The organism is Pandoraea thiooxydans (assembly GCF_001931675.1).
Classification (GTDB): domain Bacteria; phylum Pseudomonadota; class Gammaproteobacteria; order Burkholderiales; family Burkholderiaceae; genus Pandoraea; species Pandoraea thiooxydans.
Genome location: NZ_CP014839.1, coordinates 3763680 through 3987126 on the forward strand (window position 1 = coordinate 3763680; position 223447 = coordinate 3987126).

A 223447-nucleotide genomic window follows, 5' to 3' on the forward strand; every position below is an offset into this window, starting at 1 on the left:
AAATGCATCCCCGGCATGTCGCCGGCCATGGCCAGCGCAAAGAGCGGCACGCTCAGCACCAGGCTCACCCAGAAGCGGCGGGTCATCGAATCCAGTTCCGGGTTCTGCTCTTCGCTGGCCTGAGCGGCTCTCGGTTCGAGCGCCATGCCGCACTTCGGGCAGACCCCGGGTTCCGGGCGAACGATTTCAGGATGCATCGGGCACGTCCATTCGGCGTGGCTCGCCGCCGGCATCTTCGGCTCGAGTGCCATCCCGCATTTCGGGCACGCGCCTGGCGACGAGCGCTCGATTTCCGGGTGCATAGGGCAAGTGTAAATTGCCCCGTGGGTTGCTGCATTCATCGCGATTCTCCGTTGATGAGCGAGCTGGCAAGGCATCAAAAGGTCAGCCTCGGAAACGATATGGCCATGCTAAACCTTCCTATCGCCGGAAAGTCAAGGTGCGGTCAAGCCGTTTTGAGGAGAATCAAGCGCGGCAAAGTCAGAATTCACCCGCGTGAAATGCTTCGCAGTTTCAGCGGGTTCGGGTAACGCAAGCACACGAGCGTGCTTGACCGCCCCACGGCCGCGGCGCTATGCTGGCCGCGCAACTGAAACAGCAGTTGCCGGGTTTGGCGACCCTATCCACAAAGGAGCGAACGGCCGCATTGCGGCCGTTGTCGCTCGTGCCGCCTTTGCGTGCCACTTCCATGGCGGGCCTTGGCGGGGAGACCTTCGGGTCTGCCGGTTCCTTTGTGCCGGTTCGCCAACCCTGCCTCGCGCCCGCCACCCTCATTTCGCGATGAGGAGCGGGAAGTATCTGCAACAAAGGGAGATTCTATAAATGGCTCGCAGCCCCGCTCGTTCCGAGCATTCTTTTTCCACTTCCATCGATTCAGAAGTCGTTCGTCGCGCTCGGCATTTTGCTCAGGCATCTGCAAGCGGCGATGACACGATCGTTGATCGGCAGCCACTGAACGGCGATGCCGCTCGCTTCGATTCGTCGCCGGCGATGCCCGAGCACGTGCGGGATGGGTTGAATACCGCGTATGACGCGCTTTGCGCGATTCGGGCGATTTCATCGATTCTCGTTGCGAATCAGACCGAAGGCTCGGGCGATGAAGACGGCGCACCGTTGGCGCCCCATTTGGCGGCCGGGTTGCTCACTGGTGTGCGGGTAATTGCCGGGTTGGCGGGGGACGAGCTTTGTCGGGTAGCGGATTGGGGCGATGAAGCGTAAGGGCGTCGGACGGGAGACTTCGTTCGTGCCGTGCCGCCGCCCCCAACCATAGAACTTGTGCGGCGATCCGCTCCGCAAGAAAGTCGACAAGCCCCCTTACCCGGCGAGGCAGTGCGCAGCCGGCCATACCAGATGCACGGGGAAGGGCTTCGGCTCAAATTCGGCAAGGATGACTTCCAACTCGTGCGTAAGAGCCCCATTCCATCCAGGCTATGCCTTCACCCACCATCACCCGTACGCTGTCGAGATACAACGGGCGTTCAATGCCCTCTCAATCGGAGGCGTGCCCATGCCTGTGCTAAAGTCCACGCGTGCATATTCCATTCCAAGGAGTGCCAGATGACTGCATCAGCCGCCGTTTTTGCTATTGTTGCCGCGCTTTGGCTGGGCGCCATGATTCCGGGGCCCAGTTTCGTGCTAGTCGCACGCAATGCGATCGGCCTGTCCCGTCGTGATGGACTGGCGACTGCTCTCGGGATGGGGCTGGGAGGTATATTTTTTGGCGGTGTCGCGCTCGCCGGGCTCTACACACTTTTACAGGCCGTCGAATGGCTCTACATCAGCCTAAAAATCGCGGGCGGCGCGTATCTGCTTTTCGTTGCGTCAAAGATATGGCGCGGTGCTGGCCGTCCGATTACGGTCGATGGCATGCTTACCCCCCTGTCTGGCAGTGCGCGCAAATCGTTCTGGATGGGCCTGACGACTCAGCTAAGCAATCCCAAGACAGCCATCTGGTACGGTAGCATCTTTGCAGCATTACTTCCTCAGCATCCGCCGCTCTGGTGCTATTTCGCACTGCCGCCCCTGGTGTTTGCAGTCGAATGCGGATGGTACACGGTCGTCGCGCTGTGTTTTTCAAGCAAGGCGCCTCGCGAAATGTATTTGCGAGCGAAGAAATGGGTCGATCGGATTGCTGCCTGTGCCATATCGGCACTCGGACTGCGTTTGATTCTTGACGCATCCAAGGTTGGCATCTGACGCGGACCGTATCCGGAAGCTGAGGCTCGCTCGCGCAATCGCGCACCTTCAGTGCGCGGCCGGCATCTGCCCGCCACCGCCCTTGACTGGCCGGGTCAGCCAAATCAGCGGGATGATGGCAACGAAAATGATGCCCGACACCCAGAACACATCGTTCAAACCCAGCATCGCGGCCTGGGAGACGACACCGCGTTCGAAGATTCCCAGCGCCTGGGCGGGGCCGACACCGGTGGCAGCCTGCACCGCATGCAGCGATTGCGTGAACACCGGGTTGTCAACGCTGGCCTGTTCGGTCAACCGGACATGATGCAAGATGCTGCGCTCGCTCCATAGCGTGCCGGCGAGCGAAGTCCCGACACCTCCGCAAAAGATCCGCGCGAAATTCGACAAGCCGGCCGCAGCCGGTATCTTCTCGGCCGGCAGACCCGACAGGATGATGGCCGTCAACGGCACGAAAAACAGCGCCGTCGGAATGCCCTGCAGTAGCGTGGGCAGCACCAGTGTCCAGGTGTCGACCGACGTGGTGTAGTCCGAGCGCATAAAAAATACCCCCGCGAAGCCCAGAAACGCGAGCGTCGACAGCGTCCGCGCATCGACCTTGGGCATGACCTTGCTCAACACCGGCAGCAGGATCACCGCGAAAATTCCCAGCGGCGCGGTGACTAGTCCGGCGTTGAACGACGGGTAGCCGAGATACTGCTGCATCCACTGCGGCAGCAGCACCAGGTTCGAAAAGAACACCGCATAGGCGATCGAGATCGCGATGGTGCCGCCGCGAAAATTGCGTCCGGCAAACAACCGCACGTCAATGATCGGGTGGGCCTCGGTCAGCTCCCAGATCAGGAAGAACACGAAACCGACCAGCGCCACGATCGCCAGCACGACGATCGTCGACGAATTGAACCAGTCGAGATCCCGGCCCTTGTCGAGCATGATCTGCAACGCCGCCACCCAGACCACCAGGGCGCCGAGCCCGACCTTGTCGATCGGCAGGCGGCGTGTGGCGGTCTCGCGCGAACGGTAGATGAACCACGTCACGGTCGCCGCGAACAGACCTACCGGAATATTGATGTAGAAGATCCACGACCACGAGTAACTGTCGGTCATCCATCCGCCCAGCAACGGCCCCGCGATGGGGCCGACCGTGGCCGTCATGGCCCACAGCGCCAGCGCCGTCGAACTGCGCTCCTTCGGATAAGAGTTGAGCAGGATCGACTGCGACAGCGGAATCAACGGGCCGGCGACGGCGCCCTGCAAGACTCGCGCGGCCAGCAGCATCGGCAAACTCGGCGCGATGCCGCACAGCCACGACGAGGTCACGAACAGCAGGATGGCGCTGACGAACAGGCGGATTTGCCCAACGCGCTGTGTCAGCCAGCCGGTCAGCGGAATCGAGATGGCGTTGGCGGCGGTAAACAGCGTGATGACCCACGTGCCTTCATCCACCGAGACACCGAGATTGCCCGAGATGGTGGGAATCGCGACGTTGGCGATCGACGAGTCGAGCACCACCATGAACGTCGCCAAGGCGACGGCCACGGTCGCCAGTATCAGTTGTGCGCCGGCCAGCGGTGCGGCGGTCTCGGAGGTCTCGGCGGTCTCGGCGGTCTCGGAGTGTGCCATCGTACCCTCGCTCAGTTGGTGTGGCACGCAGGCGCACCAGCCAAATGCCCGGCGGCACTGACGCCGGTATCAAGCCAGCGGCGATATTTAATTTGATTTTGCATTTTCTGATAAGTCAGATAATTGGTTAAAAAAACAGCCCTTAGGCTGCGGTGAATTTCTTGAGCAAGCGGCGGAACTCCTCGAACTCTTCTTTCGTAAACGTCTGCAGGCGGGTATTGAGCACGTCGGGCACGATCTTGGCGAGTTCCGCCGACATGCGTTCGCCAGCCTCCGTCAGGTACAGATTGACCACGCGCCGATCCTCCAGGCTGCGTTCCCGCTTGAGCCACCCGTGGGTTTCAAGCTTATCGAGCATGCGGGTCATCAAACCGGTATCGATCACCAGGTCCTTGCTCAATTCAAACGGCGTGGCGGTACCCCGGTTCGCTATCGACAGCAGGACGCCCATTTGCGGCGCATTGACACCCAGCGTTTTCAGGGCGGCGTCCATATCCATTTGCAGGGAATTTCGGGCACGGGCGATATAGAAGCCGATACTGTCGGTAATCAGGAATCGGCTTTTGACATAGTGTTTCATGTGCGGCTCAGGTGACGTTTTCCAGCAAATTATCTGATAAGTCAGATATTGTCAAATTTAGTTTTCCAGGTTCGAAGCCGATTGGGTGTCTGGTGGGTCGGCAAGGGCGTCTGTGACGGAAGCACCTGCCGACCGTATTTGGCGACGCGAGTCGGGAGGGATTCGCCTCTATCGAAGGCCGCTGTATGGGCCGCGCTTCCGCCCCCAACTACAGCCCCTGTGCGGCAATCCGCTCCGCGAGAAAGTCGACAAGCCCCCTTACCCGGCGAGGCAGTGAGCGGCCGGCCAGCCATACCAGATTCACAGGGACGGGCTTCGGCTCGAACTCGGCAAGGACAACTTCCACTGCTCCTGATTCGACGATGTCGCGCACCTGCCACAATGGCGCACGCGCTATGCCGTGGCCTGCGGCAGCGGCCTTGTTGCAGGCATCGGCGGCGTTGGCCCGCAATCTGCCGTGTACCTCCACCGCCCGGCCGTCCGCGCCGAACTCCCATACGTCATGGCGCGGATCTTTGCGGAGAATGCATTCGTGTTTTGTGAGATCGGACGGATCTCTGGGGTAGCCGCGGGCCGCGAGGTATTGCGGGCTGGCAAATAGCACGCGTCGAAATTCGGCGACCCGTCGCGCCTTGAGGTCCGAGTCGGGCAGATTGCCCAGGCGAACTGCGAGATCGATGCCCTCTTTGGCAAGGTCGGCGTGCCTTTCGGAAAAAATCAGCTCAACGCTGACGCCTGCGTGTATGCCCATGAACTCGGCAATCGGGCCGACAAGATATTGGGTGCCAAAAGTCGACGGTGCGGCAACCCTAATGGCGCCGCGCAACTGAACGTTCTGCTCGATCAACTCGTCTCGCGCGGCGTTGATTTCGCGCATCGCGGGCCTGATCCGGCGCGCGAAAGCAAGACATGCCGGGGTGGGATGCACCTGCCGCGTGGTTCGCGTGAACAACGAGACATTGAGTTGCCGCTCGATCCCGGCGAGCGCGCGGCTGACCGCCTGCAGGGAGCGGCCCAGTGATTTTGCCGCGGCGGTCAGGCTGCCATGATCGAGAACGGCCAGCAATACTTCATAGTCGTCGGCAATTGCCATCGTGATTCTCTCGCTAATCGGAAGAATGCCTATCGGCCCGGAACGCTATTCACGGGCGCGCACAAATCATACATTCGAAGCTCGACACCCCGGCACCTCGCCGCCTCGTCACTATTTTGGAGATCGACATGATCACAGCAACACCGACATCCACCGTGCCTCTCTACGGCGCCCCGATAACGCTGCACCTGGCCAAGCAGGTCGCCCAGGCCGCCGAAGAAGAAGCCGCCCACCAGGGATGGCCGATGGTCATCGCGATCGTGGATAGCGCAGGCCACCTCGTGTTGCAGCAGCGCCTCGATCAAGCGCAGTTCGGCAGCATTGAAGTGGCCAGACAAAAGGCCGAAACGGCGGTCCGGTTTCGGCGCTCGACGAAGGTATTCGAAGGTGCGCTCGCCCAAGGCGGCATACACCTTCGCCTGCTGGGAATGACCAATCTGACGCCCCTCGACGGCGGCATTCCGCTCGTCGTCGACGGCAGGATCGTCGGCGCGATCGGGGTTTCCGGCATGCAATCGGCGCAGGACGCGCAGGTCGCTCGGGCGGGGGCGGGGGCGTTGGGGTAGGGTTTGAGGTGGTGGGTGGTCGGCACTGGCGACCCGGTGCCGTCATTCGAGTCTCGCCAACGGCGACGCCCCTTTTCGAAGGCGAGTCACCATTCGCTTACGCAGGAGTGCCTGCCGTTGCAGGACAGCGCCGCCATCCATCCCGAAGCCTGGATGGCGGCTCTCTGTTATGTCCGTTCGTTGGATAGAAAACCCAACAATGCCGCGACAACAGCCTCGGGCGCATCCTCTTGTACCAAATGCCCGGCCCGGGGAACTACCTGAAGGGTTGCTCCGGGAATCGCCTGCTGCAACTCCAGGCCACGTGCCGCGGGTATCCATTGATCGTCCTCGCCCCATAGCACCAGGCTCGGACAGCGCACCCTCGAATAGAGCGGAGCCACTTCGTCGGTATAGCGCTGATCCATCTGCGCAATCTGACGGTAAAACGCGGCTTGTCCGGTTGTGCCGAGCCAAGGTCGCACGTAGGGATGCAGTTCCTCGTCTGGCATGGTGCGCCGGACTGCTCCGCGCACATAGGCCGGCACAATGGCTTGGTGAATATAGTCTGGAAGACCGCTGAACGCGGCTTCGTGCTGCCGGACATGCCGAACGAAGGGAGAACCCCATGGAGACAGCGCAACCGGGTCGATGAGCGTCAGAGTGCGGAAATCTTTGCCCCCCAGCAGGTGCGTCCTTAGCGCTGTTGCGCCGCCGAAATCGTGTGCCACCACACCGGCCACGCGACACCCCAGTGATCGAGCAGTGCCGAGAGAAGCTGGTTTTGCATGCCGAGCGAAACATCCTGTCCTTCCCGCTGCTCGGATTGCCCATACCCGAGCAAATCGTAGCAATAGACTCGATGGGTCGTGCAGAAATGCGGAATGATGCGATGCCACACATGCGAAGAAAACGGTGTGCCGTGCACAAAGATCAGCGGCGGCCCATCCCCATGAACGGCATAACGCACCGCCTGGCCAAGAAAGTTGTAACAGCGATTCAGCTTCCAGCCCATGCCTCCTCCTAACAGTCTAAGAGCACTTAAAGGATTATATTTCATTTAAGCCCCGTCTAACATACAAAACGCCGTTAGAATGTTAGGCATGGCGAATCGATCATCATTGGAAAATCAGGCGTGGGGCGCGAACAGTTTTGTCGGAGGTTCCCTGTGCCTGGACTTTGCGAATACTCAAGGCGGCCGGGACAAGACACGAGACGACGAGCGCTTGCCCAGCTACCTGGCAGCCATCGGCTGGGCCCATGGCGCGAATATGGTCTCTGAAGACGAGGTCAGGCTTCTGCAAGCCGTGGCTTTGCAGAAGCCAGTGGAAACAGCACGCAGCCTTCAGCAACTGCGGCTTTTTCGAGAAAGCCTCTATCGTCTGTTTTCCGCGCTGGTGTCCAACCAGGCGATAGATCCAGCGGATGAGGAATGCTTGCGACGCGCCGTTGCCGAAGCGGTCAATCTCGCCAATCTGCAGCGCCATCCTGATGGCTGCGATTGGAGTGTCGAAGTGGAGGATGCGGGCTTGAACACGCTATCGAGCCGCATCGCTCTGGACGCTCAGCGGCTCTTGCTCAGCAGCGAAATGCCCTACGTGCGGGAGTGCGAGCGCTGCACCTGGTTGTTCGTCGACCGCTCCAAGAATAAGCGCAGGCGATGGTGTAAGACGGAGACCTGCGGCAATCGGGCCAGGGCAGCCAGACACTATCAGTTGAAGAAGATCTGAGGCTCTTGCAACGCTTGCTCTGGCAGCCACTTTGTCCGAGAAGCGGCGTTTGCTCTCGGCAATTGAAGGCCCATTTACTGGATGGAGCTCACGCCGAAGCGTCCGGAGTCTGGTCCGCGCCGGATGCCTTTATGCATAATCAGGCTGTCGCTGAACTCGCCTTACCGAATACGCGGGGAGCGCATTGGCGGTATCGCATACAACAAGACTTCGGGAGCGCATATTGGAACCCATCGTCGTATACCAAAGCCGGGGCAAGCTCGTCGTCATACTCCTTGGCTCATTTGCCTTCGATGTCATTGGCGTGCTGATGCTGGCACAGCATCCGGCGTCGATGGGCGCCAAAACCATACTCACAGTCAAGGCGGTTGCGGCCATCTCGTTTTTCAGCGCCTGCGGTCTCTTTGCGTTGTACCGGCTGCTATGGCGAAAACCCGCCATCCGTATCGACAGCGAGGGGCTCACCGACAATGCATCGGCATCGTCGGTGGGGTTTATTCCATGGTCCGACATTACGGGCGCGAGGATTGTCGTCCAGAGCACGCGCCGCTCACGACAAAAGTTTCTCGGCGTCGCGCTGCGCAATCCGAACGACTACCTGGCCAGGTGCGGGCCATTGACTCGCCTGCTATTCAAGGCAAACCAGCGCTTGACCGGCTACCTTGTGAATATTCCACAAGCGGCCTTGTCGATGCGACTCGAAGCGCTCATGGAGCACATCGAGTTTTATCGCCAGCGAAGCCGTGACGGCAAGTCCTTCTGACTCAGGCGACACTCTTGACCGCCTGTTGCGCGAACTGTGTCGGCGGCACGCCGACATGACGTGCGAACGCGACGCTGAACGCACTCGCCGAGCCATAGCCCACGCGCGCGGCGATGGTAGCGATGCTGGACTCCCTCTGACGCAGCAGGTTCTTGGCGATGGCCATACGCCAGGACAACAGGTACGCCATCGGGGCGACGCCGACTGCCCGGCTGAACCGATCGAAGAAGGAGGAGCGTGAGAGCGCTGCAGTTTTGGCCAGTTCCGCGATGGTCCAGGGCTTCTCCGGATTTTTGTGGATCTCACGGATGGCGAGTGCGAGACGAGCGTCGGACAGACCGCGCACCAGCCCGGGCGAGGCCCCCGTTTGCACCGATCGCAGCGCTTCGATGAATAGCACTTCGAGCAGCCGCGCCAGCACGACTTCGCGCGCGGGCCGCTGCGCACGCGATTCGTCCCGCACGAGTTTGACGAGGATCGCCAGCCGGTGATCGCCGCGCACGAGGGCAAGTTCGGGCAGCAGCGAAACGAGCAGCGCCGCATCCGGCGCCCCGAACGCACAAAGACCGGCCAGCCATTGCGCGTCCGGCGCGCCGGACGCATCGCCGAAACGAAAGCTGCCGTCGGGTTGTGCGGTCGGCGCAATATCGGCCGGGGCGTCATCGTCCGGCGGATCGATGCTCGTCATCGTGAAGCCGAATACTTCGGGCACGAGGATGAAGTCGTCGGCCTGGAGCACGAGCGGCTCCCGGCCATTCACCGACAGACGGAGCGATCCCTCGAGCACCACGCAATAGAACGGCTGTCCGACTTCCGTGCGGCTCGCGCGCCAGCGTCCTGCGCCGCTCAGCACTTTCGAGAACGTGGGGGTCGGTTGGAGCAGCGTAACGACTTCAGCGAGAGGGTCGGTCATGATCGGACGAACGCAAATGAAATGTGGACGTTCGATTGTAGCGAGTCCAGCCTGCCTCGGCGTATCGTGTCGACACTGTCACGAACACAGGAGTCCACATGAAGACGGTATTGATCACCGGTTGCTCATCCGGTTTTGGTTTGGAGATCGCGCGATATTTCCTGGATCGCGAATGGCGCGTGATCGCCACGATGCGCACACCGCGGGAGGACGTCTTGCCACGTTCCGATCGCCTTTCGATCCTCGCGCTCGACGTGAGGGATCCGCAAAGCATCCGCAAGGCCATCGACGCAGCCGGCCCTATCGACGTGCTTGTCAACAACGCCGGCATCGGCTTTCTGAATGCGCTCGAAGGCACGCCGATGGACACTGTGCGCGATATCTTCGAGACGAACACGCTCGGCACCATCGCGATGACGCAGGCGGTCTTGCCGCAGTTCCGCGAGCGCCGGGCGGGCGTGATCATCAACGTCACCTCGACCGTCACGTGCCGGCCGCTGCATCTGCTGTCGGTCTATACCGCCAGCAAATCCGCGGTCAACGCATTCAGCGAATCGCTCGCGCTCGAACTCGAACAGTTCAACGTGCGCGTGCGCGTGGTGCTGCCCGGACGCGCGCCGTCGACCCGCTTCGGCGAGAACGCGCGAGCACGCATGACGGACGGTTTTGCCGAGCCATACGGCGCAATCGTGCAACAGATCCTCGAGAACTGGCAGAAGGATACGACCGTCACGCATGCCTCGGATGTCGCCGAAGGCGTGTGGCTGGCCGCTACCGACGCGTCGAGTCCATTCATGATTCCCGCCGGCGAAGACGCCATCGAGTGGTACAACACGCGCACGCGATAACGCGCCGGCCAAGAGCGCCCAACTGCCCAGGCGGTCGCCTTGGCTCGATCATTCGACCGGGTATACCTCCGTCTGCCTTATCCAGCCCGACGTCATTTTCTTATCGCCAGGGAAGTCCACCTGGAGCCAACCCGGCCGCATGGCACGCACACCGACGCCGTCTCCCCGCACAATGTAGGCCCTACGATGTTGCACACTCGTGGGCGTGTCGTAGAAGTAGGCACGATCGCTCTTGACCACTGCGATCGACAACCAGGGGTGTTTCGCCACCAGCGTGAATTCGGCAGGAATACTGTCATCGGCAAAATGCATCACGTTCCAGCAGCCGCCGTGTTCGGCCGACAGGCGCACTATGAATTTATCGGGCGCCTCCAGGGACAGCTTGCCTTTGATCTGCTTCGCGGGTGTTTCCGGAAAATAGGTCGAAACGGGGACTGACGCTCTGCCCAGTTTGCCCCTCAGATAGAAAATGCAGCTGAACTGCCCGTTGACGTTATTTGCCGAGTAGTAGCCGGTGACAGCCTGAGTCGCTGGGTTCACGCCGATCAGCATGCCGTCGCCATAATCGCCGCTAACCATGACCGAAGGCGTGCCGGGAGTCTCAACCGGTCTCGAATTCTGTGCCGTTGCCGTCACCGTGAAACTCACGGTCGCAACGCAAAGCATCATCGGCAGCGCGGATATTTTCATTCTTGGCGTCCCTGTTTCGTAACGATTGTCGAAGCGATACGTCTCCGATTAGCCGGCCGCTTCCGCCCCCCCTAACTACCGGCGCGTAGCTGACCCCGTCATGCCACACCCCGGCCCAGTCAATCCCCCCGGCGCGCAACGATCCGATGCACCCGCTTGCCCGACGACTCGTTGACCGCTTCGGCATCGAACAGCAGTTGCGCATTGCCGAGCCCTTGCCTGACCTGCGCGGCGTCGAACGCCGCGTAAAGCCGCCCGCCCGCATCGCGGCTCGAACCCGTTGGGGCGACTCGCCAGCTCAGATACAGCGTACCCGCGGGCCGGAGGATGTCGACCAGGCGAGCACAGGCCTGAGTGACCTCGTCGGGCGGCAAGTGCATGATGACGGTTTCGCACAGCACGTTGTCATACGACTCGCTTGCGATGGAAGCCAGCGCGGGCAGCGCGGCATGGCGGAATGTCAGCGACGGAAAATCGATCGCGGCCTGGGCGATCAATCCTTCGGCGGCGTCGTAACCTACCGCGGGATAGCCATGATCGTTGAGCCACGCGACGTCGCGGCCGGAACCGCAACCAATGTCCGCGGTTTTGCCACCCGCAGCGAAATAGCGCTGCAGCATGGCGTACATGTCTGTCGGCGGCGGCTGGTCACGCCACTCGGCGGCAAAGCGCTCTGCGCGTGTCGAGTAGGTTTCGACGGTTTGTTCATCCACGGTTAATGCCCTCGCTCAAGTAATGACCATTGCGGCCAGGCGATTCGCCACCGCCTTGCCCGGCGTTCTCGCAACGGGTGACGTTTGGACTGCGTTGCAATCTTGCCGTCGATGGCCGTGCGCATGGTGGCAGGCTCCGCTGCGCTCAACGTCTTGGCCGATTCTATCGCGGGTATGCCAGACATAGATGCAGTCCGCGCGGTCGTACAACAAACATCGAAGCGCTGTTCGTCGTGACAAAGGGACTCTCAGTCGCATGCGCATTCACCCGGGTCATCGGTCGGGCAAGCCCGCATTCCCGCTGTCGCAGATGCGGAACACGATCAGCGGCGCGAATATTTTCAGAAATTTCATTTAATTCATTAATTTCACTTAATGCACTTATTTCGTTTAATATAGACGGCATATCGCCTTGCCACCGTTCCGTGGCTGCCAGGCGTGAATCCACATAACGAGAAAGGGGTCAATATGCGCACCATAGACCGAATTAGCGAGATGATGCCGCCACCACTCACCGACGATGAGTTGGAGATGGCTCGCGTCGCGCAGCGCTGCATCATGGAGGCGCTGGATCATTCCAGGGCGGCAGCAATCACGCTCACCACCGACACGGGCGAGCACCCGTCGGTAAACGTCCCGCCTGCGGCATTGAAACTCATCGGCCAACTGCTGGGCGCAATGGGTGAGGGCCGCTCGATCACCTTGATGCCGACGAATCGGGAATTCACCACGGTAGAAGCGGCTCATTTTTTGAATGTGTCGCGACCGTTCGTGATCAAGGAAATTGAAGAAGGCCGGTTGCCCCATCGCATGGTGGGCACACATCGCCGGATTGCCTTGGATGACCTGGTGGCGTACGCAAACAAGATGCGCGAGAAACAGGCAGGTGCACTCGAGCGTATGGCCGACAACGCGCGCGAGCTGGGTCTGGACTATTGAGATGGCCGGCAATGCCCGTTATGCAGCCCTGCTGGATGCGTGTGTTCTGTATCCGATCGCCATGACCGACTCGTTGATGAGTCTGGCTACCGCCGGACTGTTTGCAGCCAAGTGGTCGACGAAAATCGAGCAGGAATGGATTGCGGCGCTCGAACTGCGCCGACCGGACTTGAGGGGCAAGCTCGAGTTTCGACGGAATTGCATGCGCGAGGCGGTGCCCGACTGGGAGGTTCCCGAAGTTGCCTGGGCACCGCTCGTCGCGAGTTACGAACTCCCGGATCCAAATGACCGGCATGTGCTCGCGGCTGCCGTTGCCGGCCATGTGGACTGCATCGTGACTGAGAATCTCCGTGATTTTCCGTCGACGACCGTCGACGCGTACGGCATCGAGGTAGTCAGTCCCGACCGTTTCATCATCAATCAATGGGATCTGGATCCGCTCGCGACCATGACTGCTTTCAAGCGCATGCGCGCGCGCTGGAAATCCCCTCGGGCCACGCCGGAGAATTTCGCCCGGGCCCTGGAGCACGGCGGCCTGCCCGCGACCGCCCAGCGAATCCGTGACGCAGCGGAGCTGATCTAGGGAGCCGCCTCAGACAGGGCGGCTCGCCCTGTAAGCACTGAAAGTTTCGGCATTCATTCGTGCCGCGAGCTGCTGCGATTCATGCATCAGCGATTGGAGCTGCTTCAGGTTATTTTGATGCGTCGCCCAAACCTCGCCGCCAACAATCGCCTCAAAATCCATTTTCGTGGGCGCCTTGAAATTCTCGTAGGCGTTCAGCCGCCCGATTCTTTGGGCGATATCCCGTATGCGCCTAACAGTTGATGACAGCCGGGCATTGCTTTGCATCCAGGCCTTCCACGCCTTGTTACCTTTGGATTGATTGCATTTCCCGCACGACGGCAAGAGGTTGCGGATTTGCGAGATCTCACTCCCCGGCGTTTGCCCGGCCTAGCGCCGCAGTTCACGCACACCCCGCCCCAGGCGGCGGCGCAGGAGCGTGCGCAGCGTGCCGCCGTCGGCGTAACCGACCATCCCGGCAATGCGCTCCACGCTATGGTCGCTGGTTTTGAGCAGGTGCGCGGCGCGTTCGATACGCAAGTCCTGGATATACGAGATCGGGGTTTTGCCGATCGTGTCGCGCATGCGCCGCGTCAGCGTGCGTTTGCTGGTCGCCAGCGCCGCCGCGGCGGCCTCCAGCGTCAGCGGCTCGTCGAGATGATCGCGGACCCAGTGGTCGAAGCGCTCGATCAGCGGATCGGCATGTGCGAGGTGCGCCGGGATCATATAGGTGCCCTGCGACGGACGGGTGTCGACGATCAGGTAGCGGGCCACCAGACTCGCGAGCTCGGGATTGCCCTGCCGGATCAACCAAAGCGCCAGGTCGACGTGGCTGAAGCCGGCGCCGGCCGTGAGCATCTTGCCGCTCGGAATGATCATGCGCTGCGCATCGAGGCGCACGCGCGGATAACGTTGCCGGAACAGCGGCGTGAGCCACCAGGTGGTGGTCGCTTCACCGCCGTCGAGCAAGCCGCTTTCCGCCAGCACGAAAGTGCCGATGCAGGCCGCCGCCAGATTGGCGCCGCCGGCTGCCCAATCGCGCAGCGCCGCCACGCCGTCGCGCACGTCGGGGCGATCGAGGGCAGGCACGAGCATTTCCGCCATTTTGCTGCCCAACGCGGGCACGATCACCCAATCCGGCTGGGTGCCTTGCCGATAAGGCGTCACCGGAACACGCAGTCCCTGCGCGGTGCGCACCTCGCCGCGCATGCCCACGACGCTGACTTCATAGCCGGCGGTCTTAATGCCCATCACTCGCGCCAGTTCGTTGGCGGTGCTCAGTGCGTCGAGAACGCTGGTGAGTCCGGTATCGAAACAGCCCTCCAGCGCAAGGATAGTGATATTCATGGCGCGATCGCTATCAAAAATGTCATTCGTGACAGTGTCAGTCAGCCGACCGCGACTGTAAAGTGTTTGCATCCCCCGCCGTTCGCGGTGTCGCTGCCCGCGCGGCGGGATCCCAACGACTTTCACCGGAGCACCATCATGCTGAAATATGCGTTGTTTGCCAGGCTTGAAGCCAAGCCCGGCAAGGAGAACGCCGTGGCGGAATTTCTCGCCGCGGGGCTGGCCCTGGCTAACCAGGAGCACACCACGCCGCTATGGTTCGCACTGCGCCTGTCACCCAGCACCTTCGCGATTTTCGATGCCTTTGCCGACCAGGCGGGCCGCGACGCGCACTTGCAGGGCCCGATCGCACAGGCCCTGATGGCAAAGGCCGACGAACTGCTGGCGGTGCCGCCGACCATTGAAGCCATGGAGGTGCTGGGGGTCAAGCAAACCGCGCCAACCCCCTGAGGCGGCAGCGCCGACATGGCATGCGGCGCGCGGGTTGCCGGTGCCGGGCCAGCCGGCTCTGCCTCCGATGCAACGTGCCGCGGGCCGTACGCGCATCGCGGCACGCTGGTTGGATGGTTCGCTTCTTTTGATACAGAACGGGAATCATGCAGTTGATGAATGTCGCCACGAATGTACTCGACGCTATCGGTAACACGCCCCTGGTGCAGTTGCGCCGCGTAGTGCCGCCCGGCTGCGCCCGGGTGGTGGTCAAGCTGGAAGGCGCGAATCCGACCGGGAACATGAAAGACAGAATGGCCAAAACCGCCATCGAAGCCGCGGAAGCGGACGGGAGGCTGGCGCTGGTCTGCGCAACCAAGGGCTACCGCATCAAGATCGTGACTTCCGACGCTTTCAGCGTCGAGAAAACGCGCACCACCCAGGCCTTCGGCGCGCAGATCATTTCCATTCCAAGCGACAACGGAAAAATCACCGAGGCATTGATCAGGCAGATGATCGACACCGCCCGGCAGATCAGCCAGGAGCCGCAACACTGGTGGTTCGATCAGTTGAACAACCGCGACGCGGCGAGCGGCTACCATGCGATGGCCGAGGAGATCTGGCGCCAGACGCATGGCCGGGTCGATGCGTTCGTTCAGTCGGTCGGCTCCGCTCACTCGCTCAACGGCGTGACGCAGGCACTGCGCAAACACAATCCCGATCTGTACGTTGCCGCGGCCGAGCCGGCCGAATCGGCCATTCTGTCCGGCGGGCCAAAAGGCGCACACCGGATCGAGGGCATCGGCATCGGATTCATTCCGCCGCACTGGCGGCCGGAAGAAGTGCATGCGATCGAGTCCGCGACCACCGACGAAGCCAACCGGATGTGCCGGCGTCTGGCCAGTGAGGAAGGCATCTTTGCCGGCACCTCGTCGGGGCTCAACGTCATTGCGGCGCTACGCGTGGCCGAACGCCTCGGCCCCGACGCGACTGTCGCGACCATCATGATCGACTCCGGCCTCAGGTACCTGAGTACCGATGTCTATCGGCAGACGCAATAGGTGCTCGTCAGCGGGCTCGTCGACCCGATGACGATTGCAAATCAAGCGTCGGCGCACTCATCACGGCCCCCCGACACACGCTACGCCGCATGCCGCCGATACAAGGCCAGCGAGCCGGCCAGCGCAACCAGCGCGGCACCGGAGATTCGCTCCAGCCAGAGCGCTCCCGAGGCCTTGAGCAAGCGAATCGCCCGCGCGCCGAGCAGCGAATATCCGAACATGATCGTGCAATCGAGCGCGGCGAAAGTGGCGGCCAGCGCCAAATATTGCGGCGCCAGCGGCGCGGATGGCGCAATGAACTGAGGCAGGAACGCGGAGAAGAACAGATACCCCTTCGGGTTGGTGACTGCGGTCAAAAAGCTTTTCAGGAAGATCGCCGAGTTGCTGCCGCGCGTTGCATCGCCGTCGATATTTGCGACGCTCAATGAGCCCTTCGACAAAATCATTCTGATGCCGATGTAGCCGAGATAGACTGCGCCCACCCACTTGACCACGGTGAACCAGAACACCGACGCCGCGAGCAGCGCGCCGAGTCCGAGCGCCACCGCAAAGATCAACACGAAGTCCGATGCGACGGCGCCGGCGAACCCATAGGCGGCGCGGCGCAGGCCGTAGCGGGAGCCGTTGGTCAGCGCCAGCAAAACCGTTGGCCCGGGGGTTGCGATACCGACAAAAGCCACAGCGGAAAAAATAAGCAACGTGCTTCCATGCATGAGGGGCTCCTTCTGTGCATTCGGACAGGATCGGCGGCTCGCCGGGTTGCCTGCTTTCACCCTGGCGTATACGGATCCCACACAAGTCAGCGCATGTTATCCCGAAATGACCATTGGTACACTGGCAGCCTACGCACCCATGGAACCTGATGCACATGTCGGAGATTGTCATATCGCTCGATCACGCAACGCCGGCCGACGCGCCGACGATTGCAAAAATTCACGCGCTGAGTTGGCAGGCGACGTATCGAGGCCTGCTGCCCGACCCGTATCTCGACAAGGAAGTTGACTCGGAGCGCGCGGCATACTGGACGGATCGCCTCGGCAAGCCAGCCGAATTCAATCGGCTGATCCTCGTCGCGCGCTGCGCGAACACCCCGATCGGCTTTGTCTGCGCGGAGCAAAGCGATGCCGCCGGACGCGAAGTCCTGCTCGACAACCTCCATGCCCTGAAGGATTACCAGGGCTGTGGAGCCGGCAAGCTGATGATTCGCGCGGTGCGGGACTGGGCGCGCGAACTTGGCGCGGCGCAGCTCTATCTCTACGCCCTCGAAGGCAACTGGCGGGCGATGGCATTCTATGAGCGCCAGGGCTGGCAATGGGCCGGCACCAAGGTCGAGCAAATGGGCGGCCATACGGTCAACGCTCGGCGATACATTTATCCGCTGGCGGCCGCGCGCGCAGACGGGGCGGTTGCGGCCGGCTAAAGCGCTTTGGCGGTGACGGGAGAGTGGCTGCCCGCTTGGGCGAGCACGACCGCGCAGCCTGCGGCATCATCACCGCCTGGCTGCCCCGGGCGCGCCCGACTCGGGCTGTCGCGATGTCTATTGCTTGGCCGCATCCAGGATGGTCGCCGCATAGCGCGCGGCAACCGCATCGCTGTAGTTCGATTTCACGGTGTCTATCTTCTTTTGCTGTTTCAGAAACTCCGCCGTTAGCTGCAGCGTTTTCGCCACGCCCCCCTGCGCGCCGCAGCCAAGCCACTGACAGGAAACCTGCTCCTTCAAGCTCGGGTACTGGTAGAGCGCCATTTCCTCCACCGCGTCATTGGCATCGCCCCCCAATCCCCGGATGACTGCGCCGATGTTTTTGGATCCAGCACGCCACGCATCCGGATGATCGTGATAATCCTGATTGGCCGCGTTTATGACGCCGACGAATTTCGACATGAATTGCGGGTGTGCGTCGCCAAACCCCTTGGTGACGGCCAAGCCTTCGAAAGTGCACCGCCCCAGCGCGCAGATTTGGCCGGCGCTCATCATCGAGTGCCCGGTTTTCCTGATTCGCCCCAGTGCCGGCCCCCAGATGAAGGCGGCATCGATATCGCCGCGTTGCCACGCCGCGGCGGCCTGTTCCGGCGACATATTGATCACCCTGACCTTGTCCGCGATCCCCCACTTGTCGAGCATGTACATCAACTGGTAGTGACTGGTGCTGGCAAACGGCACCGCAATGGTCTTGCCGGCCAGGTCCTGCGGCGTCTTGACATGCGCGCCGTCGCGCACCATCAATGCTTCGGCGTTCGCGATATTTTCCAGTATCCAAAACACCTGGATGTCCATCCCGCGACTGACTGCCGCGGTCAACGGCGGCGAACCCAGCACGCCGATGTCGATATCCCCGGATGCCATGGCACTCATCACGGCGGCGCCGGAGTTGAATTTCTTCCAATGAATCTCGTAACCGGTCGCTTTTTCGAACTTGCCGTCGACCATCGCCTCGATCCACGGGCTATATGTCGTTTGGTAAGCGACGTTGACCACCTTTGGCGAGGCCTGTGCCGAGCCGCCAAGCCCGACCAGCATCGCCAGCGCCCCTCCAAGCACCAGAGAACTCAAGCTTTTAGTCAGATATTTCATGCTTCGCTCCTTAATATTTCTTTGAAAGCCGATCGATTCTTACCCTCACACCGACAGCCGAACCCACGCAGACGAGCGCCGACGGGTACCGCCGCCGCATGTCGCTCCTCTTAGCACCGCTCGCGATGTCTAACGCTTTCGGCCAATACGCAAAGAATTTCAAACAGCAACGTCGCCCCAACCAGTGCCGTATTGCCGCTCGGATCGAACGGTGGCGAGACCTCCACGAGATCGCCGCCAACCAGGTTCAAACCGCGCAGCCCCCGAATCAAGTGCTGCGCCTCGAGGGTGGTCAGCCCGCCGATCTCGGGGGTTCCCGTGCCCGGCGCGTAGACAGGATCCAGCGCGTCGACATCGAACGACACATAGGTCGGACCGTCGCCGACGACGCGCCGGGCCTCGGCGATGACGGCTGGCAGACCCATCGCGTGGAACTCGTCAATGTCGATTACGCGGATGCCCTGCTGCTCGCCCCAGTCATTTTCACTGTCGTTGTAGAGAGCGCCTCGAATGCCGATTTGCACCGTGCGTTTCGGGTCCAAAAGGCCTTCTTCTATGGCTCGCCGAAACGGCGTGCCATGCGTGTATGGGTTATTGCCGAAATACCTGTCCCAGGTATCCGTATGCGCATCGAAATGCACCATGCCCACAGGCTTGTCCTTCGCCAGGGCCCGCATGATGGGCAAGGTCACGAGGTGGTCGCCGCCGACCGACAGCGGCGCGATGCCCACTTTGCACACTTTGGTGTAGAACGCGCAGATTCGATCCAATGAATCGATCAAATCGACGGGGTTGACCGGGGTGTCGCCGAGATCGGCGCAGTTGCACAATTCAAACGGGTTGATACCGCTCGCGCGATTGACGTTGCGCACCATGGTGGAAATGTCCCGGACCTGCCGGGGTCCATGTCTGGCGCCCGGGCGATTGGTGGTGCCGCCATCCCAAGGCACGCCGATCAGGCCGATATCCACCTCCGCCAAAGCCGGATCCGCCAGCCCAAGATAGGGAAGGCGCATTAACGTCGCCAACCCAGAATAACGCGGCATCACCGTGCCGGTAATCGGGGCGAATTTGTTGCCTTGCATGAACCACTCCTTGCTGACAATATAGATGCGCCTGCCACGCCGAGACCGCGTACGACATGTGCAGCGTGAAGCGTTACAACGAGTGTTTCATGCGGGGACGATCGAATGAATCCCGAATGATCGAACTTTAGTTTTGGCTTTTCCCAACTTTCCTCAAAACGCTTGCGAGTCAGCCATTTTGGTCAAGCGCTCATAAAGGCATCCGCACATGCTCAAGGTGACCGACTTCGATCTCCGACTGTTGCGTATCTTCAAGGCGGTCACGGATTGCGGCGGGTTCTCCGCGGCCGAATCCACGCTCGACATGAATCTCTCGACCATCAGTACCCACATGACCGACCTGGAAGCGCGCGTGGGCATACGGCTGTGCGAGCGCGGGCGCCGGGGATTCCAGTTGACGGCCGAAGGACGGGCGCTCTACCAATCCGTCTCGACGCTGTTGGACTGCGTGGAGGACTTCCGCGCGAATGTCGGGGCCCTGCGCGGGCAAATCGGCGGCGAGCTGGCAGTCGGCATCGTGGACAACACGATTACGGACGCACGCATGCACGTGGCCGAGGCAATTCGTGCAGTCAAGCTGCGCGGTGGCGACCTCCACATCAAACTGCAGATTCAGTCGCCAAGTGAAATTGAAGAAGCGGTTCAGGAGCGCAGGCTACATGTCGGTATCGGCCCGTTTCGCAACGCACTTCCTGGCTTGGACTACAAGCCGCTCTATCGCGAAGATCTCTATCTGTATTGCGGCAGAGGGCACGCGCTGTTCGATTCGGCCCCGCTCGACATTGCGCTGGAGGCTCTTGGCTCGCTCGACTATGTCGCGCGAGGATATATGCGCGAAACCAAGGAAGTAGGCGGCCCGGTTAGCTTCAAGGCCACAGCTACCGTCCACCATATGGAAGCCGTCGCGACCCTGATACTGTCGGGGCGATTCATTGGGTACCTGCCGAAGCACTACGCCAGGCAGTGGGCCGACAACGACTTGATGCGTGCGCTGCGTCCGGACGTTCTGAGCCACGTTGCCGAATTCAGTCTCGTGACCCGCAAGGACCGCCAGCCCACCATTGCCTCGCAAATGTTCATCGATGCACTGCTTGCTCACGCCGTCTGAATTCGATCGCCATCGGGTGGCCGGCGACCGCGCGTCTCGGATGACGACTTAATAACCCGCAGGCGCAACAAACCCGCCGAATTCAGCCTCCATCAATTGAGCCAGTTTGAGCGGCGTGCGATCCTCCAGAAACGGCCCGACGATCTGCACACCGATCGGCAGCCCCTGCGACGATACACCGATCGGAACGGACGTGGCCGGCAGTCCGGCAAGCGTGGCAACGCCGGGCCACACGAGTTGGCGGCCATAGGGATGGGGTTCGCCGTCGATCCATATCCGCCGCGCAGCTCTGTCCGAGTGATCGTGCGGGAAGGCGGTCGTGGGCGAGACGGGGCAGATCAGCGCATCGAACCCCTTGAAAAATTCGCGCCATTGCGCACGCAGTTTGGCACGGGCATGGTTGGCGACGATCCAGTCGCGATGGCTCAGCGCCGCCCCACGAACCTGCTCGGCCTCCAGGCCGGCGGCATCTTCGGGCAATGCCGCCGCCTGCTTCTGAAGATCGGCGTAGACCTGTGCTGGCCAGTTTGCGGCCAGCACAGACATCAGCAACCGCATGTAGAGCCGCGCGCTATCGCCAAGATCGGGGAGCAGTTCACTTTCCTGAGCGACGCGAACGCCGGCCGCCCCGAGGCGTTCGGCAAGCTTGCCGATCATGGTTCGCACAGCGCTGTCGGTCGGCAGGATCGGATGGGTGTCCAGAACCAGCACGCGAAAGTCGCTCAGCCGCTCGTGCCGCGGCGCCGGGAGATCGAGCCGGTAGGCAACCCCCGCGTCGATTTCGTCGGGTCCGGCCATGACGTCGAACAGGAGCATCAAGTCCGAGGCACAACGCGCCATCGGACCGACGACCGCGAGATCGATCGCATCCGGCAAGGGAGCGAGGCTCGGCGGGATATGCCCGCGTGCCGGCACGACGCCGAGCGTCGGCTTGTGGGCGTATACGCCGCAGAAATGCGCCGGGATGCGCAGCGACCCGCCAAGATCGGAGCCGAGCGCGAGCGGCGCGTAGCCAGCGGCGAGCGCGGCGGCCGACCCGCCCGAGGAGCCGCCGGGAGAGCGACTGACGTCGAACGGATTATTGGTCGTCCCATAAATGTCGTTGTAGCTCTGCCAGTCCCCAAGGCCCAACGGAACGTTCGTTTTACCCAGCACGATGCCGCCGGCGGCCTTGACGCGCGAAACCGTCAAGGCGTCCTGCGGCGCAACGAAATTCCTGTGTTGCGGAAAGCCCCATGTGGTCGGCAGGCCCGCGACGTTGAAGGATTCCTTGACGAGCAGTGGAATGCCCAGCAGCGGCCGCTGCTCGCCCGCCGCCAACGCGCGATCGGCCGCACGTGCGGCGACGCGCGAGCGCTCGTAATCGCGCACGCACACGGCATTGAGTTTGGGCTCGAGTCGTTCGATGCGGGCAATGGCCGATTCCGCAAGTTCGCAAGCCGATACCTGCCTGGCCGACAGCGCGACGGCCAGCTCTCGGACAGATTTGTATTCCCATTCGATGTCCGTCATGCGCGACGATCTCCGATGTCAATGCCATGCGCCCCAGCTGGCGCCCCTGGGTTTCTTTCGCACCGCCCTTCCCGGCCGTCGGGTCGGACATATTGCGGGAACGGCCAATGCCTCGATCACGGATGCACTTTCTCGTGTCGCGCCAGCATGAGCACGAACTGTGAAATTTTCCGGGCCCGGGTTTCCGCTTTTTTGACGGTTTGAATCCTGAAAAGCACAGCGTACCGATTCCGACTGTCGAGCGTCTCGAAGAAATCTTTCGCGCGCGGATTCCTGTCGAGCTCCGCCTGAAAATCGGCCGGCACAGTCGCCCGGCTGGACGAGTCATAGGCGGCGTCCCAGCGCCCGTCGCTCTTCGCACACTCGATCGCCGCGAGCCCGGCCGGCGTCATGGCGCCCGTCTCGATCAACGCCAACGCCCTGGCCTTGTTGATTTTCGACCAAATGCTTTGGTCCGAGCGCCGGGTAAATTTCTGCAGCCAGAATTGCTCGCTGTGAGATTTCTTTTGCCCATCGATCCACCCGAAGCAAAGCGCGATTTCGATCGCCTCCTCGTATGAGACGGACGATGCTTCGGCTCGCTTCCTGGCGAGCTGAAGCCATACGCCGGGGGATGTGGCGTGATGTTCGCTCAGCCAGACCGACCAGTCCTGTTGCCGCTCGAAGTGATGGATCGGCAATTGTGTAGTGGGCTTGGGGCGAGGCGTCATGCGTTGCTCCCGGGGGCGTCTATTTTATGAATAGCGGCAGGCGGGCCGCTTTTGACAGCCACGTCGTGCGCCCGCCTCGCAGCGCACTCGCGCCTCAGCAGGGCTGCAACACATTGATCACCCGGCTGGCCAGCAACGGCTTGGTATTGCGGCCGTATTCCGCCATGTGAGCCGAGGCCGCGTGCGCTCTCAACGCGTCGCCGCTTTCCCAGCACTCGATGATGACGAAGGTGTCGTCGCCCAGCGGTGTCTGGATCGCGCCGAAGTTCGGTACGTCGGCGACCGCCTCGTAGCGGATGCATCCCTGCTCGGCGAGCACCGCCGGGCGGTTTTTGTTGAACAGCGCGAGCACCGCGTCGCGCTGGCCGGGCAGAGCTGTGATAGTGGCAATGACGTGAATCATCCGGGCATTCTCCGTGGCAGGTCAGGTGTTCAATTCTCGCATCGCATCATAGCCCTGTTCGGCAAGACTGGCAGCCGGCTCATCGCTCGGCACGTCAGCGCTGCGCGGCAAGCGCCCGGATGCGTCGGGTAACCTCCGGGTCGAGCGGCGTATAGACGATCATGTTCAGGTCCGGGCGGCCGTCGACGGCGAATGCGGAGTACTCCAATTCGATTTGTCCAAGCATCGGATGCACCAAGCGCTTGACGCCGTCGCCGTTGCCCGAACTCCACACTTCGTTTTCCTGCCATAGGGCGTCGAACTCGGGGCTCATGCCGCGCAGCTCGGCCACCAGCTCAGCGGCCTCCGAGGTCAGGCCGGCGCGAGCCACGTCGGCTCGAAACGCACCGACCACGAAGCGTGCGATGCTGTCCCAATCGTGCTGTTGCGCGCGTACCGCAGGGTTGCGAAACAGAAAATGGAGAATGTTGCGCTGACCGGGCGGCAGCGCGTCGTAGTCGGTGAGCACGACCGCCGCCGCGCGGTTCCACGCAACGACGTCCCAGGTCGCCGTCTTGATGATGGCCGGGCTCGCCTCGAGCGAATCGAGCAGCCGCTGCAACCGTGGGCTGACGCCGTCGACGCGCCGGTAGCGGACTTCAGGCGGTCGCCCCAGCCCCAGCATGAACAGGTGCTCGCGCTCGGCGTCGGTGAGCATCAGCGCGCCGGCGATGCGCTCCAGCACTTCGGCCGACGGCCCGCCGCCGCGCCCCTGCTCGAGCCAGGTGTACCAGGTCGGACTGATGTTGGCGCGCTGCGCCACCTCTTCGCGGCGCAGCCCCGGCGTGCGCCGACGCCCGGAAAACCCGAAGCTTGCCGGGTCCAGGCGGGTGCGGCGGCTTTTCAGAAAGTCGCCCAGCGATTTGGCCGTGCTCACTGCCATGGTGATCCTGTTAGTCGTTTTACTAGGATAAGGTCACTACTTTAACGGGATAACCAAGGAGCGGATAGTGTTCGGGTGAACACCCTGGAGATTTCACTATGCGTATTTTCTTGACGGGCGCAACCGGCTTCATTGGTTCGACCCTTGTTCCCGAACTCATCGCCGCGGGTCATCAGGTGCTTGGCATGGCCCGTTCCGAGGCAGGCGCGCAGGCGCTGATCGATGCGGGCGCCGAGGTGCATCGCGGCACGCTCGAGGACCCGGAAAGCCTGCGCCGGGGGGCCGCGCAGGCCGACGGGGTGATCCACACGGCGTTCGATCACGATTTCTCGAAGTTCGTCGAGAACTGCGAAAAGGACAAGCGCGCAATCGCCGCGCTCGGCGCCGCGCTGGCCGGCTCCGACCGGCCGCTGGTGATCACCTCGGGTACCGGCATGGGCAGCGGCGAGCACGGCGAGCCGGCCAGCGAAGACGTGTTCAACCCCAACCACCCCAATCCCCGTGCGGCTTCCGAGCTGGCCGGCCAGGCCTTGCTGGAGGACGGCATCAATGTATCGGTGGTACGGCTGCCGCAGGTACACAACGTGTTCAGGCAAGGGCTCATCACGCCCCTGGTCGGTATCGCGCGCGACAAGGGCGTGGTCGCCTATGTGGGTGACGGCGATAACCGCTGGCCGGCCGGCCATGTGGTCGACGCCGCCCGCCTGTACCGGCTCGCCATCGAGGCGCGCGAGCCCGGCGCGCGTTATCACGCGGTCGGCGAAGAAGGCGTGCGCAGCCGGGAAATCGCCGAGGCGCTCGGCCGGGGCCTGGGTCTGCCGGTCGTGTCGATCGCGCCGGAAGAAGCCCCGGCGCATTTCGGCTGGATGGCGATGTTCGTCGGACTCGACATGCCGGCGTCCAGCACCCTGACCCAGGCGCGCCTGGGTTGGCGGCCGAGCGGGCCGACGCTGATCGCCGATCTCGACGAAGGGCGTTTCGCCGGCTAGATCGGTTGGCGACAAAGCGCGGCCAGCGCGCGCCCAGGGCACCGGCTTCGCCTTGGCGCGCCCCTACTCGTCGAGCTGCGCGGGACTGATGGGTTTGTGGCTGACCTGGGTCGACAGCACGATGGCGCTCGAGGTCGAGCCGAACGCGTTGAGCTCTTCGATGATGCGCTGCAAATGCAGCACGTCGGTGGCAAGCACGCGCAATACCGCGCAATCGTCGCCGGTCACGGTGTGGCACTCGACGATCTCGGGCCGCGCCTTCGCGAACGCCTCGTACGGCCGCCCGGCCTGAGCCCGGATCCGGATCACCGCGTCGATGGTGTAGCCAAGTTTGGCCGGATCGACGATGGCGCGATAGCCGGCGATGACGCCCTGTGCTTCGAGCCGCTTGATGCGCTCGGACACGGCGGGTTGGCTCAGGTGCACGCGCCGGCCGATTTCCGCGTGCGAGGCGCGCGCGTCCTGCTGCAAAAGCGCGAGAATTTTGCGGTCGTGCTGGTCCACTTTGATATTCATGGAAATTCTCGAATAAATCGAATGAATCACATGGCTTTCGTGCGAATTGGCTTTGAACGCCCATTAAAAAATGCGCGATTTGCCGATACATTACAGGAATATTCCTCTATCGCGCGAGTCACGCCATGCCCCTGAAAATCTGGTTGATCTTCGTTATGACCACCGGTCTCGTGTGCTTCACGCCGGGCGTCGCGGCACTGCTGGTGATCGCGCAAGGCATCTCGCACGGCATGCGCCGCAGCTACTGGGCGATTGCAGGTATTGCGCTGGCCAATTCCATCTATTTCGCGCTATCGGCGACCGGCCTGTCGGCGCTGATCGTCGCCAGTCACGAGGCGTTCGCCGCGGTGAAATGGGCCGGCGTCGCCTACCTCATTTACCTCGGTGTGCGCGCGCTGCTCAACCGCTCGAGCGCGCTGAGCATCCGCACGTCCGGGGTCACCTCGCTCAGCGGGCCGCGCGCGTTGGCCCAGGGTCTGATGGTGGAGCTGGCCAACCCGAAGGCACTGCTGTTCTTTCTGGCGCTGCTGCCGCAATTCGTCGACGTGCACCAGTCGATCTGGCTGCAGATGCTGATCTTCGGCCTGACGACCTTCCTGCTGGATCTCTGCTCGTATTCGTTCTATGCGTGGCTGGGTGCGAAAAGCCAGGGGATCGTCACCGACCGGCGCTGGGCCGGCGCGGCCGGCCGCGCCGCCGGGGTGGTGCTGATTGCCGCCGGCGTGTTGACGGCGTTTGCGAAGGCTTGAGACGTGCCTGGCGCGTCCGTCCAGCATGGTGAGCGCAGCCAGATCCCGGGAGTGAGGTGTGCTATTGCGGCCACACCATGTCGCCCTTGACCACCTTCGCACCCAGCGCAAGCCAATCGGTCTCGGGCAAGCCGGGATAAGCGGCCTCCATCGCACCGATCAATGCTTTCGCGTCGGGGGCCTTGGTGAGTTCCTGATCAAAGCGCTGGAGATACTGCTTGGTAAAGACAACCGCGCCGACACCGTCCGGACGTGCGCCGAGATAGTGTCCAGGTATCACTCGCAACGGGTGCAGCGCCAGGATCGAGTCGAGCGTAGCAATCCAGTCGGCACGAGCCTGAACCGTCTGCGTATCGGCCACCCAGACGTGCGTGCCGCTGAAGACCACGGCGCCGCCGGCCACCGTGCGCAGGCTCGGAATATAGACATAACTGCGCGCCGGCGTGGGGCCGTCCAGCCCTTCGATCAGGATGCTCCGGCCGTCGAGCATCAACCGGTTGCCGTTGAGCGCGGTCGGCACGATGAGCGTTTTGGGCGCGTTCTTTCCAATGATCGGGCTCCAGTAGCGCAGTTTGCGGTCTTTCAATATGCGAATCGCGGCGACGGTCTCGGGTGTCGCCAGGATTGGCGCATGCGGAAAGGCCCGGCTCAGAACACTCAGGCCGAAGTAGTAATCCGGATCGCTATGACTGATGTAGATCGCTTGCAGATGCCGGTGCGTGGCGCGAATCATACGCACCAGGCGGCGCGCATCGTTGGTCTGGAACTGCGCGTCGATCAGGATTGCATCGCGTGGTCCGGTGACGATCTCGGACGACACCGGGAAGATCGATTTCGTGCCGGGGTTATAGACGGTAATCGACAGCGGCGCCTTGGTGGCGGCAGCGCTGGCGGGGCCGGCGATCAGGCCGAATGCGACGGCGGCCAACGCCAATGCGCGAGTGATTTTCAGTGGCATTCGGGTGTCTCCAGTGGTTTTATTGATCGAGGCGGAACGCCGCCCCACAGACCATACGAGTGACAGGTCAGGTCGACAAGGTCGCGCCTTGCGTTTTAACTGTCCCGGATTTCGATATTGCGCAGAACGCGTCACGCGATGTGTCGAACGCCTCACGTTGTGGGGTATGTCCCGCGTTGACAGTTTTGCTGGCGCGATGTTAACGTCGACGCCGAAATTCGGCACTCGATCCGGTCAACCCGCGACATAGCCAACAACGCGCAGTCGCTTCGATCATCCTCGAGCGCCAGTCAATGCCGCAGTGGAGCATCGCTTGGCCTTACCCATTCTTCCTTACGTGCCGCAGTCGGCGTCCGCCGTATCTATCGAGGTGCAACGCCTGGCCCAGGATCACGTCATGCGCACCATGGCGCCGCACGGCCATATGTTTTTCGAGTTGATTGTCGTCATCGCCGGGAACGGCAGGCATATCGTCGACGGCCTCGATCACGAAGCGCTTGCGGGAACGGTTTTCGTGTTGCCGCCCGGGTCGATTCATGATCTGCGCAGTTTTGCCAGCGCGGACGGATGGGCGATCCTGTTCCAGACGGATAGCGTTGATCCAGACAGCCCTCATGGTTTGGCCCCGATCGATAATCTGCCGGTCGGATTGCTGTTCGATCTGTTTCGCCAACCGGTATTGCAGATGCTGCGCCCCATACAACTCGATGCACTCAGCTTGGCGCAGGTCACCGGCCTCATCGGCCGCATGCATGACGAATTGAACGGGCGGCAAGAAGGGTATGTCCACGCCGCGCGCGCTGCGCTGCAACTGCTGCTGGTAACCCTGGCGCGCAACGCGCCATGGCTAGGTGCGGGGGCGCCAAACACTATGCAACAGGCAGATCTGGTTTCGACGGTATTTGCCGACATCGACCGCCACTTTCGCGGCGCCTCCCTGCTGAGTCAGGCATCGTCCCGACTGGGCTTCAGTGGCGGCTACTTGACGACAAAATTACGCCGCCTCACCGGACGCACCTATGGGGAATGGGTTATCGAGCGACGCATGATCGAGGCCCGGCGCCTGCTGGCCACGACGCAAATGAGCGTGGCGGATATCGCCCAAGCGCTCGGCTATGCGGAGGTCGAGTCGTTCATCAGGCGTTTTCGCCTGCACCATGAATTCACACCATCGGCCTGGCGGGAACGCTCCCGGACACCGACACCGCGCGAAAGCGAAATTCGGACAGTCAAAACATAACCCTGGACCTGTTGATCTCTTGCCCTGACGCCTAGCATCGGTGGTGCGGTAAAACCCAGGAGACAAGAATGGTCAACGTAGCGGTAGTCTATTTCAGTGGTTACGGGCACACGGCCCGGCAGGCAGCAGCAGTCATGGAGGGAATTCAATCGGTTACCGACGCACATGTGACCGGCATCGTCGTCGACAGCGACGGATTGATCAAGGACAACGCCTGGCACGAATTGCAGGAAGCCGATGCGATCGTCTTCGGCTGCCCGACCTACATGGGGTGCGTACCGTGGCAGTTCAAGCGCTTTGCCGATGCCAGCAGCAAGGCGTGGGCAGCGCAAGGCTGGCGCGACAAGCTCGCGGCCGGGTTCACCAACTCCGGCTCGATGAACGGCGACAAGCATTCGACGCTGAGCTACCTTTTTACGCTTTCGATGCAGCATGCAATGCTCTGGGTCGGAACGGGCCTGATGTCGGCCAACAAGAAAGCGTCCGGTCGAGACGACATCAATTACCTTGGCGCCTTCGCTGGCGCCATGGCGCAATCGCCGGCCGACGCTTCGCCGGACGAAGCTCCCGGCCCGGGCGATCTGCACACGGCGCACCTGTTCGGGCAACGCATCGCCCAGGTTGCCAGCCGGTGGTGCGCCTGCTGACACATCCAGTTTCCGTCGGTCGCCAGACCGCCCCCGCGCGCCCGGACGGCACTCCCGTGAATCCTCAGTGCCATTGGCAGGTGCGCCACGGGGCAAGAGCGCCACGTGGGCGGGAAGAGTCACGCATACAGCGTTTTGATCGCATGTGAGGAATACTCGACGAAGACTCCGTCTGACGGGGGGATTCCATATTTCATATTGCGCCGTTGTTTAGACCAGCACCGAAAATAACATTAAGGAATCCATGCAATGAATCGAAAGATCAAGATCGCGATCGCAGCAGGCATGATCGCCGTGAGTGCGTTTGGCATTTCGTCATCGTTTGCCAAAACCAATCCCTGGCCGCCCACCACCGCAGGCAAGCCGACGCCCATCATTCCCGGCATGCCGCCCGCGCTGGCAACCCACCTCGCGAATTTCGACGACCTGGACTTTCACGTGTATACCCAGCAGCGCTGGCTGGACCTGCACAAGAGCCACGCGGCAAACATCGTTGTTCATTACCCGGATGGTCACATCACGAAAGGCATTCCCGACCACATCAAGGAACTGAAATTCATGTGGACCTTTGCCCCCGATAATCGCATTACTGAGCATACGGTGAGATTCGGTACCGCCGACGGTCGCTGGACAGCGGTCATGGGCTACCTCGACGGCACCTTCACAAAGCCCATGGTGCTCGCCGACGGCAAGGTCATACAGCCGACCGGAAAGCGCTACCACCTGCCGATGGCGACGCTGGGGCATTGGAACAACCATGGAACGATGGACGAGGAGTATTTGTTTTGGGACACCGCAACGTTGATGAAGCAGATCGGCGTCAGCAACTAACGGCTCCGGCTTCGGCTCGTCCAGCCGCGGTTATCGCCGGACCGGGGCGGCCCTCGTAGGCACCCCGCCCCTATCCCCTACCCCCCGCAGGCAGTTTGCTCGCTAACATCTTGCGCCGGTCCGGCCTGCGGCCGTCGACGATGAAGGCGCCGACGCCCATCACGTTGTCGAGCAAGTCGACGGAGGGAATCGCGGTCACGCATTCGCGACGCTTGCGCAGCGCCACGTAGGAGTAATTCCACTTGCCGGTCGTGATGGCGAACACCGGCGTGAAATCCATCACCACGGTCCACGAGATCGTCATGATGTTGTCTTGCCCGCCATCGTGCGTGGTCACGAGAATCACGGATCCTGATTGACGGCTCTGGGGGCCACCCCGTAAGCAGATTCCACGTCTGCGATGCACCGACTCGGCACGCATAGCGCCACTGCGCGCACCGGCTTCGTGCGTCCACCTGATCGCAGTGGTGCGTGACCCCGCGCGCTGCCGGCCATGCCGGCATGCCTGAGCGCGCCGCCGCCCCGCCAACGCAGGCCGAGCGCCCGTCCTGGTGACATTGGCACGCCTCTTGCTCATCACCCCAGTTGATTACAGCCGCTTGAATGCAGATCAACCTACTTGAATTCAATGAAAGGGGAATAACCGTGGGCATTAAGAAGCTTTCGAAGGTTATGGGACTCGCAGCGCTCAGTTGGTCATTGCTGGGGGGGTCGGCGTTCGCGAAGGACGTCGTCAAGATCGCGTTCATTGGACCGCTGACCGGCGGTGTGTCGTCGGTCGGCCTGGGCGGCCGCGACTCCGCAGACCTCGCCGTACGCCTGCGCAATGCGAACCCAAAGTCCAAATATCAGTATCAACTGGTAGCGTTCGACAGCGAATGCAAACCGAACATTGGCGTGCAGGTCGCGACGCAGGCCGCATCGGACGAAAGCATCGTTGCCGGCGTGACGAATTTCTGTTCGGCCGTGGCGATGGCGAGCGTGGACGTGTACCACCGCTTCCACCTGCCGATCATGGTGTGGGGCGCCGTGCTTCCTGATGTCACCTACGGCAACAACTACAAGGAAGTTCACCGCATTAACGGCACCATGATCAATCAGAACGATGTTGCCGCAAAGTTCATGACGGGTCTCGGCTACAGGAAGTTCGTGATCATTCACGACACGACCGACTACGGCAATGGCCATGACAAATACTTCAGCGCCGCGCTGACCAAGGACGGCGGCAAGATTCTCGCCGACATTGGCGTATCGGCCGACCAGCAGGACTTTACGACGGAATTGACCAAAATCCGCGAGCTGAAACCCCAGGTCGTGTATTTCGGCGGGTTGACGCCGGTCGGCGTACGCATTCGCACGCAGATGGAAAAGCTCGGCATCAAGGCACAGTTCGAAGGCACCTCGGGCATCAAGTCCGACGCTTACATCAGCGGCGTCGGCCCGGCCTTGGCCGAAGGCTCGTTGTCGTTTCTCGAAGGCGCACCCACCGATAAGCTGCCGGGCGGCGCCTATTTCCTCGCCAAGTACAACGCCCAGAAATACGCCGAACCGCCGGAAGCTTATGGCGCATTTGCGTTCGCCGCGACCAACCTGATCATCGATGCCGTCGAGAAAGACGGCCCGAACCGCAACAAGGTGCGCAACACGCTGAACAAGACGGCGAACGCCGATACCATCATCGGCAAAGTCACATTCGACGATCATCGCCAGAACATCGTGCCGCTCATTACCAAGTACGTCGTGCAGGACGGCAAGTGGGTGGTCTGGGAGGACAGCCAGTACGCGAAGGGCCAACGCAAGCTGAAGGGTCTCTGACCTGCTGAGCCGCGCGGCGCTGCCTACGCGCCGCGCGCCTGGATGATCTGCTCGATGAGGTAATGATGAACGCGTTAGGGCAGTACTTAGTCAACGGGCTAATGCTCGGCATGGTCTACGCCATGGTCGCGGTCGGTTTCACCCTGTTTTTCGGCGTGCTCGACGTGATTCAATTTTCACACGGCGACGTGTTGATGGTCGGTGCGTTCGCCGGCCTGGCCGCGTCGCTTGGCGTTTCGGCGCTCGGCATTGGTTCGCCGTGGCTGCAACTGGTGGCGGTGGTGGCGTGCGCCACCATCCTGACCGGACTGTTGGGCGCGGCCATCGCTCGCTTCCTGATTCTGCCGCTGCATCGGGCGCCACCGCTCAATACCCTGCTGGCAACCTTGATGCTCGGCTCGGTACTGCGCGAATGCGTGCGCCTGTTCTATCCGGATGGCGCCAATCCGAACACGTTTCCGGCGCTGCTGCCCGGGTCGTCGGTACAGCTCGGCGGCTTTGCGCTGCGCGTCGATAACATCATTCTGCTGCTCGCCGGACTCGCCGTGATCGTCGGCTTGCATCTGCTGATTACGCGGACTCGGCTGGGCCTGTCGATTCGCGCCGTCGCGCAGGACGGCGAAACCGCACGGCTGATGGGCATCAACTTCGGCGCAGTGGTACTGCTGACGTTCGGCCTGGGTTCGGCCATCGCCGCGCTGGCCGGCGTAATGAATGGTCTCTATTACAACGAGATCAACTTCAACGAAGGGCTGCTGCTTGGCGTCATCGGATTCTCGGCGGCCATTCTGGGCGGTCTAGGCAACATCTACGGCGCCATTCTCGGCGGCTTCCTGTTCGCGGGTCTCGAAGTGCTCGGGAGTGCCGCGCTGCCGACCCTGGTGCCCGACATTCCCAGCGCCTACAAGGACGTATTCGCGTTTGCTGTGGTCATCGTGCTGATGACCTGGAAGCCGACCGGACTGATTGCTGAACAAATGAGTGAGCGAGTATGAGCACGATGCCCCCCTCCCACGCGGGCAGCCGCGGCAGCGTTGCCCTGCAGATCGCGCTGGCCGTTGTCATGACCGCCTATCTATGGCTGTTCCTGCAGGCCAAGTCGCAAATCGAGGTGTGCGTACTGCTGGCGCTGGCGGCCGCCGCAGTGTTTGCCGCGAGCCGCTTCGGCCTCACCCGGCGCATCGAGGCCGCGTCGCGCGCGAGCCCCGGAGCCGGGCCGTGGTGCGCGCTGCTCGCCACGCTGGCACTGATAGCCGCGTTCTACGATGTGCACTATGTGCTGCTGCTGATCTGCACCGTGTTGCTCTTCTCGACAGCCTGCCTCGGCCTGACAGTGCAGTTCGGTTACGTCGGCATCGCGAATTTTGCCGGCGCCGCATTTTTCGGCATCGGCAGCTATACGATCGCCGTGCTGGCGGCCCGCACCGGCATATCGCACCTGTTGCTGATCTTGCTCAGCGGCGTGGTGTCGGCCGCGATCGGCTCGATCCTGATTCTGCCGGTCCTGCGTACGCGCGGCCATTATGCGGCGCTGGTGACGATCGCATTCGGCGTGCTGTTCCACACATTCGTCGAGGTCAACAACGTGCTGGGCGGTCCGCAGGGGCTGCGCCTGCCCGGCATCGCGACATTCGGTTATGCGTTCAACGACGGGTTCGAACTGTTCGACCAGGATGTCTCCTTCTACGTCCCCTACGCACTGCTCAGCCTCGTGATCTTCGGCGCGGCGTATATCACGATCAAGCGGCTCGAGCGATCCTGGATCGGCTTGAGCATGGATGTCGTACGCACCGACGAGACGGCCGCTGCGGCCTTCGGGATTCATATTGCGCGCTGGAAAGTGGTCGCCTTCATGCTCGGCAATTTTCTGGCTGGCGTAGCCGGCAGCGTGTACGGAATGATGATCGGTTTCGTGTCGCCCGACAATTTCACCTTCAGCGATTCGCTGCTGCTGGTGTCGATCGCGGTCCTCGGCGGCCTGGGCAATCCACTCGGCCTGGTGCCGGCCGCCTTCATCGTTCTGGTGCTGCCGCAGAAGCTGCAGTTTATCCAGGAGTACCGCTTCCTGTTCTACGCGGCGGTCGTGATCGCGATTCTGCTGTTCCGCAATGACGGACTGTTGCCGCGCCGGACCCGCCAATTCTTCAATAACGAGGCGTCGCGATGAGCGCAAACTCCCCTCTGGTGCAAGCGCAGGACGTGACCATGCGCTTTGGCGGGCTGACCGCGCTGGATAACCTCTCGCTCGATATCCACGCGGGCGAAGTGCTGGGCCTGCTCGGGCCGAACGGCTCGGGCAAGACCACCTTCTTTAATGTACTCACGGGTATCTACAAGGCGAGTGCCGGCGCGATCCGCTTCCAGGACAAGCTCATGACCGGCCTGAGCCCGCAGGAGATTTACCGCGCGGGAATCTCCCGTACGTTTCAACGCTCGCGCCTGTCGTTGCCGCTGACCGTATTCGACAACATCGTCATAGGCGACTATCAGCACCTGCGGCACGATCTGTTTTTCAACCTGTTCCGGCGCGCGGCGTTTCGGGCCGAATATGAGCAAGCCGTCGAACGGGTGCGCCAACTGCTGGCGATTTTCAGCCCGCCGCTGCTCGAACGGTTGTTCGAGCCGGTCGGCACCTTCTCGATGATCGACCGGCGCCGCATCGAGGTCTGCCGCGCGCTGATGAGCGGCCCGCAACTGCTGTTGCTGGACGAGCCGTCGGCCGGCATGACGCACGACGAAACCCATGAACTGATGGACGATATTCTCGAAGTGCGCGGCAAGCTGCGCAACTTGACCATCGTACTGATCGAACACGAAATGAACGTCATCGAGCGCGTCACCGAGCGCTGCATCGTATTCAGCTACGGCAGGAAAATCGCCGACGGCGACTTCGCGCGGATCACCGCTGATCCCCTGGTGCAAACCGCCTATCTCGGGGAGGCCGCATGAGCCATCTGCAGATCCGTAATCTGCGCACGGGCTACGACAAGGTGGACGTGCTCCACGATATTTCAATCGACGTCGCGCCCGGCAAGATCACCTGCATTCTGGGAGCCAACGGCGCGGGCAAGAGTACGTTGATCCGGGCAATCCTCGGCTTGACGCCGCCGCGTGCGGGCCAAGTGCTGTGGGACGACACCGATCTGTGCGGCGAGAAGACCCATCGCATCATTGCCAGAGGCATCGCCTGCATTCCGGAGGGGCGCAAGGTGTTTCCCCGCATGAGCGTCGAGGAGAATCTCATGCTCGGCGCCTATCTCGAGAAGGGCGGTGCCCAGGTACGCGAGCGCATCGAGCGCGTCTACGGCATCTTTCCGCGCCTGCGCGAACGTGCGCGCCAGCTCGCCGGCACGATGTCGGGCGGCGAACAGGCGATGGTGTCGATCGGCCGGGGCCTGATGGCCGCGCCCCGGCTGCTGCTGATCGACGAGCCATCGCTGGGGCTCTCGCCGCTGTTCGTCAAGGAGAACTTCAAGGTCATCAAGCAGATCAACGAGCTCGGCACCACGGTGCTGCTCGTCGAACAGAACGCTCACCAGACGCTGGCGATTTCGCACTACGGCTACGTGTTGTCGCAAGGGCGCGTGGTGGCCTGCGGCACGGCGCAGCAGTTGACCGAAAATAACGAAGTGCGCGCGGCCTACTTCGCCTGAGCGCGCGGGCATGGGAAAAACCATATGACTGACATGCTGGCATTGAGCGTACGCGAACTCGCGCGTCGGGTAGCACAACACGCTTTGAGCGCCGAGGCGATCGTGCGCGCGTATCTCCAACAGATCGAGGCGCAAGAGCCCGTGTTGCACGCTTGGCAATATGTCGACGCGGCGCTGGCGCTCGCGCAGGCCCGCCGCATCGACGCGGCGGGTGCTGGCGGGCTGCTTGCCGGCGTGCCGGTCGCCGTCAAGGACATGATGGACACCGCCGATATGCCAAGCGGTTACGGCTCGCCGATCTACGCGGCACACCGGCCCGTGACCGATGCGGCGGCGGTGGCCGCGGTGCGCGCCGCGGGCGGGATCGTGCTGGGCAAGACGGTAACGACCGAATTCGCGACCTTCCAGCCCGGGCCGACCGTCAACCCTCGCTCGCCCGATCTGAGCGCACCGCACACGCCAGGCGGTTCGTCGAGCGGCTCGGCCGCCGCCGTGGCAGCCCGCATGGCGGCGGTCGCGTTCGGCACCCAGACTGCGGCGTCGATCGTGCGCCCGGCCTCGTTCTGCGGCATCGTCGGCTACAAGCCGACCTTCGGCACGCTGTCAAGCGCCGGGGTCAAACCGCTGGCACCGAGCCTCGATACGCTCGGCGTGCTGACCCGGCGCGTCGATGACGCGGCTTTTTTCGTGGGGGTTCTCGCGCAGCGCGAGTTCGCCATTGAAACAGCCAGCACGCTGCGCGTCGGCATCTGCCCGACGCCATACTGGGATGCCGCGACGCCGGCCAGCCGGCAGACGCTGATCGATGCGGCGGGTTTGCTCGAGACAACCGGCGCCAAGATCGCCGACGCGGTGCTGCCGCACGCTTGCGACGATCTTGCCGAGGTGCAAGCCGCGATCATGGGCTACGAAGCATCGCTGGCCTATACGCCCGAGTGCCGCACGCACCTGAGCGATCTGAGCCAGCCGTTTCGCGAAGTGCTGGCCGCAGGCGCGGCGCTGGGCGGTGCGCGCTACGCGGCCTTGCAACGCCAGGCCGAGCAGGGTCGCCATGCGCTCGCGGCGCTGTTCGACCGGTTCGACGTGCTGCTGGCGCCGAGCGCGGCCGGCGAAGCGCCGGCGGGGCTGGCTTCCACCGGGGATCCGCTGTTCAGCCGCATGTGGACCCTGCTTGGCAACCCTTGCGTGAACGTGCCGGTCGGTCACGGCCCCGCCGGGCTGCCGATCGGCGTAACCGTGATTGGCCCGCGCTGGCGCGACGAGGCCGCGTTATCGGCCGCCGCGCGGCTCGAACAGGCCCTGGGCGCGGGCTGATGTGCCGCGCCCCGATTCCCTCAATTCAATAAACACAATCTCAGGCAATCACGATATGAGCAGTACCGACGTCAGTCACATAGCGGCCGATGCAGCGGCGCACGCACAGGATGCCGTCGCCAGCGGTCGCCTCAACGAAGCCATCGAAGCGTTGGCCGCGTTCGGCGGACGCAGCGACGGCGGTGTCTCCCGCGAAACATTGACCCCGCTGGATTTGCAGGCGCGACGCCATTTGATCGAGCGCGCCCGCGCGCTCGGCTGCGAGGTTCGTGTCGACGCGTGCGGTAATTTGTTTTTTCGGCGCGCAGGGCAGCAAGCGGACTTGCCGCCGGTGCTCACCGGCAGCCATATCGACACCCAACCGGTGGGCGGCAAACTCGATGGCGCCTACGGCGTGATCGCGGGGCTCGAGGTTATCCAGGCGTTGAACGATGCCTCCGTCGCCACCCGGCGTCCGGTCGAGGTGGTGGTTTGGACCAATGAGGAGGGGGCGCGCTTCGGACCCGGGGCCATGGGCTCGAGCGCATTCGCCAAGCCCGAGCGCCTGACCGGTTATCGTACCTCGCGCGACGCCGCAGGCGTCACCTTCGGCGCTGCGCTCGACGCCGCGCTGGCACAGGTCGGCGATGTCAACAGTTGCCCGCTCGGCCACCCGGTCCACGCATGCGTCGAATTGCACATCGAGCAGGGGCCTGTGCTCGAGGCGGCCAATGTCCCGCTGGGCGTCGTGACCGGCATCCAGGGCGTGCGGTGGTTCAGCGTCAAGATCTTGGGGGCTGCTGCGCACGCGGGCACGACGCCCATGGAGGTACGGCGCGACGCGATGCGCGCGGCAATGGCGCTGGCCAATCGGTTGTACGCATGCGCCGATGCGGCGCGCGCTCAAGGGTTGCGCATGACGCTCGGCCGGTGGCGGGTCGACCCGAATTCGATCAATACGATTGCCGGCGACGTGGAATTCACGGTCGACGCGCGCTGCGTCGACGAAGCGGTGCTGGCCGGCTTCGAAGCCTCGCTAAGGGATGCCGTGACCAATCTCGATGCGTCCGACGGCTATGCCGCCCAGGTGCAGAGCCTGTTTGCACGCGGCATGACGCGCTTCCCACCGGAGATGGCCGCCCTCATCGAACGCGGCTGCGCCCGTGCGGCCGCCAATGCGGGCGAGCAAGCGCCGATAAGGCTCACATCCGGCGCCTTCCACGACGCAATGTACGTCGCGGACGTATGTCCGACCGCGATGATTTTTGTGCCGAGCCGCGCGGGCATCAGTCATAATGCTGCCGAGTATACGGAGCCCCGCCAGCTTTATCTGGGCGCAAAGGCACTGGCCTATGCCGTGACCGAACTGGCTTGCCGGTAACCTCTCGAGCCAGTCCCATCATGAAAACATCCAACCGCGGCACCGAGACCCAACCCGCGCCGGACGACACGGCCACGCCCCAGGCGCTGCTCGGCGGCAGACTGCGTCACGCACGCCGCATGTCCGGCCTGACGCTGTTGCAGTTGGCGCAGAAGGCCAATTGCTCGGAAAGCCTGATTTCCAAGATAGAGAAAGGCAATACCACGCCTTCGCTGGCCACCCTGCATCGGCTGGCGGTCGCGCTGGAAACCAATATCGCCGCGCTGACCTCGCCGGCGGAACCCACCGGGGGGCCGGTGATGCGGCAAGGCGACCGACCCGTGATCCGCGGCGGAGGCATTGCGCTCGAGCGCGTCGTGCTGCCAACCCGAAACGGCTTGCTGCAGGCGAACATTCATATCCTCGATCCGGGCGAAGGCAGCGACGGGCAAATCGAGCACATCGGCGAGGAAGTCGGGTACGTCCTCGAAGGCACCGTCGAGCTGACTTTACGGGATGCGAGCTACATACTGCATGCGGGAGACGCTTTCACCTTCACCAGCGAGACGCCCCACGGCTATCGCAATGCGGGGGAGGCGACGGCCCGGATCCTGTGGGTCAATACACCGGCAACCTATTGAAAAGGATGCCGGTGGCACGACGGCGCGTTACACGCCTTCGACCAGTACGGCCCGATAGGTAGCGCCCTTGTAGCGGTGCTGCGCCACCTTCTGGTATTGCGCGCCGTCATACCATGCGCGGGCGGCATTCGTGTCGGGAAACTCGACGATGACGACGCCCTCGGGCGCCGCGCCCTCCAGCACTTGCTGCGCCCCGTAAGCGGCGAGCACCTTGATCGGGTGGCCTTTAAAGGTATCTGCCACCGCCGCCATATAGGCTTTGAGCTCGGTCGGATCCTGAGTACTCTCGCGTGTGAAAACGATGTAAGTTGCCATGCGTGACGCTCCTGATGAAGTGATGATGGGTAACGGACGGCGAGCGCGGCGTCCATTTGGCGGCCATCTCGAGTTCGCCGACGCCTCAATTCTCCCTAAACCCCCGCCGGCAGCTTGCTCGCCATCATCTTGCGCCTATCCAGCCTGCGGCCATCGACGATGAAGGTGCCGTCGCCCACCGCATGCACCACGCGCTTTTCCTTGCGCGTCGTGTCGACGTAGGCGGCCACGGCCTGCAGCACGACGATGTTGTGCTTCTCGACGATGTCGATGACCTGGCATTCGATATTGGCCAGACACTCCTTGATCAGCGGCGGCTTGACATGCCGGGCCGGCACGCGGGTGAGCTTGAATTTGGCGAACTTGTCGGTGTCGACGCCAGAGCAGGTGCCGATGCCCACCACCCTGTCGAGCAGATCGACGGTGGGAATCGCGATCACGCATTCGCGATGCTTGCGCAGCGCCGCGTAGGAGTAATTCCACTCGCCGGTCGTGATGGCGAACACCGGCGTGAAATCCATCACCATGGTCCACGAGATCGTCATGATGTTGTCTTGCCCGCCGTCATGTGTGGTCACGAGAATGACGGGCCCCGACTCCATCAGGGTGAAGGCTTTGCTGAGTTCGAGCTGACGCATCACGCACCTCCGATCGACAAACCGAGCCTGCCTGATGGATTGTACGCGTGGCGGAAACTGGATGTGCCGCCGTCGGCATACGCGATTTTCTGCTTGCGCGCCACGTATTTGACGGCACCTATATTCACACGCAATAAAGCCGCTCCGGCTGCGCCCTGCGCGGCGCACATCGGTGGCAGCCCGGCCGGCTGGAAAACTACCTGGCGTTGATCTTGTTTCAGTCAGTCCAATATCGCTTGCAGCCGGCCAAGTGCATTCTCCACCACTTCTGCTGGCGCGCGCTCGATCTTCTTCGCTCCGCGAGCTTCGAGATCCAGTGCGCGAACCATGTTCACCAAGGCAACGCCCTGAGTTTCGGTGCCGGAACCCGACAGCGGTACCGCGAAGCCGGCGAATCGGGCGAACTCGCCGCCCTGCGTGATTGGCGCAACGAGGGCGACGCCTAGCGCATTGAACAATGCCGTCGATAACACCAGGACGGGGCGAAAATCTCCCTGCTGCTCGCGACCTGCCGTCGGATTCAAACTCACGCGCACGATGTCGCCACGATCAAACTTGACGCGTCTCACCATATCTCACGACCTACCGGAGCACTCCCATGCCAAACCGCCAAATCGCTCGGCATCGACGCTTTCGGGTCGCACTGTGCGATGAGTTCGCTGAGCGCATACTTGCGCCGAGCCGGCTTCAGCATGAGCCCCTCCGGGCGCACATCCACAGCGAGCTTGTCGCCCAGCGCGACTTTAAGTTGATCAAGGAGCGCGGCCGGTAGCCGCACCGCTGCGCTATTGCCCCATTTTTGAATCGACAGTTCCATTGCACACCCCATGAAGTATAGCCATTGTAGATACGCAATGCTTTCAGGTCAAGTGCGTGCATCTACACCGGCGCGATGCAATTCCAACTGCTTCCCATGCCCATTGAGCGCGCCCAAATCCGGTTCCCCTTGGCGAATCCTCTAGCACGTCCGCTGCCCGCCCGACGGCGCCAGACGCGTCTGGGCGGGGGTAGCCGGCCGGTCCAGCGCACCGGACGAAAACAGTACGCCGCCGATCACGAATACCGCGCCGAGCCCTTGCGCCAGGGTCACATGCTCGCCGAGGCTGATGGCGATGACCATCGTGAAGATCGGCACGAGGTCGAAGAACACCGCGGTGCGCGCCGGGCCGATGGTGCGGATGCCGTTGTTCCACCACAGATAGGCCATCACCGAGCCGAACAGGGCCATCACCGCGAGCGCCGCGACGTTCGGCGCGGCCGGCACCGGCAGCGTGCCGCCGTGCGTGGCCATGGCCAGGCCGGTGATTGCCGCACCGCCGATCAGCATGGTCGCCGTGGTGGTCTGCAGCGCCGACAGTTGCCGGATGAAGCGCTTGCCGACGATGCTGTAGACGGCCCAGCACAGGTTACCGAGCAGAATCAGTCCATTGCCGCGGCCCAGGGTGAAATGCGCCAGCATGCTCCATGCGCCGCCGGTGACCACGGTCACCACGCCGGTGAAACTGAGCGCGAGGCCCAGCACCTGGCGCCACGAGATCCGGTCGCCGATCACCAGCGCGGTGAGCACCACGGTGATGGTGGGGTTGAGCGTCATGATCAGCGAGCCGTCGACCGACGAGGTCGTCTGCAGCCCATAGAAAAACGCCACGTTGAAGCCGAAGATGCCGAGCAGCGCCATCACGGCCAGCGGCGCCAGATTGCGGCGCACGCCCGCCCAGTCGATCCCCTCCTTGTAAAAGGTGTAGGCCGCCATTACCGCGCCGGCGGCAATGAACCGCCAGGCGGCCGCGGCCAGCGGGTCCATCGCATGCACGACGTATTTGCCGAGATTGAAGTTGGCGCCCCAGAAAAGCGTGCTCAAAACGAGTGTCAGATAAACCAGGCTCTTTTTCATGATGACCCCCTGTTAGCGAAGACAGGGGTATTATTTGTTTTTCGAATTTGAAAATCTACGCAAATAAATTGAATATCATTTTTCAAAAATGAATGACTGGAACGATCTCCGCTATTTCCTGGCGGTGGCCCGTACCGGCGGCCTGTCGCCAGCCGCCGGCGAGCTGGCGGTGAGTCCGGCAACGGTCTCGCGCCGCATCGATGCGCTGGAACATGCGCTGGGCCTGACGCTGTTCCTGCGACGGCAAACCGGCTATCTGCTCACGGACGAGGGCGAGCGCCTGCTGGCGAGCGCCTTGCCGGTCGAACAGGCGATGCTGGGCTTCGAGCGGCAGGCCGAGGGGGTGGGAAAGCAGGCCGAGCAACTGTCGGGCACGGTGCGGGTGGCGGTGCCGGAGACGCTGGCCTCCTACTGGATCGCACCGCGTCTGAAGGCGTTTTTGGCGCAATACCCGAAGCTGCGCGTGGAACTCATCGTCGGCGTGAATTACGTCAACCTGTCGCGCCGCGACGCCGACATCGCCGTGCGCATGGCCGCGCCGACCCGGGAAGAAGAAGGCGAGTACATCGCGCAACCGCTCGGCGGCCTGCCGTTTGCCGCGTATGTCGCGGCCGGCATATCGAGCGCCGACCAGGATTGGCGCACCCTGCCCTATCTGGCCGGCGACGATTCGTGGTCGCACCTGGCCATGACGAAATGGCTGCGCGCCACCTTCGCCGGCCAGCCGCCCGCGCTGGCCAGCAACAGCATGAACGTGCAGTACATGGCAGCCTGCCAGGGGCTCGGCGTGGTGGTGTTGCCGACCTTCGTCGGCGATGGCGACGCCCGTCTGCGGCGCGTCGAGCCGGGCCATCACATTCTGTCGCGCGAGTTATGGATGATGATCCATCGCGACCTGCGCGCCAGTGGGCGCATGAGTGCGATGCGCGAGTTTTTGACGACGATTTTCCGGGCGGACCACAGCGGCATCACGACGGGCGCGCCCCGGCCGCGGGCGCGTTGACAGCGGGGGCGCCGTCACGCGCCCGCGCCATGCTCAGGGGCGATTGCCGCCCTCGGGCCCGAAGAAAATGACCCAGGTCCGAAAGTCGGCGCTGAAGGTCTCGAAGCGATGTTCGACGTGCGCCGGCACGAACAGCACGTCACCGGCGGTAAACGCGCATACCTGGTCGGCGCGGCGAAAGGTGCCCGAACCCGACGAGACGATGTACAACTCGTCGCGCGTATGCGGCGACTGCGTGTCCGTCCCGCGTGGCGCGAACAGTTCCACCGAGACATCGCCCCGCTCGAACAGCACGGCAAACGGCACCGGCAGGCTCGCCAGCGCACGCGAGGCGTCGGCCTCGGAAATTTTCAGAAGGTCGTCGTTCGGCGTTGCCGCCATGTCGGTCCCTCCGGCGCCCTGCGAGCGGGCCCGTTCACAGACTTACAGCGCGTGCTGCACCGTGCGCGCCGAATCCGAAATGTCCTGACCGAAACCGGCCACCGTGTTGCAGCCGGCCAGCGACAGGAGCGCACCGGCCAACAGCAGTAATGCGATACAACGCTTGAACATAGACCCCTCATGCATGACAAGTTAACGGTGTTGGTCAGCATGGTAGGCAAATCCGCCGGCAGGCTCAAGTCATAAATGGCGGGCGCCGCCATCAGCGCCCGGCAGCGTAGACACGGCGACCGGTTTCGTCCAGCACGTCTTTGCGCGCCTGCGGGCTGAGGCCGGCGGTGGCTGCAAGCGCATGGTTGACCATGTCGGCATACGGAATCATCGTGTTGCCCATGTCGGAGCCCCACATCACATGCCCGGCGCCGAACAGATGCACGGCGCGCTCGACTTGCCCCCGCATCAAAGCCTTGTCGTAATGCACCCGCGCGAAGTTCTCGGTGGTCACCTTCAGATAGACATTGCGATGCTGGGCCAGGGCGGCATACGAGGCGTCGAAGCCATAGCTGGGTGCGCCGATCGGCGCGGGCCACGCGCAATGGTCGAGGACGATCCTGGCGTGCGGGAAGCGCTCGGCCAACTGGCCGATGTCGTGCAGGAATCGTGGATCCGGGCTGCGCGGATACGGCATCAGTTCGACCACCAGACGCGCCTGGTCGGCGACTTGCCACAGGCGCAACATGCCCTCGCTGGCCAGCCACGGGTAACTGCCATCGGGCGCGCGCTTGCCGATCTTGCGAAAGCCGGCCACGCCATGGGCTGCGGCCAGCCGCGCCAACTCGGCGGGCGCATCGGGCGTATCGGGATCGACGATCACTACCGGCGTGACCTTGCCGTCGCTGTGCGCGGCCACCGAAAGCAGATAACGGTTGTCGCTCCGATACGCGGCGCCGTACTGAATGCCCACGCCGGCCGCGACGCCCATGCGCCGCCAGTCGCTGTCCACACGCGCCGGGTCGTTCGGGTGATGGGCCGCGCGCGCGGTCATTACCGCCTCGCCCATATAAGCGTGCTGCGCATGCAGCGGGAACTGCACGAAATCGCTGCTGTAGAAATGGACCTGCGTATCGAACAGCGGAAAATCCACGCCGCGGGCCAGTGCCCGCGTCTGTCCCGCCAGCAGCGCACCGCACCACAGGCCGGCGCAAATGATGGTCTTTGCGAGTTTCATATTGTCTCCTCCATGTGCTTTTAATTGATCCGGGCGCGCGAGCGCATCAGGCGCCGGTTATCCCATCAGGTTCTTTTTGGCCGGCACCAGATACACGCCGATCAGATAGAGCGCGGCGAGCAGTCCCGTTGAAATCGCCAGCGCGACGGAAAGGTTCGCCGACAGGCGGGCGAGCAGCGAGACAATGACCGGCATCGAGCCGCCGAGGGCGAAGCCGATGTTCCATGAGATCGCCGTGCCGCTCGAGCGCAGCGCGGTCGGGAAGCGCTCGTTGAGCACGATCAGCAGCGGCGCGTAACAGAACGTGCCGACGCCGCTGAGCAATACCGCATACAGGCCGATCATGCGCAGATCGGTGGTCATCGACAGGCCGTGATACAGCAACGGAATGGCGATCAGCGACACCACGCCGTACACGGCCATCGCGCGCCGTCGGCCCATCACGTCGGACAGATAGCCGGCCAGCACCGAGGAGGCAATCACCACGAGCGCGGCCATGCTGAGAATGAGTCCCAGATCGGTCGGCTTGACGTGATCGACCAGTTTCATGAAAGTCGGCAGGTAGCCCGAGGTGAGGTACGACAAGCCGCCGCCCGCGGTGGTCAGCACAATGCACAGCAGTATGGTCGGCATGAAATGACCGAGCCGGGACGACTCAACGGCCTGCGCCGGCGAGGCACTGCGCCCATGCTTCGCGTCTTGCTGCAACGCCTCCCACAGCGGCGATTCATGCAGGCGCGTAAATACGAACAAGCCCAGGAACGAACTGATCAGCCCGGTGAAGAACATCACACGCCAGCCCCACACCTGGAAGCTCGGGCCGTGAAACACGGCGCTGACCAGCAGGAAGGCCAGCGAGGCGAACAGCTTGCCCACACCCGAGCCGCCGCCGGAGATGATCCCCGAGGCGAGGCCGCGCCGGCCTGGCGAGATCGACTCGGTGCCCAGCGTATGAGTGGAGGCCACCATGCCGCCCATGAAAACGCCTTGAATCAGCCGCAGTGCGAGAAACAGCACGGTGGCCAGGCCGCCGATCACCGCCACGGTCGGCAGCGTGCCCATCAACGCGGTCGACAGGCCCACGCCAGTGGCGGCCACCACCATCGAGCGCCTGCGGCCGTTTTTGTCGGCATAGCGGCCGAACAGATAGCCACCCACCGGACGCATGATAAGGGTCGCCGTGAAGGCGGCATACACACCGGCCAGCGACAGCATCTGCTGCCCCGACGGGAAGAAAACCTTGGCCAGAATCGGCGCGACATACAGCAGAATGAAAAGATCGAATAGATCGAAGGCCCAGCCAAGGCCTGAAAAGGCGATGGCCGCAACGACCTGCCGCTGTGTCAGCGCCGGGCGTGCCGGCGCGTTGAGCGTTGCTTCCAAGGTGATATCTCCTCGCTTGTTATGGATGAAGCCTGTGCCCCGGGAGCGCGCGTCGCTCCCGGGCCCCCGGATAATGCCTGATGCCCGGCCCGGCCGTCGCCACCGCCCGCGGCGAGTTGCCGCCGCGGCGCGGATCGCGAGCGTCGGCGCGGGCTGGTTTAGAACGTGTGCCGCACGCCGACCCCGTAGGTGCTGCCCGCGCCCTGGCTCGTCAGCTTGTCGAACGAATACACCGCATAGACGTCGGTGCGCTTCGAGAAGTGATAGTCGTAGCCGGCCGATGCGGTGTTGCGGATGTAGCCGCCATTGCGCGGCGCGGTCTTGCTGGTGCGCGCCCATTCAAGCAGCACCGCGCTGTTGTGCGCCACCGGCACTGAGGCGCCCAGCTCGTACGTATGCGAAGTGGCCTGCGCGCCCTCGCTGTTGGTCGAGACGAACGCGCCGTACAGCTTAACGAGCTTGAAGTCATAGGCGGCGCCGGCCAGGTAGACGTCCTGCTGCACCACCGGGGCCACCGCCGACATGCGGTCGCGCTGCATCGACGCCACCGCGGTCAGACCGCCATGCTGATAGCTGGCATGCAGGCCGAGGTTGTTGTCGCCGCCCTGCCCCGCGACATTGCTCACGCTGTAGAACACCGAGCCCGCCAGGCCATGCCAGTTGGGCGTGCGGTATTGAACGCCGTTGTTCCACACCGTGTCGCCGATGATGTTGCCGCCATAGGTGGCAATGAAGGTCTGCATCACCAGCGGCGAGAACACCACCGAGCCGCCGAACGGATTGACCTTCTGCATGTTGAGGTAGGTGGGATTGGTCTGGCGCCCGAAGGTCAGCGTGCCGTAGGCCGGATTGGTCAACCCCACGTAGGCATTGCGCGACCAGAACGGATCGGTGCTCTTGCGCCCCATGTCGCCGTTGTTGGGCTGAAAGAAGCTCTCCAGCGCGAAGATCGCCGAAGTGCCGCCGCCGAGATCCTCACGGCCGCGCAACCCCCAGTAAGAAGTCGTCAGGCCGCCGCTGCCCTCCTGCACCACGCCCGACGACATGCCGCTGCGCTTGAGGTTATCGACGTACACGCCGATCAGGCCGTAGACCTGCACCGAGCTGGTCGGAATCGCCGCCTGCGCGGCCGCGCCCAGCGAGGTACCCATCAGCAGCGCGCCGGCCAGCGCGCTCAGGCCGAGCCGCTGTGCCCGTGCGAGTGTTTTGTTCATGCTGTCTCCTTGCGTTATAGATTTGTGGTGCTGCGTGTTGCGTGTTGCATGCTGTATTGCCCGCCCGCGCCCGTCCTGGCGTGGGCGCGACTGCCCCCCGGCGAGCCAGTGTCGTGCCCGCCTGTTCGGCCGTCACTGCCGTGCGTCAGATCGCCTCGAACCCATACAGGCGGGCCGGATTGGTCACCAGCAACCGTTCGCGCAGTCCCGCGTCGTCGCAAAAGCGGAACATCAGGTCGACCAGCTCGCCATCGTTGGGCATGTCTTTCGAAATATTCGGATGCGGCCAGTCGGTGCCCCACAGCACGCGATCGGGCGCGGCCTCGATCAACGCGCGGGCGAACGGGATGGCGTCGTCGAACGGGCGGCGCCCCACCGAGACGCGCTCGCTGCCGCACACCTTGACCCACGCGAGCGGGTTGCGCATCAAGCCGAGCAGGCGCTGGAAAGACGGCTGATCGGTACCGGCCTCGGCTCTGATGCGGCCCATGTGGTCGATCACGAACGGCACGCGAATGCGATCGATACGCTCGGCGTAGGTCACGATGTCCTGCGCGTCCAGATGCAGCACGACGTGCCAGCCCAGCGCCTCAATACGCCGCAGCACGCGGTCGAACACGTCGAGGTCGGGCGCGCCGCCCAGGTGCGCGACGAAGTTGAAGCGCACGCCGCGCACGCCCTGCGCATCCATCTGCGCCAGCGCCTCGTCGGTGACGTCGCCATCGACGATCGCCACGCCGCGATAGCGGCCCTGGCTGCGCTCTATCGCATCGAGCATCGCGCGGTTGTCGGTGCCGTGGCAGCTGGCCTGCACGATCACGCCGCGCGAGATGCCCAGCCAGTCGTGCAGTTTGACCAGGCCCTCATACGGCGCATCGGGCGGCGTGTAACTACGGTCGGGCGCATAGGGAAATACGTTGCCCGGGCCGAACACGTGGCAGTGCGCGTCGCACGCCCCGGCGGGCAGCGCATGAGCCGGTTTGAGCGGATTCGGATCGGGCGGCAGGCAGGATTTCAATGTCATCGGATCTTCGTTCTATTCGATCGGGTTAATCGGTGAGTCAGGAATCGAGTTCGTCGAGCGAGGCGACGTAGCGCAGCCCCATTTGCGCCAGGCGCTCGCGCATCTGGTAGATGTCGAGCCCCAGCTCGCCGGCAGCCAGGCGGGCCCGCTTCTCCTCTTCGAGGGCCACGCGCTTCTCGCCTTGCGCGGCGACCGCTTCGACGCGGCTGTGCGGCACCACCACCACGCCGTCGTCGTCGGCGACGATGGCGTCGCCCGGCGTGACCAGCGCACCGCCGCACACCACCGGCACGTTGACGCTGCCGAGCGTCGCCTTGACGGTGCCGCGTGCGTGAATCGCCTTGGCCCACACCGGAAAGCCCATTTGCTCGAGCGTCGCGACATCGCGCACGCCGGCGTCGATCACCAGCCCGGCAACGCCGCGTGCGCGCAGCGAGGTGGCCAGCAGGTCGCCGAACATGCCGTCGCTGTTGTCGGTAGTGCAGGCGACCACCAGCACGTCGCCCGGCTGGCATTGTTCGACGGCGACGTGCAGCATCCAGTTGTCGCCCGGCTGCGCCAGCACGGTGACGGCGGGCCCGGCGATCGACGCACCGCGGTAGATCGGCCGCAAATACGCCTGCATCAAGCCGCTGCGCCCTTGCGCCTCGTGCACGGTGGCCGTGCCGAGCGCGGCCAGGCGGGCGGCGACCGACGCCGGGAAAGTCGGTTTGGTGGTAACGACGACAGGGTTCATGACAGGCCGTCCGTGACTTGGGGGAAGACGCGCTGATAGCCTTCCGCGTAAGTGATCTTTTGATCGGAATTGCGCGAAGCCTGCACGCCGCGCTGCAAGGCGACCCGCGTGTAGTACTCCCAAAGATGCTCCTGCGCGGCCATCAGTTCGAAGGCGCGACGCTTTTGCTCCCAGACTTCGTCGATGCCCAGCAGCACCTGCGGCTTCCAGTTGCATTGCTCCGGCTGGTGCGGCTCGAACAGGAACACCGGCGGGGCGCCCAGCACCGCCTGCTCGGGGTTGTGGCCATGCGCCTGCGCGACGATGCGCGCTTCCTGCGCGAGATGGGCCGCCAGCGGGTGGTCGAAGTTGTATGGGTCTTGCAGCGAGTGAGTCAGCACGAACGATGGGCGCAGCGTGCGGTACAGATCCACCAATTGATACAGCAGTTCGTCGGTCGCGCGCATCGGATAGTCGCCGGCGTCGAAAAACACCGCCTCGGCGCCCAGCAGCTCGGCCGCGCGCGCGGCTTCGCCGCGCCGGTTCTGCTTGACGTGCTCCAGCGTCATGCCCGGCTGGCGCCACAGCTTGGCCGATTCGCCGCGCTCGCCGAATGACAGACAGGTCACGCAAACGCGCCAGCCACGCTTGGCATACAGGGCGATCGCACCGCCCGCGCGCCACACGAAATCGGCCGAATGCGCGCTGACCACCAGCGCCGTTTTGTTAGTGACTTGCATGTAGGCTCCTCAATGAGATCGATCCGCGCGCCGTCGATACGCTCGGGCGAACGCGCCGGAGTTGTGGGTTGACGGGTCAGCGGCGCGGCGGCACTTCGCCGCGCATCAGCAGACGCGCGGTGCGCAACAACGCGGCGCGCCTGACCTCGGGCTGGCCGCCGGCGGCGCCGCGCGCGAGCGACAAAGCCACGGAAAATTCGCCGCTCGGATGCTCGACCGAAATCAGCTTGTCGTCGCCCGGCGGCAACTGCGCCACCGCATGCGCGACCGAACCCTCGAGCACGGCCGCGGTGGCCACCGTGACCGCGCCCAGCACGCCGATGGCGGCATGGCAGTCGTGCGGAATGAAAGTGCGGGTGCACAGCGTGCCGCCATTGACCGGCGGCGCCACCAGGGTGATTTTCGGCACCACCTTGCCGGCCACGTCGCCCAGGTTCATCAGCGGTCCGGCGGCCAGGCGCAGCGCGTTCAGGCGCGCCTTGAGTTCGGTGTCGGCGTTCAGGCGCTCGCGCGATTCGTAGCCGGTCAGGCCGAACGCGGCGGACGGCACCACCATCACCGGCATGCCGTTGTCGATGCAGGTCACGGGCACGCCATCGATGAAATCCACCACGCGGCCGGTCGGCAGCAGGCTGCCGCACACCGAGCCGGCCGTGTCGAGAAAATTCAGCGTGACCGGCGATGCCGTGCCGGGCACGCCGTCGATGCGCGCATCGCCTTCATAGGCCGGCTCGCCGCCGGGTGTGGCAAAGGTCGACTCGGCGATCATGCCGGTATTGATGGTGCGAATGCGCAGCGTGGTGGCGTCGCCGCGCGCGGCCAGCAGGCCGAACTCCACGGCGGCCGGTCCGGCCGCGGCCAGCATGTTGCCGCAGTTGGGGGTGGTGTCGACGCGGGCCTCGCGCACCGCTACCTGGGCAAACAGAAAATCGAGGTCGGCCGCGCCGTCGCTCGAGCGCGCCAGAATGCCGACCTTGCTGGTCAACGGATCGGCGCCGCCCAGGCCATCGATCTGCCGCGCGTCAGGCGAGCCCATCGCCGCCAGCAGCCAGCGGTCGCGCTCGGCCACGTCCTGCGGCAAATCGCTCGCCAGAAAAAACGGCCCCTTGGATGTCCCGCCTCGCATCAAAAGGCACGGCACGCCACGCGTCATGTCCTGTCTCCCGCCTTGCTATTTATCGATGGGGGCCATTGTGGCAGCGGACATGAGTCGCTACTATTGGCATACGTAACTACCTGATATACCAATTTGACATATCTCAGCCGGCACGCTGGGGCGAGGTTGGAGATGGATTTAAAGCAATTGCAGGCTTTCGTGCACGTGGCCGAGCTAGGCAGCTTCACCCGTGCCGCGACGATTCTGGACACCACGCAGCCGGCCTTGAGCCGGCAGGTACGGCAACTGGAAGTGGAACTGCATCAGCATCTGCTGGTGCGCAACGGGCGCGGGGTCGCGCTGACCGAAGCGGGGCAGCGGCTGCTCGCGCACGCCCAGGGCATCCTGCAGCAGGTCGAGCGTGCCACCGACGATCTCGAGAGCCTGCGCGGCACGCCGGGCGGCCAGTTCAATATCGGCCTGACGCCCAGCGTGGCCAAGATCGCCACGGTCGAGATGATTCGACGCTTTCGTGCCAGCTTTCCGGCCGCCACCATCACCGTCAACGAGGCGCTCTCGAGCTATCTGGTGGAGTGGCTGATGATGGGCCGTATCGACGCGGCCGTCATGTACGACACGGCCGACACCCCCATGATCGACAAGCGCGGGCTGTTCGCCGAAGAACTCTTCCTGATCGGCTCCAGCGAGGCCGCCAGGACAGCGGCCAGGCGCGCGCCGGGCGCCGTGCAGCTCAAGGACATCGGCCAGTACCCGCTGGTGATCCCGGGGCGCATGCACGCGATCCGGCACATTGTCGAGACGCGGGCCGCGGAGCTGGGCGTCAAGCTATCGATCGCCCTCGAGGTCGACGCGGTATCGTCGATTCTCGACCTGGTCAGCGAAGGCTACGGCTACGCGGTGCTGCCGCTCAATGCCACCAGCAGCGATCCGCTCAAGCGGCAGTTCACCGTCGAGCGCCTCACGCATCCGACGCTGTTCAGCCAGCTGGTGGTCGCCACCAGCGCGCTGCACCCGGTCTCGCATCTGGCCAGCCGCGCCATCGCGATGATCGAGCACGACGTGTTGCCGCTATACACGGAGCCGCGACGGGTCACCTAGCGGGCTGCCGCCAGACTCACGCGGCGCGACGCCAGCCGCGCCGCACCTTCAGAAACACGCGATAACCGGGCTCGAGTATCCACAACACCGGCCCGGTGCCAAGCAGGCGGCCGAGCCACGCCCAGCGCGGCAAGTTCAGCCAAAGCGTCGTGAAAGCCGCCGCGCCGCTGACCAGGCTGCCGTCGGCGCGGCGCAGATGCAGCCGGGCCAGCGCAGCTTCGCGCGTCAGGCCAGGGCCGAGCGCCTCGGCCGGGCAACACGTGACGTCGACCCACCGCACCGCGTCGGCGCCCGGCTGCCGGCGATACATCGCAATTTCCCGCGAACAGACCGGGCAGGCCCCGTCGTAGTAGAGCGTGGGGCGCGTCGAAGGAATTTCTTCTGGCATGGCAAATTCCATTAAATCGAATTCACATACAACTCAATAAGCGCGACTTTGTTGTCTTCATCTGTGTAAAATAACTCAAAATCAACTCAACATTACCATGAATCGACCCAAGCGAGAGCCGGCGGCAAGGACGGATGCACCTCCGGGAGCATCCTCGGCAACGACATTTCGCAGCGGCACCGTGGCACGCCTGGCGCGCATGCCGGTGGCCACGCTGCGCATCTGGGAGCAGCGCTACCAGGCGGTGCAGCCGGCTACCGCGCCATCGGGGCACCGCCTGTATGGGCCCGCCGACGTCGAGCGCGTGATCCTGCTGCGGCAACTGACCGACCTGGGACATGGCATCGGCGCCATTGCGGGCTTGAGCACGAAGCAGTTGCAGGAGCTCGTCAACCAGCCAGGTTCATTGCAGGGCACCGCGCGCCCGTCGGCGGCGATGCGGATGGTGGTGGTGGGCCCGGCGCTGGCCGCACGCCTGCAGCGCCCAGCCGTGTCGCAAGGCCTGGCAAAGCCCGCGCGAGTCGTCGCCACGTTCGACTCGCTGGCTCAAGCGGCACAGGCCGCGCAGGGCAGCGCCGACCTGCTGATCTGGCATGCGCCGGCATTGCACGATGACGTGCCGGCCGAATTGCAGGCCGCCCGACGCGCCTGGGGCATGCCTCGGGTCGCGGTGATCTATCGCTTTGCCGGCAGAGCGGCGACGCAGGCCTTTGCACAGGCGGGCGTCGTCGCGGTGCGCGAGGCGGCCGGCGACGAGGCGCTCGGCGCGTGGCTGGCGTCGATGCAAACGCCATCGGCAGCCAGTGCCGCGCAAGCGCGTGCGCCCATCGAGCCTCACGTCGCGATGCCGCCACGCCGCTACGACGACGCCACCCTGACTGCCATCGCCGGCCTGCCGCCGACGCTGGCCTGCGAATGTCCGCGTCATGTCGCCGAACTGTTGATGCAGGTGTCGAGCTTCGAGGCGTACAGCGCGAGTTGCGTGAACCGCAGCGACGCGGATGCCGAACTGCATGCGTATCTGCAGCAGGTTGCCGGCGCGGCCCGGGTGCTGTTCGAGTCGGCCATGGAGAGCCTCGCGCGCCATGAAGGCTTACGACTGCGCTGAGCGGACATCGGCACCTCTCATGCCTACCCGAACTGCGAGGCCGGCCCCATGAGCTATTCGGTCGTCTGGTTCAAGCGCGACCTGCGGGTGCACGACCACGCGCCGCTGATCGACGCCGCGCAGCGCGGCCCGCTGCTTTGCCTGTACGTCGTCGAGCCGTCGCTCTGGTCGCAGCCCGACTGCGCGTTGCAGCATTACCTCTTTCTGCGGGAGAGCCTGCGCGATCTGTACCGGCAATTGCGGGAGTGCGGCGCCGAACTCCAGATCGCCGTGGGCGAGCTCACCGGGGTGCTGGCACGCCTGCATGCGGCCAGCCCGTTCGAGCGCCTGCTGTCGCACGAGGAGACCGGCAACGGCCACACGTTTGCACGCGATCGGGCGGTGGCCGACTGGTGTGTCCGGCATGGGGTGACGTGGCAGGAGTGGGCGCAACACGGCGTGGTGCGGCGCCTGCCCACGCGCGACGTCTGGCACGCGCGGTGGCAGGCGCATATGCATGCGCCCTGTCTGCCTGCGCCCGCCCCAGGCAGCCTGCAGGGCCGCGCGCTGCCGTGGCCGGCGCAGCCCTGGCCCGACCCGCAGGCGCTGGGGCTGGCCGAGCACGACCCGCCCCGCCGCCAGCGCGGCGGACGCGCTCTCGCGTTGCAGGTATTGCAGGCGTTTCTGCAAGAGCGCAGCCAGCGCTACCGCGGCGGCATCTCCTCGCCGCTGGGGGCAGCCACCGCCTGCTCCAGACTCTCGCCCTATCTGGCCCTGGGTTGCCTGGGCATGCGCGAGGTGGTGCAAGCCACCGAGCAGCGCATGCGGCAGCTCGAGGCGTGCGAGGCGCCCGGCGCGAGCTGGCAGCGGCAGGGGTTGGCCGCGTTCGTGAGCCGGCTGCACTGGCATTGCCACTTCATCCAGAAACTCGAATCCGAGCCGTCAATGGAATACCGGAACCTGCACCGGGGTTACGACGGCTTGCGCGAGGACGAATGGGACGACGCGCACTTCGAAGCCCTGGTGGCCGGACGCACCGGCTGGCCGATGGTCGACGCCTGCGTGGCGATGCTGCGCGAGACCGGCTGGCTCAACTTCCGCATGCGGGCGATGCTGGTGTCGGTGGCGGCCTATCCGCTCTGGCTGCATTGGCGGCCGGTGGGCCTGTGGCTGGCGCGCCAGTTCCTCGACTATGAGCCCGGCATTCACTGGAGCCAATTGCAGATGCAGGCCGGCACCACCGGTATCAACACAACGCGCGTCTACAACCCCATCAAGCAGGCGCGGGACCACGATCCGCAGGGGCATTTCGTGCGCCGCTGGCTGCCGGCCATGCGTCGGGTGCCGGATGCGTGGCTGTGGCAACCGTGGCTGATGCCGGCCGACTTGCAGGCGCGCTGCGGGGTACGCGTGGGCGAGGAGATTCCCGTGCCGCCGGTCGACCTGGAGAACGCGACGCGCATCGCCAAGGCGCGCGTGCACGCGCTGCGGGCTCGGCCGGAGGTGCGCGCGGCCAAGGCGGGCATCGTCGAAAAGCATGGCTCGCGCCTGCAGCGCGACACTGGCCGGCGGCCACAGCGCTCGAGTTCGGCAGCAACCGGGTCGGAAGCCAGGCAGCAAAGTCTGGACTTCTAACCATGCATAAAAAACCGCACTTGCCCGAGAAGCTTTGCCAGCACTGCGGCTTGCCCTTCGCCTGGCGCAAGAAGTGGCGCAACGTCTGGACCGAAGTGAAGTACTGCTCCGAGCGCTGCCGCCATGAGCACAAACGCGCCGGCAGCGGCAGGAGCGACACATGAGCACGGTGCTGTTCTGGTTTCGCAATGACCTCAGGCTGCATGACCAGCCAGCCTTGCACACGGCGTGTGCCGGCGAGCCGCGCTACCTGCTGCCCGTGGTTTGCCTGCCGGATCCGGACGAAATCACACCGTGGGGCTTCGCGCGCATGGGGCCGCATCGCCGCGGCTGGCTGGCCGATGCGTTGCATGACCTCGAGCACCAACTCACACGGCTGAATTGTCCGTTGCTGATATGCGCCGGGCCGCCCGCGACCACGCTGCCGCAATTGGCGCGCGCGGCGGGAGCCAGCGCCGTAGTGTGCGAAGAAATCGCCGCGCCGCAGGAACAGGCGGAAGTCGCTGCGCTGCGCGCCGCCGGGCTGCCGGTGCGCACCGTCTGGCAAAGCACCCTGCTCGATCCGGCCAGCCTGCCCTGGCCGGTGCAGGCGCTGCCGGCAAGCTTCACGCCGTTTCGGCAGGCGGTGGAACGGCTGGAGCTCGCGCCGCCCGCGCCGTTGCCGCCGCCGACGGCATTGCCGCCGTGGCCGCCTGGCTTCGAGCCGCCTGCATCGCTGCGCGTGGCGGCGCCGGCCGGCGCCGCTCGCCCGGCCGATGCGCGCGCATCGTTTCCCTACGGCCTTCCCGGGTGGCACGGCGGCGAGACCGCCGGGCTCGCGCATCTGGCACGCTACCTGGCGCGCGGGCTGCCCGCCACCTACAAGCAAACCCGCAACGCGCTGTGCGGCCTGGACTTCTCCAGCAAATGGTCGCCCTGGCTGGCCACGGGGGCGCTCTCGGTACGGCGCATCGTCGCCGAGCTGCGCCGGTTCGAGGCCGCGCATGGGGCCAGCGACGGCAGCTACTGGTTGTGGTTTGAGCTGTTGTGGCGCGATTACTTTCGCTTCGTGCATCTGCAGCATGGCGCGAAGCTGTATCGCGAGCGCGGACTGAGCGCGGCGCCATGTCGTCCGAAAAGCCATCTGCATGATGCGCGGGCCCTCGAGCGCTGGCGCCAGGCATCGACCGGCGCGCCGCTGATCGATGCGGCGATGCGCGAGTTGACGGCGACCGGTTATATGAGCAACCGGCTGCGCCAGGTGAGCGCAAGCTATCTGGTGCACGAGCTGGGAGCCGACTGGCGCGCCGGCGCCGCCTGGTTCGAGTCGCAGCTGCTCGATTACGACGTCTACAGCAACCAGGGCAATTGGCTGTATATCGCGGGCCGGGGCAACGACCCGCGCGGCGGACGCCGCTTCAATCTCGACAAGCAGGCTGCGGAGCACGACCCGCAGGGCACCTACCGGCAACGATGGAGCGCGCCATGAGCCGCACCGGCAACACTCTTCGCCTGATTCTCGGCGACCAGCTGAACCCCCGGCACTCGTGGTTCCGAACCGTCGATCCGCTGGTGATTTACGTGCTCATGGAGGTACGGCAGGAAACCGACTACGTGCTGCATCACGCGCAAAAGATCCTGGCCATCTTTGCTGCGATGCGCGACTTCGCCCGGCAGCTGCGCGCCGCCGGGCACCGCGTGCGCTACATCGCGCTGGACGATGCGAGCAACCGCCAATCGATCACGGAGAACCTCGCCGCGCTGGCGCGGCACTACCAGGCCTGCCATGTCGAGTGGCAAGCCCCTGACGAATGGCGGCTCGACGAACAGTTGCAGGCCTGGGCGGCGCAGCAATCGTTGACGACGGCGCAAGTCGACAGCGAGCATTTTCTGACCACGCGCACCGAGATGGCCGAGCTGTTCGCCGGGCGCAAGCAGTGGCTGATGGAACATTTCTATCGGCACATGCGGCGGCGCTTTGCGCTGTTGCTCGACACGCAGGGCCAGCCCGAAGGCGGGCAGTGGAATTTCGATCACGACAACCGCAAGCCTTGGCCCGGCACGCCGGCCGAGCCGGTCGACGCACGCCCGGTGCACGATCACCGCGAACTGTGGGAGATGCTGCAGCGCTGCGGCGTTGCCAGCTTCGGCGAGCCGCAGGCCGGGCACGTGCGCTGGCCGGTCAGTCGCGACGAGGCGCTGATGTGCATGGAGGCTTTCATGCAGACCACGCTGCGCCACTTCGGCGATTTCGAGGACGCGATGAGCAGCCGCGCCCAGCGCCTGTTCCACTCGTTGCTGTCGTTCGCACTGAACGTGAAAATGCTCGATCCGCTCGAAGTGGCCAGGCGCGCCGAGGCAGCCTACCGCAGCGGCGATGCGCCGCTGGCCGCGGCCGAGGGATTCATCCGCCAAATCATCGGCTGGCGCGAGTACGTGCGCGGCATCTATTGGTCGCAGATGCCCGGATACCAACAGCGCAATGCGCTCGGCCACCACACGCCGTTGCCCGACTGGTTCTGGAGCGGCAAGACGCGCATGCGCTGCCTGCAACAGGCGATCGGCCAGTCGCTGCAAACGGCCCATGCCCATCATATTCAGCGCCTGATGGTGATCGGCAATTTCGCGCTGCTCGCCGGCCTGGATCCGCAAGCGGTGCACCGCTGGTATCTGGGCGTGTACATCGACGCCTTCGAATGGGTGGAGCTGCCCAATACCCTGGGCATGAGCCAATGGGCCGACGGCGGCCTGATCGCCACCAAGCCGTATGTCAGCAGCGGCGCGTATATCCATCGCATGAGCGATTACTGCGAGGGCTGCGCCTACGACCACAAGCAGAAGCTCGGCGCGCAGGCGTGCCCGTTCAATGCGCTGTACTGGGACTTTTTCGCGCGCCACACCGCTGCGCTGGGCCGTAACCCGCGCCTTGGCATGGTGTACCGGCAACTGCAGAAAATGCCCGACGAGCAGCGCGATGCACTGCGCGCGCAGGCTGCCGGGATTCGCTCGCGCCTGGGCGACCTATGAACCTCTCGATGACGACTCACGCCATGGACACGATGCACTCTCTGCCACCGAACTATCGCGCGCTGGTCATCGGCGCATCCGGCGCGATCGGCGCGGCGATGGTCGCCCACCTCCAGCGTGATGCGCGCTGCGCCCAGGTGCTGACGCTCAGCCGGCATGGCACACCGCCGGTGGATTTCGAAGACGAAGCGAGCATCGGAAATGCGGCTGCCCAATTGCGCGAGCAGGGGCCGCTGCATTTGCTGATCATTGCCACCGGCATGCTGCACGGCGCGCATGGCTTGCCGGAAAAGCGGCTGGGCCAGCTCAGCTATGCTCAGTTGACGGCCAGCTTCGCGATCAACACCCTCGGCCCGGCCGTGGCGCTGGCGCATTTCGCGCCGCTGCTCGCGCGGCACGAACGCAGCCTGGTCGGCGTGCTGTCGGCCAAGGTCGGCAGCATCACCGACAATCGCCTGGGCGGCTGGTACGGTTATCGCGCCTCCAAGGCCGCGCTGAACATGATGCTCAAGACGGCGGCCATCGAGCTGGCGCGCACGCACCCGCAGTTGGTGGTGGCCGCGCTTCACCCCGGCACCGTCGACTCGCCGCTATCGGCGCCTTTCCAGATGGCGCGCAACAAGCGGCCGGCTGCGCAGGCGGCCGGTGAACTGCTGCGGGTGCTCGACGGCTTGCCCGCTCACGAGACCGGCAGCTTCTGGGCCTACGACGGCCAGCGCCTGCCGTGGTAGCGGGTGTCGCCGCGGCATGGGTGCGCAAGCCAGGGCTGGAGCGGATCCGAATCGATCGTCGCGCACGGTGGTAGAGTGCTGTTCACGCTGAATCGGAGCCGTTTATGTTGAGATTTCTGAAGCTTGCCGCTGTCACCGCTATCGCCACAACCGCCGCGCTGTCCTGCCTGGCCGTCGCCGCGACGCAGCCACCCCCGCATTACATGCCCGCCTCGGCCGCCGCTTCCTTCGAACACGCCCCGGCGATCGTCGAGGGCGCCTCGGGCACTCACGTCAAATCGACGATTTACGTCTTCATGGATCCCAATTGCATCTTCTGCCATTACACCTGGGAAGCTCTCCAGCCCTATGAGGCGGCCGGTTTGCAGGTGCACTGGATCCCCATGGGTTTTCTGAAACCGGACTCCGCCGGCAAGGCCGCGGCGTTGCTGCAGGCTGCCAACGGCCCGGCACTGCTGCATGAACTCGAGACGAAATTCTCGGAGGAAAAGGAATCGGGCGGCATCGCGCCACTGGCGAAGGTACCGGCGGCGGCGAAGGCCAAGCTCGACGGCAACGCCAAACTGTTCACGTCGTTCGGCTTCGACGGCACGCCGGCCATCATTTATAAAACCGGCGACGGACGCTGGGCCAGTCTCGATGGCCTGCCGCATCTGAGCGCGTTGCCGGGCATACTGAATTTGCCGGAGCAACCGATCACGAATCCGTCGCTGGCGCGCTTTCGCTGATTGGCGGTCACGCCCGGCTTGCCGGGCGTCGATGCATGGCAGGCTCCGGCGAGCGGGCGTCTTACTCGGCGCGCCGGTATTGCCCCCGCGCTCTGAGCCGCATGAACATCGAATTGGAGCCCCACAGGATGTAGGAGCCGACTTGCCAGCTGAGGATGATGCCGGCGATCGAGAGTACGACCGCGCAGATCGGGTGGCTCCAGAACACGCCCAGATCACCATGTGACAGCAACAAGGCGCGCCGGAAGTTGCTCTCGAGCATGGGGCCCAGCACGAAACCGAGCAGAATCGGCGCGACCGGAAAATCGAGTGCCATGAACAATGCGCCGGCCACCCCGAACACCGCGACGGAGCCGACGTCGAACAAGTTGTTGCGCATGCTGAAGACGCCGATGCAGACGAAAAACACGGCGGCCGGGAACAGTACGCGGTAAGGCACCTGCAGCATCTTGACCCAAACCCCGATCAGCGGAACGTTCAGAATCATCAGCATGACGTTGCCGATCCAGAAGCTGGCGATGAGCCCCCAGAAAATATCGCGATGCTCGGTGATCAACAGCGGTCCCGGCTGAATTCCCTTGAGGATCAGGGCGCCGAGAATCAGCGCCATGACGGCGTCGCCCGGAATGCCCAGGGTCATGGTGGGAATGAAATCGACCTGCGTCTTCGAATGCGAGGCGGCCTCGGGGCTGGCCACGCCCTCGATCGCTCCCTTGCCGAATTTTTCCGGGTCCTTGGCGATCTTTCGCTCGAGCGCATAGGCGATGAAGGTCGTGATGGTCGAACCGGTGCCCGGCATGCCGCCAAAAGCCACCCCGACCAGGGTTCCTCGCACCATTGGCCAGAACGCCTTGCGCAAATCGGCACGCGACGGACGCATGTCGCGCATGCGCACCTTCGCCTTGATGGTGACGATCTTCTCGCGATTCACATGCATCAAAAAATCGGCAATGGCGAATACGCCCATGCAGATGGCGCCGAGTTCCACGCCGTCATAAAGCGAGGCCATCCCGAAGGTGAAGCGAAACGGCCCGGTGATCAGATCGGTGCCGATGGTGCCGCAAAACAAGCCGAACAGGGTCATGGCGATGCCCTTGAGCGGCGTGCCGCGTGACATCGTCGAGCCGGCGATCAGTCCGAGCACCATGATCGAGGCGATTTCCGCCGGCCCGAACTTGAATGCGACGCTCACCAGCAGCGGCGACAGAAAGATCATGACCAGAATGCCGACCGTCGCCGCGAAGAACGACGACAGCATGGCCACCCCCAGCGCCGCGCCGCCCTTGCCCATGCGGGTCAACGGATAGCCGTCGATACAGGTCACCGCATGCGGCGGATGGCTCGGCAAATTCAGCAGGATCGCACCGATCGCCCCGCCGTATTGCGAGCCGTAGAAGATCCCCGCGAGCATGATGATGGCCGGCACCGAAGCCATGAAATAAGTCAGCGGCAGCAGCATCGAAATGGCTGTGATCGGCCCCATGCCGGGCAGCACGCCGATCAGATTGCCCAGCAGCACGCCGACGATGGCCCAGATCAGATGTGCCGGCTGCAACGCCACGCCGAACCCATACATGAGATCCACGATGGTCTGATGCATGATGCTACTCCCAGCTGAGCGCCGGGAGCTGTATGTGCAGCCCCCAGCTGAAGACGAGAAAGCAGAAGACGGTCAATACCGCGGCCATCAGGAACACATCTCTCGCGCTGTTTTTGCTGTCCGCGAAGGCGGCGACGACCACCGAGACGAAAGTCGCCGGGAGCAGGCCCAGATGCGGCGCGACGACCACGAACGCGACCACCGACAGCAGCACCAGGCCGGCCCCGCGCAGCGCCTTGCCCGACGGCTTGACGAGCACCGCCGCCTCCCGCGAAGTCGCGGCGATTAGCAATCCGACGATGGCCATCAGCACCCCGAGCGCAGCCGGAAAGAACCCCGAGCCCATCTGGCTCAATGAGCCGATCCCATAACTTCTGCTGCGCAAATACACGCCCGCGCCGATCAGCACGAACAGCGTTCCCGCCCAGAAATCCCTTTTCCCAAAATTCGAAACTTTCATGCGTTGTCCCCTCATTTTTAATATCTGGCGCTCACCCCGGCATCGCGTCGCGGCGCCTCATGCGGTGCCGTCCCGGGCTCGCCGCAGCAGGCCGTAGACGTCATGCCTGGTGTCGAGCCGCCATAGTTCGGCGAGCAACCCGTGCGCATGCGACTCGCCGATGACCGGCGACGCCAGTTCCACAAATTTGTCGTTCAATTCACCGTCGCCAAGCGGCAACTCCCGATCGCCCTTGCGGTGCGGCTGCAAATGCGTGTGGCGGGTGCCGTCGCGCATGACGATCGTGATTCGCGCGGCGCGTGCGCCGGGAAAAGCGGCATCCAGTTCAGGATCGACCGCAACGCAGATGCGCTTCATCAACGCCCGCGTCGCTGCATCCTCCAGCCGCTGCGGCGTGTAGGCGAGCAAGCGCAAACTGCCGTGCGTCAGCGCCGACGCGACGACGTATTTCAGGCTGAAACGCGCTTCGTTCGGCGTTTTCGGTTCGTCATGACAGGCGATTTCCAGTGCCGGCCGATAGGTCTGGACCTGGACGCCGGCAATCTCTTGCGCCGCGATGCGGTGTGCCTGCCGCAGCGCCAAAGCGCCGTCGACGGCGGCAAAGGTATGCCCGCAGCCGACGTGATTCTTCACCGTCAATCGGGCGATGTTGAACTCGCGCCCCAGACTCGCGCCGATCTGCGTCCAGTCGGCTGCTTCGCTCATGGCTCGCCCCAATCCCGACGCCCCGTCGAACACGTCCCGGCTGCCGGTGACGCCTTGCCGGGCAAGTTGCGCGGCAAGCAGGCCGGCTTCCGCCGCGCGGCCCGTATGCAGCGGCTTGGACATCGAATCCATGCGAAATGCCTGCTGAAGCCCCGCTGCGAACGTCGCCGCGGTCGCCAGCGCATTGACGTAACCGGCCTCGTCGAGCCCCAGAATGGCGCCGGCAGCCATGGCCGCACCCAGCGTGCCGACGGTGCCGCTGTTATGCCAATACCGATAATGCGAGCGGCCAAGCGCCACCCCGATGCGCGTGGAGGTTTCATAGCCGACGATCACGCCTTGCAGAAAGCGCTGCCCGCTTGCGCCGACCTCCTGCGCCGCGGCAAGCGCGGCCGCGATGGTCGCCGCGCCGGGGTGATACATCGCGTCGCGAAAACTGTCGTCGACTTCCGCCGCGTGAGCCGCCGCGCCATTGATCATGGCCGCCGCCCGGGGCGTGGCGGACCGGCCACCGAGCAGCTCGGCGCGGCCACGGTCCAAGCCGTCGGCCAACACTGTCTCGAGCATGGGGATCGGGGCCAGGCAAAGCCCCGGAAAGGCCGAGGCATACCAGTCGACCACCGCGCGCTTGGCGTGATGGAGGATCGCCTCGGGCGGTGAGGTCTGCGCAAACCGCGCAGCGTACCCGGCCAGAATTTCGGTCACATACATGGCATTACCCTCTTGCGAGCCCCGTCGATGGCGCGCCCAGCCACGCCAGCACTTGCCGGTTGATTAGCTCGGCACACTCGAATTGCACCCAGTGCCCGCTGTCCCGAACAATCTGCGTGGCGCGCACGCTTGGGTTCGAAAAAATACCGCCGATATCCGGCAGGCACACCGTGACGTCATGCTCGCCCCATATCAGGAAGACGTCGCACGCAATCCGGCTCATCTCGTCGGCCAACCGGGCGGAGCGCGAAATCTGCTTGCTGTGAAAGCGCGTCGCGGCACAACTCTGAATATGAATGTTCAATGCCAACGCATCGATCTGTTGCGCGTCGTAGAGCATGTGCGCCCACAGGTTGTGGCGCATGCACTCGACAAACCCGCTCGCATCGCCCTGCTCGAGCGGGATGCGCCAGTCCTGCAGGCGCGCCCGTTCGCGTCTTGCGCCGCCGTGACCCGCGGGGCCGATAAGCAGCAAGCGCGAGACCGATGGCCACCGTGCCGCCAAACCGGCGGCGACAAGCCCGCCAAACGAGAAGCCGGCCAGCGCGAATGGCGTGTGCGCTCCGATCAGGACGTCGAGTGCGGCGGCAGTTGCCTCGACGAGGTTTTCGAACGTCGGTTCGGCAAGACTATCCGAGTCGCCAAAACCCGGCAGGTCCGGCAGCAACACCGTGAACCGTTGCGCCAGGGCCTCGATGTTGCGCGCCCAATGCAGCCAGCAACCGTGCCCGCCATGAATCAGCACCAGCGGCGGACCATCGCCGAAGCGGCGCCAGGCCATCGTCCTGCCCCCGATGTCGACCCAATCGATGCGCGCCTTGCGCTGCAGATCGGCGAGCAACGGGTGCGCCAATACGCCCTCGCTTCCCAGTAAATCCTCCAGCACGCGTTCGGCCGGCCGCAGCCCGCTATGGCGGGCAGGCATGCCCGGCGTGAGGCCGATCGTCGAAGTGTGGGTTGGCTCGTTGGAATTCATGACGGGTTTCGAGACGATGCGCGCGCTATTGAATCCGGCCGCCGCGCCCGATCAGGACGCCAGCACGGCGATGCCGTCCACCGCGCGCACGCCTTGGCCCTCGGCAAGCACGATCACCGGATTGATTTCCGCTTCGAGCAGCCGCTCGCCCAACTGCGCCACCATGCGGGAGAATCCGACGATCGCGTCGACCAGCGCGTCGACGTCGGCCTTTGCGCTGCCACGGAAGCCATCCAGAAGCGGCCAGCTCTTGAGCTCGCGAACCATTGCGTACGCCTGCTCGCGGCCGATGCCGCCGGCCGGCGACAAAAGCCGCATCGTGGTGTCCTGCCAAAGCTCCGCCTCGGTCCCGCCGGCCCCCAGCAGAATTGCCGTACCGAGGGAATCACGGTGCATGCCGAGAATGAGCTCCGTGCCGCCCGACACCATCTCCTGCACCAGAAAGCGCGTTGGCCGAAAGCCCGCCCGTCGCGAGACCTCATCCGACATCGACGCCATGCGGTCGGGAATGTCATCGGCGCTCAGATTCAGGGCCACGCCCCCGACGTCGCTCTTGTGCGAGGTCTGCGAGGCCAGCACCTTCAGGGCGATGCGCCCGCCCATGGTGCGGGCCGCGGCGACGGCTTCGCGTGCATCCGAGACGATCGCCTCGCGCGGCGCCAAAATACCGAATCCGGCAAACAACGCCTTGGCCTGCGCTTCGTCCAGCGCACCCTCGGTCGATGCGTCGACCCGTACCGCGGGCCCCGTCGGCTCGTCGCGCGGTTCGCTCCAGCCCGCCACGCGGCAAAGCGCATCGAGGGCGGCAACGCAGCCTTCGGCGGTCGTGAATGCGGGAACGCCTCGGCTGTTGAGCAATGCCTGGATGTGCGGCGCATGGGGGCTGACATAGGCCAGCACCGGCTTGCCGGACGCATCCAGACAATCCTGAATCGCTCCGACCACCAGCTCGGGCATGGCCAGCGCCGACGACCCGATGATGCTGATCAATGCGTCGTAGCTGTCGCTCTGCAACAGCGTTCTGATCGCGCCACGCAGCAAATCGGGGCGAAGCCCTGCCAGCGTCACATCGATCGGGTTTCTGTCCAGCACGGTATGCTCGCCGCTTTGCAGCGCGCGCAATCCCTGCGCGGTGAGTTCATCCGGCGCCGGCGTCTGGAATCCGGCCACGCCCAGAGCATCGGACACCAGTGTGCCAGCGCCCCCGGTGGAGGTCAGGATCGCCACCCGCTTGCCACGCAATGCGCGCTGCGTCACGAGCGTCGCCGCGACATCGAGCAGATCGTCGAAGCTGCCGGCGCGGACGATCCCGACCTGCTTGAACAGTGCGTCGTACATGCGGTCCGCCCCGGCCAGCGCCCCCGTATGCGAGACCGCGGCCTGCGCGCCCGCCTCGGAACGGCCAATCTTGAAGGCAACGATGGGTTTGCCCGCACGGGCGGCCCGTAGAGCCGCCTCACGAAACTTGGCGGGGTTGCGCACGGCCTCGACGTAGAGTGCGATGACCTTCGTCGCCTCGTCGTCGACCAACCGATCGACAAAATCCGCCAGCTCCAGGTCGGCCTCGTTGCTCGTCGAGATGAGCTTCGACAGGCCGATACCCCGGGCAGCCGCGCGCGACAGATAGGCGCCGAGAATTCCGCCGCTTTGCGAGACCACGCCGATCGAACCCGCCGCGAGATGATCCATTTCCAGCGCACCGCTGGCGGACAGGACGATGTTATCGGTCAGATTCACCAGGCCGATCGTATTGGGCCCGAGAATCCGCATTGGCCCGGCCGCCTCCAGCAGTTCCTGCTGGCGCCGTGCGCCATCGCCACCGGACTCCGCGTAGCCGCTGGCCAGCACGATGGCCGCGGCAGTGCCACGACGGGCCAGCTCGCGCACCGCCTGCGTCGCGCGCTCGGGTCCCAGCAGCACCAGCCCGACGTCCGGCACGGCAGGCAGCGCGTCGACGCCCGGATAGCAGGTCAGATCGCCGATCCGGTCGACCTTCGGATTGACCGGGTAGATATCGCCGGCAAAGCGATGCTTGACCAGATAGGAAACGGGTCGCCCCGCCGTCTTGCCGGCATCGGCCGACGCGCCGATGATGGCCACGCTGCGTGGTTTGAGCAAACGGCAAATCGCATCCATATGACTTTTATTCCTTCGTTGCGGTTTTGTCGAGAAACGCTCGCACCGCATCGTGATGTTCGGTACTCGTGTAGCAAATGCCCTGCGCCTGGCTGCCTTGCGCGAAGATCTGCTGCGCGGTGGATTCGTAAGACTGATTGACGATGCCCTTGGCCAGCGCCAGGGCGGTGGGCGAGGCCGTGCTCAGCTCGGCGGCCCACGCCTGGGCATCGGCCAGCAGTGTCGCCGCGGCACTCACGCGATCGACGATGCCCAGCTCGAGCGCTTCGCCGCAAGGCACCTTGCGCCCCGTGAAAATCAACGCCTTGGCCTTGGCAAGGCCGACCCGACGGGGCAGGAAATACATCCCGCCGCCATCGGGAATGATGCCGCGAAGCACGTACGACCACGCAAAACTCGCATACTCGCTGGCGATGACGAAATCGCACGCGAGCGCCGTATCGGCACCCAGGCCCGATGCCGCGCCGTTGACCGCCGCAATGGTCGGCTTGGGCATGGTGTGCAGCAGGGCCTGCACGCGATGCACGCGCTGCTGCCGGTGCCAACCGTTGAAAGCGACCTCCCCGGCTGGCGCGCTCATGCGCCGTTGCATGCCGGCGATGTCGCCGCCGGCACAGAAAGCCTTGCCGGCGCCGGTCAGCACGAGCGCGCGAATCGATTTATCCGCGGCAACGGCTTCGAGCGCATCGATGAATTCGCTGCGCATCTCGTCGCTCATCGCGTTGCGCTTTTCCGCGCGGTTGAACGTGATGGTGGCGATCGACGATTCGCACCGGTAATCGATCAATTCATAATTCATTGGGTGCTCCACGGCCGACGGACCTCAGTTGACTTCGATGTGGTTCTCGACCACCACTTTCTGCCAGAGCTTTTCCTGAGCGTGCACGAAAGTGTCGAGTGCTTGCGGGCCGGTTGCCGTAATGTTCAAGCCTTCATGCTTGATTCTCTCGGCGAACTCGGGCGTGTGCGCCGCCTGCACCACTGCGGCGTGCAATTTTTCGATCACCGCCGGCGGCGTGCCGGCCGGGGCGAACAATCCGTACCAGCTCTCCAGCGAGTAGCCTGGAACCGTTTGGCCGATAGTCGGCACGCCCGGGAATGCGGGAGACGGCTCAGGGCCGGTCACGGCCAGCGCGCGCAGCTTTCCCGACTTGACGAGGTTGGAGACGGCCGCCGCCGTGCCGAACATGATTTGCACCTGCCCGCCCAGGACGTCGGTCAACGCCGGACCCGCGCCCTTGAACGGCACTTGGGTCATCTTGATCTTGGCCAGGTTATCGAGCAGCTCGCCCGCGAGATCGGCGGACGTCCCGATTCCCTGCGTCGCAAACGTCACTTTGCCGGGGTTGGCTTTGGCGGCATCGATGATGTCCTTGACCGACTTGAATGGGCTGTTGGCCGGCACGACCAGCACGTTGGGCCCGCGTGCGATCAGCGAGATCGCGGCGAAGCCCTTGTCGGTCGAGTACGGCAGGTTGCGATGCAGGCTCGGATTGACGACGAACGCGAAGGTATGCATTACCAGCGTGTAGCCGTCCGGCTTGCTATGAGCGACCTGCGTGGCGCCGATGATCGTGCCCGCGCCGGGACGGTTGTCGACCACCACCGGCTGGCCGAGCACATGCGACATGCCCACGCCCAGTGCGCGCGACACGAGATCGGTGCCGCCGCCTGGCGAAAACGGCACCACGATATGAACCGGCTGGTCCGGAAACGCCGCCATGGCGGTGCCGCCGGTGACGGCGGAAAAGAGGGCGATGGCACAGAATCGCGCCAGTGGCACGCGAAGCGCAGCGAACATGTCTGTCTCCTTGAATGTTATTGAACCTTCCGCACCACGAACCCGCGGAGTTCCGGAAGATGGGCCCATTGGGTAGTCGAACAGGGCACTGCCAGTCTAGGGCGAAGGTGGTTTTCGCCAAACAAGTCATTTCCACTCTTTGAAAATAAAGCCGGCAAAGCCCCGTAAATCGGCTATCTTTGTGTTTCGCCCCGGGTTCGGAAACGCCGCCGAAAAGCCATCGTGCAGCGTTGACTTCGTCCCGGACCGTACTTGTCACAAGGGATTGCAGCGCAACATGGCTATCGTGTGCCACGCGGAATCGCTCGCTGGCGACGAGCGACGTCGCGGGCATCATGGCTATCGCCAGGCCGGCAATAATGTTTCAATAAATGGAATTTCTTTTCGGGCGCCAGGACCCTATCCACATGCCGTCGACATTCATCGAAAAGCCCGGCCGGTCTCCCGTCAATCGTTCACTCGAGCGTGGCATAGAGATCCTCAGGGCATTTCGCCCAGGCTCCGAAGTACTCGGCAATGGCGAGCTGGCCGAGCGCACCGGACTGTCGCGTTCGACGGTGACCCGGTTGACGCAAACGCTCGTCGCCGCCGGTTATCTGCAGTCGGACCGCGCGGCCCGTGCGTTCCGTCTGGCGCCGGCGGTGCTGAGCCTGGCGCATGCGATGAAATCCGGTTCGAGCCTGTTGAAGATCGCCGCACCCATGATGCGGGCGCTGGCCGAGAGCCAGCGAATCAACGTCGGCCTGGCGGCGCCGGATCGCGACGAGATGGTTTATCTGGAATCGATACGCTATAGCCGGCGGGTGGCCCTGCGTAACGTGGTGTCCGGACAGCGCGTGCCGATGGAGCTCACCTCGCTGGGGCGCGCGTATCTGGCGACCCTGCCGGAATCCGAGCGCAAAACGCTCTTCGCTTTCTTCAAGCGCAAACGGGGTACGCAGTGGCCGCAAATTGCCCTGGCTATCAAGGCGTCGATCCAGCAAGTCGCGATTCGAAGGTATTGCGCGGTCTCCTGGCAACCGGAAGTCGTCGCGGTGGCCACCCCGTTGCGCGCCTTCGGCGCGACCTACGCGCTCAACGTGAGCACGTCCAGCGGCGAGGCGCCGCAACTGGTCGCCGAGCATCTGGCACCCCATCTGCTGAGTCTGCTGCGTGAAATACAGCACGCTGTCGAACTCGAGCAATCGGGGGACGTGCTTTGATGGCTCGCCAATGTGCGGTTTTCGCAACATGCGGGCGAGTGGCGTGCCAACGAGAATGGAGCGCGCACCAGTGCGCCAGGATACCGCGCTATACTCACCCCATGGACAACAAACCAACCACGCTCGATCTGCATCGTTGGTGGCGCGCCTGAATTCGGCGGCCTGTTCGTTCACATCTATCGAAAGCACGATGCCGCCAGTCCTGGCGGCATTTTCGTTTCTGCATGCGCGTGGCTGGCGGTGTCATCAACCGGAGCATTTCAGCCATGACATCGACACCACGACCCATTATCCTGACCGGCGACCGGACCACCGGCCCGCTTCATCTCGGCCATTACGCCGGCTCGCTGCGCGCGCGTGTCGCGCTTCAGCATGAGGCCCGCCAATTCCTGCTGCTGGCCGATACGCAAGCCATGACCGACAATGTCGGGCGCCACCAGAAAGTCACCGGGAATGTGCTCGAGGTCGCGCTCGACTATCTCGCGGTCGGGATCGATCCGGCCCTGTCGACGATCGTCGTTCAGTCGCAGGTGCCGGAGCTGGCCGAGCTGTTCCAGTATCTGTTGAACCTGGTGACGGTGGCCCGCCTGGAGCGCAATCCGACCATCAAGGAGGAAATGCGTCTGCGCGGCTTCGAGCGCGATATCCCGGCCGGCTTTCTGACCTATCCGGTCAGTCAGGCGGCCGATATCACCGCGTTCAAGGCGACCCATGTGCCGGTCGGCGATGACCAGTTGCCGATGATCGAGCAAACCAACGAACTGGTGCGCCGCTTCAATCATACGGTCGGTCAGCCGGTGCTGGTCGAGTGCGAGGCCGTGCTCTCGCAAGTCGCGCGGCTGCCCGGCGTCGACGGCCGCGCCAAGATGAGCAAGTCGCTCGGCAACGCGATCACGCTGGGCGCCACGCCCGACGAAATCACCCGGGCGGTCAACGCAATGTATACCGACCCGAACCACCTGCGCGTGAACGACCCCGGGCAGGTCGAGGGCAATGTGGTGTTCGCGTTTCTCGACGCGTTCGAGCCAGACACCGCGAAAGTCGCCGAACTCAAGGCGCACTACCGCCGGGGCGGGCTGGGCGACACCGCCCTCAAGCGCATGCTCGACGAGCGGCTGCAAGCGCTGATCGCACCGATTCGCGAGCGACGCGCCGAGTTTGCGCGGGATCGGGCCGAGGTGCTGGGCATCCTGCGGCGCGGCACGATGCGCGCGCGCGAGGCGGCCGCGCAGACGCTCTCGGAAGTCAAAGGCGCACTGGGGCTGCGCTACTTCGAGGGATAGTCGACGGTTCAATCGCCTTGCGCGCCGCTGTACCGGCTGCCGCGGCGAGTTGCGCGCCGGGCACCTCACTGTCACACCCGGCGTCGTAGCGTGCGCCGTGCGTCGCGTTCGCGGACCACCTGCGCTGGCGTGATTGATATGTCCAATTCCGACATCCGCATTGCGCTCGCGACGTCGCTGACAGGCACATCAGACCTGTGGCAGCGGCGATACTCAGGATATGCCGCGACTTTCCGACATCGCCTTCGACCGACACGGGCAGGACATCAATCAGCGCTTGCCTGGAGCACGTTACCTTCCAGGGTGACGGCTTGCACCCCATATCGCTGCTTTTCTCTTCGATCGATTGCCGACGCCAATTGCGACAGCGCAATGTTTATCAGCATAAATGCAATCGCGGCGATCCCTTGGGCCTGCAGCAGCGAGCGGCTGTAATATGCACCGAGCACCGTCGCCGCGCGAAGCAGGTCGAAATAACCGCCAAGAACGAACGCCAATGTCGTGCCCTTGAAAACAATCACCATCTGACTCACGAGCGCCGGACTCATCATGCGCAGTGCTTGCGGCAGAAGAATCAGCCACATGCTCTGGAAACCGGAAAACCCGAGTGCGGCTGCGGCTTCCGACTCGCCACGGGGCAAGGCCTGGACACCGGCGCGCACCAGGTCGCCGACCACGGCGGTGCTGTAGAGCGACAGCGTGATGACCAGAAACCAGAAATCCGGAAGAGACAATCCCCACGAGGGAAGGGCCAGAGAGGTGAAGAACAGCAGCAGCAGCACCGGAATGCCATTGAATACGTCCGTGAACACACGGCAGGGATATCGAACCAATTTTCGCTTCGATAAAAGCCCCCACCCCAGGAAACATCCCAAGATCATGGACAGCAGCATACCCACGACCGCCGCTCGCACATTGTTCAGCAGACCGAGGCCCAGTTGCCGCCAGACACCCCACTGGCCGAATGGACTCCATGCGGCCGCGTCGAACGCGCCATTCTTGTCCAATGTGCGCATGACGATATACGTGACACCAGCAAGAATCGTCCACGAAACCATCTCGAACAGGCGATTGCGGCGTCTGCCCCGAGGACCGGGGACCTCGAATAATAGCGTTGTTGTATTCATTTGCTGAAAACCACTCCGTATTCCAGAAACGCCACGAAGCGCTTGAGCACGAGGCACACGACGACATAGGCAACGGCTGCGCCGCCAAGTACCGCGAATGCCTGAACCTCCTCGATTGCGATCTTGTCCGCAACGAAAGTCAATTCGGCGACCCCGACGATTGCGGCCACCGAACTGTTCTTGACGAGCAGGATCAATACGTTACCCAACGGTTGAACGACCGCGGCAAAAGCTTGCGGAAGAACGAGATGGCGTATCGTGCCAAACGGACCGAACCCCAACGAGCGGCTTGCTTCCAGTTCGCCCACTGCCACCGCGTTCATGCCGGACCTGAGCGTCTCGCAAACGAATGCTGCGTGATACGTAACGAGCACGATCGCAGCCGAAGTAAACAACGGGAAGACAATGCCAAGCAGCGGGAGTCCGAATATGAACAACACCATCTGAACCGGGATGGGAATATTGCGAAAAACCACGATATAGCCCGCGGCCACCACCCGCACGGTGCGAATGGGGCTCACGTGCATGATCACCAGTACGGTACCCAGGACCATGGCGCCGATCCAGCCCAGCGCCACGAGTCCCAGCGTAAACTCGATACCCCATGCGAATTCACCTGAGTGAACAAATAGAACCGACATAAATTGACCCAATGACCGTGGATTTCCTTAGTACAGGATGGGAGGCGGCGCTACGTCACCCGGCATCACCGTGCCCAACGTGCTGTCGTACATTTTTTTCCATTGGCCGTTGGCAGCGATCTTCCTCAGATACGAATCAAGGTAATCATGAAGTGCCTTGTCACCCTTCGGCAGCCCGATGGAATCGTTATCCGAGGCTTTCTCTCCCTTCGAATTCAGCAGCTCTGTCGGAACGAGCTTGAACTTCCCAGGATTTTGGCTCATCTGCCCCAACAGAATGCTCTGAGTCGTCGTCACGCCGTCCACACGCCTTTGCGCAAGCGCCTCCATGCATTGGGTCATCGTGCCAAACACCATCAGCTTTGCCTGGGGCGCATTCAGCGGCACGAAGGTTTCCGAGCCTGATCCCTTGGTCACGCAGATATTTTTGCCATTGAGATCCGACACGGCTTTGATGCTGGTGTTGTCTTTGTTCACCATGGTGCCGATCGGGCTCATGAGATAGGGCCCGGCGAAATCCACGGCTTCCTCGCGCTTCGGATTGGGCGGATAGGTCGCGATCACGATGTCCACCTTGTGCTGCTGCAGGAATACCTCACGGTTACCGCTGTTGACCTCCACGAACTGGACATCACTGGCATTGCCCAGCAAATCCTTGGCGATTCCGTGGGCGAGCTGGATATCCATGCCTTCCAGCTCTCCGGTCACCGGATTTCTCAGGCCAAACAACGGGAAGTCGACCTTCACTCCCACGATCAACTTGCCGCGCTTCTGTATCTTGGCCATCGTCGTCCCGGGCGGATAGGTCACGACTGCGGACGACGCGCTGCCGCCGGCATTCTCTGCACCAATGGCGCTAGCGCCGACACCCAGGACAACCGCCGCGGCAGCGGCGAGCGAGGCGAGGGTTTTCGATCGTTTCATAAATTTCATGTCTAACACTCCGTTTTTATAGGCCCTTCGTTCAAAGAGCTGGGTACCGGCATGCCACCGATATAGAAAAATTTCAGCGCACTGAAGCAACGAAGCTGCGGGCACGTTCGCTCTGCGGCGCATTGAAGAAAGTCTCCGGATCCGCCGTTTCCACGATCGCTCCGTCCGCCATGAAAACCACCCGATCGGCGCATGACCTGGCGAATGACATTTCGTGTGTGACGACGATCATGGTGGTTCCCTGCTCCGCCAGTTGCTGCATGGTTGTCAAAACTTCCCGGGTCGACTCGGGATCCAGCGCCGAAGTCGGTTCGTCAAAGAGAATGACCTTGGGATCCATTGCCAGGGCGCGGGCGATTGCCGCGCGCTGGCGTTGCCCTCCGGACAGTTGCGCCGGCATGAAATCCGCCTTCGAGCGGATTCCAACCATGTCCAGCAGCCGATACGCATTCGCCTGGGCCTCGGCTTTGTTCTGTCCGAGAATCTTGCGTGGCGCCAGGGTCACGTTATCCAGAATCGACTTGTGCGAGAACAGATTGAAGGACTGAAAGACCATGCCGACCCCGGCGCGAAACCTGTAAAGTTCCTTGCCCTCGACCGGCTGAGGTTTTCCATCGACGAATATCGATCCTTCGTCGATGATCTCCAATCTGTTGATGGTTCGGCACAAGGTGGATTTGCCCGCTCCCGAAGGACCGATAATCACGACCACCTCACCCCGACTGACGGATAGATTGATATCTTTCAGTACCTCAATCCCTCCAAAGCGTTTGCGTACGTTTCGGAACTCGACGATGGCTTCCTGGTTCGGGGTCTCTCTGTCGTATTTCATAAATCGGTACCACGTGATGTGAATTGGAAGATGCGCATGCTGATCATGAGTGGATGATTGATGCTCTAGCTGCCCGTTCGGTGGGAAAGTTCGCTGACGAACATATCCGTCCATTTCCTGGGAAAGTTGTTGATGAGTCCCGCCCTCGACATGAAATCCACATACTTCATGACGCCGTTGGGCGTTGTGGAAAACCGCGTATCCGGATCGGCCAGAATTTTTTCGACCAGCGACTTCGGCGTGTCGATCTTTGAAATGCGCAAGAACGTCTCGGCGGCGCCCACGCGGTTGGCTGCGATATAGGCGTTGGCCTGATTCTGTGCCGTCATGAACGCCCGAATGAGCTGCGGATTCCGGTCGACAAACTGCTTGAGCGAATAGACGACATCCAGAGTGATGTTGCCCAGGATTTCCGCGGAGCTGAACACCCGGTGAACCCGGGGATCCTCCAGCTCCTGATAAGAGAACGGGGGCGAGGTGAAATGGGCCGTGATATCGGTCTTGCCCGACAGCAACGCGGCCATCGCATCGGGGTGTGACAGCCCGACAGTCAGGGGATCGAGCTTCGCGTAGTTCTGGATCCCGAACACCTTGGCAACCGCCATCTCCAGCACAACGGCCGACAGAGAAGTCTTCACTCCCGGGAGCGCAATCTTGTCCCTGGACGTGAAGTCCGCCAGTGATGTGATCTTCGGGTCGGTGGTATTCATCCACAGGGCCGAGGTGCTCAGCGCCCCCAGCCCGATGATTTCGGAACGGGGAATGCCGCGCGCTTTGGACCACAGGGTAATGAACCCGGGCGCGCCTGTACCGGCGATGTCCAGACTGCCGGCAAGCATCGCATCGTTGATGACATTGCCGCCATCTATATCGATCCAACTGACCTTGATATCGCCCAGGCCGTCCGCCTTGGCCTGCTTCTCCAGCAGTTGCTGGTCCCGCATCACCATGAGCGGCAAATACAGAATTCCGTATCCGTGGGAAATCCGGACGGTCGAAGTCTCGCCAAAAGCATGCTGCGGCAACGACAGCACGCCTCCGAACGCGCCGCCCAGAGCCGCGGCCAGAAAAGATCTACGATCCACGTCTACTCCTGTCTCATTTTAGTTTTCAATGGGCACCCGCTCGTCGGGCAGGTTGCCTCGCAACTATCCGATACGATGTCAGATCTGCGTGCCCCAACGCCGGATCGTTCGTTTTTCAATACCGGCAAATACCACGTTCTCGACGAGAAGACCGATCACGATCACGAAGAACAGACCCGAGAAGACATTGGCCGTCTCCAACTGATTGCGATTCTTGAAAATATACCAACCCAATCCGCCCCGGCCCGACGATGTCCCAAACACCAGTTCGGCGGCAATCATGGTTCGCCACGCGAACGCCCAGCCGATTTTCAGGCCCGCCAAAATACTCGGGAAGGCTGCGGGAATCAGAATTCGGCGCACCAGCACGAATCCTTTCAGGCCATAGTTGCGTCCAACCATGCGCATGACAGGCGATACGGCTCGAAAGCCGCTATGCATATTCAGGGCCACCGACCACAGCACGGAATGCACTGTGACGAATATCAGGCTGCTCTCCCCCAGGCCAAACCAGAGCAGCGCCAGCGGCAGAAGTGCGATCGCGGGCAGGGGGTTGAACATTGAGGCGAGCGTTTCCAGAAAATCCGCGCCAAGCTTTGTGCTGAAGGCGATCGATGTCAACAACATCGCCAATACGATGCCAATGCAATAACCGGCAATCAGGGTCCGCAGCGAAATCGCGGCACTACTGAGCAAGGCGCCACTCGCAATGCCGAAAAAGAAGCTGGACAGCGTGTCGGAAAACGTCGGAAATAGCAGCGGATTGCTCAACCAGCGCGCATAGATTTCCCATGTCAGCACGCACCCCAGCAGCAGAGCCAGCTTGCGCAGCCAACTGATGCGATAGACGCTCTCGAAGGCCGATAACGGCCGCTGGATCTCGGAAATTTCGCCACGAACGGTATCCCGCATGATCTCGGGGCGAGTCACGAATTGCGCGTTCATGTTGCAGCGTCTTCGAAGGTAAACAACATTTCATTAATGCGGGCTTCGAGCCTTGCCCGGCTTTCCGCCTGCTCATCATCGCGGGGAACACTGTTGAGTTCGGCCTTGACCTGCCCTGGATGCGGCGACAGGAGCAAAATCCTCGTTCCGATCCTGATGGCTTCTTCGATGGAGTGCGTCACGAACATCACGGTGAAATGCGTGTCATCCCAGAGGCGCAGCAACTCGTCCTGCATTTTTCGGCGCGCCTGCACGTCCAACGCGGCGAACGGCTCATCCATGAGCAGCACGTCCGGTTCCATCGCCATGCCGCGAGCAATGGAGACCCGCTGCTTCATCCCGCCCGAAAGCATGTGAGGGTAACTATCCTGGAAAGCGCTCAGCCCCACCTTGTCGAGGTAATGCGCCGCCCGCTCGACCACCTGCGGCCCTTTCAGCCGCCCGCTGGCTTCGAGCGCAAATTCGATGTTTTGACGCACTGTCTTCCAGGGCAGCAGTTGGTCAAACTCCTGGAACACCATCATCCGATCCGGCCCGGGCTCCAGAATCTCTCGTCCCTTCAGACGAATGGTTCCCTGAGTTGGCCGGACGTATCCGCCTACCGCCTTGAGCAGCGTCGACTTCCCGCATCCTGAAGGCCCGAACAAAACATAGCGATCCGACGGGTAAACCTTGAAGCTCACCTGGTGAGCAGCCGTAACCAGATACTGATCGGTTTTGTACTGCACCGTGACATCGTCGATTTCGAGTAACGGAGCAGCCAAGCCAAGCGCATCGGCCTGCACATGGCTTGCAAGAGCGGCCATATCGCTCATGTCTCCTCCTGAACATTTATACTTGTTGGTCAGTATGCTATCGGCCGAACCTTTGCTGAATCTGACGAATGGATAATTGAATTTATGCGCATTCTTTTGGTGGAGGACGTTGCTGACGTGGCCGAAGCAATTGTCGCCTGCGTGCAGCGCATGGGCCACGTGATCGACTGGGAGTCCAACGGCAGGCGCGCAGCCGACCTTGTCACCGCCGATTTCTACGACCTTCTCATCCTGGACATCATGCTGCCGGATCTCGATGGTCTGTCGCTGCTCAAACGCTTGGGCGAAAAAAAGGTGAAGACGCCGGTTCTCATGCTGACCGCATTGGCGGAAATCGAGGAGCGGGTGCGGGCGCTGGACATGGGCGCCAGCGACTACCTCGTGAAGCCCTTTGATTTTCGCGAACTGGAGGCCCGCATCCGGGCGCTATTGCGGCAGGCCATCGGCCACTCCACCAGTGCGCTGACCTGCGCCAACCTTACGATCGATCTCAAAACCCATGCGGCTGAACTGGACGGCAACCCACTGGACTTGACGCGCCGCGAGGTCATGCTGCTGGAAATCCTGATCACCCGGCCGGGGCGCATCTTCAGCAAGGATGCGCTCATCGACCGTCTGTTCAGCATCGACGACAATCCCAACGCCAACACGGTGGAACAGCACGTTGCACGCCTGCGGAAAAAATTGAGCGGAGCCCATTTCTCCATCCGCACCTTGCGCGGATTGGGCTATCAGGTCGTCGTGCCATGAAAGTGGCCAAAAACTCACTGTACACGCGACTGGTGACTCGCACGGGTGCGATTCTTGCGGGCAGCGCGGCAGTGTCGCTGGTGGCCATTTGGCTGGCAACCAATTACGCCGCCAACCAAGCCTACGACAAAATCCTGACCAGCAAGGTCCTGCAAATCGCAGGAAGTACCTGGTACCGCAACGGCACTGTGAACGTCGATGTCCCGATCGCGGCCATTTCGAATCTTTCGCCGGACGACAGGACCTTCTATGCGGTGCTCGATACGAATGGCCGGACAATCGCCGGCGATATCAACTTTCGGCCGCATATTCCCTGGGCTGCGATCAGGAACGGCCCCGTGCTGTTCAACGGCACCTACAAAGGCGTTCCGGTCAGAATCGCCATCGCCGGCCGGCGCATGCCTGTGACCAGCCCGCACCCCTGGGCGATCGCCATGCTGGCACAAACCACAAATGCCCGATTTGCGTTCGCCAGAGATCTGACCGCCGACACCTTTGTCGTCATCCTGGTCATGGGAATCCTGACCATCATTGCCGCCATGTTCACGCTCTTCCAGGCGCTTTCGCCACTCAAGCGCATCGAACAATTCCTGCGCCAACGAGACCCGCTGGAGCTTTCGCCGCTATCGCTGGAGGTGCCGATCGAAATTCGCACCCTGGTCGATACGCTCAACGGCTTCATGCGCCGCCTGGCCGCCCACCAGTCCGCGTCCAGGCGCGTAATGGCCGAAGCGGCTCACCAGCTGCGCACCCCCGTGACGGCACTACTCTCGCAAATGGAGCTCTTGTCGAACCAGGAGGACGAAAGCAAAAAGCGGGTGCACCTGTCCCGGCTCCAAACCCTATCCCGCGAGCTGGGGGCGCTGATCAATCAGCTCATCCATCACGCGATGGTGCAGCAACGGGCGCAAACCACGCCGCTCGTGCCGACCGACCTTGCGGCATTGATCAGAGCCCAGATGAGCGAGGCCCTGTCGGACGGACCGTCGCGGGAAATCGATGTGTCCATTGGAACCCCGGACACCCCCTGCATCGTGGATGCCGACCCCACCGCGCTGCGGGAGGCCATCAAGAATATCTTGCATAACGCATTGCAATACGGAGCGCCATCCCTGTTGCGCGTGGAACTTGTAAATCGCTCGCGTTACTGGGAACTGAGATTCATCGACGACGGGCCAGGCATCCCGCCTGAAGCATGGCACCAGGTTCGCAAACCGTTTTCCACCCGCAGCGGCGGCCGCAGCGGCGCGAGCCTGGGTTTAGCCATCGCCCAGGAAGTGATGATCAGTCATAGAGGAAGATTGCATTTCGCTTTCCGGGAAGACGGCCTGTTCATGGTGATATTGATTTTTCGTGCTCGCCACTGACTGATACGGCGCGCTCAATCTGAGGTTGAACAGGGGTGCTCATCTCGCGTCCAGCGATGAGCAAGCAGTCGCGTTATGTCAGCAGCACGGTGTGTCGGCAATCGCGTCGACAGGTCCTTGAGATAAGCCAACGGCGCGCGGCTTCAACCAAGCGCCCACCGGCATGGCAGCCCTGATAAGCGAGCGTAGCCGCCCCAGCATGCCCGATAAGGTGAGCTTTTTCGGGAAACGTGCGAAACGCCTCTTCGGGCTACCACCAGCCTGCACGTCGTGAGGGCAGTTCGAGAATCGAGTAGGCGACGTCCGGCTTTAGCGTGCAGACAGCGCGCGCGAGGCGGCCGCGCAGACGCTCTCGGAAGTCAAAGGCGCACTGGGGCTGCGCTACTTCGAGGTTTGAGCGGCGCTCAGGGCAGCGCGCCACCGACGGTAGCGACGCGTGTGGCAGGCGGTGGCGAGTTGGCTCAGCATCAGCGCCCTGAGCGGCGAGACGGCAGGATCGGCGGCACGCCCCCGGCTCAGACGCCTGAGCTGAAACGTGACGACCGCCATGTTGGCCAGCGATCCGAGCACTTTGTTCTTCCAGGCGATCGGGCGCAGCATCGGCGCTTCGTCGCGCCCCGCCAGCCAGTCGCGCGGCAGGTTCGGAGCGATGGATAAGGCCGTCGCCATGCCGACCATCGCAATGCCGCTGCCCGTCACCCGCTCGGCCACTTCGCGGCGGCGGATGCCGCCGGTCACCATCAGGGGCATCTGCGCGATCGCCGCGATATCGCGCGCGAACTCCAGGAAGTAGGCTTCGCGCGCCAGCGTGCGCCCGTCGCGTGCCTGCCCCTGCATCGCCGGCGCCTCGTAGCTCCCGCCCGACAACTCGACCAGATCGACGCCCAGCGGATTGAGCATCTCGACCACCTGCCTGGCGTCGTCGGCATCGAAGCCGCCGCGCTGGAAATCAGCTGAATTCAGCTTGACCGCCACGGCAAAGCCGGGCGAGACCGCGCTGCGCACCGAGCGCACGATGCGCACCAATAAGCGGGCGCGATTTTCAATGCTGCCGCCCCATTGGTCCTGCCGCAGGTTGGTCAATGGCGACAGGAACTGGCTAAGCAGGTAACCGTGCGCGGCGTGGATCTCCACGCCCGTGAAGCCGCTTTGCTCGGCGAGCATCGCACTGCGGGTGAAACGCTGCTCGAGCTCGGCGAGATCGTGGTCCGTCATGGCTTTGGGCACCGCAAACCGTTTGGACAAACCGCCAAGATCCAGCGCCACCGCCGAGGGTGCGAGCGTGGTCTGTCCCAGCGCGGCCTGCATCTGACGTCCTGGGTGATTGATCTGCATCCAGACCTGCGCGCCATGCGCGCGGGCAATTTGCGCCCAACGACGAAAGCGCTCGAGATGAGCGTCGTCTTCGAGCACCACGCCGTTCGGGCCAGTCATCGCCCGGCTGTCGACCATCACATTGCCGGTGAGAATGAGGCCCACGCCACCCCGAGCCCATGCATCGTACAGGCGCAGCAGCGCGTCGGACGGCGCATGGTCGGCATCGGCCATGTTTTCCTCCATTGCCGCCTTGGCCAGGCGGTTCGGAATCACGGCGCCGTTGGGCAGCGCAAGGGGCGTGAACAGCTTCATCGGCGTTTCCTCGATTGACGACAGCGCAACCTTAACCTTAAAGTTAACTTTAATGTCAAGCACCGGGAAAATGCGATGAAAATTGGCGAACTGGCAAAACTGAGCGGTATTGCCGCCTCACGAATCCGCTTCTACGAGGCGCAGGGCCTGCTGCCGCCCACGCAGCGCCAGTCCAACGGGTATCGCGAATACGCTCAGCAAACCCTGACCCGCCTGGAAATCATCAATTGCGCTCAGGGTGCGGGGTTTTCGCTGGAGGAAATCCGCGCTGTCCTGCCGCCCGATCTGCAGGCGTGGCCTCACGCGGCGCTGCTCGAGACCATTCAGCGAAAAATCGGCGAGATCGAGTTGCTGCAGCGGCGCCTCGCACAAAGCAAGCGCCACCTGCGCACACTTGTCGACGAGATTGCGCACAAGATCGAAGGTGAGGATTGCAAGGTGGCCACGCGGCGCGTGCTCGACAAATTGCGCCAGGGCGCTACGGCCTCGGCAGCGGCGAAGCCGCGCACGCGCGCCGCCGGCAAACGCGCGTGATCCAGCCGCGGCACGCCACGCGCCGGCGCATCAACTCCGCACGCGCGGCGCAAACGCCTGTTGCGTGATGCTGCCGCGACGCGCGACCACGGCCGTGCTCTCCGGGATCGCCTCCCACGCGTCGTGCAGGTCGACCAGCGGTTCAGAGAGCACCAGGAAGGCGTCTTCGCCGACCGCGCTGATACGCGGATCGTGCGGGTAGAGTTCGTGCAGATGCTTGAAGGAGGTACTGTGAAACAGCGTGCGCGATTGGTGTTCGCTGGAGTAGCGCACCGCCACGACCTGCTCGCCGTCGGTCGCGCAGACCGTCATGTTGAGCGGATTCTCGACGCCATGACCGGCGGCGATCTGCTCGATGCGCCCGGCCATGCGCTCGAGTGCGGCAACCGGCTGCTGCTCGAGTCCGTACGTCAGCGCCAGGTAGAACATCACCTCCGAGTCGGTCGAGCCCTCGATCGCACCGAACAGCGCCGGATCGATGCTCAGCATCAGGTCGCGCCGCAAGGCGTGGAAGTCGCGAATCAGCCCGTTGTGCGCGAACAGCCAGCGGTTATGGCGAAACGGGTGGCAATTGGTCTCCTGCACCGGCGTCTCGGTGGCCGCGCGAATATGAGCGATGAACAGCGGCGAGCGAATCGCACGCGCGGCCTCGCGTAAATTGCGGTCGTGCCAGGCGGGGCTCACGCTGCGGTAAAGAAACGGCGCTTCGTGCGGCTGGCCGTACCAGCCGATGCCGAAGCCGTCACCGTTGGTGGTAGTCGCGCCCATGCGCGAGTGCAGGCTTTGATCGATCAGCGAGTGCTTGGCCCGAAACACGACCGTCTCGAGCTGGATGGGGTTTCCGGTATAGGCAAGCCAGCGGCACATGGGAGTTCTCCGGATCATGCCTCGGCGGCCGCATGTCATGCCGCCCCGAGGCCGAGGCGTTACAGGTCAACGCCGCGTGAGTTGCCACTTCCCATCGGCGGTTCTGCACAGGTTGGGGTAAAAGGCTTGCTTCTGTCCTTTGCTGTACAGCACCACGACCAGGTCGCGGCAGGTCTGGGTCACCGTCTTGACGGTCTTTTGCGGAGTAATGGCCGCTGTCACCACCACCGGGTTGCCCATGCCCTCGTTGCTCCAGCGGGTGGTTTGGCCGTCGCGATTGTGTTCGGCCGCGTTGGCGACCGACGCGTAAAGGGCATCGCTGTCGCGATCCTGCAGAAAGGTCATCGGCGTGTCGTGCAGGAAGCCCAGGTTACTCTGGGCATACAGCGAAGGGGCTGCCGACAGCGCGGCGGTGGCGCATAGCAGGGCGAGCATGCGGGCTGGCTTCATGGGGCGATCTCCCTCGGATGGGTCGATAAAAACGTCACGGACCCCTATTGTATGCGCTCCCGGACTTCACCCGCAGCGGCACTGGCCGGGCCGGCTGCCGCTGCCGACGCTACACGGATTTTTCGGTGGGTTTTCTGCGCCGCCAGCGCATTGCCGCATGCCCGATGAGCCGCTCGCGTTTTTGCTCTTCATCGATCCAGGTGCGCGACGGCGTGATCAGATCGCTGCGGGCGACGATGCCGATCAGGCGGGTCGAGCCGGCACGCTCGACCACCGGCAGACGCTCGAGTGTGTGCGTGGCCAGGCGGGCGGCAACCTGACGGCAGGTCTCGTCGGGCAGCGCCACCAGCGGCGGATTGGCGCCATATAGCGTGCGTACCGTCGCCTCGTGGTTCTGCTGCTTGAGCAGCGTGGCGCGATCGAGCATGCCGATCACGTGCCGTTCGCCGTCGACCACCGGATACGCGCGATGCACCTGCTGAGCGCCAAAATATTCCGCCAGCGCCTGGCCGATCGTCAGCGTGGCGGGCACACATTGCACCTCGCGCGTCATGACGTCTTCCACGTATTGGCGCTCCAGTGGATCGACCCCGTATTCGCGATAGATATGGAAGCCGCGCCGGGCGATTTTCTCCGTCATGATGGAGCGCTTCATCGTCAGCACGGTAAGTCCATAGGAAATGCCGGTGGCCAGCAACAGCGGCAGCAGCGCATTGACGTCGTGGGTCAACTCCAGCGAGAAGATTGTCGCCGTGAGAGGTGCGCCAAGCACGCCCGCCAGGACCGCCGCCATGCAGACCAGCGGCCACAGGTGAGCGCCGCCGCCGGGCAGCACCGGTGCGAGCACGGTGCCCAGGCCGGCGCCGATCATCAGCAACGGCGCCAGCACGCCGCCGGAAGTGGTCGAGCCCAGCGCGATCGACCAGATGATCGCCTTGACCACCAGCAGCGCCAGCGCGCTGCTCACCGCCAAATGCGCATTGAGCAGGTCGGCGATGACGTCATAGCCCACGCCCAGCGCGCGCGGCTGAAGGTAGCCGCCGACGCCCACCAGCACGCCGCCGATGGCCGGCCACCACATCCAATGCACCGGCAGTTTCTCGAAGACATTTTCGATCTTGTGCAGCGCGCCGGTCATCAGCGCCGACAATCCGCCGCCCAGCAAGCCGGCGATCACGCACGAGCCGAGCGCCGCGATGCCGAGGGTGCCGGTCTGCAGCGGAAACAGCGGGCCGGCTTCGAACACGAACACGCGCGTGAAATCGGCCACCGAGCAGGCCACGATCACCGGCAGCAGGCTGCGCGGGCGCCATTCGAACAGCAACAGCTCTACCGCCAGCAGCACGGCCGCCACCGGAGTGCCGAAAATGGCGGTCATGCCCGCCCCGGCGCCGGCGACCAGCAGCGTTTTACGCTCGGCCGCGGTGAGCTTGAAGTGCTGGGCAATCAGCGAGCCGATCGCGCCGCCCGTCATGATGATCGGCCCTTCCGCGCCGAACGGCCCGCCGCTGCCGATGACGATGCCCGACGAGATCGGTTTGAGCACCGCGACTTTCGGCGACATGCGGCTCTTGCCGAACAGAATCGCCTCGATGGCTTCGGGAATGCCGTGTCCGCGGATCTTGTCGGAGCCGAAGCGCGCCATCACGCCGACGATCAGCCCGCCGATGACCGGCATCGCGATCACCCACAGCCCGAGGTGATTGTTTGCCGGCGAGCGCAGTGCGAACGAAAACGTTTGATAAAAAAACAGGTTGGTGAAGAAGTAAATCAGCTTGAGCAACACCCAGGCCGTGGGCGTGCCCAGCGCGCCCACGACGGCGGCCAGCATTGCAATGTTGAGCAGCCCGGAATTGGCCGCGAAATCGCGCTTGAGAGAATGCATGGAATTCAGGTGTCGATGCCGAACTTTTAATTTGCCCCTCGGGGCTCTTGTGTTGCGTCTGAGGCGCTCATCGTGACGAGCGCTGGGCGGCCTTGGAGTGCGGGGCGGTTCGGTGCATTGCGCTCCCGCCCGGGAGGGCGGAATGCAAGGCGGCCGATCAAGGGGATGCGCCGGGCGTCTCGAAGCCTGTATGCCGATCGCCGGCGGGGGGTTCCCGCTGGCGCCGAACCGCCGACGATGCGATTCGTGGTCACCGCTGCCGCCGCGTTCGGCAGCGGCCCGGTCGGACCATAATATATCACAGCGTGATCTATTTGTTTGCGCACAAGCGGCGGCGCGGTGGCGGCCGACGCGCGGCATGGTGAGGGGTGTTGCGCGAAACGCTGGACCGGCGCGGCAGTCGCGGCGCGATGCAGGCGATGTCAGGGGAAGCGGCGGGGGGACGGGGAACCGGAGGGGACAGCGCGGGAGCGCACCGGGGTGACCAATGCGCGCCCCCGTCCTAGATTGTGCGGACTCCCACCCACCCCGACGGGCGGGCGGGAGTCAGCCGCGGCTTATGCGGCGTTGACTGCGGCGAGCGCCCGGTTGAACGTCTGGCTCGGGCGCATCACGGCGTCGAGCTTGGCGAAATCGGGCTTGTAGTAGCCGCCGATGTCGACCGGCTTGCCCTGCACGGCAGAGAGCTCGGCCACGATGGCCGGCTCGTTGTCGGTCAGTTGCTGAGCCAGCGGCGCGAAACGTGCCGCCAGTTCGGCGTCTTCGGTTTGCTCGGCCAGCGCCTGCGCCCAGTACAGGGCCAGATAGAACTGGCTGCCGCGATTGTCGAGCTGGCCGGTCTTGGGCGACGGATTCTTGTTGTTTTCCAGCAGCTTGCCGGTGGCCGCGTCGAGCGTGCGCGCGAGCAGCTTGGCGCGGGCATTGCCCGTCTTGATGCCGGTTTCCTCCAGCGACACGGCCAGCGCGAGGAATTCACCCAGCGAATCCCAGCGCAGGTGGTTTTCTTCGACCAGCTGCTTGACGTGCTTGGGGGCCGAGCCGCCGGCGCCCGTCTCGTACATGCCGCCGCCGGCCATCAGCGGAACGATCGAGAGCATCTTGGCGCTGGTGCCGAGTTCCATGATCGGGAACAGGTCGGTGAGGTAGTCGCGCAGGATGTTGCCGGTGACCGAGATGGTGTCGAGCCCGCGAATCACGCGCTCGAGCGTGTAGCGCATCGCCCGCACCTGCGACATGATCTGGATGTCCAGGCCGGTGGTGTCGTGGTCCTTGAGGTAGGTCTCGACCTTCTTGATCAGCTCGGCCTCGTGCGGACGGTACGGGTCGAGCCAGAAAATCGCCGGCATGCCGGAATTGCGCGCGCGCGTGACGGCCAGCTTGACCCAGTCGCGAATCGGCGCGTCCTTGACCTGGCACATGCGCCAGATGTCGCCCTGCTCGACGTTTTGCACCAGCAGCACTTCACCGGTGGCGATGTCGACGATGCGGGCTTCGCCGGCTTCGGGCACTTCGAACGTCTTGTCGTGCGAGCCGTATTCCTCGGCCTGCTGCGCCATCAGCCCGACGTTGGGCACGGTGCCCATGGTGACCGGATCGAAGTTGCCGTTGGTCTTGCAGAAGTTGATCACTTCCTGATAGATGCGGGCGAAGGTGCTCTCCGGAATCACCGCCTTGGTGTCCTTCGGGCGGCCGTCGGCGCCCCACATCTTGCCGCCGATGCGGATCATGGCCGGCATCGAGGCGTCGACGATCACGTCGTTGGGCGCGTAAAGGTTGGAGATGCCCTTGGCCGAGTCGACCATCGCCAGCTCGGGGCGGTGTTCGTGGCAGGCGTGCAGGTCGCGGATGATTTCCTCGCGCTTGGAGCTCGGCAGCGACTCGATCTTGTCGTACAGATTGACCAGGCCGTTATTCACGTTCACGCCCAGCTCGTCGAACAGCTTGCCGTGCTTGGCGAAGGCGTCCTTGTAGAAAATCTTGACCGCATGGCCGAACACGATCGGGTGCGAGACCTTCATCATGGTGGCCTTGACGTGCAGCGACAGCATCACGCCGGTCTTGCGCGCGTCTTCCATCTGCTCTTCATAGAATTCGCACAGCGCCGTCTTGCTCATGAACATGCTGTCGATGATCTCGCCCGCCTGCAGCGCGACCTTCGGCTTGAGCACAATGGTCTTGCCGTCGGCGGTGAGCAGTTCCATCTTGACGTCGCGCGCGCGGTCGAGCGTCATCGACTTTTCGCCGTGATAGAAGTCGCCGTGCTTCATGTGCGCGACGTGCGTGCGCGAGGCCATGCTCCACTCGCCCATGCTGTGCGGATGCTTGCGTGCGTAATTCTTTACGGCGGCCGGCGCGCGGCGATCGGAGTTGCCCTCGCGCAGCACCGGGTTCACGGCACTGCCCAGACACTTCGAATAGCGCTGGCGAATCGTCTTCTCGACCTCGGTCTTCGGGTCTTCGGGGAAATCCGGCACGTTGTAGCCCTTGGACTGCAATTCCTTGATCGCACCGACCAGCTGGTGCACCGAAGCGCTGATGTTGGGCAGCTTGATGATATTGGTGTCGGGCAACTGCGTCAGCCGCCCCAGCTCGGCCAGGTTGTCCGGCACGCGCTGTTCCTCGGTCAGAAATTCGGGAAACTCGCCAAGAATGCGGCCAGCCACGGAAATGTCGCTGGTCTCGACCTGAATGCCCGCCGGCGCCGTAAATGTGCGAATGATCGGCAAAAAGGCGCTGGTGGCCAGCAGCGGGGCTTCGTCGGTGAGAGTGTAGATAATGGTGGATTGCTCGGCGCTCATTGCTTGTCTCGGAATCAGGTCATCGGTGGGAAACATACCCCCGCCGCTATTCAGATCGAGGGCAATACCCGAATTGTGCCTGATTCTGGGCGGGAGGGCGTGGGTGGCGGCAGAACCGCCGAAGCCGAACCGCAGCCCAGCAGCGGGCGTGGCCGCTTTACACGGAGCACCGCCAGGCCTACGCTCCCGCATTGAGATAGTCGTCCTGGCGACATATTCAATGCCGCATCGGCCCGGCGGCTCGGCGCGGCGCCGGGCAACGCCCAAACAGGAGAACCCATGGCAACCGCAGCGAACAGCGCCTCCCCGATCAAGCATGTGTTTGTGCTGATGCTCGAGAACCGGTCGTTCGATCATATTCTCGGGTTCTCGGCGTTGACCGGCATCGATGCCGAGACCGGCGCACCCACCCGGGCGAACGGCATCGACCCGGCCGCGCCGCCGACCAACCCCAATCCGCGTCGAGCCAGCGAACCGGTCGCGGCCAACGCCAACGGCACGCCCTTTCAGCTCAGCAACACGCACAAGGACCCGGGGCACGAGTTCGAGAACACGATGACCTGCCTGTGCGGTGCCGGCGCGTGGGGCCCGCCCAACGTCGACGCCAACGGCAAACTCGTCGGCAGGTATCCGGCAGCGGCGCCCGGCAAGGCCAACAGCGGCTTTGTCGCCAACTACGCCGCGTGCGGCTCGGATCGGCCGGAATGGGCGATGAACAGCTACACGCCGGCCCAGTTGCCGGTGATCAACGCGCTGGCGCGCGAATTCGTGGTGTGCGACGCGTGGTATTCGTCGCTGCCGGGCCCGACCTGGCCGAACCGCTTTTTCGTGCACGCGGCCTCCTCCGGCGGGCTCGATGCCAGCCCGAGCGACGGCGCGACGATCGAAGACTACGTGGCCGGATTCGACCTGCCCAACGGCACGATTTTCGACAAGCTTTCCGCCAGGGGCTTGAACTGGAAAATCATCGAGGGCGATTCATTCCCGCAGGTGCTCGCCATCAAAGGCATGACCCTGGCCGAGATGGACGGGCACTTCCACGACATGGACGACTTCGCCGCAGTGATCAACGACGCGGCTTTCGATGCCGCGTACGTATTCATCGAGCCCGACTACGACGTGTCGCACAACTTCCAGGGCGGCAACAGCATGCATCCGCTGGGCGACGTGCGCAAAGGCGAGCAGCTCGTCAAAACCGTGTACGAAACCCTGCGCGCCTCCAGGGTCTGGCAAGACAGCCTGCTGGTGGTACTGTTCGACGAGCACGGCGGATTCTACGACCACGTGGTGCCGCCGATGGCGACGCCGCCCGGTGACGCCGGACCGGGGTCGAGATACAACACGCATAATTTCGCTTTCGACCGCCTTGGCCTGCGCGTGCCCTGCATCATCGCATCGCCGCGGGTCGGCAAAAATGTGATCGACCATCGCCGGTACGACCACAGTTCGATCCCCAAGACGCTGACTCGGCTGTTTGGCCTCGCGGGCCCGTTGACCGCGCGCGACGGCGCGGCAAACAGTTTCGAATCGCTCATAGGCAATCCACCACGCGACACGCCAATGACGCTGCCCGCCCCCGCGTCGGGCCCGCTCGGCGCGGTCACCGAAACCGCGAGCCCGGCCGACGCCTCGGCCACCGGCTTCGCGCGGATCGCGCTGGCCCGCCACCTGAGCGTGGCGCCAGCCGAACAACAACAAGCCATCAAAGACAACTTCCAGAAAAGCCGCGGCGACGCCAATGCCACCTCCGCTTTTCTGAGCACGGCGGACGCGGCGATTCGGCAATGGAAGCAGCGCGGCCGTCAGATGCCGCCGCCGCCAAGCGATGAACAGGCGGCCTCGCGGCCGTGATGGGCGGGGTGATTGTACAGTCCAAAGATGGGGCCAACGTTCGAATACCCTGCTGAGAACGCGGTTGGGCAACGGTAGCTGGCCGAACCCCGACATCCCTCGACCTAGACTAGCTTTTCGGAATAGCGAGGCCCTACTGCATGCTGGATCGATGGCGCGGCAACTTGTCTTGACCATCGTGGTGCTTCCCACTATTCTTCAACCGTTCTCTAAACAACGAGAACCGGGATTGGCGTCCTGCATGAGGCGGCAAAGAGCCGCGACCACATGTGCGGCTTTTTCGCGCCTGGTTTTGCTTTCTATGGCGACTGGGCGGGAGGAGCCGCAAGGCTCGCCGGTGCCTCATCGGTACGCCAACTTCCGTTTCAGTCGCCACCCCTCAATTGGCGTTGGGGGCATTGGCTTGCGCACCGAAAATGAGGCAAACCATGGTTCATCGAACTCTTGCTCGTTCTGAGCAAACCAACTCCACCGCTCCCGAAACCGCTTGCTGTAGCCCGCGCTTGGCAGCACACGCATTTGACGGCTTCATTTCACCCCATGCAACTGGCGACGCGTCCGGCTCAACGGACTTTCGCGTTGACCCACGCGCCAAGTGTCGCGGGGTGCGCCATGGCTAAAATAAACAGGATTCCAATCGATCACGATGCGACCAACCATTGTCAGCCGCGCAACGCCAACGCCGCTCGCTTCGGCTCGACGCACGCCATACCGGGGCCGGTGCTCGAAAGCTTGAACACGGCCTATGATGCTCTGTCGGCAATTCGGGCGATTACAACGGTGTTGACGGCTAGTCATGCGGAGGCAACGCCAGGTGACGAAGGGGCGCATTTGACAACGCATTTGGCGGCAGGCTTGCTGGCGGGTCTTCAGGTAATCGCTGATCTAGCAGGGGATGATTTGTGTCGACTGGCCGATCGCCTGGACGACCTTGGGGATTGACTCGCTATTTGACTGGGTTAGCGCCACCTCCAGCCTCCTGAGCACGGCGGATGCCACGATCCGACAATGAAGGCAGCGCGTTCGTCAGTTGCCGCCGCTACCGAGCTATGAACAGTCGGCCTCGCGGCGGTATCGCAACTCGGATTGGTTGACGATGCGCCGGGCGAGAATTGGCTGAAATGGTCGTGATGTTTGACGCACTCCCGCTTTGACATTGAGCTTTGGCTCGGGCTCGGGCTCGGGCTCGGGCTCGAGCGGGATTTTTGGGCTTCAAGCTCTGTAAAGGGGACGGTGATTTCGCTTATCGGCCCGAAACCGACATACGAGATTTTCGATAACGGCCATTCGAATCAACCGTTCAACGTCTCAGTCGGGGAATTCAGTGCCGCTGCAGCCACGGCGCGCCAGTGTCAGGAATTGCGCAACGCTGGCTTGTCGTTGATCGACTGGCCGAACTTGATCAGGTTGCCGTCGGGGTCGATCACGTAGAGTTCTGCCATGCCCCAGGCCCTTTGCGCGACGTCCTGCAATGTCGGCATCTTCGGCTTCAGTTCCGCGTGAAATGCGTAGATGTCGTCGACACGGACATAGCACGAAGTGTTTTCCGCGATCCGCTTGTCGTCGCACAACCAGAAATGGATTTCCACGTCGCCCCGTGCGGCCATTCCATACGAGAAGTCGTCGAGATGCCGCGTTCTGAACCCCAGCACTTCATTGAAAAATTTCAGTGTTCGCGCAATGTCGAGCGACGCGAGAACAGGGATTGCTTTGCCAAACGCCAGTTCGTTTTCAGCCATGATGTCCTTTTGACATTGGTCGGAGGTCAGCCGCCGCGCCCGTCTGACTGCTGTGCAAGTCGCGCATACATGAGCGCACATGCGTGTTCTGGAATCAAAGTGCCCCCAGAACCTGTGAAACTATCGACTGATTGTTGCCGATTCAGCGACCTGCGTCGACCGGCCCCTCCTGGCCGTATTCTGCCTGATATCTACCGGCGCCTAGTGACCCATCACTACCGTTCAACACCTCGCCAGGTACACGGCGGCTTTCGACCCGCAAGAGACATCTGACGGTCCCCAAAGCGGTCATTCGAATTCGCAAGGACACCTTTATCGGCACGCTCCTAAACGTGCTGCTTAGCGTTCCTTCGGATGACCAACGCAGAACAGCGCAATCGGAACCGTGTGTCTGGGAAGGCCCAAAGCCTCGTTCAGGCGATCGTCGTCGAATCCCATTACAACGACGGCACCTAGTCCCTCAGCAGCTACCGCAAGATACATTTTCTGTGTACAAGCACCGGCCTCGAATTGAACGTACCTTGCACCTCGCATTCCGTCCGGCTGTTGTTCCGCAAATTGCCCGATGGCTTCGTTAAGCCGTGCGCCGACAACAACGACCATCGCAGCATCTTCCAACCATTCGTCGTTAGCGAGCGATGTAGACAGCAAGACGCCATCCGCTAATGGTTTTCCGGTCAAAAGAAGCTGCTGGGATGCGGGTGCATATGCGTAGAATCCCGGCTCCAGCCCTTGCACTCTGCGAACGATAACAAAAAGATCCAGTGGATAAAGAGCGTGCGCCGACGGGGCTGTACGCTTTCCATCATCTGATGTAATGCTTTGACCAGCGGCAAGTATCCGTTCAACGGAACAGAGGCTGAGAGGCAATTCATCATAGAAGCGGATGCTGCGTCTGCGCCTGAGGAGCATCTTCAGATTGTCTGAAGCCTGGTCTACCGCCGACTTTCTCATTTTTCCTCCGGCACGCATTGGCAAGGGTCATATGCTGGTCGAGCTTAGCATCCGCGAACCAGGCTCCCGTTTCGATCGTCCGGTATTGGCCGCCTCCCGCCAGCCACCACCCCGCCATTCAAAATTCGATTCTGTGCCTGCTCTTCGAATCCTTATGCGGCAATCCACGAACCATGGCCACCAGCCGCGCGGCACGATGCGCCGCCGGCATCGGAGCCGACAGCGGTCATGGGGGTGATCACTCACGACTACGGAATGTCACGCCGGACACGACCGGCGGTGATGCTGTCAGTGAACCAGGCCTTGAGCGATTGAACGGCTTGCCTGGGTTCGGCAGTCGCGGGATGGACGAGGTGGTAGCTGGCAGCCAGGGCAAGCGCATGATCGAACGGCTCAATCAGTTCACCGCGAGCCAGCTCCGTTTCCACCAACAGAGGGCTCGTCAGCACAACGCCTTGCGCACGCACTGCGGCGTCGATCGCCATCAATGACTGGTCGAACTGGATACCGGCAGTGGCTTCGATCCGCACGCCGTCGAGACCGCTGAATCGAGCCAGCCAGGCAGCCCAGTGCGGGTGCAGCGTGTTATGAAGCAGGGTCGCCGCGCGAAGATCGTCGGGGCGCTTCAAGCGGTGCTGTTTCGTGTATGCCGGGCTGCAATACGCGCGAGCCTCGTCATCGCACAGCCTTTGAACGGATAGGCGCGTATCTATCCCGTCGAAATGCCTGACCGCGAGATCGACGCCGTCCAATTCGAAGTCGACCATTGCCGTCGTCGTACTCAGGCTCAGCGCGATCCCCGGGTTCGCCTGCAGGAAATCGGCCATGCGCGGGGCGAACCACTTCGCGGCAAAACTCGGCGGCATCGACAGGCGCACGCCGTTACCGCGGCGCTCACGAATGCGGTGGCTTGCGTGAACAAGCTCCGCCAGCGCGGGTTGAATCTGGGCGAAGTACGCGCGACCGTCCTCGGTGGGCGTCAATTGCCGTATCTGGCGCACGAACAGCGCGACGCCGAGCCATTCTTCAAGCTTCTGGATCTGCTGCCCTATCGCGCCGGGCGTGACGTTCAGCTCCCGAGATGCAAGAGTAAAACTGCCAAGTCGCATCGCGGCTTCGAAGGCGGGAAGGGCTTTCAGTGGAGGCGTTGATCTCATAACTCAGTTTTTCTATTGCATACGCGATATTAAATCATTTGTGGAGCATGGTCGTGCGGAACACAATCGGGACTTCATCCGCTTTCCCGGTGCGCTGCCATGAACCCCGCTTATTTCGCTTTCGCCGCCCTCGGGCTGATCTGGGGCACCAATTTTCTGTTCATGAAGTGGGCGAGCGTCGATCTGGCTGCCAGCCAGATCGTGTTCCTGCGCGTGCTTTTCGGCTTCCTCCCGCTACTGGCGGTCGCGCTTTTCAGTAGGGCGCTCAAATGGCGCCATCTCCGGCACGCTCACCACTTCCTGGTGATGTCGCTGCTTGCGACGGTGATCTACTACTATGCGTTCGCGAAAGGAGCCGGGCTACTGTTCTCGAGCATTGCCGGGATGTTGAGCGGCGCCATCCCGCTCTTTTCCTTCCTGTGTGCATGGGCGCTGCTGCGCGAGGAGCGCCCGAACGCGCGAATGATCGCGGGCATCGCCAGTGGATTCGTCGGTGTCCTGCTGATTGCGCGTCCATGGAATGCGCACGCCGCTGGCGTCAACCTGCCCGGCGTCGGCTATATGGTGGCTGGCTCGCTGAGCGTGGGCTGCTCGTTCGTGTATGCGCGCCGCTTTCTTTCAAGCCTGGACCTCTCGCCGCTCGCGCTGTCGACGTGGCAGATCGGCTTTGCACTGGTCCTGATCGGCTGCGTCACGGATTTCCATGGCATCGGGCGTGTGACGGGCGATGCCCGGGCGCTGGTCGGCCTCGTGTTCGGACTGGGTCTGACGGGCACCGGAATCGCATACATCCTTTATTACTTCATCGTCCGACGGCTCGGAGCAGTGACCGCCTCCAGCGTGACGTACATTCCACCGGTCGCTGCAATGTTGATGGGTTCGTGGATCGCGCAGGAACCGATCGGCGCGGTCGAACTGCTTGCGATGGGCGCAATCCTCGGTGGCGTGTTTCTCCTGCAACGTGGCAGGCAAGCACACGCATCCGCAGTGCGCGAACCGAGGAAGGCGACCGACCAGGGACGCCGTGTCGTCTGAACGCTTTCAATACACATCGAGCGGTCAGCGTACCGTTGCCGGGACGTGCTGCAATCGCACACCCCTCGAACGACTGCATTGTCTGCAATAGCGCGTGCCGCCGTGTCTCATAACGCAGGCTCACACGTGACGTGGCGCAGAGGCAGTCCGGGCGAACCAGTCGGTCCGGCAAGCGCTTCGCCGGATGTGCGAACGGCGGCGGGAGACCGTCGCAGGTTGCGCATCGGCCCCCAGAGGCTGCGCAAACTCACTTGCTTGCCGACGATTGCAGCTCGGCCGCAATCTGCTCGAACAGTTGCGATGTCCAGTCCGGTGGATAGTTAAGCGGCGCGAGGATCGGCTTGCTCACGATGGCAACGTCCGTGCTCGAGTCGCTCAGCGGGCGCAGCCATATGGCGATGCGTTCGCCCCAGCTCCACCAGGAAATGCCGTGGGAGACCACGATGCGCCCAGCGGCCGGATCACTTTCCAGCAGGTCGAGCTTCTTTGCCTTCGCCGCAGCAAGCGTGGCGTCGTACACCACCTTGTAGGGTGCCGCGTAGACGCGATGCACGCCCTCTTCCCTGGACGCCTTGACCGATTCGGTGGACGCGCAGCCGCTGAGCGCCAGCGCAAAGATAATTGGAATAAGCCAGACTCGCATGGCAAGCTCCTTCAGTAACCCGCTGTCGCTGTGCTCCCGGGCGACGCGCACACCGTTTCGTTCATGCTACGAGGCTGCTTTTCTCGTCCCTTGAGATAGATCAAGGTTGGCGTTCTACGTGATCTGCCATGAGGTTTTGTGGTTTGCCGGTGTTCGTTTGGCTGACTATCGCAGGCAGCCGTACGTTACAGCGAGGCTTCGTCGATGCGGGCGACAGGAAGGCGTCGGCCTCGCACTCACGATCAGCTGGACTGGATCGCTCTCAACGACTTCCGACGGGTCTATGGTTCAACCTCGACGTCCTGGTCGTCGCCCATCCCATGATCGCCGCCCTGGGAAATGATGGTCACGTAACGCGGGTTACTGGCTCGATAAACGTTGGCATAAATGGGGGTCGCCACGACGCCGGTGCCGCAGGGGAATTTCATCTCCCTGTCGATTCGACCGCTTTTGATATTGACGAGCCGCAAACGGGCCATCGACAACGAACAACTTCCGGAAGACTCGTACACGCCCAGCAATAGATGATCTTTCGTGTGATGCCACATTGGTATTGCAACGATACCGACGATGCGGGGTGACTGCTCACCGGTGTCGTCAAGGCGCCCAACCTGATGCAACGTGATAGGCAGATTATTTTTTCCATCGCGCCACTCGCCCGATGCCTGCGTGCCGCTGATTTTCAACTCGATAGGACAGGGAACGGGGCGCGTTGCCGAAGGGGGCGGCACCTTCGGCGAATCGGCAAAGGAAGCGGGCTCGGTTGCCTCGCACAACTGCATCGTGCCATTGGGTCGACGTTTGCCTTGCAATGGGATGGGAATACGATGGGCATCGTAGTAGTAACTGCCATCGACGCGCCACTGGCCGGGCTCGTTACGGTCGATGTAACCAAAGGTCTGCAGGGACAAGTGAATTGGCTGGCTACCGATCGTGCCGACATAATTCACGACCTCATACCATCCGGCATGGGCCGATGAGCTCGCTACCAGGAAAATCAGCCATAAGGCGATGCGAGAGAAATCTGGCTTGCTCTTCATCGGTTGCTTTCGATTGCCGCCAACAGGCTGGTCTGCGGATTGTCGGCGATCTAACCGATGATGTCGAGCGCCCCGAATGGCCCCATTCTGCCCGACGGCGATCGACGCTTGGCGCGGCCGACGCTCACCCGGAGCCGGATATATCTGTCCGCCTGGGGAGCCGGCACGCCGCTCCCCTATCGCCGATTTTTCTCAGAGCGCCGAATGATCCCGCACCGCTTCTTCGAGAGCGGGCTTCAGCCCAAGGAAGCGCTCGTCGACTGCAGCGGGATTCTCACGGTTGAGCGCAATCATCTGGGCGCGTGTCTCGCCACCGCGGATCACCTCGAAAGCATTCGCCTCGATGCCCTCCACGATGGCCGCGGCCACCGCGGACGCCGGCTCGCGAGAAAAGCCGAGCTCAGGGCCGGCGCGGTTTGATCGCATCATTGGCGTGTCGGTGCCGCCGGGATAGGCAGTCAGCACATGAATGCCTTCGCCCTTGAGCTCGCGCCGCATCGCTTCGCCAAAGCGCGCCAGGCCGGCCTTGGTCGCCGCATAGGTCGCGTAGAACGGCGCACCGATCAGCGCGATTCCGGAGGCAATGTTCACGACCATCGCGTCGCCGCCCGCGCGCAGCGCCGGCAGGGCCGCGCGCGTCAGCAAGATGGGCGCAACCAGATCGACTTCTATCATTGTCTGCAGCTCGGCTTCCGGCGTGTTTTCGAGGCGCCCGGCCCGCACACCGCCCGCATTGTTGACGAGCACGTCCAGGCCGCCGAGCGTGTCCACCGCCTGCCTGATCGTCGCCGCGCGGCCGTCGGGGCTCGCCACGTCGGCGGCCACGCCCGACACGGACGGGGCGGTTTCCTGGAGCTCTCGGACGGCGTTCGCCAGAACGTCGGGCCTGCGGCCGGTGACGACAACCTTCGCGCCCTTCGCAAGCAGCGCGTGCGCCAGCGCGAGCCCAATGCCGCTCGAGCCGCCGGTGATCAGAATGCGCTTGCCGTCGATTTTCATGATTGCTTTCCTTCCAGTTTGTCCTGGGTCGACGTCTCGAAATCGCGCGCGTCGTGACGCTCGCGAAGCTGTCCGGACGGCTCGCCGCTCGTTCTGTTGACCATGCGCCCGCGCTTCACGGCCGGCCGCGCAAAGATGGTCTCGGCCCAGCGCTGAACGTTGGTGTACTCCTGCACCGACAGGAATTCCGCCGCGCCGTATTGCCAGCCTCTGACGAGGCCGCCGTACCAGGGGAACACCGCGATATCGGCGATGGTGTATTCGTCCCCGGCGAGGTACTGGCTTTCGGCCAGACGGCGGTCGAGCACGTCCAATTGGCGCTTGACCTCCATCGCGAAGCGGTCGATCGCATACTCGATCTTCACCGGCGCATAGGCATAGAAATGGCCGAAGCCGCCTCCCAGGTAGGGCGCGCTGCCCATCTGCCAGAACAGCCAGTTCAGCGTCTCGGTCCGGGCGGCGAGCTCTTGCGGAAGAAACGCGCCGAACTTCTCGGCCAGATACAGCAGGATCGAGCCCGACTCGAACACACGGATCGGCTTCGCCCCGCTGCGGTCGAGCAGCGCCGGGATCTTGGAGTTCGGATTGATTTCCACGAAGCCGCTGCCGAACTGATCGCCCTCGCCGATCCGGATCAGCCACGCGTCATACTCGGCACCGGTGTGGCCTGCCGCGAGCAGCTCTTCGAGCATGATCGTCACTTTCACGCCATTGGGCGTGCCCAGCGAATAAAGCTGCAGCGGGTGGCGGCCCACCGGCAACACCTTCTCGTGCGTCGGGCCGGCGACCGGCCGGTTGATGTTCGCAAACGTGCCGCCGCTGGGTTTGTTCCAGGTCCAGACCTGCGGGGGAATATAGTCGTGGGAATCTGCCATGTTCATCTCCATTGTCATCTGGTGCCAACTTAACAGGGTGTTGAAAAACGCAGCGAGTAGTTCAACATCCCGTCAGGCAACCGGGGAATAGTTCGAAGGAAAGAGCGCACGCCGGGTTTCTTCGTCATTGACCTTCTTGAACTCGTGATCCTTGCCGACGGCTCTGGCGCGCGCGACCGCCGGCCGGGCGTCGACCGTCTCGAACAGCCGCTTGAGGTTCGGAAACGAGCCCAGCGGATCGTCGGCCCCCTTGAGTACGCGCGAGGCGCGATCGAGCCATCCCCAGGCCGAGATGTCCGCGATCGTGTAGGTTTCGCCGACGATATACGTGCGTCCTTCCAGGTGATCGTTCAGGACCTGGTAGTGACGCTCGGCCTCGCGTCGATAGCGGTTCACCGCATAGTCGAGCCCTTCGGGCGCGGCAAACTGAAAGTGCACGGCCTGCCCCGAAAACGGGCCAAGACCGGAGGCGAGAAACAGCAGCCACGAAAGCAGTTCGGGCCTGTCTTGTGGTGCACCGAGCAACTTGCCGGTCTTCTCCGCCAGATAGAGCAGGATCGCGGTGGAGTCGAAGACTCGTGCCTCCCCGCCGCCCGGCCCTTCCGTGTCGACGATGGCGGGCACCTTGCCGTTGGGGTTGATCGCGCGGAACGCCTGGGTGTGCTGCTCGCCCTTGCTGGTATCGATGGGCATCGTCTCATAGGGAAGACCGGTCTCTTCCAGAAACAGAGCGATCTTGGCCGGGTTTGGCGTTGGATGAAAATAAAAACGGATCATGGCGGGGTACCCTCAGGTTTGTGACAAGATTGATTCACGGCGCGCGGGCGTGGGCCGGGAAGCAAGCAGCACGCCGAGCACGATAACGACGATCGAGATGCCCTCGGCCAGCGATGGCGTTTCGCCGAGAATGGGGATGGCGAGCATCGAGGCAACAGCAGGGACCAGCGCGATGATGGCGGTCGCAGCGGAGGAGCCGAGCAGGGAGACGGCGCGGTTGTAGGTAATGAGTGCGACGCCGCTCATCAGCACGCCCTGATAGACGACCTGGAGTGCGATCTCGCCGGCAGAGGCAAGGCGCAGCCGGCTCAGGCCAAGGAACAGGTAGAGCGGAAGATACAGTGCGCTCGACCAGACGCAGATCAGCGCGGCGGACTGGATCGGTGTCAGCCCGCTGCGCCGAAACAGCAGCGTATAGATCGCCCACATGGCCGCGGCCGCCGCCAGTGCGAGAATGCCCCAGGCGCTTGGCGCACCCTGTGCCGTTGCGCCCGCGTGCACCAGGCAGCCAAGCCCGGCGACGATCGCCGCATAACCGAGCCAGCGCGTTTTTCCCTGCCGCTCACGTAGAAAGCCCCACGCAAATACACCGGCGAAGACCGGCATCAATGTCGGTGCAACGGAGGCCGCCTGCGCTGCCGAGGTGAGCTTCAACCCGAGCGCGACGAGCAGTACGAAAGGCACGCCCCAAAGCACCGAAAATATCAGCCCTTCACCCCAGGCAGCGGCCGGCAGGCGGGCACCCCGGCGCAACACGGCCGGCGCGAGAAGCAAGGCGCCGACGCCAAACCGCAGCGCGGCAATGTCCCAGATGCGCAGCTCGCGGGTCACGCCGAACCGCGTCACGACGAACCAGCCCGAGAAGATCATGACAGTGAGCGCCGCCCAGGCGAACCCCACCACGCGCGTGCGTGCGGGGCCTCGTCGAGCAGGCGCCGGGTCAGCGGCCGCCACGGCCGATCTGTCAACGCTTGCCATTGATCAGACCGCCCGAAACGATTTCAGAGCGGCGAACACCTCGTTCCTCGCCTCGCCCGGCGCAACGCGCTCAGCCTTGGCAGTGCGACGAAACTCGGCGTTGAAGTCCTCAGACTGCTCCTGCGGTTTCATGAGTCTTTCCCTCCGCGCGCAGCTCTCACGGGTTTGGGCTATCCGAGATTGCATTGAAATCGCGCCTTTTCATTTTATAACGTCCATTCTATAATGCCTCATCGCAGCGACGTTGGCAAGCGCGCTGCGTCACGACATAACAAGGTGACCAAGATGGCGAGGCCAAGGGAATTTGACGAAGATGCCGTCCTTGAGGCGACAATCCAGTGTTTCTGGAGGTTCGGCTATGAAGGGACATCAGTGAAAGACCTCACTGAGAAAACGGGTCTCACCGCAGCCAGCCTGTACAACGCGTACGGCGACAAACGCGGCCTGTTCCGGGCGGCGCTCGATCGCTACGCGGGCGAAAGCGTAGGCAACCGCATACGACGGTGCGAAGCGCTTGCGCCTCTTCAGGCAATCACCACGTTTTTCGGCGACATCCTGCACCGCTCGTTAAATGATCGCCAGCACAAAGGATGCATGCTGGTGAACTCGGCTCTCGAAGTGGCGCCACACGATGCCGAATTCCAGAAAATCATCGCTGGCGTGCTGGCTCGCGTCGAAAGTTTTTTTCACGAGCGCATCACCGCGGGGCAAGCCGACGGCACCATCACACAGTCACTGCCCGCGGACGTTCTCGCCCGGCATCTGCTCGGCGTTCTGATGGGCGTTCGCGTCCTGGCTCGCGTTCGTCCCGAAAAGGCCCTCCTGGAAGGAGTGATTGCACCGGCACTTGCCCTGCTCGGGCGAGCCGATGGCAATGCGAGCCAACCGCTCGCCGGTAGCGATCGGCTCGCGAAGCATCATTGAGGACATGACGCGCGGGCTCGACAGGGTGTTGAACGCATAGCGAGCGAATTGCATGAGAGCGGCCAATCGCGTAGCCGCAGGTTATTTCGCGCTTGCGCTTTGATATTCCTTACCTTAAAGTAAGGAATATCGGAGAAACGTCATGACGACAGCAACCATCACTTCAAAGGGCCAGGTCACGATCCCGGTGGACGTGCGCAATCACCTCGGCCTGGCATCCGGCGATCGGATCGAATTCAGCTTCAATGAGGAAACCGGACGGTACGAGGTCTATCCAGCCACTCGCTCGCTCGCGTCGCTCAAAGGCATCGTGCAGAAGCCCGGCAAACCGGTTTCGATTGAAGAAATGAACCGCGCCATCGCAGAACAGGGGGCATCCGCGCGATGATCGGATTGGATACCAACGTGCTGGTCCGTTACTTCGCACAGGACGACGCACGCCAGGCCCACAAGGCGACGGCGCTTATGGAATCCCTGTCGGCCGAGCGGCCGGGCCATGTCTCGCTGGTCGCGCTACTCGAAATCGCATGGGTGCTTGGGCGCTGCTACAACGTCGAGCGAGACCAGATCAAGGAGATCGTCGAGTCCATGCTCGACACGAAGGAGCTGGTCGTCGAGAATGCGGACACGGTGCGAAAGGCACTTCGGGTTTTCGCGGCGTCGGACAAGGCGGATTTCGCAGACTGCCTGATCGAGCGATCGGGTCACGCCGCAGGATGCGAGCACACCGCGACTTTCGACGTGAGCGCCTCCAGAGTCGTCGGGATGAGGTTGATCAGGTAACGGCGGCACAAGCCGATGCGTCGATTCTGCGACATCGTTCGCCCAACCCCGTCATATCTTCGCCCACCTCGCCTGTCCGCGGCGGTCGTCGCGCCAAGGGGCAATTCGGGACGGCATGCCACGTAGACAACCTTGCAGCCTTTGCCACAAGCGCCACGCGATTCCACCGTCCCCTCGTTGTCGCGTCGAGCCATTTGCCGGAGCCCGCAACATGACCCTCAAATCGCCGGCGCCACGAATGGACGATCCGGCCGCACCAGCAATACGGCGGCGGCGCCAAGCACGAGAATCGTGATGGCGGCGGCAAACGGGATATTCCAATTGCCCGTCAGGTCGATCAGCCAGCCGAATACGATGGGCGAGGTGATGCCCGCCAGCGCAACGCCGATGATGATGTAGGCGCTGCCCAGGCCGGCGAACTCCCGGGTCATGTCCATCGGCACCGCGTACATCGGCGCGATGGTGAGCTCCAGAAAGAACATCGCGCAGGCCAGGCACGCCACTGCGGCCTCGAGGCTGGGCTTGAATGCCAACGGTGTGAGCGCCAGCGCGCAGCCGATGAGTGAGCCCGCCACGACGCTGCAGCGCGCTGCCCGGCTGTTTTTGGTGCGCCTGAGCAGATGGTCGGACAGCATGCCGCCCACGGTGTTGCCGACCATGCCCGTCAACAGCGGGATGCTCGAGAGCAGTGCCGAGGACTTGAGATTGACGTGATACGAGTTCATGAAATAAAGCGGCAACCACGAGACAAAGATCCAGTAGGTCCAGCCGTAGGCGAACATCACCATGGTCACCGGCAGCATGCGCTTGGTCAGCGCCCATAGCGGCGTGGGACCCATCGGGCGCGGCACGCGGGGCGTCGCGCCGGCATACGTCTTGTGTTGGCCCGGGGCGCACTCGGGGTCGTCGCGAAACTGCAGCCACCATGCCGCGCTCCACGCCAGCACCACCGCACCGCACACGACGAACGACAGACGCCAGTTGGTGGCCACGATCAGCCAGGCGACCAGCGGCGGCGCCAGCGCCGCGCCCAGGCGCGAGGCGCTGTGCGTAATGCCCTGGATATAACCGAATTTCTCCGCCGGGTACCAATGGCGCATGGCTTGCGTGGCAGCGGGAAACGCAGGGCCTTCGCCGGCGCCGACCAGCATGCGAATGAGAAACAGGCTGACGGCCCCCGCGGCGAGCGACATGGCCATGGTGGATACGCCCAGCAATACGGCGCAGCCCATCAGCACGATGCGCGCGCCATAGCGGCGCGCCGCCCAGCCGCCGAACAGGACGGTCAGCAGATAGGCCCAGGAAAAGCCCGTGAACGCCACGCCCAATTGCGCATTCGACAGACCGAACTCGAGCTTGATGGCCCGGGCGGCGGCCGACAAATTGACCCTGTCGAGATACATCAGTGCATAGATGATGCATAACAGAAAAGTGACGCGCGACCTGGCTGATACGGTCACGCCGCCGGCCACGCCCGGGCGCACCTGCAGCGGTTGAATCTCGTCCATGTTGTCTCCTCGCTCGCATCGCCCCTGGCTGAGCCGGGGGCTGCGAGCTTATCTTTTTGTCGATGCCGGCTGGAATCGGTCATGCCCGGCAACCCGGTGGCGCCGGGTGCAGGCAAACCGGTTCAGCGCTTGTTTCTCGGATCGTCCGCCGGGTCGCAATAGGCAAACCCGCTGGGGCCGTGCCCAGTGACCTGCATGATGACCTCGCCCTGCCTGGTCCACGAAAAATGCGGCATGTCCTTTGGCATGTTGTAGAAGCTGCCGGGTGGCAATTCAATGAGCTTTTCCGGATCGAATTTGTCGCCGACCCCCGAATACATGGTGCCCGAGATGACCGTGTAGGTTCTGTCGTCGGGATGCGTATGAGCAGGCTGCTGCGCATGGGCCGGCAGCTTGAAGCGGGCCACGTAGAACCCGGTCTTCTTGACATTGCCGATCAGGTTCGCCGACTGGACGCCGTCAGGCGCCTCGGGGTTGACCAGGAACTTGACGTCGACCGGACGTATCTTGGTCGACGCCTCCCAGTTGCAAAGCGGACACTCACACATACTCGACTCCTTTCTTGATGGGTTGGACAGCAACGGTTACAGGCTCAGACATGGGCGCCGCGCCATAGGTCGGCGAGGCCTTCGAGGGATGCCACCTCGCGGCGCTCGCCGGCGAATGGATATTCGGCCGGCAGTCCTTTGCGATTGACCCAGACGACACGAAAGCCGTAATGGGCCGCTCCCGCGGCATCCCACGGGTTGCACGATTGAAAGCTGATCTGGTGAGCACTCACGGCAAGCCGGCGCGGCACGAGGTCATACACGCTCGCGTGCGGCTTGAAGATGCCGACCTCATCGACCGACATCACCCGATCGATCAAGCCGGACAAGCCGGCCGAGCGCACCGCGCTGTTCACCATCTCGCTCGTGCCGTTCGACAGGATGACCGCTTGTGCGCCGCACGCCTTGAGCGAGCGCAGCATCTGCGGCACCTCAGGAAAGGCCTCCAGTTCGAGGTAGGCCGACAGCAGGTCGGCGCGCAGCGTGTCGTCCACGATGCCGAAGCGCTGCATCGAATAATCCAGCGCCAGTTGCGTCAGCGCCCAAAAATCGGTTTTGTGGCCCATCAGGCTGCTGGTCCACGAATACTCCACTTGCCGGGCGCGCCACAGCTCCGAGAACTCGGCCGCGGCCGGGCCGATGCGCGCGGCGTGCCGAGCCACCGCCGAGTGCACGTCGAAAAGCGTGCCGTAAGCATCGAAGACGTAGGTACTGATGGTTGAACTCATGTCGATTCACAAATTAGGTTGATGTTCGCCGGCCTCATAAGCACACCGGCAAGGATGCGCGGCAGGCGCCGGCGCGCCTCGAATCCCGAGGCAGTGGCGTTGTGCGTTGAGGCACAAGCAAAGAATAGGCGGGCGTGATATATATAACAAATTGAAATATTCAATTCATTGATTGAAAATCAATATGAATATCACGTTCAGGCAATTGCGCGCATTTCTGGCGGTGGCCAACTTGGGCGGCTTCACGCGAGCGGCGGATCGCATCGGCCTGTCGCAGTCCGCGACGAGCATCACCGTGCGAGAACTGGAAGATGAGCTGGGCGTGCGTCTGCTCGATCGCACCACGCGTCAAGTCAGGCTGACCGACGCCGGCGCCATGCTGGCCGCCACCGGCACCCGCCTGATGAGCGAACTGGATGCCTGCCTGCACGAGATTCACGACATCGGGGCACAACGCAAGGGCCGTGTGCTCGTTGCCTGCGTGCCATCGGTTGCCAGCTCGTTGATGCCCGCCTGGCTACTGGCGGCACAGCAGCGTCTGCCGAATGTGCAGGTCGTGCTCTACGACGACTCGGCGACCGAGGTCATTCGTCGCGTCCAGCTGGGGGAAATCGAAATCGGCATTGCGGGGGGCGTCGAGCCCGCGCCGGGCCTGCACTATTGCGCGCTACGCTCCGATCCGATGCATCTGGTGTGCCCGCGCGATCATCCGCTCGCACGCAAGCGCATGGTTCGGTGGACCGATCTGGCGGGACAAAAAGTGGTGATGCTGGGCAGCACCTCCGGCAGCCACGAGATGATTCGCCAGCATTTGGAAAAACAGAAGATCGCCGTGGAAATCGTGCTGGAGCTCGCGCAACCGAACTCTGTGCTGAGCATGGTCGATGCGGGCATGGGCCTGTCGATCATGCCATCGCTGGCAGCCTCTTCCAAACAGCACCCGAATCTCGTGGCCAAACGGCTGGGGCCGCCGGAGTTGCGCCGGGCCATCATTGCCATGCGGCGCGAGGACCGTTCGCTATCGCCCGCCGCGCAAGCCTTGTGGGATCTGATTCAGGAGCTGGCCATCGAACCCGACTGAGGCCGCGCCCCCCCCGGTACGCGATCGGCCGTCGTCAATGCTTCTCGGCCTTGCCTGCCACCCAATCCATCAGCGCGAACAGCAGACCCGAGCCGACGAATGTTACGTGCAGGATCACCAGCCAGCGGATGCGCGTTTCGTCGATCGCCATGCCCGGTTCAGCGATTTTCATGAAAGCGCGCAGCAGGGAAATTGCCGAGATCGCCACGATCGAGCCGATCAGCTTCATCTTCAGGCCCGAGAAGTCGAGCGTGCCCATCCACGTCGGACGATCTTCGCTGTCGCCGGTATCGATCTTCGAGACGAAGTTTTCGTAACCGGAAAACATCACGATCATCACCAGATTGCTTGCCAGCGAGAGATCGATCAGCGTGAGCACGGCCAGGATGATTTCCTCCGGGCTCGCCGTCAGAATATGCGGGACGACGTGCACCAGATCGCCGACGAATGCGACGAGCAGCATCAGCAGCGACAGCACCAGTCCGAGATAGAACGGCACCAGCAGCCAGCGTGAGTTGAACAGGACACTTTCCAGCCATTGTTCCCAGCGGTGTCGGTGGTGCATATCGTTATCCGTTTCTTATTGCTCTGATCGCCGCGGTACCCCGCTGCTCCCCGTTACTTGATCGTCACTCCACCGTCACCGACTTCGCCAGGTTGCGCGGTTTGTCGACATCGGTGCCGCGCGCGCAGGCGGTATGGTAGGCCAGCAGCTGCAGCGGCACGACGTGCAGGATCGGCGAGAGCGGGCCGTAGTGCTCGGGCATGCGGATGACATGGATGCCGTCGCCATTGCCGATGTGGGTGTCGGCGTCGGCGAATACGTAGAGCTGGCCGCCGCGCGCGCGCACTTCCTGCATGTTGGACTTGAGCTTTTCGACCAGCGTATCGTTGGGCGCCACCGTGACCACCGGCATGGCTTCTGTGACCAGCGCCAGCGGGCCATGCTTGAGTTCGCCGGCCGGATAGGCCTCGGCGTGGATGTACGAGATTTCCTTGAGCTTGAGCGCGCCTTCGAGCGCGATCGGGTAGTGCAGCCCGCGGCCGAGGAACAGCGCGTTGTCCTTGCGGGCGAATTCGTCGGCCCAGGCGATGATTTGCGGCTCCAGCGCCAGCACGCTGTTGAGCGCGGCCGGCAGGTGGCGCAGCCGCGTCAGATAGTTTTCTTCCTGCGCCGCGTCGAGATGGCCGCGCAGCTTGGCCAGCGTGAGCGTGAGCAGGAACAGCGCCGCCAGTTGCGTGGTGAAGGCCTTGGTCGAAGCCACGCCGATTTCGGTGCCGGCGCGCGTCAGGTAGTGCAGCGCGGTTTGCCGCACCATCGCGCTGGTGGCCACGTTGCACACGGCCAAGGTGTGTTGGTGTCCGAGCGACTGCGCATGCTGCAGCGCGGCCATGGTGTCGGCGGTTTCGCCCGATTGCGAGATCACCACCACCAGCGCGTTGGGGTTGGGCACGCTATCACGGTAGCGGTATTCGCTGGCGACTTCGACCTGCGTGGGAATCCGGGCGATCGATTCGAGCCAGTACTTGGCCGTCAGCCCGGAGTAGTAGCTGGTGCCGCAGGCGAGAATCAGCAGCGAGTCGACCCGCCCGAGGGTGTCGGCCGCTTTCGCGCCGAACAGCTCCGGCGTGATCGCTGCCACGCCCTCCATGGTGTCGGCGATGGCACGCGGTTGCTCGAAGATTTCCTTTTGCATGTAATGGCGGTACGGGCCGAGATCGACCGCGCCGCTGTAGGCGGTCACGGTGCGCACTTCGCGCTGGGCCGGGGCGTCGTCGCGATCGACGATATTCACGCCGTCCAGGGTCAGCTCGGCGACGTCGCCTTCTTCGAGGTAGATGAACTGGTCGGTCGTGCCCGCCAGCGCAAGCGCGTCGGAGGCGAGGAAGTTCTCGCCGTTGCCGAGCCCGACCACCAGCGGCGAGCCGGCGCGCGCGCCGACCACGTGATGCGGCTCCTGCTTGCGGAACACGGCAATCGCGTACGCGCCGTGCAGACGCTTGGTGGCCAGGCGCACCGCCTTGAAGAGGTCGCCCGCGGCGTGGTTCTTGAGCAGCAGATGTACCAGGTGGGCGATCACCTCGGTGTCGGTCTGCGAGACGAACTCGTAACCCTGGCCGCGCAGTTCCTCGCGCAGCGCCTCGTGGTTCTCGATGATGCCGTTATGCACCAGCGCGATTTCGTCGCATGAAAAAATCGGGTGCGCGTTGACGGTCACGGGCGCGCCGTGCGTGGCCCAGCGGGTATGCGCGATGGCCGTCTCGCCGCCCAGCCCGCTCTGCTCGACTTGCGCGGCCAGGTCGGCCACGCGCGCCACGCTGCGCGCGCGTTCGAGCCGATCGCCGGCCAGCGCGGCGACGCCGCACGAATCGTAACCGCGGTATTCGAGGCGCCGCAGGCCCTCGACCAGAATCGATACGACGTTACGCTGCGCCACTGCGCCGACAATGCCACACATGATTTGTCCTTTAAGTGTTCTCGGTAAGCCGCTTGCCCGGCAGCATCATTGCTTCTTGGCCGGGCGCGTGTAATCGGCCCGGGTGACCTGCCGCTTTTCGTTCAGGACCAGCGCGCCCGCCTCGACGTTCTGCCACACCGTCGTGCCAGCCGCGATGGTCGCGCCCTTGCCTACCGTGACGGGCGCCACCAGTTGGGTATCCGAACCAATGAATACGTCGTCTTCGATGACCGTGCGATGCTTGTTGGCGCCATCGTAATTGCAGGTGATGGTGCCAGCGCCCACATTCACGCGCGCGCCGACCGTCGAGTCGCCCACATAGGCCAGATGGTTGGCCTTCGCGCCGGCGGCCAGCGTGCTGTTCTTGACTTCGACGAAGTTGCCGATGTGCACGTCGTCGGCCAGCGCCGCGCCCGGACGCAGACGGGCATACGGCCCGATGCGTGCCTGCGCGCCGATGCGCGCGCCGTCGAGATGGCTGAACGCTTCGACCTGCGTGCCCGCGCCGATCTCGCTGTCGCGGATCACGCAATGCGGACCGATCGCCACGCCGTCGGCCAGGCTGACCTGCCCCTCGAACACGCAGCCGACGTCGATCGTCACGTCGTTGCCGCAGGTGAGCGTGCCGCGCACGTCGAGCCGCGCCGGGTCGAGCACCGTCACGCCGGCGTCGGTCAGCATCAATGCCACGTTGCGCTGATGAATGCGCTCGAGCTCGGCCAGTTGCGTCTTGCTGTTCACGCCCAGGGTTTCCCACGCGGCGTCCGGCTGCGCGGTGACCACCTCCATGCCGTCGGCGACAGCACGCTCGACCACGTCGGTCAGATAGTATTCGCCCTGCGCGTTGCTGTTGGACAATGTGCCAAGCCACGCCTTGAGCCGGCGCGTCGGAGCCACGATGATGCCGGTGTTGATCTCGCGAATCGCCAATTGCTCCGGAGTGGCGTCTTTCTGCTCGACGATGCGCTGCACGCGCCCGGCGGCGTCGCGCACGATGCGTCCGTAGCCGCTCGGGTCGTCGAGCGAGACGGTCAGCACGCCGAGCTTGCCGTCGCCGGCGGCCTGCACCAGTTGCCGCAGGGTTTGCGCACGCGTGAGCGGCACATCGCCATACAGCACCAGCGTCGGCACCGAGTCATCGAGCTGCGCGGCGGCCTGCTGCACCGCATGTCCGGTGCCGAGCTGTTCGGCCTGCTCGGCAAAAAGAATGTCGGCCGCGCCCAGCACCTCGCGCACGCGGCCGGCGCCGTGACCGATCACCACCACCAGCCGGCCCGGCGACAGCGCGCGCGCGGTGTCGATCACGTGCCCGAGCAGCGGCCGGCCGGCCAGCGGATGCAGCACCTTGGGCAGCGAGGAGCGCATGCGCTTGCCGAGCCCCGCGGCGAGAATGACGATATTCATGGCAATCCCCGAATCACGATGAAGAATAATTGTAGTCAGAACGGTCAGTCGTCGAAGTGAACAAATGTAACCGCAGTTTCTGACGTCCCTGTGGCGCCACACGCCTCGTCGGGCGCTTCATCGAATGCAATGTCGCCGTTCGGGTCGGCGCGGCCGGTGGCGCGCAGCCCTTTGAAGTCATGCAACTGCGGATCCATCAGGTGCGACGGCACGACATTGCCCAGCGCGTTGAAGATCGACTCGATGCGCCCGGGGAACCTGCGCTCCCAGTCGCGGATCATCGCCTTCATTTCGGCGCGCTTGAGATTGGGCTGGCTGCCGCACAGGTTGCACGGGATGATCGGGAACGCCTTGAACTCCGCGTAGTGCTCCAGATCGCGCTCCTTCACGTAGGCCAGCGGGCGAATCACGATGTGGCGGCCATCGTCCGATTGCAGCTTGGGCGGCATGCCCTTGAATTTGCCGCCGTAGAACATGTTCAGGAACAGCGTCTCGAGGATGTCGTCGCGGTGGTGGCCCAGCGCGATCCTGGTCGCGCCGAGCTCGCCCGCCACACGGTACAGAATGCCGCGCCGCAGCCGCGAGCACAGCGAGCAGGTGGTCTTGCCCTCGGGCACCAGGCGCTTGACGATGCTGTAGGTATCCTGCGTTTCGATGTGAAACGGCACGCCCAGGCCGCTCAGGTAATCGGGCAGTACGTGCGCGGGAAAGCCAGGCTGCTTCTGGTCGAGATTGACGGCCACCAGATCGAAGTGGATCGGCGCGCGCTCGCGCAGCTTGAGCAGGATGTCGAGCAGCGCATAGCTGTCCTTGCCGCCGGACAGGCATACCATGACCTTGTCGCCGTCTTCGATCATGTTGTAGTCGCCGATCGCCTTGCCGACCAGGCGCGCCAGCCGCTTCTCGAGCTTGTTGTTCTCGAAGGCGAGCTTTTGCGCCGCCTTGGTGTCCGGCGCGCTCGCCGGGTCATGCATGACCGCGCTCATGCTCAGGCATCCTTGATGAGAAACACTTCAATGCCGACCGATTCGCAATCCGGATACACATCGGGCTTTTCGGTCGAGACCCGTACCGCGCGCACGCGGGGGTGCGCCAGCATGATTTTGGCGACGTCGTCGCACAGCGTTTCCTGCAGGTGGATATGGCCCTGGGCGACGCGGTTGGCGATGGTCTCGCGCATGAAGTCGTAATCGACGACTTCGTCGAGCTTGTCCTGCTGCGGCGTCGATTGCGCCAGCGGAACGAACAATTCGACGTTGATCAGCACGCGCTGCTCGCCGCGTTTTTCGAACTCGTGCACGCCGATATTGATGTTCACCTCATAGTCGCGCAAAAACATGCGGCGGCAATCGGCGAGGCGGGAGTGAAACAGGGCGCTATACATGGTGGGGGTTCTCTTATGGGGATTCGATCGCGAACATCACGTCGCGCAGCGAGGGTTGCAGGTGCTGGCCGCCGTCGACCATCAGCACCGTGCCGGTCACGGCCGGCGCCTGTGCCAGATAAGCCACCGCCTGGGCGATGTCGTCCGGCGTGGAAGAGCGGCCCAGCGGCGTTTGCCGGTGAGCCACGGCGAAGTTCTCGGCGCTCTGGCTGCCCGAGACCAGCGTGATGCCCGGCGCCACCCCCACCACCCGCAGCTTCGGCGCGAAGGCCTGGGCCAGCGCTACCGTCGCGGCCTGCAGGGCGGCTTTCGACAGGGTGTACGACAGATAGTCGGGATTCATGTTGACCAGTTTCTGGTCGAGCAGGTTGATGATCACCGCGCGGCCGTCGTCAGGCAGCGCCCGGTGCAGTTCGCGGGCCAGCACCAGCGGGGCGCCGGTGTTGATCGCGGCATGCCGCGCCAGTGCCGCGTAGCCGAAGGTCTCGGGTGTGTCATAGGCGAACAGCGAGGCGTTGTTGACCACGCAATCGGGCAGCCCCAGCGCCTGCCGGCAGCGCTCGATCAGGCCGGCGGCGGCGGCCTCGTCGGCCAGATCGGCGGGCAGCACCGCGGCGCGGCGCCCCAGCGCCTCGATCTCGCCGGCCACCGCCCTCGCCTCGTCCAGCGAGGCGCCGCAATGCACGGCGATGTCCCAGCCGCCACGCGCCAGGGCGAGCGCGATGCTGCGCCCGATGCGCCGCGCCGCGCCCGTCACCAGGGCGATGCGCGGCCCGGCACCGGCTTGCGCCAGCTCGGCCGGCAAGGGGGTCAGGGGGGAAGAAGAATCAGTCATGTGCTTTACTTGCGCCCATCAGGCACCACATCGCGCACCGCGCCCGAGCCACTCCGCTACAATGCCGGGATGAATCAGGCCGCACCAAAACCCCCTAGTTTACCCGTTCCGGAGCCCGTCGCGCTGGAACATTCGCGCCAATTGTCGCGCCACATCGCGTCGGCCATCGCCGCCGCGCACGGCTGGGTGCCGTTCGATCGCTATATGGCGCTGGCGCTCTACGCGCCCGGCCTGGGCTATTACAGCGCCGGCGCGGCCAAGTTCGGCAAGCTGGCCAGCGACGGCAGCGATTTCGTCACCGCGCCGGAGCTCACGCCGCTGTTCGCCCGCACGCTGGCGCGCCAGGCCGCCGAGGTTTTCGAGGCCAGCGGCGCGGCGCACATCCTGGAGTTCGGCGCCGGCTCCGGGCGTCTGGCCGCCGACCTCCTGCTCGAACTCGAGGCGCTCGGCCGGCCCTGCGCCCAATACGCGATCCTGGAATTGTCGGGCGAGCTGCGCGAGCGGCAACGCGCGACGCTGAGCGCCGCCGCGCCGCACCTGGTCGATCGCGTGATCTGGCTGGACGCCCTGCCGGCCGCTTTCAGCGGCCTGATGATCGGCAACGAAGTGCTCGACGCGATGCCGGTACGCCTGCACGTGCGGCGCGATGGGCAATGGCTGGAGCGCGGCGTGACGGTGCGCGACGGCAGCTTCGCTTTCGTCGACCAGGCCGGCGCGACGCCCGCCGCGCTGCGCGATCTGGCGCCGGACGACGGCTATGTGACCGAGAGCCACGAGGCGGCCCAGGCGTTCGTGCGCAGCGTCGCGCCGGTATTGGCGCGCGGCGCGCTGCTGTTGATCGACTATGGCTTTCCGGCACGCGAGTACTACCACCCGCAGCGAGCGCAAGGCACGCTGATGTGCCACTACCGGCACCATGCGCACGACGACCCGTTCTACTACCCGGGCCTGCAGGACATCACCGCGCACGTCGAATTCACCGGCATTGCCGAGGCCGGGATCGAGGCCGGCCTCGAGTTGCTCGGCTTTACCTCGCAGGCGCGCTTTCTGCTCAACGGCGGCCTGCTCGACCTGGTAGGCACGCTCGACGCGACCGACCCGCTGACCTACCTGCCCGCCGTCAACGGCGTGCAGAAGTTGCTCTCGGAAGCGGAAATGGGCGAGCTGTTCAAGGTCATCGGCTTCGCCAAACAGATCGACGGCACGCTCTCCGGTTTCGCCGGCGGCGACCGCTCACATACGCTGTAACGCCATGTTCCGCTGGATGTTTACCGTCTTCGTGGCCGTCACGATCCTGTCGTCGGCCCAGCCCTGGCTGAGCCGCCTGGGCGTCGGCCGCCTGCCGGGCGACCTGCGCCTGCGCTGGCGCGGCAAGGAATACGTCTTTCCGTTTGCCTCGACGGTGGTGCTCTCGTTGCTGGGCATGCTGTTGATGCGCTTTCTGTAAATTCCCACGCGACGCCGTCACAAACCCGCGCAGCGGCTCAAATAAGCCCGGCTCTTGGGTTAACCCCAGACGACTCAATTGTTTCAATTTCAATATTATGAAACAATTGAGTCAATTCCGATGCTCGCCCCTGTGATGAATTACGACCAGTTGATCGCGCTGCTGCGCGACAAAGCCGCCACGCTGTCGCCCCAGTTGCGCCGCGCCGCGATGGCGCTCGAGGCGCATCGGGACGATGTCGCGCTATTGTCGATGCGCGAACTGGCCAGGCAGTGCGAGCTGCCGCCCGCCACCTTCTCCCGCCTGGCCCGCACGCTGGGCTTCGACGACTTCGCGGCATTGCGCGCGATTTGCGTCGAACAGGTGCGAGCCCAGGCCGACGGCTTTGCGCAGCGCGCCAGCACGCTTGCGCCGGGCGATGCCGCTACACCCGACGAGGTCGAGCCGGCTGGCGACATGCGCCGCATCGGTCAGGCCATCGCCACTCATCTCGATGCGGCATTCTCGGCCGACCATGCGCCGTCGCTCGAGCGGGCCGCCCAGGTGCTGCATGGGGCCCGCCGCGTGGTGCTGCTGGGCGCGCGCAGTTGCCTGGCGCTGACGCACTTCCTGGGCTACGCGACGCATTTGTTCGACGACAAGGTGATCGTGTCGTATGGCGCCGGGAATACGATGGCCGATCCGCTGCGCTTTGTCGAAGCGGGTGACGCAGTGCTGGCCGTGACCTTCGACCCTTACACGCGAGAAATCATCGAGAGCATGGCCTATGCGCGAGCGCGCGGCGCCACGCTGATTTTTCTGACCGACAGCGCCCTGGCGCCCGGTGCCGACGCAGCCGACGTCGTGCTGCTCGCGCCGGTGGCGATTCCATCGTTCTTTCATTCACTGGCCGCGCCGCTGGCATTGCTCGACGCGCTTGTGCTGCGCTGGTTCCGGCTGGCCGGCCCGGCCGCGCTCGAGCGGCTGGCGCAGACCGATACGCAACTGCGGCAGGCGCGCGCCTACGTGCGCGCGCCCCGGCGTGGTGCGCTCAGTGACTGACATGGCCGCACACTCCCCCGGAACCCCGACATGACGCATGTATTTCATCGCAACCCGCGCCTGCCGCTGCCGACGGCCATCGGCGGCGAGGGTATCTATCTGATCGACAGCGAGGGCAAGCGCTATCTCGATGCCTCGGGCGGCGCCGCGGTGTCGTGCCTGGGGCACGGCCATGCGCGCGTCATCGCGGCGATCCAGCGCCAGGCACAGTCGCTGGCCTATGCGCACACCTCGTTCTTCACCAGCGAGCCGGCCGAGGCGCTTGCCACGCGCCTGGTACAAAGCGCGCCGGCCGGACTCAATCACGTGTACTTCGTCTCGGGCGGCTCGGAAGCCATCGAAGCCGCGCTGAAGCTGGCGCGCCAGTATTTCATGGAGATCGGCGCGCCGCAACGGCAGTATTTCATCGCGCGGCGCCAGAGCTACCACGGCAATACGCTGGGCGCACTGGCCATCGGCGGCAACGCCTGGCGGCGCGAACCATTCCTGCCGATCCTCGTGCCCGCGCACCATGTATCACCCTGCTACGCTTACCGCGACCAGTTGCCCGGCGAGACCGAGCAGCAGTACGCGCAACGGCTGGCCGACGAGCTGGAAGCGAAGATCGTCGAGCTGGGCGCCGAGCGCGTGGCGGCGTTCGTGGCCGAGACAGTGGTCGGCGCAACGGCCGGCGCGGTCCCGCCCGTGGCGCAATACCTGCAGAAGATTCGGGCCGTGTGCGACAAATACGGCGTGCTGCTGATTCTCGACGAAGTCATGTCGGGCATGGGGCGCACCGGTCATTTGTTCGCCTGCAACGAAGACGGCGTGGTGCCGGACATTCTCGCCATCGCCAAGGGACTCGGCGCCGGCTATCAGCCGATCGGCGCGACGCTCGCGCACGACAGGGTGTATGACGCGATCGTCGGCGGATCGGGTTTTTTCCAGCATGGTCACACCTATCTCGGGCACGCGACCGCTTGCGCGGCCGCGCTTGAAGTGCAGAACGTCATCGCCGAAGAGAAGCTGCTCGATAACGTGCTGGCGCGCGGCGAACAACTGCGCTCGCAATTGCACGGGCGCTTCGCCGAGCATCCGCATATCGGCGACGTGCGCGGACGGGGCCTGTTCGTCGGCGTGGAGCTGGTGGCCGAGCGCGCCAGCAAGGCGCCGTTCGACCCGGCGCGCCGGCTGCATGCCAGGATCAAGCGCGAGGCGATGCGCCTGGGCATGCTGACCTACCCGATGGGCGGCACCATCGACGGCGTGCGCGGCGACCACGTGCTGCTGGCGCCACCGTTCATTTGCGACGCTGCCGCCATCGAACAGATCGTCGAGCGCCTGGCGCTCGCCATCGACGCTGCCTTAACCCTTGAATGAGACTGCCATGACCAGCACAGCCACCCCGCCCCTGCCCGAGCGCGCCCCCATCGCCGTGGCCAGCGCCCCCAACGGCGCGCGCAAGACCCACGCCGACCACCCGGCGCTGCCGATCACGCCCGACGAACTCGCGGCCACCGCGCGCGCCTGCCTGGACGCCGGCGCGGCGATGCTGCATCTGCATGTGCGACACGCCGACGGCACCCATAGCCTGGAAGCGGCCGACTATCTGCCAGCCATCGAGCGGGTGCGTCAGGCGGTCGGCCAGCGGCTGGTGCTGCAGGTGACGACCGAGGCGGTCGGCCGTTATACGCCGGCCCAGCAAATGGCCGTGGTGCGGGAACTGCGGCCCGAGGCAGTGTCGGCCGCGCTACGCGAGCTGGTGCCCGATGCCGCGCATGAGAGCGAGGCCGCCGCATTCTTCGGCTGGCTGGCGGCCGAGCACATCGTGCCGCAATACATCCTCTACGACGCGGCCGATGTCGGCCGCTACTTCGATTTGCGCCAGCGCGGCCTGATTCCCCCCGGCGGCCATTGGGTGCTGTTCGTGCTGGGACGCTACAGCGCGGGCCAAACCTCGTCGCCCGACGACCTGCTGCCGTTCCTGCACGCCTGGCACGCCGAGGCCGCGCTCAGCGCCGGCGTGCGCTGGGCGGTTTGCGCGTTTGGCGCGCGCGAGGCCGAATGCGCGCTGGCCGCGGCGCTGCTCGGCGGTCATGCGCGGCTCGGTTTCGAAAACAATATGCTGCTGGCCCAGGGTGAGTTGGCGCCGGATAACGCGGCTCTGATCCGTCAATTCGCCAGCGCCGCCGGCGTGCTGCACCGGCCGCTTGCCGATGCCGAGCAATTGCGCAGCTGGTTCGCCTGAACCCCGCGTCAAGGCGACGCTAAACGCCAAGGCCGGCCACGGCGGACGGCCTGTTCAATGGCAAGCGTCATGCCGACGCACGTGAGCGCCGAGCCTGGCCAAGCGACTCGCCACGCGGCTGGCGCCAGGGTTGACGGCCAAACCATGCCGCACCGCTGGCCCACACCCACAGCAGCGCAACGCCGCCGCCATTGACCAGCAGATTCGGCAGCACACCCATGCCGAGACGGTCGAACACGATGCCGCCGATGAACGACATCATCACGCCCAGCACAAACACCGGCAGCGAGTGCTGGCCGATCAGCACGATCTGGCGCGCCGGGCGCGAGGCCGGGAAAGACGGCACCAGCCTCAGCAGCGCCACCACGACGTAGGCCTGCGCGAAGAAATACAGCAGGCGCAACACGCCCAGGTCGGTCTTGCGGGCCAGCACCGCCAGCATGTCGCGCGCATCGGCCAGCAGTCCGGGATGAAGCGGCCAGCGCATCGCGAACACCAGCCACGATCCCAGCGCAAGCACTGCCGCGGCCAGCGCCAGGCGCCTGACGGTAACCCGCGGTATGGCGAACCAACCAGCCCCGAAACCGTAACCGATCACGAACAGAATCTGCCAGGCGAACGGATCGAAGAACCATGGCCGGCCGGTGGTCGGGTCCGCCACCGGGTTCCAGCGGTTGGCGGTGCCGACCACATACAGGGCGACCGACAGTGCGATGACCAGTCTGGGCGAGAGCCGCGCGCACAGCACCATCAGCGGCACGCCGGCCAGAAAAAACATGTAGAGCGGCAGGATATCGAACAGATTGGGCAAATATCCCAGCGACAGCAGCTTGACCAGCGAGGTGCCGGGGTCGGCCAGCACTTGGGTCAGATTGAGGCTGGCCACATAACGCCCGCCGCCGAAGTGCTGGTCGGCCGCCACCGCAATGGCAAACACCGCGACGAACAGGCCGATATGCGCGCGATACAACTGCCAGACGCGCTGCGCCACGCGGCCCAGGCCGGCAAACCAGCCGGCCCGCTCGAAACTGCGGCCGAAGGCCAGCGCCGACGACACGCCGGCCAGAAAAATAAAGGTTTCCGCCGAGTCGCTCAGGCCGAACATGCGTGGCGTGAAATTGCCGAGCAGATTGTTGGGCGTATGGTCGATGAAAATGATGACAAGCGCCAGACCACGAAAAAAATCGATCCGCAGGTCGCGCGAGGAGGGAGACTGATTCATGATGACTCTCCTGCTACGCCAAGACGCGTAGAAATGGAGGCACAGAATACTCTGAAATCAAATCGTCCGTAATGTCCCAGATCACACCTTGCCGCTATGGCGCAGCGGACGGCCCGCCTGCCCCGAGCGCCGCATCCACCGCCTCGATGCGGGCAGCCTGCACGGCCTCGCGGATTGCACCGGGCTGGCTGCAGGCTTGCGCCACGGCGCCGGCATCGACGCTTTGCGCGGCAGCCAGCGCCGCCAGCAGGCGCTCTGCCTGCGGGTAGGGCGAATCCACCATGCCCAGCCGGCCGCGGGCGTCGGACTCGCATGCCTGCAGGATTTCCCTGAAGCGCGCCGGCTTGCGCAGCGCGTCGCAGCGCTCGAGCAGGCGCACCAGCGGCGCCGCGCCGAATTCGCCACAGCGATGAATGTTGCCGTGCTCGCGCGCGACCACCAGGGCCAGGTCACGGCTGTCATTCGGCACGCGCAGGCGATTGCACAGCGGTCCCAGCAGCTCGACGCTGCGGCCCTCGTGTCCGAGGTGGCGCGGCAGGATATCGGCCGGCGTGGTGCCCTTGCCGAGATCGTGCGTGAGCGCGGCGAATCGGACCGGCAGGCTGTAGTCTTGCGAGGCCGCGTAATCGACCACCATCATGATGTGCAGGCCGGTGTCGATTTCCGGGTGGTAATCGGCGCGCTGCGGCACGCCCCACAGGCGATTGACCTCGGGCAGCACGGGCGCGAGCGCACCGCACTCGCGCAGCACCGCGAACATGCGCGACGGCCGATGCTCCATCAGGCCGCGTGCGAGCTCCTGCCAGACGCGCTCAGGCACCAGCGCGTCGACCTCGCCGTTGCCGACCATCTCGCGCATCAGTCCGAGCGTGGTCGGCGCCACCGAGAAGGTATGAAAACGCGCGGCAAAACGGGCACACCGCAGAATCCGCACCGGATCCTCGGCGAATGCCGCACCAACGTGACGGAATACACCCATGTGCAAGTCGTTGCGCCCACCATAAGGATCTATCACCTGGGCGTCGATGGTGCCATCGGGCAACACCTCGCGCGCCATTGCATTGATGGTGAAGTCCCGCCGTGCGAGGTCTTCTTCCAGCGTGACGTCGGGCGCGTAATGGAAGTCGAAGCCGTGATAGCCGCGCGCGGTCTTGCGCTCGGTGCGGGCCAGCGCGTATTCGGCGTGCGTGAGCGGATGCAGGAAGACCGGAAAATCGCGGCCCACCGGACGGAACCCGCGCGCCACCATTTCTTCGGGTGTGGCGCCCACCACCACGAAATCGCGATCCTTGACCGTCAGGCCAAGCAGCTCATCGCGCACCGCGCCGCCCACTTCGTAGATTTTCATGAATGGCTGTCGTACTTGGAAATCGCCTCGGTTTCCTGGCGGGCCGCCCTCACCCAGTCCTGCACGGCAGGCAACTGGTCGAGGTGTTCGCCATAGGCTTGCGCGGCGGCGGACAGCGGCGGACGGTAGGTGTTGAAGCGCATGACCACCGGTGCATACATCGCATCGGCAATCGTGAACTCGCCGAACAGGAACGGGCCGCGATAGCGCGTCAGGCAGTCTTCCCAAAGCGCGACGATGCGCTCGATGTCGGCCGCCACGCCGGGCGTCAGGCCCTTGCCGGCGAAATCGGCGCGGATGTTCATCCACATATGAGTGCGCAACTCGCCAAACCCGGAGTGCATCTCGGCACTCACGCTGCGGGCATGGGCGCGTGCGACGGTATCGCGCGGCCACAACGGCAATGCCGGATATTTCTCGGCGAGGTATTCGCAGATCGCCAGAGAGTCCCATACCGTCACGTCGCCGTCGATCAGGCCAGGCACACGGCCCGAGGGCGAGTAGCGCACGATGTTGTCGTGCGAATCGGGCCGGTCGAGCAAAACCCTGACCTCCTCGAATGGAATGCCGAAATGCTTAAGCACCAGCCACGGCCGCATCGACCAGGACGAATAGTTTTTGTTGGCAATCACCAGTTTCACGCGAACTCCATTGAGCAAAGTTGAGAATCGAGGCCGGCCTGCGCCGGGGGAGGCCGCCCCCGGTCAATGCCGCGCGGCTGGGTTCATGCACGAGCGGCGCGGCATTGGCGCCGCGCACGTTCGTCAGGTCGTCAACGACCGGCGTGAGTACGATAGACGGATAGACGCTCCTGAAAAAGCTGGCCGCGCAGATAGTCAATGGCGCTATCGAGATGGCGCGGCATCAGCCCCAACTCCGCAGCGATGGGGCCGCCGAGCACGTTGTCCACGCGCATCGAGTCGAGGTTGTCGCGGGTGAGGAGCGGTCCGCCCGGCGCGTGTTCGAGCACGGCCGCCTGCAAGCGGCCCAGGCCGTCCGGCAGCGCAATGATCGGGCGCGGATGGCCGCTGGCAAGACCCGCGATCCGCACCAGTTCGGCCAGCGTATAGACTTGCGGGCCGCCCAGCTCGTAGGTATGGCCCACCGTCTCGGCCAGCGGCAGCGCGTTGACGAAGGCCTGCGCCACATCGGCGACGTGAATCGGCTGGAAGCGCGCGCCGGCGCATGCCAGGGGCACACACGGCAGATGCCGCTGCATGCGCGCGAACATGGTGAGGAAACTGTCGCCGGGGCCGAATACCACAGACGGGCGAAACACGGTGACCGCCAGTCCGGGACGCGAGCGCACCGCCGCTTCGCCGTCCCCCTTGGAGCGCAGGTACATGCTGGGGCCATTGGGGTCGGCGCCCAGCGCGCTCATGTGCAGCAGGCGCCGGATACCGGCCGCTTCGCAGGCCGCTGCGATGGCGCCCGGCAAGGCCACGTGCGCGGCGGCGAATTCCGGGCCGTAGGGCGTGCCGCGCCGGCCGTGCAGGATGCCGACCAGATTGATCGCCGCATCGCAGCCGCGCAGTGCGCGCGCCAGGCCGTCGGGCTGATTCACATTACATTCGATCAGCTCGACGCCCGGCAACATGGCGAGCGCCTTGGCCGCCTCGGCGCGCCGCGTCGGCACCCTGACGCGGTAACCCTGCTCGATAAGCTTATTGACGAGGCTGGCCCCGATGAACCCGGACCCGCCGATGACGCAAATTCCCGTATATCGCATCATTCGCTCCGTGCAATGTAAGACTCCGGTCACGCCCCGGCGACAAGCGCGCACGCAGAAACGCTATCGAAATGCAGCGAAGCGGTTCTTACTGCGGGAAGACGGTCCCCAGCCGCGCCTTGAGCGACTGCGGCTTGCCGCTGATCAGGGCAGCATAGTAAGTCGTGTTCGACAAAACGTTCTCCACATAGATGCGCGTCTCGTTGAACGGAATCGTCTCGGCGAAGATGGCCCCCTCGACCGGCCGTGTCAGCGTGGCTCGCCAATTGAGCGGCCGCCTGGGGCCGGCGTTGTAGCCAGCCGATGCCAGCACCGCCGAGCCGTCGAATTGATTGTAGATCATCGACAGGTAATTTGTACCCAGCAGCAGATTCGTATTGATGTCGTGAATCGCCGAGGGGTTGTAGTCGATGCCGATTTTGCGGGCAACCAGTCGGGCGGTGCCCGGCATCAGTTGCATCAACCCCGAGGCGCCGACGGTTGAACTGGCATTGATGATGAAGCGCGACTCCTGGCGGATCAGCCCATAAGCCCAGGCCGGGTCGAGGTCGACCGCCGCGGCATTGCGCTCCATCGCACTGCGAAACGGCATCAGGTAGCGCAGCGTGAAATCCTGCTCGGTGCGGGTGCGGTCGGCGGTGTTGACCGCGCGATCGTACAGCTCGATGCTCTTGGCGTATTCGGCCGCCGCGAGCAGTTGGCTGTCATCCATGCGGCGCAGTTCCCAATTCCACTCGCGGTTGCCTTCCAGGCGCAAATTCAGCGCATAGAGCTTTTCCGCGCGCAGAAAACCGGGCACGTTGCGCATCGCATCGACTTCGGCCGGCGTGACGGTGGTGCGCGGCGGAATCGTGATCTTGCCGCCCAGCGCCTCGAGCGCCAATTGCCCGTAGAAGTTGTACTGATTGCTGATGCGCTCGAATTGCTTGCGCGCCGCCTCGGGTTGGCCCGTCGCGCTCAGGGCGCGGCCGTACCAATAAATCCAGACCGAATCGCCGCGCAGCTCCGGGGCCAACTGCTCGATGGCGCTGCGCACCGCCGTCCAGTCGCCCGCGCGCAGGGCCGCGCGCACCTTCCATTGCTGGGCCGGGAACGACAGGCGCACGTCGCCGCTGCGGCGATACCAGTCCAGCGCCTGCGGATCCAATTCCAGCGCCGCCTGATAGCCGATCTCGCCCCAGCCCGCCTGCCGCTCCTGCGGCGACAGATAGGCGGAAATCTCGCCAAGCGAGGCCGAAGCCAGCGCAGGGCTGTTGCGCGCCATGCGGGTAATGGCCAGCAGCGCCAGTTGCCGCGATGCGTCGGTATCCTGGATGCCGCGCGCGAGCAACTGGGTGGGCCGATTCGCCGCCATATCGAGCAGCGCGTCGTCGGGCCGCTGGTCGCCCAGCGCGTCGGCGATCTGCTTGCCCAGCGTCACGTAATTGCTCTCGTAGGCCTGGCGAATCTGGAACCAGACGTCGTCAGGCGTGAGCTGCTTCATCTGCGCGAGCATGTTGATCATGTCGACGCAGCCTTCGCCGAAGTAGCGCGGATGCACCAGCAGGTCGCGCGCCAGGACACCCACCTGCTCGCCACGGCTGGCGCGCGACATCAGCGCATAGCACTTGACCTGGGTATCGTCGTTGAGCACGAACTTGGCATACTGGGCGTCGAAGGTTTTCCAGTCGTGCCGCTTGCCCAGCACCAGCAGCCAGTCGTTGCGCAGGCGGTCGGCGATCGCCCGGCCGCGATATTTGCTCAGGAAGGCGCGGATGACGTCGTCGGGCGCGTCGACCAGCGCCTTGCCCTGCGAGTCGAACATCTGCGGCCGGATCTGGAAATATTCGACGTAGGAGGGAATCGGGTAATTGGGGAGCTGCGAGGCCAATTCGGCCGCGCGCGCCGCATCGTTATCGAGCGCCGCATTGCGCAGCGCGACGAAAATCTCATCGGGGGTTTGCGGGATTGCCGTGTGCCGCTCGAGCCGGGCGTGACGGAAGTGGCTTGCCGCGCCGGTGGTGGTGCAGGCCACCAGACTGGCGGCTGTCAAAAAGGCCGCAACTACGCGATATACTCGGGTCAAACGCTTTGACATTATTAACAACTGCGGCAAGGACAGGATGGCAGCTAGCATAGCACGGGACCCCATCGGCGAGGGGTCGCCAACGCAGGCAAAAGCAATGAAAACAACACTGCGTTCCAGTCTGTTGGCAGTACGGCGCGACCTGCCCGATCGTGCACGCCGCGATGCGCTGTTGCGCGAGCGGCTGGCCGATCTGCTGGCACGCGAAGCCCCCGCATGCGTCGGCTTTTATTGGCCCATTCTGGAAGAGTTCGACGCGCGCCCGGTGATCGTCGAGTGGCTGGCGCAAGGCGGCCCCGGTCAGCGTCGGCTGGCCGCCCTGCCGGTCGTGACCGATCCGCGCGAGCCGTTGGTGTTCCATGCGTGGACGCCCGACAGTCCGATGCTCGAGGGTCGTTATCGGATCCCGGTTCCGGCCCATAACCAACCGCTGGCGCCCGATCTGATTCTGATTCCCTGCGTGGGTTTCAACCGGCAGGGTTACCGGCTGGGTTACGGCGGCGGCTTCTACGACCGCACCCTGGCGGCGCTCGATCCGCGCCCGCGCGCGGTCGGCATCGCCTTCGAGGCAACCGAGACGCCCGCCCTGGAGGTGCAGCCGCATGACGTCCGGCTGGACGTCGTGCTCACCGAATCGGCCACGCTCTACAGCGAAGCGGCCGAGCGCGAGGCTTGATCGTATAGTCCGGAGATGGTTCGCAGCAGTTGCGCGGCCTCGCTGATCGCCCGATTCTCCAGACCGCTCTCGGCCAGCGCCTCGATCAGGCATTGCTCGCGCACCTCGCGGTAACGCAGGCACAGCGCACTGCCCTTGTCGGTCGCGGAGAAAAACACCTCCTTGCCGATCTTCTCGCTTTTGACGTAACCGGCCTTGACCAGCTTCTTCAGGCCGTAGGTGGCAATGTGCGTGTCTTCGATATTCAGCACGAAGCAGATGTCGGCGAGCTTTTTCTTGCGGTCGCGATGATTCACATGATGCAGCAACGACACTTCGACCGGCGCCATGTCCTTGACCCCGGCGGCCGACATGCAGCGCGCCATCCAGCGATTGAACGCATTGCTGGCCACGATCAGGCCATATTCGAGCTCGGAGGTCTCGGCGCCCTTTTCCGACACCAGATGAGCCGAAGAAACGATTTGCGGTGTGTGCTGGCGCGATTTCGCGGTCATACAATGGGTTCCAACTGTCGTCAACATGATACAAGTATAGCTGCGTGGAAGTAAAAACTGCGTAGCGCGTACGCGATTATCTATAATACATCGACAATTCGTTGATATTATGTAGCAAAAGACCAGCCCCATGTCGACACTGAGCATCCTCCCGCTGGGCGAAGCCGCCCTGCTCTGCATTCCGCCGCCGCCCACCAGTCTGGTCACGCAGCGGCGCATCTGGTCGGTCGCCACCATGCTGCAGGCGCGCTCCGATGTGCTCGAAATGGTGCCTGGCATGAACAACTTCACGGTGATTTTCGATCCGCTGCGCACCGATCCCACAACCCTCGAGAGTGCCCTGCAGGCAGCATGGGAAGGGGCGGACGACCAGGCCGAGGCGGGCCGCGAGATTGAAATTCCGGTGCGCTACGGCGGCGCGCATGGCCCCGACCTGGCCGAAGTCGCGCTGCGCACCGGGCTCTCGCCCGAGGCGGTGGTGCAGCGCCACGCCGGCAGCGACTACGTAGTGTACTTCCTGGGCTTCCTGCCCGGCTTCGCCTATCTTGGCGGCCTCGACCCCAGCCTGGCCACACCGCGCCGCGCCGAGCCGCGCCTGGCGGTGCCGGCAGGCTCGGTCGGCATCGGCGGCGCGCAAACCGCGATTTATCCGGTGGTCTCGCCCGGCGGCTGGCAGCTGATCGGGCGCACCGACCTGCCGTTGTTCGATCCCGCGCAAATGCCGCCGACCCTGCTGAGCCCGGGCGATCATGTGCGCTTCACCATCGAGAGCATCGAACTGTGATAGAGATCTTGCGCGCCGGTGTACTCAGCTCCGTCCAGGATCTCGGGCGGCACGGATTTCGCCATCTCGGCATCGGCGTGGCCGGCGCACTCGACCCGCTCGCCATGCTGGTGGGCAATCGCCTGCTCGATAATCCGGTGGACGCGGCCGTGATCGAATTCACGCTCGGCGCGAGCGCAGTGCGCTTTACCCAGGATTGCCGGATCGCGCTGACCGGCGCCGACTGTCGCGCCGAGCTCGACGGCCAACGGGTATGGTCTTGGTGGAGCTTCCCGGTCGCACGCGGCCAGACCCTGACGCTGCGCAGCCCGCGCCAGGGCATGCGCACCTATCTGGCGATCGGCGGCGGGATCGACGTGCCGATGCTGCTCAATTCGCGCAGTACCCACTTGAGCGGCGGCTTTGGCGGCTGGCATGGCCGCGCGCTGCGCGACGGCGACCGCCTGCCGCTGGGCGTCGCGAGCGCGGCGCTCGAGTCGCGCGCCGCGCCTTATGGCGTGCAGTCGCCGGCCGGCTTCCCGGGCCTGGAAACCACCTCGATCCGCGTGTTGAACGGCCCGGAGTATGAGGATTTCACGGTGGCCTCGCACAAGACGTTCTGGGACACGGACTGGCAAGTGACGCCGAACAGCAACCGCATGGGTTACCGGCTCGGCGGGCCGGAGCTGCACCGCAAGAAGCACCGCCACCACGACCTGCTCTCGCATGGCGTGGTGCCCGGCGTGGTGCAGGTGCCGCCCGCCGGGCAGCCGATCATCCTGATGGCCGACGGGCAGACCACCGGCGGCTATCCCAAGATCGGCGTGGTGATTGGCGCGGACCTCTGGAAGCTCGCGCAAGTGCGGCTGGGTGCGGCCGTGCGCTTTATTCCGGTGTCGCGCACCGACGCGCTGCAGGCGCTGCAAGACACGCGCCGCTATCTGGATCAGGTCGACCGGATCCTGGCCTGGCGGCACGCCGGCGTGGTCCAGGCCGGCCCACGCCGCGCGATCACCCGCGCCCCTCAATCCACCCTCTCCCGGAGTCAATAATGCAGATCGATCTCAACGCCGATGTGGGCGAAGGCTGCGACAGCGACGAAGCCTTGCTGGCCCTGATCAGTTCCGCCAATATCGCCTGCGGCTGGCATGCGGGCGACGCCGCGACGATGCATCGTACGGTCGCCTGGGCCATCGAGCACAACGTCGCGATTGGCGCGCATCCGAGTTTTCCGGATCGCGAGAACTTCGGCCGCAGCGAAATGCACTTGCCGGCCGACGAAGTCTATGCCGGCGTGCTGTACCAGATCGGCGCGCTGGCGGCCATCGCTCAGGCGCACGGCGGCGTGCTGGCGCACGTCAAGCCGCATGGCGCGCTCTACAACCAGGCCGCGCGCGACCCGGCGCTGGCCCAGACCATCGCCAAGGCGGTGCGCGATTTCGATCCGGGTCTGGCGTTGTTCGGTCTGGCTGGCGGCGAATTGGTACGGGCTGCGCGCGATGCGGGCCTGAGCGCCGTCGAAGAAGTGTTCGCCGATCGCGGCTACAACCCCGACGGCACGCTGGTCAAGCGCGGCACGCCCGGCGCCTTGATCGACGACGAAGAACAGGCGCTCGCGCAGACCCTCGAGATGATCGAGCGGCAGCGCGTGCGCGCGCGCGACGGCAGTTGGGTCGGCATCAACGCGCAGACCGTGTGCCTGCATGGCGATGGGCCGCATGCACTGGCGTTCGCCCGGCGCATTCGTACCCGCCTGAACGAGGCCGGCATCGAAATCCGCCCGATCGGCTAAGCGCGCCTATGAGCGCCTGATATACAGCAGCAGAACCGACAACGTCACCAGCGAGCCGAGCGTCGACAGGAGAATCGTGCGCGAGGTGACGTGCGCCTCGCGCCGGTAGAACTCGGCCAGCATGAAAGGCCCTGTGCCGGTGGGCAGCGCGGCCAGCAGCACGGCAATTTCGACCAGCGTGAGCGGCAACGCAAACACGCGCGCGGCGAGCCACCAGGTCAGGGCCGGCTGAAACAGCAGCTTGACGCCCGTGAGATAGAGTGCGCTTCGCTCGCCCGGGGCACCCGCAGACCGCTTCTCGGCCAGGAACGCGCCCAGGCTCACCAGCGCGCACGGGCTGGCCGCGGCGCCCAGCAACTTCAGAAAGGTTTCGCCGCTGTGCGGCAGCGGCACATGCAGCGCCGAGACCGCCGCCCCCGCGATCGGCGCGACGATCAACGGATTGCGCGCCAACGCGCGCAATACTTTCCAGCCCAGCTTGTGCGGTGCCCGCTCGGTCTGCAGTCCCACCTCGATGAGCACGATCGCGCTGGCGAACAGTACGCAGGCGACCAGAATCGTGACGATGGTCGTCGGCGTCAGGCTGGCCGAGCCGAACACGATCATGCACAGCGGAAAGCCGATATAGCCGGTGTTCGGATAGGCGGCGGCAACCGCGTCGATACTCGCATCGGCCAAATGCCGGCCACCCACCATGCGCAGCACCAGCGTGAGCACGAACACGCCCGCCAGGGCCAGCGCGAAGGCAGCGACGAATGCCGGCTGATATAGCTCGTGCCAGGTCGCGTGCGCCATGATGTCGAACAGCAGCGCCGGCAGCCCGAGCCAGATCACGAAGCGATTCAACTCCGATGCCGCCGTCGGCCCGAGCACGCCGCGCCGGCGGCAGACAAAGCCGGCCAGTGCCAGGCCGAATACGGGGAGCAGGATGGGAAGGGTCGAAAACACAATCGCTCGATGCCAGAGTCAACAAGTCAGGCGGGAGCTTAAAGACTTTGATTGATATAATCCAATGCTATTTTCCGAACGCAAAAATACCTTTTTTGCATCATGCTCGATATCAAGCCGCTACGTTATTTCGTCACGCTGGCGGAAACCCGCCACTTCGGCCGGGCCGCAGCGCGCCTGAACCTGACTCAGCCACCGCTGAGCCGGCAACTGGCGGCACTCGAAGCGGCGCTGGGAGTCACGCTGATCGAGCGCAGCCCGCGCAGCGTCACCCTGACCGTCGCCGGCGAGCAGTTCTACAACGACGCCCGGGCGATCCTCGCGGCACTGGAGCAGTCCACCAGGAACGTGCGCGCCGCCGCGCGCGGCGACGCCGGGCAGCTCAGCATCGGCTTTACCATGTGCGCGGCCTATAGCGTCGTGCCGGGTTACGCCAAGCGTTTCGGCGCGGCCTACCCGGCCGTCGCGCTGCATCTTCGCGAGGTCGTCTCGAACGATCTGGCGGCGCAGGTGGCAGCCGGGCAGATCGATGCCGCGATCATGTTTCCCGGGGCGCAAAAAAAGGGGCTGGCGATGCGCGAGATCGTCAGCGAGCCGCTTTGCGTGGCACTCTCGCGCAATCATCCGCGCGCGCGTGCGCGTCAGTTGAGGATCTCCCAACTGGCGGGCGAGCCGTTCGTGCTGGCCACCGAACAGGTCGCGCCGACACTGCGCGCGGCGATTGTCGAACACTGCCGCCAGGGCGGCTTCGAGCCAGATATCCGCTTCGAGGTGCAGTTGCAACAGACCGTGCTGAGCCTGGTCGACGAAGGCGTCGGTATCGCACTGGTGCCGGCATCGATGCGCCGGGCCCAGCTGGCCGGCGTGGTATTCCGCCCGTTGCTCGATGCGCCGCAGATCGAGCAAGTGCTTGCGTGGTCACCGCTCAACCGCAACCCGTGCCTCGCGCATTTCCTGGCGCTCGTGTAACGCGCCAGCCCTACTCGTCTTAGAATGCGTGATGCGTCGAGCGCGCCGAGCGCTCGAAGAAGGCCCCGTTCACCCGAATCCGCGTGCCCCGCCGCGCGGTGCGCGCCCGAGGTTTGACCATGTCGACCATCCTGCTGACCGGCTTCGAGCCGTTCGAACAAGAACCCGTGAATCCGTCCTGGGAGGCGGCGCAAGCCCTCGAAGGCGCGCAGATCGGCGGCGCCGTGGTGGTCGCACGCCAGGTGCCGTGCGTGTTCGGCCGGGCGCTCGAGGTGCTGGGCAGCGCCATCGCCGAGACCGATCCGGTACTGGTGGTATGCGTCGGGCAGGCCGGCGGGCGCGCGGAAATGTCGATCGAGCGGGTCGCCATCAATGTCGACGACGCGCGTATCGCCGACAACGCCGGACAACAGCCGATCGATGCGCCGATCGCCGCCGACGGGCCGGCCGCTTACTTTGCCCGTTTGCCGATCAAGGCCATCACGCATGCGCTGCGCGATGCGGGCATTCCCGCCGCGGTCTCGCAAACGGCAGGCACCTTCGTGTGCAACCACATTTTCTACGGGCTGCTGCATCACATCGCGCTGCATCGTCCGGCGCTGCGCGGCGGCTTTATTCACATTCCGTATCTGCCGTCGCAGGCCGCGCGCCATCCGGGCCAGCCGAGCATGGCGCTGGACACCGTCGTCAAGGGCCTGCGCGTGGCCCTTCACACGGCGCTGAGCGTGAGCGAAGATCGCCGGGAAAGCGGCGGCCAGCTGCACTAGGCCGGCGGCGGCAGTTCATTCGCCGGGGTTGCGCCCGGATCGGCCAGCGCCGCCTTGCCGCGGCCTCACGACGCATCCCAGTGTGTCTGTGCGTCGAGCGGATAGACCGGGCGCCGCACCCTCGCAAACGGAAACAACGCGTAGTCGGAACTGGTCACGCCGGCGCTGTCGCACTCGACCAGCCCTCGCGCCAGCGGCAGAAAAACCGGGCGGCAATACATGCGCGACTTCAGCAGCAAAAAACGCTGGCGGGCCGGGTCGATGCCGACGCTGGTAAATACCCCCACATCCAGCGGCTCCTGGGTCCGCTCGGTCACCACGACCTGCGCCGCGCCGATGTCGAACACCGCGGTGCGGCCCATGTAGGCGCGCTGGCCCGTGTAGGTCGGGCCGGTGATCACATACTCGCCGTCGGTAATGGCGCGCACCACGCCGCTGAGCACCACCGGGGTCTTGGTCATGCCCAGTTTGGGTATCTCACGTTTGTTGCCGAGTGCGAGCGTGACGCGCGCGCCGACGCCGGCCGCGCACAACTCGCCGACCGCCTGCGGATCGCACAGCGGGCCCACCGCGATGCCGTCCAGCCCGTGCGCCAGGGCCGCCTGCAGTACGTCCATGGTGTCGCAGGTGCCGCCCGACATGACGTTGTCGCCATGATCGAGCAGCAGCACCGGACCAGGCCGCCCATCGCTTTGCGCGGCAAGTTGCGCGGCACGCTCGAGCGAGACGGCCAGCGGCTCGCTCCGATAGACGAAGTCCTGTCGCTCGGCCCAGATCTGCCGGGCGATGCGCTCGGCCACCGCGTCGGCCGCCGCCGCGTCGCCATTACCGACCACCACCACGCTCAGGCACGGCGCCGGGATATCGGCCAGCGAGAACCCCGCCAGAATCGACACGGCGGCCATGCCGTCGCGCTCGGCCGCGCGCGCCGCAGCCACCGCGCGCTGCATCGCGCCCTCGCCGGTGGCGCTGCGCAGGGTGTGCGTCATCAGAGGCGGGCGACGCCACGCCACCACCGGGCGCAGGCGTCCGGCCAACTGGTCGAACAACAGGCGCCCCGCATGCGCGCCGGTCTCGTACATGTCGACGTGCGGGTAGGTTTTGAAACTGACGAGAATGTCGGCGTTGTCAATCATCTTCTGCGTTACGTTGCCGTGCAGGTCGAGCGCCACCGCCAGCGGCACACCCGGCGCCGCGGCCCGCACGCGCGCCAGCAGGTCGCCCTCGCCGTCATCGCTGTTCTCGGCGACCATCGCACCATGCAGATCCAGCAGGATGGCGTCGCAGCCACCAGCCACCGCTTCGACGATGCGCGCGCACATCGCGTCGTAGGCCTCGGCCGCCACCGGACCGCTCGGGTTGGCGGTGGCCGACAGCGGCGTGACGAGTTCGGCGCCGTGCTGTTCGGCCAGCTCGATGAACGCGCCCATCGCCGTGCGCGCGCCCCGGTTGGCGCGGTACGCGTCGTCGCCGTAGTCGGGCCCGCACGGCCCGAATGCGGCCAGCGGTGTCGGCACCGGCGAGAACGTATTGGTCTCGTGGTTCATGCGGGCAATGACGATCTTCATGCGCGGACCTCGTGAACAGTGGCGGCCGATACCCCGCTCAGGCGGTCGTGCGAATGGCTTGCGCGACCACGTCGAACAATTGGGCGATTTGCGCCTGGTCGACGATCAGCGGCGGCGAAAACGCCAGAATATCGCCGGTATAGCGAATCAGCACGCCCTGCTCGAAACATTTGACGAAAATCTCGTGCGCTCGCGCGCCCGGCGCACCGGCGCGCGGCTGCAGTTCGACGCCGCCGACCAGGCCCAGGTTGCGAATGTCGAGCACGCCGGGCAGCCCCTTGAGCGCGTGGATGGCATCCTCGAAATGGGGCGCCATTTGCGCGGCCCGGTTGAACAGATCCTCGCTGCGATACAGGTCGAGCGCCGCGCAGGCCGCCGCTGCCGCCAGCGGGTGGCCCGAATAGGTATAGCCGTGGAAGAATTCGATCGCCCCGGCCTGGCCGGCATTGACGATGGTGTCGTGGATCGATTGCCGGGCGGCCACCGCCCCCATCGGCACCGTCGCGTTGTTGATGCCCTTGGCCAGCGTCATCAGGTCGGGCGTCACGCCGAAATACTGGGAGGCGAATGGCGCGCCCAGCCGCCCCAGGCCGGTGATCACCTCGTCGAAAATCAGCAGGATGCCGTGCTTGTCGCAGATCTGCCGCAGCCGTTGCAGATAACCCTGCGGCGGCACCAGCACGCCGGTCGAGCCGGCCAGCGGCTCGACGATGACCGCGGCGATGGTCGAGGCGTCGTGCAGCATCACCAGCCGCTCGAGTTCGTCGGCCAGATGCGCGCCCCATGCCGGTTGACCGCGCGTGAAAGCGGCCTCGGCCAGGTTCAGGGTGTGCGGCAAGTGATCGACGGCAGGCAGCAGCGCGCCTGAATAGGTCTTGCGATTGGGCGCGATCCCGCCGACCGAAATGCCGCCGAAGCCCACCCCGTGGTAGCCTCGCTCGCGGCCGATGAAGCGCGTGCGCTGGCCTTCGCCGCGCGCGCGGTGATACGCCAACGCGATCTTCAGCGCGGTGTCGACCGATTCCGAGCCGGAGTTGGTGAAGAAAATCCGCTTCAGGTCGCCCGGCGTCAGTTCGGCAAGCTTGGCGGCCGCCTCGAACGCCTTCGGATGACCCATCTGGAAAGTCGGCGCGAAGTCCATCTCGCCAACCTGCGCCCGCACGGCCTCGACGATCTCGCGACGGCAATGCCCCGCGTTGACGCACCACAGGCCCGCCGTGCCATCGAGCACCTGGCGGCCGTCGTGCGACGTGTAGTACATGCCCTCGGCCTTGACCAGCAGGCGCGGCGCCCGCTTGAATTCCCGATTGGCGGTAAAGGGCATCCAGAATGCCGACATATCGAGCGGCGCATCATGCAATTCCACGGCTCATCTCCTTCGATTTTCAAAGCGCGCCGCGGACCCTCGCCGGGCGCATCGAACACCATATTAAGCATCGGCGACCAATACAGACATGTACAGTTGAGCGGAAACTGCGTATTCTGTATCGGCACCATGCCATGAGTGTGCAGGCAACAGCCGATGCCCGGCCGGCCTGCGCTGCCGGAGTCCCCCACCATGAGTCAACCGTTACGCCTGGCGCTCGACCGCGGCCAGCCCGCATCGCTGGTCGAACAGATCGTGCGCGAGATCGAGCGCGCGCGACACAGCGCCGTGCTGCACGGCGGCATGCGCATGCCGTCGATCCGCCAGTTGGCGCAGGCGCACGGTATCAGCACCTTCACGGTGGTCGAAGCCTACGACCGGCTGGTCGCACAAGGTGTCCTGATCGCACGGCGTGGCGCCGGCTTCTTCGTGGCCAGCGACGATCCCGCGCACGATATGCCGCGGCCGCGGCCGCGCGCGGTCGCGCGCGAGGTCGGCAACGCCTGGTTGCTCTCGGAGGTGTTTGCCGACGACAGCATTCCGGTCAAGAGCGGCTGCGGCTGGCTGCCGGACGATTGGCTGGACGAAGACGGCCTGCAAGGCGCGCTGCGGCAGCTGGCCAAGGGCGCGGGCACGCGCTTCGTGCATTACGGCCACCCGCAGGGGTATGCCCCGCTGCGTCAGAGCATCGCACGACGCCTGGCAGATATCGCGCTCGATGCGCATGCCGACCAGATCGTCCTGACGCACGGCGCCACGCAAGGTCTTGACCTGATCGCCCGCACCTTGCTGCACCCGGGCGACGCCGTGCTGGTGGAGGAGCCCGCCTACTGCAATCTGCTGGCGATCCTGCGCAGCGCCGGCCTGCATGTGGTGGGCGTGCCGCGCGACGCCGCCGGGCTCGATCTGGCGCAGCTGGAGAGCGCGATCCAAACCCATCGGCCGCGCGCGCTATTCCTCAACAGCGTGCTGCAAAACCCGCTCGGCACGTCGCTGTCGCCGGCATGCGCGCACCGCATCCTGCAGTTTGCCGAACAGCACGGCCTGTGGGTGGTCGACGACGATATCTACCGCGAGCTGGCGCCGCCCAATGCGCCAGCCCTGGCCGCCATGGACGGCTTGCACCGGGTCATCTACCTGGGGAGCTTCTCGAAGACCATCTCGCCCTCGATCCGGGTCGGCTATGTCGCTTGCGCGCCAGCGCTGGCCGCCGAGCTCGCGCGCACCAAAATGATCGGCGGCCTGACCACCTCGGAAATCAACGAGCGCCTGGTTCATCTGGTGCTGACCGAGGGCGGCCACCGCAAGCACATCGAGCGGCTCACCGATCGCCTGGCGCGGGCGCGCAGCCGCCTCTGCACTCAATTGACGGCCTGCGGCCTGAGCCTGCTGGCCAAACCCGACGGCGGCATGTTCGTGTGCGCCGCCCTGCCTGAGGGCACGCCCTCCTCGCGCGAGATCGCCGAGCACGCGCTCACGCAGGGAATCATGCTCGCACCCGGCGAGTTCTTCGTCACGCAGTCCGAACCGTGTCACTGGTTCCGCTTCAATGCCGCCTATTCGGACGACGCGCGCCTGTACCGCTTTCTCGAGACCACACTGAGCGCGGCACACGCCTCGTGAGGGACGCGCCGTCCGGCGCGCGCCCTGCCCCGCACTCCCAGTCCCGCACTCCCTGCGCACGGCCCGCGCACTGCCATGGCGCACGCGGCCGCGTGCCACGCCCCGCCTGCACTGATGCGATGCAAATGCGCACCGCCGCGAAGCGTGGCATGGCAATCGTCGTGGCATCGAGGGATTGGCACGACTATTGCCTCCTGAGTCTGCGTAGTCCAATCACTTACGAAGGGAAATCAAATGAAACGACGCACGCTGTTAAACATGGCGGCCATGTCGGGGGCGCTTGCCATTCCGGGTTTGTCCTCAAAAGTTTGGGCGCAGGGCAAGAAGCCGATCAAGATCGGCATTCTGCATTCCCTGTCCGGCACGATGGCGATTTCCGAAACGTCGCTCAAGGACGTGGCGCTGATGACGGTCGACGAGATCAACCGCGCCGGCGGCGTGATGGGGCACCCGATCGAGCCGGTGGTGGTGGATCCGGCATCGAACTGGCCGCTGTTCGCCGAAAAGGCGCGGCAGTTGCTGACCCAGGACAAGGTGGCCGTGGTGTTCGGCTGCTGGACCTCGGTGTCGCGCAAATCGGTGTTGCCGGTTTTCGAAGAACTCAATGGCCTGCTGTTCTACCCCGTGCAGTATGAAGGCGAGGAAATGTCGCGCAACGTCTTCTATACGGGCGCGGCGCCGAACCAGCAGGCAATCCCAGCGGTGGAGTATCTGATGAGCGCCGAAGGCGGCGGCGCCAAGCGTTTCTTCCTGCTCGGCACGGACTACGTCTATCCGCGTACCACCAATCAGATTCTGCGCGGCTTCCTGCATTCGAAGGGCGTGCAGGACAAGGATATTCAGGAGGTCTATACACCGTTCGGCTACAGCGATTACCAGACGATCGTCGCCAATATCAAGCAGTTCGCCCAGGGCGGCAAGACCGCCGTGATCTCGACCATCAATGGCGACTCCAACGTGCCTTTCTACAAGGAACTCGGCAATCAGGGCCTAAAGGCGACCGACGTGCCGGTCATGGCGTTCTCGGTCGGCGAGGAAGAGCTGCGCGGCATGGACACCAAGCCGCTGGTGGGCAACCTGGCCGCATGGAATTACTTCATGTCGCTCAGGAACAAGGAGAACACCGCATTCAAGAAAGAGTGGTTCGAGTACGTCAAGCGCAAGAATCTGCCGGGCGGCAGCAAGCGCGTGACCAACGACCCGATGGAGGCGACCTACGTCGGCATGCATATGTGGAAGCAGGCGGTAGAGAAAGCCGGCACCACCAGCGTCGACAAGGTGAGAACGGCAATGATCGGCCAGACCTTCAACGCGCCCGACGGCTTCAAGCTCATGATGGACGGCAACCACCACCTGCACAAACCCGTGATGATCGGCGAGATTCGCGCCGACGGGCAGTTCAACGTGGTGTGGGAAACCAAGACGACCATCCGCGCACAGCCGTGGAGCCCCTACATCCCGGGCAATCAGGGCAAGCCCGACACGGTGAGCTGATCGTTTTCGGCAACTTTCGGCGCCGCCGACTGCCGGCGGCGCCCAGGATTCTTCCATGTCACGCCTGATCAAAATATTCGCACTACTGATCGTCCTGTTACTGGGTCAGACCTCCGCAATGGCACTGACCGAGACCGACATCGCACCGCTGGGCGGCATGGATTTCGACGCCAAGTCTCAGGCGATCCATCACCTGGTGGACGACGGCACCGAGGCCAGCCAAACGCTGCTGAAGGCGCTGGCCGCCGGCGACGTACTGGTCGGCGACGACAACCGGATCCTGGTCCAGGACGGCGACACCCTGCGCGATGTGCTCAGCGGCCAGCCGGTCAAGGACGACAATGCGCAACCGGTGGTGCTCAACAATGTGCTGCGCGCGCGCGTCGACGACGCCACCGCCGCGCTGAACCTGCAATCGCTGGACCCGGCGGTGCGCGCCAAGGCAATCCGTACCCTGTTGCACTCGGGCAGCACCGACTTCCGCGTGCAGGTCGAACAGGCGCGCGACCGGGAGACCGACCCTGACCTGAAGCGCAAGCTCGATCAGCTATGGGCCGTGACCGCGCTGCACGATGCCGACCCGCTCAAGCGGCGCGAGGCGATCGCGATTATCGTGGCACGCGCGGATCCGCAAATGCGCGGGCTGCTGCTGCCGCTGGTGGCGCGCAAGCCCGACGGCACGTTCGACGAACCCGACACGGGCGTGCGCGTCGCGGCCCAGGCCGGCCTGGCGCAACTCGAGAACGACCAACGCAAGAGCGAGCTGCTTGGCATGCTGTTCGCGGGCCTGAGCCTGGGCAGCGTGCTGCTGCTGGCGGCGCTGGGGCTGGCCATCACGTACGGCCTGCTCGGCATCATCAACATGGCGCACGGCGAATTCCTGATGATCGGCGCCTACGCCACGTACGTCGTGCAAACCCTGTTCCAGCACTACCTGCCGCACGCCTTCAATTGGTATCTGGTGGCCGCCGTCCCCGCCTCGTTCCTGGCCGCCGCGATCGTCGGGCTGATGCTCGAGCGCACCGTGCTGCGCTTTCTCTATGGCCGGCCGCTCGAGACGCTGCTGACCACCTTCGGCATCAGTCTGCTGCTCATGCAAATCGTGCGTACGCTGTTCGGCGCACAGAACGTCGATGTCGCCAACCCGTCGTGGATGAGCGGCGGGGTGAGCGTGCTGCCCAACCTGATCCTGCCTTACAACCGACTGGTCATCATCGGCTTCTCGGTGGTCGTGGTGGCACTGACCTGGGCGCTGCTGAACCTGACCCGGCTGGGCCTGTTCATCCGGGCCGTCACACAGAACCGCAACATGGCCGCCTGCGTCGGCGTGCGCACCCGGCGCGTGGACGCCTACGCGTTCGCCCTCGGTGCGGGCATCGCCGGGCTGGGTGGCTGCGCGCTGTCGCAGATCGGCAACGTCGGGCCGGATCTCGGTCAGGGCTACATCATCGACTCATTCCTCGTGGTGGTGCTGGGCGGCGTCGGCCAGTTGGCCGGCACGGTGTTCGGCGCTTTCGGACTGGGGCTGCTCAACAAGCTGCTCGAGCCGGCCTGGGGCGCGGTGCTGGCAAAAATCGCCGTGCTGGTGCTGATCGTGCTGTTCATCCAAAAGCGTCCCCAAGGACTTTTCGCTCTCAAAGGGCGCAGTGCGGAGGCTTGAATGAATTCCCCCGTTTCTTTTGACGTGTCGCCCGCCGGCCTGTCGCCGCAGCGCGGGTCTGCCGCGTCCACCGTCGGCGGCATGCCCGAGCGGCCACGGCTGCTGCCCAAATACACGGCCGCACCGCTGGCCGCGCTGGTGCTCACAGTGCTGATCATCGTGCCGCTGTGCTCGCTGGTATTGCCGGCTTCGCACCCGCTGCACCTGTCCGCCTACACGATGACACTGATCGGCAAGATCATGTGCTACGCGATCGCCGCACTGGCGCTCGACCTGGTATGGGGCTACTGCGGCATCCTCAGCCTGGGCCATGGGCTGTTCTTCGCGCTGGGCGGCTACGCGATGGGCATGTACCTGATGCGTGCGATCGGGCGCGACGGCGTCTACCACAGCAACCTGCCGGACTTCATGGTGTTCCTCGGCTGGAAGCATCTGCCGTGGTTCTGGCATGGCACCGGCAGCTTCGCCTTCACCTTGCTGCTGATCGTACTGGTGCCCGGCGTGCTGGCGTGGCTGTTCGGCTTTTTTGCCTTTCGCTCGCGCGTCAAGGGCGTGTATCTGTCGATTACCACGCAGGCCATGACGTATGCGGCGATGCTGCTGTTCTATCGCAACGAGACCGGCTTCGGCGGCAACAACGGCTTCACCGACTTCAAGCGCCTGCTGGGGTTTTCGATCGTCGCGCCGGGCACCCGCACGGCGCTGTTCCTGGTGACCTTCCTGGTGCTGGTGCTGGCCTTGCTGGTGTGCCGCGCGCTCGTCATCTCGAAGTTCGGGCGGGTGGTCACGGCGATGCGCGACGCCGAATCGCGCGCGATGTTCCTTGGTTATCGGCCGCTGGGCTACAAGCTGTTCGTGTGGACCTTCTCGGCGGTACTGTGCGGTATCGCCGGCGCGCTTTACGTGCCGCAGGTCGGCATCATCAATCCGAGCGAGATGTCGCCGGTCAACTCGATCGAGATGGCCATCTGGGTTGCCATCGGCGGACGCGGCAGTCTGCTGGGCGCGGTGCTCGGCGCCTTCCTGGTCAATGGGGCGAAGAGTGTCTTCACGGCCTACTTCGCCGAGTACTGGCTATTTTTTCTGGGCGCCATGTTCGTGCTGGTGCCGCTGTTGCTGCCGCACGGTGTCATGGGATTGCTGCGCAGCCTGGCCAGGAAGCCTCGCACGGGAGACGAAGCATGAACCCGCTGATCAGCGACACCGAAGGCATCAGCGTGAGCGGCAGCATCACCGGGCTGGATCACTTGCTGGTGCCAGGCCAGATCGACATCTCGCACGGACTGATCCTGTACCTCGAGAACATCAGCGTGAGCTTCGACGGGTTTCGCGCGCTCAACGATCTGTCACTCTCGCTCAAGCCGGGCGAGCTGCGTTGCGTGATCGGTCCGAACGGCGCAGGCAAGACCACCATGATGGATGTCATCACCGGCAAGACGCGGCCCGACAGCGGACAGGCCTTTCTCGGCCAGACTATCGATCTGACCAAACTCGATGAACCGGCCATCGCGCATGCCGGCGTCGGGCGCAAATTCCAGAAGCCAACCGTATTCGAGCAGCATACGGTTTGGGAAAATCTCGAACTCGCGTGCGACAACGACAAGCGCTGGTTCGCCGCCTTTCATGCCGGGCTCGATCGCCGCACGCGCGAGCGCATCGAGCAGACGTTGTCGCTGATCGACCTGGAACGGCAAGCGGGACGCCGTGCCGGCGCGCTCTCGCACGGCCAGAAACAGCGGCTGGAAATCGGCATGCTGCTGATGCAGCAACCGCAGCTACTGTTGCTCGACGAGCCGGCCGCGGGCATGACCGACGAAGAGACGGTGCAGTTGGCGAAGCTGCTGCAAACGCTGCGCGGACACTGCACGATGATGGTTGTGGAGCACGACATGTCGTTCGTCGCATCGCTGGCGGGCGACACCGGGCGGGTGACCGTGATGGCGCAAGGCCGGGTGCTGGCCGAAGGTACGCTCGACGCGGTGCAGCGCGACGAGCGGGTGATCGAATCTTATCTTGGACGCTAGCAATCATGCTGGAAATCAAGGGCGTCAACCAATATTACGGCGGCAGCCATATCCTCCGTGAGGTCAATCTGCAGGTGCCCGAGAAGCAGCTGACGGTGCTGCTGGGCCGCAACGGCGTGGGCAAGACGACCTTGCTCAAATGCCTGATGGGAACCGTGCCGATCCGCACCGGTGAAATTCTGTGGCAGAACCGGCCGCTGAATCATCTGGCGCCTTATGCACGCGTGACCAGTGGCCTGGCTTACGTGCCGCAGGGGCGCGAGATATTCCCGCGCCTGACGGTCGAGGAGAACCTGCTGATCGGTGCGGCCAGTTTGCCGGCGGCCGAGGCCGGCCGGGGCGTGCCCGACCAAATCTACGCCTTGTTTCCGGTGTTGCGCGACATGCGCGTGCGGCGCGGCGGCGATCTCTCGGGCGGGCAGCAGCAGCAACTGGCGATCGGACGGGCCCTGATGAGCCGGCCGCGGGTGTTGATTCTGGACGAGCCGACCGAAGGCATCCAGCCTTCGATCATCAAGCAGATTGGCGTGACGCTGCGGCAGCTGGTCGACGATCTGGGCCTGACGGTGCTGCTGGTCGAGCAATACTACGACTTCGCCCGGGCGCTGGCCGATCACTACGGCGTCATGAGCCGCGGCACCATCGTCGCCAGCGGTCTGGGCAGCGAGATGGAGCAGCATGGCGTGCGGGAGCTGGTCGCCGTATGAGCGTGCTACATTCGGCGCATCGCGCGCGCAACTATTTCCTCGATGCACAACGATCTTCCTGAATCGCCGGCCGGCCCGAGCGCCGCCGAGCCATTTGCCGGCCCAGGCTGGTGCGCCCATCTCCAGCTCGACTACGAGCGCCGCGACGCCGGCACGGTGTTGGCGCGGCGACATCACAGCGGGCCGCTGGTGGTGCAAAAGGCGCTGTATCCGGAAGGCCCCGGCATATGCCACACCGTGATCGTGCACCCGCCGGGGGGAATTGCCGGCGGCGACGACCTGCGGCTGGACATCGGGCTCGGCGCCGGCACCCACGCGGTGTTCGCCACGCCGGGCGCGACCAAGTGGTACAAGACCCCGCACGCCGGCGCGTGTCAGACGATTCAATTGACGCTGGGGGCGCAGGCCCGGCTCGACTGGCTGCCGCTGGAGAATATCGTGTTCGAGGCGGCCCGCGCCGAGCAGCGCATCGAGGTCACGCTGGGCGCCGGCGCCACCGCGATCGGCTGGGACGCGGTACTGCTGGGCCGCCAGGCCTCGGGCGAGCGCTGGACATCGGGGCAGTGGCGCTCGCTGATGCGCCTGCACGACGCGCGAGGCGAGCTGCTGTGGGTCGAACAGACCGTGCTGGACGCGGCCGACGCGCTGCGCACGTCGCCGGCCGCGCTCGACGGGTTTGCCGTGTTCGCCACCCTGTGGGCCGTGGGACCTGCCTGTACCGCCGAGCTTGCCGAGACCATGGCGCCGGCCTTGCCGTATGGCCCCGATCTGCGCGCAGGCGTGACCTGCCTGCCGGGCAACCTGTTGCTGCTGCGCGTGCTCGGCCAGCGCATGGAGGCCGTGCGGCAATTGCTGATCGAGCAATGGCTGCGCTTGCGGCCGCTGGTGCATGGCACGCCGGGTGTGCCGCTGCGGCTATGGGCGACCTAGCACCATGATGGATCGTTTTGCCCGGAATCGGTGCATGCCTCGTTGCGGTGCATGGCGCGACACGCTAACGAGCCGGCCGACGGCGCAGCCTGGCTGGTACGCTTCGTGCATGAGTCAAGACCGGGCGCGCGCCTGGCGCAATCCTCGATAACACGACGAACCGATGAAACTGACCCCCCGCGAAAAAGACAAGCTGCTGATCTTTACCGCCGCCCTGCTGGCCGAACGACGCCGCGCGCGCGGCCTCAAGCTCAATTACCCGGAAGCAGTCGCTTTTATCACCGCCGCGCTGATGGAGGCCGCCCGTGACGGGCGGACGGTGGCCGACCTGATGCATTACGGCACCACCCTGCTCGGCCGCGACGATGTGATGGACGGCGTGCCGGAGATGATCCCGGATATTCAGGTCGAAGCGACGTTCCCCGACGGCACGAAGCTGGTCACCGTGCACCACCCGATCCCCTAGGCGGCGTCCCTGCAAAGGCATCCACAAAAAGGAAGATAAATGATCCCGGGAGAACTCATCGCCGCCGACGGCGAGCTCGAACTGAACGTCGGCCGCGCGACGATCGTCGTGACGGTCGCCAACAGCGGCGACCGGCCGGTGCAGGTCGGTTCGCATTTTCATTTTGCCGAAGTCAACGATGCACTGCGCTTCGACCGCGCGGCCGCCCGCGGCTTTCGCCTCAATATCGCCGCGGGCACCGCCGTGCGCTTCGAGCCGGGTCAGGAACGCACCGTGGAGTTGGTCGAGCTCGCGGGCGAGCGCGCCGTCTTCGGCTTCAACGCTCAAGTGATGGGGAGACTCTGAGATGACTGTGCGCATGACGCGCCGCGCCTACGCGGAGATGTTCGGCCCGACCACAGGCGACCGGCTGCGCCTGGCCGACACCGAACTGTTCATCGAAATCGAGCGCGATCACACGATTTACGGCGAGGAAGTGAAGTTTGGCGGCGGCAAGGTAATTCGCGACGGCATGGGCCAATCGCAACGCACCCACGCGGAGGTGGCAGACACGGTAATCACCAACGCGGTGATCGTCGACCATTGGGGTATCGTCAAGGCCGACATCGGCCTGAAGGCGGGCCGTATCTGGGCGATCGGCAAGGCCGGCAATCCGGACATTCAGCCCGGCGTGACGATCCCGCTGGGCGCGGCCACCGAAGTGATTGCCGGAGAAGGCATGATCGTGACGGCCGGCGGCATCGATTCGCACATCCATTTCATTTGCCCGCAGCAAATCGAGGAGGCCCTGGCCTCGGGAGTGACCACCATGCTCGGCGGCGGCACCGGCCCGGCGACCGGCACCAACGCGACCACCTGCACGCCCGGGCCGTGGCATATGGAACGCATGTTGCAGGCTGCGGACGGCTGGCCGATCAATCTCGGGTTTCTCGGCAAGGGCAACACCAGCCAGAGCGCGCCGTTGCTCGAGCAGATCGAGGCCGGTGCGATCGGCCTGAAGCTGCATGAAGACTGGGGCTCCACGCCGGCGGCGATCGACACCTGCCTGACGGTGGCCGAGGCCACCGATACGCAGGTCGCCATTCATACCGATACGCTCAACGAGGGCGGCTTCGTGGAAGCCACCGTGGCGGCCATCAAAGGGCGCACCATACACACCTACCATACCGAAGGGGCCGGCGGCGGTCACGCACCCGACATCCTGAAGGTGTGCGGCGAACCGAACGTGCTGCCGTCGTCGACCAATCCGACGCGGCCCTATACGGTGAATACGCTCGACGAGCACCTCGACATGCTGATGGTGTGCCACCACCTCGATCCGTCGATCGCCGAGGATATTGCGTTCGCGGAATCGCGCATTCGGCGCGAAACCATCGCCGCCGAAGACATCCTGCACGACCTGGGAGCGCTGTCGATGATCTCGTCCGACTCGCAGGCCATGGGCCGGGTCGGCGAAGTGGTAATGCGCACCTGGCAGACCGCGCACAAGATGAAGGTGCAGCGCGGCGTGCTCGGCGGCCCGCAGGCCTCGCCCGCGGACAACTTCCGCGTCAAGCGCTACATCGCCAAGTACACGATCAACCCGGCCATCACGCATGGCATGGCGCATGAAATCGGGTCGATCGAAGTCGGCAAATGGGCCGATCTGGTGCTGTGGGAGCCGGCCTTCTTCGGCGTCAAGCCGAGCCTGGTGCTCAAGGGCGGCATGATCTCGATGGCCCTCATGGGCGATCCGAACGCGTCGATCCCGACGCCGCAACCGGTGCACTACCGCGAGATGTTCGGCAGCCGCGCGGGCGCGCTGGCCCGCACGTCGCTGACCTTCGTCTCGCAGGCCGCGTTCGATGCCGGCGTCGCCGGCCGCTATGGCCTGAGCAAGCAAATCGTTCCGGTGCATGGCATCCGCGGCGTGCGCAAGACGCACATGATCCACAACGACTGGCTGCCCGCCATCAGCGTCGACCCTGAAACCTACCAGGTGATCGCCGATGGCGAGTTGCTGACGTGCGAGCCGGCCAAGGTATTGCCGATGGCGCAGCGCTACTTTCTCTTCTAAAAATGCGAATTGCCTTATGAGCGCTCTCGATTCACCTGCGATGCCGGCGCTGCGACGCATCGAAAAACGGCTGGATCCCGCCACCCGTCTGGCCGCGCCGCTGGTCGCGCGCGCCGCGGTGCTGGTGTTGCCGTTCGAGGCGCGCTGCAGGAGCCGGCTGCGCGCGGCGCTCGTCGGCGGCGAGGAGGTCGCGCTGTTCCTGCCGCGCGGCACGGTGCTGCGCCACGGCGACCTGTTGGTGGCCGATGACGGCGGGCTGGTGCGCGTCGAGGCCGCGCCGCAGGACGTGCTGCGCGTTACCGCGCCCAATGCGCAGGCGCTGGCGCGCGCGGCCTACCATCTGGGCAACCGGCACACCCCGGTCGAAGTCGGCGACGGCTTCCTGAAGCTCGAGGCCGACCCGGTGTTGCGCGACATGCTCGAGCGCCTGGGCATGCAGGTCGAAGCCGCCAGCCTGCCGTTCGACCCGGAGGCCGGCGCTTATGGCGGCGGTCACCGGCATGGTCACGACGCCTCCTTCGAGGAGGACTATGCGCTGGCCCAGCAGGTGTTCCGCGAGCATGACCATGGTGCCGCCGGCCATGGGCACGGCCATACCCATCCGCACGATCACACCCATGGACACGACCACCGCCACGGACATTGACCTGCACGAGCTCAGCGCGCTGCTGCACCTGGCCTCGCCGGCGCTGCCGATCGGCGCATTCAGTTATTCGCAGGGACTGGAGGCGGCCGTCGAGAGCGGCCTGATTACCGACGCGGCCACCGCCGGCCGATGGATCGGCAGTCAGTTGCAGTGCGTTTTCGCGCGCTGCGAGGCGCCGTTGCTGGCGCTGCAGTGGCGCCGCTGGCGCGGCGACGATTTCGCCGCCGTCGCGCAAGGTAACGCGTGGCTGCTCGCCAGCCGCGAAAGCGCCGAATTGCGCGCCGAAACCGAGCAGATGGGCTGGTCGCTTGCGCAACTGGCTTTGGCCCTTGGCTGGGGCGGCGCCGCGCAGCAGGCGGTGCTGGCCGCGCTCAAGCCGGTCGCGCTGCCGACCGTGTTCGCCTACGCGGCAATCGCGCATGACATCGGCCTCCCGGCGTGCCTGAACGCATATGCGTTCAGCTGGCTGGAAAACCAGGTGGCCGCCGCGCTCAAGGCGGTGCCGCTCGGACAGTTGGCCGCGCAAAAACTGATCGTCGCGCTGCGGGCCGAGCTGCCTGCGGTCGTAGCGCGCGCGATCGACACGCCGCCCGAGGCCGTGTCGACCTTCGCGCCGCATCTGGCGATTCTGTCGGCGCGGCACGAGAACCAGTATTCCCGTTTATTTCGTTCGTAAAACAAGCGACCATGAGCCAATCTCCCACAAGCCGCGGCAAGCCCAATCCCCCATTACGCGTCGGCATCGGCGGCCCGGTCGGTTCGGGCAAGACCACCCTGGTGGAAATGCTGTGCAAGGCAATGCGCGAGCGCTATGACCTGGTGGTGATCACCAACGACATCTACACCAAGGAGGACCAGCGGCTGCTGACCGTTGCCGGCGCGCTGCCGGCCGAGCGCATCCTGGGGGTCGAGACCGGAGGCTGCCCGCACACGGCGATCCGGGAAGACGCATCGATCAATCTGGAGGCGGTCGACCGCATGCTGGAGCGCTTTCCCGAAGCCGACGTGGTTTTCATCGAGTCCGGCGGAGATAACCTGGCGGCCACCTTCAGTCCGGAACTGTCGGATCTGACGATTTACGTGATCGACGTGGCCGGCGGCGAGAAGATTCCGCGCAAGGGCGGGCCGGGCATCACCAAATCGGATCTGCTGATCATCAACAAGATCGACCTGGCGCCCTATGTCGGCGCATCGCTCGAGATCATGCGCAGCGACGCCGAGAAAATGCGGGGCGCGCGGCCGTTCGTGATGTGCGATCTAAAAAAAGGCAGCGGTCTCGACCAGATCATCGCCTTCATCGAGCAGCGCGGCATGCTCGCCTGAGCCCGGTGGCCGGGCTCGTGGCGGGCCTCAACGCTGGCTGACGATGAAGCCTTGCTCGCGCAGCAGGCTGAGCACACCGCGCGGCCCCCCCAGATGCAGCGCGCCGATGGCGACGAACACAGGTTTGTTGGGGTCGGCGATGAACAGCATGCGGGTGACGAACCGGCGATTGCGCGCGAAAAGAATGCGCTCGTCGATCTCCCGAGCCAGACGCGGCGATTGCCGCACCTGACGGGCCTCGCTTTGCGACCAATCGTAGATCATCTCAGCGTCGCCCGCGCGCCACAGGCGGTGCAGCTCGTGGAGCTGCTCGATACCGGCCGACGGCGGCAGCGCAAGCTCCTCGGCGACCATCTCGTCCTGCTCGGCACGGCTCAACCCGGTAAATGCCGACATTTGCTCGTCGATCGTCTCGAGACCGAGAATGCGGCCCGGGTAGAGATTTTCCAGCTGATTCTCGGTGCCGTACTCGGTCTGCAGGTCGGCGGACATCGAATTGAGGGTGTCGAGCAGCAGCGCCGCCAACCAGGGGCGCATATGCTGGATCTCACGCAGCATGGCCGGATTGCCATGCAGGCGCCGCGCGATCTTGTGCCACAGAGGTCGGGGCAGCAGCCGGGGCAGGCAGGCATGCGAGCACATGCCATAGCGTTGCACGGCGTCCTGCGACATCACGACATCGTCGGGAGACAGCTCGAACGCCACCTTGCTGGCACCGCGCAAGGCGTCGAGCACGACCGGGCGAAACGGGTAATCGGTGGGTTTGCCCACATGCAGCGTGCCGAGCAGGAAAATCGTCAAGGCTCCCTTGCGGGCCTCGTAGAACGGCAGATTGGCACCGGGAGGCGCCGCCTGCGGGGCAGTCGAAACGGGGCGAGGCCACCCTTGATTGGCCACTGCCTGCGCGCTGCACAGTACCAGCAAGCAGCACAGCAGCCACCCGCCGACACAGCGTTGCCCTACCCTCAAACGTGCCTCCGTACGTCGAAATCCCTACCAGTGCCGCCCACCCGGCGATGGCGGCCCGCGGCCGCTTCCAAGTGTACGCAGTTCCACCGCCTTTGGGCGATATGTTGTACTCAACACATGCATGGGGTGTTGCTTTGGCGCACCAGGCGGGCCAGCCGACTCACGGGTGTCACAAAGCAGGTATGGGCATGTAGACCGTCCGGGCGGTGAAAATATCCCGGCCGGACGGCATTTTCTCCGGCTGCGTGGCGACGGGGCCCGGCTTCAGGACAAGCCCAGCCGCTGCCAGATCGCCTTGGTCGCAGCGGCACCGTTGAGCGTATAGAAGTGCAGGCCCGGCGCATCGGCCGCGAGCAGACGCTCGCACAGGGCGGTCACCACGTCCAGGCCAAAGGCGCGGATCGCATCGCGGTCGTCGCCGAAGCTTTCGAGCCGCTTGGCGATCCAGCGCGGCACTTCGGCGCCGCACATCTCGGAAAAACGCATCAACTGCGAGTAATTGGTGATCGGCATGATGCCGGGCACGATCGGCACCTCGACACCCAGCTTGCGGGTATCGTCGACGAAGCGGAAATAGGCGTCGGCATTGAAGAAATACTGGGTAATCGCCGAATTGGCGCCAGCCTTGACCTTGCGGGCGAAATTCTCCAGATCGTGGCGCGGCGACCTGGCCTGCGGGTGATACTCGGGATAGCCGGCGACTTCGATATGGAACCAGTCGCCAGTCTCGGCACGAATGAATTCCACCAGCTCGGAGGCGAAGCGGAATTCGCCGATCTCGCCCATGCCGGACGGCATGTCGCCACGCAGCGCGACAATATGGCGGATGCCATGATTGCGGTAAGTGTCGAGAATGGCGCGAATGCCCTCGCGTGAGGATCCCACGCACGACAGATGCGGCGCGGCCTCGGTGCCCTCACGCTGGATCTCGACCACGGTGTCGAGCGTGCCCTGCTGGGTCGAGCCGCCGGCGCCGAAAGTCACTGAGACGAAGCGCGGCTTGAGCGGTGCCAGCTGCATGCGGGTAGCGCGCAGCTTGTCGCTTCCCTCGGCCGTCTTGGGGGGGAAAAATTCAAAACTGAAAGAGCGCTGCGTCATGATGTGAATAATCGATAAGCACCCCGCCGCCAGGCGGCGGCAGGGCGAGCGGGCCGCGCCGGGGCGGCCCGGGTTTAACGCAGGCGATCGCCGCCGAACACGAGCGCCGACAGGATCCAGGAGATCACGCTATACAGAATGGAGCCGAAGAAGGCCGGCCAGAAGCCGCCCACCTCGAAACCCTTCAGGATATGGCCCGCCAACTGGAACAACAGCGCGTTGATGACCAGAATGAACAGGCCCAGCGTGAGCACCGTCACCGGCAGGGTGAGGATGACCAGGATCGGACGCAGCACCGCGTTGATCAGTCCCAGTATCACCGCGACCATCAACGCCGTGCCGAAACTGCGCAGCTGGATCGATGGAATGATGTAGGGCAGCAGAAACAAAGCCAGTGCGTTGATCAGCCAGATCAGCAGCAAGCGCATAGAATTCTCCTTGGAAGGTCAGCGGCAATCGCGGCGAGCGGTGCGATCAATAGCGATAGTGCGCCGGTTTGTAGGGCCCCGCCTTGTCCACGCCGATGTAGCTTGCCTGCGCGTCGCTCAGGGTGGTGAGCTGCGCGCCGATGCGCTCCAGGTGCAGGCGTGCGACCTTTTCGTCGAGATGCTTGGGCAGCACGTACACCTTGTTCTGGTATTGGCTGCCGTGCTTGAACAATTCGATCTGCGCCAGGGTCTGGTTGGTAAACGAGTTGCTCATCACGAACGACGGGTGGCCGGTGCCGCAGCCCAGATTGACCAGGCGCCCCTCGGCCAGCAGGATGATACGCTTGCCGTCGGGAAACTCGATGTGATCGACTTGCGGCTTGATGTTTTCCCACCGGTACTGGCGCAGCGACGCGACGTCGATTTCCGAATCGAAGTGGCCGATGTTGCAGACGATGGCCTGGTGGCGCATCGCTTTCATATGATCGTGGCCGATCACGTGGTAGTTGCCGGTGGCCGTGACGAAAATGTCGGCCTTGTCGGCGGCGTATTCCATGGTCACCACGCGGTAGCCTTCCATGGCCGCCTGCAGTGCGCAGATCGGATCGACTTCGGTGACCCACACCGTCGCGCCCAGGCCGCGCAGGCTCTGCGCGCAGCCCTTGCCGACGTCGCCATAGCCGGCCACCACGGCGACCTTGCCGGCGATCATCACATCGGTCGCGCGCTTGATGCCGTCGACCAGCGATTCGCGGCAACCATACAGGTTATCGAACTTCGATTTGGTGACCGAATCATTGACGTTGATGGCGGGAAACGGCAGGCGGCCGTCCTTTTCCATTTGATACAGGCGATGCACGCCGGTCGTGGTTTCCTCGGTCACGCCCTTGATCTGGGCAAGCCGCTTGCTGTACCAGTGCGGGTCGATGGCCAGGTGACGCGCGATGGCCGCATACAGTGCCTGTTCTTCTTCGTTGGTCGGCTTGGCGATGGCGCTGCGGTCCTGCTCGGCCTTGCTGCCCAGGATCAGCAGCAGCGTGGCGTCGCCGCCGTCGTCGAGAATCATGTTGGCATGCTGCTCGCCCGGCCATTCGAAAATGCGGTGGGTGAATTCCCAGTATTCGTCAAGCGTCTCGCCCTTGTAGGCGAACACCGGCGTGCCGGACGCGGCGATCGCGGCGGCGGCGTGGTCCTGCGTCGAGAAGATGTTGCACGAGGCCCAGCGCACTTCGGCGCCCAGGGCGGTGAGCGTCTCGATCAGCACGGCGGTCTGGATCGTCATGTGCAGCGATCCGGCCACACGCGCGCCCTTGAGCGGCAGGGTGCTCCTGTATTCGTCGCGCAGCGCCATCAGGCCGGGCATTTCGGTCTCGGCAATGGCGATTTCCTTGCGGCCCCAATCGGCCAGCTTGAGATCGGCGACGATGTAATTGGCTTGCGATTTGCTATCGACTACGGCGTTCATCACGCCTCCTTTCTATGAAGTCTAGAAATTAAAGACGTGAGCGCCGTTGCGGTGTACGGCCGCGCAGGCGGCCGACGGGAACACTGCCTTGAGCCTGGCGGCGCGGGGGCCGTTGCAACGCTCCTCAAGACAGAGATTCGCCGAACGAGCGGCGAATCGCGGTATTGTAGCAGGGATAAAATGAATCGGTTATCCGGCGGCGAATCGGCCGGGCCGCCGTGCCGCAGCCATTGTCTTGCGGTATCCTTGGCGCGGTTCATGCCTCCATTTCGCCCACCGCCATGCTACGTATCGTCACCGCAAATCTGAACGGCGTGCGCTCCGCCGCCAAAAAAGGCTTCTTCGACTGGTTCGGCAAACAGGATGCCGACCTGGTCTGTGTGCAGGAACTCAAGGCGCAAGCTCCCGACATGACATCGGAGTTCCTCGCGCCACACGGCTTTCAGGGCTTTTTCCATTACGCGCAGAAAAAGGGCTACAGCGGCGCCGGCCTCTACACCCGGCACGCGCCCGACGATGTGCTGATCGGTTTCGGCAACGAGGAATTCGACAACGAGGGGCGTTACGTCGAAGCGCGTTTTGGCGACCTGTCGGTGATTTCGGTCTACGTGCCGTCCGGCTCCAGCTCGGAAGACCGGCAGCAGGCAAAGTATCGCTTTATGGAAGTGTTCATGCCGCACCTGAAGGCGCTCAAAGCCGCCGGGCGCGAAGTGGTGCTGTGCGGCGACGTCAACATCGCCCACCACGAAATCGATATCAAGAACTGGAAGGGCAATCTGAAGAACTCCGGCTTCCTGCCGGAGGAACGCGCCTGGCTCACGCATCTGTTCGACGAGGCCGGCTACGTCGATGTATTCCGCACGCTCGACACGCGCGCCGAGCAGTACACTTGGTGGAGCAATCGCGGCCAGGCCTATGCGAAGAACGTCGGGTGGCGCATCGACTATCAGATCGCCACTCCCGGCATTGCGCAGACGGCCCACGCCACCGCGATCTACAAGGATCAGAAGTTCAGCGATCACGCTCCCCTGACGATGGACTATCGCTGGGAGCTGTAGGCGGCGGGCACCGCACGCGCCATGCCCGCCGCATTTGCCGGCGCCTTAGTGCGTGCCTTCCGGATAATCGGCGCCGATGGTGGTCGCCTCCCACGCATCGAAGTCGCCGCGCAGCTTGTCGAGCTTCTCGCGCGCCAGTCCCAGGGCGGCCTTGCCCAGCAGCAGTCGCAGCGGCGGCGTGTCCGACAGCGCCGCGTCGATGATGGCTTGCGCGGCGCGCACCGGGTCGCCCACCTGCTTGCCGCTGCGCGCTTCGGTCTGCTTGCGGCGCTCGCCAGCCGTTTCCGCATAGTCGTCGATGCGCACCGCCGATTGCTGGATCGAGGGGCCTGCCCAGTTGGTGCGGAATGGCCCCGGCTCGACGATCAGCACGCCGATGCCCAGCGGCTTGAGTTCGATCGCGAGCGACTCGGAAATGCCCTCGACCGCGTACTTGGTGCCATGGTAATAGCCGGTCGCGGCAAAGCTGGTCAGGCCGCCGATCGACGAGACGTTGACGATCAGGCCGCTGCGCTGCGCGCGCAGGGTTGGCAGCACCGCCTTGGTCAGGTCGACCAGCCCGAATACGTTGGTTTCGAACATCGCGCGCACCGCGCCATCCTCGCCCTCCTCGATCGCCGCCAGATAGCCATACCCGGCGTTGTTGACGAGCACGTCGATGCGGCCGAATTTCGCCTTGGCCTGCGCCACTGCCGACTCGATCTGATCGTGCCGGGTCACGTCCAGCGCCAGCGCCAGCGCACGGTCTTCATGCCCGGCGACGATGTCGGCCACCTTGGCCGGATCGCGTGCGCTCACGACCGCGCGCCAGCCGCGCGCGAGCACCAGTTTGGCCAGTTCGCGGCCGAAGCCGGTGGAGCAGCCGGTGATCAGCCACACCGGGTTGTCTCGATTCATCATTTGCACATCTCCTGTTGACATCGCATCAATCAAAAAGGGAGCGCGCACCGAGTGGGCGCGCGCATTCGGCCAAGTCCGCGTCGTGCCGATACGGGCAAGGCTAGCGCAGCGGCGGCGCCATGAATTCCGGCCCGACCGGGCTGGTAATGTGCCTGGCCAGCAACGCATCGATATCGGCCAGATCCCCGGGGCTCAGACGCCAGCCAAAGGCGTCGTCGATGCCGCGCAACTGGTCGGGTCGGCGCGCGCCCCACAGCGCGATGGTCGGGCCCTGATCGAGAATCCACCGAATCGCCAGCGCCAGCACCGACTTGCCGTGCCGATCATGCGACAGTTGCGCGAGCGCGCCGACCGCGGCCAGGTATTGAGCGAAGCGCGGCGGCTGGAATTTCGGGTCATGGTTGCGCAGGTCGTCGCCGTCGAATCGGGTCGAAGCGCTCATGCGGCCCGAGAGCAGCCCACGGCACAGCGCGCCGTAGGCAAGCACGGTCAAGCCATGCGATTTGGCATAGGGCAGCACATCCGCCTCGATCGCCCGTTCGAACAGATTGTACGGCGGCTGCACGGCGGCCAGCCTGGCCGCGCGGCCGAACACGTCCATTTGCTCGGGCGAAAAATTGCTCACGCCGATGGCGAGAATTTTCCCCTCCTGGCGCAGCTTCTCCAACTCGGCCGCGGTTTCCTCGAACGGCACGCGGGGGTCGGGCCAGTGAACTTGATATAGATCGATACGGTCGGTGCGCAAGCGGCGCAGCGAGTCTTCGATTTCGGTGCGAATGCGCGCCGGCGTCGAATTGCGCTTGATGCCGTCGTCGCCCCACTCGAGCGCCACCTTGGTGGCAATCACCGCCTGCTCGCGCCGGCCCTCCAGCGCCTTGCCGACCACCTCCTCGGCATGGCCGAAGCCATATACCGGAGCGGTATCGATCAGATTGATGCCTTGATCGATCGCGTTGCGGATCGTCGCGATCGATGCGGTATCGTCGGCGCCGCCCCACATCCAGCCGCCGATGGCCCAGGTACCCAGGCCGATGCGCGAGACCGGCGTGGCGATGCCGTCGATGCGCGTGGTTTCCACTGTCATGCTGATTGACTCCCATGCTGAAACGGCGCTTGCGCTTGCCGGCCAATAGCCACCGGACATGCTTCGAGGCGCCAACGGCATTTAATTTAACTCATGTAAAATTGAAATAAATTCAATGCCGCGTTGAACGCGCATTGCAGCAACCCGTTCGTTGCCACCCGTTGGCACACTCCGACTCCCTCACATGCCCGTTTTCAATCGCTCCGATCTGGCGGATCTCAACGTCTTCGTCACCATTTGCCGTCGCCGCAGCTTTCGACTGTCTGCCGCCGAACTCGGTGTCTCGACATCGGCGCTCAGCCACGCGATGCGCAACCTGGAGACGCGCCTGGGCGTCAAGCTGCTGAACCGCACCAGCCGCTCGGTGGTGCCGACGGCCGCGGGCATGGCACTCGCGGAACAACTTGAACGCGGTTTTCACACGATCGGCGAGGCGCTCGATCAACTCGAGCGCTATCGCGGCTCGCCCGCCGGGCGCTTGCGCCTGAATGTGCCGCGCGATGCGTCGCGCCTGCTGCTCAGCCCGGTGCTGCCGGCCTTCTTCAGCGCCTACCCGGACATCCAACTCGATATCACCGTGGACGATCACCTGGTCGACATCATTGCCGAGGGATATGACGCCGGCATTCGCTATGGAGACACCGTGCCGCGCGACATGATCGCTACTCCGCTGAGCGGGCCGCTGCGCTGGGTCGTGGTGGGCTCGCCGGCGTATGTGGCGCGGCACGGGCGGCCAGCCAGGCCGGAAGATCTGATGCATCACGCGTGTGTGCGCATGCGCATCGGCGACAATTCACTGTACAAATGGGAGCTGAGCAATGGTCAACAGGCGCTGGCGCTGGATGTGCCGGGTGCGATCAGCGCCAACGAAACCGATGTGGCAGTCGATGCGGCGCTCGGCGGTTTGGCGCTCGCCTACTGCCTGGAGAGGCGCGTTGCACCCGATCTGCAGGCCGGGCGGCTGGAGATCGTGCTGCCCGATTGGGCCGTCGCCGGCCCGCCGATGGTGATGTACTACCCGAGCCGCCGGCAGACACTGCCCGGGCTGCGGCAGCTCATCGAAATGATTCGCGCGGCCGACCGAACCTGAGCGCCGCGCGTGCCGTCCGCGCCGCCGGGACTAGCGCTCGGTCCTGGCGAAAGCGTAGTCGCGCTCGACCCGGCAGATCCGCACCTTGAATGTCTCGTACCAGGTGTCCCGGCCGCGCTGCTGAGCTACCAGATGCGCGGTATTTTGCTTCCATGCGGCGATCGCCTCCAGGCTGTCCCAGTAGGACACCGTAATGCCCAGGCCGTCACGGGCGGACTCGACGCCGAGGAAGCCCGGCTGCTGAGAGGCCAGCTGCACCATTGCATTCGACATCTTTTCGTAACCGTTGTCGCCTTCGGTGCGCATCGAGGTGAAAATCACGGCGTAGTAAGGGACGGCGGGCGTAGCTGCTGCTGTCATGGTCAACTCCTGTTGGATGGTATACCATTATGCCATCCCAGCCAGATTAATTCGATGGAAAAATCAATCGACTCAACCGCCGATGCCGTCGCAGCGCGTTTGCGCCAGGCGATTGCCGAGGGCGATTTGCCGGACGGCACGCGCCTGGTCGAGCGCGACCTCGCCAGCCGCTTCGCGGTCAGCCGTATCCCGTTGCGCGAAGCGCTGCAAAAACTCGCATTCGAGGGGCTGGTGGAGATTCACAAGAACCGGGGCGCGGTGGTGCGCACGCTCGACGCGGCCGACCTCGATGAAATCTACCGGTTGCGCATGCTGCTCGAAGGCGATGCAATCTACCGCGCGGTGCCCAACCTGAGCGCCGAGACGCTGGCCCGCGCCGAACTGGTTCACCGGCTGCTGGGCGAGGCCGGCACACGCGAGAAGCAGGGCGAGCTCAATCGCGAGTTCCACGCGCTGCTGTACGCACCTTGCGGCAACCGCCAACAACTGAAGGTCATCTGGGAATTGCGCAACCAGGTGGAACGTTACGAGCGTCTGCAGGAGACGCTGCTGGCGCAGACCCAGGCCTTTCAATTGGAGCATGCGCAAATTCTCGCCGCATGCCAGGCCGGCAACGCGCGGCTGGCGCGTGCGGCCACCGTGGCGCACCTCAGATCGGCACGGCGCCTGGTGGCAGGCGCGAGCGCCCCACGCACGCCCGGCCAACCCGTGGCACCATAGGCGATGCGCGTGCCGCCGGCCACCCCGCATGTCCGGCAACACCGCACTCCCCACACACAAGGTACGCATCATGTCCGCTTCGCCCGCGCAAGCCACTGAATACTTGTTTTCTTACGGCACGCTCCAGTTGGAAGCCGTGCAGCTCGCCACTTTCGGGCGGCTGCTGGCCGGCCAGGCCGATCGGTTGCCCGGCTACCGGCTGACCCTGCTGGAAATACGCGACGCGGCGGTGCTCGCCACCAGCGGCAAGACCCACCACCCGATCGCCAGTTTCACGGGGCTGGCGGCCGACGGCGTCCCCGGCACGGTGTTCGCCATTACCGCAGCGGAGCTGGCCCATGCCGATGCCTACGAGGTGTCGGACTACCGGCGCGAACGCGTCAGGCTCGACTCGGGCCAGGATGCCTGGGTGTACGTCGATGCCCGTGACGGCGCATCGGACTGAGCCACTGGCCGGTTGCGCCACACAGGCGGTGCCCTTTACCCGACGAAGCGGGTATCTTGTCGGCAGCCGCTCCGATCGAAAGCGGCCCTTTGACCCCGAGAACTGCGAGCCCACACCATGAGCACCTTACTGCCCTGCATCGAAATCGAAACCGAGCCAAACCCGGCTTTCGCGGTAATCTGGCTGCATGGCCTGGGCGCCGACGGCAACGACTTCGTGCCGCTCGTGCCGGAGCTGGCGCTGGACGACGCGCCGGCGGTGCGCTTCGTGTTTCCGCATGCGCCGCAGATTCCGGTTACGGGCAATGGCGGCTACGTGATGCGCGCATGGTATGACATTCTGTCGTTCGAGGGCCTGAACCGGCGTGTCGACGAGGCCGGCATCCTGGCCTCGCGTGCTGCCGTTGGCCGCCTGATCGAGCGCGAGAACGAGCGCGGCATCCCGAGCCACAGGATCTTCCTGGCCGGCTTCTCGCAGGGCGGCGCGATGGCCTATACGACGGGACTCACCTATGCGGCGACGCTGGCCGGCATCATCGCGCTGTCGGCTTACCTGCCGGCACCGCATCTGATCACCGAGGCGCTGAGCGAGGCCAATCGCAGCACGCCGATTTTCGCCGCGCATGGCACGCAGGACGAGATATTGCCGCTGCCGCTCGGCGAGCAAGCCGCCGCATTTGCCCGCCAATGCGGCAATCCGCTGGTGTGGCACACCTACCCGATGCCGCATGCGGTATGCGCCGAGGAGATCGCGGCGCTGGCCGTTTGGCTCAAAGCGCGCCTGCGCGCGCAGTGAACGCGGCATGGCCTGCTAGCCGTCGATATCGGGATCCCTGCCCCACGGCGCGATCTTGGGCAGCAGCAACATGCCAGGCAACGCCAGCACGGCGCAAATCAGGAAGAAGTGAGTCCAGCCGGTGACATCGACGATATAGCCGGTGCCGGCGTTGGCAAACGTGCGCGGCACCGATGCCAGGCTCGTGAAAAGCGCGAACTGCGTGGCCGTGTAGCGCGGGTCGGTAGTGCGCGCGATGTAGGCGGTGAAAGCGGCGGTGCCCAGCCCTGCGCAAAAGGCCTCGAGAGCGATGACCACGCCCAGGCCGAACAGATCCGGACCGGTATGTGCGAGCCACGCGAACCCCAGCGTGGAAATCATTTGCGCGACCCCGAACACCCACAGGCCGCGATGGATACCGAGCTTGAACAGCCAGGCGCCGCCGATCAGGCCGCCGGCCACGCTCGCCCACAGGCCGGTCGCTTTGGCAATCACGCCGATCTCGGTGCGCGTGAAGCCGATGTCGAGATAGAACGACGTCGATAGCGACGTCGCCATGCTGTCGCCGAGCTTGTAGAGAAAGATGAAGCCCAGGATGTACAGCGCCTGCCGCCAGCCGGCGCGGCCGATGAATTCGTTGAACGGCAAAATCACCGCCTCGCGCAGCGTGCGCGGCGGCGCGCCCTGGATCTTCGGCTCGGCCACGAGCAACGTCATGATGATGCCCGGCACCATGAACAGTGCCGTGATCAAAAACACCTGCGACCATGGCAGATGGTCGGACAGAATCAGCGCGAGCGAGCCCGGTATCAGCCCGGCAACCTTGTAGGCATTGACGTGCACGGCCGTGCCCAACCCTTGTTCGAGGTCGGGCAGCAACTCTCGCCGGTAGGCATCGATCGAGATATCGGCGCTGGCGCTGAAAAAGGCCAGTGCCGCCGCCAGTGCGGCGACCGTCCAGATATTCTGCTGCGGCGAGAACAGCCCCATGACGGCAATCGTGCCGGCCACCAGCAATTGCGTGAGCAGCATCCAGCCGCGCCGCCTGCCGGGCCGCCAGCCGAGATAATTCGGCATGAAGCGGTCCATCAGCGGCGACCAGAGGAATTTCCACGTATAGGGAAACTGGATCAGCGCAAACAGGCCGATCGCCTCGAGATTGACCCCTTCGGAGCGCAGCCACGCCTGCACCAGGCTGATCAGGGTGAACAGCGGCAGGCCGGAGGTGAATCCCAGCACCACGCAAATCAGCATGCGGGTGTTGAAATACGCGCGCCAGCCGCTGGGCGCGAGCGAATCAGGTGTTGGTGTCGACATGAAAACGGCTCGTGGATGAGGCGTGCGCGGCCTCGCTCGGACGGGCCGCGCCACGCTCAGTTACGCTTGACGCGATAGACCGCAAGACTACCACGCCAATTGGCACCCCAATTCACCGGCCGGCCATCATGCAGCACCGCGCGGTCGAGAATGCGAACGCCGACCTCGGGCGCGAGAGCCTCGAAATCGCGAATCGTCAGCACCCGTACGTTGGGCGTGTTGTGCCACTGGAACGGCAGGCTTTTCGATACCGGCATGCGCCCGCGCAGCACGGCGAGGCGATGCGGCCAGTAGCCGAAGTTCGGGAACGAGACGATCGCCTCGCGCCCGACGCGCACCGTCTCGCGCAGGATATCGGCGGTGCGGTGAATGGTTTGCAGCGTTTGCGACAGGATCACCATGTCGAAACTTTGGTCTTCGAACAAAGCAAGGCCGCCTTCCATGTCCTGCTGGATCACGTTGATGCCCCTTTGCGCGCTGGCCAGCACGCCGGCATCGTTGATCTCGACGCCGTAGCCGCTGACATCGAGTTCGTCGGTCAGAAAACGCAGCAGCGAGCCGTCGCCGCAGCCCAGGTCGAGCACTTGCGAGCCGGGCTGGATCCAGCGTGCGATGACGCGAAAGTCGTTACGCGGCGCGAGCCCTTGCAGGGCATTGTTCTGCGCCTGGATAGCGGTTGCATTCATGCGCCGACCTCCGTGGCGATGCGGTCGTAATAGGCGCGCACCAGGTTGTGGTAGCGCGGATCGGTCAGCAGGAAGGCGTCGTGGCCATGGGGCGCATCGATCTCGGCATAGCTCACCTGGTGCCGATGATCGAGCAGCGCCTTGACGATCTCGCGCGAGCGCGCGGGAGCAAAACGCCAATCGGTGGCGAACGACACCACCAGATATTTGGCGGTGGTATGCGCCAGCGCGCGCGACAGGTCGCCGCCGTAGGCGCGTGCCGGATCGAAGTAATCGAGCGCGCGGGTGATCAGCAAATAGGTGTTGGCATCGAAATACTCGGCAAACTTGTCGCCCTGGTAGCGCAGGTACGACTCCACTTCGAACTCGACGTCGAAACTGAACTTGTAGCCGTCGCGCTCGACCGCGGCGCCGTCGGCCAGCGCTTCGGCGCGCTGCAGCGAGCGGCCGAATTTGACCGCCATGTCTTCATCGGACAGATAGGTGATGTGCCCGATCATGCGCGCCACGCGCAGGCCGCGGCGCGGCACCACGCCATGGGCGTAGTAGTCGCCGCCGTGAAAGTCCGGATCGGACAGAATCGCCGAACGCGCGACTTCATTGAAGGCGATGTTCTGCGCCGAGAGTTTGGGCGTCGAGGCGATCACCAGGCAGTGCCCGACCCGCTCCGGGTACATGATGCTCCACGCCATCGCCTGCATGCCCCCGAGGCTGCCGCCCATGACCGCGGCAAAGCGCTCGATGCCGAACGCGTCGGCCACGCGCGCCTGCGCGTTGACCCAGTCCTCCACGGTCACCAGCGGGAAACTCGCGCCATAGGGCTTGCCGGTCGTCGGGTCCAGGCTCATCGGGCCGGTCGAGCCGAAGCACGAACCCAGGTTGTTGACCCCGATGACGAAGAAACGATTGGTGTCGAGCGGCTTGCCGGGGCCGACCATGTTGTCCCACCAGCCAGCCGTTTTGGGGTCATCGCTATAGCGCCCGGCGACGTGATGGGAGGCATTGAGCGCATGGCATACCAGCACGGCATTGCTGCGCGCGGCGTTGAGTTCGCCGTAGGTTTCCACGGTAAGGTCGTAGCCGGCCAGCGTGCTGCCGTTCTGCAACGGCAGGGGCTCGGCGAAATGCATGCTTTGCGGCGTAACGATGCCGATCGACGATTCCATAAATGCTTGTCCGAAGGGCGGCACAAAGGGGTCGATCGACTGGCGACATCGGGAATGAGCGCCGGCAACCTCTTTAGCCGCATTTATATGAAATCCGGTCTTGCGACAGGAGTCCGCGCGCCCGCAAGCGAGTCACCAAATCGGCGCGCAATCCGTGAAATGCCGGCCAGGCGTCGAACCATCGTGCCGCGACGCCGGCATAACCCGCGGCAAGTATAACGCGTCGTCGGGGCGCTTGCAGCGCCGCACACTCAGCGCAACAGGATCGCGACCTGCGCCTCGGCCGATTCGCTGGGCGCACGCTTGAAGCCGCTCTTGGCGTAGCGGTGCCAGCGCCCCAGCGCGTAGCTGACCAGCAAATTGGCGCGCGAGGCCGCGTCGCCGTCGTCGGGCGTGCCCGCCTGAGCGGCTGCCAGGCGCAGCACCTGCTTGAGCGACGTCTCGATGCGATCGAGCAATTGATTGATGCGCTCCTGCAGCCGCTCGTGTTCTCCGACCAGCGCCTCGCCGGTCAGCACCCGCGTCATGCCGGGATTTTTCTCGGCAAAACCGAGCAGCATCAGCACGATGGCGTGCGCCTGCTCGGCGCCCGCCTCACGTTGCGTCGAGATCTGATTGATGAGACTGAAAATCGACTGCTCGATGAATTCGATCAGGCCCTCGAACATCTGCGCCTTGCTGGCGAAGTGCCGATACAGCGCGGCCTCGGACACCTCGAGCCGGGCCGCCAGCGCGGCCGTGGTGATTTTCTCGCTCTTGGGCTGCTCGAGCATGGCCGCGAGCGTTTGCAATACTTTGACGCGTCGCTCTCCCGGTTTGGGGCGCGGCACCTTGGCGGGCATGGGAACGGAGGGTGAAGCGGCTTCGGTGGGCGTGACTTCCGGTGGCATTGGCTGGTCTGGATAAAGTAACAATTTTTGTCGATGCCCCTGCGCTGTCCGCCCTGATGCCGCGCCGCCCCTCGGCGGACGGATGGCACTACATCAGCGGGCGACGCGAATCGGGCATTTTTTCAATGTTTTGAGTGATTGTACTTTGATATCCACATAATGTGGGCGCCCACTGCGCCGGTTAGTCGCACCAAGACCGCTCTTTTCCGGCAGGTAGCCGGTCACCCAGACCGTGCGCAAGCCCTGCGCCCGGTAATTCTTCAGATGGGAGCGTGTGTCTTCGACCAGCCAGACATGCGCGGCGCGCAGCCGTTCGCGCGCCAGCAGGCGGCGCATCATTTTCGGGTCGGGCTTGGCTCGCCAGGCGCTGCGATCGCGCATCTGCTCGATGCTGATGCAGCGTTCGAACACATGGCTGATGCCGATTTCCCGCAGTATGGCTTCGGCATAGTCCCGCGGACCATTGGTGAGCACATACTTACGCCCGGGTAGCGCACGCAGGTGGCGTACCAACCCGCGCTCGGCACGCAGCAGCGCGCTCAGATCGGGAAAATCGTGAACTGCCGCGAGAAAATCGTGCGCGTCGACGCCGTGGTGGCGAACCAGCCCCAACAGCGTGGCGCCGTAGCGCCGCGTATATTCGACGCGCAGATGATTGGCGAGATCGACCTCGATACCCAGGCGCTCGACGATGTAGGCGGTCATGCCGGCGTTGATGCGCGGAAAAATCGCGTGCGAAGCGTGGTGCAGCGTGTTGTCCAGATCGAACAGCCAGACCGGGCCGGCGGACCCTCGCGCGGGATTCTGCGGGCGAGAACGGGAACAGCGGCGGGACGGGGTCACGATGCGCTCCTGCTAGCCGGTCAGTCGCGCCAGATGATAGGGCGTACTGCCGTATCTGGCGGGGCCGGTGATGGTCTCGACGCCGGCCAGCCTCCATGGCACCGGCCGGGTGAAGCGCGGGCCGGCATAGACGAAGGTGTGAAACTCGCCGTTTTCGCCGCAGGCGTCGACATCGCGCGGCAGATCGTCGAGCAGCGCCAGATCATATTCCCGGCCGACGAACTCCGGGCCCAGGTGCCGACCGTCGACGCAGACCAGGATCGCGCGGTAGCCCAGCGCGATGAATTCGTGCGCCAACGCCAATCGCGGCTGTTGCCACAACGGCAAAACGGCCTCCAGTCCTGCCGCGGCGCAGACTTTCTCTTCCCAGTCGCGATGCGCCTGGAGGTCTATATCGCCAAACACGCCGTGGGTAATGCCGTCTGCCGCGAAGCGCTGCAATTGAGCGGTAAAGACGCTTTCGTAGGACTCCCAGCCGGCCCGCGCGCTCACCAGCGCAATGCCCAACGCATCGGCCTGCGCCTGCAGCAGCGCGGGCGGCAGACCGTGCGAGCGCGAACTGGCGCCGTTCTCGTCGAGCATCGCCAGCAGGTATCGCACTGCGTAGCCCTGGGTCAGCGCACGATGGAGCGCGAGGCAGGAATCCTTGCCGCCGCTCCAGGAAAAGAATGCCTCAGGCGCGCTCAATGCGAGCGAATCATGGTACCGAACGGCTGTTCGGTCAGAATTTCGAGCAGCACCGAGTGCTCGATGCGGCCGTCGATGATGTGCACCGACTTGACACCGCTCTTGGCGGCATCGAGCGCCGATGAGATCTTCGGCAGCATGCCGCCCGAGATCGTGCCGTCGGCGAACAGTTCATCGATCTCCCGCGCCGAGAGGTCGGTGAGCAGATTGCCGTGTTTGTCCATCACGCCGGGGATGTTGGTCATCATGACCAGCTTCTCGGCACCCAGCACGGTGGCCAGCTTGCCGGCCACCAGATCTGCGTTGATGTTGTAGGACTGGCCGTCGTCGCCCAGGCCGATCGGGGAAATCACCGGAATGAAGGCGTCGTCCTGCAATGCGCGCACCACCGCCGGGTTGATCGACTCGACTTCGCCGACGAAGCCGATATCGAGGAATTCGCCGGCCCGGTCGCGGTCCGGCAACATCATCTTGCGCGCGTGGATCAGGCCGCCGTCCTTGCCGGTCAGGCCCACCGCCTGTCCGCCATACTGATTGATCAGCATCACGATGTCCTGCTGGACTTCGCCGCCCAGCACCCACTCGACCACTTCGATCGTCTCTTCGTCGGTCACGCGCATGCCCTGGACGAAGGTGCCCTGCTTGCCGATTTTCTTGAGCGCCTGATCGATTTGCGGGCCGCCCCCGTGCACCACCACCGGGTTGATGCCGACCAGCTTGAGCAGAATCACGTCGCGCGCGAAGCTTTGCTTGAGTCGCTCCTCGATCATCGCGTTGCCGCCGTATTTGATCACCACGGTCTTGCCGTGGTATTTGCGGATGTATGGCAGCGCCTCGGCCAGAATTTCGGCCTTCAGAGTCGGTGCGATGCTATCGATATTAGGGGCGGGCAGATCGGACATGGCAGCAAGATTTCGCTCGGTGGTCGGGAAACACGGCGCATTGTACAAGACTGCGCCGGATTCGTGCGATTTCCGCGGGCTCTCCAGGCACGGTAGAATCCGCCTTGCGCCGCGTCCGGCGCAACGTTAGGGCCGCAAGCCCGAACCAGCCGGCATGGCGCCGGACACATGAACCCGAGAGCATCGGCATGACGGTCGATACCGCCGAACTGGAAACACTGCGTACGCCACTGCTGAAGTTTGCGCGGCTGCAGCTGCGCAACGACGCGATGGCCGAGGACGTGGTGCAGGAAACACTGATCGCCGCGCTCGAGCGGCCCGATCGCTTTGCCGGCCAATCGTCGCTCAAGACGTATCTGACAGGCATTCTCAAGCACAAGATCATCGACGCACTGCGCGCCGGCGCGCGGGAAATCTCGCTGTCGCACGCCGGGGCCGACGACGAGCGCACCGACGACGAACTGTTCGACGCGCTGTTCGACGCCACCGGGCACTTCCGCGATAAGCCGCGAGACTGGGGCGATCCGGACGCCGTATTGCGGCAAAAGCAGTTTTTCGAGATCCTGGAGTTGTGTGTCGAGAAACTGCCCGCCAAGACCGGGCGGGTGTTCATGATGCGGGAGTGGCTCGAACTCGACACCGACGAAATCTGTAAGGAGCTGGGCGTGAGTACGACTCATGTTTGGGTCATGCTCTACCGGGCACGCATGCGGCTGCGCGAGTGTCTCGATCTGAACTGGCTGGGTCAAAGCGCTTAACGCCTGGGGGTTGCCGATGAAATTCAAATTGACTTGCCATCAAGCACACCGTCTGGTGATCGAGCGCATGGATCGCCAACTCGGTAGCTTCGAGCGTGTGCGGCTGCGGGCGCACCTGGTGATTTGCGACGCCTGCACGATCTTCAACAGGCAGATGCGCCTGCTGCGCCGCGCCATGCGCCAACTCGGCCAGGATGACTGACCGTGCCGCGCGCTACCCAAGGCAATCGCGATGGCATGGCGACACCGGCCGACTGCCCCCGTTGCGGCGCGCCGGTGAGTTGCGGGCATGCGCAGGGCGCCGCGCGATGCTGGTGTTATACCGCGCCGCATCTGCCGCGCGAACAACTGGGCGAATATGACCGCTGCCTGTGCCCTGCGTGCCTGAGCGCGGCGCAGGCCACCGCCGCCATACGTAACGGGCGGTGACGGCCGATCCGCGCGCGGCGCTCAATCTTGCGGCACGTCGTCTTTGCTTGCGGCCGGCAGCCACGGACACAGGCGCCGATTGGCGCCCTGCCGCGGGCCGGCGCCGGCATTGTGCGGTGCGCCCGTGCGCCACGGCGATGCAGGCGGACCAGGCACGGGGGCCTGCTTGCGCGGCGGGCTGACGCGCTTTTGCTGCCCATCGCGAAATACCAGTTTCTGGCGAGTACCGAGCGTTTTGTTGGCCATGATGATTACGATCCGGACAGGACCATCGCTGCCGCCCCAGGCGTCCCAGCCATCGGCTGGCATCGGGGCATGCTCATCCCATAGTCTACGCCCGCGCGCGACAGCCTGCGCCAATGTGGCATAGTGTCGCAGTTTGTCGCGCTCCCTGCGCGGTAAACTCGCCGCCATGAAACTGTTTCCCTCCGGACGCACCAACCTCGCCCAGCTGTTCTGGCTGCGCTGCCTGTCGATTGCCGGCCAGCTCATTGCCATCTTCGTCGCCCGCGAGGGACTGGGCGCCCACTTCCCGCTCACGCCAATGCTGGTGGTGATCGCCCTGGAGGTGGCTTTCAACGGGCTGACATGGGTGCGCATGCAATTCACCGCCGGCAAGCTCGGTCGCGATACCGACGTGGAATTGATGGGCCATCTGCTGGTGGACATCGGCGCGCTGTCGGTCCTGCTGTTCTTCTCGGGCGGCGCGACCAACCCGTTCGTCTCGCTCTATCTGCCCGGACTGGCGATTGCCGCGGCGGTATTGCCATGGCGCTATGCGGCGCTGCTGGCGCTGCTGTCGCTGACCGCCTACGGGATTCTGAGCGTCGCTTATGTGCCCCTGAATCTGGACTATCCGGCCGATCTGATGACGTTGCACCTGGCCGGTCTGTGGGTCAATTTCGTCATCAGCGTGCTGTTGATCACGTGGTTCGTCTCGCGCATGTCGGGCGCCCTGCGCACCCGGGATGCCCAACTCTCGGCCGCCGAGCAGCGCCTGCTGCGCGACGAGCGGATGGCCGCGCTCGGCTCGCAGGCAGCCAGTGTCGCGCATGAACTCGGCACGCCATTGTCGACCATGGCGGTGGTGATCGGCGAGTTGCGCGACGAGATGCGCACCAACCCGGAACTGAAGCCGTTCGACGCCGACCTGGAGACGCTGGAGCAGCAGATCGCGCTGTGCAAGGGGGCGATCAGCCATGTTCAGGCGCGCGCGGCGGCGTCCGTGCGCCAATCGGTGCAGGTCTGGCTGCCGGCGTTCGTCGAGCAATGGCGGCTGCGCCATCCCAATGTGGAATTCACGCTGAAGCTGCCGCGTACACTGAGTGCGCCGGTCGACGATACCGTGCAGGTCGGACAAATTCTGACGATTCTGCTCGATAATGCAGCAACGGTCTGCCCCTCGCACGTCGTGCTCGGCTGCGAACTGAGCAGCTCCGGCCTGGTCTTCCATGTTATCGATCATGGGCCGGGCATTCATCCGCTGCTGCGCACCCAACTCGGCACGGCTCCGGTGGTGAGCAGCCACGGCGGCCACGGCATGGGGCTGTACCTTGCATTTGCGAGTGTGGCGCGGCTGGGCGGCACACTGGCGCTGCACGAGAACCGTCCGCTGGGCACGCGCGCCGAATTGCGTCTGCCGATGACGCCCAGGTCGCGCCCGGACTCACCGGACCTATCCACCGATAACGAGACGCTACCCGAATGAGCGAGCAGCATTTTCTTCTGATCGACGACAACCCCGTATTTGCCAGCACGCTGGCACGCGCGCTCACGCGTCGCGGCTTTGCCGTGCAGATCGCGCACGATGCGAGCGCGGCGCTGGCGCTGGCGCGCACGCGCGCGTTCGACGCGATCACCGTCGACCTGCACCTGGGGCCGGATCCCGGCCTGCCGCTGATCGCGCCGTTGCGCGCGCTGCAGCCCAAGGCCAGTATTTTGGTGCTGACCGGCTACGCCAGCATCGCCACGGCCGTGCAGGCCGTCAAAGACGGCGCCGACAATTATCTGGCCAAACCGGCCAATGCCGAGACGATCCTGGCGTCACTGCGCCTGGACGCAAGCGAGGCGCGTGCCGAGGCGGCCCTCGAGCGCCCGTCGCCGCTGTCGGTGGCTCGGCTGGAGTGGGAGCATATCCAGCGTGTCCTGGCCGAGCACGAGGGCAATGTCTCGGCCACCGCCCGCGCCCTGAACATGCATCGCCGCACATTGCAGCGCAAACTCGCCAAGAAGCCGGTCAAGCAATAGCGAGGGCAAAAAAAATTGGCCGCGCAGGCGGCCAATCGAAATACCCGGGAAACACGCCGCGTCAGAGGACGTAACGCGACAGATCTTCGTCCTGCGACAGCGCGCCGAGGTACTTGTCGACATAGGCGGCGTCGATCACCACCTGCTCGCTGGCGCGTTTGCCTGCCGAGAAGGAAATCTCTTCCAGCAGTTTTTCCATCACCGTATAGAGCCGCCGCGCACCGATGTTTTCGGTCTTCTCGTTGACCGAGTAGGCAATTTCCGCCAGGCGCTGAATGCCGTCCCGGCTGAACTCCAGCCCCACGTCCTCGGTCGCGAGCAGCGCCTGGTACTGCTTGACGAGGCTCGCATCGGTCTGGGTCAGGATCGATTCAAAGTCGCCCACGGACAGCGAGTCGAGCTCGACGCGAATCGGGAAGCGACCCTGCAACTCGGGAATCAGATCGCTCGGCTTGGCCAGATGAAAGGCGCCGCTGGCAATGAACAGGATGTGATCGGTCTTGATCATGCCGTACTTGGTGCTGATCGTGGTGCCTTCGACCAGCGGCAGCAGATCGCGCTGCACACCTTGCCGGGAAACCTCGCCGCCGCCCACTTCGCTGCGTGAAGCGATCTTGTCGATTTCGTCGAGGAACACGATGCCGTTTTGCTCGACATTGCGCACCGCCTGCAGCTTGATCTCGTCGTCGTTGAGCATTTTCGCCGCTTCCTCGTCGGTGAGCAGCTTGAGCGCTTCCTTGACCTTGAGCTTCTGGCGTTTCTTGCGGCCCGTGCCCAGATTGGCGAACATGCCCTTGATCTGCTCGGTCATTTCTTCCATGCCGGGCGGGCCCATGATTTCCATGCCGGGGGCGGCCTGCTCCAGATCGACTTCGATGTCCTTGTCGTCGAGCTGGCCTTCTCGCAAGCGTTTGCGGAAGGTTTGTCGCGTCGCGCTCTCCGGTCCTTCTTCCGGAGCGCTGTCGGCCGCGTGAAAGCGAATGTCACGCGACGGCTCCCGCGCGGGCGGCAGCAGGATGTCGAGGATGCGGTCCTCGGCCTGATCTTCGGCCTTGGTACGCACCTTGCGCATTTCGGTCTCGCGGGTCTGCTTGACGGCGATCTCGATCAGGTCCCGCACGATGCTGTCGACATCGCGCCCGACGTAGCCGACTTCGGTGAATTTGGTGGCCTCGATCTTGATGAACGGCGCGTCTGCCAGCTTGGCCAGGCGACGCGCGATTTCGGTTTTGCCGACCCCGGTCGGGCCGATCATCAGGATGTTCTTCGGCGTGATTTCCTGGCGCAGCGGGTCGGCGACCTGCTGCCGGCGCCAGCGGTTGCGCAACGCCACCGCGACGGCCTTCTTGGCCTTGTGCTGTCCAATGATGTGCTTATCAAGTTCCGAAACGATTTCGGAAGGCGTCATATGTGTCATGAGTCCGATCCTGTGGCCCGCTTATTCGAGCGTCTCGATGATGTGGTTGCTGTTGGTGTAGATGCACATCTCGCCGGCGATGGCCAGCGACTTGCGCACGATCTCTTCGGGCGTCAAGTCAGTGTTTTCGAACAGCGCGCGAGCTGCGGCTTGCGCGTAGGAGCCGCCCGAACCGATCGCGGCAATGCCGCCTTCCGGGTCGAGCACGTCCCCGTTGCCCGTCAACACCAGCGTGGTCTCGCTGTCGGCGGCGATCAGCATCGCCTCGAGCCGGCGCAACATGCGATCGGTGCGCCAATCCTTGGCGAGTTCGACCGCGGCACGCGTCAGATTGCCCTGATGCTTCTCGAGCTTGGCCTCGAAGCGGTCCAGCAACGAAAAAGCGTCGGCGGTGCCGCCCGCGAAGCCCACCAGCACCTTGCCCTGGTAAATGCGGCGCACCTTGCGCGCGCTGCCCTTCATGACGATATTGCCCAATGTGACCTGGCCGTCGCCGCCCAGCGCCACCTGGTTGCCGCGCCGAACCGAGACAATCGTCGTACCGTGATATTGCTCCATGCCTGTTCCTTCTAGAGGGGCACGATCTGCCCGTGAAAAACCGCCCAAGGCCGCGGGAGGTGACCGCCGGCGGTTTGGACGAAGATTGTTTTTGTAGTTTAGGGCAGCCAAAAAAATATCAAGGCCGCGGCGCAGCATCGGCATAGGGGGTAGCCAATAGGCTACACCCCTGCCACACCACCCGGCATGCGGGTCCGCACCGGGCGGTTCGAGAAGTTGAGGTCAAGAGAGTCGGGGCACACCCAGGCTGTCGAAATAGGCAATGGTGAGCACACGATTCAGAGCCAGTCCGCTGTTTCGCCACCAGCAACGGCTGTTCGCCGCGACTCGTCGCGCAATTTCGGTGCTGGCCCCTAGCGCGCTCAATTCCCGGTAGATGGTCGGGCCGCGTTTCCACTGTTTGAGCTGAATGGCCCGTAACCGGTGACGAAGCCATTCGTCCAGCGTTAGCCAGACCCTCGGCGTTTGCGCCAACCGGTAATAAGCCCTCCAACCCAATAGGTAGGAGCGCAGTCTTTGCGCTACTTCCAACATGCTGCGCCCGCCACCGCGGCGGGTCAGCTCCCGAATGCGTTGCTTGAACGTTGCAAGTGCTTTGGTGGCCACTTTACGCTTGATCGCGCCACCCGCTGCCACCCAGAAGCTGTAGCCCAGGAATTTGCGACCGAACACACTCGCCACCGCGCTCTTGGTCTCGTTGACCCTCAAACGCAGCCGCCCGTACAGCTTTCGCAGCAGCGCCATCACCCGTTCGCCCGCCCGGCGTGAGCGAACGTACACGTTCGCATCATCCGCGTAGCGAACGAAGCAATGGCCTCGCCGTTCCAATTCCTTATCCACCTCGTCCAGCAGCACGTTTGCCAGCAGCGGCGAGAGCGGTCCGCCTTGCGGCGTACCCTCATAGCGCTCCTGCACCACGCCATGGCTCATCATTCCCGCGTTCAAGTAGGCTCGGATCAGCCCGATTACGCCAGCATCGCCGATACGCTTCTGTAGGCGGTCGATAAGAATGTCGTGATTGACCCGGTCGAAGAACTTTTCCAAGTCCACGTCCACGACCACCCGGCGGCCCGACTGCACGTACGATTGTGCGGCTAACACCGCGTCGTGCGCGCGCCGGCCCGGTCGGAAACCGTAGCTGTGCTCGCTGAATGTGGGATCGAGAATCGGTTGCAGTACTTGCAGCAACGCCTGTTGGATCAGCCGATCCGTCACCGTCGGGATGCCTAGCTCGCGCTCGCCTCCGTCCGGCTTCGGGATCGTCACCCGTCGTACCGGTTTTGGCCGGTACGTCCCCCGCAACAGTTCTTCTCGTATCGCAGGCCACGCCGTCACCAGATGTCGCGCAGTCCGGTCAATGTCCAGACCGTCAACTCCCGGCGCACCCTTATTGGCCCGCACCCGTTTGAACGCCTGCCGCAGGTTCTCTCTTGTCAAGGCCGCATCTAGCAGCGCTGACCCTGTGTTCTTCGCTTCACGCCGCGAGCCGCAGGCTTCGTCACTCACGGCTTCTCGCGCAGCTTCACCGCGCGCCGCCACCGCTCGCCCCGCTTGCGCCGGCATCTGACGCCTGGCCTGTTGCGTCGGCATGTCGTCGAACACTCCTTCTCGTTCGGCCCTTCGCCACTAGCTTCAGTCTCGCCGACCTATCCCGTGACTACTACGGCCTCTGCTGACGCCTCGCTCCGATTCGACACCGTTGCCCTTTCAGGCATGAGGCGAGGACTCCCCAGGTAAGAGCGCACTCCTTCATCGCACAACCGCTGCATTTACGCTGCTTCGCCTTGGTCACGAGAGCTTCGCGGTTTCATGCCCGCTCGCCCTGCTAGGCAGCGCCTTCTATGCAGTTCTTGTTCATCGGCTCGCGATTTACGATCCACGCTTCCTCCCCACACTCGGTCGCCCTCATGCAGTTGCGCTTCGCTTCATTCGCTGTGACCAGCTTGTGGCGGGACTTACACCCGCAGGAGTGCGCCCATGCTGGGCGCACATGAAAAAAGCACACGCGCTGCGTGTGCTTTTCGGGGAAACTCGTTACCAGTGTGATTAAAAAACCACACTGGTGCGGTTGTGTTGCAGACCGATCAGTCGCCGAACAGTTTTTGGCGCAATTCGCGCCGCTCCTGCGCTTCGAGCGACAGCGTGGCGGTCGGCCGCGCCAGCAATCGCGGCACGCCGATCGGCTCGCCGGTTTCCTCGCACCAGCCGTATTCGCCCGATTCGATGCGCGCGAGCGACTGTTGCACCTTCTTGAGAAGCTTGCGCTCCCGATCGCGCGTGCGCAACTCGAGCGCGTGCTCTTCCTCGATGGTCGCGCGGTCGGCCGGGTCGGGGACAATCACGGTCTCACGCAGATTCTCCGTCGTTTGCCCCGCATTGCGAAGAATTTCTTCCTGAAGCTGCTCGAGCCGATGCTTGAAGAACGCGAGCTGATCCTCGTTCATGTAATCCTTCTCGCTCATCTTCAGGATTTCGGCTTCGGTCAAAAGTTTTTTCTTGCTCATGGGTTTTTGTGGCATCTCTCTCGGATTGGCTGGCGATGCCGCAGCCGGCATATCGCCGGCCTCAGCGCCAGTGCTACCGGTTCCGTATCGGTCACGTGGCAATACGGCTCCGGGCTAACCTCCTGGTGTGCCGCATCGCCGAACCATCCCGCCATCAGACGCAGCGCGGTGTCTCCCACCCCGCTGCCGCCTCGAAATGGGTCGCTCCAACGCTCCCGCACCCCGTTTGGCGATACGCACCCTTCTTACCATTGCACCGGCAATGTGCATGCGGCGCGCTGGCGCCGCGACCCCCGGTGGGCAGGTATTGTAACCGAATCATTCTTCAATGCCCGGAACGCCTGTTGCCCGTTAAATCAGGCAGCGCTCCAATCCTTGCAGAATAATCTCTTTCGGCAAATCGGCCCCGATAAATACCATTTTGGTATTCGGCCGCTCGCCGATCTGCCACGGTCGTCCCAGGTCGCTGCCCATCATCTGATGCACGCCTTGGAAAACCACCCGCCGGGGAACGCCTTTCATGCTCAACACACCTTTATAACGCAATAAGCGCTCGCCGTACACCTGCAGAATGCTGCCCAGGAAATCCTCCAGCTTTGCCGCATCGAAAGGACGCTCACTGCGGAACGTGAAGGATTTGATCGCATCGTCGTGAGCGTGATGATGGTGGTGGTGATCATGACCGCAATGCGCGTGATCGTGATCGTGCCCATGCTCATGCTCGTGGGCCTCGTCGGCGAGAAAATCGGGGTCGATGTCCAGCTTCTCGTTCAGATTGAATCCGTTCAGATCGAAAAAGTCTTTCAGGTTCGCATCCCCGAAGTTGACCTGCTGCTGAGGCGCGCGCGGGTTCATATGCGTGAGGCGATGCTTGAGTTCGGCCAGCTCGGCTTCGTTTACCTGGTCGGACTTGGTGATGAACAGGCGGTCGGCGAACCCGACCTGCCGCTGCACGACCTCGTGCTGATCGAGCTGCTGCTGGCCGTGCTTGGCGTCGACCAGCGTGATGACCGCATCGAGCCGGTACGTATCGGCGATTTCGTCGTCGATGAAAAAAGTTTGCGCGACCGGGCCCGGATTGGCCAGCCCCGTGGTCTCGATCACGACGCGATCAAACGCGATCTGCCCGTCATCGCGCCGCGTATTCAGATCGGACAGCGCCTGCACCAGATCGCCGCGAATCGTGCAGCAGATGCAGCCATTGCTCATCTGCACGATCTGCTCGCTGCTTTCCTGCACCAGAATATCGTTATCGATATTCTCCTCGCCGAATTCGTTTTCGATCACGGCGATCTTCATGCCGTGCGCTTCGGTAAGGATCCGCTTGAGCAGCGTCGTTTTGCCACTGCCGAGAAAGCCGGTCAGGATGGTCACGGGAATCATGGAGATGAGGTCCTTTTCAATGAAATTGCTGAAATCCAAAAGCCAGGGCTTCAACCAGCGCCGTCAACTCGCGCATTGAGCGCACCTGCCCCGAACGGTAAATTCGATCTGCTCGCCGACAAAGCCCCGCGGTAACCGCCTGAACTCGTGCCCGCTCAGTTGGGGGCGAGCCGGCCAATCGTCAAGGCAAAAGGTGCGATGGCACTGCATGCAGCGGAAATGACCATGCCCGGCGTGGGGTTGTGCCGCCAGCGCCTGCTCGGCGCCCGCGGCCGTTGCCATCGCAAAGCGGTAAAGCCGGTCGTCGCCGACCTGCCTGAGCGCCCAGCCTTGCGCCACCAGCCAGTCGAGCACGCGGTAGACGGTCACCCGGTCGAGCGGATCGCCGGCCAGGGCGGCCAGCACTTCATGATGCGCCAGCGGCCGGCCGGCCTTGAGCAGCAGCGCGAAAATCCTGGCGCGGGCAGCCGTCACCCGCTCGCCGCGCTCGCGTAGACGGTCACACGCCTGTTCCAGGTAGGGCTGCAAGACAAGCTTATCCATGGGCCGATTTAAGCACAGCCATTTTACAGACGCAACAGAGTTGCATCAGCATGGCGCCACCCTCGCGGGCTCGTCAGCCGGCCGCGCCAGTCGTTAATCGGCCCGCTGCAGCCACAACCCTTTCAGATATTCGCCTTCGGGAAAGCTCATCAGCATCGGATGATCGAGCCCGGCCGACAGGCGTCTGAGCAGGCGGGCGTCGACGCCGGCATCGGCCGCCGCGCCGGCCACGATCTTCTGGAACAATTCGCCGTCGATCGCGCCGGAACACGAATAGGTCCACAACTGGCCGCCGGGGCGCAACAGGCGCAGCGCTGCCATATTGATGTCCTTGTAGGCGCGCGCGGCGCGCGTCACGTGTTGCGGAGACGGCGCGAATTTCGGGGGATCGAGCACGATCATGTCAAAACTCTTGCCTTCCTCGCGCAGCGCTCGCAGCGTCTTGAACACGTCCGCGTCCCGCCACTCGGCGCGCGACGCTTCGAAGCCATTGGCCTGTGCGTTGCGCGCAGCCAGCGCGAGCGCCTCGCCGGAAGAGTCGATCGAAATCACGTGGCGTGCTCCGCCCTTGAGGGCCGCCAGCGAAAAGCCACCGGTATAGCAAAAGCAGTTGAGCACGTCGCGCCCCGCCGCCTGCTGCTGAATCAGCAGGCGATTGTCGCGCTGATCGATATAAAACCCGGTCTTGTGGCCACGACGCACGTCGACGTGATAGCGTATGCCGCTCTCTTCGGTCAGCAGTGCCTCGGGCGGCTCGGCCCCGGCCAGCACGCCGGTGATGCTGGCCAGCCCTTCGCGCTCGCGCACCGCGACGTCCGAGCGCTCATAGACGTTGGGACAGCCGGTGGCGGAGGTGAGTGCCGCCACCAGTGCCGCCTTCCAGTGCTCGACGCCGGCGGCCATGAATTGGCAGACCAATTGGTCAGCCCCATGCTCGCCGCGATAGCGATCGACAATCAGCCCCGGCAGGCCATCGGCCTCGCCAAAAATCAACCGCACGGCCGCCGTGCCGGGCACCATGGCCTCGCGGTAGGCAAGCGCCGTCTGGACGCGACGCTTGAAAAATGCATGATCGACCGGCTCTGCCTCGTTGAGGGTCCATACCCGGGCGCGGATCGCCGAGTGCGGGCTGTACGCCGCACGCGCCAGAAAGCGGCCGTCGTCAGCCTTGACCACAACCGTGGCACCCAGCGCGGGCTTGCCCTCCACGCGCGCGACGGCGCCCGCATAGATCCATGGATGGCGGCGCAAGAGCGACTTTTCCTTACCGGGTTTGAGGATCAGTGTGTTCATGGATGCAAGGCTGTGCGAGGGATCGGCGCGGGCGCTGGCACGGCGGCGGGGCCCGGCGAAGAGGGCCGCATGATACACCCGCCCCGGCGACCCGGCTCAATCTTTCTTTTTGGCGCGCGGATGGGCCTGATCATAAACCTTGGCCAGATGCTGGAAGTCGAGCTTGGTATAGATCTGCGTGGTGGAAATATTGGCGTGCCCCAGCATTTCCTGCACCGCGCGCAGATCGCCGCTCGATTGCAGCACGTGGGAGGCGAACGAGTGCCGCAGCATGTGCGGATGCACATGGGTTGGCAAGCCCGCGGCCAGCGCGTGCTGCTCGAGCGCAAGCTGAACGGCTCGGGCATTGATGCGGGCTCCGCGCACCGACAGAAAAAGGGCGTGCGGCTCGCCCCTGGCCATTTGTTCGCGCACGGCCAGCCACGCCTGAAGGGCCTTGGCCGCATGGCTGCCAACCGGTACGCTGCGCATTTTTCCGCCTTTGCCTGTCACCACGACTTCGTGCTCGGCGGCGTTGAGCCAGCTGCGTGAACGATAGCCGGAGCTGTCAAAGAATGCTGTATCGAGACTGACCAGTTCGGACAGGCGCAGCCCGGACGAATAAAGCAACTCGAACATCGCGTGATTGCGCCGGGCAAGCGGCTCGTCACCTGCACAATAGGCCGTGAGCGCCACGGCCTGCTCGGCCGACAATGCCTTGGGCAAGGGTTTGGGGCTCTTGGGCGCGCGCACCCCATTGACCGGATTGGCCGCGAGCGCCACGCGCTGCGCCAGCCACGCGAAGAATCCGCGCCAGGCCGACAATTTGCGCGCAATAGAGCGCCCGCTCAGGCCTTGCGCATGCAATTGCATGGCAAACCGGCGAATATCGGGATGCGTCAATTGCGCCAGCGCCCTGCCGTCGGCCAGCTGCATCAATTGCGCCAGATCGCGTCGATAGCCCTCCAGCGTATGCGTGGCGAGCTTGCGCTCGGTCGCCAGTGCCGCGAGATATTCATGCACCTGCGCTTGCCCGGCTCGCCCAGATTCAGGCTCGGCGAGGTCGTCTGCGCGGGTCGGCATGGGGCTTTGGACAGCGCTTAGCAGGTGGTCCGCAGCCTGCCGAGCGTGGCGCTGGCCAGCTGCCCGATCTGCGTGAGGAAATCGGTCGACATGCCTGCGTGAAAGCGACGCGGGTCGGGCGAGCCCATGACCAGCAACCCGAATACTTCGGCGTCCTCGCGCAGCGGATCGCGCAAGGCCAGCAGCGCCACCGATGCGGGCTCGACTTCGGCGCCCAGCCAGGTCACCGCCTCGAAGCCGGTGTTGCTGCCGCAGTACGGAGTGCTCAGACTGCCCGCGAAGATGCGCACTTCCTCGCTGACATTGCGCGCAAATTCGGCCGGCTGATAAGGTTCGTCGACATGCCACGCGCGCAATGCCGAGACCGGCACGTCGAACACCTCACGCAAGCCTCGCGTGATGGCGCCCGGCACGGCGTGCGGATCGCGCTCGCCGAGCACTTGCAAAGTCCAGCGATGAATTTTGCTCGAGGTGCCGTCGTTCTCGTGACCATAACGCAGCAGCTCGGCCAGACGGCGTTCGAGCTGCTTGTTTTTGTCGCGCTGCATCTCGACCTGCCGCTCCTGCAGCGACACGGCGCGCTGGCCATGCGGGCTGGTCAGCTTGATGTTGGCCACCAATTCAGCATGCTTTTCGAAGAATTCGGGGTGGGACTGCAAATATTCGGCAATGTCGCGATCGTTCATGGTGTCCGTGAAAATGAGGAGGGCGCCCGCCAAGGGTGCGCGCCTCGCATTACAGTTCGATTTCGCCTTCGAACACGGTGGTTGCCGCGCCGGTCATGACGACAGCGCCGGCACCGTCCCAGGCGATCGACAGGATGCCGCCGTGCGTATGCACTGCTACCGGGGTATCGAGCAAACCGCGGCGAATGCCGGCCACCACCGCCGCGCATGCGCCCGTGCCGCAAGCGAGCGTCTCGCCGGCGCCCCGCTCGTAGACGCGCAACCTGATCGTGTGACGATCGAGCACTTGCATGAACCCGGCATTGACCCGGTTCGGAAAGCGCGCATGACGCTCGATGAGCGGGCCATCGTGCGCCACCGGGAACCGCTCGACGTCATCGACCGTTTGCACCGCGTGAGGGTTGCCCATCGACACCACGGAGATCCAGACGGTCTTGCCGTCGACCTCGAGCGGCCATAGCAGATCGTCATGCTCCGGCCGGCCGGTGAGCCCGTGCGCGTCGAATGGCACCTTGGCCGGCGACAGTTCTGGCCGGCCCATATCGACCGAGACTTGCCCGTCCTCATGCATGGTCAGGGTGAGAATGCCCTGTTGCACCTGTACGCGCACGCTGCGCTGGTCGGTCAGCTGATGGTCGCGCACGAATTTGACGAAGCAGCGCGCGCCATTGCCGCAATGCTCGACCTCGCCACCGTCCGCATTGAAAATCCGGTAGCGGAAATCGACGCCATCGATGGTCGGCTTCTCGACCACCAGGAGCTGGTCCGCGCCCACACCGAAGTGGCGGTCGGCCAGCGCGCGCCATTGCTCGGCACTCAGGTCTACCTGTTGATGGATGCCGTCGAGCACGACAAAGTCGTTGCCGGCGCCGTGCATTTTGGTGAATTTGAGTTTCATTGCGCTATTGTAGTGGAGTCGCGGCGCCGGCACCGGCGTCAATACACGCCGGCCTCGCCCTCGGGCCGCGTCTTGAAGCGCTTGTGCACCCAGTAGTACTGCTCTGGCATGCGCAGGATCTGTTCCTCGAGGAAGGCATTCATGCGGCGCGTATCGGCCACCGGGTCACCGCTCGGGTAATTCTCCCACGGGGCGAACACCTTGAGCTTGTAGCCGCGGTAATTCGGCAGCACTTCGGTGACGATCGGCAGGATCTGCGCGCGGCCGGCCTGCGCCAGACGCGAGATCGATGTCAGGGTGCATGCCTGCACACCGAAAAACGGCACGAACACCGAATTGCGCAACCCATAGTCCATATCCGCGGCCAGCATGATCGGCTTGCGCTCGCGCAGCACCCTCAGCACCTCTCGCGCGCTGTCGGCGCGCGATATCATTTCGGCGTCGAAACGGCCCCGCTGCCGTTTGGCCAGCGCGTCGAAAAACGGGTTCGACATCGGCGTGTAGAGCGAAGCGCATGGCCGCCTGAGCGCATGGTTGATAAAAATCGAGCCCGCCTCGATGCCGACAAAATGAAACCCGAGCAGAATCGTCGGCGGCATGTCGGGATCGGTCAGGTCCACTTCGCTCTCGACCTGCACCAGTCGCTCCATCTTCTCGCGGTCGGCAAACCACTGCACGCTGCGCTCGGCGTAGCTGCGAATCGCGTGCCGGAACGCGGCGCGCGCCACGCGCTCGCGCTGCGCGTCATCCCAGTGCGGGAAACACAGGCGCAAATTGGTGTGCACGACCCGGCGGCGCGAACTTGGGATCAGGTACAGCAGGCTGCCCAGCGCATCGCCGAATCGGCCCACCACGCCATAAGGCAGGCAATTCAGGGCGCGCAACAAGGTCGCGCCGAACAAGTAACCGAATTTCCCGGGTTTCTTCTTGGACATAATCGAATCACAATCAGCCGCAAAGCCGCCGCGCCCCTGCTCGCTCATCCTCGGCGACCCCCCTGCGGCGACTTGACAGCGCAAAAATTTTCAGAGGCGTATAATAAACGGATCGCCGAGTTAACAGACAACTTGCGGGGCGATTCACGGTCGGGGTGACCCGGCCGTCAGTAAAGTAATCCGCTAAAGCGTCGCCGCTTCAACGAAAGACGGCAACGTGAAAAGCCAAAATCGTTTAGGAGCTTGAAGTGGCGACCGACTACCTGTTTACCTCCGAGTCCGTTTCCGAAGGCCATCCCGACAAGGTGGCCGACCAGATTTCCGATGCTGTGCTCGACGCCATCCTGGCCCAGGACAAGTATGCGCGCGTCGCAGCCGAGACACTATGCAATACCGGCCTGGTCGTGATGGCCGGTGAAATCACCACCACCGCCACCGTCGATTACCAGCAGGTCGCGCGCGAAACGATCCGCCGCATCGGTTACGACAACACCGACTACGGCATCGACTACAAGGGTTGCGCGGTGCTCGTGGCCTACGACCGCCAATCACCCGACATCGCGCAGGGCGTGGACCGCGCCCACGACGACAACCTCGACCAGGGCGCCGGCGACCAGGGCCTGATGTTCGGTTTCGCCTGCAACGAGACGCCGGAGCTGATGCCGCTGCCAATTTATCTGGCGCACCGGCTGGTCGAGCGGCAATCCGAGCTGCGTCGCGACGGCCGCCTGGACTGGCTGCGCCCGGATGCCAAGTCGCAGGTGACGATCCGTTACGTCAACGACCGGCCGCACAGCATCGACACGGTCGTGCTCTCGACCCAGCATCACCCTGACATCACACTGGACAAATTGCGCGAGGCAGTCGTCGAGGAAATCATCAAGCCAGTGCTGCCGAAGGATCTCATCAAGGGCGACGTCAAATTCCTGGTGAATCCGACCGGACGCTTCGTGGTTGGCGGCCCGCAGGGCGACGCCGGCCTGACCGGGCGCAAGATCATCGTCGACACGTACGGCGGAGCCGCGCCGCACGGCGGCGGAGCCTTCTCCGGCAAGGACCCGTCCAAGGTAGACCGTTCGGCTGCCTATGCGGGCCGTTACGTTGCGAAAAACATCGTGGCCGCCGGTCTGGCGGAAAAATGCCTGATTCAGGTGTCTTATGCGATCGGCGTGGCGCGCCCGACCTCGGTGATGGTCAATACCTTCGGCACCGGCAAGGTCAGCGATGCGAAGATCACCGAACTGGTGATGAAGCATTTCGATCTGCGACCCAAGGGCATTATCCAGATGCTCGACCTGCTGCGTCCGATTTACACCAAGGCCGCAGCCTACGGCCATTTCGGTCGCGAAGAGCCGGAATTCACCTGGGAGGCGACCGACAAGGCCGCCGAACTGCTGGCCGATGCGGGCCTGCGCGCCGTGGCCTGAGCCCCGCCAGCCCGAATTCCGCAACGCGCCGCCGGGGTAACCCGCGGCGCGTTTTTCATTGGCTCAGCGCAGCAACAATCGAAGCATTGCGGCAAAGCGCTTGCCGTAGGGGGCGCTGAGCAGTCCCATGCCGTTGACGCGCGCCTGGTAGAACACCGGTTTCATTTTGGTGAAGGCCAGAAAGCCGTCATAACCGTGGTAAGCGCCCATGCCCGAGGCGCCGACGCCGCCGAACGGCAACGTATCCTGCGCGATATGCAGCAGGGTGTCGTTGACCGTCACGCCGCCCGCCACGGTTTGCGTCAGGACCTGCTCGACCCGCCGGCGATCATCGTCGAACATATACAACGCCAATGGACGGGCATGAGCGTTGACATAGGCGATCGCCTCGTCGAGCGAGTCATAGGGCACCAGCGGCAGGAGCGGCCCGAAAATTTCTTCCTGCATCAGGCGCATCGAATCGCTGACGCCGGTGTAGACCACCGGCGGCAAGCGCCGCCGGTCAACTTGCGGGGTATCGGCCGACAGCAGATGCGCCATCGCGCCCTGGCTCAGCGCATCGTCGTGCAGCCCTTGCAGCCGGCCGAAATGCCGCGGTGAAATGATGCTGGCGAAGTCGGGATTGTCGGCCGGCCGCGGATAGAGGCGCTGGGCAATGCGCGTTGCCTCGGTAACGAATTCGTTCTGCCGCTCGCGCGGGACCAGCACGTAGTCCGGCGCGATGCACGTCTGGCCGGCGTTGAGCAGCTTGCCCGCGAGAATGCGCTCCACCGCATTCGAAAAACGCGCGCCCGGGCCAATGATGGCGGGCGATTTGCCACCGAGTTCGAGCGTGACCGGCGTCAGATGCTCGCTTGCGGCACGCATCACGTGATGGCCTACCGCGGTCGAGCCGGTGAACAATAAATGGTCGAACGGCAGCGCGGAGAATTCGCGGGCGACCTCTGCATCGCCATTGACCACGGTGATCTGATCGGGCGGGAAGTAGCGTGCAACCAGTTCGGCAAAAAGCTCTCCAAAACGCGGCGTGTATTCCGACAGCTTGATCATCACACGGTTGCCCGCGGCCAGCGCATCGGTCAGCGGGCCGACGGCCAGATACAGGGGATAATTCCACGGCACAATGATGCCGACGACCCCCAACGGCTGCGGTACCAGCGCGGTGCGAGCCGGCAGGAACCACAGGCCGGCCCACTGCCGGCGCCGTCGCATCCAGCGCTTGCCGTGCGCCAGCGCATGGCCGATTCCGCCCAGGCTGGGAAACAGTTCGAGCAAATCGGTCTCCTGCCGCGGCCGCCCGCCGAAATCGGTGTCGATGGCCTGCGCCAGCGCCTCGCGATGCTCGCGCAGCATCGTGCGCAAAGTGGTCAAGCGGGCCGCTCGCGTCGACCAGCCGGGTACCGGTTCGCGCGCATAAGCCTCGCGCAGCGCAGCAAAACGTTGCGCCAAATTTTCCATCCTGCTCTCCCTGTCGATTTTATTGATGTCTCGTTATGGCGCGAACGCGCGCGCCAGAATCGCTTCCTGTGTTGCCTGGTTGACGTCGGCCGGCAGCGTACCGTAGACGCGTCCGCCGGACATTTCGAAGCGGCTGGCGAGAAAAGCTCCGGCGAGCGCGCTCGGCGCATGTGCGAGCATCAGGCCGGCCTGCGCCAGCAGGATCCATTGCTGAGCGATATGCCGCGCCATCGCTTCACGCGTCTCGGGCGGGCCGCTCACCTGCCGTCTCAGATCGGCCAATGCCGCCTTGAGCGCCGCGTGCCCCGACACCTGGTCGTCCAGTGCGTCGAGCAACGCATGCGCCAGCTCGGGCTCGCGCTGCACCGCACGCAACACGTCGAGGCACATGATGTTGCCGGAGCCCTCCCAAATCGAATTGACGGGCGCCTCGCGGTACAGCCGCGCCATCGGCCCGGTCTCGACGTAGCCGTTGCCGCCCCACACCTCCATGCTCTCGCCGGCGAATTCGAGCGCGCGCTTGCAAACCCAGAATTTCGCCGCAGGCAGCAAAATTCGCCGCCACGCGCGCGCCACGGGATCGTCCGGTCGGTCGAATGCGGCCGCCAGCTGCATCATCAGCAAGGTGGCGGCGGCCGACTCGAGCGCCAAATCGGTCAATACATTGCGCATCAGCGGCTGGGCGATCAGCGCCTGGCCGAACGCGCGCCGATGCCGCGCGTGATGGATTGCCTGCACCAACGACTGGCGCATCAGCGCGGCGCTGCCGATCACGCAGTCGAGCCGCGTATAGGTGGCCATCTCGAGGATGGTGGGAATGCCGCGCCCCTCGTCGCCCACCATCACGCCGTAGGCGTCCAGGAACTCGACCTCGCTGCTGGCGTTCGAGCGGTTGCCCAGCTTGTCCTTCAAACGCTGGATCTGCACCGGATTCTTTTGTCCGTCCGGCTTGAACCGCGGTACGAAAAAGCACGACAACGCATCGTGATCGGTGGTGCGCGCCAGCACCAGGTGGGCATCGCACATCGGCGCGGAGAAGAACCATTTATGCCCCACCAGCGCATATGCGCCGCCGCGCCCGCCCGGCCCCAGCGGCGTGGCCCGCGTCGTATTGGTACGCACGTCCGAGCCGCCCTGCTTCTCGGTCATGCCCATGCCGATCAGCACACTGCGCTTTTGCGCCAGCGGCAAATCGCGGGCGTCATGCTCGCGGGCGAAAAGTTTGTCCTGGAGTTGCGCAAACAGCGCCGGCTCCCTGGCGAGCACAGGAATGCTGGCGAAGGTCATGGTGGTCGGGCACAGGGTGCCGGCCTCGACCTGCCCATGCAGGAAATAGCCGGCCGCGCGCGCGGCCATCGCGCCCGGGCCCGGCGCGGACCACGGCAGCGCATGCAGGCCCTCGCCGCGCAACAGCCCCAGCAACGCATGCCAGCTCGGATGGAAATCCACCCGATCGATACGCCGCCCCTGGGGATCGTGGGTCACCAGTTCGGGCAAATGGTGATTGGCCTCGTCGGCCCATTGCTGCACCTGCGTCTGGCCAAGACGCGCACCGAAGCGCTGCAATTCGGCGGCGTGCCAGCCGGCGCCATGACGCTCGACGGCCTCACCGAGCAAGGCATCGCAGCCATACAGGTCGTAGTTCTCCAGCATGGGCACCTGGTTTTCGACCTGATGCGTCGTCCATGGTGAACTCATGATATGTCCCTCCGAGCACGGTCCGTTCCGCGAACGGCCTGCTTTCATCATAGATGACGCGCCGCTTGCGCCGCGCTGCCCACATCATAGAAGGGTTGCCGGCGCCAGGCAGCCGGCAAATTAGAGGAATACCTCGCATTGAGTCCGCCGACGCCGCGATTGCCGTGACTACAATCAGCGCACAACGACGATATAAAAACCGGGAGGAAGACATGGAGTACGACTATCTCGTGGTCGGCGCGGGATCGGGCGGGTGCGCGCTCGCGGCGCGCCTGGCCGACGCGCTGCCCGAGCGCACGATTGCACTGCTGGAGGCCGGGCCCGACGACCATCACTGGCTGGTCAAAACGCCGCTCGGGCTGGCCGGCCTGGTGCCGTTCAAGTCGGCGCGCAACTGGGCGTTCCATACGACGCCGCAGCCCGCGCTCGACGGCCGGCGAGGCTATCAGCCGCGCGGGCGCGGCCTGGGCGGCAGCAGCTCGATCAACGCCATGATCTACACACGCGGGCATCCGCTCGATTACGACGCGTGGGCCGACGCCGGTTGCCCCGGCTGGCGCTGGCAGGACGTGCTGCCGTATTTCAAGCGAGCCGAGCACAATGAACGCGGCGCCGACGCCTGGCACGGCACGCAAGGGCCGTTGAACGTGGCCGACCTGCGTTCGCCCAACCCGTTTTCGATGCGCTTTGTCGAGGCCGGCCGCCAAGCCGGCTTTGCGGTCAATGGGGATTTCAACGGTGCCTCGCAAGAGGGTGTGGGCCTGTACCAGGTGACGCAAAAGAACGGCGAGCGCTGGAACGCGGCACGCGCTTATTTGCACGGCCGCACGCGGCAAAACCTGCATGTCATGACAGGCACCAGCGCATTGCGTATCGTCTTCGAGGGCCGGCGCGCCGTGGGAGTCGAGGTGCAGCGGGGCGGCCGGCGCGAGACGTTGCGCGCACGCGCCGAAATCGTGCTTGCCGCCGGCGCCTTCAACAGCCCGCAATTGCTGATGTGCTCCGGCATCGGTCCGACCGAGCACTTGCAATCGCTGGGCATCCCGGCGTTGGTCGAGGCCCCCGGGGTCGGCGCCAACCTGCAGGATCACCTCGATGTCATCATCAATAAATGCGTGCCGTCGAGCGATCTGATCGGCTTCTCACCCGCCGGCATCGCACATTTGAGCGGTGCGCTGTTTGGCTACCTGCGCGAGCGGCGCGGCGTGTTCAGCAGCAACGTGGCCGAGGCCGGCGGCTTTTTGTCGAGCCAGCCGGGGCTCGATCGCCCCGATCTGCAATTGCACTTCCTGGTGGGGATTTCCGACGATCACAATCGCAAGCTGCATGTGCGTCACGGCTTTTCGTGCCACGTGTGCGTCTTGCGCCCGAAAAGTCGCGGCAACGTCACCCTGGCCAGTGCCGATGCGCGCCAGGCGCCGGTGATCGACCCGCGCTTTTTGAGCGAGCCCGAAGATCTCGAAGGCCTGTTGCGGGGCCTGCGCATCGTGCGCAAGATTCTGGCGGCGCCCGCGCTCGCCGAATTCGGTGGCAAGGAGTTGTACTCGCAGGATGTGCAGAGCGATGACGGGCTGCGGGCGCTGATCCGCGCGCGGGCCGATACGATCTACCACCCGGTGGGTACCTGCCGGATGGGCAGCGACGCGGCCGCCGTGGTCGATCCGCAGTTGCGCGTGCGCGGTATCGAGCGGCTGCGCGTGGTCGATGCCTCGATCATGCCCACGCTGATCGGCGGCAACACCAACGCGCCGACCATCATGATTGCCGAAAAGGCCGCCGATCTGATGCGGCATGACGCGTCGTGAAACGCGCCTGCCGTCACACCGGAGTCAGGCTAGGCTGACAGCTTCTTGCGCAGCAATTCGTTGACCTGCTGGGGGTTCGCCTTGCCTTTGGTGGCTTTCATCGCCTGGCCGATCAGCGCGTTGAAGGCCTTCTCCTTGCCGGCCCTGAACTCTTCGACCGACTTGGCATTGGCCGCCAGCACTTCGTCGATGATCTTCTCCAGCGCACCGGTGTCGGAGATCTGCTTGAGGCCTTTCGACTCGATGATGCGATCGGCTGCCGCTTCGTCGTCGGCGGGCTCGTCCCACATATGCTGGAACACTTCCTTGGCGATCTTGTTGGAGATCGTGCCGTCGGCGATGCGCGCCAGCAAGCCGGCGAGTTGCGCGGCCGACACCGGGCAGGCCGCCAGTTCGATGCCGTCACGGTTGAGTTGCGAGGCCAGCTCGCCCATGATCCAGTTGGCGGCCGGCTTGGCACTGGCCGCGCCGGCCCGGGCGACGACCGCCTCGAAATAGGTCGCCATGGCCTTGGATGACGTCAGCACGGCGGCGTCGTATTTGGTCAGTCCGTACTGCTCGACCAGACGCGCCTGCATCGCCCCGGGCAACTCCGGCAGCTCGCCGCGCACACGCTCGATCCAGTCGGCGGCGATCACCAAGGGCATCAGATCCGGATCGGGGAAATAGCGATAATCATGCGCGTCTTCCTTGCTGCGCATCGAGCGGGTTTCTCTCTTGTCCGGATCGTACAGGCGCGTCTCCTGCACGACCTCGCCACCGTCCTCGATCAATTCGATCTGACGCCGCACCTCATAGTGAATTGCCTCCTCGAGGAAGCGAAACGAGTTCAGGTTCTTGATTTCGGCGCGCGTGCCGAAAGCTTCCTGCCCCACCGGGCGCACCGAGACGTTCGCGTCGCAGCGAAACGATCCTTCCTGCATGTTGCCGTCGCAAATGCCCAGCCACACCACCAGGCCGTGCAGCGCCTTGGCATAGGCCACCGCCTCCGCGGCGCTGCGCATATCCGGCTCGGTGACGATTTCGAGCAGCGGCGTGCCGGCCCGGTTCAGATCGATACCGGTCATGCCGGCGAAATCCTCATGCAGCGACTTGCCGGCATCTTCCTCGAGATGGGCGCGCGTGAGCTGCACCGTCTTTTCGTAGGCCGGCATGCCCGTCTTCTCGTCGGCCGGGACTTGAATGGTCAGCGCGCCGCCCTGCACCACCGGGATTTCGTACTGGCTGATTTGATAGCCCTTGGGCAAATCCGGGTAGAAATAATTTTTCCGGGCGAAAATGCTTTGCGGCGCAATCGTCGCACCGATCGACAGCCCGAACTGGATCGCGCGTTCGACCGCGCCCCGGTTCATGACCGGCAATACGCCAGGCAGCGCCAGATCCACCGGGCACGCCTGTGTGTTGGGCGCCGCCCCGAAGCGGGTCGATGCCCCTGAAAAAATTTTTGATGCCGTGGAGAGCTGCGCATGCGTCTCCAGGCCAATCACGACTTCCCATTGCATAGTGCTTACCTTTTCATTCATCAGCCCGCGCGGCGCGTGGCCGCCGCGCAGATGCCGGCGTGAGGATCGAACATGACCGGCCATGCCTCTTGGTAAATGCCCGGCGTACAGTACTGCTCGCAATTCGCATGCGCCAGCGTCACGCGCCCCGGCTCCTGCCAGATCATCAGCTCGCAAGCGCTGCCGTCGCGCGCGCGCAGCTCGATTTGCGGACGTGTGCGCGTTTGCCGAAACTCGGACAGCTCGAAATGGCAACTGCCGCGCTGCCCAACCCATAGCCGCCAGGACAGCGCCTGCACCCAGTTGTCGCGCACCTTCAGGGTCGCCTGCTCGCGAAAGCCGTCCACATCCGTCTGAGCACAATGGCCGTCGAGATCGATCGGGTGATAGGCGATCGGCGCACTCGGCAGCGAACTGAAACTGCACGACGCAAGGAGCACGGCACAACCGGCCGCGGCCAGCGCATACCGCATCAGACGCCCCCCTGCGGTTGGCGGCGATGCCAGTCGGTCACCTGCTGGAACGCGTGCGCGACCTGCAGCATGCGCGCCTCGTCAAAATAATTGCCGATGATCTGCATGCCGACCGGGCGCTGCGCCTGGCCGAAGCCAACCGGCACGCTCATGCCCGGCAAGCCCGCCAGACTGACCGACAGCGTATAGATATCGGCCAGGTACATCTTGAGCGGATCGTCGCTCTTCTCACCCAGATTCCATGCCACGCTCGGCGCGACCGGTCCGATGATGAGGTCGCACTGGGCGAAAGCGTCCTGGAAGTCCTGCGCGATCAGGCGGCGAATGCGCTGCGCCTGCAGGTAATAGGCGTCGTAATAGCCATGCGACAGCACGTACGTGCCCACCAGGATGCGGCGCTTGACCTCGGCGCCGAAGCCTTCGGCGCGGGTCTTCTTGTACATGTCGAGCAGATCGGCATATTGCGCGGCCCGATGTCCGTAACGCACGCCGTCGAAGCGCGACAGATTGGACGACGCCTCGGCCGGCGCGATCACGTAATACACCGGGATCGACAGTTCGGTCTTGGGCAACGAAATCTCGACTCGCACGGCCCCGAGGCTCTCCAGCGTCTGCAAGGCATTTTCGATCGCCGTGCGTACGTCGTCGGCCAGCCCGTCGCCGAAATACTCGCGCGGCAGGCCGACGCGCAGCCCGGCCAGCGGCTGAGCCGCACTCGCGCCGGGCAACGGCTGGCCGAGCTGGCGCATGTAATTTTCGGCCGGACGCTCCAGGCTGGTCGAGTCGCGCTTGTCGAACCCTGCCATGGCGCTGAGCAACTGCGCGCAGTCCGCCGCGCTGCGGCCGAGCGGGCCGCCCTGGTCGAGCGACGAGGCAAACGCGATCATGCCGTAGCGCGACACGTTGCCGTACGTCGGCTTGATGCCCGTGAGCCCGCAAAAAGCGGCGGGCTGCCGAATCGAGCCGCCGGTGTCCGTGCCGGTAGCCACCGGCGCCAGCCCACCGGCAACTGCCGCGGCAGACCCGCCGGACGATCCGCCGGGCACGGCGCTCAGGTCCCATGGGTTTTTCACGGGGCCAAAATGGGAGTTTTCGTTCGACGAGCCCATCGCGAACTCGTCCATATTGGTTTTGCCAAGGCATACCATGCCCGCTTCGGCCAGGCGCTCGACGACGGCGGCATCGAACGGACTGCGGTAGCCCGCCAGCATGCGCGAGCCGGCCGTGGAAACCCATTCGCGGGTGACGAAAACGTCCTTGTGAGCCAGCGGAATACCCAGCAGCGGGGCGGTCGCGCCGCCTTCGCCGCGCGCCAGCCGTGCGTCGGCCGCGCGGGCCTGGGCCAGCGTGGCCTCGGGCGACACGTCGACAAAGGCGTTGAGCGCCCGAGCCGCGTCGATACGGGCCAGATAATGTTGGGCCAGCTCGACGCTGGACACGCGCTTGGTGTCGAGCGCCGTGCGCAGGTCTTGCAAATCGGTCAGGGAGAGTTCCATAAAACCATCAGGAGAAAATGCGATTGAGCGGCGCACAGCATTGCGCCGCGCTCATTCAATGACTTTGGGTACCAGATACAGCCCGTCCTGCACGGCCGGCGCGGGCCGTTGATTGGCCTCGCGGTCGACCGCCTCGGTCACCGCGTCCTCGCGCAGGCGCAGGCTCACCGCCTGGATCTGTTCGATCGGATGCGCCAGCGGCGCGACGCCTTCGGTGTCGACCGCCTGCATCTGTTCGACCAGCCCGAAAAACCCATTCAATTCCGCAAGCGTGTGCTCGGCTTCGCCGGGCGCGAGTTCGATGCGCGCCAGATGCGCGATGCGCGTGACATCGCTGAGATTCAATGCCATGAAATATCTCAATAAAAATCAATGCGTTTGAGTCGCCGACGGCATGCCGCGACGCGGCCAGACAGGAGGATTTTCCGAAAGCCGGCTGCGCTGGCGCCGGGGTCGGATCGCGGCGTCAAACTCCGCTTTTTTCCTGCAAAAACCCCAAAATTATAAGGTATCATTGCACATTAAATTTTTGACCGGGCAGCATTTTGCATGTTTTTGCCCGGTCGATGCCGCGCTCGCGGGCCCCGGAGCGGCGCGCGGCACTCGACGTGCAGCCACCCAGTTGGCCTTGGTGCGAATGGCACAGGGCGAGCGCTGGCGCATCAGCCCGCAGAAATTTCGAGTTCGAGCCCCGTATTTCAGACACCGCCAACCCGCCCGTCGAATCCGGCGGGGGCATCACGCGAAACAGGATTTTGCATGTTCGGTTTTCTACGCAGCTATTTCTCCAACGATCTGGCGATCGACCTCGGCACGGCCAACACGCTGATTTACATGCGTGGCAAGGGCGTGGTCCTGGACGAGCCCTCGGTCGTCGCGATTCGCCAGGAAGGCGGCCCCAGCGGCAAAAAGACGATTCAGGCGGTCGGCAAGGAAGCCAAGCAGATGCTCGGCAAGGTGCCCGGCAACATCGAGGCGATCCGGCCCATGAAAGACGGCGTGATTGCCGACTTCACGGTGACCGAGCAGATGATCAAGCAGTTCATCAAGATGGCGCATGAATCGCGCATGTTCTCACCCAGCCCGCGCATCATCATTTGCGTGCCGTGCGGCTCGACCCAGGTCGAGCGGCGCGCGATCAAGGAAGCCGCGCACGGCGCCGGCGCCTCGCAAGTCTATCTGATCGAAGAGCCGATGGCCGCGGCCATCGGCGCCGGCCTGCCGGTATCCGAAGCCACCGGCTCGATGGTGGTCGACATCGGCGGCGGCACCACCGAGGTCGGCGTGATCTCGCTGGGCGGCATCGTCTACAAGGGTTCGGTGCGCGTCGGCGGCGACAAGTTCGACGAGGCGATCGTCAACTATATTCGCCGTAACTACGGCATGCTGATCGGCGAGCAAACCGCCGAAGCGATCAAGAAGGAAATCGGCTCGGCCTTCCCCGGCTCCGAGGTCAAGGAGATGGAAGTCAAGGGCCGCAACCTCTCCGAAGGCATTCCGCGCGCCTTCACCATTTCCAGCAACGAAATTCTCGAGGCGTTGACCGACCCGCTCAACCAGATCGTCTCGTCGGTCAAGATCGCCCTGGAGCAAACGCCGCCCGAGCTGGGCGCCGACATCGCCGAGCGCGGCATGATGCTGACCGGCGGCGGCGCGCTGTTGCGCGACCTCGACCGCCTGCTGGCTGAAGAAACCGGCTTGCCGGTTCTGGTGGCCGAAGATCCGCTGACGTGCGTGGTGCGCGGCTCCGGCATGGCGCTGGAGCGCATGGACAAGCTCGGCAGCATCTTTTCATACGAGTGATCCTGCGACGAGCACGGCTCCGCGGCACAGCCGACGGATCCTTTTAAGACGGTTTTTCAAGGCATTGCATGCAGTACAGTCCGCCGCCACTCTTCAAGCAAGGGCCGTCGGCGCTGGCGCGACTCATCTGTTTCGTCGCGTTGGCCGTCGGCCTGCTCGTGGTCGACTCGCACTACAAAACGCTCGAAAAGCTGCGCTACTTCATCGGCACGGCGCTCTACCCATTGCAGCGCGTCATGCTGGTGCCACGCGACAGTTTGGTGGGCGCCTCCGATTTTCTGGTCAGCGAAGGCCAGTTGCGCGCCCAGAATCGTCTGCTGCGCGAGCGCAACCTGGCGTTGTCGGCGCAAGCCATGCTCAACGCCGAGCTCAGCGCCGAGAACGACCACCTGCGACAATTGCTGGCGTTACGCGATCGCATGCAGGTGCCGACCATTCCCGCTCAGATCGAATACGACACACGCGATCCGTTCACGCAGAAGGTCGTCATCGACCGGGGCTCGCGACAGGGCGTCAAGGCCGGCGCGCCGGTGATCACCGAGCAGGGGTTGCTGGGCCAGGTCACGCGCGTGTTTCTGATGTATTCCGAAGTAACTCTGATCACCGACAAGGATCAGGCAGTGCCCGTGCAACTGTTGCGCAGCGGTGTCAACAGTGTGGTCTACGGCGGCCTGCCGGGCGGTGCGCTCGATCTGCGATACATTCCTTTGAGTGCCGACGTGAAAGTTGGCGATCAGGTCGTCACCAACGGCCTGGGCGGCGTGTATCCCGCCGGCGTGCCGGTCGCGCGAGTCACGCGTGTGGACAAGCAGTCCGACACGACATTCGCGCGTATCGTTTGCCAGCCGGTGGCGCAACTGCATAGCCAACGCCAAGTGCTGGTGCTGCAATATAATCCGCCCCCACCGCCGGAGGCCGAGGCCGCCACCGATCAAAAAGCGCCGCCGACGGGCAAGGACGGCAAAGATAGCAAGAAGGCCGAGACCCGCAAGACAGGCAAGTCTCAAGGCGCGGCCGCGCACGCGCAGAAAGCGCCCGCAAAGAAAACACCATGAAGAGTCTTCCATGACCCGCCCGCAATACATACTGCTGCCGGTCAATCCGTACTTCATCGCCATCAGCCTGATCGGCGCCTTTCTGGTCAATCTGATGCCATGGGGCGACATTCCGGTGATGCCCGACTTCGTCGCGCTGGTGTTGATTTTCTGGAATATCCACCAGCCCCGCAAAGTCGGCATGGGCATTGCGTTCATCGTCGGCCTGCTGATGGACGTGCACAATGCGGGCCTGCTCGGCGAGCACGCACTGGCCTACACGCTGCTGTCGTATGGCGCGATCATGATCCACCGGCGCGTGCTGTGGTTCACCCTCTTCACCCAGTCGCTGCTGGTGCTGCCGCTGCTGTTGCTGGCGCATCTCGTGCCGTTCCTGATACGTTTGGCGACCGGCGCGCCGTTTCCCGGCTGGTGGCCGTTGCTCGCCGCTTTCGTCGAAGCGGCCTTGTGGCCGATCGTCAGCATTCTCCTGCTGGCCCCCCAGAAGCGCGCCGTCGACCGCGACGATACGCGGCCGATCTGATTTCGTCACGCCAGGGACGGCCCGCTTCGCATGACCGAATTCAAAAATCTCGAACAGCAGCTCAAACAGTTTCACCTGCGCATCACCGCCGCCGGGCTGTTCGTGCTGCTGTGCTTTTCGCTGCTCGCGGGACGCTTTGTTTATTTGCAGGTATTCAAGCACAAGCTGTACGCGCTGCAAGCCGACGAGAATCGCATTGCACTGGCACCCATCGTGCCCAACCGCGGCATCATCATGGACCGCAACGGCGTGGTGCTGGCCGACAATTACTCCGCTTACACGCTGGAGATCACGCCGTCGAAAATCGACGAACCCCTGCCCAAGCTGATCGACAAGTTGGCCACGGTGGTGCGCATTACGCCGCGCGACCGCTCGCGCTTCAAGCGGCTGCTCGAGGACGGCAAGAGCTTCGAGAGTCTGCCGATCCGCACTCGGCTGAGCGACGACGAAGTCGCGCATTTCGTTGCGCAGCGCTATCGTTTTCCGGGCGTCGAGGTGCATGCCCGCCTGTTCCGGCAGTATCCGCTGGGCGAGACGGCCGCACATGTGATCGGCTATGTCGGACGCATTTCGCAGCGCGACCGCGACCACCTCGAAAAAATGAGCGAGGAAAACGACGCCGACCCGTCTCACTACGATATTCGCCGCGACATCAACAACTATCGCGGCACCGATTACATCGGCAAGACCGGGGTCGAGCAGAGTTACGAGACCCAACTGCATGGCATCACCGGTTTCGAGGAAGTCGAAGTGACTGCGGGCGGGCGGCCTGTGCGTGTCATCTCTCGCACGCCGGCGACGCCGGGCGACAACCTGATCCTGTCGATCGACATCAAGCTGCAGGAGGTCGCCGAGAAGGCTTTTGCCGGCCAGCGCGGTGCATTGGTGGCCATCGAACCGTCGACCGGCGACGTGTTGGCCTTCGTGTCGGAGCCCAGTTTCAACCCCAACCTGTTCGTCGAGGGCATCGATCAGCAAAACTGGGATGCGCTGAACAACTCACCCGACAAGCCACTGCTCGACCGTCCGCTGCGCGGCACTTATCCGATCGGCTCGACCTATAAGCCGTTCATGGCGCTGGCCGGGCTGACGCTGGGCAAGCGCACCGAAGACTGGAGCTTCCACGATCCCGGTTATTACAAGCTTGGCAACCACGTGTTCCGCAACGACGTGCGCAGCGGGCAAGGGCAAGTCAATATGTACCGCTCCATCGTGGTGTCGAACGATACCTACTACTACATGCTCGCGCACGATCTCGGCGTCGACGCGATTCACGACTTCATGGTGCCGTGGGGGTTCGGCCAGTTGACCGGCATCGACATCGCCGGCGAAGCGCGCGGCGTGTTGCCGTCCAAGGCCTGGAAACGCAAGGCGTACAAGACGCCCGCGCAGCAGCAGTGGTACGAGGGCGAGACGGTGAGCCTTGGCATCGGGCAGGGGTATAACTCGTTTACGATCCTGCAGACCGCGCACGCGGTCGCCACGCTGGCCAATAACGGCGTGGTGATGAAACCTCACCTGGTGCAAGCCGTTCAGGATCCGATCACGCATCAAATTCAATTGACCGTGCCGCATGCGAGCTTCCGGATCCCGGTCAAGCAAAAATACATCGACTTCGTCAAACATGCGATGGAAGGCGTGACGAGCGACCCGGCGGGCACGGCGTACCGTCAATTCATTGGGGTTCCCTACACGGTCGCCGGCAAAACCGGGACCGCACAGGTCTTTTCGCTGACCAAGGGCGAGGTGTACAACCATAATCTTGTGCCGGAATTCAAGCGGGATCACGCCGTCTTTGAAGCGTTTGCTCCGGTGGACCACCCGAAGATCGCGCTGGCGTTGCTGGTCGAAAACGCCGGCTGGGGAGCGGCAGTGGCCGCGCCGATCGCCCGCAAGGTGCTGGATTATTATCTGATCGATGAGCCCAAGGAGCGCGCCGCGCAAGCCGCGGCCAAACTAGCTGCCGGAGCGCCCGACGGCGCCAGCGGCGTCGCGGCTCCCGCTTCGACGGCGGACGCGGGCCCTGCGCAGGCACCCGGCACAACGATTCCGCGCACACCGGGGGCGCCGCACGCGGCCAAAGCCCCGCTGCCGCTGTTCAGGGACGAGGCCCGCCGGCGCGCCGCGCTTCGCTCCCACGGAGAAAGCCAATGATGACGCTCGACAAGCCGTCCCTCACGGACCGCGTGAAACGGGCATTTGCCGCGTTCGACCTGCCCCTGATGGTGATCATGCTGCTGCTGCTGGCGATCGGACTGGTCGCACTCTACAGCGCCAGCATCGACGTGCCGAGCCGGGTCGCCAGCCAGTTGCGCAATATCGGACTGGCTTTCCTGCTGATGTGGCTGCTGGCATCGTTGCCGACCCAGAAGCTGATGCGTATCGCCGTACCCCTTTACGCGTTCGGCATCGCGCTGCTGATCGCGGTATTCGTGATCGGCGTCACCAAGAACGGCGCACGGCGCTGGATCAACGTGGGTGTGGTGATCCAGCCCTCCGAGATCATGAAAATCGCCATGCCGCTGCTGCTGGCCTGGTATTTTCAGAAGCGCGAAGGCGGCGTGCGCTGGTACGACTATGTCGTGGCGATGGTTTTGTTACTGATCCCGGTCGGATTGATCGCCAAACAGCCCGACCTGGGCACGGCAATATTGGTCGCCGCCGCCGGGCTTTATGTGATTTATCTCGCCGGACTGAGCTGGAAGCTGATTTTGCCGGTCTTCCTCGCCGGCGTCATCGCAATCGGTTCCCTGCTGGCGTTCGAGAGCCGCATCTGTCAACCCGACGTCACCTGGGTCGGGCTGCACGACTATCAGAAACATCGAATCTGTACGTTTCTGGACCCAACGTCGGATCCGCTGGGCAAGGGGTTCCACACCATTCAGGCGGTCATCGCGATCGGCTCCGGCGGGGTAACCGGCAAAGGCTGGCTCAAGGGCACCCAGGCCCACCTCGAATTCATTCCGGAAAAACACACTGACTTCATTTTCGCGGTCTTCGCCGAAGAATTCGGCCTGATGGGCGAGAGCGTGCTGCTGCTGCTTTATTTCTCGCTGGTGGTGCGCGGCCTGATGATCGCCGCGGGCGGCGCCACGCAGTTCGGGCGGTTGCTTGCCGGCGCGATCAGCATGATTTTCTTTACCTACTCATTCGTCAACATGGGCATGGTCAGCGGCATCCTTCCCGTGGTCGGCGTGCCATTGCCGTTCATGAGCTACGGCGGCACGGCGCTGGTCACTTTGGGTGTGGGCGTGGGCATCCTGATGAGTGTCGCGCGCGAAAAGCGTCTGATGCAAAGTTAGGGGCCGCCGGCCATGCACACGCTGGCGGCGGCACTCCTGCGGGTTCAGTGTGCCGTGCTGCCAGGCGTCGGCTGCTGGGCGGTCTCGGCCGCACGCCGCTCCGTCAGGGCCCGCAACTTGCCCAAGGCGGCGACGTCCCCCTGCGCTGCCGCACGCGCATACCAAACACGCGCCTGGTCGATATCGGGCGTCATGACGCCGTAGCCGTGCTCGTAGTAACTTGCAACGATATATTGCGAGGGCAAGTCACCCCCTCGGGCCGCTTTGAGATAGAGGTCGAACGCTTTGTGGTAATCGAGCGGGACACCGCGTCCGATGAAGTATTCGTTGGCCATCGCCGCCTCGGCCTCGATGTGCCCCTGCTCCGCCGCTTTGCCGTACCAAAAATTGGCGTCCTTGATGGATTTGTTGACCACATACCCATCGTCGAACATCTTGCCGTACAGAAACTGCGCCTGGCTCATGCCCGCCTGGGCGGCCTTGTGCAGCCATTGCGCGGCTTCCTGCGGGGCCGCCTTCGCTCCGCCCTCACCGTTGAGCAGCATCATCGCGTAGTCGAATTGAGCCAGCCGGTTGCCTTGGCCGGCCGCCTGGCGAAACTGCGCCAATGCCTGCTTCCGATGCCCCGCCTGATAATTGTGAACGGCCTGCTCGGTCAATTTTTTTGCCGGCGGCGCCTGGGCGGCGTCTGCCGACAATGAAAACCCCGCCATCGCAACACAGCAGACAAGCGCCATCGACGCGATCCGCCCCACGTTTTGCCATGCCTTCATGAAAAACCTCCGACGCTTCAGTGCATTTGGTTGAACATCTGTCGCTTAGTCGGTATGGGAGCGAAATCCTGACACCCGGCTCGTTGCACTGAGCATCATAGCCCGATCCTCTCGAACCGGTGCGGCGAGCGGTCGGCTAGCGGCAGACTTCCGCCCAGCAGTTCGGCGTTTCATATAGACGCACCCGCGCCAGACGCAGATTGACGCCGTAATGGGCGTCGAATACCGCGGCCAGGATATCGAAAGCCACAGCCGCAAGATTCTCGACCGTCGGCACGCGATCCAGCACGACCGTCTTGTGATCCGGCAACGTGTCGAGAAACCCTCTGACGGCAGCGTCGTTCTCGTAGACCAGGAAGGCGTGATCCCAGACGTCGATCAGGTGCTCGCGTGCGAGCGTCTTGACGTCGGCGAAGTCCATCACCATGCCGTTGTCGGAGGCGCCCTCGTGCTGCATGATCTCGCCGCACAGGGTGATTTCCAGGACGTAACGATGGCCATGCAGATTACGGCACTGGCTCCGATGATCGGGAATGCGGTGACCTGCGTCGAATTCAAGTTTTCGGGTAATCGTAATCACGCAAAATGGCTCTTCAATGAGGAGACAGCCTTGCGGCCGGCGTCGCGCGTTGCCGCGCCCGCCCCGCCAACCGGGCCAGGCGCCCCCTCTAGGGGATGTTCAAATATTTGTGCGTTTGCATCGACAGTCGCCAGCGCGGATGTTGCTTGCAATAGTCGATCGCCCAACGCGTGTTGGCCTCGCGCAGCGGGCCGTCCATCGGTTGCAGATAAAAGTGCTCGAAGTCCAACGCCTCGTAGTCGGCCAGCGACTGACGCGCCTGCGGCACCACCACTTTCAGCTCATGTCCGCGCGTCACGACCAGCGGCGCATCCGCCTTCGGGCTGACGCAAACCCAATCGATCCCGGGCGGCACCGGTTGGGTGCCGTTGGTCTCGATCGCGATACGGAAGTGTGCGCGATGCAGCGCGTCGATCAATGGCGCATCGAGCTGCAGCAACGGTTCTCCGCCGGTACACACGACGAAGCGATGCGCGCTGTCGCCGGCAGGCCAGAGCGACGCGATGCGTTCGGCCAGGGCTTCCGGCGTCGCATATTTTCCGCCGTTCTCGCCATCGGTGCCGACAAAATCGGTATCGCAAAAGCGGCACACCGCGTCGGCGCGGTCCTGCTCCCGGCCAGTCCACAGGTTGCAGCCCGCAAAACGGCAAAACACGGCCGGCCGGCCGGCGTTGGCGCCCTCGCCCTGCAAGGTGTAGAAAATTTCCTTGACGGTATAGGTCATTGTCCGCCCTGGGCTCGATAGCCCTCGTATCCGCGGCGACGCAACTCGCACGCCGGGCATTCGCCGCAACCGTAGCCCCAGGCGTGCAACTCGCCTCGCTCGCCGAGGTAACACGTATGTGTGGCCTCACGCACCAGTTCGACCAAAGCCGCGCCGCCCAGCGAATGCGCAAGCTGCCAGGTCTGCGTCTTGTCGATCCACATCAGCGGCGTCTCGACGATGAAACGGCGGTCCATGCCAAGGTTGAGCGCCACCTGGAGCGCCTTCATGGTGTCGTCCCGGCAATCCGGGTAACCGGAGAAGTCAGTCTCGCACATGCCGCCGACCAGCACGCGCAGGCCGCGCCGATAGGCAATGGTAGCGCCGATCGTCATGAACAGCAGGTTACGGCCCGGCACGAAAGTGTTGGGGAGATGATCCGCGCTCATCGCAATCGAGACTTCGCGCGTCAAGGCGGTGTCGCTGATCTGACCCAGCACCGACAGATCGATCATGTGATCCTCGCCCAGCCGCGGGCTCCACGCCGGAAATTCGGCGCGCAGGCGTGCCAGCACATCGGTGCGGCAATCCAGCTCGACCCGGTGGCGCTGGCCGTAATCGAAACCGAGGGTTTCCACCCGCGCATAGCGCGCCAGCGCCCAGGCCAGGCAAGTGGTCGAGTCCTGTCCGCCGGAGAACAGGACCAGTGCGGTATCTTCCGATATTGTCATGATCACATGTACGCAAATTCCCCTGCCGCGGGGATTCCCGCGCCGAGTCCATCGCACGTGCGGGACCGCGGCGGGCTCTGGCGGCGGCCATTTTGCCAGGCCGCACAAGAGGCGGGCAAAACCGTCGCAAAACGCAAAAAGGGCTTGCATGACTGCAAGCCCTTGGTGTTCTTGGTGGCCTGGGACGGAATCGAACCATCGACACACGGATTTTCAATCCGCTGCTCTACCAACTGAGCTACCGGGCCAAGGAAGCGAGATTATAAGCAAATCCCTGTTTGACTGCAAGCCGCATGCAACAAATAGGCGGCGCGTCAACGTTCGTGCTTGGCCCTGCTCAGTTCGACCCCCAATTGCTTGAGCTTGCGATACAGATGCGTGCGCTCCAGCCCGGTTTTCTCGGCCACGCGCGTCATGCTGCCGTTTTCCTTGGTCAGGTGATACTCGAAATAGGCACGCTCGAAGGCGTCGCGCGCCTCGCGCAGCGGAACGTCGAACGAAATGCCGGAAGCCGACGCCGGCGCAGTACCGTCATGCGAGCTGGCTCGGCTTGCCACGCCACCGCCGAAGCCGTCCTCGTCGATATCGCCATAGCCGTCCGACTCGTCGCCACCGCCCGCGGCTTCTACGCCAGCCGCGTCGGCCGCACCCGCCTTGCCCTGGCCCGCGTCCTGTCTGCCGTGGGCGAGTCCTTGCGCCACCGCTTGCAGCAATTTCTGCAACGCGATCGGCTTCTCGAGGAAATTCAGCGCGCCGATCTTGGTCGCCTCGACCGCGGTATCGATCGTCGCATGCCCGGACATCATGATGACCGGCATCGTCAGCTGGCCCTGGGCGGCCCACTCCTTGAGCAGTGTCACACCGTCGGTATCGGGCATCCAGATGTCGAGCAGGACCAGATCCGGAACCTGCTGCGCGCGATAGGCGCGCGCAGCCTGTGCGTTCTCCGCCACTTCCACCACATGACCTTCGTCGCTGAGGATCTCCGAGAGCAACTCCCGGATACCCATTTCGTCGTCCACCACCAAGATGGTTGCCATTTACGCTACCTTCGTGTGTTCCACCGTCTGCTCGCCGGACGGCGCAGGGTCTTCTTTCAACTGCGTGAACAGAATTGCGATCTGCGCGCCGATCACGCCCTCACCATTGGGCCCCGGTCGATTCCGGATGTCGATGCGCGCGTCATGCTCATCGATGATCTTCTTGACCATCGCCAACCCCAGCCCGGTTCCCTTGGCCTTGGTGGTGGCATACGGCTCAAAGGCGCGAGTGAGGATGCGCGCCGAAAATCCCGGGCCGCTGTCGGTAACTGTCAAGCGCACCGCATTGCGCTTGTGCGCGCCATCGCGCGACTCGGCTTCTTTGTATTCTACTGTCTTCGTTTCAATACTGATAAGAGGGTTTGCGGATTCGGCGACCGCGTCCTGCGCATTTTGCAGCAAATTGTGAATCACTTGGCGCAATTGCGTGGGGTCGCCCCGAATGATCGGCAAATCGGCCGCCAGGTTGGCGGTGATGATATGACGGCTGCCGTCGTCGCCATACAGGCCCAGCACTTCGACGATCAGGTCGTTGAGCTGCAGGTTCTGCAACACGGCCGGCGGGGTACGCGCATAGTCGCGAAAATCGTCGACCATCCGTTTCATTGCCGCGACCTGATTGACGATCGTGGCGGCCCCTCGTCGGAGCACCTCAGCATCGGCCGGCGGCAGCTTGTCCGACAGCTTGTGCTGCAAGCGCTCGGCCGACAGTTGAATGGGCGTCAGCGGATTCTTGATCTCGTGCGCCAGCCTGCGCGCCACTTCGCCCCAGGCCGCCGAACGCTGGGCCGAGATCACATCGCTGATGTCGTCGAACACCACCACATAACCGCCGGTGTTTTGGCCGCCCTCCGGCAAGCGCGCTCCGCGCACCAGCAACGTCACGGGATCCGGCTCGTCGGGCAGCGTCAAGGCGATCTGATGCTGCCAGTGTCCGCCCGTGAGTTCGGCATTCGCGCCCTGATCGGCGAACGCCTTGCGCAGGATCGCGCCAAACTCCACCAAGGCAGGGATATCGCCCAGCAAGCGATTGAGCTCGTCCTGGAAGCTTTGCTTGAAAATACGTTCAGCGCCGGGATTGGCGGTCGTCAATCGAAACTCGTGATCGAACACGAACACGCCGGCCGTCAGATTGGAAAGGATGCTCTCGAGGTAGGCCTTGGAACTCTCCAGAGCCAACCGGTTATGCTCGACCGCGATGCGGGCATCGGCCAACTGGCGAGTCATCGCATTGAACGCCTGAGTCAGAAAACCGAGTTCGTCGTTGGTGCGCATCTCGTGCTTGGGCGTGTAGTCTCCCTCGGCCACCTCCTTGGTGCCCTTGGCCAGCAGGAACAGCGGGCGAGCCAGCTGGTTGCCCAGCGCCAGCGCCAGCATCATCGCCACGAAGGTCGCCAGGAACAGGCTCAAGGTCAGCGTGCCGATATACATTTTGCGCAGACCGGTCCGCCCCAGCGCCTTCTCCTGATATTCCCGATAAGCGGTCTGTACCGCCTCGGCGTTACTGGCCAGGTTGCGCGGCACCAGCTGGGTGACTTGCAGCAGCCGCTGGCTGCTGCGTAGCGACGCGCCATATGACGATGGTATGGGGATGATGACGAGCCAGCGCAACTGATTGTTTTGCGCATCGCTGCTCTTGATGTCGCCGCCGCTATCGATGCTTTCATTGCCTCCCTCGAAACCGGCGTAGCCGCCAGGCGCACGCGCCTGGCGCAATTCGAGGGCCGTTGGCGCCTGGGGCAGCAACTGACTGAAATTGCTCGATGCCGAGGCAAGCACGCGGCCATTGCTGTCGAGCACCGTGGCTTCCTGCAGACCGAACTGATCGCGCAGGCGCAGCAGGCCCAGCGATGAGGTCGGATCACCGCTTGCCGCGAGCTGATCCGCAACCAGATGCGCTTTGTTGCGCAGGTCGCTCAGCCCATTGTCGAGCACCGCTCGGCCAAGTTCCAGGCCGGAGTCGAGCGCCGACTCGACCCGCACGTCGAACCACGACTCGATGCTGCGAGATACGAATTGGAGCGACACCAGATAGATGATCACACCGGGCAATACGCCGACCAGGGCAAAGTAGAACGCCAGCTTGGCCAGCAGCCGCGTGCCGAATTTGCCCTGCCGCAAGCGCGCGACGATGATCCAGATCAGCGAGAAAAAGATCAGCAGGAAAATCAGCGCAACCGCGACGTTGGCGCCGTAGAGCCACGAGTAATAGCGATCGAAAAATTCGGTGTTGGCGCTTGCCAGCGCCAACAGGATAAGCAACACCAGGGCGACCACCGCGACGGTGGCTACCAGCGCCCGACTGACGATCCTCTTGAGACGGTCGCTATTTGCCATGATCGGCGGCACTGGCCGGCCCCGGTGTAGGTAACACGCCGGTCGCGGCGCCCGACGCCGGAGCGGTCTGCGACGCGGGCGCCAGTGTGGACGCCGGGGTGGGCGCCGGTGCAGGTGCGGGGGCGGGCGTCGGCACCGGCTCGGCCGGCGCAGGGGTGAATACGAAATGCTTCCAGTTGGAACTCATATTCCAGTCTCGATTGTTGACCGCATCGATCTGGAACGGCTTGGGCATCAAAGCGGTATCGAGCCGCATGCGTACCGAGGCATGGTAAGTCTCGCCGGGCTTGACTTCGTCGCTTTTGATCACCCGCCAGGCGCTGACGTTGCGCACCAGGGCCAGCGCGGACGCCAGGGTCGGAAACCCGAGTTGCAGACCGCCGCCGTTCGAGACGCGGTACTGGCGGGTCAAAGGCTGGAACCACAGGCGAGTGCTTTGCGAGGTGCTGACGACTTGCCGGTCGAACCAGTACCAGCGCGACTGGGTCAACTCGAAGTCGGTCGTGAAGTAAAGCGGAATGCCTCGATTGACCGCATCCTCCAGACTGCTGTTGAGCACGAAGTCGAAGTGGGCATCCAGCGTCCAGCCGCCGTCACCGCGCTCGAGCCTGATATCGCCGACCTTGATCTCGTTATCCGCGCGCGCGGCCTCCATGCGCAACAGCGCAGAAGCGGCCAGCAGCAGCGTGAGCCAAACCAGGAGCGGTCGTCGCAAGATTACCGTTTCCGAAAACGAGCGTAAAAGAAGCCGTCATGCGCGCCGCCTGGGGCGGGCAACAACTGGCCGGGAGCGTCCAATCGTACCGCATCTGGAGAGAATCGTTCAAACCATTGCGCCTGAGCCTCGTTTTCGTCGGGAAATATCGAACACGTGACGTACAACAGTTCGCCGCCCACCGCCAGGGTGCTCCACAAGGCCTGCATGATGCGGCGCTGCGTTTCGACCAGACGGGGTATGTCGTCGGCCCGACGCAACCAGCGAATGTCGGGATGGCGCCGCACGATGCCCGAGGCCGAGCATGGCACGTCGGCCAGAATACGCTCGAACGGCCGGCCGTCCCACCATTGCGCCGGGTCGCCGGCATCACCCACGCGTATCGTCGCGCGCAGCCCCAGGCGATCGAGATTTTGATGAATGCGCTCGGCACGGCCGGCATCGGCCTCGAGCGCCACCAGATCGAGATCGGCCATTTCGAGCAAGTGCCCGGTCTTGCCGCCGGGGGCTGCGCAAGCGTCGAGCACCCGCATGCCGTCGGCCGCGCGCAAAAGCGGCGCGGCGAGTTGCGCTCCGGCATCCTGAACCGACAACAGGCCTTGCTGGAATCCCGGCAAGCGCTCGACCGGCACCGCGCGCGCGAGCCGGATCGACATGGCATCGCCCGGCTCGCCATCGAGGCCAGCCGCGCGCAGGCTGGCCAGCGCAGCCTCCGGCGTCGTGCCGCGGCAATTGACTCGCACCGTCAGCGGCCCGCGCGTATCGCCGGCCGCCAGAATCGACTCCCATTGCGCCGGCCACGCGCGGCGCACCGCGTCGATCCACCACAATGGATAATTCCAGCGTGCCTCAGGCTCTTGCATGACCCGCGCCGTGAGCGCCTCCTGCTCGCGCAGGAAGCGCCGCAGCACCGCATTCACGAACCCCTTGGCCGACGCCGTGCGGACGTTGGCGGCCACCGCCGCCACCGCCTGGTCGACGAGCGTGAAGGGGGGATAGGCCGCCTCGCCGGGCGCGTCCAGCAACAATGCCAGAGCGCACAGCAATACGCCCCGCACTTGCCCGGCTGGCGCCTGTTTGGCCAGTGCGGCCAGTAACGCACGCGTGGTGCCCAGGCGCCGCATCGCGCGGTACGACAAATCCTGCGCCGCCGCCCGCGCGCTGGGGGGTGCGCCGATCGTCGCGCGGCTCAGGGCCGCCGGCAGGGCGGTGCCGCTCAGGACTGCGTCGACCGCGCGCGCGGCACGGTCGAGCGAGTAAGCCAGGCCTTCCGGATTCAACGATGATTTCGGCATGAAGCGCAGTGCCGCACGACGCGGCCTCAAAAAAAAGAAATGCCCGCACCAGGCGGGCAGGTCGGTTGGCGACCCCGGTTAAACCGGGTATTGCCCGGTGCGCGCCATTTCCATCAGGCGCGCAATCCGGTCTTCGGTGGCCGGGTGGGTCGAGAACAGATTGGCGATCGTGCCGCCTGCGAGCGGATTCATGATCATCATCTGTGCCGTGGCGGGGTGTTCTTCTGCCGCCTCGAACGGAATCCCCTGTGCATACCGGTGAATCTTGTCGAGCGCCGCGGCCAGCGCCTGCGGGTCGCCGGAAATTTCTGCGCCGCCGCGGTCTGCTTCGTACTCGCGCGCGCGGGAAATTGCCATCTGGATCATCATCGCGGCCAGCGGCGCGAGAATCGCGACCGCGATGCTGGCGATCGGATTGGCCGGGCGTCCGTTTTCATCGCGCCCGCCGAAAAACATCGCGAAATTGGCCAGTGCCGAAATGGCGCCGGCCATGGTCGCCGAAATCGTCGAGATCAGGATGTCGCGATGCCGCACGTGCGTCAGCTCATGCGCCATGACGCCGCGCAACTCCCGCTCCGACAGGACCCGCAGGATGCCGGTGGTGGCTGCCACCGCGGCATGCTCGGGGTTGCGCCCGGTGGCAAACGCGTTGGGCGCATCCTCTTCGATCAGGTAGACGCGCGGCATCGGCAGGCCGGCCCGTTGCGCCAGCTCCTTGACGACGCGATAGAACTGCGGTGCATTGGTCTCGTCCACCTCCTGCGCGTTATACATGCGCAGCACCATCTTGTCCGAAAACCAGTAGGAAAAGAAATTCATCGCCAGCGCAAACGCGAGCGCCATCATCATGCCCCGCTGGCCCCCGATCACTCCACCGACGACGACGAATAAGGCCGTAATGGCAGCCATCAGGATGGTCGTTTTCACCCAATTGAACATGCGCGTCTCTCCTTGCGTGCGAAGCATTGCAGAGCCAAATGGCTCAACCACTTTATGTAGTCGGCGCTTTAGATGGGGGATTCTTCCAAAAATTCAAGTGCTTAGGATCTGTCTTAGGAGCTAGCGCCGCACCAGGGCCAAGCGCAGGCCCAGCCCGATGAAGGCGCCGCCGACGACCCGGTTCAACCAGCGCTTGAGCGCCGGGCGTTGTCCCATGCGATCCGTAAGGCTGCCGGCCATCCATGCCACGCCGCTGTTCCAGACCGTGCTCATGGCGACGATGATCGCACCCAGCGTGAGAAACGCAAGCGCCTGGTGGGGGCTGTCGCCGCGCACGAACTGCGGCAGGAACGACAGAAAGAAGAGGATCACTTTCGGGTTCATGACGTTGGTCAGGAAACCCTGCAGGAAAACGGCCCGCAGCGATCGCTGAGGCGCCGTCCTGGTCGGTTCGACCGGTGCCGCGTGGCGCGCGCTCAACAACCGAACGCCCAGATAGATCAAATAGGCTGCGCCGGAAAACTTGATGATGGTGAAAGCCAGCGGCGAGGCGGCCAGCAACGCAGTCAGCCCAAACGTGCTGGCCAGCGTATGCACGCAGCACCCGGCGGAAATGCCCAGCGCGGAGGCCACGCCCGCCGCACGCCCCTGCGCGACACTGCGACCGACGATGTAAGCCGTATCGGGGCCGGGGGTGACATTAAGCAAAAAGACGGTCAACACGAACAACGGCAGACTCGAGATACCCAGCATCATGCACTCCTGGCCGCACCCAGGCGCTCGCCTGGCTGAATGGAAAATCCCTGTAGGAAATCGCGCGTCGACAAGCGTTTGCCGCCGGGCTTCTGCCAATGCGTGACACGCACGGCCTGCGCCGCATCGGCCGCACCGCAGGCGATCACCACGCCCTGCGGCCCGACCGACAATACCGTGCCCGCGACTGCCCGGGGAACGGGCTCATCGACGATCTGCGCACCCCATACCTTGAGCGTGGTGTCGTGCAGCTCGGTCGTCGCGCCCGGAAATGGGTCGAAGGCTCGGATCTGGCAAACCAGTTCCCGCGCGCTGCGGGTCCAGTCGAGCACGGCTTCGTCCTTGCTGATCTTGGCAGCGTAAGTTACTCCGTCGGCCGGCTGCGGCGTGGCGGGCAAGCCGCCGTCGCGCGCCAATTGAGCGAGGGCCGATACGATCTGGCGAGCACCCAGCGATGCGAGTCGATCGTGCAAGGTCGCGGTCGTGTCGTCGGAGCCGATCGACTCGCGCGCGACCGACACCATGGCGCCGGTGTCCAGCCCGGCGTCCATCTGCATGATGGTGATGCCGGTCTCATGATCGCCTGCTTCGATGGCGCGATGAATCGGCGCGGCACCGCGCCAGCGCGGCAGCAGCGACGCATGGATATTGAGACAGCCGTAGCGCGGAATATCGAGCACCTCCTGCGGCAGCAACAGCCCGTAAGCCGCCACCACCATCACGTCGGCATGCGCCTGGCGCAATTGCGCGAGCGCCTCGGCGGCTTGCTCGGGATACTTGCCAGTGCGTTTGAGCGACGGCGGCTGCGCCACCGGCAAGCCGTGCGCCAGCGCAAACTGCTTGACCGGGCTGGCGTGAAGTTTCATGCCGCGCCCCGCCGGACGGTCGGGCTGGGTCAGCACCAGCGGCACCTCGAACCCTGCCGCGTGGATCGCGGCCAGGGCGGTTTCGGCAAATTCCGGCGTACCGGCAAAGACAACGCGCAAGGTCATGGGAGGTCGGGAATCCGAGTGAAAACAACCGGCTGCCAGATCGTCATGGCACCTTGCCGACAAAGGGTACCGCGGGGTGCCCGCTCAGCCGGCTTCGCGCTCCAGCTTTTTCATGCGGCCCTTGATGCGGTTGCGCTTGAGCGGCGACAGGTATTCGACGAACACGTGGCCTTTCAGATGATCGATTTCATGCTGGATGCATACCGCCAGCAATCCCTCCGCTTCCAGCTCGAACGACTTGCCGTGCTGGTCGAGCGCGCGCACGCGTACCCGCTCCGCACGCTCGACGTCGTCGTAGACGCCCGGCACCGACAGGCAGCCTTCTTCCCAGACCTTCCTCGCTTCGCTGCGCCAGACGATCTCCGGGTTGATAAAGACCTGCAACGCGTCGCGCGCATCGGAGACATCGATCACGATCACCTGCTCGTGGACATCGACCTGGGTTGCCGCCAGACCAACGCCGGGCGCGTCGTACATGGTTTCGGCCATATCGGCGACCAGCTTGCGGATACGCTCGTCCACCTCGCCAACAGGTTTGGCGATCTTGTGCAGCCGCGGATCGGGGTAACGAAGGATATTAAGTAACGCCATGGCAAATGTTTTAAGACAGCGCCGCCTTGTCACGGGCCAAGCGCTGCATGCAGAATCAGCGTCCGCACCAAGCAGCGCCGATCGTCAGAAAAACGGCCGGCGGCCAGCGCATTGCCCGCAAATTTGTATATCGGATAATGAAAAATTTTAGCACAGCACTCGCCTGGCCGCCCGGCACGGCCGGTGCCAACCTTCCGCGTCGCCATGCCCAGTTCCGCCGATGAAATCCGCGACTGGCTGCGCCTGATGCACACCACCGGCGTTGGCCCGGAATTCGCCCGCAAACTGCTTACGGCGTTCGGCTTGCCCGCCCAGATCTTCGCGCAATCCGCCCGCGCACTCGCCACGGTCGTGCCAGCCCGCCTGGCCGCTGCCCTGCTGGCCCAGCCTGACGAGCCCTTCGAAGCGCTGGCGGCCCGCACTGCGGCCTGGGCGGCAGAACCGGGCAATCATTTCCTGACACTGGCCGACCCCGACTACCCGCCAGCGCTGCTGGATCTCGCGGATCCACCCCCCGTGCTCTACGCCAAGGGGCAAGTCGCACGACTGGCCTGCCCCAGCGTGGCAATCGTCGGCAGCCGCCATGCGACGCCCCAGGGCCTGGCCAATGCCGAGGCCTTCGCGCGCGCACTCGGCGGCACCGGCCTGACGGTCGCCTCGGGTCTCGCATTGGGAATCGATGCGGCGGCCCACGCCGGCGCCCTGGGCACGGCGGGCAGCACCGCGGCGGCCGTGGGCACCGGCCTCGATATCGTATACCCGGGCCGACACCGCGCGCTCGCCCAGCGCATCGCCACCGACGGCGTGCTGCTGTCGGAATTCCCGCTGGGCACTCCGGCCCTGAGCCATCACTTTCCGCGCCGTAACCGCCTGATCGCCGCGCTTTGCCGCGGCACGCTGGTGGTCGAGGCCGCCGCCCAGTCCGGCTCGCTGATCACCGCGCGGCTGGCCGCCGAGCTCGGGCGCGAGGTGTTCGCCATACCGGGCTCGATTCACTCGCCGCTGGCCAAGGGGTGCCATCAACTTCTCAAGCAAGGGGCCAAGCTGGTGGAGACCGCGCAGGACATTTTCGAGGAGTTGCGCTGGGCCGCCGGCGAGGCGCCATGCGCGCCGCCCGCCAGGCTGATGCCGCTTCGACCGAACTTGGCTCGCCCGGGTCATGAAGGCCCAGCCAGCGACGACACCTTGCTGCGGGCGCTGGGGTATGATCCGGTGAGCGTCGACCAACTGTGCGAGCAAACCGGCGTGCCGGCCGCGCAAATGCAAAGACGCCTGTTGGCGCTGGAGCTGGACGGCGCCGTGACCCGCCTGCCTGGCGGACTTTACCAGCGCACCACCCAGATTTAACACGTTTTTCATGGCTGCTCTCGACCCCGTCGCCCAGCGTGACCTCATCATCGCCAAGCTCAACACGCCGGATACGCTGTTGGTCGCATGCCTGTGCGCGGCATGGTGCGGCACCTGCCGCGAATACCAGCAAGCCTTCGATGCGCTGGCCGACAGCCATCCCGAGATGTGTTTCGTTTGGGTCGATATCGAAGATCATGGCGATTGGCTCGACGATCACGACATCGAAAACTTCCCGACAATCTTGATCCAGGACGAGCAGCGCCCTCGCTTTTTCGGCACCGTACTGCCGTTTGCCAACATCCTGGAGCGCATGCTGGGCGATCCCGCGACCCTCGGCAGCAATACGCCGCAGGCCCCCGATCTGCGCGCCCACCTCATGGCAACCAACGCCCTCTGAGCACTGCCCCTCGCGCACCCACCCGTCGCTGCCACGCTTGCCGATTGACAAAACGGCGCTTATTATGTGCCGCGTCTGGGCCCCGGATGCCGGTCCAGCATGCGCCGGTATGTTATAAAGCGATCGAATGCAGCCGGCAGTCCCTCGGAACCCTATAGAACGTCATGTCAAAAGCCCTGATCATTGCTGAAAAACCGTCCGTCGCGAATGACATCGCGCGGGCCCTGGGCGGCTTCACCAAACACGACGACTATTTCGAGAGCGACGATTTCGTGTTGTCCTCCGCCGTCGGCCACTTGCTGGAAATTGGCGCCCCGGAAGAATATGAAGTCAAGCGAGGCAAATGGAGCTTCGCGCATCTGCCCGTCATCCCGCCGCATTTCGACCTCAAGCCGATCGCAAAAAGCGAATCGCGTCTGAAAATCCTGAACCGGCTGATCAAGCGCAAGGACGTCGATCGCCTGATCAACGCCTGCGACGCGGGCCGCGAGGGTGAATTGATTTTCCGGCTGATCGTCCAGCACGCCAAGGCCAAGCAACCGGTCACGCGACTCTGGCTGCAGTCGATGACACCCCAGTCGATCCGCGACGGTTTCGCCAAGTTGCGCGAAGATGCCGACATGCTGCCGCTGGCCGACGCCGCGCGCAGCCGCTCGGAAGCCGACTGGCTGGTCGGCATCAACGGCACGCGCGCCATGACCGCCTTCAATAGCAAGGGCGGCGGCTTTTTCCTGACCACCGTCGGTCGCGTACAGACGCCAACGCTGTCGATCGTCGTCGAACGGGAAGAAAAAATCCGCAAATTCGTATCACGCTCGTACTGGGAAGTGAAGGCGCAATTTGTCTGTGCGGCCGGATTCTACGAGGGCCGCTGGTTCGATCCGCAGTTCAAGCGCAACGAATTCGATCCCGAACAGCGCGATTCGCGTCTGTGGAGCCAGGCCGCCGCCGAATCGGTGGTCGCCGCCTGCCGCGGCAAGCCGGGCACCGTGACGGAAGACGCCAAACCGTCCACGCAGCTCTCACCGCTGCTGTTCGACCTGACCAGCCTGCAACGCGAAGCCAACTCGCGCTTCGGCTTCTCGGCGAAGAACACGCTGGGCCTGGCCCAGGCGCTCTACGAAAAACACAAGGTCCTGACCTACCCCCGGACCGACGCGCGCGCGCTGCCTGAGGACTACCTTGCGACGGTCAAGGAAACGCTCGAAGTGCTCAAGGAAAGCAACAACTACAACCCGTTCGCCAAGCAGATTCTCAGCGCGGGCTGGGTCAAGCCGAACCGGCGCATTTTCGACAACAGCAAAATCAGCGATCACTTCGCCATCATCCCGACCCTGCAGGCGCCGAAGAATCTGTCCGAGCCCGAACAGAAGCTTTACGACCTGGTGGTTCGACGGTTTCTCGCCGTCTTCTTCCCGGCGGCCGAATACCTCGTCACCACGCGCATCACCGAGGTTGTCGGACATCGGTTCAAAACCGAAGGCAAGGTGCTGGTCGCCGCCGGCTGGCTCGCGGTCTACGGCAAGGAATCGGCACCGGCTGCCGACGACAAATCGGCCAAGGACGGCGAGAGCGGCAATCTGGTGCCGGTCGCCAAAGACGAAAAAGTCAAAACCGACACCATCGAGGCCGTCGGCCTGCAGACCAAGCCGCCTGCACGCTACTCCGAAGCCACGCTGCTCTCGGCAATGGAAGGCGCCGGCAAGCTGGTGGAGGACGACGAGCTTCGCCAGGCCATGGCAGGCAAGGGGTTGGGCACGCCGGCGACACGCGCTGCCATTATCGAAGGCCTGCTGACGGAAAAATATCTGGTGCGCGAGGGGCGCGAGCTGCACCCCACCGCCAAGGCCTTCCAGTTGATGACGTTGCTGCGAGGCTTGGGCGTCGACGAATTGACGTTGCCCGAACTGACCGGCGAGTGGGAGGCCAAGCTCTCGCAAATCGAACGCGGACAGCTCAAGCGCGACGCATTCATGCAGGAAATCGCGCAAATGACGCAGACCATCGTCAAGCGCGCCAAGGAATACGACTCCGACACCGTGCCGGGCGACTATGCCACGCTGACCAGCCCCTGCCCGAATTGCGGCGGCGTCGTGAAAGAGAACTATCGACGCTTTGCCTGCACCAACTGTGCCTTCTCGATCTCGAAAATCCCGGGCAGCCGGCAATTCGAAATCCCGGAAGTCGAGGAATTGCTGAAAACCAAGCAGATTGGTCCGCTGACCGGCTTTCGCAGCAAAATGGGCCGGCCGTTCTCGGCCATCCTCAAGCTCGTCGAAGATAAAGAGGCCGGATATAAGCTGGAATTCGACTTCGGTCAGGACAGCGGCGACGAAAACGGCGAACCCCCCGATTTTTCGGCACAAGAGCCGCTTGGCCTCTGCCCGAAATGCGGCGGCAAGGTCTACGAACACGGCATGCGCTACGTGTGCGAAAACAGCGTCGCCCAACCGAAGACCTGCGATTTCACCTCTGGCAAAGTGATCCTGCAGCAGGAGATCTCACGCGAGCAATTCCAAAAATTGCTGTCCGACGGCAAAACCGACTTGCTGCCGAACTTCAAATCGTCTCGCACCGGCCGCACTTTCAAGGCCTATCTGGCCAAGCAAAAGGATGGCAAGATCGGTTTCGAGTTCGAGGAGAAGGCGCCGCGCAAAACGGCCGCAGCCACGCCGGGCAAGGCCGCAGCGGCCGTCAAGACCGCCCGGAAAACGCCAGCCCGGCGCACCAAGCGCGCCGCCGGCGATGAATCGGCCGGGCCAAGCGACGAGTAATCGGGTTGCGCCGGGCGCGCCGGCGAAATAGCGGCGCTAGCGCACCGATTGCTGCCAGTCTTCCCCAGCAGCAGGCATGGCGATGCCGCCTTCGCGCTGCGCCAGCCAGCAATCGGTACGCGGCTTGGCGTCGGCCTGGCGGAAGCATTCCACCGTCATATCGATGAACGTGCGAATCTTCGCCGACAGGTGCTTGCGGCTCGGATAGACCAGGTTCACGTCGAATGTCGGCAGCGTATAGTCGGGCAGCAACGCCACCATATCGCCATGCTTGAGGTCGCTGCCGACCAAATATGAGGGCAGGAACGCGATACCGTGCCCGAGCAATACGCTCTGGCGCAGCATGGCGGTGTTGTTGCAGATGAACTGATTCTGAAGCTGGATGCGAATTTCCTCCCCATCCGCGCTGGTGAAAATCCGCTCGTTTCCAAAGATCTCGCTGGGCATGCCCAGCATCGCGTGTTGCGCCAGGTCGTGCGGCGTGTTCGGCTTGCCGTGCGCGGCCAGATAGCCGGGCGACGCACACACCAAGACGCAGGTCTCCGACAACAGCCGCGTGATCAGCGTTTCGCTTTGCACCATATGCGCGGCGACGATGCCGACGTCATAACCCTCTTCGACCATATCGAACGGCCGATCCGTCAAGGTCAGATCCACCAGCACCTGCGGGTGTTGCTTTTGATAACGGTGCATCAGCGGCGCCAGATTGCGCAATGTGAACGACACCGGCGCGACCACGCGCAGCACGCCCTTGGGCTCGCTGGACGCGCTGGAGACCATCGCGTCGGCCTCCTCGACCTCGTCGATAATCTGCCGACAACGCTCCAAATACGCTTGTCCGGCCCCCGTGAGCGAGAGACTGCGCGTCGTGCGATTGAGCAGGCGAACGCCCAAATGCGATTCCAGCTCCGCGACATGGCGCGTGACCACCGCGGCGGATAAATCGAGCTGCGCGGCGGCTCGGGCAAAACTGCCGTTATCGGCCACCTTGACGAAGACGCGCATCGACTGCAAGCGATCCATGAGATATTCGACGACCCGTTGGGCCGCGCCAGCAATGACAAAACGAAATCTTACAGGAAGGCGCGCCAACGCGTCGGCTGGGCCATCGGCGCTTTCTTGACAAAAGTTAAGGTGCCTGCGGCGATTCTGCACTACAGTTTATTCATTAATCCATTTCGTCGGCACATCCCCGCGCACCATGGCCAACCCATCCGAAGCACTCTCCGTGGACGACCTGTTCGACCCCGCGCTGCTGCACAAGTACGATCTCAACGGGCCGCGCTACACCTCGTACCCGACCGCTCCACAATTTCATGACCGCTTCGGCGCTGCCGAATATCGCCAGGCGATCGCCCAGAGCCCGCAAAGCGGGCAACCGCTGTCGCTCTATATGCATCTGCCGTTTTGCGACACCGTCTGTTTCTATTGCGCCTGCAATAAAGTCATCACGCGCAACCGCGCCCGCACCCGTCCCTACCTCGAACGCCTGTACCGCGAAATCGCCGCGCAGGCCGCCCTGTTCGATGGCACGCGGCGCCCGATTGCGCAATTGCACTGGGGCGGCGGCACGCCGACATTTCTGTCGCACGACGAAATGAGTGAGTTGATGGCCGTCACCGGCGACCATTTCCAGTTGCTGGGCGACGATCAGGGCGAATACTCGATCGAGGTCGACCCGCGCGAGGCCAGCCCCGACACCATCGCCCTGCTGCGCGAGCTAGGATTCAACCGGCTGAGCGTGGGCGTGCAGGACTTCGATCCGCAAGTGCAGCAGGCCGTCAACCGGATTCAGCCGCGCGCCGTGACCGAGGCCACGGTGAACGCCGCACGCCAAACCGGATTTCGCTCGATCAGCCTCGACCTGATCTACGGCCTGCCGCATCAGTCGGTCGCCAGCTTTTCGCGCACCCTCGATGCGGTGCTGGAACTGGCGCCCGATCGCCTGTCGGTGTTCAACTACGCACACCTGCCGCAGTTCTTCAAGATGCAGCAGCAAATCGACGAGTCGGCACTGCCCGGCCCGGCCGAAAAGTTGGCAATCCTCAAGACCTCGATCGAGCGCCTTGGCGAGGCCGGCTACGTCTATATCGGCATGGACCATTTCGCCCGGCCCGATGACGAGCTGGCCCAGGCGCAGGTCAATCGCACCCTGTACCGCAATTTTCAGGGCTACAGCACCCATGCCGATTGCGATCTGATCGGGCTGGGCGTCTCGGCCATTGGCAAGATAGGGAATTTTTACGCACAAAATCTCAAAGTTCTGCCCGACTATCAAAATGCCATCGACGCCGAAGGCCTGGCGGTCACACGCGGCATCATGCTCAATGACGACGATCTGTTGCGCCGCGCCGTCATCAACCAATTGATGTGCCACTTCGAATTACCGCTCGGACCGCTCCAGACGCAATTCGGTATCGACCCTGCCAACTACTTCAGCGACGAGTTCGAGCGACTGCGCGCCTTCGAGGCCGACGGCCTGCTCGCCATCGAACCCGATCGGCTGCGCGTGCTGCCGGCCGGACGCCTGCTGGTGCGCAACATCTGCATGGTGTTCGATCGCTACCTCACCGCGCAGCCGGCGCAACGTTTCTCCAAAACCCTCTGAGATGCCGTCCGGTGCGCACCATGCGCACAAGAAAGAACCCGCAGCGTTGAAGCTGCGGGTTCTTTCTTGTTCCGGCAACAACAAGCGGGCTCAGCCCTCCAGTTGGGCCTCCAGCCTGGCCTTGGCCTGCAGCAGTGCATCCGGCATACGGTGCTTGAGTTTCTCGAACAGCTCGCCATGCAGGGCCAGCTCATGGCGCCACGCATCCCTGTCGATCGACGTGACCTGCTCGAACTGCTGTTCGGTGAACGCCAGTCCCGCCCAATCCATATCCTCGTAGCGAGGCGAAATGCCGAACAGGTGATCGGTGCCCGTGGCCTTGTCCTCGATGCGCTCGAGCATCCATTTCATCACGCGCATGTTCTCGCCAAAGCCCGGCCACACGAACTCGCCGTCGGCATTCTTGCGGAACCAATTGACGCAATAAATCTTCGGCAGCTTGCCGCCGGCCGCCTCCAGCTTCTCGCCGAGCGCCAGCCAGTGTTGGAAGTAATCGCTCATGTTGTAGCCGCAGAACGGCAGCATCGCGAACGGGTCGCGCCGCACCACGCCTTGCTGGCCAGCGGCCGCCGCCGTGGTTTCCGAGCCCATCGTGGCGGCCATGTAGACCCCTTCGGTCCAGCTGCGCGCCTCGCTGACCAGCGGCACCGTGGTCGAGCGCCGTCCGCCGAAAATGAACGCATCGATCGGCACCCCGGCCGGATTTTCCCAGTCCGGATCGATCGACGGGCATTGCGCGGCCGGCGCCGTGAAGCGCGCATTCGGATGCGCCGCCTTGCGCCCGGTCTGCGCGGCGATTTCCGGCGTCCAGTCGTGCCCTTGCCAGTCGATCAGATGCGCCGGCGGCTCCTTGGTCAGGCCTTCCCACCATACGTCGCCGTCGTCGGTCAACGCGACGTTGGTAAAGATCACGTTGTCCTTGAGGGTGGCCAGCGCGTTGTAATTGGTCTTCTCGCTGGTGCCCGGCGCCACGCCGAAGTAACCCGCCTCGGGGTTGATCGCATAAAGACGGCCGTCCTTGCCGGGCTTGATCCAGGCAATGTCGTCACCAATGGTGCTCACGCGCCAGCCTTCGAAACCCTTGGGCGGGATCAGCATCGCGAAATTCGTCTTGCCGCAGGCCGAGGGAAACGCCGCGGCAATGTGGTACTTCTTGCCCTGCGGCGAAGTCACGCCAAGGATCAGCATGTGCTCGGCCAGCCAGCCCTGGTCGCGCCCCATGGTCGACGCGATGCGCAAGGCAAAACATTTTTTCCCGAGCAATGCGTTGCCGCCGTAGCCGGAGCCGAAACTCCAGATTTCGCGGGACTCGGGAAAATGAACGATGTACTTGGTTTCGTTGCACGGCCAGGGCACATCGGCCTCGCCCGCAGCCAGCGGCTTGCCCACGCTGTGCACGCAGGGCACGAAAGTGCCGTGCTCGCCCAGCACGTCGAAGACCTCGCGCCCCATGCGGGTCATGATGCGCATATTGGTCACCACGTACGGGCTGTCCGACAGCTCGACGCCGATATGGGCGATCGGCGAGCCCAGCGGCCCCATCGAGAATGGCACCACATAAAGGGTACGGCCGCGCATCGCGCCGGCAAACAGGCCATCGAGCGTCGTGCGCATCTCGTTCGGATCGACCCAGTGGTTGGTCGGACCGGCATCTTCACGGCGCGCCGAGCAGATGAAAGTGCGGTCCTCCACGCGCGCCACGTCCGACGGGTCCGAGCATGCAAGGTATGAATTGGGGCGCTTGGCGGGATTCAGGCGAACCAGCGTGCCCTGCTGGACCATTTGCTCGCTCAACCGGTCGTATTCCTCCTGCGAGCCGTCGCACCATACGATCCGATCGGGCTGAGTCAGCGCGGCGACGCGCGCCACCCAGTCGATCAGGCCACGATGCTTTACATAGCCCGGCACATTCAACGCCGCGACGCCACCCATTTGAGGCTGATTCATCCGCAAATCTCCGTAAGGGGTTGAAAAGAAAACCTTTGGTGCACCCTTCCGGATCAAGCCGCCAACCAAAGAGACTGTTCAAGCCTCGCCAGGCGCGTTGCAGGTGTCCCGCTGCACCGATGCGCCGCCGCGGGCCGGGCAACACGTCCGCGGAATCGGATGCCGTCGCCGGATAGGGTGAAAACTTGCCTCGCCGAGCGCCATCAGTGCGCTCTAAAATAGGGGACCCAGCATACCACCGCGCAAGCGGCCAAAGTTTTGCGCTGCACCATGCGTATGCCTCGCCCTGTCCGCTGACTGCCATTATGAAAATAGCCATTCTCGACGATTACCAGGACGCCGTTCGCAAGCTCGAATGCTTTGCCATGCTGGCCGGGCACGACGTCAAGGTATTCAACAACACCGTCAAAGGCGTCGGGCAACTGGTCGCCCGCATCGGCGACGCCCAGGCACTGGTATTGATTCGGGAGCGCACCGCCATCACCGCGCAACTGATCGACAAACTGCCTCATTTGAAAACGATCAGCCAGACGGGCCGGGTCGGCAGCCACATCGACCTGGACGCATGCACGGCGCGCGGCATCGCCGTGCTCGAAGGGGTGGGCTCGCCGGTGGCGCCCGCCGAGCTGACGTGGGCGTTGATCATGGCGGCGCAGCGGCGCATTCCGCAGTACATGGGCAGTCTCAAGCATGGCGCCTGGCAGCAGTCCGGACTGAAATCGTCGAGCATGCCGCCCAATTTCGGCCTGGGCCAGGTACTGCGCGGCCAGGCCTTGGGAATCTGGGGTTATGGCAAGATCGGCCGCCTGGTGGCCGGCTATGGCCGGGCATTCGGCATGCGGGTGCTGGTGTGGGGCCGGGCGGCCTCGCTCGAAGCCGCCCAGGCCGACGGCCATGCCCTGGCCGAGAGCCGCGAGGCGCTGTTCGAGCAAAGCGACGTCCTGTCGCTGCACTTGCGCCTGAACGATGAGACCCGCCACATCGTGCGCCTGGAAGACATGCTGCGCATGAAACCCACCGCGCTGTTCGTCAATACCAGCCGCGCCGAACTGGTCGAGGAAAACGCGCTGATCACCGCGCTCAATCGCGGCCGCCCCGGCATGGCAGCCATCGACGTGTTCGAGAGCGAGCCGATCCTGCAAGGCAACCCGCTGCTGCGCCTGGAGAATTGCATTTGCACGCCGCACATCGGCTACGTCGAGCGGGAAAGCTATGCGTTGTATTTCGAGACGGCGTTTCGCAACCTCGTCGACTTTCTCGACGGCAATACGCAAAGCGTGGTCAACCCAGCCGCCCTGCACGGATTCGGGCGTTGAGCCCGACCGGCTCAGGCGTTCAGATGACGTAAAAAGCGCTCGCCATCGCGCCGGCCCAACTGATAGGCCGGCAGCATCAGCTCGGGATGGGTATAGTCCCAGCTCGAAATCGGCACCGGCTCGGAGGGCTGCACGTACCAGCGCTGCTGGCCATCGAGGTTGACGGTAAACATCTGCGGACGCGGATAGCGTCGCGTCATCAGCACCAGCACGTGACCCGGCACGGCATCGAGCGCATCGACCGGCACGTTGTCGACCATGCCGCCGTCCAGCACGGGTTTGCCGGCACGCCGCAGCACCGGCGTGAACGGCGGCGTGCAGGACGACTGCAACAGCAGATCCGCCAGCGCCTCGATATCCGCGCAATCGCGCACCCGCACGTACTCGGCGGAAAACCCGATGCGCCGACCGAGCGTAGGATGCAGTGCATGCCGCACGTGCTTGTCGACGTTGTAGGCGAGCAGCCCGGCCACCAGTGCGGTGCGCGCGCCCAGCCAGCGCGGGATATGCGAGACCGCGACGCGAATCTCGGGCGCCTGCTCGCGCAGCCTGGCAAACTGCCCCGCGTAGATATCGAGCAGCGCCTGGCGATAGATACGGTAGTGGGGAAATACCCGTTCGCGGCGCAGCAGATTGCCCCAGTAAGCGTTCTTGCGATTGTCCTTGAGCGCGGTGCGGTAATACGCCATCACCCAGTCGGCATCGCGCGTATGCAACATGCATGCGGTCGCGGCGCCCGCCGACACCGCGGCAATCACTCTCGGCCTCAACGGCATCTCGGCGTTCACGCGATCCCAGAACCCCGCCTGCCACCAGCAGCGGTTGCCGCCCCCTGCGAATACCATTTGATCGAACATGCCGTCCCCCGCCCCCGTTGGCGCTCCCTGCCCGATACAACGCGCCAGCAGGCGGATCGGTGCACAGCCGCCTAGAGCAACGCGTAGGTGGTGGTCGCGTGCACGGCCATCTCGCCGCTCTCGTCGTGGATTTCGATTTCACCGAACACCAGATTGCGGCCCAGGCGCAGGACCCGCGCGCTCACGCGCGTGTCGCCCTGCCGCACCGCCCGCATGAATTGCGTGGTCAACGAGACAGTGGTCATCGGCCGAAAGCCGCCCAGGGCCGCCGAGATCGCCACGATCATCGCGGTATCGGCCGCCGCCATGAAGACTTGTCCGCACACTACCCCGCCGGCATGGCGCAACTCCTCGGAAAACGGCAGCCGCAGCACGCTGTGCCGGTCGTCCACGGACTCTACCTGCAAGCCGAGCGCGCCGACCCATGGCGCCAGCACTTGTCCCAGCAACGCCTGGGCGGTATCTCGATCCATCCTCTATCGCTCCTTGTTGGATAGGGTCACCCCATCCGGATTTCCGTCCGAGCCGGCCGCTCGCCGCATCAACCCAATCGCCGTGGGGACCGGGCGACCGCGCGCGTAAGATACCTCATCAATCGAAACACACGCCAGATTCGTCCCATTTTGGTACAGTTAGGCATTTTTATCACGACTGGGGACAACACCATGCGCGGGACGGACGATCTGGGTAAGTTGGTATTGCGGCTCACGTTGGGCATTTTGCTGCTTTTCCACGGCGTCAAGAAAATCACCGGCGGCATCGGCTTCGTCCACACGATGGTCGTCGCGCACGGCCTGCCCCCGCAAATCGCGTACCTCGTCTACATCGGCGAGGTGGTCGCACCCGTGTTGCTGATTCTCGGCTTCTATTCGCGCATCGGCGGGCTGATCGTCGTCATCAACATGCTGTTCGCGCTGTTTCTCGTGCACATGCATCAGCTGGGCAGTCTCGCCCCCACGGGCGGGTGGGCGCTCGAACTGCAGGCGTTCTACCTGTTCAGCGGCTTGTGCGTGCTGCTGCTCGGTGCCGGCCGCTTCAGCATCTCGGGCGGACGCGGCACCTGGGACTGAGCGTCGCGCCGCCGCGCATGCGCAGGCACGATGCGGCGAGGCCGGGCGCACCCATGGTGCCCCGGCCTCGGGCTTTTCAGCAGTTGTTTCAAAATATGCCTGTTCGCCCGCCATGTAACCGGCGGTAATACGCCGGTTGCACTTTGCAAGATTTGCCGCTTCGCAATCGCGTACTCTGGAACTGCCGATTTCGGTCACTTTTTTGGAGTACGTATCATGCAGAAAAACCGGCTTTCCATACTCGCCGTGTCGGTGGCGCTGGCCGCCTCGACCCTGTTCGGCACCGTCCGGGCTGCCGAGCCGCCGAGCTCTCCAGTCGCCACGCATATGCCCACGGCGCCGCATGGCCGGCACGACTTCATGCGCTCGATGCAACAGATGCACGACCAGCTCAAGCTCACGCCGCCCCAGGAACAGGCATGGCAACAAGCGCTTGCCCACATGAAGCGCAACCGCCAGGAGCAGCACGAAAACATGGGGCGTTATCGCGCCTTGCGCGACTCGATGCAGCATCAGCGGATTCTCGACCTGTCCTCACTGCGTGCCCAGCGCGACAAAATCTTCGCCGACAACCAGCGGCTGCGCGCCGATACCGAAGACCAGTGGCTGGCGTTCTACAATGGCCTGAACGACAACCAGAAAGCGACCGTCAGCGCCGCCATCGAAGCCCGCATGGCGAAGATGAAAGCCTGGCGAGAGCACCATCGCGCGCACCGCCACTGGCAACATCGGGAGCCGGGCGCGCCGGCCGGCGCGTCGCAACCGCGCGCGCAACAATAGCCGGCGAGCCACGCCGCCGGTCGCGGACTCAGGCGCTCACACCCAGAATCACGCTCGATGCCTTGAATGCCGCGACCGCCGGCTCGCCTTCGGCCAGGCCGAGCTCGGTCACGCTGTCGTTGGTGACGACGGCCGTCAGAATCGTCCCGCCGGGCAAGGCCAGCGTCACCTCGGCGTTCACCGCGCCGCGCGTGATGCTCTCGACCACGCCCGCCAACTGGTTGCGCGCCGACAGGCGTACGCTCGACGGGCCGCTCATCAGCATCACCCAAGAGGCCTTGATCAGGGCAAACGCCTCGCTGCCTACGCGCAGCCCCAGCGCGGCAGTACTCTCGCGCGTGAGCACCGCAACCACCTTCTGGCCCCCGGGCAGGCTCAGCTGGACCTCGTCGTTGACGGCGCCGGGCCGCAGCGCACTGACCGTGCCGAACAGCTGGTTGCGGGCGCTGGTGCGCATGGCCAGGCGCCCGATCAGACGCCATTGATCGTCGAACTGCTCGATGTTCTCACCGATGCGGGCGAGGAACTTTCGGTGCTCGCGCTCCACCGCGCGGAACGCCTCGATCAGTTTGATCGCGCGCTCGGTCAGCGCCGTGCCGCCTCCGCCCTTGCCGCCGGTCGAACGCACCACCAGCGGCTCGCCCGCCAGGTTGTTCATGGCATCCACGGCATCCCACGCCGCCTTGTAGCTCATGCCGGCGGCCTTGGCCGCCGCCGTAATAGAGCCGCAGGCGCGAATCTGTTCGAGCAGGGCGATGCGGGCATGGCCGCCCAGGTTGCCGGCATCGCTTTGCAGCCATAGCGCGCCCTCCAGTTGCAGCGCTGGGGTCTCGGGACGGCGGGAATCATCGGGTTCGGACATCGTGGGGCAGGATCGGGAATCGGAGGAAGACCAGCGCGCCTAGGATACCGACACTTGGCGCACGTCGGCAAAATACACGAACTCCGCGAACGAGGCAGGCCGGCTGAACAGATAGCCCTGCGCAAATTGCACGCCCCGCGCGCGCAGGTAATCGCGCTGAATGTAGTTTTCGACGCCCTCGGCCACCAGCTTGAGATTCAGGCGGGTGCCCAAATCAATGATCGAGTCGAGAATCGTCAGCGCCACCGTGTCCTCGGTCGAGATCGGCAGGAATTCCTTGTCGATTTTGAGGTAGTCGAACGGAAACTGCTTGAGGTAGCTGAGCGAATTGTTGTCGGTGCCAAAGTCGTCCAACGCCACCGCCACCCCGGCATTGCGCAACTCGCTGAGCACCGCGCGCGCGGTGCCCGCATCCTGGATCACGCACCGCTCGGTGATTTCGATCGTCAGCGGATACGTGCCGATCAACGTGCCGTAATACTTCGCAATGTCGCTGACGATGGTACGGCTGCGCAGATGGCGCTCGGCCAGGTTGACGCTGATCTGCAGGCCTGCCGGCAGGTCGCCGGCCCCCAGATCGCTGCGGATCTGGCGCAGCACGAAACGGGTCAGGTCGATGATCAGATCGCTGCTCTCGGCCAACGGCACGAAGGCGTCGGGCCGCACCAATCCGTGCGTCGGATGATGCCAGCGCAAGAGCGCCTCGGCTCCCGTGCAGCGTCCGCTCGAGAGCTCCACCACCGGCTGGTAGTACACCTTGAACTCACCGCGCTTGAGTCCGCGGGCAATCTGCCGGCGAGCGTACTGGTCGGGATTGAGACGGCGGTGCATCAGCAAACCCAGCAAGGCCGCGATGATCGCCCCGAAGGCCATCAGCAGGGGAATCTGCGACCACGCGAGCCGTCTGAGCAAATCCTCGCTGGTCGCCAGCCGCACCGAAAACGGGTAACGCGTCGACGCCAGCGTCACGCCCAGCACATTCAGCCCGGCCGGGACCGCCGGCATCGAAGACTGCATGTGGCGCGTCTCGGAACTGAGCGCTCCGCCCGGAAAACTCACTGCCGCCCAGCGAAAATCACGGCCGCGAATGTTATCCAGAATGTCGAACAGATAAGGGCTATCGATCGAGCCCAGCACCCCGTCGGTCGGGGTCACCGGCAGATACAGCAGCAGCGCCGGTCGGCCCGCCACCAGCGGGGTCCCGCCGAGCAGGCGGATTTGCTCGCGCGTCGACGGCTCGGGCAACAAACTTGCCAGCGGCTTGTTGAAACCCTGCGTGGCCGACGAACAAGTCATCTGACCACGCTGCACCAACACGATCGCCCGGAAATACGGCTGCATGGCAGCGGCTGCCTGCAGCTTCTGGCTGACCTGCGCACATGGCTGATCGACCCAGGACCCGACCGCCGCCAGCGCCAGATGAGATTGCTCGATCACCCGCTCGATCCCGGTGCGAGCCCGGGAAGCCGCATCCTGCAGCATGCCGTTGGCTTCGTCCCGCACGCGCAGCCACGCAAGCACGAACACCACCGCCAGCGTCAGCGCCATCACCAGCAGGGTCCCCAGCCATTGCACGACACGAGAGTGCTTGATCATGTTCGCCGCTAAGTGAAAAAGTGAGTCACGCCAGCGCCCTTGGCAGCGATCGCGCCGTCGGACGCGGCAACCGGGATCATTTCGTACGGTGCTCCATAAAACGGTCGTGCCGCCCCGAGAAACAGGGCGTTGAGAGCAAGATCACATCAATAATGCGTTCCTGCTCATTGGGGGACTGTACACGATTCCCGAGTGCCCACCAATGATGACTATATGGGATATAGCGAAAGGCTATCGGCCAACGAGTTGTCCGGTTCGCGACAATAATTGGCAAAACAACGAATTCTTGTTGATCTACACTCGTGCTATCCGATTGACATCCTCTCCCAGGTTATTGCATCGCCATGGACACCAGTTTGAAACAAGGCCGCCAGACACCGACCCCGCCGGGACGGGCTGCCGAAAACGCTACCGTTTTCGGCATTCTTGGCGCGATCAGTTTTTCCCATTTGCTCAACGACATGATCCAGTCGTTGATCCTGGCCATTTATCCGCTGCTGAAAAATTCGTTCGATCTCTCTTTCGGCCAGATCGGGCTGATCACCCTGACCTATCAGATGACCGCGTCCATGTTGCAACCGGTGGTGGGCTTCATCACCGATCGCCGGCCGCAGCCGTATTCGCTGCCGGTCGGCATGAGCTTCACGCTGGTCGGGCTGCTGTTGCTGGCCACCGCGCCGAACTTCGGCATCCTGCTGCTCGCCGCGGCGCTGGTCGGCATGGGCTCGTCGGTGTTCCACCCCGAGTCCTCGCGCGTGGCGCGCATGGCCTCGGGCGGGCGGCACGGCCTCGCGCAATCGCTGTTTCAGGTCGGCGGCAATGCCGGCACCTCGCTCGGGCCGTTGCTCGCGGCGCTGGTCATTGCGCCCTATGGGCGCGGCACCGTCGCCTGGTTCTCGCTCGCCGCGCTGTTGGCCATTTTCGTGCTGATTCACGTCAGCCGCTGGTACAACGCCCATCGCCAGGGCAGCCGGGGCAAGGCAGCCACGCGCCGCGTCGGACATGTCGAATTGCCGCGCAACAAGGTGTTGTTCTCGCTCGGCATCCTGATGCTGCTGATCTTCTCCAAATATTTTTATCTGGCCAGCCTGAACTCCTATTACACGTTCTATCTGATCGACAAATTCCACCTGTCGGTGCAAAGCGCGCAGATCTATCTGTTCATTTTCCTGTTCTCGGTGGCCGTCGGCACACTCGCGGGCGGCCCGATCGGGGACCGCATCGGCCGCAAATACGTCATCTGGGTTTCGATTCTGGGTGTCACGCCATTTACGCTGGCGCTACCCTACGCCAACCTGTTCTGGACCGGCGTGCTGACCGTCATCATCGGGCTGGTGCTGGCCTCGGCCTTCTCCGCGATCCTGGTGTACGCACAGGAACTGGTGCCCGGCAAAGTCGGCATGATCGCCGGCATGTTCTTCGGCTTCGCGTTCGGCATGGGCGGCATCGGCGCGGCCGTGCTCGGCAAGCTGGCGGACGCGACCAGCATCGAGTTCGTCTACCAGGTCTGCTCGTTCCTGCCGCTGATCGGCGTGCTGACCGCCCTGCTGCCGAATCTCGAACGGCCGCGGCACGCCAGCGCCTGACGCGCCGCCGCGCCCCAGCCGACTCATCCCCGGCCAAACGCGCGGTGCGCTACATCCAACCGTTGGCAGTGGCCACGAAGTAGCGCGGCGCGGGCAGCGGTGCGCGCGCGCCGCTGGCCACCCGCAGCTTGTGCGGCCGGCTGAATTCAATCACGCGCACGCGATGATTGCGCAGGCCACAGCGCACGCGCAGATTTTGCCAATGCCCGGACCGCTTCCCATACAGCGACCCCGGCATCACCACGGCCGTGTCGATCGGAATCGGATGGCCGATCGAGAAAATCGTCGTGCGATGCTTGACGCTCGCTGCCAGCACTTCGCTGTCGGACTGCGCGAACGCATGCCCGGCCAGACGCAAGCGCACCGCCTGAGTGATGGCGAGCGCGCAGCGGGCAACCTCGTTGCCGACGTGCAATTTTTTGGTCAGGTAGTTGAAATAATCGTGGTCCGGCGCAGCATGCAGCACAACGACAGGTAAGCAAACGGCTAGCGAAAGCGCTAGCCGCCGAAGCAAGCGCCCCGAGTGGAATGGCATTTCTTGGAGTCCCCGTGATTCACATCTTGGAGGCTCTATTATCGCCACGCTCGGGGCCGATGCGCAAATCGCGCCGAGTCGGCTCAGGACGAACCGCAGTACGCCTCAAGTCGATAGCCGTCCGGATCGATCACGAAAGCCGCGTAATAATTCTCGCCGTAATCGGCGCGCGGCCCCGGCTTGCCGTTATCTTTGCCGCCGGCATGCATGGCGGCGGCGTGGAATGCAATAACGCTCTCGCGACTGGGTGCGCGCAGGCAAAAGTGCAGCCCCGAGCCGGTATCGGCCGGCACCGGGCGCGCCGCCATGCCGATCCACAAGGCGACGCCGTCGCGCCCATATCCCAACATATCCCCGGACTCGCTCAAACAGGTATAGCCCAGCGGACGCAATGCCGCATCGTAAAACTTCTTGGCGACATCAATATCTCGCACTCCGATCGATACATGATCCCACATCGTTCATCTCCTGAATTGCGCCGTCATGGCGCTCAAAAAAGGCCGATCCACCATCACGGCGCGACGCGGCTGGCCTGAAATTCCCCTTCGAGCCGCCAGGTCTTGCCGTCGGCCTCGAGCGCTTCGCCGATCCAGCGGAACGACGCCGGCGCGATCTCGGTAAAGCGCCAGCGCGTCGGCGTGCCGTTTGCGTGACGGCCAAGCTGAACGATCTCGTCGCCGCAGCGGCGCCCGATCATCTCCTCATGCACGCCCGCCACCGGATTGAACCAGGACACCCGCCACGCCTCGATCGAGGGATCCCACACGCGCAGCGTGGTGCCATACATATTGCGACTCCGATCGGGCGCTGCGGCGCGCTGCGCGCGGCGCGGCATGATCCACACGTCCTGCATCGCGCGGCCTTCGAGCACCCAGCCGAAATGAACCTCGCCCGTGACGCCCTGACCGCGCAGATCGACCCGGTAGTGCCGCACCTCGAGCGCCCAGCTGCCGACCAGCCAACCGTACGCGTCGAGTTCGGCCGGAATCTCCGGCGCGCGCCCCGGCGCCGCCAACACCTCGTGAAAACCGCCGCCCAATGCGGCCTGTACCACTTGCATCGTCAAACCTCCTAAAATGGGCCTATCGCCCGGTGTTCACATCGCGCGGTCGCCGCTGGCCGGCGCCGCCCCGCGTGAACGTCAGCATAGGTCCGCACGAGGGAATGATTCTTGGCGAAAATTGCGCTCGAACTGGCTCAGGCACTTTCCCGGCGCGCCGCCACCGGCGCGGCCGGCAATGCATCGCGCCGCCGGCTGGCGCAGGGCGACGGCTGGGCGGTCGACGACGTGATGTGCACCGCGGGGCCGCAGGATCGCGCTTTCGAGGAGCGTCACGAAACGGTATCGATCGCCATCGTGCTGGCCGGCAGCTTTCAGTACCGCAGCGTGCCCGGGCGGGCCCTGATGACACCGGGTTCGGTGCTGCTGGGCAGCGCCGGCCGATGTTTCGAATGCGGGCACGAGCACGGTGCGGGCGACCGCTGCCTGGCGTTTCGTTACACACCCGACACCTTCGAGCGCGTCTATGCGCAGGTCGGCGCGCGCGGCCCGACACCCGATTTCCGACACCCGAACCTGCCCGCGCTGCGCGCATTCGCGCCGCTGGTGGCGCAGGCTTTTGCGGGGTTGAGCGCACCGCAGAGCGGCATCGCCTGGGAAGAACTCGCCCTGCGCCTGGCCGCGCAGACCGTGCGCGTTGCCTGGGCGCTGCCTGAGGCAGCCGGGGCGATACCGCGTGGCGCCGAAGCGCGCGTCGCGCAGAGCGTGCGCGAGATCGAGCATCGATCCGGCACACCCCTATCGCTGAGCGCTCTGGCCAGCGAGGCGGGCCTGAGCCCTTATCACTTTCTGCGCACTTTCGAGCGTGTCACCGGGCTGACCCCGCATCAATACCTGCGCCGCACACGCTTGCGCAACGCCGCGATCCGGCTGTTGAGCGACGATGCGAAAATCCTCGACGTCGCGCTCGATTGCGGTTTCGGCGACGTATCGAATTTCAATCATGCCTTTCGCGCCGAATTCGGCCTCAGCCCACGCGCCTATCGCCGCCACGACGCGCCGCGCGCCAATGAATCGGTGCTTGGCAGCCGGCCGGCTTGAAGGCGACAATACGAGCCCTTCTCCCACCGCCCGCTGCCCACCGTCATGCAACACCTCGAATTCGAACTGACCGGCGACTTCGTCGCACTCAACGACCTGCTCAAAGTCACCGGCCTGTGCGACAGCGGCGGGGCCG

Annotated in this window: 230 protein-coding genes, 1 tRNA gene, 4 pseudogenes and 1 riboswitch (2 of these 236 only partly in view); of the genes and pseudogenes, 97 read left to right on the top strand and 138 right to left on the bottom strand. The window is 64.1% G+C overall.

Annotation, left to right across the window (positions count from 1 at the left end):
- On the bottom strand, positions 1–302 hold the 5' portion of the coding sequence (locus PATSB16_RS17295; protein WP_047215290.1) for a copper-transporting P-type ATPase. It extends 1903 nt beyond the left edge of the window; 302 of the gene's 2205 nt are visible here — the first part of the coding sequence; its start codon is at positions 300–302; the stop codon falls past the left edge of the window.
- A gap of 520 nt (positions 303–822) precedes the next feature.
- Here PATSB16_RS17295 and PATSB16_RS20935 point away from each other — a divergent pair.
- Positions 823–1218: a hypothetical protein gene (locus tag PATSB16_RS20935; RefSeq protein WP_156884796.1), complete on the top strand. Its 396-nt coding sequence runs from the start codon at positions 823–825 to the stop codon at positions 1216–1218.
- Positions 1219–1557: 339 nt separating this feature from the next.
- On the top strand, positions 1558–2196 hold the full coding sequence (locus PATSB16_RS17305; protein ID WP_047215292.1) for a LysE family translocator: 639 nt from the start codon (positions 1558–1560) through the stop codon (positions 2194–2196).
- Between the two features lie 48 nt (positions 2197–2244).
- On the opposite strand, the gene PATSB16_RS17310 is transcribed toward PATSB16_RS17305, so the two are convergent.
- The 3 genes from PATSB16_RS17310 to PATSB16_RS17320 all read right to left on the bottom strand — a co-directional run bounded on the left by PATSB16_RS17310 (position 2245) and on the right by PATSB16_RS17320 (position 5492).
- The gene (locus tag PATSB16_RS17310; RefSeq protein ID WP_047215293.1) at positions 2245–3819 is read right to left on the bottom strand and encodes a DHA2 family efflux MFS transporter permease subunit; all 1575 of its coding nucleotides are present in this window, start codon (positions 3817–3819) and stop codon (positions 2245–2247) included.
- Between the two features lie 142 nt (positions 3820–3961).
- Positions 3962–4399, bottom strand: a complete 438-nt coding sequence (locus tag PATSB16_RS17315; RefSeq protein ID WP_047215295.1) for a MarR family winged helix-turn-helix transcriptional regulator — start codon at positions 4397–4399, stop codon at positions 3962–3964.
- A gap of 208 nt (positions 4400–4607) precedes the next feature.
- Positions 4608–5492 carry a LysR family transcriptional regulator gene (locus tag PATSB16_RS17320; RefSeq protein ID WP_047215297.1) on the bottom strand — a complete coding sequence of 295 codons (885 nt, stop codon included), beginning with the start codon at positions 5490–5492 and terminating at the stop codon, positions 4608–4610.
- A 128-nt stretch (positions 5493–5620) separates the two neighbouring features.
- Here PATSB16_RS17320 and PATSB16_RS17325 point away from each other — a divergent pair, with 128 nt between their 5' ends.
- On the top strand, positions 5621–6058 hold the full coding sequence (locus PATSB16_RS17325; protein WP_047215298.1) for a GlcG/HbpS family heme-binding protein: 438 nt from the start codon (positions 5621–5623) through the stop codon (positions 6056–6058).
- A gap of 167 nt (positions 6059–6225) precedes the next feature.
- On the opposite strand, the gene PATSB16_RS17330 is transcribed toward PATSB16_RS17325, so the two are convergent.
- A complete protein-coding gene (locus PATSB16_RS17330; protein ID WP_237170254.1) occupies positions 6226–6936 on the bottom strand; it encodes an alpha/beta fold hydrolase in 711 nt (236 codons plus the stop codon).
- A pseudogene (locus tag PATSB16_RS21165) lies at positions 6843–7097 on the bottom strand (alpha/beta fold hydrolase); the annotation flags it as partial. The gene PATSB16_RS17330 and the pseudogene PATSB16_RS21165, both read right to left, overlap by 94 nt.
- 43 nt (positions 7098–7140) lie before the next feature.
- On the opposite strand from PATSB16_RS21165, the gene PATSB16_RS17335 reads away from it, so the two are divergent.
- Both PATSB16_RS17335 and PATSB16_RS17340 read left to right on the top strand, forming a co-directional pair.
- Positions 7141–7767 carry a CGNR zinc finger domain-containing protein gene (locus PATSB16_RS17335; RefSeq protein WP_169834630.1) on the top strand — a complete coding sequence of 209 codons (627 nt, stop codon included), beginning with the start codon at positions 7141–7143 and terminating at the stop codon, positions 7765–7767.
- Positions 7768–7990: 223 nt separating this feature from the next.
- Positions 7991–8530, top strand: coding sequence for an STM3941 family protein (locus tag PATSB16_RS17340; RefSeq protein WP_047215299.1), 540 nt, complete (start codon positions 7991–7993; stop codon positions 8528–8530).
- Position 8531: 1 nt separating this feature from the next.
- Here the strand turns inward: PATSB16_RS17340 and PATSB16_RS17345 are convergent, their stop codons facing one another.
- Positions 8532–9443: an AraC family transcriptional regulator gene (locus PATSB16_RS17345; RefSeq protein ID WP_047215300.1), complete on the bottom strand. Its 912-nt coding sequence runs from the start codon at positions 9441–9443 to the stop codon at positions 8532–8534.
- A 98-nt stretch (positions 9444–9541) separates the two neighbouring features.
- Between PATSB16_RS17345 and PATSB16_RS17350 the strand changes: the two genes are divergently transcribed.
- Positions 9542–10291: an SDR family oxidoreductase gene (locus PATSB16_RS17350; protein WP_047215301.1), complete on the top strand. Its 750-nt coding sequence runs from the start codon at positions 9542–9544 to the stop codon at positions 10289–10291.
- Between the two features lie 48 nt (positions 10292–10339).
- On the opposite strand, the gene PATSB16_RS17355 is transcribed toward PATSB16_RS17350, so the two are convergent.
- A complete protein-coding gene (locus PATSB16_RS17355) occupies positions 10340–10981 on the bottom strand; it encodes a hypothetical protein (RefSeq protein WP_156884798.1) in 642 nt (213 codons plus the stop codon).
- A gap of 119 nt (positions 10982–11100) precedes the next feature.
- Positions 11101–11694, bottom strand: coding sequence for a class I SAM-dependent methyltransferase (locus PATSB16_RS17360; protein ID WP_047215303.1), 594 nt, complete (start codon positions 11692–11694; stop codon positions 11101–11103).
- A gap of 468 nt (positions 11695–12162) precedes the next feature.
- Between PATSB16_RS17360 and PATSB16_RS17365 the strand changes: the two genes are divergently transcribed.
- Together PATSB16_RS17365 and PATSB16_RS17370 are read left to right on the top strand one after the other, a co-directional pair.
- Entirely contained in the window at positions 12163–12633 is a 471-nt protein-coding gene (locus PATSB16_RS17365) for a helix-turn-helix domain-containing protein (protein ID WP_047215304.1), read from the top strand.
- 1 nt (position 12634) lies between these two features.
- Positions 12635–13216, top strand: coding sequence for a PIN domain-containing protein (locus PATSB16_RS17370; RefSeq protein WP_047215305.1), 582 nt, complete (start codon positions 12635–12637; stop codon positions 13214–13216).
- A 9-nt stretch (positions 13217–13225) separates the two neighbouring features.
- On the opposite strand, the gene PATSB16_RS20940 is transcribed toward PATSB16_RS17370, so the two are convergent.
- Together PATSB16_RS20940 and PATSB16_RS17375 are read right to left on the bottom strand one after the other, a co-directional pair.
- On the bottom strand, positions 13226–13483 hold the full coding sequence (locus PATSB16_RS20940; protein ID WP_052892732.1) for a hypothetical protein: 258 nt from the start codon (positions 13481–13483) through the stop codon (positions 13226–13228).
- Between the two features lie 102 nt (positions 13484–13585).
- On the bottom strand, positions 13586–14542 hold the full coding sequence (locus tag PATSB16_RS17375; protein WP_047215306.1) for a GlxA family transcriptional regulator: 957 nt from the start codon (positions 14540–14542) through the stop codon (positions 13586–13588).
- 138 nt (positions 14543–14680) lie between these two features.
- Between PATSB16_RS17375 and PATSB16_RS17380 the strand changes: the two genes are divergently transcribed.
- Positions 14681–14992: a putative quinol monooxygenase gene (locus PATSB16_RS17380; RefSeq protein WP_047216701.1), complete on the top strand. Its 312-nt coding sequence runs from the start codon at positions 14681–14683 to the stop codon at positions 14990–14992.
- A gap of 146 nt (positions 14993–15138) precedes the next feature.
- Positions 15139–16032, top strand: a complete 894-nt coding sequence (locus PATSB16_RS17385) for a PLP-dependent cysteine synthase family protein (RefSeq protein WP_047215308.1) — start codon at positions 15139–15141, stop codon at positions 16030–16032.
- An 80-nt stretch (positions 16033–16112) separates the two neighbouring features.
- Here the strand turns inward: PATSB16_RS17385 and PATSB16_RS17390 are convergent, their stop codons facing one another.
- Complete coding sequence (locus PATSB16_RS17390; protein ID WP_047215309.1) at positions 16113–16745, bottom strand: LysE family translocator; 633 nt, start codon at positions 16743–16745, stop codon at positions 16113–16115.
- Between the two features lie 155 nt (positions 16746–16900).
- Between PATSB16_RS17390 and PATSB16_RS17395 the strand changes: the two genes are divergently transcribed.
- Positions 16901–17452, top strand: a complete 552-nt coding sequence (locus PATSB16_RS17395) for a GNAT family N-acetyltransferase (RefSeq protein ID WP_047216702.1) — start codon at positions 16901–16903, stop codon at positions 17450–17452.
- A 117-nt stretch (positions 17453–17569) separates the two neighbouring features.
- Here PATSB16_RS17395 and tauA read toward each other — a convergent pair whose 3' ends face one another.
- Together tauA and speB are read right to left on the bottom strand one after the other, a co-directional pair.
- Positions 17570–18604 carry a taurine ABC transporter substrate-binding protein gene (tauA, locus tag PATSB16_RS17400; RefSeq protein WP_047215310.1) on the bottom strand — a complete coding sequence of 345 codons (1035 nt, stop codon included), beginning with the start codon at positions 18602–18604 and terminating at the stop codon, positions 17570–17572.
- Positions 18605–18714: 110 nt separating this feature from the next.
- Positions 18715–19689 carry an agmatinase gene (gene speB / locus PATSB16_RS17405; RefSeq protein ID WP_047215311.1) on the bottom strand — a complete coding sequence of 325 codons (975 nt, stop codon included), beginning with the start codon at positions 19687–19689 and terminating at the stop codon, positions 18715–18717.
- Positions 19690–19897: 208 nt separating this feature from the next.
- Here speB and PATSB16_RS17410 point away from each other — a divergent pair, with 208 nt between their 5' ends.
- Positions 19898–20797, top strand: a complete 900-nt coding sequence (locus PATSB16_RS17410; RefSeq protein WP_047215313.1) for a LysR family transcriptional regulator — start codon at positions 19898–19900, stop codon at positions 20795–20797.
- Between the two features lie 48 nt (positions 20798–20845).
- Here PATSB16_RS17410 and PATSB16_RS17415 read toward each other — a convergent pair whose 3' ends face one another.
- The 4 genes from PATSB16_RS17415 to PATSB16_RS17430 form a co-directional block, all read right to left on the bottom strand.
- Positions 20846–22309 (bottom strand): amidase, encoded by a 1464-nt coding sequence (locus tag PATSB16_RS17415; protein WP_047215315.1) that lies wholly within the window; start codon positions 22307–22309, stop codon positions 20846–20848.
- Between the two features lie 116 nt (positions 22310–22425).
- Positions 22426–23019, bottom strand: coding sequence for a YdeI/OmpD-associated family protein (locus PATSB16_RS17420; RefSeq protein WP_052892733.1), 594 nt, complete (start codon positions 23017–23019; stop codon positions 22426–22428).
- A gap of 94 nt (positions 23020–23113) precedes the next feature.
- Positions 23114–23422, bottom strand: a complete 309-nt coding sequence (locus PATSB16_RS17425) for a putative quinol monooxygenase (protein WP_047215317.1) — start codon at positions 23420–23422, stop codon at positions 23114–23116.
- A 94-nt stretch (positions 23423–23516) separates the two neighbouring features.
- Entirely contained in the window at positions 23517–24344 is an 828-nt protein-coding gene (locus tag PATSB16_RS17430) for a helix-turn-helix transcriptional regulator (RefSeq protein WP_047215319.1), read from the bottom strand.
- 98 nt (positions 24345–24442) lie between these two features.
- Between PATSB16_RS17430 and PATSB16_RS17435 the strand changes: the two genes are divergently transcribed.
- Positions 24443–25333: an SDR family oxidoreductase gene (locus tag PATSB16_RS17435; protein WP_047215320.1), complete on the top strand. Its 891-nt coding sequence runs from the start codon at positions 24443–24445 to the stop codon at positions 25331–25333.
- Between the two features lie 63 nt (positions 25334–25396).
- On the opposite strand, the gene PATSB16_RS17440 is transcribed toward PATSB16_RS17435, so the two are convergent.
- The gene (locus tag PATSB16_RS17440; RefSeq protein WP_047215321.1) at positions 25397–25849 is read right to left on the bottom strand and encodes an Lrp/AsnC family transcriptional regulator; all 453 of its coding nucleotides are present in this window, start codon (positions 25847–25849) and stop codon (positions 25397–25399) included.
- A gap of 125 nt (positions 25850–25974) precedes the next feature.
- Between PATSB16_RS17440 and PATSB16_RS17445 the strand changes: the two genes are divergently transcribed.
- The gene (locus tag PATSB16_RS17445) at positions 25975–26598 is read left to right on the top strand and encodes a LysE family translocator (RefSeq protein ID WP_047215322.1); all 624 of its coding nucleotides are present in this window, start codon (positions 25975–25977) and stop codon (positions 26596–26598) included.
- Positions 26599–26659: 61 nt separating this feature from the next.
- Here the strand turns inward: PATSB16_RS17445 and PATSB16_RS17450 are convergent, their stop codons facing one another.
- A complete protein-coding gene (locus PATSB16_RS17450; protein WP_047215323.1) occupies positions 26660–27556 on the bottom strand; it encodes an MBL fold metallo-hydrolase in 897 nt (298 codons plus the stop codon).
- Positions 27557–27869: 313 nt separating this feature from the next.
- Here PATSB16_RS17450 and PATSB16_RS17455 point away from each other — a divergent pair, with 313 nt between their 5' ends.
- From PATSB16_RS17455 to PATSB16_RS17465, 3 genes are all read left to right on the top strand, one after another.
- The gene (locus tag PATSB16_RS17455; RefSeq protein ID WP_052892734.1) at positions 27870–28796 is read left to right on the top strand and encodes an AraC family transcriptional regulator; all 927 of its coding nucleotides are present in this window, start codon (positions 27870–27872) and stop codon (positions 28794–28796) included.
- Between the two features lie 68 nt (positions 28797–28864).
- Entirely contained in the window at positions 28865–29443 is a 579-nt protein-coding gene (locus tag PATSB16_RS17460; protein ID WP_047215324.1) for a flavodoxin family protein, read from the top strand.
- Positions 29444–29692: 249 nt separating this feature from the next.
- A complete protein-coding gene (locus PATSB16_RS17465; RefSeq protein ID WP_047215325.1) occupies positions 29693–30274 on the top strand; it encodes an ester cyclase in 582 nt (193 codons plus the stop codon).
- A 70-nt stretch (positions 30275–30344) separates the two neighbouring features.
- On the opposite strand, the gene PATSB16_RS17470 is transcribed toward PATSB16_RS17465, so the two are convergent.
- On the bottom strand, positions 30345–30851 hold the full coding sequence (locus PATSB16_RS17470; protein ID WP_418303871.1) for a flavin reductase: 507 nt from the start codon (positions 30849–30851) through the stop codon (positions 30345–30347).
- Between the two features lie 95 nt (positions 30852–30946).
- Here PATSB16_RS17470 and PATSB16_RS17475 point away from each other — a divergent pair, with 95 nt between their 5' ends.
- The 8 genes from PATSB16_RS17475 to PATSB16_RS17510 all read left to right on the top strand — a co-directional run bounded on the left by PATSB16_RS17475 (position 30947) and on the right by PATSB16_RS17510 (position 39036).
- Positions 30947–32089: a branched-chain amino acid ABC transporter substrate-binding protein gene (locus tag PATSB16_RS17475; RefSeq protein WP_047215326.1), complete on the top strand. Its 1143-nt coding sequence runs from the start codon at positions 30947–30949 to the stop codon at positions 32087–32089.
- A 65-nt stretch (positions 32090–32154) separates the two neighbouring features.
- A complete protein-coding gene (locus PATSB16_RS17480; RefSeq protein ID WP_047215327.1) occupies positions 32155–33084 on the top strand; it encodes a branched-chain amino acid ABC transporter permease in 930 nt (309 codons plus the stop codon).
- Entirely contained in the window at positions 33081–34256 is a 1176-nt protein-coding gene (locus tag PATSB16_RS17485) for a branched-chain amino acid ABC transporter permease (RefSeq protein ID WP_237170256.1), read from the top strand. The genes PATSB16_RS17480 and PATSB16_RS17485 overlap by 4 nt, the downstream gene beginning before the upstream one ends.
- The gene (locus PATSB16_RS17490) at positions 34253–35038 is read left to right on the top strand and encodes an ABC transporter ATP-binding protein (protein WP_047215328.1); all 786 of its coding nucleotides are present in this window, start codon (positions 34253–34255) and stop codon (positions 35036–35038) included. The genes PATSB16_RS17485 and PATSB16_RS17490 overlap by 4 nt, the downstream gene beginning before the upstream one ends.
- Positions 35035–35742, top strand: coding sequence for an ABC transporter ATP-binding protein (locus tag PATSB16_RS17495; RefSeq protein WP_047215329.1), 708 nt, complete (start codon positions 35035–35037; stop codon positions 35740–35742). Before PATSB16_RS17490 ends, PATSB16_RS17495 begins: the two co-directional genes overlap by 4 nt.
- Positions 35743–35766: 24 nt before the next feature.
- Positions 35767–37056, top strand: a complete 1290-nt coding sequence (locus tag PATSB16_RS17500; RefSeq protein WP_047215330.1) for an amidase — start codon at positions 35767–35769, stop codon at positions 37054–37056.
- Between the two features lie 55 nt (positions 37057–37111).
- Positions 37112–38416, top strand: coding sequence for a M20 family metallo-hydrolase (locus PATSB16_RS17505; protein WP_047215331.1), 1305 nt, complete (start codon positions 37112–37114; stop codon positions 38414–38416).
- A gap of 20 nt (positions 38417–38436) precedes the next feature.
- Positions 38437–39036: a helix-turn-helix domain-containing protein gene (locus PATSB16_RS17510; protein ID WP_083566831.1), complete on the top strand. Its 600-nt coding sequence runs from the start codon at positions 38437–38439 to the stop codon at positions 39034–39036.
- 27 nt (positions 39037–39063) lie between these two features.
- Here the strand turns inward: PATSB16_RS17510 and PATSB16_RS17515 are convergent, their stop codons facing one another.
- The 5 genes from PATSB16_RS17515 to PATSB16_RS17535 form a co-directional block, all read right to left on the bottom strand.
- Positions 39064–39351 (bottom strand): DUF1330 domain-containing protein, encoded by a 288-nt coding sequence (locus PATSB16_RS17515; protein ID WP_047215332.1) that lies wholly within the window; start codon positions 39349–39351, stop codon positions 39064–39066.
- 95 nt (positions 39352–39446) lie between these two features.
- Positions 39447–39989 (bottom strand): flavin reductase family protein, encoded by a 543-nt coding sequence (locus tag PATSB16_RS17520; protein ID WP_047215333.1) that lies wholly within the window; start codon positions 39987–39989, stop codon positions 39447–39449.
- Between the two features lie 221 nt (positions 39990–40210).
- Entirely contained in the window at positions 40211–40561 is a 351-nt protein-coding gene (locus tag PATSB16_RS17525) for a type II toxin-antitoxin system ChpB family toxin (RefSeq protein ID WP_047215334.1), read from the bottom strand.
- Positions 40555–40806 carry an AbrB/MazE/SpoVT family DNA-binding domain-containing protein gene (locus PATSB16_RS17530; protein ID WP_047216708.1) on the bottom strand — a complete coding sequence of 84 codons (252 nt, stop codon included), beginning with the start codon at positions 40804–40806 and terminating at the stop codon, positions 40555–40557. Before PATSB16_RS17530 ends, PATSB16_RS17525 begins: the two co-directional genes overlap by 7 nt.
- A 141-nt stretch (positions 40807–40947) precedes the next feature.
- Positions 40948–41883: a DMT family transporter gene (locus PATSB16_RS17535; RefSeq protein ID WP_047215335.1), complete on the bottom strand. Its 936-nt coding sequence runs from the start codon at positions 41881–41883 to the stop codon at positions 40948–40950.
- Positions 41884–41971: 88 nt separating this feature from the next.
- Between PATSB16_RS17535 and PATSB16_RS17540 the strand changes: the two genes are divergently transcribed.
- Complete coding sequence (locus PATSB16_RS17540) at positions 41972–42886, top strand: LysR family transcriptional regulator (RefSeq protein WP_047215336.1); 915 nt, start codon at positions 41972–41974, stop codon at positions 42884–42886.
- A 33-nt stretch (positions 42887–42919) separates the two neighbouring features.
- Here PATSB16_RS17540 and PATSB16_RS17545 read toward each other — a convergent pair whose 3' ends face one another.
- The 9 genes from PATSB16_RS17545 to PATSB16_RS17580 form a co-directional block, all read right to left on the bottom strand.
- Positions 42920–43267 (bottom strand): cupin domain-containing protein, encoded by a 348-nt coding sequence (locus tag PATSB16_RS17545; protein ID WP_072628677.1) that lies wholly within the window; start codon positions 43265–43267, stop codon positions 42920–42922.
- A 42-nt stretch (positions 43268–43309) separates the two neighbouring features.
- Positions 43310–43438, bottom strand: coding sequence for an entericidin A/B family lipoprotein (locus tag PATSB16_RS21210; protein WP_156884802.1), 129 nt, complete (start codon positions 43436–43438; stop codon positions 43310–43312).
- A 91-nt stretch (positions 43439–43529) separates the two neighbouring features.
- Positions 43530–44495 carry an amidohydrolase family protein gene (locus PATSB16_RS17550; RefSeq protein WP_052892736.1) on the bottom strand — a complete coding sequence of 322 codons (966 nt, stop codon included), beginning with the start codon at positions 44493–44495 and terminating at the stop codon, positions 43530–43532.
- A gap of 57 nt (positions 44496–44552) precedes the next feature.
- The gene (locus PATSB16_RS17555) at positions 44553–45878 is read right to left on the bottom strand and encodes an MFS transporter (protein WP_047215337.1); all 1326 of its coding nucleotides are present in this window, start codon (positions 45876–45878) and stop codon (positions 44553–44555) included.
- A 158-nt stretch (positions 45879–46036) separates the two neighbouring features.
- A complete protein-coding gene (locus PATSB16_RS17560; RefSeq protein ID WP_047215338.1) occupies positions 46037–47092 on the bottom strand; it encodes a porin in 1056 nt (351 codons plus the stop codon).
- Positions 47093–47237: 145 nt separating this feature from the next.
- Complete coding sequence (locus PATSB16_RS17565; RefSeq protein WP_047216711.1) at positions 47238–48110, bottom strand: amidohydrolase family protein; 873 nt, start codon at positions 48108–48110, stop codon at positions 47238–47240.
- A gap of 43 nt (positions 48111–48153) precedes the next feature.
- Positions 48154–48852 (bottom strand): 4-carboxy-4-hydroxy-2-oxoadipate aldolase/oxaloacetate decarboxylase, encoded by a 699-nt coding sequence (locus PATSB16_RS17570; protein ID WP_047215339.1) that lies wholly within the window; start codon positions 48850–48852, stop codon positions 48154–48156.
- Positions 48849–49571 (bottom strand): PIG-L deacetylase family protein, encoded by a 723-nt coding sequence (locus tag PATSB16_RS17575; protein WP_047215340.1) that lies wholly within the window; start codon positions 49569–49571, stop codon positions 48849–48851. Before PATSB16_RS17575 ends, PATSB16_RS17570 begins: the two co-directional genes overlap by 4 nt.
- 76 nt (positions 49572–49647) lie before the next feature.
- Complete coding sequence (locus tag PATSB16_RS17580; protein WP_047215341.1) at positions 49648–50724, bottom strand: 4-oxalomesaconate tautomerase; 1077 nt, start codon at positions 50722–50724, stop codon at positions 49648–49650.
- Between the two features lie 135 nt (positions 50725–50859).
- Here PATSB16_RS17580 and PATSB16_RS17585 point away from each other — a divergent pair, with 135 nt between their 5' ends.
- Positions 50860–51786, top strand: a complete 927-nt coding sequence (locus PATSB16_RS17585; RefSeq protein ID WP_047215342.1) for a LysR family transcriptional regulator — start codon at positions 50860–50862, stop codon at positions 51784–51786.
- Between the two features lie 16 nt (positions 51787–51802).
- Here the strand turns inward: PATSB16_RS17585 and PATSB16_RS17590 are convergent, their stop codons facing one another.
- The gene (locus PATSB16_RS17590) at positions 51803–52174 is read right to left on the bottom strand and encodes a thiol-disulfide oxidoreductase DCC family protein (protein WP_047216712.1); all 372 of its coding nucleotides are present in this window, start codon (positions 52172–52174) and stop codon (positions 51803–51805) included.
- Positions 52175–52271: 97 nt separating this feature from the next.
- Here PATSB16_RS17590 and PATSB16_RS17595 point away from each other — a divergent pair, with 97 nt between their 5' ends.
- The 7 genes from PATSB16_RS17595 (at position 52272) to PATSB16_RS17625 (ending at position 59361) form a co-directional block, all read left to right on the top strand.
- Complete coding sequence (locus PATSB16_RS17595) at positions 52272–53282, top strand: MerR family transcriptional regulator (protein WP_083566832.1); 1011 nt, start codon at positions 52272–52274, stop codon at positions 53280–53282.
- A gap of 48 nt (positions 53283–53330) precedes the next feature.
- Positions 53331–54896, top strand: a complete 1566-nt coding sequence (locus tag PATSB16_RS17600) for a cryptochrome/deoxyribodipyrimidine photo-lyase family protein (RefSeq protein ID WP_047215343.1) — start codon at positions 53331–53333, stop codon at positions 54894–54896.
- 2 nt (positions 54897–54898) lie between these two features.
- On the top strand, positions 54899–55060 hold the full coding sequence (locus PATSB16_RS17605) for a DUF2256 domain-containing protein (RefSeq protein WP_072628679.1): 162 nt from the start codon (positions 54899–54901) through the stop codon (positions 55058–55060).
- Positions 55057–56364 carry a DASH family cryptochrome gene (locus PATSB16_RS17610; RefSeq protein WP_047215344.1) on the top strand — a complete coding sequence of 436 codons (1308 nt, stop codon included), beginning with the start codon at positions 55057–55059 and terminating at the stop codon, positions 56362–56364. Before PATSB16_RS17605 ends, PATSB16_RS17610 begins: the two co-directional genes overlap by 4 nt.
- On the top strand, positions 56361–57902 hold the full coding sequence (locus tag PATSB16_RS17615; protein ID WP_156884804.1) for a cryptochrome/photolyase family protein: 1542 nt from the start codon (positions 56361–56363) through the stop codon (positions 57900–57902). The genes PATSB16_RS17610 and PATSB16_RS17615 overlap by 4 nt, the downstream gene beginning before the upstream one ends.
- Positions 57903–57910: 8 nt before the next feature.
- Positions 57911–58633, top strand: a complete 723-nt coding sequence (locus tag PATSB16_RS17620; protein ID WP_237170257.1) for an SDR family NAD(P)-dependent oxidoreductase — start codon at positions 57911–57913, stop codon at positions 58631–58633.
- Between the two features lie 104 nt (positions 58634–58737).
- Positions 58738–59361 carry a thioredoxin fold domain-containing protein gene (locus PATSB16_RS17625; RefSeq protein ID WP_052892738.1) on the top strand — a complete coding sequence of 208 codons (624 nt, stop codon included), beginning with the start codon at positions 58738–58740 and terminating at the stop codon, positions 59359–59361.
- A gap of 61 nt (positions 59362–59422) precedes the next feature.
- Here the strand turns inward: PATSB16_RS17625 and PATSB16_RS17630 are convergent, their stop codons facing one another.
- The 7 genes from PATSB16_RS17630 to PATSB16_RS17660 are packed head-to-tail and all read right to left on the bottom strand — an operon-like array spanning position 59423 to position 67750.
- Entirely contained in the window at positions 59423–60961 is a 1539-nt protein-coding gene (locus PATSB16_RS17630; protein ID WP_072628680.1) for a tripartite tricarboxylate transporter permease, read from the bottom strand.
- Positions 60962–60965: 4 nt separating this feature from the next.
- Positions 60966–61421 (bottom strand): tripartite tricarboxylate transporter TctB family protein, encoded by a 456-nt coding sequence (locus PATSB16_RS17635; protein WP_047215347.1) that lies wholly within the window; start codon positions 61419–61421, stop codon positions 60966–60968.
- A 57-nt stretch (positions 61422–61478) separates the two neighbouring features.
- The gene (locus PATSB16_RS17640; protein WP_047215348.1) at positions 61479–62837 is read right to left on the bottom strand and encodes an MmgE/PrpD family protein; all 1359 of its coding nucleotides are present in this window, start codon (positions 62835–62837) and stop codon (positions 61479–61481) included.
- A gap of 4 nt (positions 62838–62841) precedes the next feature.
- Positions 62842–63813, bottom strand: coding sequence for an alpha/beta fold hydrolase (locus PATSB16_RS17645; RefSeq protein ID WP_052892739.1), 972 nt, complete (start codon positions 63811–63813; stop codon positions 62842–62844).
- Positions 63814–63864: 51 nt separating this feature from the next.
- Positions 63865–65949 (bottom strand): acetate--CoA ligase family protein, encoded by a 2085-nt coding sequence (locus tag PATSB16_RS17650; RefSeq protein ID WP_047215349.1) that lies wholly within the window; start codon positions 65947–65949, stop codon positions 63865–63867.
- A 7-nt stretch (positions 65950–65956) separates the two neighbouring features.
- Entirely contained in the window at positions 65957–66748 is a 792-nt protein-coding gene (locus PATSB16_RS17655; RefSeq protein WP_047215350.1) for an enoyl-CoA hydratase/isomerase family protein, read from the bottom strand.
- A gap of 24 nt (positions 66749–66772) precedes the next feature.
- Positions 66773–67750, bottom strand: a complete 978-nt coding sequence (locus PATSB16_RS17660; protein WP_052892740.1) for a Bug family tripartite tricarboxylate transporter substrate binding protein — start codon at positions 67748–67750, stop codon at positions 66773–66775.
- Between the two features lie 407 nt (positions 67751–68157).
- On the opposite strand from PATSB16_RS17660, the gene PATSB16_RS17665 reads away from it, so the two are divergent.
- Together PATSB16_RS17665 and trpS are read left to right on the top strand one after the other, a co-directional pair.
- On the top strand, positions 68158–68952 hold the full coding sequence (locus tag PATSB16_RS17665) for an IclR family transcriptional regulator (RefSeq protein ID WP_047215352.1): 795 nt from the start codon (positions 68158–68160) through the stop codon (positions 68950–68952).
- A 266-nt stretch (positions 68953–69218) separates the two neighbouring features.
- The gene (trpS, locus tag PATSB16_RS17670; protein ID WP_047215353.1) at positions 69219–70235 is read left to right on the top strand and encodes a tryptophan--tRNA ligase; all 1017 of its coding nucleotides are present in this window, start codon (positions 69219–69221) and stop codon (positions 70233–70235) included.
- A gap of 266 nt (positions 70236–70501) precedes the next feature.
- On the opposite strand, the gene PATSB16_RS17675 is transcribed toward trpS, so the two are convergent.
- The 7 genes from PATSB16_RS17675 to PATSB16_RS17705 form a co-directional block, all read right to left on the bottom strand.
- Positions 70502–71362 carry an amino acid ABC transporter permease gene (locus PATSB16_RS17675; protein ID WP_047215354.1) on the bottom strand — a complete coding sequence of 287 codons (861 nt, stop codon included), beginning with the start codon at positions 71360–71362 and terminating at the stop codon, positions 70502–70504.
- Complete coding sequence (locus PATSB16_RS17680; protein WP_047215356.1) at positions 71359–72003, bottom strand: amino acid ABC transporter permease; 645 nt, start codon at positions 72001–72003, stop codon at positions 71359–71361. The genes PATSB16_RS17675 and PATSB16_RS17680 overlap by 4 nt, the downstream gene beginning before the upstream one ends.
- Positions 72004–72030: 27 nt before the next feature.
- On the bottom strand, positions 72031–72936 hold the full coding sequence (locus PATSB16_RS17685; RefSeq protein ID WP_047215357.1) for a glutamate ABC transporter substrate-binding protein: 906 nt from the start codon (positions 72934–72936) through the stop codon (positions 72031–72033).
- Between the two features lie 73 nt (positions 72937–73009).
- Positions 73010–73732, bottom strand: coding sequence for an amino acid ABC transporter ATP-binding protein (locus PATSB16_RS17690; protein ID WP_206093716.1), 723 nt, complete (start codon positions 73730–73732; stop codon positions 73010–73012).
- Between the two features lie 101 nt (positions 73733–73833).
- Complete coding sequence (locus PATSB16_RS17695) at positions 73834–74853, bottom strand: ABC transporter substrate-binding protein (RefSeq protein WP_047215360.1); 1020 nt, start codon at positions 74851–74853, stop codon at positions 73834–73836.
- A gap of 78 nt (positions 74854–74931) precedes the next feature.
- Positions 74932–75798: an ABC transporter permease gene (locus tag PATSB16_RS17700; protein ID WP_047215362.1), complete on the bottom strand. Its 867-nt coding sequence runs from the start codon at positions 75796–75798 to the stop codon at positions 74932–74934.
- Complete coding sequence (locus PATSB16_RS17705) at positions 75795–76613, bottom strand: ABC transporter ATP-binding protein (RefSeq protein ID WP_047215363.1); 819 nt, start codon at positions 76611–76613, stop codon at positions 75795–75797. Before PATSB16_RS17705 ends, PATSB16_RS17700 begins: the two co-directional genes overlap by 4 nt.
- A gap of 84 nt (positions 76614–76697) precedes the next feature.
- On the opposite strand from PATSB16_RS17705, the gene PATSB16_RS17710 reads away from it, so the two are divergent.
- Positions 76698–77363 carry a response regulator transcription factor gene (locus PATSB16_RS17710; RefSeq protein WP_047215364.1) on the top strand — a complete coding sequence of 222 codons (666 nt, stop codon included), beginning with the start codon at positions 76698–76700 and terminating at the stop codon, positions 77361–77363.
- Between the two features lie 71 nt (positions 77364–77434).
- Complete coding sequence (locus tag PATSB16_RS17715; RefSeq protein WP_237170259.1) at positions 77435–78730, top strand: sensor histidine kinase; 1296 nt, start codon at positions 77435–77437, stop codon at positions 78728–78730.
- 381 nt (positions 78731–79111) lie between these two features.
- Here PATSB16_RS17715 and PATSB16_RS17720 read toward each other — a convergent pair whose 3' ends face one another.
- Positions 79112–80359 carry an NADH:flavin oxidoreductase/NADH oxidase family protein gene (locus PATSB16_RS17720; protein WP_047215367.1) on the bottom strand — a complete coding sequence of 416 codons (1248 nt, stop codon included), beginning with the start codon at positions 80357–80359 and terminating at the stop codon, positions 79112–79114.
- Positions 80360–80434: 75 nt separating this feature from the next.
- Here PATSB16_RS17720 and PATSB16_RS17725 point away from each other — a divergent pair, with 75 nt between their 5' ends.
- Positions 80435–80893: a MerR family transcriptional regulator gene (locus PATSB16_RS17725; protein WP_047215368.1), complete on the top strand. Its 459-nt coding sequence runs from the start codon at positions 80435–80437 to the stop codon at positions 80891–80893.
- Positions 80894–80923: 30 nt separating this feature from the next.
- Here PATSB16_RS17725 and PATSB16_RS17730 read toward each other — a convergent pair whose 3' ends face one another.
- The 4 genes from PATSB16_RS17730 to PATSB16_RS17745 all read right to left on the bottom strand — a co-directional run bounded on the left by PATSB16_RS17730 (position 80924) and on the right by PATSB16_RS17745 (position 86893).
- On the bottom strand, positions 80924–81760 hold the full coding sequence (locus tag PATSB16_RS17730; RefSeq protein WP_047215369.1) for a class II glutamine amidotransferase: 837 nt from the start codon (positions 81758–81760) through the stop codon (positions 80924–80926).
- Positions 81761–81826: 66 nt separating this feature from the next.
- On the bottom strand, positions 81827–82210 hold the full coding sequence (locus PATSB16_RS17735) for a hypothetical protein (protein ID WP_052892741.1): 384 nt from the start codon (positions 82208–82210) through the stop codon (positions 81827–81829).
- Between the two features lie 109 nt (positions 82211–82319).
- Positions 82320–84095: a chloride channel protein gene (locus tag PATSB16_RS17740; protein ID WP_047215370.1), complete on the bottom strand. Its 1776-nt coding sequence runs from the start codon at positions 84093–84095 to the stop codon at positions 82320–82322.
- A gap of 557 nt (positions 84096–84652) precedes the next feature.
- Positions 84653–86893 (bottom strand): NADP-dependent isocitrate dehydrogenase, encoded by a 2241-nt coding sequence (locus PATSB16_RS17745; RefSeq protein ID WP_047215371.1) that lies wholly within the window; start codon positions 86891–86893, stop codon positions 84653–84655.
- Positions 86894–87172: 279 nt separating this feature from the next.
- On the opposite strand from PATSB16_RS17745, the gene PATSB16_RS17750 reads away from it, so the two are divergent.
- Together PATSB16_RS17750 and PATSB16_RS17755 are read left to right on the top strand one after the other, a co-directional pair.
- The gene (locus PATSB16_RS17750; protein WP_052892742.1) at positions 87173–88744 is read left to right on the top strand and encodes an alkaline phosphatase family protein; all 1572 of its coding nucleotides are present in this window, start codon (positions 87173–87175) and stop codon (positions 88742–88744) included.
- A 612-nt stretch (positions 88745–89356) separates the two neighbouring features.
- The gene (locus PATSB16_RS17755) at positions 89357–89686 is read left to right on the top strand and encodes a hypothetical protein (protein WP_156884806.1); all 330 of its coding nucleotides are present in this window, start codon (positions 89357–89359) and stop codon (positions 89684–89686) included.
- A gap of 410 nt (positions 89687–90096) precedes the next feature.
- On the opposite strand, the gene PATSB16_RS17760 is transcribed toward PATSB16_RS17755, so the two are convergent.
- The 3 genes from PATSB16_RS17760 to PATSB16_RS17770 form a co-directional block, all read right to left on the bottom strand.
- On the bottom strand, positions 90097–90483 hold the full coding sequence (locus PATSB16_RS17760) for a bleomycin resistance protein (RefSeq protein WP_047215375.1): 387 nt from the start codon (positions 90481–90483) through the stop codon (positions 90097–90099).
- A gap of 339 nt (positions 90484–90822) precedes the next feature.
- A complete protein-coding gene (locus PATSB16_RS17765) occupies positions 90823–91437 on the bottom strand; it encodes a SagB/ThcOx family dehydrogenase (RefSeq protein WP_047215376.1) in 615 nt (204 codons plus the stop codon).
- Positions 91438–91685: 248 nt separating this feature from the next.
- On the bottom strand, positions 91686–92594 hold the full coding sequence (locus PATSB16_RS17770) for a LysR substrate-binding domain-containing protein (RefSeq protein ID WP_047215377.1): 909 nt from the start codon (positions 92592–92594) through the stop codon (positions 91686–91688).
- 99 nt (positions 92595–92693) lie between these two features.
- Here PATSB16_RS17770 and PATSB16_RS17775 point away from each other — a divergent pair, with 99 nt between their 5' ends.
- Entirely contained in the window at positions 92694–93629 is a 936-nt protein-coding gene (locus tag PATSB16_RS17775; RefSeq protein ID WP_047215378.1) for a DMT family transporter, read from the top strand.
- Positions 93630–93876: 247 nt separating this feature from the next.
- Here the strand turns inward: PATSB16_RS17775 and PATSB16_RS17780 are convergent, their stop codons facing one another.
- From PATSB16_RS17780 to PATSB16_RS21215, 7 genes are all read right to left on the bottom strand, one after another.
- Entirely contained in the window at positions 93877–94272 is a 396-nt protein-coding gene (locus PATSB16_RS17780; RefSeq protein WP_047215379.1) for a hypothetical protein, read from the bottom strand.
- A 281-nt stretch (positions 94273–94553) separates the two neighbouring features.
- A complete protein-coding gene (locus tag PATSB16_RS17785) occupies positions 94554–95312 on the bottom strand; it encodes a hypothetical protein (RefSeq protein ID WP_047215380.1) in 759 nt (252 codons plus the stop codon).
- A 192-nt stretch (positions 95313–95504) separates the two neighbouring features.
- Positions 95505–96311: an SDR family NAD(P)-dependent oxidoreductase gene (locus PATSB16_RS17790; RefSeq protein WP_047215381.1), complete on the bottom strand. Its 807-nt coding sequence runs from the start codon at positions 96309–96311 to the stop codon at positions 95505–95507.
- The gene (yghU, locus tag PATSB16_RS17795) at positions 96308–97186 is read right to left on the bottom strand and encodes a glutathione-dependent disulfide-bond oxidoreductase (RefSeq protein ID WP_047215382.1); all 879 of its coding nucleotides are present in this window, start codon (positions 97184–97186) and stop codon (positions 96308–96310) included. Before yghU ends, PATSB16_RS17790 begins: the two co-directional genes overlap by 4 nt.
- Positions 97187–97258: 72 nt before the next feature.
- Positions 97259–97963, bottom strand: coding sequence for a glutathione S-transferase family protein (locus tag PATSB16_RS17800; protein ID WP_047215383.1), 705 nt, complete (start codon positions 97961–97963; stop codon positions 97259–97261).
- A 12-nt stretch (positions 97964–97975) separates the two neighbouring features.
- The gene (locus tag PATSB16_RS17805; protein ID WP_052892743.1) at positions 97976–98941 is read right to left on the bottom strand and encodes a DMT family transporter; all 966 of its coding nucleotides are present in this window, start codon (positions 98939–98941) and stop codon (positions 97976–97978) included.
- A gap of 3 nt (positions 98942–98944) precedes the next feature.
- The gene (locus PATSB16_RS21215) at positions 98945–99073 is read right to left on the bottom strand and encodes a hypothetical protein (protein ID WP_257786658.1); all 129 of its coding nucleotides are present in this window, start codon (positions 99071–99073) and stop codon (positions 98945–98947) included.
- 153 nt (positions 99074–99226) lie between these two features.
- Here PATSB16_RS21215 and PATSB16_RS17815 point away from each other — a divergent pair, with 153 nt between their 5' ends.
- The 3 genes from PATSB16_RS17815 to PATSB16_RS17825 all read left to right on the top strand — a co-directional run bounded on the left by PATSB16_RS17815 (position 99227) and on the right by PATSB16_RS17825 (position 100648).
- Positions 99227–99865, top strand: coding sequence for a TetR/AcrR family transcriptional regulator (locus PATSB16_RS17815; protein ID WP_047216721.1), 639 nt, complete (start codon positions 99227–99229; stop codon positions 99863–99865).
- Between the two features lie 142 nt (positions 99866–100007).
- Positions 100008–100253, top strand: a complete 246-nt coding sequence (locus PATSB16_RS17820) for an AbrB/MazE/SpoVT family DNA-binding domain-containing protein (RefSeq protein ID WP_047215384.1) — start codon at positions 100008–100010, stop codon at positions 100251–100253.
- Positions 100250–100648 carry a PIN domain-containing protein gene (locus PATSB16_RS17825; RefSeq protein WP_047215385.1) on the top strand — a complete coding sequence of 133 codons (399 nt, stop codon included), beginning with the start codon at positions 100250–100252 and terminating at the stop codon, positions 100646–100648. The genes PATSB16_RS17820 and PATSB16_RS17825 overlap by 4 nt, the downstream gene beginning before the upstream one ends.
- Before the next feature lie 218 nt (positions 100649–100866).
- On the opposite strand, the gene PATSB16_RS17830 is transcribed toward PATSB16_RS17825, so the two are convergent.
- From PATSB16_RS17830 to PATSB16_RS17840, 3 genes are all read right to left on the bottom strand, one after another.
- Entirely contained in the window at positions 100867–102156 is a 1290-nt protein-coding gene (locus PATSB16_RS17830) for an MFS transporter (protein ID WP_047215386.1), read from the bottom strand.
- Between the two features lie 122 nt (positions 102157–102278).
- Complete coding sequence (locus tag PATSB16_RS17835; RefSeq protein ID WP_047215387.1) at positions 102279–102704, bottom strand: cupin domain-containing protein; 426 nt, start codon at positions 102702–102704, stop codon at positions 102279–102281.
- 44 nt (positions 102705–102748) lie between these two features.
- Positions 102749–103432: a haloacid dehalogenase type II gene (locus tag PATSB16_RS17840; protein WP_047215388.1), complete on the bottom strand. Its 684-nt coding sequence runs from the start codon at positions 103430–103432 to the stop codon at positions 102749–102751.
- 184 nt (positions 103433–103616) lie between these two features.
- Between PATSB16_RS17840 and PATSB16_RS17845 the strand changes: the two genes are divergently transcribed.
- A complete protein-coding gene (locus PATSB16_RS17845; protein ID WP_047215389.1) occupies positions 103617–104513 on the top strand; it encodes a LysR family transcriptional regulator in 897 nt (298 codons plus the stop codon).
- Between the two features lie 34 nt (positions 104514–104547).
- On the opposite strand, the gene PATSB16_RS17850 is transcribed toward PATSB16_RS17845, so the two are convergent.
- The 6 genes from PATSB16_RS17850 to PATSB16_RS17875 form a co-directional block, all read right to left on the bottom strand.
- Entirely contained in the window at positions 104548–105078 is a 531-nt protein-coding gene (locus PATSB16_RS17850; RefSeq protein ID WP_047215390.1) for a TIGR00645 family protein, read from the bottom strand.
- 64 nt (positions 105079–105142) lie between these two features.
- Positions 105143–106972, bottom strand: coding sequence for a glutamine--fructose-6-phosphate transaminase (isomerizing) (gene glmS, locus PATSB16_RS17855; protein ID WP_047215391.1), 1830 nt, complete (start codon positions 106970–106972; stop codon positions 105143–105145).
- Between the two features lie 45 nt (positions 106973–107017).
- Complete coding sequence (glmU, locus tag PATSB16_RS17860; protein WP_047215392.1) at positions 107018–108376, bottom strand: bifunctional UDP-N-acetylglucosamine diphosphorylase/glucosamine-1-phosphate N-acetyltransferase GlmU; 1359 nt, start codon at positions 108374–108376, stop codon at positions 107018–107020.
- A gap of 44 nt (positions 108377–108420) precedes the next feature.
- A complete protein-coding gene (gene ttcA / locus PATSB16_RS17865) occupies positions 108421–109362 on the bottom strand; it encodes a tRNA 2-thiocytidine(32) synthetase TtcA (RefSeq protein ID WP_047215393.1) in 942 nt (313 codons plus the stop codon).
- 2 nt (positions 109363–109364) lie between these two features.
- Positions 109365–109760 (bottom strand): dihydroneopterin aldolase, encoded by a 396-nt coding sequence (locus tag PATSB16_RS17870; protein WP_047215394.1) that lies wholly within the window; start codon positions 109758–109760, stop codon positions 109365–109367.
- A gap of 13 nt (positions 109761–109773) precedes the next feature.
- Positions 109774–110595, bottom strand: coding sequence for an SDR family oxidoreductase (locus PATSB16_RS17875; protein WP_047215395.1), 822 nt, complete (start codon positions 110593–110595; stop codon positions 109774–109776).
- Positions 110596–110664: 69 nt separating this feature from the next.
- Between PATSB16_RS17875 and PATSB16_RS17880 the strand changes: the two genes are divergently transcribed.
- From PATSB16_RS17880 to PATSB16_RS17900, 5 genes are all read left to right on the top strand, one after another.
- Positions 110665–111843 carry a class I SAM-dependent methyltransferase gene (locus tag PATSB16_RS17880; protein ID WP_047215396.1) on the top strand — a complete coding sequence of 393 codons (1179 nt, stop codon included), beginning with the start codon at positions 110665–110667 and terminating at the stop codon, positions 111841–111843.
- Between the two features lie 4 nt (positions 111844–111847).
- Positions 111848–112042, top strand: coding sequence for a DUF2905 domain-containing protein (locus PATSB16_RS17885; RefSeq protein WP_047215397.1), 195 nt, complete (start codon positions 111848–111850; stop codon positions 112040–112042).
- Positions 112043–112177: 135 nt separating this feature from the next.
- Complete coding sequence (locus PATSB16_RS17890) at positions 112178–113083, top strand: MurR/RpiR family transcriptional regulator (RefSeq protein ID WP_047215398.1); 906 nt, start codon at positions 112178–112180, stop codon at positions 113081–113083.
- A gap of 30 nt (positions 113084–113113) precedes the next feature.
- On the top strand, positions 113114–114442 hold the full coding sequence (locus PATSB16_RS17895) for an aspartate aminotransferase family protein (protein WP_047215399.1): 1329 nt from the start codon (positions 113114–113116) through the stop codon (positions 114440–114442).
- 7 nt (positions 114443–114449) lie between these two features.
- On the top strand, positions 114450–115310 hold the full coding sequence (locus tag PATSB16_RS17900) for a beta-keto acid cleavage family enzyme (protein ID WP_047215400.1): 861 nt from the start codon (positions 114450–114452) through the stop codon (positions 115308–115310).
- A 67-nt stretch (positions 115311–115377) separates the two neighbouring features.
- Here the strand turns inward: PATSB16_RS17900 and PATSB16_RS17905 are convergent, their stop codons facing one another.
- The 5 genes from PATSB16_RS17905 to PATSB16_RS17925 all read right to left on the bottom strand — a co-directional run bounded on the left by PATSB16_RS17905 (position 115378) and on the right by PATSB16_RS17925 (position 121686).
- Positions 115378–116532, bottom strand: coding sequence for an OpgC family protein (locus tag PATSB16_RS17905; protein ID WP_052892744.1), 1155 nt, complete (start codon positions 116530–116532; stop codon positions 115378–115380).
- A gap of 94 nt (positions 116533–116626) precedes the next feature.
- The gene (locus PATSB16_RS17910; protein ID WP_047215401.1) at positions 116627–117880 is read right to left on the bottom strand and encodes a multifunctional CCA addition/repair protein; all 1254 of its coding nucleotides are present in this window, start codon (positions 117878–117880) and stop codon (positions 116627–116629) included.
- Positions 117877–118521, bottom strand: coding sequence for a glutathione S-transferase family protein (locus tag PATSB16_RS17915; protein WP_047215402.1), 645 nt, complete (start codon positions 118519–118521; stop codon positions 117877–117879). Before PATSB16_RS17915 ends, PATSB16_RS17910 begins: the two co-directional genes overlap by 4 nt.
- Positions 118522–118652: 131 nt before the next feature.
- On the bottom strand, positions 118653–119609 hold the full coding sequence (locus PATSB16_RS17920; RefSeq protein ID WP_047215403.1) for a complex I NDUFA9 subunit family protein: 957 nt from the start codon (positions 119607–119609) through the stop codon (positions 118653–118655).
- An 88-nt stretch (positions 119610–119697) separates the two neighbouring features.
- The gene (locus PATSB16_RS17925; RefSeq protein ID WP_047215404.1) at positions 119698–121686 is read right to left on the bottom strand and encodes a lytic transglycosylase domain-containing protein; all 1989 of its coding nucleotides are present in this window, start codon (positions 121684–121686) and stop codon (positions 119698–119700) included.
- A gap of 85 nt (positions 121687–121771) precedes the next feature.
- Between PATSB16_RS17925 and PATSB16_RS17930 the strand changes: the two genes are divergently transcribed.
- Complete coding sequence (locus PATSB16_RS17930) at positions 121772–122350, top strand: 5-formyltetrahydrofolate cyclo-ligase (protein WP_047215405.1); 579 nt, start codon at positions 121772–121774, stop codon at positions 122348–122350.
- On the opposite strand, the gene PATSB16_RS17935 is transcribed toward PATSB16_RS17930, so the two are convergent.
- Positions 122320–122844, bottom strand: a complete 525-nt coding sequence (locus PATSB16_RS17935; protein WP_047215406.1) for a winged helix DNA-binding protein — start codon at positions 122842–122844, stop codon at positions 122320–122322. The genes PATSB16_RS17930 and PATSB16_RS17935 overlap by 31 nt on opposite strands.
- A 130-nt stretch (positions 122845–122974) precedes the next feature.
- Here PATSB16_RS17935 and pxpB point away from each other — a divergent pair, with 130 nt between their 5' ends.
- From pxpB to pxpA, 3 genes are read left to right on the top strand one after another with little or no spacing between them, the layout of a single operon-like run.
- On the top strand, positions 122975–123628 hold the full coding sequence (gene pxpB, locus PATSB16_RS17940) for a 5-oxoprolinase subunit PxpB (protein WP_047215407.1): 654 nt from the start codon (positions 122975–122977) through the stop codon (positions 123626–123628).
- Positions 123625–124659, top strand: coding sequence for a 5-oxoprolinase subunit C family protein (locus PATSB16_RS17945; RefSeq protein WP_047215408.1), 1035 nt, complete (start codon positions 123625–123627; stop codon positions 124657–124659). Before pxpB ends, PATSB16_RS17945 begins: the two co-directional genes overlap by 4 nt.
- A complete protein-coding gene (pxpA, locus tag PATSB16_RS17950; protein WP_047215409.1) occupies positions 124659–125399 on the top strand; it encodes a 5-oxoprolinase subunit PxpA in 741 nt (246 codons plus the stop codon). The genes PATSB16_RS17945 and pxpA overlap by 1 nt, the downstream gene beginning before the upstream one ends.
- Positions 125400–125405: 6 nt before the next feature.
- Here pxpA and PATSB16_RS17955 read toward each other — a convergent pair whose 3' ends face one another.
- Entirely contained in the window at positions 125406–126347 is a 942-nt protein-coding gene (locus tag PATSB16_RS17955; RefSeq protein ID WP_047215410.1) for an AEC family transporter, read from the bottom strand.
- Between the two features lie 102 nt (positions 126348–126449).
- Here PATSB16_RS17955 and PATSB16_RS17960 point away from each other — a divergent pair, with 102 nt between their 5' ends.
- A complete protein-coding gene (locus PATSB16_RS17960; protein WP_047215411.1) occupies positions 126450–127316 on the top strand; it encodes a LysR family transcriptional regulator in 867 nt (288 codons plus the stop codon).
- Between the two features lie 119 nt (positions 127317–127435).
- Positions 127436–128083 (top strand): pyroglutamyl-peptidase I, encoded by a 648-nt coding sequence (gene pcp, locus PATSB16_RS17965; RefSeq protein ID WP_047215412.1) that lies wholly within the window; start codon positions 127436–127438, stop codon positions 128081–128083.
- Between the two features lie 65 nt (positions 128084–128148).
- Here pcp and PATSB16_RS17970 read toward each other — a convergent pair whose 3' ends face one another.
- Both PATSB16_RS17970 and aptA read right to left on the bottom strand, forming a co-directional pair.
- Positions 128149–129651 carry a M81 family metallopeptidase gene (locus PATSB16_RS17970; RefSeq protein ID WP_047215413.1) on the bottom strand — a complete coding sequence of 501 codons (1503 nt, stop codon included), beginning with the start codon at positions 129649–129651 and terminating at the stop codon, positions 128149–128151.
- 37 nt (positions 129652–129688) lie between these two features.
- Complete coding sequence (gene aptA / locus PATSB16_RS17975) at positions 129689–130990, bottom strand: omega-aminotransferase AptA (protein WP_047216723.1); 1302 nt, start codon at positions 130988–130990, stop codon at positions 129689–129691.
- A gap of 219 nt (positions 130991–131209) precedes the next feature.
- Between aptA and PATSB16_RS17980 the strand changes: the two genes are divergently transcribed.
- From PATSB16_RS17980 to ureG, 13 genes are all read left to right on the top strand, one after another.
- Positions 131210–132640, top strand: a complete 1431-nt coding sequence (locus tag PATSB16_RS17980) for an aminotransferase-like domain-containing protein (protein ID WP_047216724.1) — start codon at positions 131210–131212, stop codon at positions 132638–132640.
- A 234-nt stretch (positions 132641–132874) separates the two neighbouring features.
- Positions 132875–134134: an urea ABC transporter substrate-binding protein gene (urtA, locus tag PATSB16_RS17985; protein ID WP_047215414.1), complete on the top strand. Its 1260-nt coding sequence runs from the start codon at positions 132875–132877 to the stop codon at positions 134132–134134.
- A gap of 55 nt (positions 134135–134189) precedes the next feature.
- Positions 134190–135794: an urea ABC transporter permease subunit UrtB gene (gene urtB, locus PATSB16_RS17990; protein WP_047215415.1), complete on the top strand. Its 1605-nt coding sequence runs from the start codon at positions 134190–134192 to the stop codon at positions 135792–135794.
- A gap of 81 nt (positions 135795–135875) precedes the next feature.
- Positions 135876–136979: an urea ABC transporter permease subunit UrtC gene (gene urtC, locus PATSB16_RS17995; protein ID WP_047216725.1), complete on the top strand. Its 1104-nt coding sequence runs from the start codon at positions 135876–135878 to the stop codon at positions 136977–136979.
- Positions 136976–137818, top strand: coding sequence for an urea ABC transporter ATP-binding protein UrtD (urtD, locus tag PATSB16_RS18000; protein WP_047215416.1), 843 nt, complete (start codon positions 136976–136978; stop codon positions 137816–137818). The genes urtC and urtD overlap by 4 nt, the downstream gene beginning before the upstream one ends.
- 5 nt (positions 137819–137823) lie before the next feature.
- A complete protein-coding gene (urtE, locus tag PATSB16_RS18005; protein ID WP_047215417.1) occupies positions 137824–138525 on the top strand; it encodes an urea ABC transporter ATP-binding subunit UrtE in 702 nt (233 codons plus the stop codon).
- A gap of 42 nt (positions 138526–138567) precedes the next feature.
- Positions 138568–139455 (top strand): urease accessory protein UreD, encoded by an 888-nt coding sequence (locus PATSB16_RS18010; protein ID WP_047215418.1) that lies wholly within the window; start codon positions 138568–138570, stop codon positions 139453–139455.
- 163 nt (positions 139456–139618) lie between these two features.
- Positions 139619–139921: an urease subunit gamma gene (locus PATSB16_RS18015; RefSeq protein WP_047215419.1), complete on the top strand. Its 303-nt coding sequence runs from the start codon at positions 139619–139621 to the stop codon at positions 139919–139921.
- A gap of 39 nt (positions 139922–139960) precedes the next feature.
- Positions 139961–140266 carry an urease subunit beta gene (locus PATSB16_RS18020; protein ID WP_047215420.1) on the top strand — a complete coding sequence of 102 codons (306 nt, stop codon included), beginning with the start codon at positions 139961–139963 and terminating at the stop codon, positions 140264–140266.
- Between the two features lies 1 nt (position 140267).
- The gene (ureC, locus tag PATSB16_RS18025; RefSeq protein ID WP_047215421.1) at positions 140268–141977 is read left to right on the top strand and encodes an urease subunit alpha; all 1710 of its coding nucleotides are present in this window, start codon (positions 140268–140270) and stop codon (positions 141975–141977) included.
- Between the two features lie 49 nt (positions 141978–142026).
- Positions 142027–142623, top strand: a complete 597-nt coding sequence (gene ureE, locus PATSB16_RS18030; RefSeq protein ID WP_047216726.1) for an urease accessory protein UreE — start codon at positions 142027–142029, stop codon at positions 142621–142623.
- Positions 142619–143299 carry an urease accessory protein UreF gene (locus tag PATSB16_RS18035; RefSeq protein WP_047216727.1) on the top strand — a complete coding sequence of 227 codons (681 nt, stop codon included), beginning with the start codon at positions 142619–142621 and terminating at the stop codon, positions 143297–143299. Before ureE ends, PATSB16_RS18035 begins: the two co-directional genes overlap by 5 nt.
- An 11-nt stretch (positions 143300–143310) precedes the next feature.
- Positions 143311–143946, top strand: coding sequence for an urease accessory protein UreG (gene ureG, locus PATSB16_RS18040; protein ID WP_047215422.1), 636 nt, complete (start codon positions 143311–143313; stop codon positions 143944–143946).
- Positions 143947–143973: 27 nt separating this feature from the next.
- Here ureG and PATSB16_RS18045 read toward each other — a convergent pair whose 3' ends face one another.
- The 4 genes from PATSB16_RS18045 to ahcY form a co-directional block, all read right to left on the bottom strand.
- On the bottom strand, positions 143974–144915 hold the full coding sequence (locus tag PATSB16_RS18045; protein ID WP_047215423.1) for a TraB/GumN family protein: 942 nt from the start codon (positions 144913–144915) through the stop codon (positions 143974–143976).
- A 264-nt stretch (positions 144916–145179) separates the two neighbouring features.
- A complete protein-coding gene (gene metF, locus PATSB16_RS18050) occupies positions 145180–146013 on the bottom strand; it encodes a methylenetetrahydrofolate reductase [NAD(P)H] (protein WP_047215424.1) in 834 nt (277 codons plus the stop codon).
- 74 nt (positions 146014–146087) lie between these two features.
- Positions 146088–146441, bottom strand: coding sequence for a phage holin family protein (locus PATSB16_RS18055; RefSeq protein ID WP_047215425.1), 354 nt, complete (start codon positions 146439–146441; stop codon positions 146088–146090).
- A gap of 46 nt (positions 146442–146487) precedes the next feature.
- Positions 146488–147906, bottom strand: coding sequence for an adenosylhomocysteinase (gene ahcY / locus PATSB16_RS18060; protein WP_047215426.1), 1419 nt, complete (start codon positions 147904–147906; stop codon positions 146488–146490).
- A 31-nt stretch (positions 147907–147937) separates the two neighbouring features.
- A riboswitch (S-adenosyl-L-homocysteine riboswitch) is annotated at positions 147938–148038 on the bottom strand.
- 149 nt (positions 148039–148187) lie between these two features.
- On the opposite strand from ahcY, the gene PATSB16_RS18065 reads away from it, so the two are divergent.
- A complete protein-coding gene (locus PATSB16_RS18065) occupies positions 148188–148964 on the top strand; it encodes an exodeoxyribonuclease III (RefSeq protein WP_047215427.1) in 777 nt (258 codons plus the stop codon).
- Between the two features lie 45 nt (positions 148965–149009).
- Here PATSB16_RS18065 and PATSB16_RS18070 read toward each other — a convergent pair whose 3' ends face one another.
- Together PATSB16_RS18070 and PATSB16_RS18075 are read right to left on the bottom strand one after the other, a co-directional pair.
- Positions 149010–149864 (bottom strand): oxidoreductase, encoded by an 855-nt coding sequence (locus tag PATSB16_RS18070; protein ID WP_047215428.1) that lies wholly within the window; start codon positions 149862–149864, stop codon positions 149010–149012.
- A gap of 100 nt (positions 149865–149964) precedes the next feature.
- Positions 149965–150948 carry an aldo/keto reductase gene (locus tag PATSB16_RS18075; RefSeq protein ID WP_047215429.1) on the bottom strand — a complete coding sequence of 328 codons (984 nt, stop codon included), beginning with the start codon at positions 150946–150948 and terminating at the stop codon, positions 149965–149967.
- Between the two features lie 184 nt (positions 150949–151132).
- Here PATSB16_RS18075 and PATSB16_RS18080 point away from each other — a divergent pair, with 184 nt between their 5' ends.
- Complete coding sequence (locus PATSB16_RS18080) at positions 151133–152038, top strand: LysR family transcriptional regulator (RefSeq protein WP_047215430.1); 906 nt, start codon at positions 151133–151135, stop codon at positions 152036–152038.
- A gap of 30 nt (positions 152039–152068) precedes the next feature.
- On the opposite strand, the gene PATSB16_RS18085 is transcribed toward PATSB16_RS18080, so the two are convergent.
- Complete coding sequence (locus PATSB16_RS18085) at positions 152069–152398, bottom strand: antibiotic biosynthesis monooxygenase family protein (RefSeq protein ID WP_047215431.1); 330 nt, start codon at positions 152396–152398, stop codon at positions 152069–152071.
- Between the two features lie 54 nt (positions 152399–152452).
- Between PATSB16_RS18085 and PATSB16_RS18090 the strand changes: the two genes are divergently transcribed.
- From PATSB16_RS18090 to PATSB16_RS18100, 3 genes are all read left to right on the top strand, one after another.
- Positions 152453–153118: a GntR family transcriptional regulator gene (locus tag PATSB16_RS18090; protein WP_047215432.1), complete on the top strand. Its 666-nt coding sequence runs from the start codon at positions 152453–152455 to the stop codon at positions 153116–153118.
- A gap of 70 nt (positions 153119–153188) precedes the next feature.
- Positions 153189–153563, top strand: a complete 375-nt coding sequence (locus tag PATSB16_RS18095; protein WP_047216728.1) for a gamma-glutamylcyclotransferase family protein — start codon at positions 153189–153191, stop codon at positions 153561–153563.
- Between the two features lie 117 nt (positions 153564–153680).
- Positions 153681–154358: an alpha/beta hydrolase gene (locus PATSB16_RS18100; protein ID WP_047215433.1), complete on the top strand. Its 678-nt coding sequence runs from the start codon at positions 153681–153683 to the stop codon at positions 154356–154358.
- A gap of 15 nt (positions 154359–154373) precedes the next feature.
- On the opposite strand, the gene PATSB16_RS18105 is transcribed toward PATSB16_RS18100, so the two are convergent.
- The 7 genes from PATSB16_RS18105 to argB all read right to left on the bottom strand — a co-directional run bounded on the left by PATSB16_RS18105 (position 154374) and on the right by argB (position 160828).
- Positions 154374–155654 carry an AmpG family muropeptide MFS transporter gene (locus PATSB16_RS18105; RefSeq protein ID WP_047215434.1) on the bottom strand — a complete coding sequence of 427 codons (1281 nt, stop codon included), beginning with the start codon at positions 155652–155654 and terminating at the stop codon, positions 154374–154376.
- Between the two features lie 56 nt (positions 155655–155710).
- Positions 155711–156340: a methionine biosynthesis protein MetW gene (gene metW / locus PATSB16_RS18110; protein ID WP_047215435.1), complete on the bottom strand. Its 630-nt coding sequence runs from the start codon at positions 156338–156340 to the stop codon at positions 155711–155713.
- A complete protein-coding gene (gene metX / locus PATSB16_RS18115) occupies positions 156337–157506 on the bottom strand; it encodes a homoserine O-succinyltransferase MetX (RefSeq protein ID WP_047215436.1) in 1170 nt (389 codons plus the stop codon). The genes metW and metX overlap by 4 nt, the downstream gene beginning before the upstream one ends.
- Positions 157507–157757: 251 nt before the next feature.
- Positions 157758–158396, bottom strand: a complete 639-nt coding sequence (gene slmA / locus PATSB16_RS18120; RefSeq protein ID WP_047215437.1) for a nucleoid occlusion factor SlmA — start codon at positions 158394–158396, stop codon at positions 157758–157760.
- Between the two features lie 93 nt (positions 158397–158489).
- On the bottom strand, positions 158490–159239 hold the full coding sequence (locus PATSB16_RS18125) for a pyrimidine 5'-nucleotidase (RefSeq protein ID WP_062551242.1): 750 nt from the start codon (positions 159237–159239) through the stop codon (positions 158490–158492).
- Between the two features lie 12 nt (positions 159240–159251).
- Positions 159252–159926 carry a Dph6-related ATP pyrophosphatase gene (locus PATSB16_RS18130; RefSeq protein ID WP_047215438.1) on the bottom strand — a complete coding sequence of 225 codons (675 nt, stop codon included), beginning with the start codon at positions 159924–159926 and terminating at the stop codon, positions 159252–159254.
- Entirely contained in the window at positions 159923–160828 is a 906-nt protein-coding gene (gene argB / locus PATSB16_RS18135; protein ID WP_047216730.1) for an acetylglutamate kinase, read from the bottom strand. Before argB ends, PATSB16_RS18130 begins: the two co-directional genes overlap by 4 nt.
- Positions 160829–161016: 188 nt before the next feature.
- On the opposite strand from argB, the gene PATSB16_RS18140 reads away from it, so the two are divergent.
- The 3 genes from PATSB16_RS18140 to PATSB16_RS18150 are packed head-to-tail and all read left to right on the top strand — an operon-like array spanning position 161017 to position 162015.
- Positions 161017–161586 carry a sigma-70 family RNA polymerase sigma factor gene (locus tag PATSB16_RS18140; protein WP_047215439.1) on the top strand — a complete coding sequence of 190 codons (570 nt, stop codon included), beginning with the start codon at positions 161017–161019 and terminating at the stop codon, positions 161584–161586.
- A gap of 16 nt (positions 161587–161602) precedes the next feature.
- Positions 161603–161788 carry a zf-HC2 domain-containing protein gene (locus PATSB16_RS18145; protein WP_047216731.1) on the top strand — a complete coding sequence of 62 codons (186 nt, stop codon included), beginning with the start codon at positions 161603–161605 and terminating at the stop codon, positions 161786–161788.
- A 2-nt stretch (positions 161789–161790) separates the two neighbouring features.
- Positions 161791–162015, top strand: a complete 225-nt coding sequence (locus PATSB16_RS18150) for a cysteine-rich CWC family protein (protein ID WP_062551243.1) — start codon at positions 161791–161793, stop codon at positions 162013–162015.
- A 21-nt stretch (positions 162016–162036) separates the two neighbouring features.
- Here the strand turns inward: PATSB16_RS18150 and PATSB16_RS18155 are convergent, their stop codons facing one another.
- On the bottom strand, positions 162037–162324 hold the full coding sequence (locus tag PATSB16_RS18155; RefSeq protein WP_047215441.1) for a hypothetical protein: 288 nt from the start codon (positions 162322–162324) through the stop codon (positions 162037–162039).
- Positions 162325–162427: 103 nt separating this feature from the next.
- On the opposite strand from PATSB16_RS18155, the gene PATSB16_RS18160 reads away from it, so the two are divergent.
- On the top strand, positions 162428–163723 hold the full coding sequence (locus PATSB16_RS18160) for an ATP-binding protein (RefSeq protein WP_047215442.1): 1296 nt from the start codon (positions 162428–162430) through the stop codon (positions 163721–163723).
- Positions 163720–164262: a response regulator transcription factor gene (locus PATSB16_RS18165; RefSeq protein ID WP_047215443.1), complete on the top strand. Its 543-nt coding sequence runs from the start codon at positions 163720–163722 to the stop codon at positions 164260–164262. Before PATSB16_RS18160 ends, PATSB16_RS18165 begins: the two co-directional genes overlap by 4 nt.
- Positions 164263–164323: 61 nt before the next feature.
- On the opposite strand, the gene hslU is transcribed toward PATSB16_RS18165, so the two are convergent.
- The 11 genes from hslU to PATSB16_RS18225 form a co-directional block, all read right to left on the bottom strand.
- Positions 164324–165679, bottom strand: coding sequence for an ATP-dependent protease ATPase subunit HslU (gene hslU / locus PATSB16_RS18170; RefSeq protein WP_047215444.1), 1356 nt, complete (start codon positions 165677–165679; stop codon positions 164324–164326).
- A gap of 21 nt (positions 165680–165700) precedes the next feature.
- Positions 165701–166237 carry an ATP-dependent protease subunit HslV gene (hslV, locus tag PATSB16_RS18175; protein WP_047215445.1) on the bottom strand — a complete coding sequence of 179 codons (537 nt, stop codon included), beginning with the start codon at positions 166235–166237 and terminating at the stop codon, positions 165701–165703.
- 222 nt (positions 166238–166459) lie between these two features.
- The gene (gene ltrA, locus PATSB16_RS18180) at positions 166460–167827 is read right to left on the bottom strand and encodes a group II intron reverse transcriptase/maturase (protein ID WP_047216333.1); all 1368 of its coding nucleotides are present in this window, start codon (positions 167825–167827) and stop codon (positions 166460–166462) included.
- A 494-nt stretch (positions 167828–168321) separates the two neighbouring features.
- Positions 168322–168741, bottom strand: coding sequence for an RNA polymerase-binding protein DksA (gene dksA, locus PATSB16_RS18190; protein WP_047215446.1), 420 nt, complete (start codon positions 168739–168741; stop codon positions 168322–168324).
- 351 nt (positions 168742–169092) lie between these two features.
- Positions 169093–170124, bottom strand: a complete 1032-nt coding sequence (locus PATSB16_RS18195; RefSeq protein ID WP_047216732.1) for a CobW family GTP-binding protein — start codon at positions 170122–170124, stop codon at positions 169093–169095.
- A gap of 63 nt (positions 170125–170187) precedes the next feature.
- Positions 170188–170667: a Fur family transcriptional regulator gene (locus tag PATSB16_RS18200; protein WP_047215447.1), complete on the bottom strand. Its 480-nt coding sequence runs from the start codon at positions 170665–170667 to the stop codon at positions 170188–170190.
- Positions 170668–170760: 93 nt separating this feature from the next.
- Positions 170761–171960 carry a class I SAM-dependent rRNA methyltransferase gene (locus tag PATSB16_RS18205; protein WP_047215448.1) on the bottom strand — a complete coding sequence of 400 codons (1200 nt, stop codon included), beginning with the start codon at positions 171958–171960 and terminating at the stop codon, positions 170761–170763.
- A gap of 96 nt (positions 171961–172056) precedes the next feature.
- Entirely contained in the window at positions 172057–173022 is a 966-nt protein-coding gene (gene xerC, locus PATSB16_RS18210) for a tyrosine recombinase XerC (protein WP_047215449.1), read from the bottom strand.
- A 17-nt stretch (positions 173023–173039) separates the two neighbouring features.
- A complete protein-coding gene (locus tag PATSB16_RS18215; protein ID WP_047216733.1) occupies positions 173040–173708 on the bottom strand; it encodes a DUF484 family protein in 669 nt (222 codons plus the stop codon).
- A gap of 49 nt (positions 173709–173757) precedes the next feature.
- Positions 173758–174606, bottom strand: a complete 849-nt coding sequence (dapF, locus tag PATSB16_RS18220) for a diaminopimelate epimerase (RefSeq protein WP_047215450.1) — start codon at positions 174604–174606, stop codon at positions 173758–173760.
- A 38-nt stretch (positions 174607–174644) separates the two neighbouring features.
- Positions 174645–175541, bottom strand: coding sequence for a lipid A biosynthesis lauroyl acyltransferase (locus tag PATSB16_RS18225; RefSeq protein WP_047216734.1), 897 nt, complete (start codon positions 175539–175541; stop codon positions 174645–174647).
- Between the two features lie 248 nt (positions 175542–175789).
- Between PATSB16_RS18225 and metK the strand changes: the two genes are divergently transcribed.
- Entirely contained in the window at positions 175790–176968 is a 1179-nt protein-coding gene (metK, locus tag PATSB16_RS18230; RefSeq protein WP_047215451.1) for a methionine adenosyltransferase, read from the top strand.
- 63 nt (positions 176969–177031) lie between these two features.
- Here the strand turns inward: metK and PATSB16_RS18235 are convergent, their stop codons facing one another.
- Both PATSB16_RS18235 and PATSB16_RS18240 read right to left on the bottom strand, forming a co-directional pair.
- Entirely contained in the window at positions 177032–178426 is a 1395-nt protein-coding gene (locus tag PATSB16_RS18235; RefSeq protein ID WP_047215452.1) for a coniferyl aldehyde dehydrogenase, read from the bottom strand.
- Between the two features lie 33 nt (positions 178427–178459).
- On the bottom strand, positions 178460–180124 hold the full coding sequence (locus PATSB16_RS18240; RefSeq protein WP_047215453.1) for an isovaleryl-CoA dehydrogenase: 1665 nt from the start codon (positions 180122–180124) through the stop codon (positions 178460–178462).
- A 212-nt stretch (positions 180125–180336) separates the two neighbouring features.
- Between PATSB16_RS18240 and PATSB16_RS18245 the strand changes: the two genes are divergently transcribed.
- Positions 180337–181929: a GMC family oxidoreductase gene (locus PATSB16_RS18245; protein ID WP_047215454.1), complete on the top strand. Its 1593-nt coding sequence runs from the start codon at positions 180337–180339 to the stop codon at positions 181927–181929.
- 29 nt (positions 181930–181958) lie between these two features.
- Here PATSB16_RS18245 and gatB read toward each other — a convergent pair whose 3' ends face one another.
- From gatB to gatC, 4 genes are read right to left on the bottom strand one after another with little or no spacing between them, the layout of a single operon-like run.
- A complete protein-coding gene (gene gatB / locus PATSB16_RS18250; RefSeq protein ID WP_047215455.1) occupies positions 181959–183431 on the bottom strand; it encodes an Asp-tRNA(Asn)/Glu-tRNA(Gln) amidotransferase subunit GatB in 1473 nt (490 codons plus the stop codon).
- Positions 183432–183451: 20 nt separating this feature from the next.
- A complete protein-coding gene (locus PATSB16_RS18255) occupies positions 183452–183904 on the bottom strand; it encodes a hypothetical protein (protein ID WP_047215456.1) in 453 nt (150 codons plus the stop codon).
- The gene (gene gatA / locus PATSB16_RS18260) at positions 183904–185400 is read right to left on the bottom strand and encodes an Asp-tRNA(Asn)/Glu-tRNA(Gln) amidotransferase subunit GatA (RefSeq protein ID WP_047215457.1); all 1497 of its coding nucleotides are present in this window, start codon (positions 185398–185400) and stop codon (positions 183904–183906) included. The genes PATSB16_RS18255 and gatA overlap by 1 nt, the downstream gene beginning before the upstream one ends.
- Before the next feature lie 51 nt (positions 185401–185451).
- Positions 185452–185751 carry an Asp-tRNA(Asn)/Glu-tRNA(Gln) amidotransferase subunit GatC gene (gene gatC / locus PATSB16_RS18265; RefSeq protein ID WP_047215458.1) on the bottom strand — a complete coding sequence of 100 codons (300 nt, stop codon included), beginning with the start codon at positions 185749–185751 and terminating at the stop codon, positions 185452–185454.
- A 408-nt stretch (positions 185752–186159) separates the two neighbouring features.
- Here gatC and PATSB16_RS18270 point away from each other — a divergent pair, with 408 nt between their 5' ends.
- The 5 genes from PATSB16_RS18270 (at position 186160) to rodA (ending at position 192083) form a co-directional block, all read left to right on the top strand.
- Positions 186160–187203 (top strand): rod shape-determining protein, encoded by a 1044-nt coding sequence (locus PATSB16_RS18270; protein WP_047215460.1) that lies wholly within the window; start codon positions 186160–186162, stop codon positions 187201–187203.
- A 68-nt stretch (positions 187204–187271) separates the two neighbouring features.
- Complete coding sequence (mreC, locus tag PATSB16_RS18275; RefSeq protein ID WP_047215461.1) at positions 187272–188258, top strand: rod shape-determining protein MreC; 987 nt, start codon at positions 187272–187274, stop codon at positions 188256–188258.
- Between the two features lie 10 nt (positions 188259–188268).
- Positions 188269–188781 (top strand): rod shape-determining protein MreD, encoded by a 513-nt coding sequence (gene mreD, locus PATSB16_RS18280; protein ID WP_047215462.1) that lies wholly within the window; start codon positions 188269–188271, stop codon positions 188779–188781.
- 30 nt (positions 188782–188811) lie between these two features.
- On the top strand, positions 188812–190935 hold the full coding sequence (gene mrdA, locus PATSB16_RS18285; protein WP_083566836.1) for a penicillin-binding protein 2: 2124 nt from the start codon (positions 188812–188814) through the stop codon (positions 190933–190935).
- Positions 190935–192083, top strand: a complete 1149-nt coding sequence (rodA, locus tag PATSB16_RS18290; protein WP_047216736.1) for a rod shape-determining protein RodA — start codon at positions 190935–190937, stop codon at positions 192081–192083. The genes mrdA and rodA overlap by 1 nt, the downstream gene beginning before the upstream one ends.
- Positions 192084–192127: 44 nt before the next feature.
- Here rodA and PATSB16_RS18295 read toward each other — a convergent pair whose 3' ends face one another.
- The 14 genes and pseudogenes from PATSB16_RS18295 to def all read right to left on the bottom strand — a co-directional run bounded on the left by PATSB16_RS18295 (position 192128) and on the right by def (position 203532).
- Positions 192128–192856 carry a tetratricopeptide repeat protein gene (locus PATSB16_RS18295; protein ID WP_047215463.1) on the bottom strand — a complete coding sequence of 243 codons (729 nt, stop codon included), beginning with the start codon at positions 192854–192856 and terminating at the stop codon, positions 192128–192130.
- Positions 192857–192992: 136 nt separating this feature from the next.
- The gene (queD, locus tag PATSB16_RS18300; RefSeq protein ID WP_047215464.1) at positions 192993–193436 is read right to left on the bottom strand and encodes a 6-carboxytetrahydropterin synthase QueD; all 444 of its coding nucleotides are present in this window, start codon (positions 193434–193436) and stop codon (positions 192993–192995) included.
- 88 nt (positions 193437–193524) lie between these two features.
- Complete coding sequence (queE, locus tag PATSB16_RS18305) at positions 193525–194160, bottom strand: 7-carboxy-7-deazaguanine synthase (protein WP_047215465.1); 636 nt, start codon at positions 194158–194160, stop codon at positions 193525–193527.
- Positions 194157–194870: a 7-cyano-7-deazaguanine synthase QueC gene (queC, locus tag PATSB16_RS18310; protein ID WP_206093656.1), complete on the bottom strand. Its 714-nt coding sequence runs from the start codon at positions 194868–194870 to the stop codon at positions 194157–194159. Before queC ends, queE begins: the two co-directional genes overlap by 4 nt.
- A 172-nt stretch (positions 194871–195042) precedes the next feature.
- A tRNA-Phe gene (locus tag PATSB16_RS18315) sits at positions 195043–195118 on the bottom strand.
- 66 nt (positions 195119–195184) lie between these two features.
- Positions 195185–195373 (bottom strand): annotated as a pseudogene (gene esaR / locus PATSB16_RS21325) (response regulator transcription factor EsaR); the annotation flags it as partial.
- Between the two features lie 173 nt (positions 195374–195546).
- A pseudogene (gene esaR / locus PATSB16_RS21330) lies at positions 195547–195910 on the bottom strand (response regulator transcription factor EsaR); the annotation flags it as partial.
- Positions 195911–198247, bottom strand: a complete 2337-nt coding sequence (locus PATSB16_RS18325) for a sensor histidine kinase (protein ID WP_047216737.1) — start codon at positions 198245–198247, stop codon at positions 195911–195913.
- Positions 198248–198395: 148 nt separating this feature from the next.
- Positions 198396–198902, bottom strand: a pseudogene (locus PATSB16_RS18330) (DUF4390 domain-containing protein); the annotation flags it as partial.
- A 62-nt stretch (positions 198903–198964) separates the two neighbouring features.
- Complete coding sequence (gene rsmB, locus PATSB16_RS18335; protein WP_083566837.1) at positions 198965–200257, bottom strand: 16S rRNA (cytosine(967)-C(5))-methyltransferase RsmB; 1293 nt, start codon at positions 200255–200257, stop codon at positions 198965–198967.
- Positions 200258–200335: 78 nt separating this feature from the next.
- The gene (gene htpX, locus PATSB16_RS18340) at positions 200336–201196 is read right to left on the bottom strand and encodes a zinc metalloprotease HtpX (protein ID WP_047215469.1); all 861 of its coding nucleotides are present in this window, start codon (positions 201194–201196) and stop codon (positions 200336–200338) included.
- Positions 201197–201316: 120 nt separating this feature from the next.
- Positions 201317–201949 (bottom strand): LysE family translocator, encoded by a 633-nt coding sequence (locus tag PATSB16_RS18345; protein ID WP_047215470.1) that lies wholly within the window; start codon positions 201947–201949, stop codon positions 201317–201319.
- Positions 201949–202941 carry a methionyl-tRNA formyltransferase gene (fmt, locus tag PATSB16_RS18350; protein ID WP_047215471.1) on the bottom strand — a complete coding sequence of 331 codons (993 nt, stop codon included), beginning with the start codon at positions 202939–202941 and terminating at the stop codon, positions 201949–201951. The genes PATSB16_RS18345 and fmt overlap by 1 nt, the downstream gene beginning before the upstream one ends.
- Positions 202942–203025: 84 nt before the next feature.
- Positions 203026–203532: a peptide deformylase gene (gene def, locus PATSB16_RS18355; protein WP_047215472.1), complete on the bottom strand. Its 507-nt coding sequence runs from the start codon at positions 203530–203532 to the stop codon at positions 203026–203028.
- 204 nt (positions 203533–203736) lie between these two features.
- Between def and dprA the strand changes: the two genes are divergently transcribed.
- The 3 genes from dprA to PATSB16_RS18370 all read left to right on the top strand — a co-directional run bounded on the left by dprA (position 203737) and on the right by PATSB16_RS18370 (position 208053).
- Positions 203737–204879, top strand: coding sequence for a DNA-processing protein DprA (dprA, locus tag PATSB16_RS18360; RefSeq protein ID WP_047215473.1), 1143 nt, complete (start codon positions 203737–203739; stop codon positions 204877–204879).
- Between the two features lie 10 nt (positions 204880–204889).
- Positions 204890–205279, top strand: a complete 390-nt coding sequence (locus PATSB16_RS18365; RefSeq protein ID WP_047215474.1) for a thioredoxin family protein — start codon at positions 204890–204892, stop codon at positions 205277–205279.
- Between the two features lie 164 nt (positions 205280–205443).
- On the top strand, positions 205444–208053 hold the full coding sequence (locus PATSB16_RS18370) for a DNA topoisomerase III (RefSeq protein ID WP_047215475.1): 2610 nt from the start codon (positions 205444–205446) through the stop codon (positions 208051–208053).
- 36 nt (positions 208054–208089) lie between these two features.
- Here PATSB16_RS18370 and PATSB16_RS18375 read toward each other — a convergent pair whose 3' ends face one another.
- Complete coding sequence (locus PATSB16_RS18375; protein WP_156884808.1) at positions 208090–209076, bottom strand: LysR family transcriptional regulator; 987 nt, start codon at positions 209074–209076, stop codon at positions 208090–208092.
- A gap of 178 nt (positions 209077–209254) precedes the next feature.
- Here PATSB16_RS18375 and hemN point away from each other — a divergent pair, with 178 nt between their 5' ends.
- The gene (gene hemN / locus PATSB16_RS18380) at positions 209255–210661 is read left to right on the top strand and encodes an oxygen-independent coproporphyrinogen III oxidase (protein ID WP_047215476.1); all 1407 of its coding nucleotides are present in this window, start codon (positions 209255–209257) and stop codon (positions 210659–210661) included.
- Positions 210662–210751: 90 nt separating this feature from the next.
- On the opposite strand, the gene PATSB16_RS18385 is transcribed toward hemN, so the two are convergent.
- Positions 210752–212608 carry a phosphoenolpyruvate carboxykinase (GTP) gene (locus PATSB16_RS18385; protein ID WP_047215477.1) on the bottom strand — a complete coding sequence of 619 codons (1857 nt, stop codon included), beginning with the start codon at positions 212606–212608 and terminating at the stop codon, positions 210752–210754.
- Positions 212609–212913: 305 nt separating this feature from the next.
- On the opposite strand from PATSB16_RS18385, the gene PATSB16_RS18390 reads away from it, so the two are divergent.
- Positions 212914–213924: a D-2-hydroxyacid dehydrogenase family protein gene (locus PATSB16_RS18390; protein ID WP_047215478.1), complete on the top strand. Its 1011-nt coding sequence runs from the start codon at positions 212914–212916 to the stop codon at positions 213922–213924.
- An 11-nt stretch (positions 213925–213935) separates the two neighbouring features.
- Here PATSB16_RS18390 and PATSB16_RS18395 read toward each other — a convergent pair whose 3' ends face one another.
- Together PATSB16_RS18395 and PATSB16_RS18400 are read right to left on the bottom strand one after the other, a co-directional pair.
- Positions 213936–214781, bottom strand: a complete 846-nt coding sequence (locus PATSB16_RS18395; protein ID WP_047215479.1) for a patatin-like phospholipase family protein — start codon at positions 214779–214781, stop codon at positions 213936–213938.
- Positions 214782–214852: 71 nt separating this feature from the next.
- Positions 214853–215254 carry a PaaI family thioesterase gene (locus PATSB16_RS18400; protein ID WP_047215480.1) on the bottom strand — a complete coding sequence of 134 codons (402 nt, stop codon included), beginning with the start codon at positions 215252–215254 and terminating at the stop codon, positions 214853–214855.
- Between the two features lie 192 nt (positions 215255–215446).
- Between PATSB16_RS18400 and PATSB16_RS18405 the strand changes: the two genes are divergently transcribed.
- Both PATSB16_RS18405 and PATSB16_RS18410 read left to right on the top strand, forming a co-directional pair.
- Positions 215447–215851: a DoxX family protein gene (locus PATSB16_RS18405; RefSeq protein WP_047215481.1), complete on the top strand. Its 405-nt coding sequence runs from the start codon at positions 215447–215449 to the stop codon at positions 215849–215851.
- Between the two features lie 216 nt (positions 215852–216067).
- Positions 216068–216631, top strand: a complete 564-nt coding sequence (locus PATSB16_RS18410) for a Spy/CpxP family protein refolding chaperone (protein ID WP_047215482.1) — start codon at positions 216068–216070, stop codon at positions 216629–216631.
- 28 nt (positions 216632–216659) lie between these two features.
- On the opposite strand, the gene PATSB16_RS18415 is transcribed toward PATSB16_RS18410, so the two are convergent.
- Positions 216660–217493 (bottom strand): TOBE domain-containing protein, encoded by an 834-nt coding sequence (locus PATSB16_RS18415; RefSeq protein ID WP_047215483.1) that lies wholly within the window; start codon positions 217491–217493, stop codon positions 216660–216662.
- A 39-nt stretch (positions 217494–217532) separates the two neighbouring features.
- Positions 217533–219089 (bottom strand): EAL domain-containing protein, encoded by a 1557-nt coding sequence (locus PATSB16_RS18420; RefSeq protein WP_047215484.1) that lies wholly within the window; start codon positions 219087–219089, stop codon positions 217533–217535.
- A gap of 344 nt (positions 219090–219433) precedes the next feature.
- On the opposite strand from PATSB16_RS18420, the gene PATSB16_RS18425 reads away from it, so the two are divergent.
- Positions 219434–220675 (top strand): MFS transporter, encoded by a 1242-nt coding sequence (locus PATSB16_RS18425; RefSeq protein WP_083566839.1) that lies wholly within the window; start codon positions 219434–219436, stop codon positions 220673–220675.
- Between the two features lie 49 nt (positions 220676–220724).
- Here PATSB16_RS18425 and PATSB16_RS18430 read toward each other — a convergent pair whose 3' ends face one another.
- The 3 genes from PATSB16_RS18430 to PATSB16_RS18440 all read right to left on the bottom strand — a co-directional run bounded on the left by PATSB16_RS18430 (position 220725) and on the right by PATSB16_RS18440 (position 222270).
- Complete coding sequence (locus PATSB16_RS18430) at positions 220725–221141, bottom strand: BspC domain-containing protein (RefSeq protein ID WP_052892745.1); 417 nt, start codon at positions 221139–221141, stop codon at positions 220725–220727.
- Positions 221142–221293: 152 nt separating this feature from the next.
- Positions 221294–221668 carry a VOC family protein gene (locus tag PATSB16_RS18435; protein WP_047215485.1) on the bottom strand — a complete coding sequence of 125 codons (375 nt, stop codon included), beginning with the start codon at positions 221666–221668 and terminating at the stop codon, positions 221294–221296.
- 53 nt (positions 221669–221721) lie between these two features.
- The gene (locus tag PATSB16_RS18440) at positions 221722–222270 is read right to left on the bottom strand and encodes a hypothetical protein (protein ID WP_047215486.1); all 549 of its coding nucleotides are present in this window, start codon (positions 222268–222270) and stop codon (positions 221722–221724) included.
- 111 nt (positions 222271–222381) lie between these two features.
- Here PATSB16_RS18440 and PATSB16_RS18445 point away from each other — a divergent pair, with 111 nt between their 5' ends.
- Both PATSB16_RS18445 and PATSB16_RS18450 read left to right on the top strand, forming a co-directional pair.
- Complete coding sequence (locus PATSB16_RS18445) at positions 222382–223311, top strand: helix-turn-helix transcriptional regulator (protein ID WP_047215487.1); 930 nt, start codon at positions 222382–222384, stop codon at positions 223309–223311.
- A 45-nt stretch (positions 223312–223356) separates the two neighbouring features.
- Positions 223357–223447, top strand: partial view of an RNA-binding S4 domain-containing protein gene (locus tag PATSB16_RS18450; protein ID WP_047215488.1) — the beginning only. 134 nt of this gene lie beyond the right edge of the window; the window shows 91 of its 225 coding nt (coding positions 1–91); it begins with the start codon at positions 223357–223359; its stop codon lies beyond the right edge, outside the window.

Coding starts and splice junctions, on each gene's coding strand:
- PATSB16_RS18225 (WP_047216734.1), bottom strand. CDS start 175,541: ATGTCCAAGAAGAAACCCGGGAAATTCGGTTACTTGTTCGGCGCGACC.
- PATSB16_RS17970 (WP_047215413.1), bottom strand. CDS start 129,651: ATGAAGATCGTCATTGCCCGCATGAACCACGAGACCAATACGTTCTCG.
- rodA (WP_047216736.1), top strand. CDS start 190,935: ATGACGCTCGACAAGCCGTCCCTCACGGACCGCGTGAAACGGGCATTT.
- PATSB16_RS17725 (WP_047215368.1), top strand. CDS start 80,435: ATGAAAATTGGCGAACTGGCAAAACTGAGCGGTATTGCCGCCTCACGA.
- PATSB16_RS17625 (WP_052892738.1), top strand. CDS start 58,738: ATGTTGAGATTTCTGAAGCTTGCCGCTGTCACCGCTATCGCCACAACC.
- PATSB16_RS18215 (WP_047216733.1), bottom strand. CDS start 173,708: ATGAACGATCGCGACATTGCCGAATATTTGCAGTCCCACCCCGAATTC.
- ureG (WP_047215422.1), top strand. CDS start 143,311: ATGAGCCAATCTCCCACAAGCCGCGGCAAGCCCAATCCCCCATTACGC.
- PATSB16_RS18065 (WP_047215427.1), top strand. CDS start 148,188: ATGCTACGTATCGTCACCGCAAATCTGAACGGCGTGCGCTCCGCCGCC.
- PATSB16_RS18105 (WP_047215434.1), bottom strand. CDS start 155,654: ATGTCGACACCAACACCTGATTCGCTCGCGCCCAGCGGCTGGCGCGCG.
- PATSB16_RS17410 (WP_047215313.1), top strand. CDS start 19,898: ATGCTCAAGGTGACCGACTTCGATCTCCGACTGTTGCGTATCTTCAAG.
- PATSB16_RS17735 (WP_052892741.1), bottom strand. CDS start 82,210: ATGAAGCCAGCCCGCATGCTCGCCCTGCTATGCGCCACCGCCGCGCTG.
- PATSB16_RS17740 (WP_047215370.1), bottom strand. CDS start 84,095: ATGCATTCTCTCAAGCGCGATTTCGCGGCCAATTCCGGGCTGCTCAAC.
- PATSB16_RS18270 (WP_047215460.1), top strand. CDS start 186,160: ATGTTCGGTTTTCTACGCAGCTATTTCTCCAACGATCTGGCGATCGAC.
- mrdA (WP_083566836.1), top strand. CDS start 188,812: ATGACCGAATTCAAAAATCTCGAACAGCAGCTCAAACAGTTTCACCTG.
- PATSB16_RS18425 (WP_083566839.1), top strand. CDS start 219,434: ATGGACACCAGTTTGAAACAAGGCCGCCAGACACCGACCCCGCCGGGA.
- PATSB16_RS17510 (WP_083566831.1), top strand. CDS start 38,437: ATGAAAACATCCAACCGCGGCACCGAGACCCAACCCGCGCCGGACGAC.
- PATSB16_RS17550 (WP_052892736.1), bottom strand. CDS start 44,495: ATGAAACTCGCAAAGACCATCATTTGCGCCGGCCTGTGGTGCGGTGCG.
- PATSB16_RS17335 (WP_169834630.1), top strand. CDS start 7,141: ATGGCGAATCGATCATCATTGGAAAATCAGGCGTGGGGCGCGAACAGT.
- PATSB16_RS17385 (WP_047215308.1), top strand. CDS start 15,139: ATGCAGTTGATGAATGTCGCCACGAATGTACTCGACGCTATCGGTAAC.
- dksA (WP_047215446.1), bottom strand. CDS start 168,741: ATGAGCAAGAAAAAACTTTTGACCGAAGCCGAAATCCTGAAGATGAGC.
- PATSB16_RS17660 (WP_052892740.1), bottom strand. CDS start 67,750: ATGTTCGCTGCGCTTCGCGTGCCACTGGCGCGATTCTGTGCCATCGCC.
- PATSB16_RS17720 (WP_047215367.1), bottom strand. CDS start 80,359: ATGAAGCTGTTCACGCCCCTTGCGCTGCCCAACGGCGCCGTGATTCCG.
- PATSB16_RS17650 (WP_047215349.1), bottom strand. CDS start 65,949: ATGGATGCGATTTGCCGTTTGCTCAAACCACGCAGCGTGGCCATCATC.
- PATSB16_RS17440 (WP_047215321.1), bottom strand. CDS start 25,849: ATGAATATCAAAGTGGACCAGCACGACCGCAAAATTCTCGCGCTTTTG.
- PATSB16_RS17775 (WP_047215378.1), top strand. CDS start 92,694: ATGAACCCCGCTTATTTCGCTTTCGCCGCCCTCGGGCTGATCTGGGGC.
- PATSB16_RS17500 (WP_047215330.1), top strand. CDS start 35,767: ATGACTGACATGCTGGCATTGAGCGTACGCGAACTCGCGCGTCGGGTA.
- PATSB16_RS17600 (WP_047215343.1), top strand. CDS start 53,331: ATGAGCTATTCGGTCGTCTGGTTCAAGCGCGACCTGCGGGTGCACGAC.
- PATSB16_RS17685 (WP_047215357.1), bottom strand. CDS start 72,936: ATGAAATTTATGAAACGATCGAAAACCCTCGCCTCGCTCGCCGCTGCC.
- PATSB16_RS17840 (WP_047215388.1), bottom strand. CDS start 103,432: ATGAGTTCAACCATCAGTACCTACGTCTTCGATGCTTACGGCACGCTT.
- PATSB16_RS18085 (WP_047215431.1), bottom strand. CDS start 152,398: ATGACAGCAGCAGCTACGCCCGCCGTCCCTTACTACGCCGTGATTTTC.
- PATSB16_RS18390 (WP_047215478.1), top strand. CDS start 212,914: ATGAAAATAGCCATTCTCGACGATTACCAGGACGCCGTTCGCAAGCTC.
- PATSB16_RS17445 (WP_047215322.1), top strand. CDS start 25,975: ATGCCCCTGAAAATCTGGTTGATCTTCGTTATGACCACCGGTCTCGTG.
- PATSB16_RS17305 (WP_047215292.1), top strand. CDS start 1,558: ATGACTGCATCAGCCGCCGTTTTTGCTATTGTTGCCGCGCTTTGGCTG.
- PATSB16_RS17370 (WP_047215305.1), top strand. CDS start 12,635: ATGGCCGGCAATGCCCGTTATGCAGCCCTGCTGGATGCGTGTGTTCTG.
- PATSB16_RS18255 (WP_047215456.1), bottom strand. CDS start 183,904: ATGCGGTATGCGCTGGCCGCGGCCGGTTGTGCCGTGCTCCTTGCGTCG.
- ahcY (WP_047215426.1), bottom strand. CDS start 147,906: ATGAACGCCGTAGTCGATAGCAAATCGCAAGCCAATTACATCGTCGCC.
- PATSB16_RS17680 (WP_047215356.1), bottom strand. CDS start 72,003: ATGTCGGTTCTATTTGTTCACTCAGGTGAATTCGCATGGGGTATCGAG.
- ltrA (WP_047216333.1), bottom strand. CDS start 167,827: ATGCCGACGCAACAGGCCAGGCGTCAGATGCCGGCGCAAGCGGGGCGA.
- pxpB (WP_047215407.1), top strand. CDS start 122,975: ATGTCGACACTGAGCATCCTCCCGCTGGGCGAAGCCGCCCTGCTCTGC.
- PATSB16_RS17935 (WP_047215406.1), bottom strand. CDS start 122,844: ATGACCGCGAAATCGCGCCAGCACACACCGCAAATCGTTTCTTCGGCT.
- PATSB16_RS17675 (WP_047215354.1), bottom strand. CDS start 71,362: ATGAATACAACAACGCTATTATTCGAGGTCCCCGGTCCTCGGGGCAGA.
- PATSB16_RS18075 (WP_047215429.1), bottom strand. CDS start 150,948: ATGACAGTGGAAACCACGCGCATCGACGGCATCGCCACGCCGGTCTCG.
- PATSB16_RS18345 (WP_047215470.1), bottom strand. CDS start 201,949: ATGCTGGGTATCTCGAGTCTGCCGTTGTTCGTGTTGACCGTCTTTTTG.
- PATSB16_RS17665 (WP_047215352.1), top strand. CDS start 68,158: ATGCCGTCGACATTCATCGAAAAGCCCGGCCGGTCTCCCGTCAATCGT.
- PATSB16_RS18405 (WP_047215481.1), top strand. CDS start 215,447: ATGCGCGGGACGGACGATCTGGGTAAGTTGGTATTGCGGCTCACGTTG.
- PATSB16_RS17885 (WP_047215397.1), top strand. CDS start 111,848: ATGTTCCGCTGGATGTTTACCGTCTTCGTGGCCGTCACGATCCTGTCG.
- PATSB16_RS17745 (WP_047215371.1), bottom strand. CDS start 86,893: ATGAGCGCCGAGCAATCCACCATTATCTACACTCTCACCGACGAAGCC.
- PATSB16_RS17635 (WP_047215347.1), bottom strand. CDS start 61,421: ATGAAAGTTTCGAATTTTGGGAAAAGGGATTTCTGGGCGGGAACGCTG.
- PATSB16_RS18295 (WP_047215463.1), bottom strand. CDS start 192,856: ATGAAGGCATGGCAAAACGTGGGGCGGATCGCGTCGATGGCGCTTGTC.
- PATSB16_RS18055 (WP_047215425.1), bottom strand. CDS start 146,441: ATGCGCTTGCTGCTGATCTGGCTGATCAACGCACTGGCTTTGTTTCTG.
- PATSB16_RS17880 (WP_047215396.1), top strand. CDS start 110,665: ATGAATCAGGCCGCACCAAAACCCCCTAGTTTACCCGTTCCGGAGCCC.
- PATSB16_RS17395 (WP_047216702.1), top strand. CDS start 16,901: ATGTCGGAGATTGTCATATCGCTCGATCACGCAACGCCGGCCGACGCG.
- aptA (WP_047216723.1), bottom strand. CDS start 130,990: ATGTCGGCATTCTGGATGCCCTTTACCGCCAATCGGGAATTCAAGCGG.
- PATSB16_RS17530 (WP_047216708.1), bottom strand. CDS start 40,806: ATGGAACTGTCGATTCAAAAATGGGGCAATAGCGCAGCGGTGCGGCTA.
- PATSB16_RS17710 (WP_047215364.1), top strand. CDS start 76,698: ATGCGCATTCTTTTGGTGGAGGACGTTGCTGACGTGGCCGAAGCAATT.
- PATSB16_RS17980 (WP_047216724.1), top strand. CDS start 131,210: ATGAGTCAACCGTTACGCCTGGCGCTCGACCGCGGCCAGCCCGCATCG.
- argB (WP_047216730.1), bottom strand. CDS start 160,828: ATGTCCGATCTGCCCGCCCCTAATATCGATAGCATCGCACCGACTCTG.
- PATSB16_RS17910 (WP_047215401.1), bottom strand. CDS start 117,880: ATGAAAATCTACGAAGTGGGCGGCGCGGTGCGCGATGAGCTGCTTGGC.
- PATSB16_RS18020 (WP_047215420.1), top strand. CDS start 139,961: ATGATCCCGGGAGAACTCATCGCCGCCGACGGCGAGCTCGAACTGAAC.
- PATSB16_RS17655 (WP_047215350.1), bottom strand. CDS start 66,748: ATGAATTATGAATTGATCGATTACCGGTGCGAATCGTCGATCGCCACC.
- urtE (WP_047215417.1), top strand. CDS start 137,824: ATGCTGGAAATCAAGGGCGTCAACCAATATTACGGCGGCAGCCATATC.
- PATSB16_RS17465 (WP_047215325.1), top strand. CDS start 29,693: ATGAATCGAAAGATCAAGATCGCGATCGCAGCAGGCATGATCGCCGTG.
- xerC (WP_047215449.1), bottom strand. CDS start 173,022: ATGCCGACCCGCGCAGACGACCTCGCCGAGCCTGAATCTGGGCGAGCC.
- PATSB16_RS18325 (WP_047216737.1), bottom strand. CDS start 198,247: ATGGCAAATAGCGACCGTCTCAAGAGGATCGTCAGTCGGGCGCTGGTA.
- PATSB16_RS18165 (WP_047215443.1), top strand. CDS start 163,720: ATGAGCGAGCAGCATTTTCTTCTGATCGACGACAACCCCGTATTTGCC.
- PATSB16_RS18410 (WP_047215482.1), top strand. CDS start 216,068: ATGCAGAAAAACCGGCTTTCCATACTCGCCGTGTCGGTGGCGCTGGCC.
- PATSB16_RS17850 (WP_047215390.1), bottom strand. CDS start 105,078: ATGCACCACCGACACCGCTGGGAACAATGGCTGGAAAGTGTCCTGTTC.
- PATSB16_RS18160 (WP_047215442.1), top strand. CDS start 162,428: ATGAAACTGTTTCCCTCCGGACGCACCAACCTCGCCCAGCTGTTCTGG.
- PATSB16_RS17755 (WP_156884806.1), top strand. CDS start 89,357: ATGGCTAAAATAAACAGGATTCCAATCGATCACGATGCGACCAACCAT.
- rsmB (WP_083566837.1), bottom strand. CDS start 200,257: ATGCCGAAATCATCGTTGAATCCGGAAGGCCTGGCTTACTCGCTCGAC.
- PATSB16_RS17890 (WP_047215398.1), top strand. CDS start 112,178: ATGAATTACGACCAGTTGATCGCGCTGCTGCGCGACAAAGCCGCCACG.
- PATSB16_RS21215 (WP_257786658.1), bottom strand. CDS start 99,073: ATGAAACCGCAGGAGCAGTCTGAGGACTTCAACGCCGAGTTTCGTCGC.
- PATSB16_RS18240 (WP_047215453.1), bottom strand. CDS start 180,124: ATGAGTTCACCATGGACGACGCATCAGGTCGAAAACCAGGTGCCCATG.
- ttcA (WP_047215393.1), bottom strand. CDS start 109,362: ATGAGCGCGGTCATGCATGACCCGGCGAGCGCGCCGGACACCAAGGCG.
- PATSB16_RS17540 (WP_047215336.1), top strand. CDS start 41,972: ATGAATGACTGGAACGATCTCCGCTATTTCCTGGCGGTGGCCCGTACC.
- PATSB16_RS17325 (WP_047215298.1), top strand. CDS start 5,621: ATGATCACAGCAACACCGACATCCACCGTGCCTCTCTACGGCGCCCCG.
- PATSB16_RS21210 (WP_156884802.1), bottom strand. CDS start 43,438: ATGTTCAAGCGTTGTATCGCATTACTGCTGTTGGCCGGTGCGCTCCTG.
- metX (WP_047215436.1), bottom strand. CDS start 157,506: ATGGAATCGTCGATCGGCATCGTTACGCCGCAAAGCATGCATTTCGCC.
- pxpA (WP_047215409.1), top strand. CDS start 124,659: ATGCAGATCGATCTCAACGCCGATGTGGGCGAAGGCTGCGACAGCGAC.
- PATSB16_RS17595 (WP_083566832.1), top strand. CDS start 52,272: ATGAATCGACCCAAGCGAGAGCCGGCGGCAAGGACGGATGCACCTCCG.
- pcp (WP_047215412.1), top strand. CDS start 127,436: ATGTCGACCATCCTGCTGACCGGCTTCGAGCCGTTCGAACAAGAACCC.
- PATSB16_RS17420 (WP_052892733.1), bottom strand. CDS start 23,019: ATGACGCCTCGCCCCAAGCCCACTACACAATTGCCGATCCATCACTTC.
- glmS (WP_047215391.1), bottom strand. CDS start 106,972: ATGTGTGGCATTGTCGGCGCAGTGGCGCAGCGTAACGTCGTATCGATT.
- PATSB16_RS17450 (WP_047215323.1), bottom strand. CDS start 27,556: ATGCCACTGAAAATCACTCGCGCATTGGCGTTGGCCGCCGTCGCATTC.
- PATSB16_RS18145 (WP_047216731.1), top strand. CDS start 161,603: ATGAAATTCAAATTGACTTGCCATCAAGCACACCGTCTGGTGATCGAG.
- PATSB16_RS17315 (WP_047215295.1), bottom strand. CDS start 4,399: ATGAAACACTATGTCAAAAGCCGATTCCTGATTACCGACAGTATCGGC.
- PATSB16_RS17615 (WP_156884804.1), top strand. CDS start 56,361: ATGAGCCGCACCGGCAACACTCTTCGCCTGATTCTCGGCGACCAGCTG.
- tauA (WP_047215310.1), bottom strand. CDS start 18,604: ATGAAATATCTGACTAAAAGCTTGAGTTCTCTGGTGCTTGGAGGGGCG.
- PATSB16_RS17875 (WP_047215395.1), bottom strand. CDS start 110,595: ATGACTGATTCTTCTTCCCCCCTGACCCCCTTGCCGGCCGAGCTGGCG.
- fmt (WP_047215471.1), bottom strand. CDS start 202,941: ATGACCTTGCGCGTTGTCTTTGCCGGTACGCCGGAATTTGCCGAAACC.
- PATSB16_RS17585 (WP_047215342.1), top strand. CDS start 50,860: ATGGATTTAAAGCAATTGCAGGCTTTCGTGCACGTGGCCGAGCTAGGC.
- PATSB16_RS17390 (WP_047215309.1), bottom strand. CDS start 16,745: ATGCATGGAAGCACGTTGCTTATTTTTTCCGCTGTGGCTTTTGTCGGT.
- PATSB16_RS17425 (WP_047215317.1), bottom strand. CDS start 23,422: ATGATTCACGTCATTGCCACTATCACAGCTCTGCCCGGCCAGCGCGAC.
- PATSB16_RS18415 (WP_047215483.1), bottom strand. CDS start 217,493: ATGTCCGAACCCGATGATTCCCGCCGTCCCGAGACCCCAGCGCTGCAA.
- PATSB16_RS17490 (WP_047215328.1), top strand. CDS start 34,253: ATGAGCGCAAACTCCCCTCTGGTGCAAGCGCAGGACGTGACCATGCGC.
- metF (WP_047215424.1), bottom strand. CDS start 146,013: ATGACGCAGCGCTCTTTCAGTTTTGAATTTTTCCCCCCCAAGACGGCC.
- PATSB16_RS18375 (WP_156884808.1), bottom strand. CDS start 209,076: ATGGATCGCTTGCAGTCGATGCGCGTCTTCGTCAAGGTGGCCGATAAC.
- trpS (WP_047215353.1), top strand. CDS start 69,219: ATGACATCGACACCACGACCCATTATCCTGACCGGCGACCGGACCACC.
- yghU (WP_047215382.1), bottom strand. CDS start 97,186: ATGGCAGATTCCCACGACTATATTCCCCCGCAGGTCTGGACCTGGAAC.
- PATSB16_RS17925 (WP_047215404.1), bottom strand. CDS start 121,686: ATGTCAAAGCGTTTGACCCGAGTATATCGCGTAGTTGCGGCCTTTTTG.
- PATSB16_RS17750 (WP_052892742.1), top strand. CDS start 87,173: ATGGCAACCGCAGCGAACAGCGCCTCCCCGATCAAGCATGTGTTTGTG.
- PATSB16_RS17590 (WP_047216712.1), bottom strand. CDS start 52,174: ATGCCAGAAGAAATTCCTTCGACGCGCCCCACGCTCTACTACGACGGG.
- PATSB16_RS18385 (WP_047215477.1), bottom strand. CDS start 212,608: ATGAATCAGCCTCAAATGGGTGGCGTCGCGGCGTTGAATGTGCCGGGC.
- metW (WP_047215435.1), bottom strand. CDS start 156,340: ATGAATGCAACCGCTATCCAGGCGCAGAACAATGCCCTGCAAGGGCTC.
- PATSB16_RS17815 (WP_047216721.1), top strand. CDS start 99,227: ATGGCGAGGCCAAGGGAATTTGACGAAGATGCCGTCCTTGAGGCGACA.
- PATSB16_RS18015 (WP_047215419.1), top strand. CDS start 139,619: ATGAAACTGACCCCCCGCGAAAAAGACAAGCTGCTGATCTTTACCGCC.
- htpX (WP_047215469.1), bottom strand. CDS start 201,196: ATGTTCAATTGGGTGAAAACGACCATCCTGATGGCTGCCATTACGGCC.
- slmA (WP_047215437.1), bottom strand. CDS start 158,396: ATGCCACCGGAAGTCACGCCCACCGAAGCCGCTTCACCCTCCGTTCCC.
- PATSB16_RS17605 (WP_072628679.1), top strand. CDS start 54,899: ATGCATAAAAAACCGCACTTGCCCGAGAAGCTTTGCCAGCACTGCGGC.
- PATSB16_RS18435 (WP_047215485.1), bottom strand. CDS start 221,668: ATGTGGGATCATGTATCGATCGGAGTGCGAGATATTGATGTCGCCAAG.
- PATSB16_RS17575 (WP_047215340.1), bottom strand. CDS start 49,571: ATGCAAGTCACTAACAAAACGGCGCTGGTGGTCAGCGCGCATTCGGCC.
- PATSB16_RS18010 (WP_047215418.1), top strand. CDS start 138,568: ATGCACAACGATCTTCCTGAATCGCCGGCCGGCCCGAGCGCCGCCGAG.
- PATSB16_RS18205 (WP_047215448.1), bottom strand. CDS start 171,960: ATGAACACACTGATCCTCAAACCCGGTAAGGAAAAGTCGCTCTTGCGC.
- PATSB16_RS17620 (WP_237170257.1), top strand. CDS start 57,911: ATGACGACTCACGCCATGGACACGATGCACTCTCTGCCACCGAACTAT.
- PATSB16_RS20935 (WP_156884796.1), top strand. CDS start 823: ATGGCTCGCAGCCCCGCTCGTTCCGAGCATTCTTTTTCCACTTCCATC.
- PATSB16_RS17320 (WP_047215297.1), bottom strand. CDS start 5,492: ATGGCAATTGCCGACGACTATGAAGTATTGCTGGCCGTTCTCGATCAT.
- PATSB16_RS17560 (WP_047215338.1), bottom strand. CDS start 47,092: ATGAACAAAACACTCGCACGGGCACAGCGGCTCGGCCTGAGCGCGCTG.
- PATSB16_RS17415 (WP_047215315.1), bottom strand. CDS start 22,309: ATGACGGACATCGAATGGGAATACAAATCTGTCCGAGAGCTGGCCGTC.
- PATSB16_RS18400 (WP_047215480.1), bottom strand. CDS start 215,254: ATGGATCGAGATACCGCCCAGGCGTTGCTGGGACAAGTGCTGGCGCCA.
- PATSB16_RS17495 (WP_047215329.1), top strand. CDS start 35,035: ATGAGCCATCTGCAGATCCGTAATCTGCGCACGGGCTACGACAAGGTG.
- glmU (WP_047215392.1), bottom strand. CDS start 108,376: ATGAATATCGTCATTCTCGCCGCGGGGCTCGGCAAGCGCATGCGCTCC.
- mreD (WP_047215462.1), top strand. CDS start 188,269: ATGACCCGCCCGCAATACATACTGCTGCCGGTCAATCCGTACTTCATC.
- PATSB16_RS17705 (WP_047215363.1), bottom strand. CDS start 76,613: ATGAGCGATATGGCCGCTCTTGCAAGCCATGTGCAGGCCGATGCGCTT.
- PATSB16_RS17355 (WP_156884798.1), bottom strand. CDS start 10,981: ATGAAAATATCCGCGCTGCCGATGATGCTTTGCGTTGCGACCGTGAGT.
- gatC (WP_047215458.1), bottom strand. CDS start 185,751: ATGGCATTGAATCTCAGCGATGTCACGCGCATCGCGCATCTGGCGCGC.
- PATSB16_RS17630 (WP_072628680.1), bottom strand. CDS start 60,961: ATGCATCAGACCATCGTGGATCTCATGTATGGGTTCGGCGTGGCGTTG.
- PATSB16_RS18100 (WP_047215433.1), top strand. CDS start 153,681: ATGAGCACCTTACTGCCCTGCATCGAAATCGAAACCGAGCCAAACCCG.
- urtB (WP_047215415.1), top strand. CDS start 134,190: ATGTCACGCCTGATCAAAATATTCGCACTACTGATCGTCCTGTTACTG.
- PATSB16_RS18195 (WP_047216732.1), bottom strand. CDS start 170,124: ATGATTCCCGTGACCATCCTGACCGGCTTTCTCGGCAGTGGCAAAACG.
- PATSB16_RS17640 (WP_047215348.1), bottom strand. CDS start 62,837: ATGTATGTGACCGAAATTCTGGCCGGGTACGCTGCGCGGTTTGCGCAG.
- hemN (WP_047215476.1), top strand. CDS start 209,255: ATGGCCAACCCATCCGAAGCACTCTCCGTGGACGACCTGTTCGACCCC.
- gatB (WP_047215455.1), bottom strand. CDS start 183,431: ATGCAATGGGAAGTCGTGATTGGCCTGGAGACGCATGCGCAGCTCTCC.
- queC (WP_206093656.1), bottom strand. CDS start 194,870: ATGACAATATCGGAAGATACCGCACTGGTCCTGTTCTCCGGCGGACAG.
- PATSB16_RS18440 (WP_047215486.1), bottom strand. CDS start 222,270: ATGCAAGTGGTACAGGCCGCATTGGGCGGCGGTTTTCACGAGGTGTTG.
- PATSB16_RS18140 (WP_047215439.1), top strand. CDS start 161,017: ATGACGGTCGATACCGCCGAACTGGAAACACTGCGTACGCCACTGCTG.
- PATSB16_RS17480 (WP_047215327.1), top strand. CDS start 32,155: ATGAACGCGTTAGGGCAGTACTTAGTCAACGGGCTAATGCTCGGCATG.
- PATSB16_RS17515 (WP_047215332.1), bottom strand. CDS start 39,351: ATGGCAACTTACATCGTTTTCACACGCGAGAGTACTCAGGATCCGACC.
- PATSB16_RS17375 (WP_047215306.1), bottom strand. CDS start 14,542: ATGAATATCACTATCCTTGCGCTGGAGGGCTGTTTCGATACCGGACTC.
- PATSB16_RS17895 (WP_047215399.1), top strand. CDS start 113,114: ATGACGCATGTATTTCATCGCAACCCGCGCCTGCCGCTGCCGACGGCC.
- PATSB16_RS17770 (WP_047215377.1), bottom strand. CDS start 92,594: ATGAGATCAACGCCTCCACTGAAAGCCCTTCCCGCCTTCGAAGCCGCG.
- def (WP_047215472.1), bottom strand. CDS start 203,532: ATGGCGTTACTTAATATCCTTCGTTACCCCGATCCGCGGCTGCACAAG.
- PATSB16_RS18370 (WP_047215475.1), top strand. CDS start 205,444: ATGTCAAAAGCCCTGATCATTGCTGAAAAACCGTCCGTCGCGAATGAC.
- PATSB16_RS17460 (WP_047215324.1), top strand. CDS start 28,865: ATGGTCAACGTAGCGGTAGTCTATTTCAGTGGTTACGGGCACACGGCC.
- dprA (WP_047215473.1), top strand. CDS start 203,737: ATGCCCAGTTCCGCCGATGAAATCCGCGACTGGCTGCGCCTGATGCAC.
- PATSB16_RS17645 (WP_052892739.1), bottom strand. CDS start 63,813: ATGAATTCCAACGAGCCAACCCACACTTCGACGATCGGCCTCACGCCG.
- PATSB16_RS17800 (WP_047215383.1), bottom strand. CDS start 97,963: ATGATCCGTTTTTATTTTCATCCAACGCCAAACCCGGCCAAGATCGCT.
- hslV (WP_047215445.1), bottom strand. CDS start 166,237: ATGGAGCAATATCACGGTACGACGATTGTCTCGGTTCGGCGCGGCAAC.
- PATSB16_RS17475 (WP_047215326.1), top strand. CDS start 30,947: ATGGGACTCGCAGCGCTCAGTTGGTCATTGCTGGGGGGGTCGGCGTTC.
- PATSB16_RS17870 (WP_047215394.1), bottom strand. CDS start 109,760: ATGTATAGCGCCCTGTTTCACTCCCGCCTCGCCGATTGCCGCCGCATG.
- PATSB16_RS17350 (WP_047215301.1), top strand. CDS start 9,542: ATGAAGACGGTATTGATCACCGGTTGCTCATCCGGTTTTGGTTTGGAG.
- urtD (WP_047215416.1), top strand. CDS start 136,976: ATGAACCCGCTGATCAGCGACACCGAAGGCATCAGCGTGAGCGGCAGC.
- PATSB16_RS18245 (WP_047215454.1), top strand. CDS start 180,337: ATGGAGTACGACTATCTCGTGGTCGGCGCGGGATCGGGCGGGTGCGCG.
- PATSB16_RS18420 (WP_047215484.1), bottom strand. CDS start 219,089: ATGATCAAGCACTCTCGTGTCGTGCAATGGCTGGGGACCCTGCTGGTG.
- PATSB16_RS17825 (WP_047215385.1), top strand. CDS start 100,250: ATGATCGGATTGGATACCAACGTGCTGGTCCGTTACTTCGCACAGGAC.
- PATSB16_RS17435 (WP_047215320.1), top strand. CDS start 24,443: ATGCGTATTTTCTTGACGGGCGCAACCGGCTTCATTGGTTCGACCCTT.
- PATSB16_RS18080 (WP_047215430.1), top strand. CDS start 151,133: ATGCCCGTTTTCAATCGCTCCGATCTGGCGGATCTCAACGTCTTCGTC.
- PATSB16_RS17835 (WP_047215387.1), bottom strand. CDS start 102,704: ATGTGTGAGTGTCCGCTTTGCAACTGGGAGGCGTCGACCAAGATACGT.
- PATSB16_RS17920 (WP_047215403.1), bottom strand. CDS start 119,609: ATGCGATATACGGGAATTTGCGTCATCGGCGGGTCCGGGTTCATCGGG.
- PATSB16_RS17830 (WP_047215386.1), bottom strand. CDS start 102,156: ATGGACGAGATTCAACCGCTGCAGGTGCGCCCGGGCGTGGCCGGCGGC.
- PATSB16_RS17730 (WP_047215369.1), bottom strand. CDS start 81,760: ATGTGCCGCTGGCTTGCCTATACCGGAAACCCCATCCAGCTCGAGACG.
- PATSB16_RS17900 (WP_047215400.1), top strand. CDS start 114,450: ATGACCAGCACAGCCACCCCGCCCCTGCCCGAGCGCGCCCCCATCGCC.
- mreC (WP_047215461.1), top strand. CDS start 187,272: ATGCAGTACAGTCCGCCGCCACTCTTCAAGCAAGGGCCGTCGGCGCTG.
- PATSB16_RS18395 (WP_047215479.1), bottom strand. CDS start 214,781: ATGTTCGATCAAATGGTATTCGCAGGGGGCGGCAACCGCTGCTGGTGG.
- PATSB16_RS17485 (WP_237170256.1), top strand. CDS start 33,081: ATGAGCACGATGCCCCCCTCCCACGCGGGCAGCCGCGGCAGCGTTGCC.
- queE (WP_047215465.1), bottom strand. CDS start 194,160: ATGACCTATACCGTCAAGGAAATTTTCTACACCTTGCAGGGCGAGGGC.
- PATSB16_RS17760 (WP_047215375.1), bottom strand. CDS start 90,483: ATGGCTGAAAACGAACTGGCGTTTGGCAAAGCAATCCCTGTTCTCGCG.
- PATSB16_RS17545 (WP_072628677.1), bottom strand. CDS start 43,267: ATGGCGGCAACGCCGAACGACGACCTTCTGAAAATTTCCGAGGCCGAC.
- urtC (WP_047216725.1), top strand. CDS start 135,876: ATGCCCGAGCGGCCACGGCTGCTGCCCAAATACACGGCCGCACCGCTG.
- PATSB16_RS17905 (WP_052892744.1), bottom strand. CDS start 116,532: ATGAATCAGTCTCCCTCCTCGCGCGACCTGCGGATCGATTTTTTTCGT.
- PATSB16_RS17785 (WP_047215380.1), bottom strand. CDS start 95,312: ATGAAGAGCAAGCCAGATTTCTCTCGCATCGCCTTATGGCTGATTTTC.
- PATSB16_RS18200 (WP_047215447.1), bottom strand. CDS start 170,667: ATGGATAAGCTTGTCTTGCAGCCCTACCTGGAACAGGCGTGTGACCGT.
- PATSB16_RS17310 (WP_047215293.1), bottom strand. CDS start 3,819: ATGGCACACTCCGAGACCGCCGAGACCGCCGAGACCTCCGAGACCGCC.
- PATSB16_RS17960 (WP_047215411.1), top strand. CDS start 126,450: ATGCTCGATATCAAGCCGCTACGTTATTTCGTCACGCTGGCGGAAACC.
- PATSB16_RS17780 (WP_047215379.1), bottom strand. CDS start 94,272: ATGCGAGTCTGGCTTATTCCAATTATCTTTGCGCTGGCGCTCAGCGGC.
- PATSB16_RS18095 (WP_047216728.1), top strand. CDS start 153,189: ATGTCCGCTTCGCCCGCGCAAGCCACTGAATACTTGTTTTCTTACGGC.
- PATSB16_RS17380 (WP_047216701.1), top strand. CDS start 14,681: ATGCTGAAATATGCGTTGTTTGCCAGGCTTGAAGCCAAGCCCGGCAAG.
- PATSB16_RS18235 (WP_047215452.1), bottom strand. CDS start 178,426: ATGGAAAATTTGGCGCAACGTTTTGCTGCGCTGCGCGAGGCTTATGCG.
- PATSB16_RS17610 (WP_047215344.1), top strand. CDS start 55,057: ATGAGCACGGTGCTGTTCTGGTTTCGCAATGACCTCAGGCTGCATGAC.
- ureC (WP_047215421.1), top strand. CDS start 140,268: ATGACTGTGCGCATGACGCGCCGCGCCTACGCGGAGATGTTCGGCCCG.
- PATSB16_RS17470 (WP_418303871.1), bottom strand. CDS start 30,851: ATGAGCAAGAGGCGTGCCAATGTCACCAGGACGGGCGCTCGGCCTGCG.
- PATSB16_RS17520 (WP_047215333.1), bottom strand. CDS start 39,989: ATGCGTCAGCTCGAACTCAGCAAAGCCTTCACCCTGATGGAGTCGGGG.
- PATSB16_RS17365 (WP_047215304.1), top strand. CDS start 12,163: ATGCGCACCATAGACCGAATTAGCGAGATGATGCCGCCACCACTCACC.
- PATSB16_RS18070 (WP_047215428.1), bottom strand. CDS start 149,864: ATGATGAATCGAGACAACCCGGTGTGGCTGATCACCGGCTGCTCCACC.
- dapF (WP_047215450.1), bottom strand. CDS start 174,606: ATGAAACTCAAATTCACCAAAATGCACGGCGCCGGCAACGACTTTGTC.
- PATSB16_RS17580 (WP_047215341.1), bottom strand. CDS start 50,724: ATGACGCGTGGCGTGCCGTGCCTTTTGATGCGAGGCGGGACATCCAAG.
- PATSB16_RS17700 (WP_047215362.1), bottom strand. CDS start 75,798: ATGAACGCGCAATTCGTGACTCGCCCCGAGATCATGCGGGATACCGTT.
- PATSB16_RS17535 (WP_047215335.1), bottom strand. CDS start 41,883: ATGAAAAAGAGCCTGGTTTATCTGACACTCGTTTTGAGCACGCTTTTC.
- PATSB16_RS20940 (WP_052892732.1), bottom strand. CDS start 13,483: ATGCAAAGCAATGCCCGGCTGTCATCAACTGTTAGGCGCATACGGGAT.
- PATSB16_RS18155 (WP_047215441.1), bottom strand. CDS start 162,324: ATGCCAGCCGATGGCTGGGACGCCTGGGGCGGCAGCGATGGTCCTGTC.
- PATSB16_RS18090 (WP_047215432.1), top strand. CDS start 152,453: ATGGAAAAATCAATCGACTCAACCGCCGATGCCGTCGCAGCGCGTTTG.
- PATSB16_RS17845 (WP_047215389.1), top strand. CDS start 103,617: ATGAATATCACGTTCAGGCAATTGCGCGCATTTCTGGCGGTGGCCAAC.
- PATSB16_RS17820 (WP_047215384.1), top strand. CDS start 100,008: ATGACGACAGCAACCATCACTTCAAAGGGCCAGGTCACGATCCCGGTG.
- PATSB16_RS17805 (WP_052892743.1), bottom strand. CDS start 98,941: ATGGCAAGCGTTGACAGATCGGCCGTGGCGGCCGCTGACCCGGCGCCT.
- PATSB16_RS17765 (WP_047215376.1), bottom strand. CDS start 91,437: ATGAGAAAGTCGGCGGTAGACCAGGCTTCAGACAATCTGAAGATGCTC.
- hslU (WP_047215444.1), bottom strand. CDS start 165,679: ATGACACATATGACGCCTTCCGAAATCGTTTCGGAACTTGATAAGCAC.
- PATSB16_RS17345 (WP_047215300.1), bottom strand. CDS start 9,443: ATGACCGACCCTCTCGCTGAAGTCGTTACGCTGCTCCAACCGACCCCC.
- PATSB16_RS17790 (WP_047215381.1), bottom strand. CDS start 96,311: ATGAAAATCGACGGCAAGCGCATTCTGATCACCGGCGGCTCGAGCGGC.
- urtA (WP_047215414.1), top strand. CDS start 132,875: ATGAAACGACGCACGCTGTTAAACATGGCGGCCATGTCGGGGGCGCTT.
- PATSB16_RS17505 (WP_047215331.1), top strand. CDS start 37,112: ATGAGCAGTACCGACGTCAGTCACATAGCGGCCGATGCAGCGGCGCAC.
- PATSB16_RS17525 (WP_047215334.1), bottom strand. CDS start 40,561: ATGGTGAGACGCGTCAAGTTTGATCGTGGCGACATCGTGCGCGTGAGT.
- gatA (WP_047215457.1), bottom strand. CDS start 185,400: ATGGAACTCTCCCTGACCGATTTGCAAGACCTGCGCACGGCGCTCGAC.
- PATSB16_RS17430 (WP_047215319.1), bottom strand. CDS start 24,344: ATGGCAGTGAGCACGGCCAAATCGCTGGGCGACTTTCTGAAAAGCCGC.
- PATSB16_RS18365 (WP_047215474.1), top strand. CDS start 204,890: ATGGCTGCTCTCGACCCCGTCGCCCAGCGTGACCTCATCATCGCCAAG.
- PATSB16_RS17570 (WP_047215339.1), bottom strand. CDS start 48,852: ATGAACCCTGTCGTCGTTACCACCAAACCGACTTTCCCGGCGTCGGTC.
- PATSB16_RS17930 (WP_047215405.1), top strand. CDS start 121,772: ATGAAAACAACACTGCGTTCCAGTCTGTTGGCAGTACGGCGCGACCTG.
- speB (WP_047215311.1), bottom strand. CDS start 19,689: ATGCAAGGCAACAAATTCGCCCCGATTACCGGCACGGTGATGCCGCGT.